198 protein-coding genes, 1 tRNA gene, 1 other RNA gene and 15 pseudogenes (2 of these 215 only partly in view) are annotated in these 227,586 nt (G+C 58.3%); 110 read left to right on the top strand and 105 right to left on the bottom strand.

Annotation, left to right across the window (positions count from 1 at the left end; all coding sequences use genetic code 11):
• The 3 genes from fadA to ACYZT7_RS11400 all read right to left on the bottom strand — a co-directional run.
• Positions 1 to 744 carry the 5' portion of an acetyl-CoA C-acyltransferase FadA gene (gene fadA / locus ACYZT7_RS11410; protein WP_462041092.1) on the bottom strand. 432 nt of this gene lie to the left of the window's left edge, so only the first 744 of its 1,176 coding nucleotides appear in the window; the start codon lies at positions 742 to 744; its stop codon lies beyond the left edge, outside the window.
• Positions 745 to 776: 32 nt separating this feature from the next.
• Positions 777 to 2,924, bottom strand: coding sequence for a fatty acid oxidation complex subunit alpha FadB (fadB, locus tag ACYZT7_RS11405; RefSeq protein ID WP_462041091.1), 2,148 nt, complete (start codon positions 2,922 to 2,924; stop codon positions 777 to 779).
• Between the two features lie 541 nt (positions 2,925 to 3,465).
• Positions 3,466 to 3,903, bottom strand: a complete 438-nt coding sequence (locus tag ACYZT7_RS11400) for a hypothetical protein (RefSeq protein ID WP_462041090.1) — start codon at positions 3,901 to 3,903, stop codon at positions 3,466 to 3,468.
• Positions 3,904 to 4,007: 104 nt separating this feature from the next.
• Here ACYZT7_RS11400 and ACYZT7_RS11395 point away from each other — a divergent pair, with 104 nt between their 5' ends.
• The gene (locus ACYZT7_RS11395; protein WP_462041089.1) at positions 4,008 to 4,445 is read left to right on the top strand and encodes a universal stress protein; all 438 of its coding nucleotides are present in this window, start codon (positions 4,008 to 4,010) and stop codon (positions 4,443 to 4,445) included.
• Between the two features lie 204 nt (positions 4,446 to 4,649).
• Here ACYZT7_RS11395 and ACYZT7_RS11390 read toward each other — a convergent pair whose 3' ends face one another.
• Positions 4,650 to 6,566 (bottom strand): ATP-binding cassette domain-containing protein, encoded by a 1,917-nt coding sequence (locus ACYZT7_RS11390; protein WP_462041088.1) that lies wholly within the window; start codon positions 6,564 to 6,566, stop codon positions 4,650 to 4,652.
• Between the two features lie 213 nt (positions 6,567 to 6,779).
• Here ACYZT7_RS11390 and ACYZT7_RS11385 point away from each other — a divergent pair, with 213 nt between their 5' ends.
• On the top strand, positions 6,780 to 8,708 hold the full coding sequence (locus ACYZT7_RS11385; protein ID WP_462041087.1) for a transglycosylase SLT domain-containing protein: 1,929 nt from the start codon (positions 6,780 to 6,782) through the stop codon (positions 8,706 to 8,708).
• Positions 8,709 to 8,787: 79 nt separating this feature from the next.
• On the opposite strand, the gene ACYZT7_RS11380 is transcribed toward ACYZT7_RS11385, so the two are convergent.
• Positions 8,788 to 10,581 (bottom strand): ABC transporter transmembrane domain-containing protein, encoded by a 1,794-nt coding sequence (locus ACYZT7_RS11380; protein ID WP_462041086.1) that lies wholly within the window; start codon positions 10,579 to 10,581, stop codon positions 8,788 to 8,790.
• Positions 10,582 to 10,841: 260 nt separating this feature from the next.
• Here ACYZT7_RS11380 and ACYZT7_RS11375 point away from each other — a divergent pair, with 260 nt between their 5' ends.
• Positions 10,842 to 11,021 (top strand): PA1571 family protein, encoded by a 180-nt coding sequence (locus tag ACYZT7_RS11375; RefSeq protein ID WP_461964779.1) that lies wholly within the window; start codon positions 10,842 to 10,844, stop codon positions 11,019 to 11,021.
• Positions 11,022 to 11,106: 85 nt separating this feature from the next.
• Here ACYZT7_RS11375 and pdxB read toward each other — a convergent pair whose 3' ends face one another.
• Positions 11,107 to 12,249, bottom strand: a complete 1,143-nt coding sequence (pdxB, locus tag ACYZT7_RS11370; RefSeq protein WP_462041085.1) for a 4-phosphoerythronate dehydrogenase PdxB — start codon at positions 12,247 to 12,249, stop codon at positions 11,107 to 11,109.
• A 175-nt stretch (positions 12,250 to 12,424) separates the two neighbouring features.
• Between pdxB and ACYZT7_RS11365 the strand changes: the two genes are divergently transcribed.
• On the top strand, positions 12,425 to 13,834 hold the full coding sequence (locus ACYZT7_RS11365) for an MATE family efflux transporter (protein ID WP_462041084.1): 1,410 nt from the start codon (positions 12,425 to 12,427) through the stop codon (positions 13,832 to 13,834).
• Here the strand turns inward: ACYZT7_RS11365 and tusA are convergent.
• Positions 13,831 to 14,082, bottom strand: a complete 252-nt coding sequence (gene tusA, locus ACYZT7_RS11360) for a sulfurtransferase TusA (RefSeq protein WP_095052036.1) — start codon at positions 14,080 to 14,082, stop codon at positions 13,831 to 13,833. The two genes, ACYZT7_RS11365 and tusA, sit on opposite strands and share 4 nt — an antisense overlap.
• A gap of 177 nt (positions 14,083 to 14,259) precedes the next feature.
• Positions 14,260 to 15,333, bottom strand: coding sequence for a 23S rRNA (cytidine(2498)-2'-O)-methyltransferase RlmM (gene rlmM, locus ACYZT7_RS11355; RefSeq protein WP_462041083.1), 1,074 nt, complete (start codon positions 15,331 to 15,333; stop codon positions 14,260 to 14,262).
• A 222-nt stretch (positions 15,334 to 15,555) separates the two neighbouring features.
• Between rlmM and acnA the strand changes: the two genes are divergently transcribed.
• Both acnA and ACYZT7_RS11345 read left to right on the top strand, forming a co-directional pair.
• Positions 15,556 to 18,297, top strand: a complete 2,742-nt coding sequence (gene acnA, locus ACYZT7_RS11350) for an aconitate hydratase AcnA (protein ID WP_462041082.1) — start codon at positions 15,556 to 15,558, stop codon at positions 18,295 to 18,297.
• A 168-nt stretch (positions 18,298 to 18,465) separates the two neighbouring features.
• Positions 18,466 to 20,031: a methyl-accepting chemotaxis protein gene (locus tag ACYZT7_RS11345; RefSeq protein ID WP_462041081.1), complete on the top strand. Its 1,566-nt coding sequence runs from the start codon at positions 18,466 to 18,468 to the stop codon at positions 20,029 to 20,031.
• A gap of 201 nt (positions 20,032 to 20,232) precedes the next feature.
• Here ACYZT7_RS11345 and ACYZT7_RS11340 read toward each other — a convergent pair whose 3' ends face one another.
• Positions 20,233 to 20,910, bottom strand: a complete 678-nt coding sequence (locus ACYZT7_RS11340; protein ID WP_462041080.1) for an alpha/beta family hydrolase — start codon at positions 20,908 to 20,910, stop codon at positions 20,233 to 20,235.
• 109 nt (positions 20,911 to 21,019) lie between these two features.
• On the opposite strand from ACYZT7_RS11340, the gene ccoN (ACYZT7_RS11335) reads away from it, so the two are divergent.
• The 8 genes from ccoN (ACYZT7_RS11335) (at position 21,020) to ccoP (ACYZT7_RS11300) (ending at position 27,939) form a co-directional block, all read left to right on the top strand.
• The gene (ccoN, locus tag ACYZT7_RS11335; protein WP_462041079.1) at positions 21,020 to 22,444 is read left to right on the top strand and encodes a cytochrome-c oxidase, cbb3-type subunit I; all 1,425 of its coding nucleotides are present in this window, start codon (positions 21,020 to 21,022) and stop codon (positions 22,442 to 22,444) included.
• A 10-nt stretch (positions 22,445 to 22,454) separates the two neighbouring features.
• The gene (gene ccoO / locus ACYZT7_RS11330) at positions 22,455 to 23,063 is read left to right on the top strand and encodes a cytochrome-c oxidase, cbb3-type subunit II (RefSeq protein WP_283183761.1); all 609 of its coding nucleotides are present in this window, start codon (positions 22,455 to 22,457) and stop codon (positions 23,061 to 23,063) included.
• Between the two features lie 9 nt (positions 23,064 to 23,072).
• Positions 23,073 to 23,285 (top strand): cbb3-type cytochrome oxidase subunit 3, encoded by a 213-nt coding sequence (locus ACYZT7_RS11325; RefSeq protein ID WP_462041774.1) that lies wholly within the window; start codon positions 23,073 to 23,075, stop codon positions 23,283 to 23,285.
• Complete coding sequence (gene ccoP, locus ACYZT7_RS11320) at positions 23,282 to 24,235, top strand: cytochrome-c oxidase, cbb3-type subunit III (protein WP_462041078.1); 954 nt, start codon at positions 23,282 to 23,284, stop codon at positions 24,233 to 24,235. The genes ACYZT7_RS11325 and ccoP (ACYZT7_RS11320) overlap by 4 nt, the downstream gene beginning before the upstream one ends.
• Before the next feature lie 482 nt (positions 24,236 to 24,717).
• Entirely contained in the window at positions 24,718 to 26,160 is a 1,443-nt protein-coding gene (ccoN, locus tag ACYZT7_RS11315) for a cytochrome-c oxidase, cbb3-type subunit I (RefSeq protein WP_283183759.1), read from the top strand.
• On the top strand, positions 26,160 to 26,768 hold the full coding sequence (gene ccoO, locus ACYZT7_RS11310) for a cytochrome-c oxidase, cbb3-type subunit II (protein ID WP_017337535.1): 609 nt from the start codon (positions 26,160 to 26,162) through the stop codon (positions 26,766 to 26,768). Before ccoN (ACYZT7_RS11315) ends, ccoO (ACYZT7_RS11310) begins: the two co-directional genes overlap by 1 nt.
• Positions 26,769 to 26,773: 5 nt before the next feature.
• On the top strand, positions 26,774 to 26,959 hold the full coding sequence (locus ACYZT7_RS11305; protein WP_003175465.1) for a CcoQ/FixQ family Cbb3-type cytochrome c oxidase assembly chaperone: 186 nt from the start codon (positions 26,774 to 26,776) through the stop codon (positions 26,957 to 26,959).
• Complete coding sequence (gene ccoP / locus ACYZT7_RS11300) at positions 26,956 to 27,939, top strand: cytochrome-c oxidase, cbb3-type subunit III (RefSeq protein ID WP_283183758.1); 984 nt, start codon at positions 26,956 to 26,958, stop codon at positions 27,937 to 27,939. Before ACYZT7_RS11305 ends, ccoP (ACYZT7_RS11300) begins: the two co-directional genes overlap by 4 nt.
• A gap of 56 nt (positions 27,940 to 27,995) precedes the next feature.
• On the opposite strand, the gene ACYZT7_RS11295 is transcribed toward ccoP (ACYZT7_RS11300), so the two are convergent.
• A complete protein-coding gene (locus tag ACYZT7_RS11295) occupies positions 27,996 to 29,009 on the bottom strand; it encodes a metallophosphoesterase family protein (RefSeq protein WP_462041077.1) in 1,014 nt (337 codons plus the stop codon).
• A 474-nt stretch (positions 29,010 to 29,483) separates the two neighbouring features.
• On the opposite strand from ACYZT7_RS11295, the gene ccoG reads away from it, so the two are divergent.
• The 8 genes from ccoG to ACYZT7_RS11255 all read left to right on the top strand — a co-directional run bounded on the left by ccoG (position 29,484) and on the right by ACYZT7_RS11255 (position 38,021).
• Positions 29,484 to 30,890, top strand: a complete 1,407-nt coding sequence (gene ccoG / locus ACYZT7_RS11290) for a cytochrome c oxidase accessory protein CcoG (protein ID WP_462041076.1) — start codon at positions 29,484 to 29,486, stop codon at positions 30,888 to 30,890.
• Positions 30,891 to 30,901: 11 nt separating this feature from the next.
• Positions 30,902 to 31,441: a FixH family protein gene (locus ACYZT7_RS11285; protein ID WP_462041075.1), complete on the top strand. Its 540-nt coding sequence runs from the start codon at positions 30,902 to 30,904 to the stop codon at positions 31,439 to 31,441.
• Between the two features lie 124 nt (positions 31,442 to 31,565).
• Complete coding sequence (locus tag ACYZT7_RS11280) at positions 31,566 to 34,016, top strand: heavy metal translocating P-type ATPase (RefSeq protein WP_462041074.1); 2,451 nt, start codon at positions 31,566 to 31,568, stop codon at positions 34,014 to 34,016.
• A 22-nt stretch (positions 34,017 to 34,038) separates the two neighbouring features.
• On the top strand, positions 34,039 to 34,257 hold the full coding sequence (gene ccoS / locus ACYZT7_RS11275; protein WP_007905420.1) for a cbb3-type cytochrome oxidase assembly protein CcoS: 219 nt from the start codon (positions 34,039 to 34,041) through the stop codon (positions 34,255 to 34,257).
• Positions 34,250 to 34,933, top strand: coding sequence for a sulfite exporter TauE/SafE family protein (locus tag ACYZT7_RS11270; protein WP_462041073.1), 684 nt, complete (start codon positions 34,250 to 34,252; stop codon positions 34,931 to 34,933). Before ccoS ends, ACYZT7_RS11270 begins: the two co-directional genes overlap by 8 nt.
• A gap of 213 nt (positions 34,934 to 35,146) precedes the next feature.
• A complete protein-coding gene (gene hemN / locus ACYZT7_RS11265) occupies positions 35,147 to 36,529 on the top strand; it encodes an oxygen-independent coproporphyrinogen III oxidase (protein WP_462041773.1) in 1,383 nt (460 codons plus the stop codon).
• Between the two features lie 129 nt (positions 36,530 to 36,658).
• A complete protein-coding gene (gene fnr, locus ACYZT7_RS11260) occupies positions 36,659 to 37,393 on the top strand; it encodes a fumarate/nitrate reduction transcriptional regulator Fnr (protein WP_462034168.1) in 735 nt (244 codons plus the stop codon).
• A 79-nt stretch (positions 37,394 to 37,472) separates the two neighbouring features.
• Positions 37,473 to 38,021, top strand: a complete 549-nt coding sequence (locus ACYZT7_RS11255) for an adenine phosphoribosyltransferase (RefSeq protein WP_449644301.1) — start codon at positions 37,473 to 37,475, stop codon at positions 38,019 to 38,021.
• Positions 38,022 to 38,134: 113 nt separating this feature from the next.
• On the opposite strand, the gene ACYZT7_RS11250 is transcribed toward ACYZT7_RS11255, so the two are convergent.
• On the bottom strand, positions 38,135 to 39,283 hold the full coding sequence (locus tag ACYZT7_RS11250) for an acyl-CoA dehydrogenase family protein (protein WP_462041072.1): 1,149 nt from the start codon (positions 39,281 to 39,283) through the stop codon (positions 38,135 to 38,137).
• A gap of 380 nt (positions 39,284 to 39,663) precedes the next feature.
• Here ACYZT7_RS11250 and ACYZT7_RS11245 point away from each other — a divergent pair, with 380 nt between their 5' ends.
• Entirely contained in the window at positions 39,664 to 40,659 is a 996-nt protein-coding gene (locus ACYZT7_RS11245; protein WP_462030744.1) for an IS110 family RNA-guided transposase, read from the top strand.
• Between the two features lie 77 nt (positions 40,660 to 40,736).
• Here the strand turns inward: ACYZT7_RS11245 and recR are convergent, their stop codons facing one another.
• From recR to dnaX, 4 genes and pseudogenes are all read right to left on the bottom strand, one after another.
• Positions 40,737 to 41,339 carry a recombination mediator RecR gene (gene recR, locus ACYZT7_RS11240; RefSeq protein WP_462041071.1) on the bottom strand — a complete coding sequence of 201 codons (603 nt, stop codon included), beginning with the start codon at positions 41,337 to 41,339 and terminating at the stop codon, positions 40,737 to 40,739.
• Between the two features lie 65 nt (positions 41,340 to 41,404).
• Positions 41,405 to 41,485: pseudogene (locus ACYZT7_RS11235) on the bottom strand (hypothetical protein); the annotation flags it as partial.
• Positions 41,486 to 41,631: 146 nt separating this feature from the next.
• A complete protein-coding gene (locus ACYZT7_RS11230) occupies positions 41,632 to 41,970 on the bottom strand; it encodes a YbaB/EbfC family nucleoid-associated protein (RefSeq protein WP_008028561.1) in 339 nt (112 codons plus the stop codon).
• A 66-nt stretch (positions 41,971 to 42,036) separates the two neighbouring features.
• On the bottom strand, positions 42,037 to 44,133 hold the full coding sequence (gene dnaX, locus ACYZT7_RS11225; RefSeq protein ID WP_462041070.1) for a DNA polymerase III subunit gamma/tau: 2,097 nt from the start codon (positions 44,131 to 44,133) through the stop codon (positions 42,037 to 42,039).
• Positions 44,134 to 44,228: 95 nt separating this feature from the next.
• On the opposite strand from dnaX, the pseudogene ACYZT7_RS11220 reads away from it, so the two are divergent.
• A pseudogene (locus ACYZT7_RS11220) lies at positions 44,229 to 44,372 on the top strand (amino acid ABC transporter substrate-binding protein); the annotation flags it as partial.
• Between the two features lie 23 nt (positions 44,373 to 44,395).
• On the opposite strand, the pseudogene ACYZT7_RS11215 reads toward ACYZT7_RS11220, so the two are convergent.
• A pseudogene (locus ACYZT7_RS11215) lies at positions 44,396 to 46,107 on the bottom strand (putative bifunctional diguanylate cyclase/phosphodiesterase).
• Between the two features lie 283 nt (positions 46,108 to 46,390).
• Here ACYZT7_RS11215 and ACYZT7_RS11210 point away from each other — a divergent pair.
• The gene (locus ACYZT7_RS11210; protein WP_462041069.1) at positions 46,391 to 46,705 is read left to right on the top strand and encodes a helix-turn-helix domain-containing protein; all 315 of its coding nucleotides are present in this window, start codon (positions 46,391 to 46,393) and stop codon (positions 46,703 to 46,705) included.
• Between the two features lie 182 nt (positions 46,706 to 46,887).
• Here the strand turns inward: ACYZT7_RS11210 and ffs are convergent.
• From ffs to ACYZT7_RS11180, 6 genes are all read right to left on the bottom strand, one after another.
• Positions 46,888 to 46,984, bottom strand: an RNA gene (ffs, locus tag ACYZT7_RS11205) — signal recognition particle sRNA small type.
• A gap of 147 nt (positions 46,985 to 47,131) precedes the next feature.
• Positions 47,132 to 48,295, bottom strand: a complete 1,164-nt coding sequence (locus ACYZT7_RS11200) for a zinc-binding metallopeptidase family protein (protein ID WP_462041068.1) — start codon at positions 48,293 to 48,295, stop codon at positions 47,132 to 47,134.
• 79 nt (positions 48,296 to 48,374) lie between these two features.
• Complete coding sequence (gene ligA, locus ACYZT7_RS11195; protein WP_462041067.1) at positions 48,375 to 50,732, bottom strand: NAD-dependent DNA ligase LigA; 2,358 nt, start codon at positions 50,730 to 50,732, stop codon at positions 48,375 to 48,377.
• Positions 50,733 to 50,874: 142 nt separating this feature from the next.
• Positions 50,875 to 51,729 carry a cell division protein ZipA gene (gene zipA, locus ACYZT7_RS11190; RefSeq protein WP_462041066.1) on the bottom strand — a complete coding sequence of 285 codons (855 nt, stop codon included), beginning with the start codon at positions 51,727 to 51,729 and terminating at the stop codon, positions 50,875 to 50,877.
• Positions 51,730 to 51,987: 258 nt separating this feature from the next.
• Positions 51,988 to 55,476, bottom strand: coding sequence for a chromosome segregation protein SMC (gene smc, locus ACYZT7_RS11185; protein ID WP_462041065.1), 3,489 nt, complete (start codon positions 55,474 to 55,476; stop codon positions 51,988 to 51,990).
• Positions 55,467 to 56,138, bottom strand: coding sequence for a GntR family transcriptional regulator (locus tag ACYZT7_RS11180; RefSeq protein WP_462041772.1), 672 nt, complete (start codon positions 56,136 to 56,138; stop codon positions 55,467 to 55,469). The genes smc and ACYZT7_RS11180 overlap by 10 nt, the downstream gene beginning before the upstream one ends.
• A gap of 265 nt (positions 56,139 to 56,403) precedes the next feature.
• On the opposite strand from ACYZT7_RS11180, the gene xdhA reads away from it, so the two are divergent.
• The 4 genes from xdhA to guaD all read left to right on the top strand — a co-directional run bounded on the left by xdhA (position 56,404) and on the right by guaD (position 62,536).
• Positions 56,404 to 57,858: a xanthine dehydrogenase small subunit gene (xdhA, locus tag ACYZT7_RS11175; RefSeq protein ID WP_462041064.1), complete on the top strand. Its 1,455-nt coding sequence runs from the start codon at positions 56,404 to 56,406 to the stop codon at positions 57,856 to 57,858.
• Positions 57,851 to 60,250, top strand: a complete 2,400-nt coding sequence (xdhB, locus tag ACYZT7_RS11170; protein ID WP_462041063.1) for a xanthine dehydrogenase molybdopterin binding subunit — start codon at positions 57,851 to 57,853, stop codon at positions 60,248 to 60,250. Before xdhA ends, xdhB begins: the two co-directional genes overlap by 8 nt.
• Positions 60,251 to 60,377: 127 nt before the next feature.
• On the top strand, positions 60,378 to 61,223 hold the full coding sequence (gene xdhC / locus ACYZT7_RS11165) for a xanthine dehydrogenase accessory protein XdhC (RefSeq protein WP_462041062.1): 846 nt from the start codon (positions 60,378 to 60,380) through the stop codon (positions 61,221 to 61,223).
• A gap of 8 nt (positions 61,224 to 61,231) precedes the next feature.
• Positions 61,232 to 62,536, top strand: a complete 1,305-nt coding sequence (guaD, locus tag ACYZT7_RS11160) for a guanine deaminase (RefSeq protein ID WP_462041061.1) — start codon at positions 61,232 to 61,234, stop codon at positions 62,534 to 62,536.
• A 194-nt stretch (positions 62,537 to 62,730) separates the two neighbouring features.
• On the opposite strand, the gene ACYZT7_RS11155 is transcribed toward guaD, so the two are convergent.
• The gene (locus ACYZT7_RS11155; protein WP_462041060.1) at positions 62,731 to 63,495 is read right to left on the bottom strand and encodes a GntR family transcriptional regulator; all 765 of its coding nucleotides are present in this window, start codon (positions 63,493 to 63,495) and stop codon (positions 62,731 to 62,733) included.
• Between the two features lie 227 nt (positions 63,496 to 63,722).
• Between ACYZT7_RS11155 and ACYZT7_RS11150 the strand changes: the two genes are divergently transcribed.
• Positions 63,723 to 64,913, top strand: a complete 1,191-nt coding sequence (locus ACYZT7_RS11150) for a benzoate/H(+) symporter BenE family transporter (RefSeq protein WP_462041059.1) — start codon at positions 63,723 to 63,725, stop codon at positions 64,911 to 64,913.
• A gap of 48 nt (positions 64,914 to 64,961) precedes the next feature.
• Here the strand turns inward: ACYZT7_RS11150 and ACYZT7_RS11145 are convergent, their stop codons facing one another.
• On the bottom strand, positions 64,962 to 65,306 hold the full coding sequence (locus tag ACYZT7_RS11145; RefSeq protein ID WP_007896965.1) for a YggL family protein: 345 nt from the start codon (positions 65,304 to 65,306) through the stop codon (positions 64,962 to 64,964).
• A gap of 234 nt (positions 65,307 to 65,540) precedes the next feature.
• Here ACYZT7_RS11145 and dacB point away from each other — a divergent pair, with 234 nt between their 5' ends.
• Entirely contained in the window at positions 65,541 to 67,001 is a 1,461-nt protein-coding gene (dacB, locus tag ACYZT7_RS11140) for a D-alanyl-D-alanine carboxypeptidase/D-alanyl-D-alanine endopeptidase (protein WP_462041058.1), read from the top strand.
• A 138-nt stretch (positions 67,002 to 67,139) separates the two neighbouring features.
• On the opposite strand, the gene ACYZT7_RS11135 is transcribed toward dacB, so the two are convergent.
• Complete coding sequence (locus ACYZT7_RS11135) at positions 67,140 to 69,539, bottom strand: sensor domain-containing diguanylate cyclase (RefSeq protein ID WP_462041057.1); 2,400 nt, start codon at positions 69,537 to 69,539, stop codon at positions 67,140 to 67,142.
• A gap of 143 nt (positions 69,540 to 69,682) precedes the next feature.
• On the bottom strand, positions 69,683 to 71,953 hold the full coding sequence (rlmKL, locus tag ACYZT7_RS11130) for a bifunctional 23S rRNA (guanine(2069)-N(7))-methyltransferase RlmK/23S rRNA (guanine(2445)-N(2))-methyltransferase RlmL (protein ID WP_462041056.1): 2,271 nt from the start codon (positions 71,951 to 71,953) through the stop codon (positions 69,683 to 69,685).
• Positions 71,954 to 72,482: 529 nt separating this feature from the next.
• Between rlmKL and rmf the strand changes: the two genes are divergently transcribed.
• Positions 72,483 to 72,698, top strand: a complete 216-nt coding sequence (rmf, locus tag ACYZT7_RS11125) for a ribosome modulation factor (protein WP_003223300.1) — start codon at positions 72,483 to 72,485, stop codon at positions 72,696 to 72,698.
• A 164-nt stretch (positions 72,699 to 72,862) separates the two neighbouring features.
• On the opposite strand, the gene ACYZT7_RS11120 is transcribed toward rmf, so the two are convergent.
• Positions 72,863 to 73,882 (bottom strand): quinone-dependent dihydroorotate dehydrogenase, encoded by a 1,020-nt coding sequence (locus ACYZT7_RS11120; RefSeq protein WP_462041055.1) that lies wholly within the window; start codon positions 73,880 to 73,882, stop codon positions 72,863 to 72,865.
• Positions 73,883 to 74,111: 229 nt separating this feature from the next.
• Between ACYZT7_RS11120 and ACYZT7_RS11115 the strand changes: the two genes are divergently transcribed.
• The 8 genes from ACYZT7_RS11115 (at position 74,112) to cobA (ending at position 85,704) form a co-directional block, all read left to right on the top strand.
• Positions 74,112 to 75,323: a CmpA/NrtA family ABC transporter substrate-binding protein gene (locus ACYZT7_RS11115; protein ID WP_462041054.1), complete on the top strand. Its 1,212-nt coding sequence runs from the start codon at positions 74,112 to 74,114 to the stop codon at positions 75,321 to 75,323.
• 15 nt (positions 75,324 to 75,338) lie between these two features.
• Positions 75,339 to 75,914 carry an ANTAR domain-containing response regulator gene (locus tag ACYZT7_RS11110; protein WP_008146285.1) on the top strand — a complete coding sequence of 192 codons (576 nt, stop codon included), beginning with the start codon at positions 75,339 to 75,341 and terminating at the stop codon, positions 75,912 to 75,914.
• 353 nt (positions 75,915 to 76,267) lie between these two features.
• Entirely contained in the window at positions 76,268 to 77,479 is a 1,212-nt protein-coding gene (locus ACYZT7_RS11105) for a nitrate/nitrite transporter (protein ID WP_462041053.1), read from the top strand.
• 7 nt (positions 77,480 to 77,486) lie between these two features.
• The gene (locus ACYZT7_RS11100; RefSeq protein WP_462041052.1) at positions 77,487 to 79,154 is read left to right on the top strand and encodes a protein kinase domain-containing protein; all 1,668 of its coding nucleotides are present in this window, start codon (positions 77,487 to 77,489) and stop codon (positions 79,152 to 79,154) included.
• Between the two features lie 293 nt (positions 79,155 to 79,447).
• The gene (gene nirB / locus ACYZT7_RS11095) at positions 79,448 to 81,901 is read left to right on the top strand and encodes a nitrite reductase large subunit NirB (protein WP_462041051.1); all 2,454 of its coding nucleotides are present in this window, start codon (positions 79,448 to 79,450) and stop codon (positions 81,899 to 81,901) included.
• Positions 81,898 to 82,215, top strand: a complete 318-nt coding sequence (gene nirD, locus ACYZT7_RS11090; protein ID WP_008146292.1) for a nitrite reductase small subunit NirD — start codon at positions 81,898 to 81,900, stop codon at positions 82,213 to 82,215. Before nirB ends, nirD begins: the two co-directional genes overlap by 4 nt.
• Positions 82,215 to 84,929 (top strand): nitrate reductase, encoded by a 2,715-nt coding sequence (locus ACYZT7_RS11085; RefSeq protein ID WP_462041050.1) that lies wholly within the window; start codon positions 82,215 to 82,217, stop codon positions 84,927 to 84,929. Before nirD ends, ACYZT7_RS11085 begins: the two co-directional genes overlap by 1 nt.
• Before the next feature lie 10 nt (positions 84,930 to 84,939).
• Entirely contained in the window at positions 84,940 to 85,704 is a 765-nt protein-coding gene (cobA, locus tag ACYZT7_RS11080; RefSeq protein WP_462041049.1) for a uroporphyrinogen-III C-methyltransferase, read from the top strand.
• 85 nt (positions 85,705 to 85,789) lie between these two features.
• On the opposite strand, the gene ACYZT7_RS11075 is transcribed toward cobA, so the two are convergent.
• The 8 genes from ACYZT7_RS11075 to ppsA all read right to left on the bottom strand — a co-directional run bounded on the left by ACYZT7_RS11075 (position 85,790) and on the right by ppsA (position 93,844).
• Positions 85,790 to 86,824, bottom strand: a complete 1,035-nt coding sequence (locus tag ACYZT7_RS11075; protein ID WP_462041048.1) for an OmpA family protein — start codon at positions 86,822 to 86,824, stop codon at positions 85,790 to 85,792.
• A gap of 107 nt (positions 86,825 to 86,931) precedes the next feature.
• Positions 86,932 to 87,522: an RNA polymerase sigma factor SigX gene (sigX, locus tag ACYZT7_RS11070; RefSeq protein WP_449644329.1), complete on the bottom strand. Its 591-nt coding sequence runs from the start codon at positions 87,520 to 87,522 to the stop codon at positions 86,932 to 86,934.
• Between the two features lie 86 nt (positions 87,523 to 87,608).
• Positions 87,609 to 88,433 (bottom strand): mechanosensitive ion channel family protein, encoded by an 825-nt coding sequence (locus ACYZT7_RS11065; RefSeq protein ID WP_008027407.1) that lies wholly within the window; start codon positions 88,431 to 88,433, stop codon positions 87,609 to 87,611.
• Between the two features lie 2 nt (positions 88,434 to 88,435).
• Positions 88,436 to 88,684, bottom strand: a complete 249-nt coding sequence (locus tag ACYZT7_RS11060) for a hypothetical protein (RefSeq protein WP_045060997.1) — start codon at positions 88,682 to 88,684, stop codon at positions 88,436 to 88,438.
• A gap of 63 nt (positions 88,685 to 88,747) precedes the next feature.
• Positions 88,748 to 89,743 carry a zinc transporter ZntB gene (locus tag ACYZT7_RS11055; protein WP_462041047.1) on the bottom strand — a complete coding sequence of 332 codons (996 nt, stop codon included), beginning with the start codon at positions 89,741 to 89,743 and terminating at the stop codon, positions 88,748 to 88,750.
• A 26-nt stretch (positions 89,744 to 89,769) separates the two neighbouring features.
• Positions 89,770 to 90,261, bottom strand: coding sequence for a ribonuclease E activity regulator RraA (gene rraA / locus ACYZT7_RS11050; RefSeq protein ID WP_462041046.1), 492 nt, complete (start codon positions 90,259 to 90,261; stop codon positions 89,770 to 89,772).
• 121 nt (positions 90,262 to 90,382) lie between these two features.
• Positions 90,383 to 91,372, bottom strand: a complete 990-nt coding sequence (locus ACYZT7_RS11045) for an alpha/beta fold hydrolase (protein WP_462041045.1) — start codon at positions 91,370 to 91,372, stop codon at positions 90,383 to 90,385.
• A gap of 96 nt (positions 91,373 to 91,468) precedes the next feature.
• Positions 91,469 to 93,844 carry a phosphoenolpyruvate synthase gene (gene ppsA, locus ACYZT7_RS11040; RefSeq protein ID WP_462041044.1) on the bottom strand — a complete coding sequence of 792 codons (2,376 nt, stop codon included), beginning with the start codon at positions 93,842 to 93,844 and terminating at the stop codon, positions 91,469 to 91,471.
• A 174-nt stretch (positions 93,845 to 94,018) separates the two neighbouring features.
• On the opposite strand from ppsA, the gene ppsR reads away from it, so the two are divergent.
• Positions 94,019 to 94,837, top strand: coding sequence for a posphoenolpyruvate synthetase regulatory kinase/phosphorylase PpsR (gene ppsR, locus ACYZT7_RS11035; protein WP_462041043.1), 819 nt, complete (start codon positions 94,019 to 94,021; stop codon positions 94,835 to 94,837).
• A gap of 92 nt (positions 94,838 to 94,929) precedes the next feature.
• On the opposite strand, the gene ACYZT7_RS11030 is transcribed toward ppsR, so the two are convergent.
• Entirely contained in the window at positions 94,930 to 96,339 is a 1,410-nt protein-coding gene (locus ACYZT7_RS11030; RefSeq protein WP_462041042.1) for an aminotransferase-like domain-containing protein, read from the bottom strand.
• 137 nt (positions 96,340 to 96,476) lie between these two features.
• Here ACYZT7_RS11030 and ACYZT7_RS11025 point away from each other — a divergent pair, with 137 nt between their 5' ends.
• Positions 96,477 to 97,361 carry a DMT family transporter gene (locus tag ACYZT7_RS11025; RefSeq protein WP_462041771.1) on the top strand — a complete coding sequence of 295 codons (885 nt, stop codon included), beginning with the start codon at positions 96,477 to 96,479 and terminating at the stop codon, positions 97,359 to 97,361.
• On the opposite strand, the gene prpD is transcribed toward ACYZT7_RS11025, so the two are convergent.
• The 6 genes from prpD to ACYZT7_RS10995 all read right to left on the bottom strand — a co-directional run bounded on the left by prpD (position 97,354) and on the right by ACYZT7_RS10995 (position 105,990).
• Positions 97,354 to 98,838: a 2-methylcitrate dehydratase gene (gene prpD, locus ACYZT7_RS11020; protein ID WP_462041041.1), complete on the bottom strand. Its 1,485-nt coding sequence runs from the start codon at positions 98,836 to 98,838 to the stop codon at positions 97,354 to 97,356. The genes ACYZT7_RS11025 and prpD overlap by 8 nt on opposite strands.
• A 223-nt stretch (positions 98,839 to 99,061) precedes the next feature.
• Positions 99,062 to 100,252, bottom strand: coding sequence for a 2-methylaconitate cis-trans isomerase PrpF (gene prpF / locus ACYZT7_RS11015; RefSeq protein WP_462041040.1), 1,191 nt, complete (start codon positions 100,250 to 100,252; stop codon positions 99,062 to 99,064).
• Between the two features lie 53 nt (positions 100,253 to 100,305).
• Complete coding sequence (gene acnD, locus ACYZT7_RS11010; RefSeq protein WP_462041039.1) at positions 100,306 to 102,900, bottom strand: Fe/S-dependent 2-methylisocitrate dehydratase AcnD; 2,595 nt, start codon at positions 102,898 to 102,900, stop codon at positions 100,306 to 100,308.
• Positions 102,901 to 103,104: 204 nt separating this feature from the next.
• On the bottom strand, positions 103,105 to 104,232 hold the full coding sequence (gene prpC, locus ACYZT7_RS11005) for a bifunctional 2-methylcitrate synthase/citrate synthase (protein WP_462041038.1): 1,128 nt from the start codon (positions 104,230 to 104,232) through the stop codon (positions 103,105 to 103,107).
• Between the two features lie 151 nt (positions 104,233 to 104,383).
• Positions 104,384 to 105,274, bottom strand: a complete 891-nt coding sequence (gene prpB / locus ACYZT7_RS11000; protein ID WP_149420202.1) for a methylisocitrate lyase — start codon at positions 105,272 to 105,274, stop codon at positions 104,384 to 104,386.
• Entirely contained in the window at positions 105,271 to 105,990 is a 720-nt protein-coding gene (locus tag ACYZT7_RS10995) for a GntR family transcriptional regulator (RefSeq protein WP_282378749.1), read from the bottom strand. The genes prpB and ACYZT7_RS10995 overlap by 4 nt, the downstream gene beginning before the upstream one ends.
• Before the next feature lie 302 nt (positions 105,991 to 106,292).
• Here ACYZT7_RS10995 and rloA point away from each other — a divergent pair, with 302 nt between their 5' ends.
• The 4 genes from rloA to pabB all read left to right on the top strand — a co-directional run bounded on the left by rloA (position 106,293) and on the right by pabB (position 110,934).
• Complete coding sequence (gene rloA, locus ACYZT7_RS10990; RefSeq protein ID WP_462041037.1) at positions 106,293 to 106,829, top strand: retropepsin-like aspartic peptidase RloA; 537 nt, start codon at positions 106,293 to 106,295, stop codon at positions 106,827 to 106,829.
• Positions 106,830 to 106,834: 5 nt separating this feature from the next.
• A complete protein-coding gene (gene rloB / locus ACYZT7_RS10985) occupies positions 106,835 to 108,370 on the top strand; it encodes an osmotic stress tolerance membrane protein RloB (RefSeq protein WP_449644339.1) in 1,536 nt (511 codons plus the stop codon).
• Positions 108,370 to 109,356: an alpha-L-glutamate ligase-like protein gene (locus tag ACYZT7_RS10980; RefSeq protein ID WP_462041036.1), complete on the top strand. Its 987-nt coding sequence runs from the start codon at positions 108,370 to 108,372 to the stop codon at positions 109,354 to 109,356. Before rloB ends, ACYZT7_RS10980 begins: the two co-directional genes overlap by 1 nt.
• Positions 109,357 to 109,596: 240 nt before the next feature.
• Positions 109,597 to 110,934, top strand: coding sequence for an aminodeoxychorismate synthase component I (gene pabB / locus ACYZT7_RS10975; RefSeq protein ID WP_462041035.1), 1,338 nt, complete (start codon positions 109,597 to 109,599; stop codon positions 110,932 to 110,934).
• Between the two features lie 110 nt (positions 110,935 to 111,044).
• On the opposite strand, the gene thrH is transcribed toward pabB, so the two are convergent.
• Positions 111,045 to 111,662, bottom strand: a complete 618-nt coding sequence (gene thrH / locus ACYZT7_RS10970) for a bifunctional phosphoserine phosphatase/homoserine phosphotransferase ThrH (protein WP_462041034.1) — start codon at positions 111,660 to 111,662, stop codon at positions 111,045 to 111,047.
• Positions 111,663 to 111,835: 173 nt separating this feature from the next.
• Between thrH and ACYZT7_RS10965 the strand changes: the two genes are divergently transcribed.
• Entirely contained in the window at positions 111,836 to 112,576 is a 741-nt protein-coding gene (locus ACYZT7_RS10965; protein WP_008042297.1) for a phosphoadenylyl-sulfate reductase, read from the top strand.
• A 393-nt stretch (positions 112,577 to 112,969) separates the two neighbouring features.
• A complete protein-coding gene (locus tag ACYZT7_RS10960; RefSeq protein WP_462041033.1) occupies positions 112,970 to 113,698 on the top strand; it encodes an aspartate/glutamate racemase family protein in 729 nt (242 codons plus the stop codon).
• Between the two features lie 125 nt (positions 113,699 to 113,823).
• On the opposite strand, the gene ACYZT7_RS10955 is transcribed toward ACYZT7_RS10960, so the two are convergent.
• Positions 113,824 to 114,747 carry a LysR family transcriptional regulator gene (locus tag ACYZT7_RS10955; protein WP_462041032.1) on the bottom strand — a complete coding sequence of 308 codons (924 nt, stop codon included), beginning with the start codon at positions 114,745 to 114,747 and terminating at the stop codon, positions 113,824 to 113,826.
• Between the two features lie 125 nt (positions 114,748 to 114,872).
• On the opposite strand from ACYZT7_RS10955, the gene ACYZT7_RS10950 reads away from it, so the two are divergent.
• A complete protein-coding gene (locus ACYZT7_RS10950; RefSeq protein WP_462041031.1) occupies positions 114,873 to 115,619 on the top strand; it encodes a 3-oxoacyl-ACP reductase family protein in 747 nt (248 codons plus the stop codon).
• Between the two features lie 70 nt (positions 115,620 to 115,689).
• Here ACYZT7_RS10950 and ACYZT7_RS10945 read toward each other — a convergent pair whose 3' ends face one another.
• Positions 115,690 to 116,385, bottom strand: coding sequence for an HAD-IA family hydrolase (locus tag ACYZT7_RS10945; RefSeq protein ID WP_462041030.1), 696 nt, complete (start codon positions 116,383 to 116,385; stop codon positions 115,690 to 115,692).
• 270 nt (positions 116,386 to 116,655) lie between these two features.
• On the opposite strand from ACYZT7_RS10945, the gene ACYZT7_RS10940 reads away from it, so the two are divergent.
• Complete coding sequence (locus ACYZT7_RS10940) at positions 116,656 to 121,443, top strand: RHS repeat-associated core domain-containing protein (protein ID WP_462041029.1); 4,788 nt, start codon at positions 116,656 to 116,658, stop codon at positions 121,441 to 121,443.
• A complete protein-coding gene (locus ACYZT7_RS10935; RefSeq protein ID WP_462041028.1) occupies positions 121,440 to 121,871 on the top strand; it encodes a DUF6896 domain-containing protein in 432 nt (143 codons plus the stop codon). Before ACYZT7_RS10940 ends, ACYZT7_RS10935 begins: the two co-directional genes overlap by 4 nt.
• Positions 121,872 to 122,013: 142 nt before the next feature.
• Here ACYZT7_RS10935 and ACYZT7_RS10930 read toward each other — a convergent pair whose 3' ends face one another.
• From ACYZT7_RS10930 to ACYZT7_RS10890, 9 genes and pseudogenes are all read right to left on the bottom strand, one after another.
• Positions 122,014 to 122,226 carry a hypothetical protein gene (locus ACYZT7_RS10930; RefSeq protein WP_462041027.1) on the bottom strand — a complete coding sequence of 71 codons (213 nt, stop codon included), beginning with the start codon at positions 122,224 to 122,226 and terminating at the stop codon, positions 122,014 to 122,016.
• A 106-nt stretch (positions 122,227 to 122,332) separates the two neighbouring features.
• A complete protein-coding gene (locus ACYZT7_RS10925) occupies positions 122,333 to 122,521 on the bottom strand; it encodes a hypothetical protein (RefSeq protein WP_461973332.1) in 189 nt (62 codons plus the stop codon).
• A gap of 127 nt (positions 122,522 to 122,648) precedes the next feature.
• Positions 122,649 to 123,077 (bottom strand): glycine zipper domain-containing protein, encoded by a 429-nt coding sequence (locus tag ACYZT7_RS10920; RefSeq protein WP_449644353.1) that lies wholly within the window; start codon positions 123,075 to 123,077, stop codon positions 122,649 to 122,651.
• A 184-nt stretch (positions 123,078 to 123,261) separates the two neighbouring features.
• Positions 123,262 to 123,633, bottom strand: a complete 372-nt coding sequence (locus ACYZT7_RS10915; RefSeq protein ID WP_462041026.1) for a bacteriocin — start codon at positions 123,631 to 123,633, stop codon at positions 123,262 to 123,264.
• A gap of 325 nt (positions 123,634 to 123,958) precedes the next feature.
• The gene (locus tag ACYZT7_RS10910; protein WP_462041025.1) at positions 123,959 to 124,147 is read right to left on the bottom strand and encodes a hypothetical protein; all 189 of its coding nucleotides are present in this window, start codon (positions 124,145 to 124,147) and stop codon (positions 123,959 to 123,961) included.
• A gap of 144 nt (positions 124,148 to 124,291) precedes the next feature.
• On the bottom strand, positions 124,292 to 124,612 hold the full coding sequence (locus ACYZT7_RS10905; RefSeq protein ID WP_449644356.1) for a YbjQ family protein: 321 nt from the start codon (positions 124,610 to 124,612) through the stop codon (positions 124,292 to 124,294).
• Positions 124,613 to 124,724: 112 nt separating this feature from the next.
• A pseudogene (locus tag ACYZT7_RS10900) lies at positions 124,725 to 125,129 on the bottom strand (serine hydrolase); the annotation flags it as partial.
• Positions 125,130 to 125,152: 23 nt separating this feature from the next.
• On the bottom strand, positions 125,153 to 125,335 hold the full coding sequence (locus ACYZT7_RS10895) for a hypothetical protein (protein ID WP_274073285.1): 183 nt from the start codon (positions 125,333 to 125,335) through the stop codon (positions 125,153 to 125,155).
• 201 nt (positions 125,336 to 125,536) lie between these two features.
• A tRNA-Ser gene (locus tag ACYZT7_RS10890) sits at positions 125,537 to 125,626 on the bottom strand.
• Between the two features lie 308 nt (positions 125,627 to 125,934).
• On the opposite strand from ACYZT7_RS10890, the gene ACYZT7_RS10885 reads away from it, so the two are divergent.
• The 3 genes from ACYZT7_RS10885 (at position 125,935) to ACYZT7_RS10875 (ending at position 128,694) form a co-directional block, all read left to right on the top strand.
• Complete coding sequence (locus ACYZT7_RS10885; protein WP_462041024.1) at positions 125,935 to 126,624, top strand: crotonase/enoyl-CoA hydratase family protein; 690 nt, start codon at positions 125,935 to 125,937, stop codon at positions 126,622 to 126,624.
• 214 nt (positions 126,625 to 126,838) lie between these two features.
• The gene (locus ACYZT7_RS10880; RefSeq protein ID WP_462041023.1) at positions 126,839 to 127,561 is read left to right on the top strand and encodes a 1-acylglycerol-3-phosphate O-acyltransferase; all 723 of its coding nucleotides are present in this window, start codon (positions 126,839 to 126,841) and stop codon (positions 127,559 to 127,561) included.
• A 161-nt stretch (positions 127,562 to 127,722) separates the two neighbouring features.
• Positions 127,723 to 128,694, top strand: coding sequence for a magnesium and cobalt transport protein CorA (locus ACYZT7_RS10875; RefSeq protein ID WP_462041022.1), 972 nt, complete (start codon positions 127,723 to 127,725; stop codon positions 128,692 to 128,694).
• A 98-nt stretch (positions 128,695 to 128,792) separates the two neighbouring features.
• Here the strand turns inward: ACYZT7_RS10875 and ACYZT7_RS10870 are convergent, their stop codons facing one another.
• The 3 genes from ACYZT7_RS10870 to ACYZT7_RS10860 all read right to left on the bottom strand — a co-directional run bounded on the left by ACYZT7_RS10870 (position 128,793) and on the right by ACYZT7_RS10860 (position 132,986).
• Positions 128,793 to 129,515, bottom strand: coding sequence for an amidotransferase (locus ACYZT7_RS10870; protein WP_462041021.1), 723 nt, complete (start codon positions 129,513 to 129,515; stop codon positions 128,793 to 128,795).
• A 95-nt stretch (positions 129,516 to 129,610) separates the two neighbouring features.
• Complete coding sequence (locus tag ACYZT7_RS10865; protein WP_462041020.1) at positions 129,611 to 131,755, bottom strand: 3-hydroxyacyl-CoA dehydrogenase NAD-binding domain-containing protein; 2,145 nt, start codon at positions 131,753 to 131,755, stop codon at positions 129,611 to 129,613.
• A gap of 25 nt (positions 131,756 to 131,780) precedes the next feature.
• A complete protein-coding gene (locus ACYZT7_RS10860; RefSeq protein ID WP_462041019.1) occupies positions 131,781 to 132,986 on the bottom strand; it encodes an acetyl-CoA C-acetyltransferase in 1,206 nt (401 codons plus the stop codon).
• A 597-nt stretch (positions 132,987 to 133,583) separates the two neighbouring features.
• On the opposite strand from ACYZT7_RS10860, the gene ACYZT7_RS10855 reads away from it, so the two are divergent.
• The gene (locus tag ACYZT7_RS10855) at positions 133,584 to 134,405 is read left to right on the top strand and encodes a c-type cytochrome (protein ID WP_462041770.1); all 822 of its coding nucleotides are present in this window, start codon (positions 133,584 to 133,586) and stop codon (positions 134,403 to 134,405) included.
• A 120-nt stretch (positions 134,406 to 134,525) separates the two neighbouring features.
• Here the strand turns inward: ACYZT7_RS10855 and ACYZT7_RS10850 are convergent, their stop codons facing one another.
• From ACYZT7_RS10850 to ACYZT7_RS10820, 7 genes are all read right to left on the bottom strand, one after another.
• Positions 134,526 to 135,335 (bottom strand): transglutaminase family protein, encoded by an 810-nt coding sequence (locus ACYZT7_RS10850; RefSeq protein WP_462041018.1) that lies wholly within the window; start codon positions 135,333 to 135,335, stop codon positions 134,526 to 134,528.
• Positions 135,332 to 136,282, bottom strand: a complete 951-nt coding sequence (locus tag ACYZT7_RS10845; protein WP_111450675.1) for an alpha-E domain-containing protein — start codon at positions 136,280 to 136,282, stop codon at positions 135,332 to 135,334. Before ACYZT7_RS10845 ends, ACYZT7_RS10850 begins: the two co-directional genes overlap by 4 nt.
• A gap of 12 nt (positions 136,283 to 136,294) precedes the next feature.
• Entirely contained in the window at positions 136,295 to 137,704 is a 1,410-nt protein-coding gene (locus tag ACYZT7_RS10840) for a circularly permuted type 2 ATP-grasp protein (RefSeq protein ID WP_462041017.1), read from the bottom strand.
• 397 nt (positions 137,705 to 138,101) lie between these two features.
• Positions 138,102 to 138,443, bottom strand: coding sequence for a ribonuclease E inhibitor RraB (locus tag ACYZT7_RS10835; protein WP_059404670.1), 342 nt, complete (start codon positions 138,441 to 138,443; stop codon positions 138,102 to 138,104).
• A 214-nt stretch (positions 138,444 to 138,657) separates the two neighbouring features.
• On the bottom strand, positions 138,658 to 138,891 hold the full coding sequence (locus tag ACYZT7_RS10830; protein ID WP_462041016.1) for a hypothetical protein: 234 nt from the start codon (positions 138,889 to 138,891) through the stop codon (positions 138,658 to 138,660).
• Positions 138,892 to 139,147: 256 nt separating this feature from the next.
• Complete coding sequence (locus tag ACYZT7_RS10825; protein ID WP_262169451.1) at positions 139,148 to 139,339, bottom strand: PLDc N-terminal domain-containing protein; 192 nt, start codon at positions 139,337 to 139,339, stop codon at positions 139,148 to 139,150.
• An 82-nt stretch (positions 139,340 to 139,421) separates the two neighbouring features.
• On the bottom strand, positions 139,422 to 139,952 hold the full coding sequence (locus ACYZT7_RS10820; RefSeq protein ID WP_462041015.1) for a hypothetical protein: 531 nt from the start codon (positions 139,950 to 139,952) through the stop codon (positions 139,422 to 139,424).
• Positions 139,953 to 140,129: 177 nt separating this feature from the next.
• On the opposite strand from ACYZT7_RS10820, the gene ACYZT7_RS10815 reads away from it, so the two are divergent.
• Together ACYZT7_RS10815 and ACYZT7_RS10810 are read left to right on the top strand one after the other, a co-directional pair.
• Entirely contained in the window at positions 140,130 to 141,611 is a 1,482-nt protein-coding gene (locus tag ACYZT7_RS10815) for a methyl-accepting chemotaxis protein (protein ID WP_462041014.1), read from the top strand.
• A gap of 231 nt (positions 141,612 to 141,842) precedes the next feature.
• A pseudogene (locus ACYZT7_RS10810) lies at positions 141,843 to 142,061 on the top strand (terminase); the annotation flags it as partial.
• A 24-nt stretch (positions 142,062 to 142,085) separates the two neighbouring features.
• On the opposite strand, the gene ACYZT7_RS10805 reads toward ACYZT7_RS10810, so the two are convergent.
• The 3 genes from ACYZT7_RS10805 to ACYZT7_RS10795 all read right to left on the bottom strand — a co-directional run bounded on the left by ACYZT7_RS10805 (position 142,086) and on the right by ACYZT7_RS10795 (position 144,125).
• Positions 142,086 to 142,883, bottom strand: a complete 798-nt coding sequence (locus ACYZT7_RS10805) for an acyl-CoA thioesterase (protein ID WP_462041013.1) — start codon at positions 142,881 to 142,883, stop codon at positions 142,086 to 142,088.
• Positions 142,884 to 143,033: 150 nt separating this feature from the next.
• Positions 143,034 to 143,801, bottom strand: a complete 768-nt coding sequence (locus ACYZT7_RS10800; protein WP_462041012.1) for a CHAD domain-containing protein — start codon at positions 143,799 to 143,801, stop codon at positions 143,034 to 143,036.
• A gap of 45 nt (positions 143,802 to 143,846) precedes the next feature.
• Positions 143,847 to 144,125 (bottom strand): hypothetical protein, encoded by a 279-nt coding sequence (locus ACYZT7_RS10795; protein WP_129442522.1) that lies wholly within the window; start codon positions 144,123 to 144,125, stop codon positions 143,847 to 143,849.
• Positions 144,126 to 144,347: 222 nt separating this feature from the next.
• On the opposite strand from ACYZT7_RS10795, the gene ACYZT7_RS10790 reads away from it, so the two are divergent.
• Complete coding sequence (locus ACYZT7_RS10790) at positions 144,348 to 145,388, top strand: patatin-like phospholipase family protein (RefSeq protein WP_462041011.1); 1,041 nt, start codon at positions 144,348 to 144,350, stop codon at positions 145,386 to 145,388.
• 140 nt (positions 145,389 to 145,528) lie between these two features.
• On the opposite strand, the gene ACYZT7_RS10785 is transcribed toward ACYZT7_RS10790, so the two are convergent.
• The 6 genes from ACYZT7_RS10785 to kdpF form a co-directional block, all read right to left on the bottom strand.
• A complete protein-coding gene (locus tag ACYZT7_RS10785; protein WP_462041010.1) occupies positions 145,529 to 146,227 on the bottom strand; it encodes a response regulator in 699 nt (232 codons plus the stop codon).
• Between the two features lie 68 nt (positions 146,228 to 146,295).
• The gene (locus ACYZT7_RS10780; protein ID WP_462041009.1) at positions 146,296 to 148,941 is read right to left on the bottom strand and encodes an ATP-binding protein; all 2,646 of its coding nucleotides are present in this window, start codon (positions 148,939 to 148,941) and stop codon (positions 146,296 to 146,298) included.
• A gap of 132 nt (positions 148,942 to 149,073) precedes the next feature.
• Positions 149,074 to 149,619, bottom strand: coding sequence for a potassium-transporting ATPase subunit KdpC (kdpC, locus tag ACYZT7_RS10775; RefSeq protein WP_462041008.1), 546 nt, complete (start codon positions 149,617 to 149,619; stop codon positions 149,074 to 149,076).
• Positions 149,620 to 149,840: 221 nt separating this feature from the next.
• Entirely contained in the window at positions 149,841 to 151,898 is a 2,058-nt protein-coding gene (gene kdpB / locus ACYZT7_RS10770; RefSeq protein WP_462041007.1) for a potassium-transporting ATPase subunit KdpB, read from the bottom strand.
• 10 nt (positions 151,899 to 151,908) lie between these two features.
• A complete protein-coding gene (gene kdpA, locus ACYZT7_RS10765) occupies positions 151,909 to 153,618 on the bottom strand; it encodes a potassium-transporting ATPase subunit KdpA (RefSeq protein ID WP_462041006.1) in 1,710 nt (569 codons plus the stop codon).
• Positions 153,619 to 153,626: 8 nt separating this feature from the next.
• Complete coding sequence (gene kdpF, locus ACYZT7_RS10760) at positions 153,627 to 153,716, bottom strand: K(+)-transporting ATPase subunit F (protein ID WP_007899818.1); 90 nt, start codon at positions 153,714 to 153,716, stop codon at positions 153,627 to 153,629.
• A 416-nt stretch (positions 153,717 to 154,132) separates the two neighbouring features.
• On the opposite strand from kdpF, the gene eat reads away from it, so the two are divergent.
• On the top strand, positions 154,133 to 155,497 hold the full coding sequence (eat, locus tag ACYZT7_RS10755; RefSeq protein WP_462041005.1) for an ethanolamine permease: 1,365 nt from the start codon (positions 154,133 to 154,135) through the stop codon (positions 155,495 to 155,497).
• A gap of 138 nt (positions 155,498 to 155,635) precedes the next feature.
• Positions 155,636 to 155,803, top strand: a complete 168-nt coding sequence (locus ACYZT7_RS10750; RefSeq protein ID WP_009050155.1) for a DUF2897 family protein — start codon at positions 155,636 to 155,638, stop codon at positions 155,801 to 155,803.
• 47 nt (positions 155,804 to 155,850) lie between these two features.
• Here the strand turns inward: ACYZT7_RS10750 and ACYZT7_RS10745 are convergent, their stop codons facing one another.
• Together ACYZT7_RS10745 and ACYZT7_RS10740 are read right to left on the bottom strand one after the other, a co-directional pair.
• Positions 155,851 to 156,702 (bottom strand): urea carboxylase-associated family protein, encoded by an 852-nt coding sequence (locus ACYZT7_RS10745; RefSeq protein WP_462041004.1) that lies wholly within the window; start codon positions 156,700 to 156,702, stop codon positions 155,851 to 155,853.
• A gap of 15 nt (positions 156,703 to 156,717) precedes the next feature.
• Positions 156,718 to 157,371, bottom strand: a complete 654-nt coding sequence (locus tag ACYZT7_RS10740) for a GntR family transcriptional regulator (protein WP_462041003.1) — start codon at positions 157,369 to 157,371, stop codon at positions 156,718 to 156,720.
• Positions 157,372 to 157,547: 176 nt separating this feature from the next.
• Between ACYZT7_RS10740 and ACYZT7_RS10735 the strand changes: the two genes are divergently transcribed.
• Entirely contained in the window at positions 157,548 to 158,108 is a 561-nt protein-coding gene (locus ACYZT7_RS10735) for a TetR/AcrR family transcriptional regulator (protein WP_461973354.1), read from the top strand.
• Here ACYZT7_RS10735 and fabF read toward each other — a convergent pair.
• The 3 genes from fabF to ACYZT7_RS10720 form a co-directional block, all read right to left on the bottom strand.
• Positions 158,105 to 159,379 (bottom strand): beta-ketoacyl-ACP synthase II, encoded by a 1,275-nt coding sequence (gene fabF / locus ACYZT7_RS10730; protein ID WP_462041002.1) that lies wholly within the window; start codon positions 159,377 to 159,379, stop codon positions 158,105 to 158,107. The two genes, ACYZT7_RS10735 and fabF, sit on opposite strands and share 4 nt — an antisense overlap.
• A gap of 32 nt (positions 159,380 to 159,411) precedes the next feature.
• Entirely contained in the window at positions 159,412 to 160,206 is a 795-nt protein-coding gene (locus ACYZT7_RS10725) for an SDR family NAD(P)-dependent oxidoreductase (RefSeq protein WP_462041001.1), read from the bottom strand.
• A gap of 206 nt (positions 160,207 to 160,412) precedes the next feature.
• Complete coding sequence (locus tag ACYZT7_RS10720; protein WP_462041000.1) at positions 160,413 to 160,730, bottom strand: hypothetical protein; 318 nt, start codon at positions 160,728 to 160,730, stop codon at positions 160,413 to 160,415.
• Positions 160,731 to 160,849: 119 nt separating this feature from the next.
• Here ACYZT7_RS10720 and ACYZT7_RS10715 point away from each other — a divergent pair.
• A pseudogene (locus ACYZT7_RS10715) lies at positions 160,850 to 161,054 on the top strand (AAA family ATPase); the annotation flags it as partial.
• Between the two features lie 192 nt (positions 161,055 to 161,246).
• Here ACYZT7_RS10715 and ACYZT7_RS10710 read toward each other — a convergent pair.
• From ACYZT7_RS10710 to ACYZT7_RS10695, 4 genes are all read right to left on the bottom strand, one after another.
• Entirely contained in the window at positions 161,247 to 161,465 is a 219-nt protein-coding gene (locus tag ACYZT7_RS10710; RefSeq protein WP_462040999.1) for a hypothetical protein, read from the bottom strand.
• A 417-nt stretch (positions 161,466 to 161,882) separates the two neighbouring features.
• On the bottom strand, positions 161,883 to 162,638 hold the full coding sequence (gene istB / locus ACYZT7_RS10705) for an IS21-like element ISPsy14 family helper ATPase IstB (protein WP_462040998.1): 756 nt from the start codon (positions 162,636 to 162,638) through the stop codon (positions 161,883 to 161,885).
• A gap of 20 nt (positions 162,639 to 162,658) precedes the next feature.
• Positions 162,659 to 164,173 carry an IS21 family transposase gene (gene istA / locus ACYZT7_RS10700; protein WP_462040997.1) on the bottom strand — a complete coding sequence of 505 codons (1,515 nt, stop codon included), beginning with the start codon at positions 164,171 to 164,173 and terminating at the stop codon, positions 162,659 to 162,661.
• 265 nt (positions 164,174 to 164,438) lie between these two features.
• The gene (locus ACYZT7_RS10695; RefSeq protein ID WP_462040996.1) at positions 164,439 to 165,260 is read right to left on the bottom strand and encodes a helix-turn-helix domain-containing protein; all 822 of its coding nucleotides are present in this window, start codon (positions 165,258 to 165,260) and stop codon (positions 164,439 to 164,441) included.
• A gap of 325 nt (positions 165,261 to 165,585) precedes the next feature.
• Here ACYZT7_RS10695 and ACYZT7_RS10690 point away from each other — a divergent pair, with 325 nt between their 5' ends.
• From ACYZT7_RS10690 to ACYZT7_RS10580, 23 genes and pseudogenes are all read left to right on the top strand, one after another.
• Positions 165,586 to 165,849 (top strand): hypothetical protein, encoded by a 264-nt coding sequence (locus ACYZT7_RS10690; RefSeq protein ID WP_462040995.1) that lies wholly within the window; start codon positions 165,586 to 165,588, stop codon positions 165,847 to 165,849.
• A gap of 78 nt (positions 165,850 to 165,927) precedes the next feature.
• Positions 165,928 to 166,818, top strand: a complete 891-nt coding sequence (locus ACYZT7_RS10685; RefSeq protein ID WP_462040994.1) for a LysR family transcriptional regulator — start codon at positions 165,928 to 165,930, stop codon at positions 166,816 to 166,818.
• A gap of 255 nt (positions 166,819 to 167,073) precedes the next feature.
• A complete protein-coding gene (locus tag ACYZT7_RS10680; RefSeq protein ID WP_462040993.1) occupies positions 167,074 to 167,778 on the top strand; it encodes a hypothetical protein in 705 nt (234 codons plus the stop codon).
• Between the two features lie 112 nt (positions 167,779 to 167,890).
• Complete coding sequence (locus tag ACYZT7_RS10675) at positions 167,891 to 168,106, top strand: AlpA family transcriptional regulator (protein WP_462040992.1); 216 nt, start codon at positions 167,891 to 167,893, stop codon at positions 168,104 to 168,106.
• 11 nt (positions 168,107 to 168,117) lie between these two features.
• Positions 168,118 to 168,333 (top strand): ParA family protein, encoded by a 216-nt coding sequence (locus ACYZT7_RS10670; RefSeq protein WP_462040991.1) that lies wholly within the window; start codon positions 168,118 to 168,120, stop codon positions 168,331 to 168,333.
• Positions 168,330 to 169,889: a ParB family protein gene (locus ACYZT7_RS10665; RefSeq protein WP_462040990.1), complete on the top strand. Its 1,560-nt coding sequence runs from the start codon at positions 168,330 to 168,332 to the stop codon at positions 169,887 to 169,889. The genes ACYZT7_RS10670 and ACYZT7_RS10665 overlap by 4 nt, the downstream gene beginning before the upstream one ends.
• 12 nt (positions 169,890 to 169,901) lie before the next feature.
• Positions 169,902 to 170,462, top strand: a complete 561-nt coding sequence (locus ACYZT7_RS10660; protein ID WP_462040989.1) for a DUF2857 domain-containing protein — start codon at positions 169,902 to 169,904, stop codon at positions 170,460 to 170,462.
• Positions 170,463 to 170,466: 4 nt separating this feature from the next.
• Positions 170,467 to 171,028: pseudogene (locus ACYZT7_RS10655) on the top strand (STY4528 family pathogenicity island replication protein); the annotation flags it as partial.
• Positions 171,029 to 171,209: 181 nt separating this feature from the next.
• Positions 171,210 to 172,007, top strand: a complete 798-nt coding sequence (locus ACYZT7_RS10650) for a PFL_4669 family integrating conjugative element protein (protein ID WP_462040988.1) — start codon at positions 171,210 to 171,212, stop codon at positions 172,005 to 172,007.
• Positions 172,004 to 172,519, top strand: a complete 516-nt coding sequence (locus ACYZT7_RS10645; RefSeq protein WP_462040987.1) for a DUF3158 family protein — start codon at positions 172,004 to 172,006, stop codon at positions 172,517 to 172,519. The genes ACYZT7_RS10650 and ACYZT7_RS10645 overlap by 4 nt, the downstream gene beginning before the upstream one ends.
• On the top strand, positions 172,516 to 172,914 hold the full coding sequence (locus tag ACYZT7_RS10640) for a single-stranded DNA-binding protein (RefSeq protein WP_462040986.1): 399 nt from the start codon (positions 172,516 to 172,518) through the stop codon (positions 172,912 to 172,914). Before ACYZT7_RS10645 ends, ACYZT7_RS10640 begins: the two co-directional genes overlap by 4 nt.
• Positions 172,915 to 173,196: 282 nt before the next feature.
• Positions 173,197 to 175,209, top strand: a complete 2,013-nt coding sequence (locus ACYZT7_RS10635; RefSeq protein ID WP_462040985.1) for a DNA topoisomerase III — start codon at positions 173,197 to 173,199, stop codon at positions 175,207 to 175,209.
• 466 nt (positions 175,210 to 175,675) lie between these two features.
• Positions 175,676 to 176,410 (top strand): annotated as a pseudogene (locus ACYZT7_RS10630) (DNA cytosine methyltransferase); the annotation flags it as partial.
• A gap of 732 nt (positions 176,411 to 177,142) precedes the next feature.
• Positions 177,143 to 177,556 carry a hypothetical protein gene (locus tag ACYZT7_RS10625; protein WP_462040984.1) on the top strand — a complete coding sequence of 138 codons (414 nt, stop codon included), beginning with the start codon at positions 177,143 to 177,145 and terminating at the stop codon, positions 177,554 to 177,556.
• A 133-nt stretch (positions 177,557 to 177,689) separates the two neighbouring features.
• Positions 177,690 to 178,199 (top strand): STY4534 family ICE replication protein, encoded by a 510-nt coding sequence (locus ACYZT7_RS10620; protein WP_462040983.1) that lies wholly within the window; start codon positions 177,690 to 177,692, stop codon positions 178,197 to 178,199.
• 135 nt (positions 178,200 to 178,334) lie between these two features.
• Positions 178,335 to 178,637, top strand: a complete 303-nt coding sequence (locus ACYZT7_RS10615; RefSeq protein WP_462040982.1) for a hypothetical protein — start codon at positions 178,335 to 178,337, stop codon at positions 178,635 to 178,637.
• Positions 178,638 to 178,822: 185 nt separating this feature from the next.
• On the top strand, positions 178,823 to 179,350 hold the full coding sequence (pilL2, locus tag ACYZT7_RS10610) for a PFGI-1 class ICE element type IV pilus protein PilL2 (protein ID WP_462040981.1): 528 nt from the start codon (positions 178,823 to 178,825) through the stop codon (positions 179,348 to 179,350).
• The gene (locus ACYZT7_RS10605; protein ID WP_462040980.1) at positions 179,347 to 179,997 is read left to right on the top strand and encodes a hypothetical protein; all 651 of its coding nucleotides are present in this window, start codon (positions 179,347 to 179,349) and stop codon (positions 179,995 to 179,997) included. The genes pilL2 and ACYZT7_RS10605 overlap by 4 nt, the downstream gene beginning before the upstream one ends.
• A gap of 8 nt (positions 179,998 to 180,005) precedes the next feature.
• The gene (locus ACYZT7_RS10600; RefSeq protein ID WP_462040979.1) at positions 180,006 to 180,725 is read left to right on the top strand and encodes a TIGR03759 family integrating conjugative element protein; all 720 of its coding nucleotides are present in this window, start codon (positions 180,006 to 180,008) and stop codon (positions 180,723 to 180,725) included.
• A 44-nt stretch (positions 180,726 to 180,769) separates the two neighbouring features.
• Positions 180,770 to 181,285 carry a transglycosylase SLT domain-containing protein gene (locus ACYZT7_RS10595; RefSeq protein ID WP_462040978.1) on the top strand — a complete coding sequence of 172 codons (516 nt, stop codon included), beginning with the start codon at positions 180,770 to 180,772 and terminating at the stop codon, positions 181,283 to 181,285.
• On the top strand, positions 181,282 to 181,710 hold the full coding sequence (locus ACYZT7_RS10590) for an integrating conjugative element protein (protein WP_462040977.1): 429 nt from the start codon (positions 181,282 to 181,284) through the stop codon (positions 181,708 to 181,710). The genes ACYZT7_RS10595 and ACYZT7_RS10590 overlap by 4 nt, the downstream gene beginning before the upstream one ends.
• 2 nt (positions 181,711 to 181,712) lie before the next feature.
• Complete coding sequence (traD, locus tag ACYZT7_RS10585) at positions 181,713 to 183,851, top strand: type IV conjugative transfer system coupling protein TraD (protein WP_462040976.1); 2,139 nt, start codon at positions 181,713 to 181,715, stop codon at positions 183,849 to 183,851.
• Complete coding sequence (locus ACYZT7_RS10580) at positions 183,848 to 184,597, top strand: TIGR03747 family integrating conjugative element membrane protein (protein WP_462040975.1); 750 nt, start codon at positions 183,848 to 183,850, stop codon at positions 184,595 to 184,597. The genes traD and ACYZT7_RS10580 overlap by 4 nt, the downstream gene beginning before the upstream one ends.
• 75 nt (positions 184,598 to 184,672) lie before the next feature.
• Here the strand turns inward: ACYZT7_RS10580 and ACYZT7_RS10575 are convergent, their stop codons facing one another.
• A complete protein-coding gene (locus ACYZT7_RS10575) occupies positions 184,673 to 185,038 on the bottom strand; it encodes a histone-like nucleoid-structuring protein, MvaT/MvaU family (RefSeq protein ID WP_462040974.1) in 366 nt (121 codons plus the stop codon).
• 211 nt (positions 185,039 to 185,249) lie between these two features.
• On the opposite strand from ACYZT7_RS10575, the gene ACYZT7_RS10570 reads away from it, so the two are divergent.
• From ACYZT7_RS10570 to ACYZT7_RS10530, 9 genes are read left to right on the top strand one after another with little or no spacing between them, the layout of a single operon-like run.
• A complete protein-coding gene (locus tag ACYZT7_RS10570) occupies positions 185,250 to 185,585 on the top strand; it encodes an integrative conjugative element protein, RAQPRD family (protein WP_462040973.1) in 336 nt (111 codons plus the stop codon).
• Entirely contained in the window at positions 185,582 to 185,815 is a 234-nt protein-coding gene (locus tag ACYZT7_RS10565; RefSeq protein ID WP_462040972.1) for a TIGR03758 family integrating conjugative element protein, read from the top strand. Before ACYZT7_RS10570 ends, ACYZT7_RS10565 begins: the two co-directional genes overlap by 4 nt.
• Before the next feature lie 15 nt (positions 185,816 to 185,830).
• Positions 185,831 to 186,190 carry a TIGR03745 family integrating conjugative element membrane protein gene (locus tag ACYZT7_RS10560; protein WP_462040971.1) on the top strand — a complete coding sequence of 120 codons (360 nt, stop codon included), beginning with the start codon at positions 185,831 to 185,833 and terminating at the stop codon, positions 186,188 to 186,190.
• Positions 186,191 to 186,202: 12 nt separating this feature from the next.
• Positions 186,203 to 186,598, top strand: coding sequence for a TIGR03750 family conjugal transfer protein (locus tag ACYZT7_RS10555; protein ID WP_462040970.1), 396 nt, complete (start codon positions 186,203 to 186,205; stop codon positions 186,596 to 186,598).
• The gene (locus ACYZT7_RS10550) at positions 186,595 to 187,278 is read left to right on the top strand and encodes a PFL_4703 family integrating conjugative element protein (protein WP_462040969.1); all 684 of its coding nucleotides are present in this window, start codon (positions 186,595 to 186,597) and stop codon (positions 187,276 to 187,278) included. The genes ACYZT7_RS10555 and ACYZT7_RS10550 overlap by 4 nt, the downstream gene beginning before the upstream one ends.
• Positions 187,275 to 188,168 (top strand): TIGR03749 family integrating conjugative element protein, encoded by an 894-nt coding sequence (locus tag ACYZT7_RS10545; RefSeq protein WP_462040968.1) that lies wholly within the window; start codon positions 187,275 to 187,277, stop codon positions 188,166 to 188,168. Before ACYZT7_RS10550 ends, ACYZT7_RS10545 begins: the two co-directional genes overlap by 4 nt.
• Positions 188,158 to 189,588, top strand: a complete 1,431-nt coding sequence (locus tag ACYZT7_RS10540; protein WP_462040967.1) for a TIGR03752 family integrating conjugative element protein — start codon at positions 188,158 to 188,160, stop codon at positions 189,586 to 189,588. Before ACYZT7_RS10545 ends, ACYZT7_RS10540 begins: the two co-directional genes overlap by 11 nt.
• Complete coding sequence (locus tag ACYZT7_RS10535; RefSeq protein WP_462040966.1) at positions 189,566 to 189,991, top strand: TIGR03751 family conjugal transfer lipoprotein; 426 nt, start codon at positions 189,566 to 189,568, stop codon at positions 189,989 to 189,991. Before ACYZT7_RS10540 ends, ACYZT7_RS10535 begins: the two co-directional genes overlap by 23 nt.
• A complete protein-coding gene (locus ACYZT7_RS10530; protein WP_462040965.1) occupies positions 189,991 to 192,840 on the top strand; it encodes a conjugative transfer ATPase in 2,850 nt (949 codons plus the stop codon). Before ACYZT7_RS10535 ends, ACYZT7_RS10530 begins: the two co-directional genes overlap by 1 nt.
• Before the next feature lie 77 nt (positions 192,841 to 192,917).
• Here ACYZT7_RS10530 and ACYZT7_RS10525 read toward each other — a convergent pair whose 3' ends face one another.
• The 3 genes and pseudogenes from ACYZT7_RS10525 to ACYZT7_RS10515 all read right to left on the bottom strand — a co-directional run.
• Complete coding sequence (locus tag ACYZT7_RS10525; RefSeq protein WP_462040964.1) at positions 192,918 to 193,376, bottom strand: RES family NAD+ phosphorylase; 459 nt, start codon at positions 193,374 to 193,376, stop codon at positions 192,918 to 192,920.
• The gene (gene parS / locus ACYZT7_RS10520; RefSeq protein WP_462040963.1) at positions 193,376 to 193,852 is read right to left on the bottom strand and encodes a type II RES/Xre toxin-antitoxin system antitoxin; all 477 of its coding nucleotides are present in this window, start codon (positions 193,850 to 193,852) and stop codon (positions 193,376 to 193,378) included. Before parS ends, ACYZT7_RS10525 begins: the two co-directional genes overlap by 1 nt.
• A 277-nt stretch (positions 193,853 to 194,129) precedes the next feature.
• Positions 194,130 to 194,555, bottom strand: a pseudogene (locus ACYZT7_RS10515) (PLP-dependent aminotransferase family protein); the annotation flags it as partial.
• A gap of 43 nt (positions 194,556 to 194,598) precedes the next feature.
• On the opposite strand from ACYZT7_RS10515, the gene ACYZT7_RS10510 reads away from it, so the two are divergent.
• Positions 194,599 to 194,763 carry a hypothetical protein gene (locus ACYZT7_RS10510; RefSeq protein ID WP_462040962.1) on the top strand — a complete coding sequence of 55 codons (165 nt, stop codon included), beginning with the start codon at positions 194,599 to 194,601 and terminating at the stop codon, positions 194,761 to 194,763.
• A gap of 9 nt (positions 194,764 to 194,772) precedes the next feature.
• Here ACYZT7_RS10510 and ACYZT7_RS10505 read toward each other — a convergent pair whose 3' ends face one another.
• From ACYZT7_RS10505 to ACYZT7_RS10495, 3 genes are all read right to left on the bottom strand, one after another.
• Complete coding sequence (locus ACYZT7_RS10505; RefSeq protein ID WP_462040961.1) at positions 194,773 to 196,125, bottom strand: SLC13 family permease; 1,353 nt, start codon at positions 196,123 to 196,125, stop codon at positions 194,773 to 194,775.
• 293 nt (positions 196,126 to 196,418) lie between these two features.
• A complete protein-coding gene (gene scpB, locus ACYZT7_RS10500; RefSeq protein WP_462040960.1) occupies positions 196,419 to 197,213 on the bottom strand; it encodes a methylmalonyl-CoA decarboxylase in 795 nt (264 codons plus the stop codon).
• Positions 197,210 to 198,439 (bottom strand): CaiB/BaiF CoA transferase family protein, encoded by a 1,230-nt coding sequence (locus ACYZT7_RS10495; RefSeq protein WP_462040959.1) that lies wholly within the window; start codon positions 198,437 to 198,439, stop codon positions 197,210 to 197,212. The genes scpB and ACYZT7_RS10495 overlap by 4 nt, the downstream gene beginning before the upstream one ends.
• Positions 198,440 to 198,828: 389 nt before the next feature.
• On the opposite strand from ACYZT7_RS10495, the gene ACYZT7_RS10490 reads away from it, so the two are divergent.
• Positions 198,829 to 199,746 carry a LysR substrate-binding domain-containing protein gene (locus ACYZT7_RS10490; protein WP_462040958.1) on the top strand — a complete coding sequence of 306 codons (918 nt, stop codon included), beginning with the start codon at positions 198,829 to 198,831 and terminating at the stop codon, positions 199,744 to 199,746.
• A gap of 223 nt (positions 199,747 to 199,969) precedes the next feature.
• On the opposite strand, the gene ACYZT7_RS10485 is transcribed toward ACYZT7_RS10490, so the two are convergent.
• Positions 199,970 to 200,614 (bottom strand): hypothetical protein, encoded by a 645-nt coding sequence (locus ACYZT7_RS10485; RefSeq protein WP_462040957.1) that lies wholly within the window; start codon positions 200,612 to 200,614, stop codon positions 199,970 to 199,972.
• Positions 200,615 to 201,244: 630 nt separating this feature from the next.
• Between ACYZT7_RS10485 and ACYZT7_RS10480 the strand changes: the two are divergent.
• A pseudogene (locus ACYZT7_RS10480) lies at positions 201,245 to 201,658 on the top strand (conjugal transfer nickase/helicase domain-containing protein); the annotation flags it as partial.
• A 249-nt stretch (positions 201,659 to 201,907) separates the two neighbouring features.
• Positions 201,908 to 202,168 (top strand): hypothetical protein, encoded by a 261-nt coding sequence (locus tag ACYZT7_RS10475; RefSeq protein WP_462040956.1) that lies wholly within the window; start codon positions 201,908 to 201,910, stop codon positions 202,166 to 202,168.
• Between the two features lie 309 nt (positions 202,169 to 202,477).
• On the opposite strand, the gene ACYZT7_RS10470 is transcribed toward ACYZT7_RS10475, so the two are convergent.
• Positions 202,478 to 203,356, bottom strand: coding sequence for an N-acetylmuramoyl-L-alanine amidase (locus ACYZT7_RS10470; protein ID WP_462040955.1), 879 nt, complete (start codon positions 203,354 to 203,356; stop codon positions 202,478 to 202,480).
• A gap of 31 nt (positions 203,357 to 203,387) precedes the next feature.
• On the opposite strand from ACYZT7_RS10470, the gene ACYZT7_RS10465 reads away from it, so the two are divergent.
• The gene (locus tag ACYZT7_RS10465; protein WP_462040954.1) at positions 203,388 to 203,765 is read left to right on the top strand and encodes a hypothetical protein; all 378 of its coding nucleotides are present in this window, start codon (positions 203,388 to 203,390) and stop codon (positions 203,763 to 203,765) included.
• A gap of 273 nt (positions 203,766 to 204,038) precedes the next feature.
• Here the strand turns inward: ACYZT7_RS10465 and ACYZT7_RS10460 are convergent, their stop codons facing one another.
• Complete coding sequence (locus tag ACYZT7_RS10460) at positions 204,039 to 204,209, bottom strand: hypothetical protein (RefSeq protein ID WP_462040953.1); 171 nt, start codon at positions 204,207 to 204,209, stop codon at positions 204,039 to 204,041.
• Between the two features lie 590 nt (positions 204,210 to 204,799).
• Between ACYZT7_RS10460 and ACYZT7_RS10455 the strand changes: the two are divergent.
• Positions 204,800 to 205,231 (top strand): annotated as a pseudogene (locus tag ACYZT7_RS10455) (IS5 family transposase); the annotation flags it as partial.
• On the opposite strand, the gene ACYZT7_RS10450 reads toward ACYZT7_RS10455, so the two are convergent.
• Positions 205,228 to 206,349, bottom strand: coding sequence for a hypothetical protein (locus tag ACYZT7_RS10450; RefSeq protein ID WP_462040952.1), 1,122 nt, complete (start codon positions 206,347 to 206,349; stop codon positions 205,228 to 205,230). The pseudogene ACYZT7_RS10455 and the gene ACYZT7_RS10450 sit on opposite strands and share 4 nt — an antisense overlap.
• Positions 206,350 to 206,714: 365 nt before the next feature.
• Here ACYZT7_RS10450 and ACYZT7_RS10445 point away from each other — a divergent pair, with 365 nt between their 5' ends.
• The 3 genes from ACYZT7_RS10445 to ACYZT7_RS10435 all read left to right on the top strand — a co-directional run bounded on the left by ACYZT7_RS10445 (position 206,715) and on the right by ACYZT7_RS10435 (position 211,007).
• Positions 206,715 to 207,773, top strand: a complete 1,059-nt coding sequence (locus ACYZT7_RS10445) for an MBL fold metallo-hydrolase (RefSeq protein WP_462040951.1) — start codon at positions 206,715 to 206,717, stop codon at positions 207,771 to 207,773.
• A gap of 87 nt (positions 207,774 to 207,860) precedes the next feature.
• Positions 207,861 to 209,258, top strand: coding sequence for a hypothetical protein (locus ACYZT7_RS10440; RefSeq protein WP_462040950.1), 1,398 nt, complete (start codon positions 207,861 to 207,863; stop codon positions 209,256 to 209,258).
• A 33-nt stretch (positions 209,259 to 209,291) separates the two neighbouring features.
• Entirely contained in the window at positions 209,292 to 211,007 is a 1,716-nt protein-coding gene (locus ACYZT7_RS10435; RefSeq protein ID WP_462040949.1) for an alkaline phosphatase D family protein, read from the top strand.
• Here the strand turns inward: ACYZT7_RS10435 and ACYZT7_RS10430 are convergent.
• Positions 210,962 to 211,501 (bottom strand): IclR family transcriptional regulator domain-containing protein, encoded by a 540-nt coding sequence (locus ACYZT7_RS10430; RefSeq protein ID WP_462040948.1) that lies wholly within the window; start codon positions 211,499 to 211,501, stop codon positions 210,962 to 210,964. The genes ACYZT7_RS10435 and ACYZT7_RS10430 overlap by 46 nt on opposite strands.
• Before the next feature lie 96 nt (positions 211,502 to 211,597).
• Here ACYZT7_RS10430 and ACYZT7_RS10425 point away from each other — a divergent pair, with 96 nt between their 5' ends.
• The 3 genes and pseudogenes from ACYZT7_RS10425 to ACYZT7_RS10415 all read left to right on the top strand — a co-directional run bounded on the left by ACYZT7_RS10425 (position 211,598) and on the right by ACYZT7_RS10415 (position 214,330).
• Positions 211,598 to 211,699: a hypothetical protein gene (locus tag ACYZT7_RS10425; RefSeq protein ID WP_462041769.1), complete on the top strand. Its 102-nt coding sequence runs from the start codon at positions 211,598 to 211,600 to the stop codon at positions 211,697 to 211,699.
• Between the two features lie 350 nt (positions 211,700 to 212,049).
• Positions 212,050 to 213,183, top strand: a pseudogene (locus ACYZT7_RS10420) (aminotransferase class V-fold PLP-dependent enzyme).
• Positions 213,184 to 214,120: 937 nt separating this feature from the next.
• Positions 214,121 to 214,330 carry a hypothetical protein gene (locus ACYZT7_RS10415; RefSeq protein ID WP_462040947.1) on the top strand — a complete coding sequence of 70 codons (210 nt, stop codon included), beginning with the start codon at positions 214,121 to 214,123 and terminating at the stop codon, positions 214,328 to 214,330.
• Between the two features lie 145 nt (positions 214,331 to 214,475).
• On the opposite strand, the pseudogene ACYZT7_RS10410 reads toward ACYZT7_RS10415, so the two are convergent.
• Positions 214,476 to 214,708 (bottom strand): annotated as a pseudogene (locus ACYZT7_RS10410) (transposase); the annotation flags it as partial.
• A gap of 220 nt (positions 214,709 to 214,928) precedes the next feature.
• Here ACYZT7_RS10410 and ACYZT7_RS10405 point away from each other — a divergent pair.
• Positions 214,929 to 215,711: pseudogene (locus ACYZT7_RS10405) on the top strand (MCP four helix bundle domain-containing protein); the annotation flags it as partial.
• Entirely contained in the window at positions 215,706 to 216,569 is an 864-nt protein-coding gene (locus ACYZT7_RS10400) for a methyl-accepting chemotaxis protein (RefSeq protein WP_462041768.1), read from the top strand. The pseudogene ACYZT7_RS10405 and the gene ACYZT7_RS10400, both read left to right, overlap by 6 nt.
• A gap of 300 nt (positions 216,570 to 216,869) precedes the next feature.
• On the opposite strand, the gene ACYZT7_RS10395 is transcribed toward ACYZT7_RS10400, so the two are convergent.
• Both ACYZT7_RS10395 and ACYZT7_RS10390 read right to left on the bottom strand, forming a co-directional pair.
• Entirely contained in the window at positions 216,870 to 217,847 is a 978-nt protein-coding gene (locus ACYZT7_RS10395; RefSeq protein ID WP_462040946.1) for a hypothetical protein, read from the bottom strand.
• Positions 217,848 to 218,185: 338 nt separating this feature from the next.
• A complete protein-coding gene (locus ACYZT7_RS10390) occupies positions 218,186 to 219,076 on the bottom strand; it encodes a hypothetical protein (RefSeq protein ID WP_462040945.1) in 891 nt (296 codons plus the stop codon).
• Positions 219,077 to 219,933: 857 nt separating this feature from the next.
• Between ACYZT7_RS10390 and ACYZT7_RS10385 the strand changes: the two genes are divergently transcribed.
• A complete protein-coding gene (locus ACYZT7_RS10385) occupies positions 219,934 to 220,704 on the top strand; it encodes a glycoside hydrolase family 25 protein (protein WP_462040944.1) in 771 nt (256 codons plus the stop codon).
• A 135-nt stretch (positions 220,705 to 220,839) separates the two neighbouring features.
• A pseudogene (locus ACYZT7_RS10380) lies at positions 220,840 to 221,447 on the top strand (tyrosine-type recombinase/integrase).
• Between the two features lie 166 nt (positions 221,448 to 221,613).
• On the opposite strand, the gene ACYZT7_RS10375 reads toward ACYZT7_RS10380, so the two are convergent.
• The 8 genes from ACYZT7_RS10375 to ACYZT7_RS10340 all read right to left on the bottom strand — a co-directional run.
• On the bottom strand, positions 221,614 to 221,994 hold the full coding sequence (locus tag ACYZT7_RS10375) for a hypothetical protein (RefSeq protein WP_462040943.1): 381 nt from the start codon (positions 221,992 to 221,994) through the stop codon (positions 221,614 to 221,616).
• Between the two features lie 196 nt (positions 221,995 to 222,190).
• Complete coding sequence (locus ACYZT7_RS10370) at positions 222,191 to 222,406, bottom strand: hypothetical protein (protein ID WP_053184852.1); 216 nt, start codon at positions 222,404 to 222,406, stop codon at positions 222,191 to 222,193.
• Positions 222,407 to 222,734: 328 nt separating this feature from the next.
• Positions 222,735 to 223,145: a hypothetical protein gene (locus tag ACYZT7_RS10365; RefSeq protein WP_462040942.1), complete on the bottom strand. Its 411-nt coding sequence runs from the start codon at positions 223,143 to 223,145 to the stop codon at positions 222,735 to 222,737.
• 17 nt (positions 223,146 to 223,162) lie between these two features.
• The gene (locus ACYZT7_RS10360) at positions 223,163 to 223,813 is read right to left on the bottom strand and encodes a hypothetical protein (protein ID WP_462040941.1); all 651 of its coding nucleotides are present in this window, start codon (positions 223,811 to 223,813) and stop codon (positions 223,163 to 223,165) included.
• Positions 223,814 to 223,871: 58 nt separating this feature from the next.
• On the bottom strand, positions 223,872 to 224,186 hold the full coding sequence (locus tag ACYZT7_RS10355) for a hypothetical protein (RefSeq protein ID WP_462040940.1): 315 nt from the start codon (positions 224,184 to 224,186) through the stop codon (positions 223,872 to 223,874).
• Positions 224,187 to 224,910: 724 nt separating this feature from the next.
• On the bottom strand, positions 224,911 to 226,158 hold the full coding sequence (locus tag ACYZT7_RS10350) for an OprD family porin (RefSeq protein ID WP_462040939.1): 1,248 nt from the start codon (positions 226,156 to 226,158) through the stop codon (positions 224,911 to 224,913).
• A 121-nt stretch (positions 226,159 to 226,279) separates the two neighbouring features.
• The gene (locus tag ACYZT7_RS10345) at positions 226,280 to 226,993 is read right to left on the bottom strand and encodes a sulfite exporter TauE/SafE family protein (protein WP_462040938.1); all 714 of its coding nucleotides are present in this window, start codon (positions 226,991 to 226,993) and stop codon (positions 226,280 to 226,282) included.
• A 23-nt stretch (positions 226,994 to 227,016) separates the two neighbouring features.
• Positions 227,017 to 227,586 carry the final stretch of an amidohydrolase family protein gene (locus ACYZT7_RS10340; protein ID WP_462040937.1) on the bottom strand. 828 nt of this gene lie beyond the right edge of the window, so 570 of the gene's 1,398 nt are visible here — the last part of the coding sequence; its start codon lies off the right edge, out of view — the gene reads right to left on this strand; it ends in the stop codon at positions 227,017 to 227,019.

Here is a 227,586-nt window from a genome sequence, read left to right as displayed (position 1 = left end):
ACCGTCGGTGATCTGCGACGAAGTACCAGCAGTCACGGTGCCGCCCTTAGGGTTGAAAGCAGGCTTGAGAGCCGCCAGGCTTTCCAGGGTAGTTTCCGGACGAATGGTTTCGTCGTAGTCGAACAGTTTCAGGAAACCGTTCTCGTCGTAGCCCTGCATCGGGATGATTTCGTCTTTGAACTTGCCCTCCAGCGTCGCTTTATGAGCGAGCTGGTGGGAGCGCACGCCGAAAGCGTCCTGTTGTTCGCGAGTGATGCCGTGCATTTTACCCAGCATTTCAGCGGTCAAGCCCATCATGCCCGAGGCTTTCGCCGCGTACAGCGACATGTGCGGGTTCGGATCGACACCGTGCATCATGCTCACATGGCCCATATGCTCGACGCCGCCCACCACGAACACGTCACCGTTGCCGGTCATGATCGCTTGCGCGGCAGTGTGCAATGCGCTCATCGACGAGCCACACAGGCGGCTGACAGTCTGACCGGCAGCAGTGTGCGGGATCTGCGTCATCAGGGACGCCATGCGAGCGATGTTCCAGCCCTGCTCCAGGGTCTGGTTCACACAGCCCCAGATCACATCTTCGACTTCGTTCGGGTCGACCTTGACGTTGCGTTCCAGCAGTTTGCTGATCAGGTGCGCCGACATGTCTTCGGCGCGGGTGTTGCGGTGCATGCCGCCCTTGGAGCGGCCCATCGGAGTACGACCGAAGTCGACAATCACGACGTCTCTTGGATTCAAGCTCATAAAATTTCACTCTCGCTCAAGTGTTTGGACGCTTAACCGAAGAACCGTTGGCCGGTTTTGGCCATTTCACGCAGCTTCGCGGTCGGGTGGTACAGCGCGCCCAAATCAGAGTACTGGTCAGCCAAGGCAACGAACTCTGCAACACCGATCGAATCGATGTAGCGCAGCGCACCGCCACGGAATGGAGGGAAACCAATACCGTAGACCAGACCCATGTCGGCTTCGGCAGCGGTTTCGACAATGCCGTCTTCCAGGCAACGCACGGTTTCCAGGCACAGCGGGATCATCATCCAGTTGATGATGTCTTCGTCGGTGACTTCACGCTGTTCGAAGACGATCGGCTTGAGCACTTCCAGTACCGACGGATCGGCGACTTTCTTCTGCTTGCCGCGCTTGTCGGTCTCGTAGGCGTAAAAGCCCTTGCCGTTCTTCTGGCCCAGGCGCTTGGCTTCGTAGAGCACGTCGATAGCCGAACGACGGTCGTCTTTCATGCGATCCGGGAAGCCTTCAGCCATGACGTCGCGACCGTGGTGTCCGGTGTCGATGCCGACAACGTCCATCAGGTACGCAGGGCCCATTGGCCAGCCGAATTTTTCCATGACCTTGTCGATACGGACGAAGTCCACACCGGCGCTGACCAGTTTGGCGAAACCGCCGAAGTACGGGAACAGCACGCGGTTGACCAGGAAGCCCGGGCAGTCGTTGACGACAATCGGGTTCTTGCCCATTTTCTTGGCGTAGGCAACGGTGGTGGCAACGGCCAGCTCGCTGGACTTCTCGCCACGGATCACTTCTACCAACGGCATCATGTGCACCGGGTTGAAGAAGTGCATGCCGACGAAGTTTTCCGGACGCTTGAGGGCTTTGGCCAGCAAGGTGATGGAAATGGTCGAGGTGTTGGACGCGAGGATGGTGTCCTCTTTGACCTTGTCTTCGACTTCGGCCAGAACGGCTTGCTTGACCTTAGGGTTCTCGACGACAGCTTCAACGACCAGGTCGACGTGACCGAAATCACCGTAGGACAGGGTCGGACGAATGCCGTTAAGCACTTCAGCCATTTTCGCCGGGGTCATGCGACCTTTATCAACGCGGCCTACCAGCAGTTTGGCGGCTTCCGCCAGACCTTGCTCGATGCCGTGCTCGTTGATGTCCTTCATCAGGATCGGCGTCCCTTTGGAAGCCGACTGATAAGCGATACCGCCCCCCATGATGCCGGCGCCCAATACGGCAGCCTGCTTCACGTCTTTGGCGATTTCGTCGTAGGCCTTGGCCTTTTTCTTCAGTTCCTGATCGTTCAGAAACAGACCGATCAAGCTCTGCGCGGCAGGGGTCTTGGCCAGTTTGACGAAACCGGCGGCTTCGACTTCCAGCGCCTTGTCGCGACCGAAGTTCGCCGCTTTCTGGATGGTCTTGATCGCTTCAACCGGCGCCGGGTAGTTAGGGCCTGCCTGCCCTGCCACGAAACCCTTGGCAGTTTCGAACGACATCATTTGTTCGATGGCGTTGAGCTTGAGCTTTTCCAGTTTCGGCTGACGCTTGGCCTTGTAGTCAAATTCGCCGGAGATGGCGCCCTTGACCAGGTTCAGCGCCGCTTCGTGCAATTTCTCCGGGGCGACCACGGCGTCGACTGCGCCGACTTTCAGCGCGTCTTCAGGGCGGTTTTCCTTGCCGGCGGCAATCCACTCGATGGCGTTATCGGCACCGATGATCCGCGGCAGGCGCACAGTACCGCCGAAGCCCGGGTAGATACCCAGCTTGACTTCCGGCAGACCGATCTTGGCCTTGGTGGACATGACGCGGTAGTCCGCCGCCAGGCACATTTCCAGACCGCCACCCAGGGCGATGCCGTTGATCGCGGCGACAGTCGGGACGTTGAGGTCTTCGAAATCGCTGAAAATCTTGTTGGCTTCCAGATTGCCAGCAACAAGCTCTGCATCAGGCAGCTTGAAGTTTTCGACGAATTCGGTGATGTCGGCGCCGACGATGAACACGTCCTTGCCACTGCTGACGATCACACCCTTGATCGAAGCATCTGCCTTGATGGTGTCTACGGCCTGACGCAGTTCGTTCAGGGTTAGACGGTTGAACTTGTTGACGGACTCACCCTTGAGGTCGAATTTCAATTCGACGATGCCACTTTCAAGAGCCTTAACCGTGATGGCTTTACCTTCGTAAATCATCAACTGATCTCCACGATATGGAAGCTGAACAGTACACGTCGGACGCAGGCGAATGGCTCGGCAGAGACGTTTATCGTCGATGCTAACGCCAATCCACCCGGCACACCCGCCAACGCGATAGTCGGGATTCTGTAGGAGCGATCTGTAATACAAACGCTCAATTCATACGCCCGTTTGATTTGGGTACGTCACCTTCACGGAATTTCCGACAATTGTCAATCGCCCAAAATACTGGTTGAAACGCGACTTTCCGGTCATTTCCGTACCGCGAAGACCTGCAACACGCCGCTGCATGTGAGGCTATTCATAGGATCAATAGTTAGAAAAGTCGCCCTAATTCGCTGCAGCCTTTGTTTAACAAGCTACGCTGGCGGGACCTTGAGGAAAAAACATGAACGCTTTTGGCGAATGCCCAGCGTAAGATCAGCTCCACACCGAATTACCGGCCTGCCTGGCCAACCCCAGCCCGATGATTATGTCGGGCTTTTTATTGCCTGCCTGCCGGACGTTTCGCGCCATTGCGGCGCGAAATTTCCGCGATTTATGCCAGCGCTTTCAGCAGCGCATCAATATCCTGCAAAACCGTCGCTTCGCCCTTTTCACCCCAATACAAAGTGATCATCTGCTTGTCCGCTTCGACCTTGTAGACGTTAGCTGGCAATTTTTCGAAATGATTAAGCAGCGCTCGGTCCTCGCAGACCTCCTGCCACTGATTGACCCACACGCCGGGTGCTTTTTGCCAGTAACTCCAGCACACCGGCTGATTGCCACGCCGCGGCCGATGGTACTGGGCGCAAGGGCTCGGCGGCTCCTGGCTCAGCCAGTGCGGCCAGTCCTGGGGCGCCAACTGCATCGCCAATCCGATGCGTCGCGCCTCCATGCGCAGGGCCATGCGGCCGCTCTGGTGGCGTGACGGCCGCAACCATGCCAGCGGGCTCAGAACCACTAGCAGGATTGACACCACTATCCAGACCGTCATATGTGTACTCCCGATTCTTGATGAGCGCATTGAGTCACTTTGAGACCAATGCGCTTGAAACCAGCCATACTTACCAATATTGCAATCCTCAGGAGGAGCACCTCATGCCCTACAACCACATTCTGGTCGCTGTAGATCTAACCGAAGAGTGCGATCCTGTCATCCACCGCGCTCGCGAACTGTCGGTGAGCAACGGCGCGAAATTGTCCCTGGTGCATATTGTCGAGCCGATGGCCATGGCCTTTGGTGGCGACGTCCCCATGGACCTGTCACAACTGCAACAACAGCAGTTTGATCAGGCCAAGGAACGCCTGGACCGACTGATCTTGAAGTATCCAGAGCTCTCCAAGGAGTACAGTCACCTGACCTACGGCCAGCCACGCCAGGAGATCCACCACCTGGCCAAGGAACAAACCTGCGACCTGATCGTGGTGGGCAGCCATGGCCGACACGGCCTGGCATTGCTGCTGGGATCGACAGCCAATGACGTGCTGCACGGTGCGCCTTGCGATGTGCTCGCGGTGCGCCTGCTCAGAAGCTAATACTCGCAACCCTGCGGGAGCGAGCTTGCTCCGGACGGCGTTCCGACGATAGCGATCTAACATTCAACATCATTGTCGACTGTCAGTCCGTCATCGCGAGCAAGCTCGCTCCCACATTGAGCCCGTCTAGCCTCAAAAATCGCATTCCATACGAAAAGCCCGGCGCTCATCACTGAACGCCGGGCTTTTTTACAGCAGAATCAATCAGGCATCCAGCTCGGCCCAGCGCTCGACCATTACATCGTGCTCAGCCTGCAACTGCTCCAACTGGGCGATCACTGCAGCAGTCTCGGCAGCAGGACGCTGATAGAAACCGGCATCGGCCATTTGCGCCTCAACGGTAGCGATCTGCTGTTCCATGGCTTCGATCTGAGCCGGCAACATTTCCAGCTCACGCTGCAACTTGTAGCTGAGCTTCTTCTTCGCCACCGGCGCTTCTACCGCAGCGACTGGCGCAGGCTCGGCAGTCACCACCGCCGAGGTCAGATCGGCTTTGCCGGATTTGCTCTCGGTCACGCCCAGCAGGCGCGGCGAGCCGCCCTGACGCAGCCAGTCCTGATAACCACCGACGTATTCACGAACCTTGCCTTCACCTTCGAAGACCAGGGTGCTGGTGACCACGTTGTCGAGGAATGCCCGGTCGTGACTGACCATCAGCACGGTACCGTTGAAGGTCAGCAAGACCTCTTCCAGCAACTCGAGGGTTTCGACGTCGAGGTCGTTGGTCGGTTCGTCGAGGACCAGCAGGTTCGCCGGTTTGCTGAACAGTTTGGCCAGCAACAGACGGGCGCGCTCACCACCGGACAGCGCCTTGACCGGCGTGCGGGCACGCTGCGGGCTGAACAGGAAGTCGCCGAGGTAGCTCAGCACGTGACGGCTCTGACCATCGATATCGATGAAGTCGCGACCTTCTGCGACGTTGTCGATTACGGTCTTTTCCAGGTCCAACTGATGGCGCAACTGGTCGAAGTAGGCCACGTCGATGCGCGTCCCCTCTTCCACTGTGCCGCTGGTTGGCTGCAGACCGTTGAGCATCAGTTTCAGCAAGGTTGTCTTGCCGGTACCGTTGGCGCCGAGCAGACCGATACGGTCGCCGCGCTGCAGGACCATCGAGAAATCCTTGATCAGGAACGGGCCGCCCGGGTGAGCGAAGCTCACGTTGTCGAGGACCATTACCTGCTTGCCGGACTTGTCAGCGGTATCCAGCTGAATATTGGCCTTGCCGCTGCGCTCACGACGCTCGCTACGCTCGTTGCGCAGGGCTTTGAGGGCGCGCACGCGGCCTTCGTTACGGGTGCGGCGAGCCTTGATGCCCTGGCGGATCCAGACTTCTTCCTGGGCCAGTTTTTTGTCAAACAGCGCGTTGGCGGTGTCTTCAGCGGCCAACGAGGCTTCTTTGTGCACGAGGAAACTGGCGTAGTCGCCGTTCCAGTCGATCAGGCCGCCGCGATCCAGTTCGAGGATGCGGGTGGCTAGGTTCTGCAGGAATGAACGGTCGTGCGTGATGAACAGCACGGCGCCCTGAAAATCCTTCAGTGCCTCTTCAAGCCAGGCGATCGCACCGATGTCCAAGTGGTTGGTCGGTTCGTCGAGCAGCAACAGATCAGGTTCGGAAACCAGAGCCTGAGCCAGCAGGACACGACGACGCCAGCCGCCGGACAATTCGGCGAGGGTCTTGTCGGCCGGCAACTGCAGACGGCTCAAGGTGCTGTCGACCAATTGCTGCAAACGCCAGCCGTCACGGGCTTCAAGATCGTGCTGGACGTGCATCAGTTTGTCCAGGTCGGCGTCGGTGACGATGTTCTGGCTGAGGTGGTGATATTGCGCGAGCAGCTCGCCGACACCGTCCAGGCCTTCGGCCACCACGTCGAACACGGTCCGCTCGTCGGCTACCGGTAATTCTTGCGGCAATTCGCCAATTTTGAGGCCAGGTGCACGCCAAACAGAACCGTCATCAGGCTTCTGGTCGCCCTTGACGAGCTTCATCATGCTGGACTTGCCAGTGCCATTGCGGCCGATGATGCACACCCGCTCACCACGGGCGATCTGCCAGGACACCTTGTCCAACAACGGCATAGCGCCGAAAGCAAGGGACACATCGCTGAATTTGAGCAGGGTCATGAGCTTCTCCAAAAACCGGGCGCGCATTCTACCTGACTTGAGGCTTCAGAAGGCCGGCAATTTCACCTTCGTGGCACTCTGCATGACAAATGTTGCGAACTGATGCTGACAGGCCGGCAAAGCTTTCGCCCGCTGCTGGCAAAAGGCTAAGCTACAGGTAATTCAGCGCGGGCATTGCCCGCGCTTGTCATGATTTCTCTGCCCGGACGTCTCATGCGCAGTCGCCTTTTCAGTCTTTTATCCTGTTTTCTTCTTTCTGCCACTGCCGTTCAAACCGCCCAGGCGGTGGACCTGTCCACCCAGCGCCAGTATTACGATGAAGCCAAGCGTGCCCTCGCCAAGGGGGATACCGGTCCTTATTTCCGTTACAGCCAGGCCCTCAGCGATTACCCGCTGGAGCCATACCTGGCGTATGACGAACTGACCGCCCGCCTTAAAACCGCGAGCAATGCCGAAATCGAGAAATTCCTCGCCGAGCACGGCGACCTGCCCCAGGCCAACTGGATGAAGTTGCGCTGGTTGCGCTGGCTGGCCGAACGCGGCGACTGGGCGACCTTCGTCAAGTACTACGACCCCAAGCTCAATTTCACCGAACTGGACTGCCTGAACGCGCAGTATCAGATCGGGCATAACCAGAAATCCGAGGGTTACGCCAACGCCAATAAACTCTGGTTGACCGGCAAATCCCAACCCGCCGCGTGCGATGCGCTGTTTGGAATCTGGGCCGCCGAAGGCCAACTGACCGAACAGCGACGCTGGGAGCGCACCAAGCTTGCGGCACAGGCGCGCAACTATCCGCTGGCCAACAGCCTGGTCAACGGCCTGACCACCCTCGCCCCGCGCGGCCGACTGCTGGTGGAGGTGGCGCAGAAACCCGAACTGCTCAACGCTCCTTCACGGTTCATTCCGGCCGACGAGCCGATGTCCGACGTGGTCAGCCTTGGCCTGCGCCGTCTGGCGCGGCAGGATCCTGACCGGGCGATGCAGATGCTCGATAGTTATGCCAGCAGCATGCACTTCTCCCGTGACGAAAAAGTGGCGATCGCCCGGGAAATCGGCCTGTCCCTGGCTAAACGGTTCGACAGCCGCGCGCTGGACATGATGACTAAATACGACCCGGAACTGCGCGACAACACCGTGTCGGAATGGCGCATGCGCCTGCTGTTGCGTCTGGCCCGCTGGGACGATGCCTACCAGTTGACCCGGCGTCTGCCGCAGGATCTGGCGACGACCAACCGCTGGCGCTACTGGCAGGCGCGCAGCCTGGAACTGTCGCAGCCGCAGAACCCGGAAGCGCAGACGCTTTATAAGGGCCTCGCCCGCGAGCGTGATTTTTATGGCTTCCTCGCGGCGGATCGCTCGCAGCTGCCCTACTCGCTGAACAACAAACCGCTGGTGCTCAGCCAGGCGCTGATCAACAAGGTCCGCAATACCCCAGGCGTGCGTCGGGCGCTTGAGTTTCACGCTCGCGGACAGATCGTCGATGGTCGCCGCGAGTGGTACCACGTCAGCCGCCACTTCAGCCGCGACGAAATGGTTGCCCAGGCTAAACTGGCCTACGACCTGAAATGGTATTTCCCGGCAATCCGCACCATCAGTCAGGCGAAGTACTGGGACGACCTGGACATCCGTTTCCCGATGGCCCACCGCGAAACCCTGGTGCGCGAAGCCAAGGTTCGTGGTCTGCACTCGAGCTGGGTGTTCGCGATCACCCGACAGGAAAGTGCCTTCATGGCCGACGCCCGCTCCGGCGTCGGCGCCAGCGGCCTGATGCAACTCATGCCCGGCACCGCCAAGGAGACCGCGCGCAAGTTCAGCATTCCACTGGCCTCGCCGCAGCAAGTGTTCGACCCGGACAAGAACATCCAGCTCGGCGCCGCTTACCTGAGCCAGGTCCACAGCCAGTTCAACGGCAACCGCGTCCTCGCTTCCGCCGCCTACAACGCCGGCCCGGGCCGCGTACGTCAGTGGCTGCGCGGTGCGGACCACCTGAGCTTCGACGTGTGGGTGGAAAGCATCCCGTTCGACGAAACCCGCCAGTACGTGCAAAACGTGTTGTCGTACTCGGTGATCTACGGCCAGAAGCTCAACTCACCGCAGCCGCTGGTGGATTGGCATGAGCGCTACTTTGACGATCAATGAGCCTGCTTTGAAGCGCTGACAAAAATGCCCGCATCGGTTGATGCGGGCATTTTTTTGGGTGCTCTACTTGGTCGGTTACTTAGTCGGTTACTTGGTCGGTTGGGGCATGGCGCCCATCACTAAACTGCAACGCCGCCAACCGCGCATACAGCGCGTTGCTCGCAATCAATTCCTGATGCGTGCCCACCGCTACCAGTTTCCCCTGATCCATCACCGCGATCCGGTCAGCGTTTTTCACCGTAGCCAGCCGGTGGGCGATGACCAGCGTGGTGCGGTTTTTCATCAGGCTCGGCAGGGCTTGCTGGATCAGGTGTTCGCTCTGCGCGTCGAGGGCGCTGGTGGCTTCGTCCAGCAGCAGGATAGGCGCGTCAACCAGCAGCGCCCGGGCAATGGCAAGGCGTTGGCGCTGGCCGCCGGACAAACCGAGGCCACCGTCGCCAAGATGGGTCTGGTAGCCGTTGGGCATTTGCTCGATGAAGTCGTGGGCGTACGCGATTGTCGCCGCTTCCTGAACCTGAGCCAGGGTCGCCGTTGGATTGCCATAGCGAATGTTCTCTTCGATGCTGCCAAAGAACAGTACCGGTGTTTGCGAGACCAGGGCGAAGCAGCGGCGCAGGTCCAGCGGATCGAGTTGAGTCAGCGGCACGCCATCGAGCAGGATGCGTCCTTCGACCGGGTCGTAAAAGCGCAGCAGCAAGTCATACACCGTCGACTTGCCGGCACCGGAGGGTCCTACCAATGCAATGGTTTCGCCAGCATTGATGGTCAGATTAAAACCATCAACGGCATAGCTTTCGGGACGAGAGGGGTAGGAAAAGCGCACGTCTTGCAGCACCAGGTCACCCTTCACCCGTTCAGGCAAGGTCACCAGGCCAGTGGTCGGTGGCTGGATAATGTTCTCCGAGCGCAGCAACTCGGCGATCCGTTCGGCGGCGCCGGCGGCACGCTGAAGTTCGCCGATCACTTCGCTCAACGTGCCGAAGGCGCTGCCGACGATCAGGCTGTAAAACACAAACGCTGCCAGCTCGCCCGCGGAAATCCGCCCGGCGATGACATCCATTCCGCCGACCCAGAGCATCACCCCGACCGCGCCAAGCACCAGCACGATCACCAGAGTAATCAGCCAGGCCCGCTGAAAGATCCGCTTGCGAGCGGTGCTGAAGGCCTCCTCCACTGTTACAGCAAAGCGCTGCTCGTCCTGGACCTGATGGTTGTAGGCCTGCACGGTTTTGATCTGGCCGAGGGTTTCGGAGACATAGCTGCCAATATCGGCAATCCGGTCCTGACTCAGGCGCGACAGGCTACGCACCCGACGGCCGAAGATCAGGATCGGCGCAATCACCAACGGCAACGCGACGACCACAATGCTGGTGAGCTTGGGATTGGTGATAAACAGCAAGACGATCCCGCCGATCACCATCAACAGATTGCGCAGGAACAGTGACAGCGAAGAGCCGATCACCGATTGCAGCAACGTGGTGTCGGCAGTCAGGCGCGACTGAATTTCGGAGCTGCGATTGTCTTCGTAAAATCCTGGGTGCAGGTAGATCAGATGGTTGAACACCTGACGGCGGATGTCCGCGACAACGCGCTCGCCGATCCATGAGACCAGGTAAAAACGCGCAAACGTGCCAATCGCAAGGCCGACCACCAGCAACAAAAACAGGCCGATGGACTGGTTGAGCAAATGCGGCGACTGGGTCATGAAACCCTGATCCACCAGCAGGCGAATCCCCTGCCCCATGGACAAAGTGATGCCCGCCGTGACGATCAATGCGAGCAAGGCACCGAAGGCCGGCCAGCGATAAGGCGCGACGAAATGCAAGGCCAGGCGCATGGCGCGTCGTTGACGGGATGAGAGGACGGAGATCATTCGATGGCGCAACCAGTAGGGTTTGACACGATCAAGCCTACACCGGTCGATGGGATTGAACGCTGTAAATCATAATGAGTCAGGTTAATTATGACCGCAAAGACTAGGTCCTAGACGGTATTGGTCTAAAGTCCGGGTGGCAACGCCGCGGTATTTCTGGTGGACTGATGTTGCCGCCCTGGAAAGATCGCACGGAGTTGTCACAGCCCGGTCACGTGGCGGTTCTACAGTAAGCACACAACCTGATGAGGAGACAGGCCATGTCCTTGCAAAACAGCAGCGATGACAAGATTGAAGTGATCCGCACACAGCCAGACCAGTCTCTGGGTTGCTCAATCATTGACGAAAAAGGGCGCGAAGTACCGATCACTGAAGGCATGATCCAGGACGCTTGCCGCGAACTGGAGCAGCGATTGGTCAAGCCTGCCAAACAAAAGTGATGTAGCCACCGTCTTCTTGACCCGGCCCCTGATGGCCGGGTTTTTTATGGCTGGTTTTTGGGTGCTGCGCACCCTATCGCTGTCGCTAGACAGCCGTTGCACCAAGTGCCGACACGATCCGCTGCAATGCCAGCGAATCCCCCTCAATCCGCACCTTCAACCCATCAATCTCCCGCCGCAGCGGATAATGCTTACGCAGTGAATCGAACGCCGCACGCTGCTCGTTCACATTGCCTACAAGGCTGCGACGGAAATCCGCATCGTCGCGGCGCGGGTCGTACACGCCACGGCACAACATGGCCAGCGCCCAGGCCGGATCGCTTTCAGCGTTCAAGGTCACTTGCGACAACCAGGGCGACGGCAGCAAATCGCTCAAGGCGACCTGGGCCGGTTGCCCGATAAATGTGCAATACGCCTCATAGATCTGTGCGGTCCCACGCTGTTTGCCATCGAGGCTGTAACCGGCAATGTGCGGCGTCGCCAGCACACAGAGTTCGGCCAACGCCACATCGACCTCAGGCTCACCCTCCCAAACGTCCAGCACCGCTTGCAGGTCTTCGCGTTGCAGCAGCACCTGGCGCAGGGCGGCGTTGTCCACCACCGGGCCGCGACTGGCGTTGATCAGCCAGGTACCGGATTTGAGCCGGCTCAACCGGTTTTTATCGAACAGATGCCAAGTCGCCTGAGCGCCGTGTTTCTTCAACGGCGTGTGCAGACTGATGACATCGCACTGCTCGATGATCTGTTCTAGGCTGACGTAATCGCCACCTTCAGCGGCTTGCCTTGGCGGATCGCAGACCAACACCTTCCAGCCCAGACCTTGTAGAACCTTGACCAAACGGCCGCCCACTTCACCGGCACCGACTACGCCGTAGGTGCGTTGAGTCAGGTCGGCGCCTTCGATTTCGGCCAGTGTCAGCAGACTGCCGAGTACGTAGTCGACCACGCCCCGGGCGTTGCAGCCGGGTGCGCTGGACCAGGTGATGCCGGCCCGCTGAAAGTAATCCAGATCCAGGTGATCCGTGCCGATGGTGCAGGTGCCGACAAAGCGTACTTTGCTGCCTTCGAGCAACGCGCGGTTAACGTTGGTCACCGAGCGCACCAGCAGCACATCGGCCTGTTCGACGGTGGCGCGGTCAATGGAACGTCCCGGCACCCGGCGGATTTCACCGAAACCTTCGAAGAAGGCATCGAGCAGCGGGATATTTTCGTCGGCAACAATCAGCATGGCAGGCTCCTTTGGGGGATCGGCAGTGTAGGCGGAGATGACCGTGCTGGGCCACCGGGGATGCAGAATCATTCAAAATCTGATTACAAATCCACAACACAGGACTTTTCCTGACCACTGCGTCAGGGCGTAGAATGCGCCGCCTTGCGCATCAATATCTTTGGACGTTTCGCCCTTGAATTCCGTGACTGACCGCCCCGCCGCCATTTCCCTCACCCGCCCCGCCCGGGTTCGCCTGGAGCTGAAAAACCTGCTTGGCCTGGCCCTGCCGATCATGATCGCGCAACTGGCGACCACCGCCATGGGCTTCGTCGATGCGGTGATGGCGGGCCGGGTCGGGCCACGGGATCTGGCGGCCGTGGCGCTGGGCAACTCGATCTGGGTGCCGGTATTTCTGTTGATGACCGGCACTCTGCTGGCTACTACCCCGAAAGTCGCCCAGCGTTTCGGCGCAGGCACCCACAGCGAGATCGGCCCGATCGTGCGCCAGGCACTGTGGCTGGCATTGGTGGTGGGCTTGATGGCGACCGGCATGTTATTCAGCGCCGAACCGATTTTGCACATCATGAAAGTCGATCCCGAACTGATCGACCCATGCATGCAATACCTGCACGGCATCGCCAGCGGTTTGCCTGCGGTCGCCTTCTACCATGTGCTGCGCTGCTTCAGTGACGGCCTGGGGCGCACCCGTCCGGCCATGGTATTGGGCCTATGCGGACTGGCGCTGAACATTCCGCTGAACTACGTCTTCATCTATGGCCACTTCGGTGTGCCGGCCATGGGCGGTGTCGGCTGCGGCTGGGCCACGGCGATCGTGATGTGGGTGATGGCGCTGGGCATGGCCGGCTGGGAGCGCTGGGCACCGGCGTATCAGTCGAGTCAGTTGTTCAGCCGTTTCGACTGGCCGCAATGGTCGGTGATCAAACGCCTGCTGGGCATCGGCCTGCCGATCGGCATCGCGGTGTTCGCCGAGTCGAGCATCTTCGCGGTGATTGCGCTGCTGATCGGCAGCCTCGGCGCGACGGTGGTGGCCGGGCATCAGATCGCGCTGAACTTCAGCTCGCTGGTGTTCATGATTCCCTACTCCCTTGGCATGGCCGTGACCGTGCGGGTCGGCCAGGCGCTCGGCCGTCAGGAGCCGCGAGAAGCACGCTTCGCCGCCGGTGTCGGCATGGGCACGGCGCTGGCCTATGCGTGCATTTCCGCGAGCATGATGCTGCTGCTGCGTGAACACATCGCAACGATCTACACCGCCGACCCGATGGTGATTCAGGTCGCAGCAATGCTGATTGTGTATTCGGCGCTGTTCCAGTTTTCCGATGCGATCCAGGTGACGGCTGCCGGCGCGTTGCGCGGCTATCAGGACACGCGGGTGACGATGATCCTGACGCTGTTCGCTTACTGGGGGATTGGTTTGCCGGTGGGTTACGCGCTGGGCCTGACCGACTGGTTTGGCACGCCGAGCGGCCCGAGCGGGCTGTGGCAGGGTTTGATCGTCGGCTTGAGTTGCGCGGCACTGATGCTGTCGATCCGCCTGACGCGCAGCGCACGCAAGCGGATTCGTATCAGTCATTCGGCAGGTTAAGCGAGTTTCTTGCGGATCCAGTAGAGGTAGGTGCCTGCCTCTTCGTGCTGCGCGACCAGTTCGTGGTCAAGAAACACGCAAAACTTGGGAATGTCGCGACGGGTCGACGGGTCGGTGGCGATCACCTTCAGCAAACCGCCGGGCGCCAGGTCACGGATATGCTGGTGCAGCATCATCACCGGTTCCGGGCAGTTGAGGCCGGTGGCGTCGAGGGTGCCGTCTACCGGCGTATCAATCATTTCACTCATGATTCACTCCTGAAACTGGCCGGCATTGTCGCGCATTGCCCGGCTTAACGTCATCTGTGGCGTACAGCGTACCTGTGGGAGCGGGCTTGCTCGCGATGGCGGTCGATCAGCCAGCACAGATGTTGAAGGTTATGCCCTCATCGCGAGCAAGCTCGCTCCCACAGGGGGCCGTGCGCATCAGCGGGATTTCGGTTTCTTTGTGTCCAGCCGGCGCAAGTGGCACGTCACTTCTTCACGGTCGTGGTACAGCTGTTTGCAGCCGATCTCGACCCGAATGCCGCGCTCCTTGAACCCGTCGGCAATGCGCTCCAGCAATCGCTTCACTTCGGCGTAACGCTGTTTCATTGGCAGCTTGAGGTTGACCACCGCTTCGCGGCAATGCCCCTCGCCAATCCATTCTTCCAGCATCGCTGCGTTGCGCGCCGGTTTCTCGACGATGTCGCAGACCATCCAGTCCACCGGTTGCTTGGGCTTGAAGGTGAAACCGTCGGCCATCAAGTGCTGCACCAGACCGGTGTCCATCAGGCTTTCGGCCATCGGACCGTTGTCGATCGCGGTCACCAGCATGCCGCGGTTGACCAGTTGCCAGGTCCAACCGCCGGGCGCGGCGCCAAGGTCGACGCCAGTCATATCACTGTGCAGACGCTCATCCCACTGATCGCGCGGGATGAAGTGGTGCCAGGCCTCTTCCAGCTTCAGCGTCGAACGGCTCGGCGCCTCACGCGGAAACTTCAGACGCGGGATGCCCATCGGCCACATCGCCGAGTTATTCGACTCGGCCAGCCCCATGAACACTTCGCGGCCACTTTTGAAAGTCAGCAGCAGACGCGGTTTATGGGCATCTTCAACCAGTTTGCCAGCCGCCATCAGCGCCTTGCGCAGGTGGCCTTCGAACTTCTTGCAGAAGTTCGACAGTTCCTTGCCATCGTTGGTGTCGACCATTTCCAGCCAGAGGCTGCCGCACAGCGGGAAGTCTGCCATGTGGGCGAGGATTACGCTGATGCGGTCGGTTTCCGGCAGATCAATGAAGATCCCGCGAGCCCATTGGCGCGGGAAGATCAGATCGGCGAAACGCTGACCACGCATCAGGCGCTCGGCGCCGTCTTCTTCGGTGCAGATGAATTCAGCGCAGGCGCTGGCAGTCTTGGCCTTGGCATAACCGGCCACGTTCAGCCGCGCGGCGTGTTCGGAAATTTCGGAACAGACTTCGCTTTCGAAGCCCGGCCGGCAATGCATAAAGAGGGTGTTCATTCTTACTCCTGGGCAGATGGCGAGAAATTCAACCACTGCGCGATGCCCAGACTTGCGTTGAAGCAAAGCCTGTCACGAAAACCGGCGCATGATAGCCGAGTTCGCAACCTTGGACTTGGCCATAGAGTCCAGTTATTAGCCTTAAGCACCAAACAGGACTAGGTTTAAACCTCAGTTCGTTCCCTCAGTCCGTAGCCGTGCGGACCCAAAGGAGTTATTTCAATGCCGTCCCTCGATAGCCTGAAAACCCTTAAAACCTTACAAATCGACGACAAGACCTATCACTACTTCAGCTTGCCGGATGCCGCCAAAAGCCTGGGCGATCTCGACAAGCTGCCAATGTCGTTGAAAGTGCTGCTGGAAAACCTGCTGCGCTGGGAAGATGAAATAACCGTCACCGGCGCCGACCTTCGGGCGATTGCCGCCTGGCTCAAGGAACGTCGCTCCGACCGCGAAATTCAGTACCGTCCCGCGCGGGTATTGATGCAAGACTTTACCGGCGTGCCTGCCGTGGTCGACCTCGCCGCCATGCGCGCCGCGATGGCCAAGGCCGGCGGCGACCCGCAGCGTATCAATCCGCTCTCCCCCGTGGACTTGGTGATTGACCACTCGGTGATGGTCGACAAATTCGGCAGTTCAAGCGCCTTCGAACAGAACGTCGACATCGAAATGCAGCGCAACGGTGAACGTTATGCGTTCCTGCGCTGGGGCCAAAGCGCCTTCGACAACTTCAGCGTGGTGCCGCCGGGCACCGGGATCTGCCACCAGGTGAACCTGGAATACCTGGGGCGCACGGTCTGGACCAAGGACGAGGACGGCCGCACGTATGCCTTCCCGGACACCCTGGTCGGTACCGACTCCCACACCACCATGATCAATGGCCTCGGCGTACTCGGCTGGGGTGTCGGCGGGATCGAAGCGGAAGCGGCGATGCTGGGTCAACCGGTGTCGATGCTGATCCCGGAAGTGATCGGCTTCAAACTCACCGGCAAGCTCAAGGAAGGCATCACCGCCACTGACCTGGTGCTGACCGTCACCCAGATGCTGCGCAAGAAAGGCGTGGTCGGCAAGTTCGTCGAGTTCTACGGCGACGGCCTTGCCGACCTGCCGCTGGCCGACCGTGCAACCATCGCCAACATGGCCCCGGAATACGGCGCCACCTGCGGCTTCTTCCCGGTGGACGACATCACCCTGGGCTATCTGCGTTTATCCGGTCGCCCCAGCGAGACCGTGAAACTGGTCGAGGCCTACAGCAAAGCCCAAGGCCTGTGGCGCCTGCCGGGCCAGGAACCGGTGTTCACCGACAGTCTGGCGCTGGACATGGGTAGCGTCGAGGCCAGCCTTGCCGGGCCGAAACGCCCCCAGGACCGGGTATCGCTGCCGAATGTCGCGCAAGCGTTCAGTGACTTCATCGAACTGCAATTCAAACCCACCAGCAAGGAAGTCGGTCGTCTCGAAAGTGAAGGCGGCGGTGGCGTAGCGGTGGGCAATGCCGATCTGGCCGGTGAAGCAGACTACGAATATGACGGTGAGACCTACCGATTGAAAAACGGCGCGGTGGTGATCGCTGCGATCACCTCCTGCACCAACACCTCCAACCCGAGCGTGATGATGGCCGCCGGCCTGGTGGCGAAGAAGGCCGTGGAGAAAGGCCTCAAGCGCAAACCGTGGGTCAAGAGCTCGCTGGCCCCAGGCTCGAAAGTGGTCACCGACTACTACAAGGCTGCCGGCCTGACCCAGTACCTTGATGAACTGGGTTTTGCCTTGGTCGGCTACGGCTGCACCACGTGCATCGGCAACTCCGGGCCATTGGCGGAGCCGATTGAAAAAGCCATTCAGGCCGCCGACCTGACCGTCGCCTCGGTGCTGTCGGGCAACCGCAACTTCGAAGGTCGCGTGCATCCTCTGGTGAAAACTAACTGGTTGGCCTCCCCTCCGCTGGTCGTTGCTTACGCGCTGGCCGGCACGGTGCGCATCGACATCAGCAGCGAGCCTTTGGGTACCGACAAAGCGGGCAATCTGGTTTATCTGCGGGACATCTGGCCGAGCACCCAAGAGATCGCCGACGCGGTGAACCAGGTCAACACCGCGATGTTCCACAAGGAATACGCCGAAGTGTTTGCCGGCGACGAACAATGGCAGGCAATTGAAGTGCCGCAAGCGGCGACGTATGTCTGGCAGGACGATTCGACGTACATCCAGCATCCACCGTTCTTCGATGACATCGGCGGGCCGCCGCCGGTGGTCAAGGACGTCGCCGGTGCCAGAGTCCTCGCGCTGCTGGGTGACTCGGTGACCACCGACCACATTTCCCCGGCCGGTAACATCAAGGTTGACAGCCCGGCAGGCCACTACCTGCGCGAGAAAGGCGTGGAGCCACGGGACTTCAACTCCTACGGCTCCCGTCGCGGCAACCACGAAGTGATGATGCGCGGCACCTTCGCCAACATTCGCATTCGTAACGAAATGCTCGGCGGCGAAGAAGGCGGCAATACGATTTACATCCCCACCGGGGAGCGGATGCCGATCTACGACGCGGCGATGCGTTATCAAGCCTCGGGCACACCGTTGGTGGTGATTGCAGGGCAAGAATACGGCACCGGCTCGAGCCGCGACTGGGCGGCCAAGGGCACCAATCTGCTGGGAGTCAAAGCGGTCATTGCCGAAAGTTTCGAACGGATTCACCGTTCCAATCTGGTGGGCATGGGCGTGTTGCCGTTGCAGTTCAAGCTGGATCAAAACCGCAAGAGCCTGAACCTGACCGGCAAGGAGACGCTGGATATTCTGGGTTTGACAGGCATCGAGCTGACACCGCGGATGAACCTGACGCTGGTGATCACCCGTGAAAACGGCAGCCGCGAGAAAGTCGAGGTGTTGTGCCGGATCGATACCCTTAATGAGGTGGAGTACTTCAAGTCGGGGGGGATTTTGCATTACGTGTTGCGGCAGTTGATTGCGTCGTAACAGCCTGCTGACACAGACACCGCCTTCGGGCGGTGTTTTTGTTTGGGCCGATGCTCGCCGGCTGACGCAATGGCCGTTTTGCGACGCGCTGCTGATTACTGAAAAATAATCTCAATAAATGGCTGACGATGCCGACAACCCGTCAAAGCCTTGCGGATTGAAAAAGCCATGCGTAACAACCAGCCTATTACACAACGCGAACGGACCTTCCCGGCTCAGCAACGGTTGATTTCCACCACCGATGCCAAGGGCGTGATCACCTACTGCAACGACGCGTTCGTCGAAATCAGCGGTTACTCCCGTGAGGAGCTGATCCGTGCGCCGCATAACCTGGTCCGTCACCCTGACGTTCCGGCCGCGGTGTTCGCGCACATGTGGGGCACACTGAAACAAGGCTTGCCATGGATGGGCATCGTCAAGAATCGCTGCAAAACCGGTGATCACTACTGGGTTAACGCCTACGTCACACCGGTTTTCGAAGGCAATCAGGTGATCGGTTACGAATCGGTGCGGGTCAAACCCACTGCCGAGCAGATCCGCCGTGCCGAAGCGCTCTACCAACGCATCAACCAGGGCAAGTCGGCGATTCCTTCAACAGACAAATGGCTGCCGGTGCTGCAGGACTGGTTGCCGTTCATTCTGGTCAGCCAGCTGAGCTTCATGATCGGTGCGTCGCTCAACTCTCAATGGGGTTTTGCGTTGGCCGCCGGTCTCTCCGTGCCATTGGGCTTGCTGGGTTTGAGCTGGCAGCAGCGCGGCCTCAAGCGTCTGCTGCAACTGGCCGGGCAGACGACCTCCGACCCGCTGATCGCGCAGATGTACACCGACAGCCGTGGCGCTCAAGCACGTCTGGAGATGTCGATCCTCAGCCAGGAAGCGCGCCTGAAAACCTGCCTGACCCGTCTGCAGGACACCGCCGAGCACCTGAGCGACCAAGCGAAACAGTCCGACACCCTGGCGCACAACAGCTCAAACGGTCTAGAACGCCAACGCGTCGAAACCGAGCAAGTGGCCACCGCCGTCAACCAGATGGCGGCTACCACTCAAGAAGTCGCCAGCCACGTGCAGCGCACTGCCGACGCCACCCAGGAAGCCAATCGCCTGACCGGTCGCGGCCGCGACATCGCCGGGGAAACTCGCGAAGCCATCCAGCGTCTGTCGGTGGTGGTCGGTGAAACCGGTATGACCGTGACCCAACTGGCCAAGGACAGCGACGAAATCGGTGGAGTGGTCGATGTGATCAAAGGCATCGCCGACCAGACCAACCTGCTGGCCCTGAACGCCGCCATCGAAGCAGCCCGTGCCGGTGAGATGGGTCGTGGGTTTGCGGTGGTCGCCGACGAAGTCCGTCAACTGGCGCAACGCACCAGCGAATCCACCGGGCAGATCCACGCGTTGATCGCCAAGCTCCAGCAAACCGCCAGCACTGCAGTTCAAACCATGGAAGCCGGGCATCGCCAGGCAGAAGAAGGTGTGGCGCGGGTACTGGAAGCGGATCAGGCACTGGTGGGGATCAGTGAAGCGGTGGCCAACATTACCGACATGACTACACAGATTGCTGCTGCGACTGAAGAGCAAAGTGCTGTCGCCGAAGAGATCAGCCGCAACATCAGCAACATCTCGCACCTGGCGGATCAGACGTCGGAACAGGCGCAACACTCGGCGTTGTTGAGTGAAGAGCTGACGAAGACTGCAAATACTCAGTATTCGTTGGTGGAGCGGTTTAACCGCTGACTGTTGCTGGAAAGAAAACCCGGACAGTGAGAGCTTCCGGGTTTTTTATTGCCTTGAAAGTGATGGTGCCTGAAAGATCGCTATCGCGAGCAAGCTCGCTCCCACAGGGGATTTGTGGTGAATGAGGATCTCATTCACAGAGCAAATCAAAATGTGGGAGCGAGCTTGCTCGCGATGAGGCCATTGGCAACACCGCAAATATCACCGAAGGAACGAAGCCACTTTCTGCGCCGCAGCCGCCAGATGCTGCTCATGGGTAAACCCGGAAGCTTTCAACGGCTTCAAATCATGGTCCCCCGCTATCAGCCAGAACACCTCGATACTCGGCGCTAACGAGTAAGCCTCAACGGCCTCACGATTCCCCAACGCATCCCGCTCGCCCTGCACGATCAACGACGGCGTCTGAAGCGCGGCTAAATGCTCAACCCGAGGTTTCTCCGGTTTACCCACCGCATAAAACGGATACCCGAGGCACACCAACGCATCGGCCTCTAGTTCATCCGCCAAAAGACTGGCCATCCGTCCGCCCATGGACTTGCCGCCAATGGCCAGACGTCCAGCGACATGGCGTCGCACCACGGCATACACCTCACGCCAGCACTCGAGCAGTTTCGGGGCTGGGTTCGGTGGACGTTTACCCCCATCAATGCGTCGCTGCGCCATGTACGGAAACTCGAAGCGCAGCACATTGACCCCAGATGCAGCAAGGCGCGCAGCCATGTCGTTCATCCAGCCGCTGTCCATCGGTGCACCGGCACCGTGAGCCAAAATCAGCGTCGTCGATGACGGCGCCGAGGCGGCGTCCCGCAGCCAGCCATGTTCCGCCACACACCGCGCCCATTGATCCCCGTCAATACTGGCCTTGTGCTCTTTGTCCATGCTTGCCTCGCTTTTAGTCTGCCTATAACTCCAGGCGAAGGGAGCGTCTGCCTTGCGGCTTACTCGCAAAGGCGGGCCTTCACTTCGGCTGAACCGTGGATGGGGAACCATGAACACTTCTATCAGTACCGCCTACAACTACAAGGTGGTCCGCCAATTCGCCATTATGACGGTGGTGTGGGGCATCGTCGGCATGGGGCTCGGGGTTTTTCTCGCGGCTCAATTGGTCTGGCCTGAACTCAACTTTGATTTACCGTGGACCAGTTTCGGCCGCTTGCGCCCGCTGCACACCAACGCGGTGATCTTCGCTTTCGGCGGCTGCGCCCTGTTCGCCAGTTCGTTTTACTCGGTGCAACGCACCTGCCAAACGCAACTGTTCGCGCCGAAAATCGCCGCGTTCTGCTTCTGGGGTTGGCAAGTGGTGATCCTGCTGGCGGCCATCAGCTTGCCGCTGGGTTACACCAGCTCCAAGGAATACGCCGAGCTGGAATGGCCGATCGACATCTTGATCACCATCGTCTGGGTCGCCTACGCCGTGGTGTTCTTCGGCACGCTGGCGAAGCGCAAAACCAAGCACATCTACGTCGGCAACTGGTTCTTCGGTGCATTCATCATCACCGTGGCGATTCTGCACATCGTCAACAACATTGAACTGCCGGTGAGTTTCACCAAGTCCTACTCGGTGTACGCCGGTGCGACCGATGCCATGGTTCAGTGGTGGTACGGGCACAACGCCGTAGGCTTTTTCCTCACCGCCGGCTTCCTCGGGATGATGTACTACTTCGTGCCGAAACAGGCCGAGCGTCCGGTGTATTCCTACCGCTTGTCGATCGTGCACTTCTGGGCGCTGATCACTCTGTACATCTGGGCCGGCCCGCACCACTTGCACTACACCGCGCTGCCGGACTGGGCTCAGTCGCTGGGCATGGTGATGTCGCTGATCCTGCTCGCCCCAAGCTGGGGCGGGATGATCAACGGCATGATGACGCTCTCGGGCGCCTGGCATAAGTTGCGCAGCGACCCGATCCTGCGCTTCCTCGTGGTCTCGCTGGCGTTCTACGGCATGTCGACCTTCGAAGGGCCGATGATGGCCATCAAAACGGTCAACGCCCTCTCCCACTACACCGACTGGACCATCGGCCACGTTCACGCCGGTGCCCTCGGTTGGGTAGCGATGATCTCCATCGGCGCGCTGTACCACATGATCCCGAAAATCTTCGGCCGCACGCAGATGCACAGCATCGGCCTGATCAACGCGCACTTCTGGCTTGCCACCATCGGCACCGTGCTGTACATCGCGTCCATGTGGGTCAACGGCATCGCCCAGGGCCTCATGTGGCGCGCCGTCAACGAAGACGGCACGCTGACCTACTCCTTCGTCGAAACCCTGGTGGCCAGCCACCCAGGCTTCGTCGTGCGACTGGTGGGCGGTGCGATCTTCTTCAGCGGCATGTTGCTGATGGCCTACAACACCTGGCGCACCGTGCGGGCCTCGCAGCCTGCCGAAGTCGCCGCTGCCGCGCAGATCGCCTGAGGAGGCCGCCATGAAACACGAAACAATCGAGAAAAACGTCGGCCTGCTGATGTTGCTGATGGTGTTGGCCGTGAGCATCGGCGGTCTGACCCAGATCGTCCCGCTGTTCTTCCAGGACGTGACTAATAAGCCGGTGGAAGGCATGAAGCCCTACACCGCGCTGCAACTGGAAGGTCGCGACATTTACATCCGCGAAGGCTGCGTCGGTTGCCATTCGCAGATGATCCGCCCGTTTCGCGCCGAGACCGAACGCTACGGCCACTACTCGGTGGCCGGTGAAAGCGTCTGGGATCACCCGTTCCTGTGGGGCTCGAAACGTACCGGTCCGGACCTGGCCCGGGTCGGCGGTCGCTACTCCGAAGACTGGCACCGCGCGCATTTGTACAACCCGCGCAACGTGGTGCCGGAATCGAAAATGCCCGGCTATCCGTGGCTCGTGGACAACCAACTCGACAGCAGCCACACCGAAAGCAAGATCAAGGCGATGCGCACCCTCGGCGTGCCTTATACCGACGACGACATCGCCGGCTCAGTCGCCTCGCTCAAGGGCAAGACCGAAATGGACGCACTGGTCGCTTATCTGCAAGTGCTCGGCACATCCATCAAGAGCAAGAGGTGAGCCATGGCCATGCCCTTTGAAATAATCAGTGTAATGAGCAGTGGAATGATCCGCGGCCTGGGCACGGTCGTGGTGTTCGTGGCCTTTGTCGGCCTGACGCTGTGGGTATTCAACGGCAAGCGCAATCCGGAATTCGCCGAAGCGCGTTTGCTGCCGTTCGCCGATGAACCCCTATCCGACGACGCCACCCAAGAACCTGAAACAAGGAGTACCCGGCCATGACCACCTTCTGGAGTACGTGGATCTGCGTACTGACCATCGGCAGCCTGATCGGCCTGACCTGGCTGCTGATCAGCACCCGCAAGGGCGAAACCAAGGGCAGCGTCGACCAGACCATGGGCCACAGCTTCGACGGGATCGAGGAGTACGACAACCCGCTGCCGCAGTGGTGGTTCATGCTGTTCGCCGGCACGCTGGTGTTTGCCGTGGGCTATCTGGTGCTTTACCCAGGGCTGGGCAATTGGAAAGGCGTTCTGCCAGGTTACGAGGACGGTTGGACCGGCGTCCACGAGTGGGAAAAGGAAATGGCCAGGTCGGATGCGAAGTTCGGACCGATCTTCGCCAAATTCGCGGCGATGCCCGTGGAAGAAGTGGCCAAGGATCCGCAAGCGTTGAAAATGGGCGGTCGCCTGTTTGCGTCCAATTGCGCGGTCTGCCACGGCTCGGATGCCAAGGGTGCCTTCGGTTTTCCGAACCTGGCGGACACCAGCTGGCGCTGGGGCGGCAACGCCGACACCATCAAAACCACGATCATGGGTGGTCGCATGGCCGCGATGCCGGCTTGGGGTGAAATCCTTGGTGATGCCGGCGTGAAGAACGTCGCGGCGTATGTGCGCCATGACTTGGCCGGCCTGCCGTTGCCTGCCGACAACGGTGCCGACCTGCATGCCGGACAGCAAGCGTACAGCACGATGTGCGTAGCCTGTCATGGGGCGAACGGCCAGGGCACTGAAGCCATGGGTGCGCCGAATCTGATGCAACCGGCCGGTTTTATCTATGGAACAGGCCTGACGCAGCTTGAACAAACGATTCGTCATGGCCGCCAGGGCCACATGCCGGCGCAGAACGAACTGCTCGGCAACGACAAGGTGCAATTGCTGGCCGCTTACGTTTACAGCTTGTCTCAGGGTCTGAACACCGAGCGTTTGCAGGCTGAAGGCAAACACGAGTAAATCTCGACCGCTCTGCTGCCGCATTCTTCCGGATGCGGCAGTTCCCTGCCCCTTTGCGACCCATTGTCGCACCCTCCGTTAGTCCTCCTTTCGGTTCCCCGGATTCGGGTCTAAGCTTCCCCCGGTGCGGACTGGCATGAGCCGGTTCCAGGTCGACCCAACCCGATGTGTTTGACGAATCTGCTCGATGACAGGCCGCAAAGGCTGGTAGATACCGGCTGTCGTGCCCATTGCCATCTGTCACCCAATCGTTGGGTTTGAACACACCCCGTTACATCCGACCTGCACCCCTCACCATTTTCGTCTGCTGCGACATTTTGCCCTTGGGCAATTTTGTCCTTACGCGGCGCATGGAAAGGCCGCAGAATCAGCTTTTGAAAGCATTGACTCAGGTCATGGCGCGTTGCAATGACCCCCCGCTTTCTCCATACTTGCGGCCAATTTTTACTCCTAATAAAACACCCAAACCGTGGAACCTTAGAATGAGCACAGCAATCAGTCCGACTGCTTATAACTATAAGGTAGTCCGCCAGTTCGCCATCATGACGGTGGTCTGGGGGATCCTTGGCATGGGGCTCGGTGTCTTCATCGCCTCGCAACTGGTCTGGCCGGAGTTGAACTTCGGTCTGGAATGGACGAGCTTTGGACGCTTGCGCCCGTTGCACACCAACCTGGTGATTTTCGCCTTCGGTGGTTGTGCACTGTTTGCCACTTCTTATTACGTCGTGCAGCGAACCTGCCAAACGCGACTGATTTCCGACAGTCTCGCGGCCTTCACCTTTTGGGGTTGGCAAGCGGTGATCGTCGGTGCAGGCATTTCCTTGCCGCTGGGCTACACCACGTCCAAGGAATACGCTGAACTGGAATGGCCTATCGCCATTTTGCTGGCCATTGTCTGGATCACCTACGCCGTGGTGTTCTTCGGCACCATTACCAAGCGCAAAACCAAACATATCTATGTGGGTAACTGGTTCTACGGTGCCTTCATCGTTGTGACGGCGATGCTGCACATCGTCAACCACGCTTCCCTGCCGGTCAGCTTGTTCAAGTCCTACTCGGCCTACGCCGGTGCGACTGACGCGATGATCCAGTGGTGGTACGGCCACAACGCGGTCGGTTTCTTCCTGACCACAGGCTTCCTGGGGATGATGTACTACTTCGTTCCGAAGCAGGCCGAGCGTCCGATCTACTCCTATCGTCTGTCGATTGTGCACTTCTGGGCGCTGATCACCCTGTACATCTGGGCCGGTCCGCACCACCTGCACTACACCGCGCTGCCGGACTGGGCTCAGTCGCTGGGCATGGCGATGTCGATCATCCTGCTGGCGCCAAGCTGGGGCGGCATGATCAACGGCATGATGACCCTGTCGGGCGCCTGGCATAAGCTGCGCACCGACCCGATCCTGCGCTTCCTCGTTGTATCGCTGGCCTTCTACGGCATGTCGACCTTCGAAGGCCCGATGATGGCCATCAAGACCGTCAACTCGCTGTCTCACTACACTGACTGGACCATCGGCCACGTACACGCCGGCGCCTTGGGCTGGGTAGCGATGATCTCGATCGGCGCCATCTACCACATGATCCCGAAACTGTTCGGTCGTGTGCAGATGCACAGCATCGGCCTGATCAACACGCACTTCTGGCTCGCGACCATCGGTACCGTTCTGTACATCGCTTCGATGTGGGTCAACGGCATTACCCAGGGTCTGATGTGGCGTGCAATCAACGACGACGGCACCCTCACCTACTCGTTCGTCGAAGCGCTGCAAGCCAGCCATCCTGGTTTCATCGTTCGCGCCCTGGGCGGTGCGTTCTTCGCCAGCGGCATGCTGTTCATGGCCTACAACGTATGGCGTACCGTACGTGCCTCGAACCCGGCTGAAGCCAAAGCTGCTGAACAGATTGCTGTAGTTGGAGCTCACTGATGAAGCATGAAGCAGTCGAGAAGAACATTGGCCTGCTGGCCTTCTTCATGGTTATCGCCGTCAGCATCGGCGGCCTGACCCAGATCGTTCCGCTGTTTTTCCAGGACGTCACCAACAAGCCGGTCGAAGGCATGAAGCCTCGCACCGCCCTTGAACTGGAAGGCCGCGACATCTACATCGCCAACGGTTGTGTCGGCTGCCACTCGCAGATGATCCGCCCGTTCCGTGCTGAAACCGAACGTTACGGCCACTACTCGGTTGCCGGTGAAAGCGTCTGGGACCACCCGTTCCTGTGGGGTTCCAAGCGTACCGGGCCGGACCTGGCCCGTGTCGGCGGTCGTTACTCCGATGACTGGCAGCGTGCGCATTTGTACAACCCGCGCAACGTGGTGCCTGAGTCGAAAATGCCGGCCTACCCGTTCCTCGTGGAAAACAAGCTCGACGGCAAAGACACCGCCAAGAAAATGGAAGTCTTGCGCACGCTCGGCGTCCCTTACACCGACGAAGACATCGCCGGTGCCCAGGATGCTGTGAAGGGCAAAACCGAAATGGACGCGCTGGTGGCCTATCTGCAAGGCCTGGGCACCATCATCAAAAGCAAACGGTGATTTAGATGGATATCGGGATGATTCGTGGCCTGGGCACCGTTGTTGTGATGGTGGCCTTCATCGGTCTGGCGTTGTGGGTATTCAGCCCCAAGCGCAAGTCGGAGTTTGAAGACGCGACCTTGCTGCCTTTCGCGGATGATCCCGAAGCCATCAAGCACGTCGAGCAAGCTTCTAGGAGTAACAAAGAATGACTACGTTCTGGAGTCTGTACGTCACAGTCCTCAGTCTCGGCACGATCTTCGCCCTGACCTGGCTGCTGCTGTCCACCCGCAAGGGCCAGCGCAGCGAAGCCACCGAAGAGACGGTTGGCCACTCGTTCGACGGGATCGAGGAGTACGACAACCCACTGCCGAAATGGTGGTTCATGCTGTTCGTGGGCACCATCATCTTCGCCCTGGGCTACCTGGTTCTGTACCCGGGCCTGGGTAACTGGAAAGGCCTGCTGCCGGGTTACAACTACCTCGATAACGACAAGCAGACCGCGTTCGCCAACGGCCAGAGCGGCTGGACCGGGGTTCACGAGTGGGAAAAGGAAATGGCCAAGTCGGACGCCAAGTTCGGCCCGATCTTCGCCAAGTTCGCTTCCATGCCGATTGAAGAAGTCGCCAAGGACCCGCAAGCCCTGAAGATGGGTGGCCGCCTGTTCGCCTCCAACTGCTCGGTCTGCCACGGTTCCGATGCCAAGGGCGCTTATGGCTTCCCTAACCTGACCGACGCCGACTGGCGCTGGGGCGGCGAGGCAGAAACCATCAAGACCACCATCATGGGTGGCCGTCACGCGGTCATGCCGGCGTGGGCCGAAGTGATCGGCGAGCAAGGCGTCAGCGATGTTGCCGCATTCGTACTGACCAACCTTGATGGCCGCAAGCTGCCGGAAGGCACCAAGGCTGATCCGGTTGCCGGGCAGAAACTGTTCGCTGCCAACTGCGTGGCGTGCCACGGTCCGGCAGGCAAAGGTACTCCAGCAATGGGCGCACCTGACCTGACTCACCCGGGCGCGTTCATCTACGGTTCGAGCTTCGCTCAACTGCAGCAGACCATCCGTTACGGCCGTCAGGGCCAGATGCCTGCGCAAGAACAGCTGCAAGGCAACGACAAGGTTCACCTGCTGGCCGCTTACGTCTACAGCCTGTCTCACGGTGAGAAAGCGCCGGTGGCGGATGCCCAGTAAGGCAAACGCTTGAGGCAATACCAAAAGCCCCGCCAGGGAACTGGCGGGGCTTTTTTTTATTGGATGCCTGACCAGACCGATTTGACCGGTACCGTCTCTATCGTGTTGCGACTCGACCAGTCATTGTTCTCGACCCTATTGATGTGCAAGACCTTGCGATCCTCGGAAAAGCTGGCGATCAGGTAGGTCTGCTGCGACGCGCCACCGCTGAGAAAGACCGGAACCTTGCCGTAGTACCACGAACTCCTGAAGCTGCCCGCATCGCTATGGTAATGACCGGCAAACACAGCCGTGACGCCATACTGATTAATGATCCGGTTGAAACGCTCGACCTGCTGCGGGTTGCCCCAGCGATCGGGCTCATGCATGTTGACGATGATGATGTAGCCCTGTGCTCGCGCGAGCCGCAAATCAGTCTCCAGCCAGTCCAGCGCCTGAGTGATGCGGAACGAGGTCGGATTAAGAAAGTGCGAGATTTCCACCTCATACGTCGGTTCATTGTTGAGTTGCACCATATGAACATCGCCGACCGTGGTTGAATACGCCAGGCTGCCGTTATATTTATTATTAACCAGACCGCCACCACTCACGCGCAAATCAAAGTTATCTACTTTGCCCCAGTGATGTTCCTTGTAATCGACAATGCTCCCAGCCGCACAACTTTCAGAAAAACAATCACCCACGTTATTTTTATAATCGTGATTACCCAAGCCATACAAGAAATCTTTTCCGAAGTACTTATTCAGTGCCGTCCGAATATACGAACGCTCGGAAATATGCCCGAAGGCAGTCATATCACCATTGATCATCAAGGGCACAGGCCCCTGACCGGCGTACCGTCCGCGGAAATCCGCGATATTGGCAAACTGGCTTTCGATCAGCCCTTGGGAACGCTTGTCACGGTCCGATGCCGATTGCTCTTCACCACTGTCGGACTTCTCCGTCCAGGGGTATTGCGGGTCAGAGGCAAAGACCATATGACGAGGTGCGTTTTCAATCGAATGCGCAGCAGGCGCCATCGACAACACCCATAGACACGCAAGAAAACTTGCGCGCTTCTTGATATTCATAGAATTCCGTTTCCGTTAATAACTGATAGATGCACCACAACTTTGCAGCACACTCACCACAACTTATTCGAAGAACACAAAAACCACAAACATCACACCCAAGCCAATTAAATTAATATATTTCCGCCCCAATACTTGAGACTAACAACTAGCGATTATTGTTTGTAATGTTTCTGTGGAGCAGGACATGCCGACATGGATGGTGGTCACGGGCAACGTGTCGGATTCCAGGCGAGTGGCGTTGCGCTGCTCAACCCTTTGAACGATTGATTCCCAAGTCGGAAAAACCGTCCATAATTCACAAGTCAATTGATTCAAGTCATTACACCGTCAGTTGATTTCCACCAACGTGACCAAAGGTCGCACCCTTGAGCCAGAGCGACAGGCGTATCATTGCGCCACTGCAACACCTCTTTTTGACCGTGGTCGGCATGTACTGACCGAGGCATTTTTCCACTGCCGTGGGATGCAATGATGAGCAACCAGATTCCGGTACACGACGTCACACCTGCCAAGAACAACAGTGTCGACCTCTACGCCTCTCGAGAAAAAATCTACACCCGCGCCTTCACCGGGCTGTTCCGCAACCTGCGGATGATGGGCGGTGCCGGGCTGTTTTTGCTGTATTTCGGTACGGTCTGGCTGAGCTGGGGTGGCCATCAGGCCGTCTGGTGGAACCTGCCGGAGCGCAAATTCTTCATCTTTGGCGCAACCTTCTGGCCTCAGGACTTCATCCTGCTCTCGGGGATCTTGATCGTCAGCGCCTTCGGCCTGTTCTTCATTACCGTGTACGCCGGCCGAGTCTGGTGCGGCTATACCTGCCCCCAGAGTGTCTGGACCTGGATTTTCATGTGGTGCGAGAAGGTCACCGAAGGCGACCGCAACCAGCGCATCAAGCTCGACAAAGCGCCCATGAGCGCCAACAAATTCCTGCGCAAACTCAGCAAACACTCGATGTGGTTGTTGATCGGCTTTGTGACCGGCATGACCTTTGTGGGTTACTTCTCGCCCATTCGCGAGCTGACCATCGACTTCTTCACCGGTGAAGCCGACGGCTGGTCGTATTTCTGGGTCGGCTTCTTCACCCTCGCCACCTACGGCAATGCCGGCTGGTTGCGCGAGCAGGTGTGCATTTACATGTGCCCGTACGCGCGCTTCCAGAGCGTGATGTTCGACAAAGACACCCTGATCGTTTCCTACGACCCGCGTCGTGGTGAAAGCCGCGGCCCGCGCAAGAAAGGCGTCGACTACAAGGCCATGGGGCTGGGCGACTGCATCGACTGCACCATGTGCGTCCAGGTCTGCCCGACCGGCATTGACATCCGCGACGGCCTGCAAGTCGAATGCATCGGTTGTGCGGCCTGCATCGATGCCTGCGACAGCATCATGGACAAGATGGATTACCCGCGCGGCCTGATCAGTTACACCACCGAGCACAACCTGTCCGGGCAAAAAACCAATAAACTGCGCCCGCGCCTGATCGGCTATGCCACGGTGCTGCTGGCGATGACCGCTTTGCTGATGACCGCGTTCTTCATGCGTTCGCTGGTCGGTTTCGACGTCAGCAAGGACCGCGTGCTGTACCGCGAGAACGCCGAAGGCCGGATCGAAAACGTCTACAGCCTGAAGATCATGAACAAGGATCAGCGCGACCACACCTACGTGCTCGAAGCCACTGGCCTCCCGGACCTCAAGCTGCAAGGCAAGCGCGAGATCAAGGTCGCCGCCGGAGAGATTTTCAGCCAACCGGTCGAACTGTCCATCGCCCCGGAAAAACTGCCATCGAGCACCAACGAGGTGAAATTTATCCTCAAGGATGCCGATGACGACAACGTCCACATTGAAGCCAAGAGCCGGTTCATCGGCCCACAAGTTCGTTGAGAGAAGTGATCATGCCCGCACCAACTGCCGCAAGTCCCTGGTACAAGCACCTTTGGCCGTGGATCATCATCGCCATCCTGGCGTGTTCCGTGACCCTGACCTTGTCCATGGTGACGATCGCGGTGAACAACCCGGACAACCTGGTCAATGACAACTATTACGAGGCCGGCAAAGGCATCAACCGCTCCCTCGATCGTGAACTGCTGGCGCAGACCCTGCTGCTGCGCGCCAGCGTTCATCTGGACGATGTGACCGGCGAAGTCGATCTGCGCCTGAGCGGCAACAGCCAGCCCAAAACCCTGGAGCTGAACCTGATCTCGCCGACCCAGCCCGAGAAGGATCGCAAGATTACCCTGGCGCGCAGCGAAACCGAACAGGGCCGCTACATTGGCCAACTGAACGACAAGGTCGATGGTCGCCGCTTTGTAGAACTGCTGGGCGTACAGGACGACAAGACCTGGCGCATGTTCGAAGAAGAACAGGTCAGCCATGACAAGGATTTGCTGCTGGGTGATGAGCCGCTGCAAGGCGCCGAAGACCTGAAGAAGTAAAAGCCTGCGGCTTCGCGCATCGCGAGCAAGCTCGCTCCCACAGGGTTTTGTGAACGCCACAAATCCAATGTGGGAGCGAGCTTGCTCGCGATGAGGCCCTTCCGGACGATATAGACTTCACCTCATGACCACTCCACTCCCCTGCTACCACTGCGCCCTGCCCGTCCCGGCCGGCAGCCGCTTCACCGCTGCCGTCCTCGGTGAAGCCCGCGAGTTCTGCTGCCCGGGTTGCCAGGCCGTGGCCGAAGCAATCGTGGCCGGCGGCCTGGAAAGCTATTACCAGCATCGCAGCGAGTCATCGGCCAACCCCGAAGCGCTGCCGGTGCAGTTGGTGGACGAACTGGCGCTGTACGACCGCGCCGATGTACAAGCACCCTTCGTCCGCCACGAAGGCGACCTCGCCGAAACCACTCTGTTGATGGAAGGCATCAGTTGCGCCGCTTGCGGCTGGTTGATCGAGAAACACCTGCGCGGCTTGCCGGCGGTGGCCGAGGCGCGCCTGAACCTGTCCAACCATCGTCTGCACGTACGCTGGGCTGACGCGCAGCTGCCGCTGAGCCAGCTGCTCAGCGAATTGCGCCATATCGGCTACACCGCCCACCCGTATCAAGCCGACCGCGCCAGCGAACAACTGGCCAGCGAAAACCGCCTGGCCCTGCGCCAACTCGGCGTGGCCGGGCTGCTGTGGTTCCAGGCGATGATGGCGACCATGGCCACCTGGCCGGAATTCAACATCGATCTCAGCCCCGAGCTGCACACTATCCTGCGTTGGGTCGCGTTATTTCTCACCACCCCGATCGTGTTCTACAGCTGCGCGCCATTCTTCAAAGGCGCGATGCGCGACTTGCGCACCCGCCACCTGACCATGGACGTCTCGGTCTCGCTGGCCATTGGCAGTGCTTATATCGCCGGGATCTGGACTTCGATCACCGGCGTCGGAGAACTGTATTTCGATGCGGTGGGCATGTTCGCGCTGTTCCTGCTGGCCGGACGGTATCTGGAACGCCGTGCCCGCGAACGCACCGCCGCCGCCACTGCGCAACTCGTCAATCTGTTACCCGCCTCGTGCCTGCGCCTGAGTGCCGACGGTCAGAGCGAGCGAATCCTGCTCAGCGAACTGCGCGTCGGCGATCAAGTGCTGGTGCATCCCGGCGCAATCCTTCCGGCTGACGGTAAGATCCTCGACGGTCAGTCGAACATCGACGAATCCCTGCTGACCGGCGAATACCTGCCACAGCCGCGCACACCGGGCGATGCGGTCACCGCCGGCACCCTGAATGTCGAAGGTGCATTGACCGTGGAAGTCCTGGCGCTGGGTCAAGACACCCGACTGTCCGCCATCGTCCGCCTGCTGGACCGTGCTCAGGCCGAGAAGCCGCGACTGGCAGAAATCGCCGACCGCGCCGCGCAATGGTTCCTGCTGCTATCGCTGATTGCCGCTGCCGTCATCGGCCTGATCTGGTGGGAACTGGATTCGTCGCGGGCCTTCTGGATTGTGTTGGCGATGCTCGTTGCGACATGCCCGTGCGCCTTGTCCCTCGCCACGCCGACCGCCCTCACTGCCGCCACCGGAACACTGCACAAACTGGGTTTGCTGCTGACTCGCGGCCATGTGCTGGAAGGCCTGAACCAGATCGACACGGTGATTTTCGACAAGACCGGCACGCTGACGGAAGGTCGCCTGGCCTTGCGTTCGATTCGCCCGCTCGGCGCACTCAACAGCGATCAATGCCTGAGCCTGGCCGCGGCCCTGGAAAACCGCTCTGAACATCCGATCGCCCGCGCATTTGGCCGCGCGCCGCTCGCTGCCGAAGAAGTCCACAGCACGCCGGGGCTGGGCCTCGAAGGGTTGGTCGGCGAGCAACGCCTGCGCATCGGCCAACCGGGTTTTGTCTGTGAACTCAGTGGCGCTGCCGTGCCGTTGATGCCGGATGAAGCCGGTCAATGGCTGTTGCTCGGCGACAGCCAGGGGCCGTTGGCATGGTTTGTTCTCGACGACCGCCTGCGCGCCGACGCACCCGCGCTGCTCGCCGCCTGCAAGTCTCGCGGCTGGCGCACGCTGTTGCTGTCCGGTGACAGCTCGCCGATGGTCGCCAGTGTCGCCGCGGAACTCGGCATCGATGAAGCCCTCGGCGGCTTGCGTCCGGACGACAAATTGCAGGTCCTGCAACAGCTGCACAAGGAAGGCCGCAAGGTGTTGATGCTCGGTGACGGCGTCAACGACGTGCCAGTGCTGGCCGCCGCCGACATCAGCGTGGCCATGGGTTCGGCCACCGACCTGGCGAAAACCAGTGCCGACGCGGTATTGCTGTCGAACCGCCTCGATGCATTGGTCCAAGCCTTCAGCCTCGCTCGGCGCACCCGTCGGGTAATCATCGAGAACCTGCTGTGGGCCGGGCTGTACAATGGCCTCATGTTGCCGTTCGCCGCCCTCGGCTGGATCACGCCGGTATGGGCCGCGGTCGGCATGTCCATCAGTTCGTTGACCGTGGTGCTGAACGCCCTGCGCCTGACTCGCATGCCCAATGCGCCTGCGGTCAGCGCCACGCCAGAAACCCGCCCGCTGCCGGCCTGAGCCGCGCGGGCATGGAGTCCAGATGCCAGCTCTCTACGTGATGATCCCGGCCGCGCTGCTGATCGTGGCCATCGCCATTTACATCTTCTTCTGGGCAGTCGACAGCGGTCAGTACGACGACCTCGACGGCCCGGCCCACAGCATTCTGTTCGACGACCAGGACCCTAACCACAAGGCGGCCGTCGACGAGGCCAGCGGCCATCCGGCCAAACCGGACGACAAGGCCCCACCCCATGCTTGAGTTGGCGCCGCTGCTGGTGTCTGCGGTGATTCTCGGTCTGCTCGGTGGCGGGCATTGCCTGGGCATGTGCGGCGGTTTGATGGGCGCGCTGACCCTGGCGATTCCCAAGGAGCAACGCAGCCGACGCTTTCGACTGCTGCTGGCCTACAACCTGGGGCGAATTCTCAGCTATGCAACGGCCGGCCTGCTGATCGGCCTGGCCGGCTGGGCGGTGGCCAATAGCCCGGCGGCGATGTTCATGCGCGTCATCGCCGGATTGCTGTTGGTCGCCATGGGCCTGTACCTCGCCGGTTGGTGGAGCGGCCTGACCCGCATCGAAAGCCTCGGTCGCGGCCTGTGGCGGCATATCCAGCCAGTTGCCAATAAACTGCTGCCGGTGTCGAGCGTACCCCGCGCGTTGCTGCTGGGCGCGCTCTGGGGCTGGCTGCCGTGCGGGTTGGTTTACAGCACGTTGCTGTGGTCGGCGAGTCAGGGCAATGCGCTGGACAGTGCGCTTTTGATGCTCGCGTTCGGGCTGGGCACCTGGCCAGTGTTACTCGCCACGGGGCTGGCGGCTGAACGGGTCACGGCGTTGTTGCGCAAGCGTAGCGTGCGGATGGCTGGCGGATTACTGGTGATGTTGTTCGGAGTCTGGACCTTGCCGGGCCCGCATCAGCATTGGTTGATGGGCCATTAAATCAGCGGCGCACCCATCGCGAGCAAGCTCGCTCCCACAGGTTTTGTGAACACTGCAAATCCCTGTGGGAGCGAGCTTGCTCCGGGCGGCGATCCGACGATGAGGCCCTCACTGACAACACAGATCTGGACCTTGATGCAAATCAAGATACCCCACCGCGCCTCCCCATAGACTCGCTGACACTGCCAGCCTATCCGGGGGAATGCCCGCATGTTGCTCGACGCCATTCGTTGGGACACCGATCTGATCCGCCGTTATGACCTGGCGGGCCCGCGTTACACCTCGTATCCGACCGCCTTGCAATTCGACAGTCATATCGGCACCTTCGACCTGTTCCATGCGCTGCGCGAAAGCCGTAAGGCCCTGCGTCCGTTGTCGCTGTACGTGCATGTGCCGTTCTGCGCGAACATCTGCTACTACTGCGCCTGCAACAAAGTCATCACCAAGGATCGCGGCCGGGCCCTGCCCTATTTGCAGCGTCTGGAGCAGGAAATCCAGTTGATCGCCTGCCACCTCGATCCCGCGCAGAAAGTCGAGCAACTGCATTTCGGCGGCGGCACCCCGACCTTTCTCAATCACGATGAACTGCGCCAATTGATGGCCCAGTTGCGCAAAAGCTTCAACTTGCTGGACGACGATTCCGGCGACTATGGCATCGAAATCGACCCTCGCGAAGCCGACTGGTCGACCATGGGCCTGCTCCGTGAACTGGGTTTCAACCGGGTCAGTATCGGTCTGCAAGACCTCGACCCGGCGGTGCAGCGGGCGGTCAATCGCCTGCAAAGCCTGGAAGAAACCCGCGCGGTGATCGACGCTGCCCGCACGCTGCAGTTTCGCTCGATCAACATTGACCTGATCTACGGCTTGCCGAGACAGACACCCGAGAATTTCGCCCGCACCGTCGATGAAGTCATCAACCTGCAACCGGACCGCCTCTCGGTGTTCAACTACGCGCACCTGCCGGAACGCTTCATGCCACAACGGCGAATCAACAGCGACGAGCTGCCGACACCGGCGCAGAAACTGGAAATGCTCCAGGGCACCATCGAGCAGCTGACCAAGGCCGGTTACCGCTACATCGGCATGGACCACTTCGCGCTACCCGACGATGAACTCGCGATTGCTCAGGAAGAATCGACCCTGCAACGCAACTTCCAGGGCTACACCACCCACGGTCATTGCGACTTGATTGGCCTGGGCGTCTCCGCCATCAGCCAGATCGGCGACTTGTATTGCCAGAACAGCAGCGACCTCAATCAGTACCAGAACACGCTGGCCAGCGCGCAGTTGGCCACCAGCCGTGGTCTGCTGTGCAACGCCGATGACCGCCTGCGACGTGCGGTCATCCAACAACTGATCTGTAATTTCAGCCTGGAATTCGCCGAGATCGAACACACCTTCAACATCGACTTTCAGGGTTACTTCGGCGAACTCTGGCCACAGTTGCAGGGAATGGCCGAAGACGGCCTGATCGAACTGGATAACGAACGGATCACCGTACTGCCCGCCGGACGATTGCTGGTGCGTTCGGTGTGCATGGTGTTCGACGCGTACCTGGAACAGCAGAATCGCCAGCGGTTTTCACGGGTGATCTAGCCATCACCTCACTTGTCGGTCTACTTAACGCTGACTTTACGACCCTGCGACAAAATCGCCGCGTGCCTGAATGTCCTCCCGTGGGTTACCCTTACGGCTTATGTGTGTTTTCCCACAAGGATTGAAGAAATGTCCGAGCCAGTAAAGCTGCGCGCTCATAGTCAGGCCCATTGCAAGGATTGCAGCCTGGCCCCCCTCTGCTTGCCACTTTCTTTGAATCTGGAAGACATGGATGCGCTGGACGAAATCGTTAAACGTGGCCGCCCGCTGAAAAAGGGCGAATTCCTGTTCCGCCAGGGCGACACCTTCGATTCCGTTTATGCAGTACGCTCTGGCGCCCTGAAGACCTTCAGTCTGAGCGATGGCGGCGAAGAACAACTCACCGGTTTCCACCTGCCGAGCGAACTGGTCGGCCTGTCGGGCATGGACACCGAAAAACACCCGGTCTCGGCGCAAGCCATGGAAACCACATCGGTGTGTGAAATCCCTTTCGAACGCCTCGACGAACTCGCGCTGCAACTGCCGCAACTGCGCCGTCAGTTGATGCGCGTGATGAGTCGCGAGATTCGCGACGATCAGCAAATGATGTTGCTGCTGTCGAAGAAAACCGCCGACGAGCGCATCGCCACGTTCCTGGTCAACCTGTCGGCCCGTTTCCGCGCCAGGGGCTTCTCGGCCAACCAGTTCCGCCTGAGCATGTCGCGCAACGAAATCGGCAATTACCTGGGCCTGGCGGTGGAAACCGTGTCCCGGGTGTTCACGCGCTTCCAGCAAAACGAACTGATCGCCGCTGAAGGCAAGGAAATCCATATCCTCGACCCGATCCAGCTCTGCGCCCTGGCCGGCGGTTCGCTGGAAGGCTGATTTCGGCGAGTGCGGCTGAGCGAAACGGTTCAGCCGCCGTTATACTGCGTCGTTTGCAGCCTGCCAGGATTCTTCGACTATGGCCTTCGACTCCTTCGACATCAAATCCCTCATCCGCCCCGTGATCGACTTTCCCAAGCCGGGCGTGATCTTTCGCGACATTACCCCGCTGTTCCAGTCCCCCACGGCCCTGCGCCTGGTGATGGACAGCTTTGCCCATCGTTATGTCGAGGCCGACTTCACCCACATCGGCGCGATGGACGCGCGTGGTTTTCTGATCGGTTCGGTCCTTGCCTATCAACTGAACAAGCCACTGGTGTTGTTCCGCAAGCAAGGCAAACTGCCGGCCGACGTGCTGGCAGAGGGTTATGCGACCGAATACGGCGAAGCGTTCCTCGAAGTCCACGCCGACAGCCTGTGCGAGGGCGATTCGGTGGTGATGTTCGATGACCTGATCGCCACGGGCGGTACGCTGATTGCGGCGGCAAACCTGATTCGACGCATGGGTGCTCGGGTTCATGAAGCGGCGGCGATCATTGATTTGCCGGAGCTGGGCGGGTCGCAGCGTTTGGAAGACATGGGGATTCCGACTTTCTGCCTGACGCAGTTTGCGCTGAGCGATAAGTGAGGCGGCGCCTGCACCGACGCCTTCGCGGGCAAGCCTCGCTCCTACAGATAATGCGGTGCTCTTGTAGGAGCGAGGCTTGCCCGCGAAAGCGTCATCTGCAACACCGCAAAGACTCAAAGCCCCATCTGCTTACTGATGATCTCGTTCATCACTTCCCGAGTCCCGCCACCGATCGACAGTATCCGATTGTCCCGGTACAACCTCTCCACCAGGCTCTCACGCATGTAGCCGAGACCACCCAGAATCTGCACCGCATCCGTAGTAATCCGATCAGCCGTGTCAGTCGCAAAATTTTTGGCCATGGAAATCTCCTTGATCACACTCTGCCCCGCCGCCATTTTCGCTGCCTGGCGGTAGGTGAATTCCCGTGACACTTCCAGCGCCGTGGCCATTTCGGCAAGGCGATGCTTGAGTACCTGAAACTTGCCGATGGGTTTACCGAATGCTTCGCGTTGGCGAGCCCATTTCAAGCTCTCTTCCAGCGCCATTTGGGCGGTCATGTTGGCCATTAGCGCCAGCGCCAGGCGTTCGCTCTGGAAGTTGCCCATGATGCAGGCAAAGCCCATGTTTTCGGCGCCGATCAGATTTCCTACAGGTACCCGGCAATCGTCGAAGAACAGCTCGGCGGTGTCCGACGCCCACCAGCCCATTTTCTTTAAGCGCCGGCCGACCGTAAAACCGGGCGCGCCCTTCTCGATCAACAGCAGGCTGATGCCACCGAAACCCGGCGCACCGGTGCGCACCGCGACGGTGTAGAAATCCGCGCGGACGCCACTGGTGATAAAGGTTTTGCTGCCGCTGACCCGGTAGACGTCGCCGTCACGCACAGCGCGGGTTTGCAGGTTGGCGACGTCAGAGCCACCACTGGGCTCGGTAACCGCCAGGGCGCTGATTTTCTCGCCGGCAAGCACCTGCGGCACAACGCGATCGCGCACTTCAGGCCTGGCCCACTTGAGGATCGGCGGCAGGCCGATGTCCAGCGAGCCGAGCCCCGCCACCAAGCCGCCGGAGCCGCAGCGCATCAGCTCTTCGCTGGCGGCGACCTTGGCGAACAGATCGCCTTCGTGGCTGCCACCCAGGGCTTCGGGATAACCGACCCCCAAAATCCCCGCAGCTCCGGCCTTTTGGTAGAGCTCACGGGGAAAGCTTTCGGCTTCTTCCCACTGGTCGATGTCCGGCAAGATCTCGCGCTCGACGAAACGTCTGACGCTGTCGCGGACCAATTGGTGGCTGGGGTCGAAGTATTCCTGAAAGGCAGGCATCGGCAAGCTCCACTGAAGGTTCAGCGAAGTTAACCGAGCGCTTGCTTGGTTTTCAACAGGATTGTGTGAATCAGATGAACCGAGGTGCGCCCTTCGCGGGCAAGCCTCGCTCCTTGTATGTTGACCCTGACTCCAGCGAGAGAGGTTACGCTCAAGGATTCATTCAACAGCAAGTGCGTTTCTGGGGGAGGCCGATCGCTCCTGAAGGCAGGATTTGCTCCTGACCTTGTCTGTAGAGAGGCCCCCCCGCCTCATTGCCCACCACGAAGAGTATCGAGAAGCCGACAAGTCGGACTTCGCATTACAAGGTTGCAGTGGCATGAAGTTCGAGGTCGGGGGAACCGGAAGCAATCTTACCTAAAGTCAGGGAAGTGAAAAGCATGAATACTCATGTCGGCATAGACATTGGTGCCAAAACGTCTGCCATGGGATGGCGGCAGAACGGCAAAACAGTCGGCCAGTGGGACATTCAGCACACGCCCAAGGGTCGTAAGGCCGCGGTGAATAAGATGATGGGCCTCAAACCGCTGAGCGTGGTCATGGAGGCCACCGGTATTTACTACCTGGATCTTGCGTTGGAGTTGCATGCCGCCGGCTTACCGGTCTCGGTGATCAACCCAAAAAGCTTCCACAACTTTGCCAAGTTGATGTTGCAAAACAGCAAGACTGACCAGATCGATGCGCAGTTGCTGGCTGAATATGGCGAGCGCATGGCACCCAGGCTTTGGGTCCCGCCTACGGCGGATCAAATGATGCTGCGTGCGATTGGCCGTCATATCAATCGACTGATTGGCCATCGGACCAGAGCCAAGAATGAGCTGCATGCGCTACAAGCGACAGATACGAGTATTGAGTTGCTAATCGCAGATGAGAAAGACGCGATTGCTGCATTGGATATACGCGTTGACCGTTTGAAAAAGGCTGCGCGCGACGCCATCGCCAAGTGCCCGAACCTGACCTTGCAGTTTCGCTGCATGATGGCGGCACCCGGCGTGGGAGAGGCTTCAGCGATTGCTGCACTGGCTGAGTTGACGACGCTACCTGTAACGCTCAAATCGGCACAGGTGAGCCGTTATGCGGGGCTGGACGTGAGATTGACCCAGTCAGGAACAAGTGTGAACCGCCCTGGCCGAATGTCGAAATGTGGCAACGCCTACTTACGCGCAGCGATGTTCATGCCGGCAATGACGGCAATCCGTTGCGATGAGAACGTGAAAGCCTTCTACGAAGCTCTGGTGGCTCGGGGCAAGAAGAAAATGCAAGCCATCGGAGCAGTGATGCGCAAGTACCTGACGGGTTTATGGGCTTGCATGCGCTCCGGCGAAGAATTTGATACGGCCAAGCTTTTTAGCGAAAAACATCTCGCGAAAGCTTGACCGTGAACAGAGTATCTACAGGGGATCACATTTCTCTGTAGGAGCGAGGCTTGCCCGCGAAGGCATCCGTTCAGGCGCTACAAGGTAATGGGCTTACGCCCGGCAAACGAATGCGCCAACGTCCCGCCATCCACCAATTCCAGCTCGCCACCCAATGGCACGCCGTGGGCGATACGCGAGGCGATCAGGCCTTTGTTGCTGAGCAATTGGGCAATGTAGTGCGCTGTGGCTTCACCTTCCACGGTCGGGTTGGTCGCAAGGATGACTTCAGTGAACGTGCCCGCTTCCTCGATCCGCGCCAGCAGTTGCGGAATACCGATGGCTTCCGGCCCGAGTCCGTCGAGCGGCGACAGATGGCCCTTGAGCACGAAGTAGCGACCACGGAAACCGGTCTGCTCCACCGCGTAGACGTCCATCGGTCCTTCCACCACGCAGAGCACGGTGTCGTCGCGACGGGTATCGGCGCATTGCGGGCAGAGGTCATCTTCCGTCAGCGTGCGGCACAACCGGCAATGGCCCACCCCTTCCATGGCCTGGCTCAGTGCCAGGGCCAGTCGCGAGCCGCCGCTGCGATCACGTTCGAGCAACTGCAACGCCATGCGCTGAGCGGTTTTCTGACCCACACCTGGCAAAATTCGCAGGGCGTCGATCAGTTGGCGAATCAAAGGGCTGAAGCTCATGGGGAAAAGTCCGACAAAACAACGAGACGCGGTTTATACCCGCGCCTCTGTTTAGCGTCAATTACTCAGTCCGGGGCGACCCGCACAACCAGTTTGCCGAGGTTGCGTCCTTCCAGCAGACCGATGAACGCTTCGGGTGCCTGCTCCGACCGTTGTGGCGGTTTCGCGTTCGATGTTTCTGGTCCCGATCATTCCCACGCAGAGCGTGGAATGATCAGTGTGCGGCAGAAACAAAAATGCCAGGCGCGATGCCTGGCATTTTTTTGTAGCCCATCCGACGCGCTTTAGCGAATCAGAATGGCAGCTTCATACCCGGTGGCAGTTGCATGCCAGCGGTCATGCCGGACATCTTGTCCTGGCTGTTGGCTTCGATCTTGCGAACGGCATCGTTGACGGCGGCGGCGAACACAGCCTCCAGCATCTCTTTGTCGTCTTCGCTCAAGCCTTCGACCAGGCTTGGATCGATGGTCACGCGCTTGACGTCGTGACGACCTGTCATCACCACGGTGACCATATCGCCACCGGCTTTACCGGTGACTTCGGCGTTGGCCAGCTCTTCCTGCATCTTGGCCATTTTTTCCTGCATCTGCTGCGCCTGCTTCATCAGGCCGGCCATGCCACCTTTCATCATGGGAATCACCTCAAAAGTACTTGGATAAAAACAGCGCCCGGCCCGTTCGGCCGAACGTCTTCAGTATTAGCCCTGAGTGACCAGGGTCTCGACAGGTTCAATAGTATCGTTACGGACGACCGCACCGAACTGCTGCATCATTTGCTGGATGAACGGATCACCGTGGATCGACTCTTCCGCCTCGCGCTGACGGTTCGCACGGCGCCGGGACCCGGCCTGGGCCGGGGTTTCCTGCTCGGGCTTGATCAGCTCCATGCTCAGGTTCAGCGTACGCCCATGAAACTGATTCAACGCATCGTTCAAGCGACGCTGTTGAGTCGCGTTGAACAACGCGCTGTGGGCCGGGTCCAGGTGCATCAGCCAGTTGTCACCCTCGACGGCGATCAGCGTGCAGTTGGCGGCGATACTGCCGGTCATGCCGGAGATCGGCAGTTTCGGGAACAGCTCCAGCCATTGCAGTGCCAGACCGGTGGCCGGCATGGCGGCCGGTTCTGGCTCGGGTTCCGGCACTGGCTCGGCGGTGTGTTCGCTGGCCAGTTCGTCGAGGTAGCTGTAGGCCGATTCCATATCCGGCTCGATGTAATCCTCGTCCAGCGGCGGCTCGTCGTCCAGGTCCATGCCCGGCGTCGCGGCGTCGACTTCGGCCACCGACGGCTCTGGAATCGGCGCAGCGGCCCACTCCGGTGCGTCTGGCACCACGCTGTCGGGGGTCGGCAATGGCATCGGCGCCAGTTCGGGTTGTTCGGCGGAAGTTTCCAGCACCGGCTCGACGGCGGGTTCCTGAACGACTTCGGGTTCTATCGGGTCGTTCCAGGGCAGATCGACGATTGCTTCGACCGCTACTGCCTCAACCACAGGCTCGGGCACGACGACGGGCGCAACTGGCTCAGGCTCGGGCGATCGCACTGGAGCAACCACCGCCGCAACCGGCGCAGGTGCAACTGTTACCACTGCCGGTGCAACTGCCGTAGCGACTACCGGCGCAACAACGGGCGCGGCAGCCACTGAGTGTGCGGAATCAACTGTGGCCTGGCTGATCCCCACCGGCTTTAGCGGTTGCCTGGGAGCGTCCGCGGTGTCTGCCGGTCGGAACGCGAGCATTCTCAGCAAGACCATTTCGAAACCACCGCGCGGGTCCGGCGCCAGCGGCAAGTCGCGACGACCGATCAGGCCCATCTGGTAATAAAACTGCACGTCTTCTGCCGGCAAGGCCTGGGCCAGCGCCAGCACCCGATCACGGTCGCCATGACCGTTGTCGACGCCTTCAGGCAGGGCCTGGGCGATGGCGACACGGTGCAGCACGTTGAGAATTTCCGAGAGCACGCCGTTCCAGTCCGGGCCTTGCTCGGCCAAGTGACGGACGGCTTCGAGCAAGGCCTTGGCGTCGCCTTCGATCAGCGCATGCAGAACGTCATAGACCTGACCGTGATCGAGCGTGCCGAGCATCGCCCGTACGTCGACAGCCATGACTTTGCCTTCACCGAAGGCGATCGCCTGGTCGGTCAGGCTCATCGCATCGCGCATCGAACCGTCGGCAGCACGGCCCAACAGCCACAGCGCGTCGTCTTCGAACGGCACGTTCTCGACACCCAGCACGTGGGTCAAATGCTCGACCACCCGCTCCGGCGTCATGTTCTTCAGAGAGAACTGCAGGCACCGCGAAAGAATCGTTGCAGGAAGTTTCTGCGGATCGGTGGTCGCCAGGATGAACTTGACGTAGGGCGGCGGCTCTTCAAGGGTTTTCAACAGCGCATTGAAGGAATGGCTGGAAAGCATGTGCACTTCGTCGATCAGGTAGACCTTGAAGCGCCCACGGCTCGGCGCGTACTGCACGTTGTCGAGCAGTTCGCGGGTGTCTTCGACCTTGGTCCGGCTCGCGGCGTCGATCTCGATCAGGTCGACGAAGCGGCCCTCATCGATCTCACGGCACACCGAACACTCGCCGCAAGGTGTTGAAGTGATACCTGTTTCACAGTTCAGGCATTTGGCGATGATCCGCGCGATAGTGGTCTTGCCGACCCCGCGGGTACCGGTAAACAGATAGGCGTGGTGCAGCCGCTGGCTGTCCAAGGCATTGATCAGAGCCTTGAGCACATGGGTCTGGCCGACCATTTCGCGGAACGAGCGCGGACGCCATTTACGTGCAAGAACCTGATAACTCATCGAAAACCGTCGCAACGAAGGAACAGAAGCGGCTAATGCTAGCGGAGCAAGGCCAAAATTGCATCCGGTGCGCTCGTCTAATCTGGCTAAGAGGGTCTTTGCTGCAGGAACAAAGCGTCGGTTGTTATGTGCGCAACGATCCCAAGGTGCCCGTGCAGCGCATTTAGCGCACCTTGCTGCGAATGAAAATGTCCGGTGAAGTCGACGACATTATCCGGCTCTATATTAGCGCGGAGCCGCCCAACGAGCACAATGGCAAGCCTCAGCCCACCTGCTCCAGCATCTGCCATTGCGCCGGCGCGACAAACCCCGCGACCCAGCCCGGCACGTCTGCGGGCGGCATCGGCCGGGCGATGAAATAGCCTTGAGCAACTTCGCAGCCCAGGCGCAGCAGCATTTCACCGTGTTCGATACTTTCCAGCCCTTCGGCGATCACTTGCCGACCAAAGGCCCGAGCCAAGCCAATGACCGCCATGGTCAGGGCCAGATCATCACGATCATTAACGATGTCGCGCACGAACGACTGGTCGATCTTGATGGTTTGGGTTTGCAAACGCTTGAGGTAGCTCAGGGACGAATAACCGGTGCCAAAGTCGCCCAATGAAAACTGCACCCCCAGCGCCTGACAGGCCTGCATACAGTCACTGACATGCTGAATGTTCTCGATCGCCACCGACTCGACAATTTCCAGATCGAGCATCTGCGGAGCCACTTGGGCATGCCGGGCGAGCACGTGTTTGAGCCGGTCGACGAAATCCGCGCGCTGAAAATGTCGCGCCGCAATATTAATGCTGACCGGCCAGCCCTGCCCCGCCTGCTGCCAATGGTGCAACTGCGACAGGACCTGATCCATCACCCATTCACCAATATCGATGATCAGGTCCGTCTCCTCCACCAGCGGCAAAAACTCCCGTGCCGGTACCATGCCCTGTTGCGGATGCTCCCAACGCAACAACGCCTCGAGGCCGACAACCTCACCACGACGCATGTTCACCTTGGGCTGGAAATGCACGCGAAACTCACCGGCAGCCAGCGCCTGGCGCACTAGCTCGACCGTCTGGTGTGTGGCCTTGACCTCCTGATCCCGGGACACGTCGAACAAATGAAAGCGATTACGACCGCTTTGTTTCGCCACGTACATGGCCTGATCGGCATGACGCAACAAAGTTTCGGCATCTTCATTGTCGTGAGGGAACAGGGTGACGCCGATACTGGCAAACACATTGACGCCCTTGCCATGCAGCGAGTACGGCGCCGAAATGGCGCCGAAATGGCGCCGAGCACCCGGCTCAACGCCGCACGCAGTTCCGGCAGACCACGCACGTAACGCAACACCAGCACAAACTCGTCACCGGCCAGCCGCGCCACCACATCTTGGCCGCGCACAATGGCGCGCAAACGCTTGGCCACCTCGACCAACAGCAGATCGCCACTGGCATGCCCGTAGCCATCGTTGACCGCTTTGAAGCCGTCGAGGTCGAGCATGCACACCGCCAGCGGGATTTTTTCGTTCCGGGAGAACTCCAGCGCCTGATCCAGCAAATCCGAGAGAAACGCGCGATTCGGCAGCCCGGTCAGCACGTCATGCCCCACCCGCCATTGCAGTGAGTGCAACAATTGGCGTTTTTCGCTGATGTCGAAACGAATCGAAAGATAACGGTCAACTCGCCCAGTGGCGTCATCGAGCACCGGCACCATGGTGCTCTCGACCCAATACAGGCTGCCATCCTTGGCGCGATTACAAATCTCGCCTTTCCAGACGTTGCCCAAGGCGATGGTGCGCCACATAGCCGCGAAGAAATCAGCGGGGTGCAGACCCGAATTGAGGAGACGATGGTTCTGCCCGAGCAGTTCTTCGCGGCTATAGCCGGACACGGCACAGAATTGATCGTTGACGTGGGTGATCCGGCCGCTCAGATCGGTCTCGGAAAAAATCGCGGCGGCATCCACGGCCCTGCGGTATTTCTCATCCATGAGTCAGGCTCGCTGTGGCTAGCGGTGGTACCGCTCGACCAGTGCAGGATGCCCGGAAGAGATGTTTTTATAGGTAATGCGCAGCAACACGATATCACTCCATGAACAGCGTTTGATGGCCTCCTGACAGCAGAGATCAACTAACCTCAAAGACCCAAAATACCCTTTTTGAGCGGCGATTCTACGAAACGCATCACATTTTGCAAAGCAAGGTGATGGATCATGCAGTTGTCTAATGCAAAAATCTATCGTGAAGTTCTTGATTCTAAATGGGAATTAAGCGATGCAAATTTCAAGTTTGGGTGCGGCCATTCGGCGCTACCGCAAGGTCGCCGGGCTTACTCAGGCTGAACTCGGCGAAAAAACCGGTTTTGACCCCAAAACCATCAGCCGCTTCGAAACCGGCACCTACACCCCCAGCGTGGAAGCCTTGTTCCTGCTTGCCGATGTGTTGGGCGTGAAGCTGAAAGCCTTTTTCGCAGATTCAGGCGATGAAGATGAACAGCGGGCGTATCTGTTCGGTGTCATACATAAAGCCACCCCGAAGGATCTGGGAAAGCTGATTGCGGCGGTTGACCATGCCTTGTCCAAGCCTTAGTGCCAGAAATGAAAAAAGGAGGCCGAGTGTCGCATTCGACAACTCGGCCTCCTTTTATAGGTTCGTTCTGAAAAATCGGAAACGAAAAAACACCGCCCTGGACAAGAACCATGGCAGAGCAACAAGAACGTATTTTTAGAAAGATAACGCGAGAGAGGACTCGCGGTGCGTTATGGAGGCAACCCCACCAGCCACACCCCGGCACACAATGTTCCCGCTGTGGCTGCTTCCTTCCGGATCTGACCAGGTTCACGGGTAATCGTTGCGGGGGGACCGATGGGGTCACCATAACGACGCTCACCTGACGGCGAACGGCGCCATTGTACCTATCTGAGACGAAGTTACAACCGTTCGGGCGGATTAAAAAATATGTGCTGCTTCAAGGACATGCGCAAGCCCTGAAAAGATCGCAGCCTGACGCAGCGCCTACCCCTGCAACACTTCATCCGCCCGGCCGCCCTCCTGCTGGATCACCAGGTGGATGAAGTGCAGCTTGGCAATCACTGCTGGCGGCAGGACAAACGGATAGAAATCCGGCTGACCCATGCTGCGTGACAGCTCATTAAGCATGCCCGCCAGTTCGATCCATGCATTGACGAATGACAGGAACGCGGCACCGCCGGGATGTTGTGGATCGTAGAGCGTGTCGGGCGGAAATGGCTTGTAGTCGAAGTCCATTTCCCGCGCGCTCATGCCGAATCCCAACGCCGTATCCACCGCGTCCATCATGTGCAGGTAATGAGCCCAGGTTTCGGCCCAATCCTCCCAGGGATGCATGGTCGCGTAGGCGCTGACGTAATGTTGCTGCCAGTTGAGCGGTGCGCCTTGCTGGTAATGCCGTTCCAGGGCCTGGGCGTAACTCGCGCGCTCGTCGCCGAAAAGGCTGCGAAATGGTTCCAGCCAATGACTGTTGGCGACCAGCCGATCCCAGTAATAGTGCCCGACCTCATGGCGAAAATGCCCGAGCAGCGTGCGATAAGGCTCATGCATCTGCACCCGAATCTGCTCGCGATGGGCGTCGTCAGCCTCTTTGACATCGAGGGTGATCAAACCGTTGGCGTGACCGGTGGTCGGCGACTTGCCTTCGAGGTCGACACCCATGAAATCGAAGGCCAGGCCGGCCTGTTCGTCCACGGTTTTGGGAATCACCTGCAAACCAAGGCTGACCAACTGTGCGACCAGACGACGCTTCGCCGTTTCAACCTTGCGCCAGCGTTCGTGGTTTTCGGCAATCGACAGGTCGGGGATGGTGTGGTTCAGGCTACAGGCGATGCATAACGCATCGTGGTCATTGGCGGGGAGCAGCCAATTGCACGCGGCCGGGGAATCGAGGTTGGCGCAACGGCGCAAGACACCCGCGTCGGGATCGGCGTCGAGTAACCAGGTATCGGTCTGCAAGCCGGGCTGCAGCGACGACAAGCGACTCTGCTCCGGTTGATAACCCAACGCCGCCGAACAGGCCAGGCACTGACTGTTGCGAAAAAACAGCGACTGCCCGCAGCGGCACTGCCAGACCTTGCTGTTGCGCGAGCTTTCGCCAATGAAGGGTGCAGCGATGCGTGAACTGAGCTGTTCAAAGAAGCGGTACATGGCGATCTCTCCCTGGGGCTTGCCAAGACTAGATCATTCCCGCGTGAAGATCGTTCCCACTCTGCGTGGGAACGATCAACTAAACCGCAATACCGTGTTTGCTCAGAAACTCGACGAATGCCTCTTCATCGAGAACCTTCAATCCCAGCTCATTAGCCTTCGTCAACTTGGAACCTGCACCTGGCCCAGCGACCACACAATGGGTCTTCGCCGATACCGAGCCCGCCACCTTGGCACCAAGGCTTTCAAGTTTGTCCTTGGCGATGTCGCGGCTCATCAACTCCAGCGAACCGGTCAGCACCCAAGTCTGCCCGGCCAGCGGCAAGCCTTCGACGACTTTCTTTTCGCTCTGCCAGTGCATGCCGAAATCGCGCAGCTGTTTCTCGGCGGCCTCAGCAATTTGACGATTTTGCGCAACCACGAAGAACTCGCGAACCGAGTTCGCCTGCTTTTCCGGCAGTGCCTGGCGCATATCCAACCAGTCGGCGCTGAAAACCCCTTCAAGCGAACCAAATTTATCGGCTAATTTCTGCGCCCCACCCGGCCCAACCGAAGGGATGTGCAACTTGTCGAGGAAGCCACCCAACGTGGTGCTCGCGGCAAACTCGGCACCCAGCTCGCCCTGATCCTGAATCTGCATGCCGTGCTTGAGCAGATCCTTGATCACCTGCTGGTTATGCGCATCTTCAAAGAAGCTGTGAATCTCATGAGCCACTTCCAGGCCAACGTCCGGCAAGTACGTGAGCACTTGCGGCAACGCCTGCTGAACCCGTTCCAGAGCGCCGAGGGAACGCGCCAGCACCTTCGCCGTCTCTTCGCCGACATCAGGAATCCCGAGGGCGTAGATGAAGCGCGCCAGGCTCGGCTTCTTGCTGTCTTCGATGGCGCTGAGCAGGTTCTTGCTCGACAGCTCGGCAAAGCCTTCCAGGTCGACAATCTGCTCGAACGTCAGGGCGTATAGATCGGCCGGCGAATTCACCAGGCCTTCATCCACCAGTTGCTCCACGCTCTTCTCGCCCAGGCCTTCGATGTCCATGGCGCGACGGGAAACGAAGTGAATGATCGCTTGCTTGAGCTGCGCACCGCAGGCCAGACGCCCGACACAGCGATACACCGCGCCTTCGCTGACGGTTTCGCGACCCTTGCTGCGCTTGACCAGTTGCGTACGCTCGACATGGGAACCGCAGACCGGGCACTTCTCGGGGATCTGCACCGGCCGCGCGTTATCCGGGCGACGCTCGGTGACCACTTGCACCACTTGCGGAATCACATCGCCGGCGCGGCGGATGATCACGGTGTCGCCGATCATCAAGCCAAGGCGCGCCACTTCGTCCATGTTGTGCAACGTCGCGTTGGCCACGGTGACGCCGGCCACCTTGACCGGTTTCAAGCGCGCTACGGGCGTCACCGCACCGGTGCGACCGACCTGGAACTCCACGTCGAGCAGCTCGGTGAGCTCTTCCATCGCCGGGAATTTGTGAGCAATCGCCCAGCGCGGTTCACGCGCGCGAAAACCCAGTTCACGCTGGGACGCGATGCTGTTGACCTTGAACACCACGCCGTCGATTTCATACGGCAGCGAATTGCGCCGCTCACCGATGTCGCGGTAGTAATCCAGGCATTCATCGATGCCCTGCGCCAGCTTCAGCTCATGACTGATCGGCATGCCCCAGGCTTTGAGTTGCTGCAGGTTGCCAATGTGCGTGTCGGCAATATCGGCCGAAATCTGACCGATGCCATAGCAGCAGAATTCCAGCGGGCGGTTGGCGGTAATCTTTGAATCCAGCTGCCGCAAGCTGCCGGCCGCCGCGTTGCGCGGATTGGCGAAGGTCTTGCCGCCGACTTCCAGTTGCGTGGCGTTAAGGCGCTCGAAACCAGCCTTGGACATGAACACTTCGCCGCGCACTTCCAGGGTCGCTGGCCAGCCAGCACCGTGCAGCTTGAGCGGGATGTTGCGCACGGTGCGTACGTTGACGCTGATGTCTTCGCCAGTAGCGCCATCGCCGCGAGTGGCACCGCGTACCAGCACGCCGTCCTGATACAACAGGCTGACCGCCAGGCCATCGAGCTTGGGTTCGCAGCTGTATTCCACCGCCGCACCGCCACCGAACAGATCGCCGACCGGCAGGTCCAGCCCTTCGGTTACGCGACGATCGAACTCGCGCATGTCCGTTTCTTCGAAGGCGTTGCCGAGGCTGAGCATCGGCACTTCATGACGCACCTGAGTGAACGCCGACAGCGCCGCGCTACCGACGCGCTGGGTCGGCGAGTCGCTGGTGATCAATTCAGGACTGGCCGCCTCGAGTGCCTTGAGCTCATTGAACAACCGATCGTATTCGACGTCCGGAATGCTCGGCTCGTCCAGCACGTGGTAGCGATAGTTGTGCTGATCCAGCTCAGCGCGCAGCTCTAGAATGCGGTTTTTGGCGGCGGTCATGGGTGTTCTCTCATAAAGCAAAAGAGCAGCCGAAGCTGCTCAATCTGTTGAAGCTGTACAAATCATTGTAATTGTAGGAGCCAGGCTTGCCGGCGAAGGCGTATTTAAGATCGCCTTCGCCGGCAAGCCTGGCTCCTACAGATCAACGCTTCTGGGTCAGGGCGCGACGTTCGAATTCAACGATGCGCTGACGGTAGTGCTCGATGGTCTGGGCGGTCAGCACGCTGCGCTGATCGTCTTTGAGCTCACCGTTCAGCTCCTGGGACAGTTTGCGCGCTGCGGCCACCATCACGTCGAAGGCTTGCTTGGGATGACGAGGGCCTGGCAGACCGAGGAAGAAACTCACCGCCGGCGTGCTGAAGTGGTCGATGTCATCCAGATCGAAGACGCCCGGCTTGACCGCATTGGCCATCGAGAACAGGACTTCGCCATTGCCGGCCATGCTTTCGTGACGGTGGAAGATGTCCATCTCGCCGAAACGCAGACCGCTTTCCAGAATGTTCTGCAACAGCGCCGGGCCTTTGAAGCCAGCGGCGTCGCGGCAGATCACGCTGATCACCAGCACTTCTTCGGCTTGCGGGTGTTCCTTTTCGCTGGTCGAACTCGACGCCTTGGTGTCATCCGGGAAATCGTCGTCACGGCTGCTGAAGCTCGGCCCGCCGTCCAAATCCAGGCTGAGGTTCATGTCGCCCTGGGAAGGCTCGCCGTGGCCACGCTTGCCGCGCTTGGAACCCGACTCACGCGATTCACGGGCAGGCATGCTCACCGACGGCAGATCGTGCTCGTCCAGTTGCGGTTCTTTATGGGCATCCAGCACGCGGGGCGGGCCCAACAGCTCGGCGCTGGTGTCCTCGTCCGGCAGATTGGACAAACTCCGGTCAAGACGAAATTTCAGTTTTCCCTTGCCGCCGCGCATGCGACGCCAGCCATCGAAAAGAATACCGGCAATGACAATAATGCCGATGACGATCAGCCACTCGCGCAGACCGATTTCCATGTAATCCCGTGCCTCTATAAAAAATGCTGAAAAATAAGGGGTTTACAACTCGCAAACCGCTTTAAAACGTGGCGCCAACTCTATGTTCTGACAGGCGTTTTGCCCACGTATACGAAAAATTGACATTAAACTAGCACGACCAAAGGCAACTTTACACCGTCTGTCACAATGGCTTGCGCGAATATGTCGATTGGCCAGCAAGTAGAGGTGGGTAAAAAAGCCCTACAGACTAAAAATACTTGCCCTACAAGTGCCCCCTCACGCATCCACCATCGCCATCGCCTCCTCGACATCCACTGCCACCAGACGCGAGCATCCCGGTTCATGCATCGTCACCCCCATCAGTTGATCGGCCATTTCCATGGCGATCTTGTTGTGGGTGATATAGATGAACTGCACCGTCTCGGACATCTCTTTGACCAGCCGTGCATAGCGTCCAACGTTAGCGTCATCCAGGGGTGCGTCAACTTCGTCGAGCATGCAGAACGGCGCCGGATTCAACTTGAAGATCGCAAAAACCAGGGCCAGTGCGGTCAGGGCTTTTTCGCCACCGGAGAGCAAATGGATGGTGCTGTTCTTCTTTCCGGGCGGCTGCGCCATGATCGTCACCCCTGTATCGAGTAGATCTTCGCCCGTCAGTTCCAAATACGCGCGGCCTCCACCGAAAACTTTTGGGAAAAGCGCCTGTAATCCGCCATTGATCTGATCAAAGGTATCTTTGAAGCGGTTACGGGTTTCCTTGTCGATCTTGCGAATCACGTTTTCGAGGGTGTCCAGTGCTTCCACCAGATCGGCGTTCTGTGCATCCAGATAACGTTTACGCTCGGATTGTTGCTGGTATTCGTCGATGGCCGCGAGGTTGATCGCGCCGAGACGCTGAATGCGTGCGGCAATGCGTTCGAGTTCTTCTTCGGCGTCCTTCTCGTTGGCCTCGGCCGTCAGCGTAGCGAGCACGCCGTGGAGGTCGTAGCCGTCCTCGAGCAATTGATCTTCGAGGGTCTTGCGGCGCACGGTCAGGGCTTGCCATTCCATGCGTTGCTGTTCGAGTTGGCCGCGGATCAATTGGGATTGTTGCTCGGCCTGATTGCGGCGCTTCTCGGCGTCGCGCAATTCGCGATCCGCATCTTCCAGGGCGATCTGCGCAGTCTTGAGCTCTTCGTCGACCGTCATGCGCTTGTCGAGCAGCTCTTCAAGTTTTAACCGCAGCTCCTCCAGCGGCGCCTCGCCCTCCTCCAGGTTGAGACTCAGCTGTTCGCGTTTTTCGGTCAGGCGCTCGGACTGCATTTCCAGACGTTCCAGCGCCTGACGCGTGGAATCGTGCTGGGCCTTGAGTGAACCCAGGCGCACCGCCAGTTGATGCGCGTGATCTTTGTGCTGCCGGGCTTCCTGACGCACTCGATCAAGTCGCTCGCGCAGGCTGTCGCGTTGGGCCAGCAGCAATTCGCGCTGCTCGGTGTCCAGCGCCATGCTGTCGAGGGCGTCCTGCAATTGCAGGCGCGCTTCGCCGATGTTTTCGTGTTCAAGTGCGCGCTGCTCGGCCAGTTCGGTGAGTTCGTCATCGAGCCGCGTGCGACGCAACGTCAGCTGTTCGACCTTGGCCTTGCCCGCAGACAATTGAGCTTTCAATTCACCTTGCTGACGCGCTTCGTCCTGCAACAAACGCCGCAAATGTTCGCGACCGTTTTCTTGCTGACGCTGTTGCGCCCTGAGATTTTGAAGTTGGGTTTCCAGGGTTTCGACCGTGGCTTCGCGCTCATCGCGCTCAAGGCCCAGGCGCTGGATTTCCTGACCACGGGCGAGCACGCCGCTTTGCGCTTCGCTGGCCCGGCGCACGCGCAAAAAGTGTCGACCGACCCAGTAACCATCGCGACTGATCAGACTATCGCCGGCGGTCAATTGACTGCGCAGGGCCAACGCCTGTTCGAGGCTGTCGACCGGTTTGACCTGCCCCAACCATGGCGACAGATCGATCTGCGCTTCAACTTTATCGAGCAAGCTGCCGGGCACGCGCACGCCATCAGTGGCCGGGCTGAGCAAGCGCAAATCGCCTTGGGCAAAACCGGCCAAATCGAAATCACCGAAGTCATCCACCAGCACCGCTTGCAGGTCGGCGCCGAGCACGGTTTCCACCGCCAGCTCCCAACCGGCTTCGACTTTCAGACCTTCGGCCAGACGCGGACGGTCCGCCAAATGCTGTTCGCGCAGCCATTCAGCAGTGCCGGTGCCTGGATCGAGTGCGGCTTGCTGCAAGGCTTCAAGGGAGGCGAGGCGACCGTTCAGACGCTGCAAATCACCCTGAGCCTGCTGCTGATTTTGCAGCGCCAATTGCAGTTCCTGACGCAGTTGCTCAAGGCGTTCGACCTGGGATTCTTCGCTGGCCTGCAGGTCTTCAAGCGTTGCCTCGGAAGCGGCCAGTTGCTCACTGAGCTCCATGATCGCCGCGTCTTCCGGGTCCGCCGACAGCAACGCGCGCTCCTCGCCAAGACGCTTCTGACGATCGGCCAAGCGCTCCATGCTGGTTTCCAGCTGCTGGATGCGCGACTGCTGAACTTCAGACTGACGACGAGGCTCGGCAGCGGTGAGGTTGAACGTGTCCCACTGCTCTTGCCAGCCATGCATGGTGGTTTCGGATTCTTCCAGCGCGGCGGCGGCCTCTTCGGCGGCGGCGCTGGAGACTTCCTGTTCCGGCGTGAGCATGTCCAGCTCTTCGCCGAGCGTCTGCAGCAAGGTGCGGTCGAGGCCCAGATGAGACTCGGTTTCCAGACGCGCACGCTCGGCCTCTTTCAGGTCGTCCTGCAACTGGCGCAAACGCTGTTGACCGTGCTGGATGCTCTGCTCGACCCGGGCGATGTCGCCGCCGACCGAATAGAAGCGCCCCTGCACCAGATTGAAGCGCTCGGACAGGTCGTGGTGACCGTCACGCAAGCGTTCGATGCTGGCATCGGCGTTGCGCTGCTCCGCCACCAGGGCTTCGAAAGTGATTTCCTGCGTGCCGATGATCGCTTCGCGCTGACCGACCTGCTCGTTCAAGGCCTGCCAGCGCAGGGCCGACAGTTGAGCCTTGAGCTGACGCTCCTCGCCCTTGTATTCCTGATACTTCTTGGCGGCCTCGGCCTGGCGGTGCAAGCGTTCGAGCTGACGCTCGAGCTCTTCGCGCAGGTCGGTCAGTCGGGCAAGGTTTTCGTGGGTGCGACGGATACGGTTTTCGGTCTCGCGCCGGCGCTCCTTGTACTTGGAAATGCCCGCCGCTTCTTCAATAAAGTTGCGCAAGTCTTCGGGTTTGGACTCGATCAGCTTGGAGATCATCCCCTGCTCGATGATCGAATAGCTGCGCGGACCCAGGCCTGTACCGAGAAAGATGTCGGTGATATCGCGGCGACGGCATTTGGTGCCGTTGAGGTAGTAGGTGGTCTGGCTGTCGCGGGTCACTTTGCGGCGAATGGAAATTTCCGCATAGGCGGCGTATTCGCCGAGCAGAGTGCCGTCGGAATTATCGAACACCAGTTCGATGCTCGCCTGGCTCACCGGTTTGCGGCTGGTCGACCCGTTGAAGATGACGTCGGTCATCGACTCGCCGCGCAGGTTCTTGGCCGAGCTCTCGCCCATCACCCAGCGGACGGCGTCGATGATGTTCGACTTGCCGCAACCATTGGGCCCGACCACCGCCGCCATGTTACTGGGGAAGTTCACCGTGGTCGGGTCGACGAAGGATTTGAACCCCGCCAGTTTGATGCACTTTAGCCGCACGCTTGAGCGTCCGTCAGGGCAGAAACCACCAGATCGGAGCTGCGCTGGGCATACGCCGTCAGCACGATGCGGATCTGCGGAAAATCACGGGCCAGCACGGCGGCGAGCAAGCGTTCGAACAGTTCGAGGAACTCGCTCATCGAGGCCTTGCGCTGTTCCAGGGCGAGGAAATACGCGCGGCTCATGGCCGGCTGCAGATTCTCGACGGTTTCCTGCAAGTACGGGTTGTTGGCGAACGGATACGCGGCGCGCATCACATTAAAGCTGTCGTCGACGAAGGTGCGGATGTCCTGACGCTCGTAGCTGGCGGTGAGGCGCTGCTGGATTTGCACGAACGGCGCCATGTCGGCCTGGACTTGCCAGCCGCTGGCCACTGCATTGCCCAGCAGAATGTAGAGCTCGCTCATCAGCGTGCACAGGCTCCGGACCTTGTGGACCGTGAGCTCAGTCACGTGGGCGCCGCGTCGCGGCAGAATCGCGATCAGGTGGCGGCGCTCGAGGATCAGCAAGGCCTCACGGACCGAACCGCGGCTGACATTGAGGGCCAGCGTGACCTTCTGTTCCTGGATGCGCTCCCCGGGCTTCATTTCGCCACGAATGATGCGTTCGGCGAGGTGGTGAGCAATTTGCTCGGCGAGGCTATCCGGCGCCTTGAACGTCATGGTTGTCCCTTCAAACTCTTCGATCTGCACAAGCAGCGCAGTGTACAGCACATAAAGGGTCATGGCGGAGTGCCCACTCGGCGGTTTTGGCACGATTCAAGCAAAATGCAGGCTATCCCGTGAGGGTCAATAATGAAGGAACGAGTCGTTGATCGACAAAATGCTATTTCCTGACCTTTAAGTCAGAAAATCATTGACCGGAAAGTCAGACCTGATAAATTCGGTTCAAGTCGGTAACAACAATAATGAGTCTGCGAGGCCTTCCGTGATCCAGTTTTTACTTAACCAGGAACTCCGTAGCGAGCACGCCCTGGACCCAAACCTGACCGTGCTCAATTATCTGCGCGACCATGTGGGCAAACCCGGCACCAAAGAAGGCTGCGCCAGCGGTGACTGCGGAGCGTGCACCGTGGTGGTAGGCGAGCTGCAAATGGATGACGATGGCCGAGAACACATTCGCTATCGCAGCCTCAACTCGTGCCTGACGTTCGTTTCGTCACTGCATGGCAAACAATTGATCAGCGTTGAAGACCTCAAGCACCAGGGCGAGCTGCACAGCGTGCAGAAAGCCATGGTTGAGTGCCACGGGTCGCAGTGCGGTTTTTGCACACCCGGCTTCGTGATGTCGCTGTTCGCGCTGCAAAAGAACAGCGATCAACCGGATGCTCATAAAGCCCACGAAGCCCTGGCCGGCAACCTCTGCCGCTGCACCGGCTATCGGCCGATTCTGGCTGCCGCCGAACAATCCTGCTGCGGCAAGCAAACGGATCAGTTCGACGCCCGCGAAGCAGACACCATCGCTCGCCTGAAGGCCATCGCCCCCACCGACATCGGCGAACTCAACAGTGGCGACAAGCGCTGCCTGGTGCCGCTGACCGTTGCCGATCTGGCTGACCTTTACGATGCTTATCCACAAGCCCGCCTGCTGGCCGGTGGCACGGATCTGGCGCTAGAAGTCACGCAGTTCCACCGCACCCTGCCGGTGATGATCTACGTCGGCAACGTCGCCGAGATGAAGCGCATCGAGCGCTTCGACGACCGCCTGGAAATCGGCGCCGCCACAGCCCTCTCCGATTGCTATGAAGCCTTGAAAGCCGAGTACCCGGACTTCGGCGAATTGCTGCAGCGCTTCGCTTCGTTGCAGATCCGCAACCAGGGCACCCTCGGCGGCAACATCGGCAACGCTTCGCCGATCGGTGACTCCCCACCACTGCTGATTGCACTCGGCGCACAGATTGTCCTGTGCAAAGGCGAAGTCCGCCGCACCATGGCCCTTGAAGATTATTTCATCGATTACCGGGTCACCGCGCGTCAGGAAAGCGAGTTCATTGAGAAGATCATCGTGCCGCGTGCCAGCGCCGAACAACTGTTCCGCGCCTACAAAGTATCGAAACGTCTGGACGATGACATTTCCGCCGTCTGCGCCGCGTTCAACCTGCGCATCGATAATGGCGTGATCGCCGACGCCCGCGTCGCCTTCGGCGGCATGGCGGCTACACCAAAACGTGCCAAGGCCTGCGAAGCTGTATTGCTCGGCGCCACTTGGAACAACGACACCGTCGAACGCGCCTGCACCGCATTGGCCGAAGATTTCACGCCGCTCTCGGATTTCCGCGCCAGCAAGGAATACCGCCTGCTCAGCGCGCAGAACCTGCTGCGTAAATACTTCATCGAACTGCAAACACCGCACATCGAGACTCGGGTGACCGCTTATGTCTAATCATCACGCTGTAGAGAAGACTCAAGCCGAACTGGCTGAACTGTTCGCCAAGGACCTGACCACCGGCGTCGGCCGCAGCGTCAAACACGACAGCGCCGACAAGCATGTGTCCGGTGAAGCGCAGTACATCGACGACCGTCTGGAATTCCCGAATCAGCTGCACGTTTACGCACGCCTGTCGGACCGCGCCCACGCGAAAATCATCAGCATCGACACCCGGCCTTGCTACGCCTTCGAAGGCGTGCGCATCGCCATCACCCACAAAGATGTGCCGGGCTTGAAAGACATCGGTCCATTGCTGCCGGGCGACCCGCTGCTGGCCATCGACGATGTGCAATTCGTCGGTCAACCGGTGCTCGCCGTCGCCGCGAAAGACCTGGAAACCGCACGAAAAGCCGCCATGGCCGCGATCATCGAATACGAGGATCTGGAACCTGTTCTGGACGTGGTCGAAGCCCTGCGCAAACGCCACTTTGTACTCGACAGCCACACCCATCAGCGCGGCGATTCGGCCGGCGCTTTGGCAACTGCCGAGCATCGCATCCAGGGCACGCTGCACATCGGTGGCCAGGAACACTTCTATCTGGAAACCCAGATCTCTTCGGTGATGCCGACTGAAGACGGCGGGATGATCGTCTACTGCTCGACGCAGAACCCCACCGAAGTGCAGAAGCTCGTCGCCGAAGTGCTCGATGTGTCGATGAACAAAATCGTCGTCGACATGCGCCGCATGGGCGGTGGTTTCGGCGGCAAGGAAACCCAGGCCGCCAGCCCGGCGTGCCTGTGCGCGGTTATCGCGCACCTCACCGGCCAGCCGACCAAGATGCGCCTGCCGCGCGTCGAAGACATGCTGATGACCGGCAAGCGTCACCCGTTCTACGTCGAATACGACGTGGGCTTCGACAGCACCGGTCGGCTGCACGGCATCGCCCTGGAACTGGCCGGTAACTGTGGTTGCTCGCCAGACTTGTCGGCGTCGATTGTTGACCGTGCGATGTTCCACGCCGACAACTCGTACTACCTGGGCGATGCGACCATCAACGGTCATCGCTGCAAGACCAACACCGCGTCGAACACCGCTTACCGGGGTTTCGGCGGCCCGCAGGGGATGGTTGCCATCGAAGAAGTGATGGACGCGATTGCCCGCCATCTGGCCCTTGATCCGCTGGCCGTGCGCAAGGCCAACTACTATGGCAAGACCGAGCGCAACGTCACCCATTACTACCAGACCGTCGAGCACAACATGCTCGAGGAAATGACCGCCGAACTCGAAGAAAGCAGCCAGTACGCCGAGCGCCGCGAAGCGATTCGTCGCTACAACGCCAACAGCCCGATCCTGAAAAAAGGCCTGGCGCTGACCCCGGTGAAATTCGGTATTTCCTTCACCGCCAGCTTCCTCAATCAGGCCGGTGCACTGATCCACATCTACACCGACGGCAGCATCCACCTGAACCATGGCGGCACTGAAATGGGCCAGGGTTTGAACACCAAAGTCGCGCAGGTCGTGGCTGAAGTGTTCCAGGTGGAAATGAACCGCGTGCAGATCACCGCGACCAACACGGACAAGGTCCCGAACACCTCGCCGACCGCCGCTTCCAGCGGTGCCGACTTGAACGGTAAAGCCGCGCAGAACGCCGCTGAAATCATCAAGAAACGCCTGGTTGAATTTGCCGCGCGGCAGTACAAGGTCAGCGAAGAAGACGTGGAATTCCACAACGGTCACGTGCGGGTTCGCGATCACATCCTGACCTTTGAAGCGCTGATCCAGCAGGCGTATTTCGCCCAGGTGTCGCTGTCGAGCACCGGGTTCTACAAGACCCCGAAAATCTTCTACGACCGCAGTCAGGCTCGCGGTCGGCCGTTTTACTACTACGCCTTCGGTGCAGCCTGTTGCGAGGTGATCATCGACACCTTGACCGGCGAGTACAAGATGCTGCGCACCGACATTTTGCATGACGTCGGCGACTCGCTGAACCCGGCGATCGACATCGGTCAGGTCGAGGGCGGTTTCATCCAGGGCATGGGTTGGCTGACCATGGAGGAACTGGTGTGGAACAACAAAGGCAAACTGATGACCAACGGCCCGGCCAGCTACAAGATCCCGGCGGTGGCGGACATGCCGCTGGACCTGCGCGTGAAGCTGGTGGAAAACCGTAAAAACCCGGAAGACACGGTGTTCCATTCCAAGGCCGTGGGTGAGCCGCCATTCATGCTTGGCATCGCGGCGTGGTGTGCGATCAAGGACGCTGTGGCGAGCCTTGGCGACTACAAGCATCAACCGAAAATCGACGCGCCGGCGACGCCGGAGCGGGTGTTGTGGGGGTGTGAGCAGATGCGCCAGTTGACGGTGGCGAAAGCTGTTGCGGCTGAGCCTGAGTTGGCTTCGCTGTAAGACCGAGGCGCGGCCATCGCGAGCAAGCTCGCTCCCACAGGGGATTTGTGAACGCCACCAATCCAATGTGGGAGCGAGCTTGCTCGCGATGGCGGACTGACAGACAACAGAGATGTCGAGGTGAAACATGTACAACTGGATCGACGCCCTCGCCGACCTGCAAACCCGGGGTGAACCCTGCGTGTTGGTGACCATCATCGAAGAGCTCGGCTCAACGCCGCGCAATGCCGGTTCGAAGATGGTCATCAGCGCCACCCAGGCCTTCGACACCATCGGTGGCGGGCATCTGGAATACAAGGCCATGCAGATCGGCCGCGAGATGCTGGCCAGCGGTAAACAGGACACCCATCTGGAGCGCTTCAGCCTCGGCGCCAGTCTGGGCCAGTGCTGCGGCGGCGTGACCGTGTTGCTGTTCGAGCCGATGGGCCAGGTTCAGGCGCAGATCGCCGTGTTCGGTGCCGGCCATGTCGGTCGGGCGCTGGTGCCGCTGCTCGCCAGCCTGCCCTGCCGGGTGCGCTGGATCGATTCGCGGGAAGCCGAGTTCCCTGAACAGATCCCCCACGGCGTACGCAAAATCGTCGCCGAGGAACCTGTGGATGAAATCGATGACCTGCCTGCCGGCAGCTATTGCATCGTCATGACCCACAACCATCAGCTCGACCTCGAACTCACCGCCGCGATCCTCAAGCGCAACGACTTCGCCTACTTCGGCCTGATCGGTTCGAAGACCAAACGAGTGAAATTCGAACACCGTTTGCGTGACCGTGGTTTCGACAGCGCCGTGCTGCAACGCATGCGCTGCCCGATGGGCATCGGCGAAGTCAAAGGCAAGTTGCCTGTGGAAATCGCCATCTCCATCGCCGGCGAAATCATCGCCACCTATAACGCCAATTTCGGCCAGCACACTGCCAGCGCCGGATCATCGATCGCCAAACTGCTGCCTGCTTCACGCCGCAGCCAAGCCACGAATTGAGAAATTTTATGCCTCTGACTCGCAAAGCCTACCGCGCCGCCATTCTGCACAGCATCGCCGACCCCGCTGAAGTGGGCATCGAAGCCTCGTACGAGTATTTCGAGGACGGCCTGCTGGTGGTCGATAACGGCCAGATCAGCGCCGTCGGCCACGCCAGCGAATTGCTGCCGACCCTGCCGACTGACATCGAAATCACCCATTACCAGGATGCGTTGATCACCCCAGGCTTCATCGACACCCACATTCACTTGCCGCAAACCGGCATGGTCGGCGCCTACGGCGAGCAGTTGCTGGACTGGCTCAACACCTACACCTTCCCGTGCGAAAGCCAGTTCGCCGACAAGGCTCACGCCGACGAAGTCGCGGGCATTTTCATCAAGGAACTGCTGCGCAACGGCACCACGACTGCGCTAGTATTCGGCAGCGTGCACCCGCAATCGGTGAACTCGTTTTTCGAGGCCGCCGAGCAGCTGGACCTGCGGATGATCGCCGGCAAAGTGATGATGGACCGCAACGCCCCGGACTACCTGACCGACACCGCTGAATCCAGCTATGTCGAAAGCAAGGCGCTGATCGACCGCTGGCACGGCAAGGGTCGCCTGCACTACGCGGTCACCCCGCGCTTCGCCCCGACCAGCACCCCGGAACAACTGACCCTCGCCGGCCAGTTGCTCAGCGAATACCCGGACCTGTACATGCAGACCCACATCAGCGAAAACCTCAAGGAAGTCGAGTGGGTCAAGGAGCTGTTTCCGGAGCGCAAGGGCTACCTGGACGTCTACGACCACTACAAACTGCTCGGCGAGCGCTCGGTATTCGCCCACGGCGTGCACCTGTGCGACGACGAGTGCGCGCGGCTGGCGGAAACCGGCTCGGCGATCGCCTTCTGCCCGACCTCGAACTTTTTCCTCGGCAGCGGCCTGTTCAACCTGCCGATGGCCGAGAAGCACAAATTGAATGTTGGTTTGGGCACAGACGTCGGTGGCGGCACTAGTTTCTCACTGCTGCAGACCCTGAACGAAGCCTACAAGGTCATGCAGATGCAAGGTGCGCGACTGAGCCCGTTCAAGTCGCTGTACCTGGCGACCCTCGGCGGCGCCCGCGCGTTGCGCCTGGAAGACAAGATTGGCACCCTGCAACCGGGCACCGACGCCGACTTCCTGGTACTGGACTACAACGCCACGCCGCTGCTGAGCTATCGCTTGAAGCAGGCCAATAACATTGCCGAAACGTTGTTTGTATTGATGACGCTGGGGGATGACCGGACTGTTCTGCAGACGTATGCGGCGGGTAATCAGGTGCATCAGCGCTAAAAGCTTTCGGGCATAAAAATCCCCCGCAGCTTTACAGCCCGGGGGATTTTTATTGCCTGTCATTCCGCTATCGCGAGCAAGCTCGCTCCCACAGTTGATCGCTGGTGGACACAGGATCTGCATTCAACATAAAACCCTGTGGGAGCGAGCTGGCTCCGGGCGGCGTTCCGACGATGGGCGCGACTCGGTCTGACTTATAGCTTGGCGGCCGGCCGCCCTGGCTTCTTGGTCTGCAACAAATGCGAGAACACTGCATGCAAATCATCCGACGCGCTTTCTTCGTCGAGGTTGAGTTTGCTGTCGATGTGATCCATGTGATGCATCATCAGGTCCACCGCCAGCTCAGCGTTGCGCGCTTCGATGGCGTCGATCAGTTGGGTGTGCTCATCGTAGGAACAGTGGGAGCGATTGCCGCTTTCGTACTGGGCAATGATCAACGAAGTCTGGGACACCAGGCTGCGCTGGAAGCTGATCAGCGGCGCGTTTTTCGCCGCTTCGGCCAACTTCAAGTGGAACTCGCCCGACAGACGGATACCGGCACCGCGATCGCCACGGGAGAAGCTGTCGCGCTCGTCGTCGACCATCTGCCGCAATTCAGCGATCTGCTCGGCAGTGGCGTGTTGCACCGCCAGTTCAGTGATCGCCCGCTCCACCAGACGTCGTGCGAGGAACACTTGGCGAGCCTCTTCGACACTCGGGCTGGCGACGACAGCGCCACGGTTCGGACGCAGCAGCACGACGCCTTCATGGGCCAGGCGCGACAGCGCGCGGCGAATGATGGTGCGACTGACCCCGAAAATTTCCCCCAGCGCTTCTTCGCTCAACTTGGTGCCGGGCGCCAGACGCTGTTCGAGGATGGCCTCGAAGATATGCGCGTAGACAATATCGTCCTGGGTACCGCTACGGCCGGCTTTGCCTGCTCGCGGTTGTTTCTTTAGGGGTTGCAACTGTTCGTTCATGGGCACTCGAGTCGGAAGAACTGCGGCGAATTGACCGTGACTGTAATACGGCACAGTGGGTCGCTGGCAAGTATCGCGTAAAAAACACTGCGATTGTACACAATGGAGGGTGGCAACACGACTGTACGGCTGTTTGCGGCCTCGGCTGTATTGCAACGCTTGGTTACTTTTGAGTTTAGGCTTGAACCCGGGTTCTACCTTTCAAAAGTATAAGGAACACCGCGGTCATGAACGACGCCACGCACACGCAGCTCCGCCCTTTGGCCGATACGTCGCCTTCGGCGATCGTCGCCGGCTTCATCGCGATGATGACCGGTTACACCAGCTCGCTGGTCCTGATGTTCCAGGCCGGGCAAGCGGCAGGTCTGACCAGCGGGCAGATTTCGTCGTGGATCTGGGCGATCTCCATTGGCATGGCGGTGTGCTCGATTGGCCTGTCTTTGCGCTATCGCACCCCCATCACGATCGCCTGGTCGACCCCCGGCGCGGCGTTGCTGATCACCAGTCTGGGCGGCGTGACGTACGGCGAAGCCATCGGTGCTTACATTACCTGCGCGGTGCTGGTGACGGTTTGTGGTTTGACCGGCAGCTTCGAACGGCTGGTGAAAAAGATTCCAGCGTCATTGGCCGCAGCTTTGCTGGCGGGAATTCTGTTCAAGATCGGCAGCGAAATCTTCGTCGCCGCCCAGCATCGCACTGCTCTGGTACTGGGGATGTTCTTCACTTATCTGGTGGTCAAACGCCTGTCGCCGCGTTATGCCGTGTTGGCCGCGCTGTTGATCGGCACGGCGCTATCAGGGTTCATGGGGCTGCTGGATTTCAGCGGTTTCCATCTGGAAGTGGCGACGCCGGTCTGGACCACGCCGCACTTCTCCCTGGCCGCGACCATCAGCATCGGCATCCCACTGTTTGTCGTGGCAATGACGTCGCAGAACATGCCGGGCATCGCCGTGCTGCGCGCTGACGGTTACACCGTGCCGGCTTCGCCGCTGATCACCACGACCGGCATCGCCTCATTACTGCTGGCGCCGTTCGGTTCCCACGGGATCAACCTGGCGGCCATCAGTGCGGCGATTTGCACCGGGCCGCATGCCCATGAGGATCGTAACAGGCGCTACACGGCGGCCGTCTGGTGCGGGATTTTCTACGGGATCGCCGGTGTGTTCGGCGCAACGCTGGCAGCGTTGTTTACCGCGCTGCCGAAAGAGTTGGTGCTGTCGATTGCGGCACTGGCCTTGTTCGGCTCGATCATCAATGGCTTGAGCATTGCCATGAGCGAAGTGAAGGAACGTGAAGCGGCGCTGATCACCTTTATGGTCACGGCGTCGGGGCTGACGCTGTTTTCCATCGGTTCGGCGTTCTGGGGGATTGTGGCGGGGGTGTTGACGCTGGTGATTCTGAACTGGCGTAAAAGCTAAAATCTTCACAAAAAAACGGCGACCCTTGGGTCGCCGTTTTTTAGAACATCAAGCTACCGGATTGATCGGCTTTTCCGGGTACCAGACGTCGATCAGCGGGCTGACGGTTGCTTCAGTCAGTTCGCTGCGGCCTTTGAGCCAGGCTTCAACAGCGGCACGCTGCTCTTCGGAAACCGAGCCACGTTTCTGCAGGCAAACCAGACCGAAGTCGTCGCCGCCAACATAGCCCAGACCGTTGGCTTCCATGGCTTCTTTCAGGAACGCGTCGAGGAAAGCATCAATGGCTTCATCAGCCAAATCTTCTTTGAAATCCAGGTTCAGTTCGAAACCCAGCTCTTGAAATTCATCGACGCACAGTTTTTTGCGCAGACGCTGGGAACGGTTAGTCGCCATTGGAACAATCCTCATAAGTAATAACGGGCGGCACTTTAGCAGTTTAAGGCGCCGATTGCCCGTCTCTCTGGGTTGCAGGCCCTACCGTCGGTAAAAAAATAGCGGATTAGACGACCAGGGTACGGCACAAGCCGCTACACCTTGGGGCATAATGCCGACACTTTCATGACCGCTGAGGGAATTTATCTTCATGCCCTCGTCTTTTTCCCCCTCGGCTGTAGGGTTTTATTTCACATGATCAAATCTTTGCGTCCATTGTTGCTGGCCGGTTTTCTGCTTCCCCTGGCCTTCTCCGTTTCCGCTGCCCCCATCAACACCGGGCTGACGCCCAACGTTGAAAAGGCCATCAAGGCCAGCAAAATGCCGAACAACGCCTTGTCGCTGGTGATGATCCCGCTCAACGGCCCTGGCACCCCGACCATTTACAACGCTGACGTATCGGTCAACCCGGCCTCGACCATGAAACTGGTCACCACTTACGCGGCCCTGGAAATGCTCGGCCCGAACCACCAGTGGAAAACCGAGTTCTACACCGATGGCACCCTCAGTGGCGGCATCCTCAACGGTAACCTCTACCTCAAGGGTGGCGGCGATCCGAAGCTGAACATGGAAAAACTCTGGCTGCTGATGCGCGACCTGCGGGCCAATGGCGTGACGCAAATCACCGGCGACCTGGTGCTGGACCGCAACTTCTTCGTGCAACCGCAGCTGCCCGTGTTCAACGACGACGGCAATGACGACAACAAACCGTTCCTGGTCAAACCCGATTCGCTGTTGGTCAACCTCAAGGCCCTGCGTTTTGTGGCGCGTAACGACAACGGCAGGGTTCTGGTTTCGGTAGAACCGCCGATTGCCACGATTCGCATCGAAAACCAAGTCAAAGCCGTCAACTCCAAGCAATGCACCGGTGGCGTGCGTTACAACCCGGTGACCCAGGCCGATGGCAGCGTGACCGTGACGGTCGGCGGCCAGTTGGGCGAGGGCTGCAGCTCCCAGACTTATCTGTCGCTGCTCGACCACGCGACCTACACCGCGGGCGCCGTGCGGGCGATCTGGAAGGAGCTGGGCGGCAGCATTCAGGGCGTGGACCGTCTGGCGCCAACGCCCAAAAACGCCAAGGTCCTGGCTCGGGCCTTCTCGCCGGACCTGGCGGAAATCATCCGCGACATCAACAAATACAGTAATAACACCATGGCTCAGCAACTGTTCCTGAGTTTGGGCGCACAGTTCCGCACCGAGGCCGACGGCGATGATGCCAAGGCTGCGCAGCGTGTCGTGCGTCAGTGGCTGGCGAAGAAAGGCATCACCGCGCCGCACCTGGTGATGGAGAACGGTTCCGGTCTGTCCCGTGCCGAGCGCGTGAGTGCGCGTGAATTGGCGGGCATGCTGCAAGCGGCCTGGAAAAGCCCTTACTCGGCCGAGTTCATCAGCTCGATGCCGATTGCCGGCACTGACGGCACCATGCGCAAACGCCTGAAGACCACGGCGATGCGCGGTGAAGCGCACATCAAGACCGGCACCCTGAATACCGTTCGGGCCATTGCCGGCTTCAGCCGCGACATCAACGGCAATACCTGGGCGGTGGTGGCGATCCTCAACGACAAGGCACCGTTTGGTGCTTCTTCGGTGCTGGATCAGGTGCTGCTGGACCTGTATCGCCAGCCGAAATTGCCGGAAACGGCTTCGGTGTTGTAACCGGATACTCCAAGCACTGGAGATCAATTGTGGGAGCGAGCTTGCTCGCGATAGCGGTACGACAGCCAACATCACTGTTGAATGTGAAGACCTCATCGCGAGCAAGCTCGCTCCCACAGGGATTGTGTACAGCCTTGGCTAACTCATCTCCCCTTCTACCCGATCCCGTCCTGCCTGTTTCGCCGCATACACCCCCGAATCCGCCCGCAGTAGCAGCGCATCCGGGCCCTCGCCGACTCGCCAACTGGCAATCCCGAAACTTGCGGTCACTGTCCCGACGCCTTCGATCGGCGAACTGCGCAACCCTTGCCATAACTGCAAGGCCAGGACATGCGCATGGCCGCCGTCGATGTCCGGGCAAAGCACCATGAACTCCTCGCCACCCAGGCGACAGAACACGTCGGTGCGGCGCAGCCGATGGCCGATGCGTTCGCACACGATCTGCAACACCCGATCGCCGACAGCGTGGCCATGCTGGTCATTGATACGTTTGAAGTGGTCGATATCGAGCATGATCACCGACAGTTCGCCGCCCCCGCGCTCGACCCGGACCATTTCGGTGGTCAGGCGTTCCTGGAAATAGCGGCGGTTGTGGATCCCGGTCAGCGCGTCAGTGATCGACAGCGCGCGCAATTCTTCTTGCACCCGCTTGAGGTCGGAGATGTCCGAGATGTAGCCATGCCAGAGCACGCCGCCACCGGGCAGTTCCTCCGGCGTCGCCTCGCCACGAACCCAACGCAGGCCGCGCAAGGGCAGCTGCACGCGGTATTCCTCGCGCCAAGGGCTGAGGGTGTCCGCCGACGCCCGGATCGAGGCGCGGACTCGGGTGGTGTCCTGCGGATGAATTCGCGTGAAAATCGCTTCGGCGTTGAGCAACAGCACATCCGGTTCAAGTTCGTAGATCTCGCGAATGCCGTCGCTGGCGTAGATCACGCTGAAGCGCCCATCGAACTCCATCTTGAACTGGTAGATTCCGCCGGGCACATGAGCGCTGAGTTTCTTCAGCAACAAGTCCCGTGCCGCCAGGGCCTCGTGGACCCGCTTGCGCTCAGTGATGTCGATACAGATCGCCAAGTGCCCGACCCACAGGCCTTGCTCGTCGAGTACCGGGGTCGCGAGCATGTTCACCGTCAAATGGCTGCCGTCGCTACGTAGCAGCGTCCATTCCCGCGCTTCGTGCCCGCCCTCCTCGCCGCCCTCGACCAACATCGCCTGGCAGGTCGGAATCAGCTTGCCATAGCGCGCACTCAACTCCGCCGAGCGTGCAAGGAGCTCACGGGGCAGGTGCAGGTTTTCCAAAGTCATGTGGCCCACCACCTCAGCGCTGGTGTAGCCGAGCATTTGCTCTGCACCGGCATTAAAGGTACTGATGACCCCGCGCAAGTCAGTGGCGATGATCGCCACCTGGGTCGCGGCATTCAGCACGCCGCGCAACTGGCCATGGGTGCCGCGCAACTCCTGCTCGCGGGCGCGCAGTTCCTGGGTCCGTTGCTCGACCATTTTCAGCGCCCGTTGACGCTGACTGACCAGCACATAGAGCAAGGCACTGAGCAACAGACTGAGCAAGCCACCCAGCACTACCAGGCTGGTCACCGAAGAGTGGTTGGCTTTCAGGAAGGCATCGCTGGGCTGAATGTCGACTTGATAGTCATGGTCGGCGAGCCGAAGCAGCCGGGTCGCGGCCAATTCACTGGGGGCCGGTGTGTTGGGAGACTCATAAAGCACTTCGTGCTGATCATCTGTGGATAAGTCGAGGATGCGCACCGAAAGGTAGTCACGCCCCGCCTCCGGCAACCCGTCCGCCAGCAACTGGCGCATGCTGATCACGGCCATGACATAACCGAACGGTTTCAACTCCGCCGTGGCCGGGCTATTGCGCAGCAGCACCGGCGCGACCAGTAGCACGCCGCGTGCATAGGCCGGCTCGATATTGACCAGATGCATCGGCTGCGATACCGCCATGTCGCCGTGCTGATCGGCCCGTTCAAGGGTGGAACGGCGCAAGGGTTGAGCCAACAAGTCGTCGCCCAGTGGCGAGCCAAGCTTGCTTTGAGTCTGGCTATAAAGCACCGCCACGTACTCATCCCGTTCGGCCGCCAGTTGCAACTGGCCGTCGGCATTGAGTTCACGCAGGGTGAAGTCGGGTAAACCCTCTGCACGTACCTGGCGTTCAAATTCCGCTCGGTCGGCACCGGTCACCCGCTTGGCGAAGGTATAGGCCTGAGCCCGGTGCAGCAGCGGTTGGGTGTAACCGTCGAACTCCTCGCGGGAGACCGAATCGGAATTGGCAAAGAACCGGCGCAGGCCATCGAGGCGCTGCTCCTGATCTTCGAAACGTTCTTCGATACGGCTGTAACGTTCACTGGCCAGCAGTTGGAAACGTTGCCGCAATTGATGGTGAAACAGATTCAGCGTCGACCACGCCAGCAATCCCGTGAGAATTGCGCCGACAACCAATACCAGCAGCGCGACCAACCAGGCCGAGGCATCTTCACTGATAAAACCCAGGATCTTCGGGCGCACAGCGTGCAACGACATAGACGCAACTCAAAACGCCAGGTGCGGGGAAAGCCCATTGGCCATGCGTTGAGTTATAGCTATTAGCCATCAATTTGACCAGCACAGAAAGAAGCCAAGAGCCTTTAAAAATCAAGGCTCTGTGGATCCAATCCCCTGGAGTGTCAACGAGCCATGATTTTCCATGCCCGGTGGATCTTGCCATTACGGGCGAAATCCGGATCGATGGTCTGGGCGGTGATTTCTTCTACGGCATAACGCTCGGTGAGGTTTTCCTCGAGCTGGAACTTGCGGAAGTTATTGGAGAAGTACAACACGCCGCCCGGTGCCAAACGCGCCATGGCCAGATCGATCAATTGCACCTGGTCGCGCTGCACGTCGAAGATCCCTTCCATGCGCTTGGAGTTGGAAAACGTCGGCGGGTCGATGAAGATCAGGTCGTATTCGTCACGGCAGGCATCGAGCCAGGCCATCACATCGCCCTGCTCCAGACGGTTCTTGTCAGAGAAACCGTTCAGCGACAGGTTGCGACGCGCCCAGTCCAGATAGGTTTTCGACAAGTCGACGCTGGTGGTGCTGCGTGCGCCGCCCTTGGCTGCGTGAACACTGGCGGTTGCGGTGTAGCTATACAGGTTGAGGAAGCGCTTGCCGGCCGCCTCTTTCTGAATCCGCATGCGCATTGGCCGGTGATCGAGAAACAGCCCGGTGTCGAGGTAGTCGGTGAGGTTGACCAGCAGCTTCACGCCACCTTCGTTGACCTCGACGAACTTGCCCTGTGCCGCTTGGCGTTCGTACTGCTTGGTGCCGCTCTGACGCTCGCGACGCTTGACCACCACGCGGCTCTTGTCGATGTTCAGGGCCTGCGGAATGGCGGCCAGGGCATCGAACATACGCGCCGAGGCTTTTTCCGGATCGATGGATTTCGGCGCGGCGTATTCCTGGACGTGGACCCAATCCTGATACAGGTCGATGGCCATGGAGTATTCCGGCATGTCGGCATCGTAGACGCGGTAGCAGTCGATGCCTTCACGCTTGACCCACTTGCCGAGGGCCTTGAGGTTCTTTTGCAGACGGTTGGCAAACATCTGCCCGCCTTCGCTCAAGCGCGGCTGCTCAATCACTACCGGTGCCGGTTTGATCGGGTTGCCGTTCTTGTTGTACTTCTCGTACTTGCCAGGTGCTACGTCGTTGTCTGCGACCTCGACTTCGGCCTGCTCACGCTCGACCTGACGCTGCTCCGGGGTGCGACGTTCGCCAGTGACGAACTGGTCCGGCGTGACTTTGATCAGCAGCAATTTGCACGGCAAGGCGCCGTTCCAGAACGAATACTGTTTGTGGCTGCGGATGCCCATGCGCTTGCCCAGGTCCGGGGCGCCGGTGAACACCGCCGCTTCCCAGTTCAAGCAGGCCTGACGCAGACGTTCGCCGAGGTTCTGGTAGAGATAGAGCAAGCTCGCTTCGTCACCCAGACGCTCGCCGTACGGCGGGTTGCAGATCACCAGACCTTTCTGGTTCTGGTCCGGACGCGGCTCGAACGTCCCGACTTCGCCCTGGTAGATCTTGATCCACTCGCTCAGGCCGGCACGTTCGACGTTGTTGCGGCCCGGTTGAATCAGGCGCGGATCGGCTTCGTAACCGCGAATCCACAGCGGTGGCTTGGCCAGGCCGGCAGCGGCACGGTCGGAGGCTTCTTCGTGCAGTTTTTTCCACAGCGCGGGGACGTGACCGAGCCAGGCGGTGAAGCCCCACTGCTCGCGGCGCAGGTTCGGCGCCATGTCGGCGGCGATCATCGCCGCTTCCACCAGGAACGTACCGACACCGCACATCGGGTCAGCCAGCGCGCCGCCATCGGCCGCAATGCGAGGCCAACCGGAACGGATCAGGATCGCTGCCGCGAGGTTTTCCTTCAGCGGCGCTGCGCCCTGCTGCAAGCGATAGCCGCGCTGATGCAGGCTGTGGCCGGAGAGGTCGAGGGACAGGATCGCTTCGCCGCGATCCAGGCGCAGGTGAATGCGCAGGTCCGGATTGAGCTTGTCGATGGATGGACGGTCGCCTTGCGGCGTGCGCAGTTTGTCGACGATGGCGTCCTTGACCTTCAAGGCGCCGAAGTGGGTGTTGTCGATGCCCGAGCCGTGACCGCTGAACTCGACGGCCAGGGTGCCATCGTTGAGCATGTGGTCTTGCCACTCGATATCCAGCACGCCGTGATAGAGGTCTTCTGCGTCTTTCATCGGGAAACGCTTGAGCACCAGCAGCACCCGGTTCGCCAGACGCGACCACAGGCAAAGGCGGTAAGCGGTTTCCATGGTTGCCATGCCGCGCACGGCAGAGGTGTGCTCACGCGCTTCTTCAAGGCCAAGCCCGACGGCTTCCTCGATGAGCAGGCCTTCAAGGCCTTTTGGGCAAGTGAGGAAGATTTCGAATTGATCGGACATTGGAATTTCAGAGCCTTTGGATAAGTGAACCGACAACGCATTGCCGGCCCGGTTTTCAATCAGGCGCTTTTCTAAAAGAGCGCCCGCGTGGCACGAAGGTGTGCCGTTCCACCCTTGCTGCTCGGGTTAAAAGAGCTTAGATGCAAAGGCAGATAAAAAAGTTGATGCAACAAAATGTCATAAGTCGACCCTTCGTCGAATAGTCCCCCTGTTCAACAGGAGGCATTCTCACTTAGGGATTCAATCCATCATGCAGCGCAGGGCCGATCATACCGGGGTTTTGCCAATAAACACGGGACAACATCGTGTTACTTATGGCCATACCACCTTAATAGTTACGTCCTTATGACAAAACGATCATTCCCTCGATGTGACGCATTGGTTAGAACTCAACACAGGTTGACACCGCAATGACGTCAACACCTTGGCTCGCGACGCCGGCAGCGGGCCCCAACGGCAGGAGTTTTTCTGCCAGACCTCGATTGAGGTCGACGCGATAAATACAGTCAACAAGTGAGGGCAACACCCTATGAGAAGACTTAAGCGTGATCCGTTGGAAAGAGCATTTTTGCGCGGATATCAATATGGCGTTGGTGGCAAATCCCGCGAGCTTTGCCCATTTACTCTACCGTCGGTACGCCAAGCCTGGATTAACGGCTGGCGAGAAGGACGCGGCGACAATTGGGACGGTATGACCGGCACTGCGGGAATCCATAGACTCAACGAACTTCACGCCGTCGGCTAACACAGGGCACACACTCCGACACGACAATCTGATTACGTAACGACTTACCACGCACGCCCCATCCGGGCGGCGGGCTCCGGCCCAGGGGCTCCTTCGAGGAGCCCTTTTTTATGCCTGCAAAAACTCAACTTCGAGCTGCAAACACTTAAATGTGGAACAGGAGTTCAGCGCAAAGCGGCGATGGCGTCTACAGACTCACGAATCAGCGCCGGGCCTTTATAGATGAAGCCGGAATAGAGCTGCACCAGGCTGGCACCCGCGGCGATTTTCTCAGCCGCGTGCTTGCCTTCGGTAATGCCGCCCACGGCGATGATCGGCAAGCGACCGGCCAACTCGGCCGCCAGCACCTTAACGGTGTGGGTGCTCTTGTCACGAACCGGTGCGCCGGACAGACCGCCCGTCTCGTCGCCGTGCTCCATGCCTTCAACGCCGACGCGGCTCAGGGTGGTGTTGGTGGCGATCACCGCGTCCATCCCGGTTTCGATCAGCGCTTGCGCGACCTGAGCGGTTTCTTCGTCGGTCATGTCCGGCGCAATCTTGATCGCCAGTGGGACATGTTTGCCGTGGCGCAGCGCCAGTTCTGCCCGGCGCGTAGCCAGGTCAGCCAACAATTGCTTCAACGAATCGCCGAACTGCAGGCTACGCAGGCCCGGGGTATTCGGCGAACTGACGTTGACCGTCACGTAGCTGGCGTGGGCGTAGACCTTGTCCAGACAGATCAGGTAGTCGTCGACCGCCCGCTCAACCGGGGTATCGAAGTTTTTGCCGATATTGATACCCAGCACACCCTTGTACTGGGCCGCCGCCACTCGGGCCAGCAGATGATCGACGCCGAGGTTGTTGAACCCCATGCGGTTGATGATCGCCTCGGCATCCGGCAGACGGAAAATTCGTGGCTTCGGGTTGCCCGGCTGCGGACGCGGGGTGATGGTGCCGATTTCGACAAAACCAAAACCCAGTTGGGCAAAACCGTCGATGGCCGCGCCGTTCTTGTCCAGACCGGCCGCCAGACCTACCGGGTTCGGGAAGTCCAGGCCCATGACGGTCACCGGCATTTTCGCCGGTGCCTTGCACAGCAAGCCGTTGAGGCCCAAACGCCCGCCCGCGCCGATCAGGTCCAGGGACAGATCGTGGGAGGTTTCCGGGGAAAGTTTGAACAACAGCTGACGGGCCAGGGTGTACATGGGCGGCTTTGACTCTGGGCTACGAAAAGTGGCGGCGATTATAGCCGGGCATCGAGGTTGCAGGCGAGGCGCGCGACAAAATCAGTGAGCGATGGCATATGCCTTGCACCGTCACTGACATCAGCACTCATGCCAACGGCGGGATGAGTCGAAAGACAAAGGCGTCGTCACTTGGCCTTGCCCTGGCAAGCAGCCCGGTACGGCGCTTTTTTATGGAAGGTGTTTACAGATGATTGAAGTTCCAGCCAACCCTCTGGCCTGGGTCAACGGCAGCGATGCCCCGGAAAAGACCGAAATCAACCTCGGCTTCATGGCCCTCAGCGACTGCGCCTCCCTGGTGGTCGCGGCCACGCAGGGCTTCGCGCAACCTTATGGCCTGACCCTGAACCTCAAGCGCCAGCCGTCCTGGGCCAACCTGCGGGACAAACTGGTCAGTGGCGAACTTGACGCCGCCCACAGCCTGTACGGTTTGATCTACGCCGTGCATTTGGGCATCGGCGGTGTCGCGTCGACCGACATGGCGGTGCTCATGGGCCTGAATCAGAATGGCCAGAGCATCAATCTCTCCCATGGCTTACAGGCCCTGGGCGTGACCAGTCCTGAAGCACTCGACCGGCACGTGCACCAAAGTCGCCCAAAACTGACTTTCGCCCAGACATTTCCTACGGGCACTCACGCCATGTGGCTGTATTACTGGCTCGCGAGTCAGGGCATTCATCCGTTGCAGGACGTCGACAGCGTGGTGGTGCCGCCGCCGCAAATGGTCGCGCACCTGCAAGCCGGGCGCATCGACGGCTTCTGCGTCGGTGAGCCGTGGTCCGCCAGTGCGGTGCAGCAAAATCTGGGGTTCACGATGGCAACCACCCAGACCATCTGGCCCGATCACCCGGAAAAAGTCCTCGGTTGCACCCGCGCCTTTGTCGAGCAATACCCCAACACCGCAAGGGCGCTGGTGATGGCGGTTCTCGAAGCCAGCCGCTTCATCGAAGAAAGCACCGAGAATCGCCGCAGCACCGCGAAGCTGTTGAGTGCGCCCGAATACCTCGACGCGCCACTCGACTGCATCGCGCCGAGGCTGCTCGGTGACTACGCCGATGGCCTCGGTAATCGTTGGCAGGATCCGCACACCCTGCGTTTCCATGCGGACGGCGAGGTCAACCTGCCTTACTTGTCCGACGGCATGTGGTTCATGACCCAGTTCCGCCGCTGGGGTTTGTTGCGCGATGACCCGGACTATCTGGGCGTGGCCCGTCAGGTCCAGCAACTAGACTTGTATCGAGAGGCCGCCACGGCGGTGGGTGTAGCCGCCCTGGGTCAGGAAATGCGCAGCAGCCAGTTGATCGACGGCAAGGTCTGGGACGGCTTGGACCCCGCCGGCTATGCCCGCAGCTTCAAGCTGCACGCCATGAGCGACAGCTCACCCCTTCTCGCCAGCCGCTGACAGGAGACTGCGAATATGTTGCGTATCCTGCTGATCAACGACACCGCGAAGAAAGTCGGTCGCCTGAAGGCGGCGCTGACCGAAGCCGGGTTCGAGGTGATCGACGAGTCGGGCCTGACCATCGACCTGCCTGCGCGCGTCGAAACGGTGCGTCCGGATGTGATTTTGATCGATACCGAGTCACCGAGCCGCGATGTGATGGAGCAAGTGGTGCTCGTGAGCCGCGACCAACCGCGGCCGATTGTGATGTTTACCGATGAACATGACCCCGATGTGATGCGTCAGGCGATCAAGTCCGGGGTCAGTGCCTACATCGTCGAAGGCATCCACGCACAGCGTTTGCAGCCGATTCTCGACGTCGCCATGGCACGCTTTGAAAGCGACCAGGCCCTGCGCGCCCAACTCAACGCCCGTGACCAGCAACTGGCCGAGCGCAAGCGCATCGAGCTGGCCAAAGGGCTGTTGATGAAGATGAAGGACTGCAACGAGGAAGAGGCCTACACCCTGATGCGCCGCCAGGCGATGAGCCGGCAGCAGAAGCTGATTCAGGTGGCGGAGCAGATCATCGCCATGAGCGAGTTGCTTGGCTGAACCTCTGTGTCGCCTGATAGGACGCCATCGTCGGAACGCCGCCCGGAGCAAGCTCGCTCCCACACTTGATTTGTGTTCGACGCAATTCCCTTGTGGGAGCGAGCTCTCGCGAATGGCCGCACGTCGGTTTCACTTGTTGGCACAGATCTCGCTAGGTAATCACTACAGGTAACCAACGGCGGTTGCCCCACCTACGACAAAGACGTCGCTCACCTCATTTGCCCTTTGGCGAATCCGGTGGCGGCGTTTTTTTGTTTTGGCCCCACAGACCGGGGCCGGTGGTGCGGCCGATGCGGCGCCCCACCTGCAAGCTCATGACTCCTTCTCGAGACTCCTAACAGCTGAGGTGCGCGATGAATTCAAGCTTCTGGAAATCCGGCCATACCCCGACATTGTTCGCGGCCTTCCTCTATTTCGACCTGAGTTTCATGGTCTGGTACGTGCTTGGCCCACTGGCAGTGCAAATCGCCGCCGACTTGCACCTGACCACCCAACAGCGCGGGCTGGTGGTGGCCACGCCGATTCTGGCCGGGGCCGTGCTGCGCTTTGTGATGGGCTTGCTGGCTGATCGCCTGTCGCCAAAAACTGCCGGACTGATTGGCCAGGTGATCGTCATCTGCGCCCTGTTCGTCGCCTGGAAACACGGTATCCACAGCTACGAGCAGGCGCTGGTGCTGGGCCTGTTCCTCGGCATGGCCGGCGCGTCCTTCGCCGTCGCCCTGCCGCTGGCGTCGCAATGGTATCCGCCACAACACCAAGGCAAAGCCATGGGCATCGCCGGTGCCGGCAACTCGGGCACTGTGTTCGCCGCCCTGCTCGCCCCGGTCCTGGCCGCCGCATTTGGGTGGAGTAACGTGTTCGGCTTCGCCCTGATTCCGCTGATTCTGACGATCATCATCTTCGCCTGGTTGGCCAAAAACGCGCCTGAGCGGCCAAAAGCCAAGTCCATGTCCGACTACTTCAAGGCCTTGGGCGACCGCGACAGCTGGTGGTTCATGTTTTTCTACAGCGTGACCTTCGGCGGCTTCATTGGTCTGGCCAGCGCTCTGCCCGGCTATTTCAACGACCAATATGGCCTCAGCCCGGTGACTGCCGGCTATTACACCGCAGCCTGCGTGTTCGGCGGCAGTTTGATGCGTCCGTTGGGCGGCGCTCTGGCCGACCGTTTCGGTGGCATTCGCACCCTGCTGGGGATGTACACGGTGGCGGCGATATGTATTGCGGTGGTAGGTTTCAATCTGCCGAGTTCCTACGCGGCACTGGCACTTTTCGTCTGCACCATGCTCGGTTTGGGTGCAGGTAACGGCGCAGTTTTCCAATTGGTGCCACAGCGTTTTCGTCGGGAGATCGGTGTGATGACCGGTTTGATCGGTATGGCCGGCGGGATCGGTGGGTTTGCACTGGCAGCGGGCATGGGCGCGATCAAGCAAAGCACCGGCAGTTATCAACTGGCCTTGTGGTTGTTCGCCAGTCTTGGCGTTCTGGCCTGGTTCGGTCTGCACGGCGTGAAACGTCGCTGGAGAACCACGTGGGGTTCGGCAGCCGTGACCGCTGCTCGGGTCTGACGCCTCAATGAGCCTGCAACTGAGTTTTGCCGAAGCCAGCGCCATCGGCCCTCGCGAGGAGAATCAGGACGCCCTGCGCCTGGTGACCCCGGCCCCGGCGCTGGCGGCGAGCAAGGGTTACCTGTTCGCCATCGCCGATGGTGTCAGCCAGTGCGCTGATGGCGGTCTCGCCGCCCGCTCGACGTTGCAGGCCCTGGCGCTGGATTACTACGCTACACCGGAAACCTGGGGCGTCGCGCAGGCATTGGATCGCCTGCTGCTGGCACAAAATCGCTGGTTGCAGGCCAATGGTGGTGGGCAACCGTTGCTCACCACTGTCAGTGCTTTGGTGATGCGCGGTAGGCGTTTTACCTTGGCCCATGTTGGAGATTGCCGGGTTTATCGCTGGCATGCCGACACCTTGCAACGGGTCAGCGAGGATCACGTCTGGGACCAGCCGGGCATGCAGCATGTGCTCAAACGTGCGCTGGGGCTCGATCAGCATTTGGTGCTGGATTTTCTCGATGGCGAACTGCGGCTGAACGAAAGTTTCGTACTGCTCAGCGACGGCATTTGGGCCGTGCTGGGCGACACCGCGATTGCGGCAATTCTGCGCGATCAACCGAATCTGAACAGCGCGGCGCAGACCTTGGTCAGTGCGGCGCATCTGGCCGGCAGCCAGGACAACGCCAGCGCCTTGCTGGTGCGGGTCGATGCCCTCGGTGAAACGAGCATCGGCGATGCGTTGATTCATTTGCAGCAATGGCCGCTGCCGCCAGCACTGAAACCGGGTCAAACATTCGAGGGCTGGCAAGTCGAAGGCATACTCGCTCAGAGCCAGCAGTCGTTGCTCTATCGGGTACGCGATGGGCAACAACAACCCTGGCTGTTGAAAACCTTGCCCAGTGCGCTGCGCGACGATCACTTGGCCGGGCAAGCGTTGCTGTCGGAAGAATGGTTTCTCAAGCGCGTGGCCGGCCGGCATTTCCCTGAAGTCCATGCCGCCAGTCAGCGTCAGCATCTGTACTACGTGATGCGCGAATATTCCGGATCTACGTTGGCTGCGCTGCACGTAGATGTCGGACCGCTGCCTCTGCCGCAATGGCAGGATCTGGCCGAACGCCTGCTGCGAGCCGTTGGCATGCTGCATCGACGGCAAATTCTCCATCGCGATATCAAACCGGAGAACCTGCTGCTGGGGGACGACGGCGAATTACGCCTGCTCGACTTCGGTCTCGCCTACTGCCCCGGCCTGTCCGAAGATCAACCTTCTGCCCTGCCCGGAACGCCCAGCTATATCGCGCCGGAAGCCTTTCGCGGGGAAGCACCAACACCGCAACAGGACCTGTATGCCGTCGGCGTGACCTTGTACTTCCTGCTCACCGGGCATTATCCCTATGGCGAAATCGAAGCCTTCCAACGCCCCCGGTTTGGGGTTCCTGTCAGCGCCAATCGCTATCGACCCGACCTGCCGGAATGGATCGCGCAAAGTCTGGAGCGCGCCGTGACGGTGGATCCGGGTCAACGATTTGAAACGGCGGAAGAATGGTTGTTGCTGCTGGAACAGGGTGAACGACACAGTTTGAGCGTGCGACCCAGACCGTTGCTTGAGCGCGAGCCATTGAAGGTCTGGCGGACCTTGGCGCTGGCGTCATTGCTTTTGAATCTGGTGCTGTTGGTTGTGGCGCTCCATTAACGGGCAAGGCGCTTTGATTCGGTGCAATAAATCACACCCTTCGCTTTTAGACCGCGACCAAACCCAACAAACTCGGGACTCTGAGGAACTTGGCACAACCACTGCATTACCTCTCTCATCAACTATAAAGCCCAGCCTTCAACGACGAAGGATGCGCTTCCCGAGAGAACGGGACCAGGACAAAGGCGTCCTCGCTAGGCAACTAGCGGGACGCCTTTTTTTGTTTGCGCAAAATTTGTCGAGCAAGACCTGAAAGCCCTGATGAGGCGGGTCTGAGCTCCCCGGAGAACCTGATGAAAAAACTAAAACTGGTGATGATCGGCAACGGCATGGCCGGGGTTCGTACCCTGGAAGAGCTGCTCAAGCTGAGCAATGAGCTGTACGACATCACGGTCTTCGGCGCCGAACCCCATACCAACTACAACCGCATCCTGCTGTCGCCCGTGCTGGCCGGTGAACAGACCTTTGAAGACATCGTGCTGAACGATCTGGACTGGTACCTGGACAACAACATCAAGCTGATGTTGAACCGCAAAGTGGTGGAGATCGATCGGGTCAAACGCCGGGTAATCGCCGAAGACGGCAGCGAGGCCGAATACGATCGCCTGCTGATCGCCACCGGCTCGACCCCATTCATCCTGCCGATTCCCGGCAACACCTTGCACGGCGTGATCGGCTACCGCGACATCGCCGATACCCAGGTAATGATCGACACCGCGAAAACCCACAAGCACGCCGTTGTGATCGGTGGCGGCCTGCTCGGCCTGGAAGCCGCCAACGGCCTGATGCTGCGCGGCATGCACGTCACTGTGGTGCACATCGGTGAGTGGCTGCTGGAACGGCAACTGGACAAAACCAGCGGCCAGTTGCTGCAAACCGCCCTGGAAGCCCGTGGCCTGCACTTTCGTCTTTGCGAGCAAACCCAGGCCCTGCACGATGCCGGCAATGGCCGGGTCGGTTCGGTTGAGTTCAAGAATGGCGACATCATCCCCGCCGACCTGGTGGTGATGGCCGCGGGTATTCGCCCCAACACCGAACTCGCGGAAAAATCCGGCATCCCTTGCAACCGCGGGATTCTGGTCAACGACACCCTGCAAACCTACGACCCACGCATCTACGCCATCGGCGAATGCGCCAGTCACCGCGGCATCGCTTACGGCCTGGTGGCGCCGCTGTTCGAACAGGCCAAGGTCTGCGCCAACCACCTCGCTCAATTGGGCTTCGCCACTTACAAGGGCTCGGTAACGTCGACCAAATTAAAAGTCACCGGCATCGACCTGTTCTCCGCCGGCGACTTCATGGGCGGCGAAGGCACCGAAACCATCACCCTCTCCGACCCGATCGGCGGGGTCTACAAAAAACTGGTGATCAAGGATGACGTGCTGGTCGGGGCCTGTCTGTACGGCGATACGGCAGACGGTGGCTGGTATTTCCGGCAGATCCGTGAGAACCACGCCATCGACGAGATCCGCGATCACCTGATGTTTGGTGAAAACGCCTTGGGCGATGTAGGACACCAGGGCCAGGACAAAGCCATGAGCATGGCCGACACCGCCGAAGTCTGCGGCTGCAACGGCGTGTGCAAAGGCACCATCGTCAAGGCGATTCAGGAACACGGGTTGTTCAGCGTCGACGACGTCAAGAAACACACAAAAGCTGCCAGCTCCTGCGGCTCCTGCGCCGGCTTGGTGGAACAGATCCTGATCAACACCGTGGGCGGCGCAGCAGACGTCAAACCGAAAAGCGAAAAAGCCATCTGCGGTTGCAGCGACCTCAACCACGGGCAAATCCGCCAGGCCATCCGCGAGCAGCATCTGCTGACCATCGCCGGCACCATGAGCTATTTGAACTGGCGCACGCCGAACGGCTGCGCCACGTGCCGTCCGGCGCTCAACTACTACCTGATTTCCACCTGGCCGGGCGAAGCCAAGGACGATCCGCAATCGCGCCTGATCAATGAACGGGCCCACGCCAACATTCAGAAAGATGGCACTTACTCTGTAGTCCCACGGATGTGGGGCGGTGTGACCAATCCTTCGGAACTGCGGCGCATTGCCGACGTGGCCGACAAATACAACGTGCCAATGGTCAAGGTCACCGGCGGCCAGCGTATCGATTTGCTGGGGATCAAGAAGCAGGACCTGCCGGGCGTCTGGAAGGATCTCGACATGCCGTCCGGCCACGCCTACGGCAAATCCATCCGCACCGTGAAGACCTGCGTCGGCAGCGAGTTCTGCCGCTTCGGTACGCAAAATTCCACGCAACTGGGCATCGAGCTTGAGCACGACCTGTTCAACATGTGGTCGCCGCACAAAGTGAAACTGGCCGTCTCCGGTTGCCCACGCAACTGTTCGGAAGCGGGCATCAAGGACGTCGGAATTATCGGTGTGGATTCGGGCTGGGAGATGTACATCGGTGGCAACGGTGGGATCAAAACCGAAGTCGCGGAATTCTTCGTCAAGCTCAAGACCGCCGAAGAAGTGCGTGAATACAACGGCGCGTTCCTGCAGCTCTATCGCGAAGAAGCTTTCTACCTCGAACGCACCGTGCACTACCTGCAACGGGTCGGCATGGAACACATCAAGAAAGCCGTGCTGGAAGACCCGGAGCGGCGCAAGGCGCTCAACGATCGCTTGCAATTCTCCTTGTCGTTCGAACAGGACCCGTGGAAGGAACGCCTGGAACAACCGCTGCTGAAGAAAGAATTCGACGTCATCGCAGTGAAGAACCTGGAGGTGTCGGCATGAACTGGCTGGATATCTGCGCACTGGAAGAAATCAATGCCCTCGGCTCGCGGATCATCGCCGGCCCGAAAGGCGACATCGCGATTTTTCGTACCAGCGACGATGAGGTTTTCGCACTCGATGACCGCTGCCCGCACAAGGGCGGGCCACTGTCCCAAGGTTTGATCTACGGCAAACGGGTCGCCTGCCCGCTGCATAACTGGCAGATCGACCTGGAAACCGGCGAAGCCCAGGCCCCGGACATCGGTTGCGCTCACCACCATTCAGCACGGGTCGAGAATGGCCGGGTGTTGCTGGCCCTGCGGGAAGCAAGCTGATGAACCAGATCACCGCTTCCACCTGCTGCTATTGCGGGGTCGGCTGCGGCGTGCTGATCGAGCATGACGGCGAGCGCATTCTCGGCGTCAGCGGCGATCCGGCCCACCCGGCCAACTTCGGCAAACTGTGCAGTAAAGGCTCTACCTTGCACCTGACCGGCGACCTCGCGGCCCGGGCGTTGTATCCCGAGCTGCGCCTGGGCAAAGGCCTGGCCCGTAGCCGCACCGACTGGGACACCGCCCTCGATCACGCCGCCAGCGTTTTTGCCGAGACCATCGTCGAACACGGCCCGGACAGCGTGGCGTTCTACATTTCCGGGCAATTACTGACCGAGGATTACTACGCCTTCAACAAACTGGCGCGAGCGCTGGTGGGCACCAACAACATCGACAGCAATTCGCGCCTGTGCATGTCTTCGGCGGTGGTCGGTTACAAGCGCAGCCTGGGCGCTGACGCACCGCCGTGCAGCTACGAAGACCTGGAATTGAGCGACTGCGTGATGATCGTCGGCAGCAACATGGCCTACGCCCACCCGATACTTTTCCGTCGACTGGAGGAAGCGAAATCCCGCCGGCCGCAGATGAAAGTCATCGCCATCGACCCGCGTCGTACTGACACCTGCGATTTGGCTGACCTGCACCTGGCGATTCTGCCAGGCACCGATGTCGCCTTGTTCCATGGGATTTTGCACCTGCTGTTGTGGGAAGACTGGGTCGACCGCGACTTCATCAAGGCCCACACCGAAGGCTTGGCCGAACTGAAGAACCTGGTGCGCGATTACACGCCGCAGATGGTTTCGCAGCTCTGCGGGATCAGCGTCGAGCAACTGCAGCAATGCGCCAAATGGGTCGGCACCTCGAAGAGTTTTCTGTCGCTGTGGTGCATGGGGCTGAACCAGTCCACCGCTGGTAGCGCAAAGAACAGCGCACTGATCAACCTGCACCTGGCCACCGGGCAAATCGGCCGTCCCGGCGCAGGACCTTTCTCGCTGACCGGTCAGCCGAATGCCATGGGGGGTCGGGAAACCGGCAGTTTGTCGAACCTGCTGCCAGGCCATCGCGAAGCCGCCAATGCTGAACATCGCGCGGAAGTGGCCGCCTATTGGGGCGTTGACCAACTCCCCGAGAACACCGGGCTAACCGCCATTGAACTGTTCGAGCAGGTGCGTAGCGGGAAAATCAAGGCGCTGTGGATCGCTTGCACCAACCCCGCGCAGTCAATGCCAGATCAAACCGCCGTGCGCGCGGCACTGCAAGCCTGTCCGTTCGTGGTGCTGCAGGAAGCCTTTCGCACCACCGAAACCGCAGCGTTCGCTGACCTGTTGCTGCCCGCCGCCAGTTGGGGCGAAAAGGACGGCACGGTGACGAACTCCGAGCGGCGCATTTCCCACGTTCGTCGAGCCATCGTCGCACCGGGCGAAGCACGCTCCGACTGGGCGATCACCGTAGATTTCGCACAACGCCTGGAAAAACATCTGCGTCCGGGGCAAACCAGCCTGTTTACCTTTGAAACGCCGGCGCACGTCTTCGATGAGTACAAACAACTGACCCGCGGGCGTGATCTGGACTTGTCCGGCATCAGTCACGAGCTGATCGACCGCCTCGGCCCTCAACAATGGCCCTTCCCCACGGGTGCCAGCGAAGGCACGGCTCGGCTGTACCTGGACGGGATTTTCCCGACTGCCAGTGGACGTGCGCAATTCGTGGCCGACCCGTATCGCGCCGCCAAGGAACAACGCGATGCGCGCTTCCCGCTGACCCTGATCACTGGCCGCCTGCGGGATCAATGGCACGGCATGAGCCGCACCGGCACCGCCGCGCAGCTATTCGGCCACGTCAGCGAAGCAGTGTTGAGTCTGCACCCGGATGAACTGCGTCGGCATCGGCTGCAATCGGGCGACCTGGTCAGCCTGAAAAGTCGCCGTGGCGCGGTGATTGTCGCCGTCGGCAGCGACGACAGCGTGCGCCCGGGCCAGGCCTTTCTCCCCATGCATTGGGGTGACCGCTTCCTCAAGGGTGGCGTAAATGCACTCACCCAACCGGCTTTCGACCCATTGTCGAAACAACCCGAACTCAAGCACAGCGGCGTGCGCCTCGAATCGGTGCAACTGCCGTGGAACCTTTTCGCCCTGATCGAGGGTGATGTTCAACAGCATTTTGAGACGCTACGACCGCTCTGTGAGGCGTTTTCCTACGTTAGCCTCAGCTTGGCTGGCCGTGAACGCCCCGCGCTGCTGATACGCGCTGCCAGCACCGGCGCGCCAGATCCGCAACTGCTGCGTGATATCGATCAATGCCTAGGGCTCAACGACGGCCCGGTTTTGGCTTACGACGACCCACGGCGCTCCATCGGCAAACGCGTGCGGATCGAGAACGGTCGGATCACCGCGATTCGTCTGGCCGGCGAAACCCTCGCCCAACACTGGCTGCAAAGCCTGTGGCTCGAAGGTCGCGCCGATGAACAACTGCGGCGCTGGCTGCTGGCACCGCTGAGCGCACCACCGGGCAACGCCATTACACCGGCCGCCGGTAACAAAATCCTGTGCAACTGCAAAAACGTCAGCCAGAGCGCGGTCTGCGCAGGCATTAGTCGCGGCCTGGATCTGCAGGGTTTGAAACAAGAATTAGGCTGCGGCACGCAATGCGGTTCCTGCGTCCCGGAAATCAAGCGTTTGCTGGCCGCCACAGCGCAGCCGATCGCCGTCACCTCGTGAGGAAAACACTATGAGCGCAAAAGTCTGGCTGGTGGGTGCGGGCCCTGGGGATCCGGAATTGTTGACCCTCAAGGCTGTGCGAGCGTTGAGAGAAGCGGATGTGGTGCTGATCGATGACCTGGTCAACGACGCGGTGCTGGAGCATTGCCCGCAGGCGCGGATCATTCCCGTGGGCAAGCGCGGCGGCTGTCGCTCTACGCCTCAGGCGTTCATTCATCGCCTGATGCTGCGTTATACCCGCCACGGTAAATGCGTGGTGCGGCTAAAGGGCGGTGATCCGTGCATTTTCGGCCGTGGCGGTGAAGAGGCACAGTGGCTGCGTGAACGCGGCGTCGAGGTTGAGCTGGTCAACGGCATCACAGCCGGGCTTGCCGGCGCAACGCAATGCGATATTCCCTTGACCCTGCGGGGCGTCGCGCGGGGCGTGACGCTGGTCACCGCCCACACTCAGGATGGCAGCAGCTTGAACTGGCAAGCCCTGGCGCAAGGTGGCACGACGCTGGTGGTGTATATGGGTGTTGCAAAACTGAGCGAGATTCGTGAGCAGCTGCTGGCCGGCGGAATGGCGGCGGATACACCGGTGGCGATGATTGAAAATGCTTCCCTGCCACACCAACGGGAATGTCGGAGCGATCTGACAGCGATGGAAGAAGATGCCTACGCCTTTGAGCTGAAGAGTCCGGCAATCCTGGTCATCGGCGCGGTCGCGGCCTGTACAGAAGTATCCCTGTCGGTAGCTGATTTCCCCGCGAATGCAGTCAATCAGTCAGCCTGAGTCTCGCTGTTTCAACCCTGCCCTCACCAAATCGCAGACAAAGAAAAGCCCGGCCTAAGCCGGGCTTTTCAGAGCTGCGAACTAATTACTTAGCGTTAGCTTCTACCGACGCTTCTACGCGACGGTTTACAGCTTGGCCAGCTTTAGTAGCGTTGTCAGCAACTGGGCGGGATTCGCCGTAGCCAACAGACTGAACGCGGGTCGATTCAACACCGTACTGGTTGGTCAGAACTTGCTTAACGGCGTTTGCACGACGCTCGGACAGTTTCTGGTTGTAAGCGTCAGGACCGACGGAGTCAGTGTGACCTTCAACAGTAGTGCTGGTGGATGGGTACTGCTTCATGAAGTCAGCGAGGTTTTTGATGTCGCCGTAGCTGTTAGGCTTAACTACCGACTTGTCGAAGTCGAATTTCACGTCCAGCTCAACACGAACAACTTCAGCAACTGCTGGGCAGCCATCAGCGTCAACAGTTACGTTGGCTGGGGTGTCCGGGCACTTGTCAACGTTGTCGCACACGCCATCGTTGTCGCTGTCGGAGCAGACTTCGGCTGGTGCTGGAACTGGAGCAGCAGCAGGCTTGGAGCCGCCACCGAAGTTCACACCGATACCGACGCTTGGAGCCCACTCGGTGTCGCCCTGGTCGATGTTGTATTGAGCTTCAACGCCGGCACGGGCGTAGAAGTTGTCGGTGAAGTACAGCTTGGCACCGCCGCCAACGTTGGCGAAGGTGGAACCGTTACGACCGCTTTTGCCATTCTGGCCGATGCTTTGATCGGAGAAGCCAGCCGATACGTACGGACGCAGCATGTCGCCCGGGTTGTTGAAGTGGTACAGAGCGTCCAGAGCGGTATTAGCGCCCTTGATGTTACGACCGTCGTCGGAACGCACGTTATGCACTTCGTCGTAGGCCAGACGCAGTTCAACGTCGTCGGTCAGGAAGTAACCAACCGAACCACCGAAGAGGTTGCCGTTGTTCTTGAAGTTACGAGCGCTGTCGAATTGTTCTTTCTTGGCGAAGCCTTCGATTTCAACTGCGCCTTGGCCTTGTGCCAGAGCGCCGAACGAAGTGGCGGCAATCAAAGAACCAATGGCCAAGCCCAAGGTGTTTTTCAGTTTCATCCGTTAAATCCCCATCTGGTGATTGTGAAGCAGTCCCGCAAACCGGGGGACAACTCGGCGGCAAGTCTATCAGAACTTGCCTACACGTAAGAGATATTTGCGCCGAACTAAGTTTCAGCAATGCCTGCAAATTTCTCACGCAATTTATCTAGAGCACGTTTGTAACGCATTTTTGTCGCACTCAAACCCATGTGCATGATATCCGCGATCTCTTGAAATTCCAGCTCTGCGACAAATCGTAGCACCAGAATTTCACGGTCAATCGGGTTCACATACACCAACCAGCGATCAAGTCCACCCGCTTCCTCAGGTTTCGGCGCCTTTTCTTCAGACGCTTCCTCGAGGGGGTCCAGACTCAAAGCATCCATCAAGCGACGCTTTCGCCGTTCTTTCCGATACTGCGTGATGCATTCGTTGTACGTGATGCTATATAGCCACGTCTTGAACTTCGATTTACCTTCGAAGTTCTTCAGGCCATACAGCACCTTCAACATCACTTCCTGACAGACATCGTCTGCATCACGATCGTTCCCAAGATATCGCGCACAAACGTTAAATAATGTTCGCTGGTAACGCCGCATCAGTTCTTCATAGGCGCGCGTTACGTGAAACAGCTCGGTATGCGAGCGCGCGACCAACTCCTCATCAGAGAGCTCGCGGGGGTCGTAGCGCGTGGACAGCGATTGAGCTTTATTCAAAACAAGTCGGGCCGACAGTCAGGTCAATGTCCGCCGCGCCCTTTCAGGGCACTTTGCGGCGGCATACATTAGCAGGGTTTGCCGGATTAGCGGCTACTCACATGCTGCTCCAGGAGAATCCGATTGGAGAGAGAGACTAGCTCACCCTCATCGGTCAGCAATGTGGTTTTAACCGTGCCGATCTCTTCGATCTGACCTTCGACCTCGCCAACACGCACTTGCTGCCCAACCTGATACAACTCACGCACATAGATTCCCGCAAGAATCTGACCGGCAATTTCCCGGCTTCCCAACCCCATGGCCAGCGCAACCGCCAGACCAACGGTAATCAATACGATCACAATCACATGGTTGAGCAGGTCAGTCTTGACCTCCAACTGGCTGATTGCGACCGAAATACTGATGATAATTACCAGGCCCTGGGCAATTCGCCCCAGACCCGCAGCGTAATCCAGCCCTACGCCCTCCGCCGCCCCACGCACCAGCCCATTGGCCAGTTGCGCGAGCAATACACCCACCAGCAGCACCAGCGCGGCGCCGAACACTTTCGGCAAATACAGCGCAAGCATGTCAAGCGTAGCCGAAACTCGCTCAAGTCCAAGGGATTCTGCGGCCGAAACCAGAAAAATCAGCAGAACGAACCAATAGACGATCTTGCCGATCAACGTCGAGATCGGCACTTGAAGGCCGGCCCGGGACAGCAATTTAGTCAGACCGGTACCGCCCATCAGGCGATCAAGTCCCAGCTTGGCGAGCAACTTGGACAACAAAGTATCCAAAAGTTTCGCCACGACGAAACCCAACAGCAGCACAACCAGTGCGCCGAACAGGTTCGGGATGAAATTTGCAACCTTGGTCCATAACGCAGTCATTGCAGTGACGAGGCTCTGAGTCCAGAGATCAAGTTCCATATTCAATCAGCCTTATCAGCAGTGCGAACGGTAGGTTTACGGTGGCGGGATACCGGCGAGACGTGGGCCGAGCCGTTGTTGAGGGCAATCATCAGCGCGGGCAGCCAACGGCCCAGCAGACTGAACAGATCACCGGCGCCGACCTGACGGTTGGCGGTTTTCAGTACACGCCCCAGGCACGCATCATCGTCCCGGGTGGACGGTGATGCCTTGAGCATGTCACGCAAAGACTGTTCAAACGGATCGTGCATACGCACCTCTCGTGATGTCTGTGAAAGACGCGGTCAAATTTGCTCGGGTCACATGCCTCACCCTCAGACCCAGCGCAAACGTCGGAATAACCACCACTGCCCCAGCGCCACCGAGACCATCATCAGGCACGCGATCAGGAAGCCATAGGGGCTTGCAGAGAACGGAATCCCGCCGACATTGATGCCCAGAAGTCCCGCCAGAAAACTCATCGGCAAAAAGATCCCGGTGATGATCCCGAAGCGGTACATCGTGCGGTTCATTCGCACGCTCAAACGTCTATCTTCGGCCTCGAGGACCAGCCCCACCCGCTCCCGGGTCAATTCCAGCTCTTCGAGATATCGGGTCAGGCTGTTGTTCAATTCGTTCCAGTAATCACCGTCGCCTTCGACGAACCAAGGCAGTTTTATCCGTGTCAGCTGACCAAAAATATCCCGCTGCGGCGCAAGGAAACGTTTCAGTGCGGCAGCCCTGCGACGGATCTGCAAAACGGCGCCGTGCTCGGGTGTGTACCGTTCGTCGGTATCCAGCTTTTCTTCTTCCTCATCGACCACTTCCGAGAGGCAACTGACCAGATCCTGCAACTTGTTGGTGAGGTATTGCGCCATATAAAGGATGAGTTCTGACGCAGTTTTCGGTCCTTTACCTTCGGCGAGCTGCACCAGCAACTCATCGGTGGCGCGCAACGGACGCAAACGCAGAGAAATAACCCGCTGGGCCGACGCAAAAATCCGCACCGAGACCATGTCTTCCGGCTCGGCACCCGGGTTCAGGTTGACCCCTCGCAAAAATAGCAGCAGTTCGCTGTCCGGAAGCTGTAAAAGACGCGGACGGGTGTTCTCTTCAAGTAAAAGATCACAGCTGAATTCGCTCAGACCGCTGGTTTTTCGCAACCAGGTCTGGGTTTGCGGATGACTGCGATCCCAATGCAGCCACAGGCTTTCATGGGCCTGCAGCTGCAAGTCATCGAGTTCAGTCCGGGCTATCGAACGCGCACTGCCTTTACCGTCCAGCACCAGGGCATGCACCAGCCCCCACTGCGCGTTTTCTTCCTCGAACATCCTCACCCCTTTGTTGGTGTAGCGCTTTATTCAGGCATCTTCAGCGGACTTGGCGAGATGATCACGCCGTTATTGTCCGCATAGAGGTAGTGGCCCGGGTGGAACGTCACACCGGCAAACGTGACCGCAACGTTGAGATCGCCGAGCCCGCGCCGGTCGGATTTCCTCGGGTGGCTGGCCAGGGCCTGAACGCCCAGATCGGTCTGCGCGATGATATCTACGTCGCGGATGCAACCGTAGATCACCAACCCTTCCCAACCGTTTTTCGCGGCTTTCTCGGCCAGCATGTCACCCAGCAACGCATGACGCAGGGAACCGCCACCGTCGACCACCAGCACCTTGCCATTCCCCTCGAGCTCGACCTGCTCCTTGACCCGCGAATTGTCTTCGAAACATTTGATGGTCACGATTTCGCCGCCGAAAGAATCACGGCCGCCGAAATTGCTGAACATCGGTTCCAGCACCTGAACCAGCTCCGGATAGGCGTCGCAAAGGTCAGGCGTGATGTAATGGTTCATCGAGAAACTCCTGTAGAGAGGAAGACAATCGAGGATGTCGCAAAGTGACCAGAAAAGCTCAATGCGTCATATCTTAGCCGCAAGCCGAACGGAGCGAAATGCCCTTGTTAGAGCATCAGGCTCAGACCGCCGCAGCCAGATCCGGTTTTCCACCCAGCAATGGCGTTTGCTGATCTGCCAACCAACGCGCCACCAGCGGCCAGACTTCAGTCTGGGCGGCTTTGCTGACGAGCATCTCCACATGACCGAAATTATCGCCAAAGCCCTGCTCGCGACCCAGGCTGATGAATTGCTTATGCTCGGAACCCACCTGATCGAACAGCTTGCGACAAGCCCAGGTCGGGTCCTGATGGTCACCGGCGGCACTCACGGCCAATACCGGTAACTGAACGTCGGCCAATCCGGCCCACCAATCCTTGTCGGCATCGCCGAAGCGCCCGAACAGGCCATACCAGCGCATGCTTTCCAGGGCCAGGCCAATGGGCTCGTCCTCCGGGCCGCGCTTGAGCCGTGAACCGGACAACTGGGCAAAGCGTTTGAGAATGAAGCGCCCGCTCCACTCCACCGGCGGAATTTTCAACGGCCAATAGGTGCGGCTGACTTGCGTACCGAAAAACGCCGCGGAAGCCACCACCGGCTCGCCGATGTACTCACCACCCAATGCCGCCGCCAGGGTAATCCCGCCCAGCGAGTGACCGATCCAGTGCGGGATCTGGCCGCTCTGCTCGCGCACGAACGCGCCAATGGCCGGCAAATCGTAACGCGCGTAGTCGGCGACACGGTTCTTGCGGTAGTTCTGGTTACGCTGGGACAGGCCGTGGCCACGCATTTCGGGAATCCATACATCGAATCCCAGACGCGTCAGGTAGGCGCCCAGTCCAAGCCCCTTCGGGGAAAACCAGAACCGACGATTGGAAAAGCTGCCGTGAAGCAAAATAACCGGAACGCCACGCGCGTCTGAGCCATCCGCCATGCCCAGGCGCGTCACAGCCAGTTCGACGGTGCCGTCAGGGCTGTTGCCGGGTTTCAGACGATAGACGTCTTCGCTCAGATCGCCGCGCCGCTCGGCGCTGATCAGGGCGACAGGAAATAGGTTGCTGCTGCTTTGCATAATGCTCTTGCACAAAAAAGGGCGGCTTCCAGAGGAGCCCGCCCTACTTGAATCTCTAAAAGGGCCGATCATTGATCGGCCCTTTCACTCACACCATCAAGCCGGAGCCTGACCTTCAGCCAGGAAGAACCAGGTTTCCAGTACGGAATCGGGGTTCAACGAAACGCTTTCGATACCCTGTTCCATCAGCCATTTGGCCAGATCAGGGTGGTCCGAAGGGCCCTGACCGCAAATGCCGATGTACTTGCCAGCCTTGTTGCACGCGGCGATGGCGTTGGCCAGCAGCTTCTTGACCGCCGGATTACGCTCGTCGAACAGGTGAGCGATGATCCCGGAGTCACGGTCCAGACCCAGTGTCAGCTGAGTCAGGTCGTTGGAGCCGATGGAGAAACCGTCGAAGAACTCGAGGAATTCTTCCGCAAGGATCGCGTTGGACGGCAGTTCGCACATCATGATGATGCGCAGGCCGTTTTCGCCGCGCTTCAGACCGTTCTCCGCCAACAGGTCGATGACTTGGCTGGCTTCGCCCAAGGTGCGGACGAATGGCACCATGATCTCGACGTTGGTCAGGCCCATCTCGTTGCGCACGCGCTTGAGGGCACGGCATTCGAGTTCGAAGCAGTCACGGAACGCTTCGCTGATGTAACGCGAGGCGCCGCGGAAGCCCAGCATCGGGTTTTCTTCTTCCGGCTCGTAGAGCTTGCCGCCGATCAGGTTCGCGTACTCGTTGGACTTGAAGTCCGACAGACGCACGATGACCTTTTTCGGCGTGAACGCAGCTGCCAGGGTGCTGATGCCTTCAACCAGCTTCTCAACATAGAAACCGACCGGATCGTCGTAGCCGGCAATGCGCTTGTCGACGCTGTCTTTGATTTCCTGCGGCAGCCCGGCGTAGTTCAGCAGCGCTTTGGGGTGAACACCGATCATGCGATTGATGATGAACTCCAGACGGGCCAGGCCCACACCGGCGTTCGGCAGCTGTGCGAAGTCGAAGGCTCGGTCCGGGTTGCCGACGTTCATCATGATCTTGAATGGCAGATCAGGCATGGCGTCCACGGAGTTTTTCTTGATGTCGAAGCCCAGTTCACCTTCGAAGATGTAACCGGTATCGCCTTCAGCGCAGGAAACGGTCACGCCCTGGCCGTCTTTCAACAGCTGGGTGGCGTTGCCGCAACCGACCACGGCCGGGATGCCCAGCTCCCGAGCGATGATCGCCGCGTGGCAGGTACGACCGCCACGGTTGGTGACGATGGCGCTGGCGCGTTTCATGACCGGTTCCCAGTCCGGGTCGGTCATGTCGGAGACCAGAACGTCGCCTGGCTGGACTTTGTCCATCTCGGACACGTCCTTGATGATCCGCACCTTGCCGGCGCCGATGCGCTGGCCGATGGCGCGACCTTCAACCAGCACGGTGCCGGTTTCTTTCAACAGGTAGCGTTCCATGACGTTGGCCGAGGTGCGGCTCTTCACGGTTTCAGGACGGGCCTGAACGATGTAGAGCTTGCCGTCGTCGCCGTCTTTGGCCCATTCGATGTCCATCGGGCACTTGTAGTGCTTCTCGATGATCATCGCTTGCTTGGCCAGTTCGCTGACTTCGGCGTCGCTCAGGCAGAAACGTGCGCGATCAGCCTTGTCCACGTCGATGGTCTTGACCGATTTACCGGCCGTGGCGACTTCGCCGTAGATCATCTTGATGGCCTTGCTGCCCAGGTTGCGACGCAGGATGGCCGGACGACCGGCTGCCAGCGTGCCTTTGTGGACGTAGAACTCATCGGGGTTCACCGCGCCTTGCACGACGGTTTCACCCAGGCCGTAGGCGCCGGTGATGAACACCACGTCACGGAAGCCCGACTCGGTATCGAGGGTGAACATCACGCCGGCGGTGCCGGTTTCGGAGCGGACCATGCGCTGCACGCCAGCCGACAGGGCCACCAGCTTGTGGTCGAAGCCCTGGTGCACGCGATAGGAAATGGCGCGGTCGTTAAACAGGGAAGCGAACACCTCTTTGGCGGCGCGAATAACGTTTTCGACACCACGGATGTTCAGGAAGGTTTCCTGCTGACCGGCGAAGGAAGCGTCCGGCAGGTCTTCGGCGGTAGCGGAAGAGCGCACGGCCACGGCCATGTCAGGGTTGCCGGCCGACAGCGTAGCGAACGCAGTGCGGATCTCGGCGTTGAGCTTCTCGGGGAATTCGGCTTCCATGATCCATTGGCGGATCTGGGCGCCGGTCTTGGCCAGGGCGTTGACATCATCGACGTCCAGGGCGTCGAGGGCGGCATGGATCTGATCGTTCAGGCCGCTCAGTTCCAGAAAATCACGATAAGCCTGAGCTGTCGTGGCGAAGCCACCGGGCACCGATACACCGGCACCTGCAAGGTTACTGATCATCTCGCCGAGGGATGCGTTCTTGCCCCCCACGTGCTCTACATCATGGACGCCGAGCTTATCGAGGGAAACTACGTACTCTACCAAGGTGATCTCTCCACTAACTGTGTTGGAAAAGCTCAGAAGCCGGCTGCTACAGGGAGCGTTTGCCGGCTGTATGGCCTGGACCTGGAAAATAAGTGAGAATGCGGGCCACTGGCGGCCGGCAAATCGCGCCTACTATATCCAAGATTCGTCACTAGCTTAAGGCCCAAGGTGCAAATGAAACGATCTGCTTTCTTTATTTCCGACGGCACCGGCATCACAGCCGAGACCCTCGGCCAAAGCCTCCTGGCGCAGTTCGAAAACATTACCTTCAGCAAATTCACGCGCCCCTACATCGACAACGTGGATAAAGCGCGGGCCATGGTACAACAAATCAACAAAGCCGCCGAAAACGACGGCTGTCGGCCGATCATCTTCGACACCATTGTCAATCAGGACATCCGTGAGATCCTCGCAACGTCCAATGGTTTCATGATCGACATTTTCTCGACCTTTCTGGCGCCGCTTGAACAGGAACTGACCGAGCATTCTTCCTACACCGTCGGCAAGTCCCATTCGATTGGCAGCAACTCCAATTACATGGAGCGGATCGAGGCGGTGAACTTCGCCCTCGACAACGACGACGGCGCGCGCACGCATTATTACGACAAGGCGGACCTGATCCTAGTGGGCGTGTCGCGTTGTGGTAAGACGCCGACGTGCCTGTACATGGCCATGCAATTCGGCATCCGCGCGGCCAACTATCCGCTGACCGAAGACGACATGGAACGCCTGCAATTGCCAGGCACCCTGCGTGCCCACCAGCACAAACTGTTCGGCCTGACCATCGACCCGGACCGCCTCACCGCGATTCGCAACGAGCGCAAGCCCAACAGCCGCTATTCGAGCTACGCCCAGTGCGAATTCGAAGTGCGCGAGGTGGAGAATCTGTTCCGTCGCGAGAACATTCCGCACATCAATTCCACGCATTTTTCGGTGGAAGAGATTTCGGCGAAGATTCTGGTGGAGAAAGGTGTGGAGCGGCGGTTCAAGTAGTTCTTTAGCGCCTGTCCGGCCGCCTTCGCGGGCAAGCCTCGCTCCAGGATCTATGCGCCCCTGTAGGAGCGAGGCTTGCCCGCGAAGAACGATTACACGGTTTCAGCTAATGCCCCCGCCAACGCCTCAAATCCATCCAGCAACAACCTGTCATCCCCCACCGAATTACAAACACTCGCCCGAACAAACTGCGGCACCGCCCCATGCCCGACCGCAAACATCTCGGCGGTGGCGATCAGATAATTATTCTCCTTGAGTTCGGCTGCAATCTGCGACGCCCGCCAGGGCTCAGGCACTTCAATCCAGTAGTGCGGACTATGGGGATGGGTTTTGTACGCCAAACCCTCCAACAGGCCACTGACCAACGCCTTGCGCCGACCGATCTCGGCAATCTGCTGGCCCAGCAACTGCTCGGCAATCCCGTTTTCTATCCACAGACTCGCCACTTCCAGCGACAGCGGGCTGGCCATCCAGCACGTCCCGCGCACCGCTGCGCTCAAGCGTCCGATCAACGGTTGCGGCGCATGCAGGTAACCGACCCGCAAACCTGCCGATACGGCCTTGCTCAAACTGCCGATCAGCACCGAGCGCTCCGGGGCGAAATGACTGAGCGGTAACGGGCGCTGTTGCGCCAGCACGGCATGGGCTTCGTCTTCGAAGATCAGCAAATTGTGCTGACGACACAGCTCAGCAATCGCCTCGCGTCGTGCGACGGACATCACTGCAGCCGTAGGATTCTGGATCGTCGGCGTGCAATACAGTGCTGAGACACGATGGTTGCGGCAAACCTCCTCCAGGGCATCGGGCATGAGTCCTTCATCATCCATCCCGACGCCGATGAGTTTTATCCCGAGCTGGCGTGCGACGCTGATCAGCCCCGGGTAGGTCAGGTGCTCCGTCACCAACGTATCGCCCGCCTTGAGCAACCCCATCAACGCACACAACAGACCGTGCTGGCCGCCGTTCACGCAAACGATCTGCTCGGCGCTCGGGACAAATTCTTGATGGCTGAGCCATTTCGCGCCCGTCGCACGATAGCGTTGCAAACCGACATCGGCGGTGTAGCCGCTGATGTGTTGCAACGCCTCAGGATCTAGGGACAACGCTTGCAGGCTCTGACTCAAAAACAGCGCTTCCTGCCCCGGAATCGGTTGATTGCGGCTCATGTCGAAAAACGGTTGCGGTTCATCGCTGACATTGCGAAAGCCACTGTCCCGCGGTCGTTCCATCCCGCGCTGACGCACATACGTGCCATCTCCTACGCGAGCGACTACCAAACCCACACGTTCGAGTTCCCCGTAAGCACGGCTGATGGTGCCGATGGTCACTTGGAGGCTGTCGGCCAACAGTCGATGAGGCGGCAATTTGCAGCCGGGCTCGATCAGCCCCTCGGCAATGCCTTTTTCGACAGCCTCAGCAAGGCGTTTGTATTTCACACCCAGACCGTTGACGAGGCCGTCGCGCAGGATTGACACCATGGCAATACTTGTTTTGACAGTCATTACAGTCCCGAATAGCGTGCTTAAAACAGGTTCAATCATGGATAAACCTTTTGCAGATGAAGGTCAATTCCGACAACAACAGGAACTCGATCATGTCCATTGCCGTCAGTACGCCTTCAAGTACCGCAAAACCCTGGCTGGCCGCCCTGGTCACCAGCCTGTTGTTCCTGATCGTCTGCCTGAGCTGGGGCACGACGTGGCTCGGGATCAAGATTGCAGTTGAAAGTGTGCCGCCGCTAACCGCCGCCGGGCTGCGGTTCCTCATCGCCTTTCCGTTGTTCCTCAGCTTTGCCCTGCTGCGCCGCGAACTGCTGCTGTTTCCGAGGGGAAGCCGCGGGTTCTTTGTCTTCGTCACGCTGTCGTACTTCAGCCTGCCGTACTACTTGCTCAACTACGGCGAGATGCACGTTTCGTCTGGTCTGACCGCGCTGCTGTTCAGCTGCATGCCGGTGTTCATCCTGATGTTTTCCGCGCTGTTTCTGCGGGAGAAAATCTACCCCTCACAACTGCTCGGCATCGCCATCGGGTTCGGCTCCCTGTTCATGATTATCCGCAGTCAGGGGCTGCATCTGGATCACGCCGAATTGTTCGGGGTGCTGGCGATTCTCTGTGCCGCCGTGATGCATGCGCTGTGTTACGTGGTGACCAAGAAACACGGCAGCGCGATCAGCGTGATTACCTACAACACCCTGCCGATCGGCATCGCCGGGTTGATGCTGTTTAGCGCGGGATTGGCTGTCGAAGCACCGGTGTTCGATGCCATCACCGCACGGTCGTGGAGCGCCCTGCTCTATCTGGGGCTGGTGGCGTCGGTGGGCGGGTTTATCGTTTACTTCCTGCTGCTCAAGCGACTGAGCCCGATCATTCTGTCGTTTGTGTTCATCATTTTTCCGGTGTTCGCGGTGATCATCGGCGCCTGGTATGAGGGGCAAGCCTTGTCCCAGGAACTGATGATGTACTCGGCGATTTTGCTGACGGGGTTTGCGATCACCAAATTGCCTGTGGAAAAGTGGCTCAAATGACGAACAAGTCGACGAACCGATTCACCGGTGTCGCCTCAAGCGCCGCCTGGTTCTTGCACAACGCAAAGATCTCAGCGCTGCGCTGAGCGTTGAAGCGGGTCGCCAGGTTGGCCTTGAACTTGTCTTCCAGCAACGGAATGCCGTCGCTGCGGCGACGGCGATGGCCGATTGGGTACTCCACCAACACGTTCTCGGTGCTGGAGCCGTCTTTGAAGAACACCTGTATCGCATTGGCAATGGAGCGCTTATCGGCCTCCAGGTATTCACGGGTGTAGCGCGGGTCTTCGACGATGACCATTTTTTCGCGCAGCACGTCGATGATCGGATGCGCCGCGTGGAAGTCGTCCTCGTACTGCTCGGCCACCAGATTACCGAACGCCAGCGGCACGGCAGTCATGTACTGAAGGCAATGGTCACGGTCCGCGGCGTTGGCCAGCGGGCCGACCTTGGAGATGATGCGGATCGCCGATTCGTGGGTGGTGATGACGATTTTGTCGATTTCGTGCAGGCGATTTCTGACTTGCGGGTGCAGGGTCACCGCCGCTTCGCACGCCGTTTGCGCGTGGAATTCGGCCGGAAAGCTGATCTTGAACAGCACGTTTTCCATCACGTAACTGCCGTACGGCCGGGAGAAGCTGAACACACGTTTGTCTTCAGGCTTGAGCGCCAAGTCGTTGTTGGTGTGACTGAACAGCACGTCGTAGAAACCCCATTGCCTGGCAGTCAGCACGCCGGGAATGCCCATCTCACCACGCATCGCAATGTCCGCCAGCCGCACGCCGCGACTGGACGCATCGCCTGCCGCCCAGGATTTACGCGATCCGGCATTCGGCGCATGACGGTAAGTGCGCAGCGCCTGACCGTCGGCAAAAGCGTGGGATAACGCTGACAACAACTGCTCGCGATTGGCGCCCATCAGCTTGGCGGTGACGGCGGTCGAGGCGACTTTCACCAGGATGACGTGATCGAGACCCACGCGATTGAAGGAGTTTTCCAGCGCGATCACGCCCTGGATTTCGTGAGCCATGATCATGGCTTCGAGTACCGCGCGAACGGTCAGCGGCGCCTCGCCATCGGCCAGGCGTTTTTGCGACAGGTGATCGGCCACCGCGAGAATGCCACCGAGATTATCGGACGGATGCCCCCACTCGGCCGCAAGCCAGGTGTCGTTGTAGTCGAGCCAGCGGACGATGCAACCGATGTCCCACGCCGCTTTGACTGGATCGAGACGGTAAGGGGTGCCGGGGACGCGAGCGCCGAACGGGACGACGGTGCCTTCGACGATCGGGCCAAGGTGTTTGGTGCATTCGGGGAAACGCAGGGCCAGTAGGCCACAGCCCAACGTGTCCATCAGGCAGTTGCGGGCGGTGTCGAGGGCTTCGGTGGATTGGATATTGAAGTTGAGGACGTAGTCGGCGATGTCCTGCAGGACCGTGTCGTAGTCGGGGCGGTTGTTCAGGTCGACGTTGGCGCTCATGTTCGATTCACTCCAGTTCAGGATTGTTGAGTGGTGGTGTTCTTCCTCAGGGGCAGGTTTGGTTTTGATTTTTGCAGGTCTGGGGTGCCTGCTTGATTTGTATTTATTCAGGTAGATCCACCCCTCACCCCAGCCCTCTCCCCACGGGGGAGAGGGGGAAAGGGAGCAGATCTTCATGCTGTTCAAAGCCTGAGCTCGACTCTAGCTTTCAGGTCGCAGTAGATCAGAACGAGTCGCCCGGCACACGAACAAACCCTTCCATCAACACCCGCGCACTGCGGCTCATGATGGCTTTGTTCACGGTCCATTCGCCGTTCACCTGGCTGGCTTCAGCACCCACGCGCAAGGTGCCGGACGGATGCCCAAAGCGCACAGCATTGCGTTCGATGCCGCCCGCCGCAAGATTCACCAATGTGCCGGAAATCGCCGCCGCCGTACCGATCGCCACCGCCGCCGTGCCCATCATCGCGTGATGCAACTTGCCCATGGACAACGCGCGCACCAGCAGGTCGACATCATCCGCCGCAATCGCCTTGCCACTGGAGGCAACGTAGTCCGCTGGCTTGGCAACAAAGGCAACCTTCGGCGTGTGCTGACGCTTGGCCGCTTCGTCCAGATCCTTGATCAGGCCCATGCGCAACGCGCCGTAAGCCCGAATGGTTTCGAACATCGCCAACGCTTTCGGATCGCTATTGATCGCGCCTTGCAGCTCAGTGCCGGTGTAGCCGATGTCTTCGGCGTTGACGAAGATGGTCGGAATACCGGCATTGATCATGGTCGCCTTGAAGGTCCCGACACCCGGCACCTCCAGGTCATCCACCAGGTTGCCGGTAGGGAACATCGAACCACCGCCGCCCTCTTCTCCCGCCGCCGGATCCATGAATTCGACCTGCACTTCCGCGGCCGGAAAGGTCACGCCGTCGAGTTCGAAGTCGCCGGTTTCCTGTACCTCACCCTGGGTGATCGGCACGTGGGCGATGATGGTCTTGCCTATGTTGGCCTGCCACACGCGAACCACCGCAACGCCGTTCTGCGGAATGCGGCTGGCATCCACCAGACCGTTGCTGATAGCGAACGAACCCACCGCTGCCGACAGGTTGCCGCAGTTGCCGCTCCAGTCGACGAAGGGCTTGTCGATGGAGACCTGACCGAACAGGTAATCGACGTCGTGATCGGCCTTGATGCTTTTCGACAGGATCACGGTTTTGCTGGTGCTGGAGGTCGCACCGCCCATGCCGTCGATTTGCTTGTCGTACGGGTCGGGGCTGCCGATCACGCGCAGCAACAAGGCATCGCGCGCAGGCCCTGGAATCTGCGCCGCTTCGGGCAGGTCTTTCAGGCTGAAGAACACGCCTTTGCTGGTGCCGCCGCGCATGTAGGTGGCAGGGATTTTGATTTGAGGTACGTGAGCCATGTCATTCCTCTATTGGCCGCCAGGGGATTCGAAATCCCCTGCGGCTCTGCGTTTTAAACGGCGACGGCCGATTCCAGGAAGTCTTGTGCGAAGCGCTGCAATACGCCGCCCGCCTCGTAGATCGACACTTCTTCGGCGGTGTCGAGGCGGCAGGTCACCGGCACTTCGACGCGTTCGCCGTTCTTGCGGTTGATCACCAGCGTCAGCTCGGCACGCGGAGTACGCTCACCGATCACGTCGTAGGTTTCGCTGCCGTCGATGGCCAGCGTGTGGCGGTCGGTGCCCGGTTTGAACTCCAGTGGCAACACGCCCATGCCCACCAGGTTGGTGCGGTGAATTCGCTCGAAGCCTTCGGCCGCAATCGCTTCCACACCCGCCAGACGCACACCTTTGGCCGCCCAGTCGCGGGACGAACCCTGACCGTAGTCGGCACCGGCAATGATGATCAGCGGCTGCTTGCGTTCCATGTAGGTTTCGATGGCTTCCCACATGCGCATGACCTGGCCTTCCGGCTCGACGCGAGCCAGCGAACCCTGTTTGACCTTGCCGTTTTCCTGAACCATTTCGTTGAACAGTTTCGGGTTGGCGAACGTTGCGCGCTGCGCGGTCAAATGATCGCCCCTATGAGTTGCGTAAGAGTTGAAGTCCTCTTCCGGCAGGCCCATTTTCGCCAGGTATTCGCCGGCGGCGCTGTCGAGCATGATCGCGTTCGACGGCGACAGGTGATCGGTGGTGATGTTGTCCGGCAGTACCGCCAGCGGGCGCATGCCCTTGAGCGGACGAGCGCCAGCCAACGCGCCTTCCCAGTACGGCGGACGGCGGATGTAAGTGCTCATCTCGCGCCAGTCGTACAGCGGCGTCACTTTCGGACCGGTGTCTTCGTGGATGGCGAACATCGGGATGTAGACCTGACGGAACTGCTCCGGCTTGACCGATGCCTTGACCACCGCGTCGATTTCTTCGTCGCTCGGCCAGATGTCTTTCAGGCGGATTTCCTTGCCTTCTGCATCCAGGCCCAACACGTCTTTTTCGATGTCGAAACGGATGGTCCCGGCGATAGCGTAAGCCACTACCAACGGCGGCGAAGCGAGGAACGCGTTCTTGGCGTACGGGTGAATCCGGCCGTCAAAGTTGCGGTTGCCGGACAATACCGCCGTGGCGTACAGGTCGCGGTCGATGATCTCTTGCTGGATCACCGGGTCCAGGGCGCCGGACATGCCGTTGCACGTGGTGCAGGCGAAGGCGACGATGCCGAAACCGAGTTGCTCCAGCTCGCTGGTCAGGCCGGCCTCGTCGAGGTACAGCGCGACGGTTTTCGAACCCGGCGCCAGGGACGATTTGACCCACGGTTTGCGGATCAGCCCGAGCTTGTTGGCATTGCGCGCCAGCAGGCCGGCGGCGATGACGTTGCGCGGGTTGCTGGTGTTGGTGCAACTGGTGATGGCGGCGATGATCACCGCACCGTCCGGCATCTGGCCGGGCACTTCGGTCCACTGGCCGGAGATGCCTTGGGCGGCGAGATCCGAGGTGGCGACACGGGCGTGCGGGTTGCTCGGGCCGGCCATGTTGCGCACCACCGACGACAAGTTGAAGGTCAACCCACGCTCGTATTGCGCATTCTTCAAGCTGTCAGCCCACAGACCTGTGGTCTTGGCATATTGCTCCACAAGCTGCACCTGCTCGTCTTCGCGACCGGTGAGTTTCAGGTAGTCGATGGTCTGCTGGTCGATGTAGAACATCGCCGCCGTGGCGCCGTATTCCGGGGCCATGTTGGAAATGGTCGCGCGGTCGCCGAGGGTCAACGCGGAGGCGCCTTCGCCGAAGAACTCCAGCCACGCACCGACCACTTTTTGCTGACGCAGGAACTCGGTCAGCGCCAGCACCATGTCGGTGGCGGTGATACCCGGCTGCAGCTTGCCAGTCAGCTCGACGCCGACGCTTTCCGGCAGACGCATCCACGACGCGCGGCCGAGCATCACGCTTTCCGCTTCCAGTCCGCCGACACCGATGGCGATCACGCCCAGTGCATCGACGTGCGGGGTGTGGCTGTCGGTGCCGACGCAGGTGTCGGGGAACGCCACGCCGTCGCGCACCTGGATCACCGGAGACATTTTCTCCAGGTTGATCTGGTGCATGATCCCGTTGCCCGGCGGAATCACATCAACGTTCTTGAAGGCCTTCTTGGTCCAGTTGATGAAGTGGAAACGGTCTTCGTTGCGACGGTCTTCGATGGCGCGGTTCTTCTCGAACGCCTCAGGATCAAAGCCACCGCGCTCGACGGCTAGGGAGTGGTCGACGATCAATTGCGTCGGCACCACCGGGTTCACTTGCGCCGGATCGCCACCTTGCAGAGCGATAGCGTCACGCAGGCCGGCGAGGTCGACCAGCGCGGTCTGGCCGAGAATGTCGTGGCACACCACGCGGGCCGGGAACCATGGAAAGTCGAGGTCGCGTTTGCGCTCGATAAACTGCTTCAGGGATTCGGTGAGCGTGGCCGGGTCACAGCGACGCACCAGGTTTTCCGCCAGCACGCGGGAGGTGTACGGCAGAGTGTCGTAGGCGCCGGGCTGAATGGCTTCGACCGCCGCGCGGACGTCGAAGTAATCCAGATGGCTGCCGGGCAGCGGTTTGCGGAATTCAGTGTTCATCGTCAGGACTCGGTCACGGTGGTTTCAAAAGGTGGGGCCTGGCACAGGACTTGAACTGAACACAATCCACTGTGGGAGCGAGCTTGCTCGCGATAGCGGTCGGTCAGCCGACATCAATGTCGGATGTGACTCAGTCATCGCGAGCAAGCTCGCTCCCACAGGGATCTGCGTTGAATTCAGATCCCTGTGCAGGCTTTTCACCATTCAGCGTTGTTCGATTGGCACGAACTTGCGCTGTTCGACGCCGACGTACTCGGCGCTCGGGCGGATGATGCGGTTGTTGGCACGTTGTTCGAACACATGCGCCGCCCAGCCGGTCAGGCGCGAGCAGACGAAAATCGGTGTGAACAACTTGGTCGGAATGCCCATGAAGTGGTACGTCGACGCATGGTAGAAGTCGGCGTTCGGGAACAGTTTCTTCTGTTCCCACATGGTCTTGTCGATGGCTTCGGAGACTGGGAACAACACCGTGTCGCCCACTTCGTCAGCGAGTTTTTTCGACCAGCCCTTGATCACCTCGTTGCGCGGATCGTTGTCCTTATAGATCGCGTGGCCGAAGCCCATGATCTTGTCCTTGCGCTCGAGCATGCCGAGGGTGCCTTTGATCGCCTCTTCCGGCGAGCTGAAGCGCTCGATCATTTCCATCGCCGCTTCGTTGGCGCCGCCGTGCAGCGGACCACGCAGCGAGCCAATGGCGGCCGTGACGCACGAATACATATCCGACAGGGTCGAGGCGCACACCCGTGCGGTGAAGGTCGAGGCGTTGAACTCGTGTTCCGCGTAGAGGATCAGCGAAACGTTCATCACTTTGACGTGCAACTCGCTCGGCTTCTTGTCATGCAGCAGGTGCAGGAAGTGGCCGCCGATGGATTGCTCGTCGCTCACGCAGCTGATGCGTTTGCCGTCGTGGCTGAAGCGATACCAGTAGCACATGATCGCCGGGAACGCGGCCAGCAGGCGGTCGGTAATGTCGTGTTGTTCGGAGAAGTCTTTCTCCGGCTCGATGTTGCCCAGGAACGAGCAACCCGTGCGCATCACGTCCATCGGATGGGCGTCGGCGGGAATGCGTTCCAGCACTTCTTTCAGCGCTTGCGGCAGGTCACGCAGCTTGCTCAGTTTGCTGATGTAAGCGGCGAGTTGTGTTTTGCTCGGCAGTTCGCCGTAAAGCAGCAGGTACGCCACTTCTTCGAATTGTGCGTCAGCCGCCAGTTCGCGAACGTCGTAGCCACGATAGGTCAGGCCTGCGCCCGACTGGCCCACGGTGGACAGTGCGGTTTGCCCGGCAACCTGGCCACGGAGCCCGGCGCCACTGAGTACTTTTGCTTCGGCCATTGCTGTCTCCAGTTTTTGAATTTGTTAGGGAAACTTGTAGGAGCAAAGCTTGCTCCGGGCGGCGATCCGACGAAGACGGACTGCCATTCAACATTAATGTCGTCTGATACACCGCTTTCGCGAGCAAGCTTCGCTCCTACAGGGGCTTTCATTACTTCTTCGCGGCGAACAACGCATCGAGCTTCTGCTCGAAGGTGTGGTAGTCGATGCGATCGTAAAGCTCCATGCGCGTTTGCATGGTGTCGATGACGTTCTGTTGCGTGCCGTCGCGGCGGATCGCGGTGTAGACGTTTTCCGCCGCCTTGTTCATCGCGCGGAACGCGGACAATGGGTATAGCACCAGGGAAACATCGGCGGCGGCGAGCTGCTCGGTGGTGTACAGCGGCGTCGCGCCGAATTCGGTGATGTTGGCCAGGATTGGCGCTTTCACGCGACTGGCGAACAGCTTGTACATGTCCAGTTCGGTGATGGCTTCCGGGAAGATCATGTCGGCGCCAGCCTCGATGCACGCCGCGGCGCGATCCAGTGCAGATTCCAGACCTTCCACCGCGAGGGCGTCGGTGCGGGCCATGATCACGAAGCTGTCATCGGTGCGCGCATCGACGGCTGCCTTGATGCGGTCGACCATTTCCTGCAGGGACACAATCTCTTTATTAGGACGGTGACCGCAGCGCTTGGCGCCGACCTGGTCTTCGATGTGAATCGCCGCCGCGCCGAACTTGATCATCGACTTGACGGTACGCGCGACGTTGAACGCCGAGGAACCGAAGCCGGTGTCCACGTCCACCAACAGCGGCAGGTCGCAGACGTCAGTGATGCGGCGCACGTCGGTCAGCACGTCGTCCAGGCCAGTGATGCCCAGGTCCGGCACGCCGAGGGAGCCAGCGGCCACCCCGCCACCGGACAGATAAATAGCCTTGAAACCGGCGCGCTTGGCCAGCAGTGCGTGGTTGGCGTTGATCGCGCCGACCACTTGCAGCGGATGTTCGCTGGCGACCGCATCGCGGAAACGCTGGCCTGGAGTGCTCTTGTTCAAACTCATGACTCACCTCGTTCAGTGGCTGTCGGGTTAGCGCCGCCCTGGTAGTGACGGGCAATATTGCGTTTGGAGGCGCCGATGTGACGGCGCATCAACAACTCAGCCAGTTCACCGTCACGGTCGGCAATGGCATCGAGAATTCGGTGGTGCTCGGCAAAGGCCTGACGCGGGCGATTGGGCGTGGTGGAAAACTGGATGCGGTACATACGCACCAGTTGATAAAGCTCGCCGCAGAGCATCTGCGTCAGGGTGCGGTTGCCGCTGCCCTGGATAATTCGGTAGTGGAAGTCGAAATCGCCTTCCTGCTGGTAGTAGCCGACACCGGCCTGAAACGCCGCATCACGCTCATGGGTTTCGAGGACCCGGCGCAGTTCGTCGATTTCTTCGAGGGTCATGCGCTCGGCCGCCAGACGGCAGGCCATGCCTTCGAGGGATTCGCGGATCTCGTAGAGTTCCAGCAGCTCGGCGTGGCTCAGCGACACCACCCGCGCCCCGACGTGCGGCACGCGAACCAGCAGGCGCTGGCCTTCCAGACGGTGGATCGCCTCGCGCAACGGCCCGCGGCTGATGCCATAGGTGCGCGCCAGCTCCGGCTCGGAGATCTTGCTGCCCGGGGCGATCTCGCCCTTGACGATGGCCGCCTGAATGCGTCGGAAGACGTTCTCGGAAAGTGTTTCCGATTCGTCTTGGGCAATGACCGGGGGATCGAGTTGATCCAGCATATTGTCGACACCTTGAAAGCTGATGCCGCAAAAACTAGCGAATACAGACCTTTTAGTCAAAGGATAAATAGGTATTGTCGACAATCGTCTAATAACCGACAGCACCATAACGACGCAGCGCCTCTGTTTATCGCCGCCTCCCGGCGCTGGCGCCATAAAACCACCGTGCTAGAATGCCGGCCGCATTTGTTTGTGACATCTGCACTGCCTGTCATAAATAGTTGATAGGCATACGAGGGAGCTTGCGCAGCGATGCCAGGGCCTTGAATAGAAGTACGGACCGCTGCGCACCAGGATTTATGAGACTCAAGCCCTTCCCCACCTTCCTTTATCTTCTTTGCCTGCCAGGTGTTGCCGCGGCGGGGGAAAAGACCGTGTACGGCCTTAACGAGTACGCCTCCCTGGGGGGCATCGACCTGGAAGTCGCCGCCAAACTCGACACCGGGGCGAAAACCGCGTCGCTGAGTGCCCGCGACATCAAACGCTTCGAACGCAATGGCGAGTCCTGGGTGCGTTTCTATCTGGCGATCGACGCGGCGCACTCGCATCCCATCGAACGGCCACTGGCCCGGGTCAGCAAGATCAAGCGCCGGGCCGGCGACTTCGACCCGGAAGAAGGCAAGAAGTACACCGCCCGTCCGGTCATCGAGCTGGATATCTGCATGGGCTCGGCTTTGCGCAGTATCGAAGTGAACCTGACCGACCGCAGCGCCTTCCAATACCCGCTCCTGATCGGCTCCGAAGCACTGAAACGCTTCGACGCGCTGGTCGACCCCAGTCTTAAATACGCTGCTGGCAAACCCGCCTGCGCCACCGACGCTCATACCGCAGAGTAATTCCAATGCGCTCTCTTACCCTCCATCTGAAATTCCTGATCGCCATCCTGGTGGTGCTGGGTATTTCAGTCACGGCCTATCAGATCTTCGTACTCGGCATCCCCGTGACCGAAGACGCCACCGACGACTTATGGAACATCGACGCCAAAGTCGAGTTCGTCGCCAGCGCCAAGGACCCGGTCAAGATCCAGATGTTCGTGCCGCCGCTGAGCCGCGATTACGTCAGCCTCAACGAGAGTTTCATTTCCAATAACTACGGCGTGGCCGTGAACCGCGTCGACGGCAACCGCAAGGTCACCTGGTCGGCGCGCCGAGCCAAGGGCAATCAGACGCTTTATTACCGCTTGGTGCTGACCAAGCGTTACACCGGCGAAAAATCCAAGATCAAAGGCCCGACCTTCCGCGACAGCATTGCGGTTGAAGGCGCGGAAAAAGTCGCCGCCGAAGCCTTGCTCGCGCCGATTCGCCAACACTCGGCCGACGTCGAAACCTTCATCGGCGAAGCCATCAAGCGTGTCAACAATCTCAACGACGACAACGTGAAGCTGCTGCTGGGTGGCGATCCGTCCGCTGGGCACAAGGCCAAAATCGTCGAGCTGGTACTGTCCATCGCCCACGTGCCGGTGGAAAAGGTCCACACCATTCGTCTGGTGGCCGACCAGCCGCAAACGCCGGAACTCTGGCTGCGCAGTTTCAACGGCACCGACTGGCTGTACTTCAACCCGGAAACCGGTGAACAGGGCCTGCCGACCGACCGCCTGCTGTGGTGGACCGGTGACGAAAACCTGATCACCGTCGATGGCGGCAAGAAAGCCAACGTGACCTTCAGCCTGAACAACAGCGAAATGAACGCGATTCGTCTGGCCAAGCTGACCGACGAAAACACCGACGCCAACTTTCTCGAATACTCGCTGTACGGTTTGCCGCTGCAAACCCAGCAGACGTTCATGATCATGGTGATGATCCCGATCGGCGTGCTGGTGATTTTGATCCTGCGCAACCTGATCGGCATTCAAACCCTCGGCACCTTTACTCCCGTGCTGATCGCCCTGGCGTTCCGGGAAACCCAGCTCGGCTTCGGTATCGTGCTGTTTACCATCATCACGGCGTTGGGCCTGTCGCTGCGGTCCTACCTTGAACACTTGAAGCTGCAAATGCTGCCGAGGCTGTCGGTGGTGCTGACCTTCGTGGTGGTGCTGATCGCGGCGATCAGCCTGCTCAGCCATAAACTCGGCCTGGAACGCGGGTTGTCGGTGGCGTTGTTCCCGATGGTGATTCTGACCATGACCATCGAACGCCTGTCGATTACCTGGGAAGAACGCGGTTCCGGCCATGCCATGAAAGTGGCGATCGGTACGCTGTTCGCCGCGTCGCTGGCGCACCTGATCATGAGCGTTCCGGAGCTGGTTTACTTCGTGTTCACCTTCCCGGCGATCCTGCTGATCCTGGTCGGTTTCATGCTGGCGATGGGTCGCTATCGCGGCTACCGCCTGACCGAACTGGTGCGCTTCAAGGCTTTCCTGAAGAAGGCTGACGCCTGATGTTCGGCTTCTGGAAGACCTGGAAGGCCCTGGAAGCCCGGGGCATCATGGGGATCAATCGGCGTAACGCGGATTACGTGCTCAAGTACAACAAGCGCAGCCTGTACCCGATCGTCGATGACAAGATCATCACCAAGGAGCGCGCCATCGCCGCCGGCATTCATGTACCGGAACTGTATGGCGTGATCTCCACCGAGAAAGAAATCGACAACCTCAACGAGATCATCGGCGGGCGCAACGACTTCGTGATAAAGCCGGCCCAAGGCGCCGGCGGTGACGGCATCATTGTGATTGCCGACCGTTTTGAGGGCCGCTATCGCACGGTGTCCGGCAAGATCATCAGTCATGAGGAAATCGAGCACCATATCTCCAGCATCCTCACCGGCCTCTACTCCTTGGGCGGTCACCGGGATCGGGCGCTGATCGAGTACCGCGTGACCCCGGACCAGATCTTCAAGAGCATCAGCTATGAAGGCGTGCCAGACATTCGGATCATCGTGCTGATGGGCTATCCGGTGATGGCCATGCTGCGGCTGCCCACCCGCCAGTCCGGCGGCAAGGCCAACCTGCACCAGGGCGCCATCGGCGTCGGTGTCGACCTCGCCACCGGTCTGACATTGCGCGGCACGTGGCTGAACAACATCATCACCAAACACCCGGACACCACCAACGCGGTGGATGGCGTGCAACTGCCCTACTGGGACGGTTTCATGAAACTCGCCGCCGGCTGCTATGAGCTGTGCGGGCTGGGTTACATCGGTGTCGACATGGTGCTGGACCAGGAGAAAGGGCCGCTGATTCTTGAGCTCAATGCCCGGCCTGGGCTGAACATTCAGATTGCTAACGATTGCGGGCTGACGTTGCGTACCCATGCGGTTGAAGCACGGCTGGAAGCGTTGAAGGCTCGCGGGATTGTTGAAACGGTTCAGGAACGGGTTGAGTTTGTTCAGGAGATGTTTGGGCATATTCCTGCGGTTGAGGGCTGATCCAAGACCGAGTCGCGGCCTTCGCGGGCAAGCCTCGCTCCTACAGATCTAGCGTCGTTCACATTCCCGGCGAACGACACAAATCTGTAAGAGCGAGGCTTGCCCGCGAAGACTGACTAACAGTCACCAGCTCTCTCACCCATCGCCGCCAACCTGCCAAACTCCGACATCCCTCTAGGAGCAATTCCCCGAGGAGACTACAATCGCCACCCCCGCCTCGATGGCTGATCTGCCCCGCCCATGTTGACCTGTTCCGTACACCCGCTCCCCTATCGCGCCAACCCCGCCGAGTACTTCGCGGCAATTCGTCATGCCCCCGGTGCCGTGCTGCTCGACAGTGGCCGGCCCATCGCCGATCGCGGTCGCTACGACCTGCTCAGTGCCTGGCCACTGGAGCAAATAGCGGTACTGCCTGACGAAAGTGGCGGCGATTTCCTGCAACGCCTTCGCGACAATCTGACACGACTCGGTGGAGCGGCTGTTCCTTACGATTTGCCCTTCGCCGGCGGCCTCATCGGTTACCTGAGCTACGACTTCGGTCGGCATCTGGAAAACCTGCCCAGTCAGGCGCTGGACGATCTGCAACTACCCGACGCACGTTTCGGGCTGTACGACTGGGCACTGATCAGCGATCACCAACTGAGTTCCAGTCAGTTGGTCTTCCACCCCTCGCTGATCGACAGCGAACGCCAGCGTCTGATCACGCTATTCAGTGAGCCTTCGGCTGAAGCAGTCGAGCCTTTCAAGTTGAAAGCCCCGATGAAGGCCGACCTGAGCGCCGACGAGTATCGCCACGCGCTGGAGCGCATTCAGCAGTACATCCAGGCCGGCGACTGCTATCAGGTCAACTTCGCCCAGCGTTTCCGCGCGCAGTGCCAGGGCGATCCATGGGCTGCGTATTGCGCGCTGCGGGCGGCGTGCCCGACGCCGTTCTCCGGTTTTCAGAGCCTGCCCGACGGCGGCGCGGTGCTGAGTCTGTCGCCGGAGCGTTTCGTCAAAGTCAGCGAACGCCATGTGGAAACCCGCCCGATCAAAGGCACCCGTCCTCGCGGCCTGACCGCTGCCGAAGATGCGGCAAACGCCGCCGAACTGCTGGCCAGCCCCAAGGACCGCGCAGAAAACCTGATGATCGTCGACCTGCTGCGCAATGACCTCGGCCGCACCTGCCGTATCGGTTCGGTGCGGGTGCCGGAGTTGTTCAGCCTGGAAAGCTACCCGAACGTGCATCACCTGGTGAGCAGCGTGATTGGGGAACTGGCGGATGACCGGGATGCGTTGGACCTGATCGCTGGCAGCTTCCCCGGCGGTTCGATTACCGGTGCGCCGAAAATTCGCGCGATGCAGATCATCGACGAACTGGAGCCGACGCGTCGTGGGTTGTACTGCGGGTCTTTGCTCTATCTGGACGTTCGCGGCGAGATGGACAGCTCCATCGCGATTCGCAGTTTGCTGGTCAAGGATGGGCAGGTGTGTTGCTGGGGCGGTGGCGGAATCGTCGCGGATTCGGAATGGCAGGCCGAGTATCAGGAATCGATTACCAAGGTGAAGGTCCTTCTCGATACCCTTCAAAACCTTTAAAAGCTTCGCGGGCAAGCCTCGCTCCTACGGATTTGTGTCGAACCACAATGATGCGATCGACATAAATCCGTAGGAGCGAGGCTTGCCCGCGAAGGCGTCCTCGAAAACGACTACAAACTCAACGCCCGATTCGAAGCCTTGATGAATTCCTGCTTCAGCGCTTCAAAGCTGTGCACCGCCGGAAATTGCGGAAACTCGCGAATCACATTGTCCGGCGCATGGAACAGAATCCCCGCATCCGCCTCACCCAGCATCGTAGTGTCGTTGTAGGAATCCCCCGCCGCGATCACCCGGTAGTAAAGACTCTTGAAGGCCAAAACCGACTGACGCTTCGGATCTTTCTGACGCAATTGATAGCTCGTCACCCGCCCTGAATCATCAGTAATCAGACGATGGCAAAGCAAGGCCGGGAAGCCCAGTTGACGCATCAGCGGCTGGGAGAACTCGTAGAACGTGTCCGACAGAATCACCACCTGAAAGCGTTCACGCAGCCAGTTGACGAACTCGATGGCACCGTCCAGCGGCTGGAGCGTGGCAATCACTTCCTGGATATCAGCGAGTTTCAGACCGTGCTCGTCGAGAATCCGCAGGCGCTGCTTCATCAGCACGTCGTAGTCGGGGATGTCCCGGGTGGTAGCCCTCAAGGATTCAATCCCGGTTTTTTCGGCGAAGGCGATCCAGATTTCCGGGACCAGTACTCCTTCAAGATCCAGACAGGCAATTTCCACAAGACACTCCCATTGGTATTGATTATTGAGTCGAGCGAGCAAAAGGACTGCCGAACTCTAGCGACTCAGGCAGACCTGCGCAACGCAGAGTGCGCACCAGCGGCTGCAGGATTTTGTTACCATCAGAGCCATATAGAGCGCCCAGCGCCACCGACCTGTAGGAAGCCGCCCTGATGAGCCCATCGTTCGATGTCGTGGAACTCGCCACGACTTATGCCAACAAATCCGCCCAGGACATCCTGAAACTCGCGTTCGCCGAGTTTGGCGATGACCTGTGGATATCTTTCAGCGGCGCCGAAGACGTGGTGCTGGTGGACATGGCCTGGAAGCTGAACAAGAACGTCAAAGTGTTCAGCCTCGACACCGGCCGCTTGCACCCCGAGACCTACCGCTTCATCGATCAGGTGCGCGAGCACTACAAGATCGACATCGAACTGGTGTCGCCGGACTACACCAAGCTCGAACCTTTTGTGAAGGAAAAGGGCCTGTTCAGTTTCTACAAGGACGGCCATGGCGAATGCTGCGGCATCCGCAAGATCGAGCCGCTTCGTCGCAAGCTCTCGGGTGTGACGGCCTGGGCCACCGGTCAGCGCCGGGATCAGAGCCCAGGAACTCGCAGCGCCGTCGCCGTGCTGGAAATCGATACCGCGTTCTCCACCCCCGAACGCACCCTGTACAAATTCAACCCGCTGGCACAAATGACCAGCGAAGAGATCTGGGGTTACATCCGCATGCTGGAGCTGCCGTACAACAGCCTGCACGAGCGCGGGTTCATCAGCATCGGCTGCGAACCGTGCACCCGTCCGGTGTTGCCGAACCAGCACGAGCGCGAAGGTCGTTGGTGGTGGGAAGAAGCAACACAGAAAGAATGCGGCTTGCATGCCGGCAACATCATCAGCAAATCCAAGGCCTAACCCCTCTACAAAGATGTGTACACACGACTGTCACCATCGGTGCCATTTGTGTGTGCATTTTTCATTTCTACGCCCCAAAAATTTTACACTTCCACCCTGACTTCCTCAGTCGATCTTTCGTACAAACCTCACCGAAAAATAAATACTGTTCAACCGGTCAATTTATATCGCCTTTTTTTCAGCCACTTATCGCCGACTGATAACAAAACGAAATTAGCGATGAAATTCATAGATCGGGATTTGGCATGGATCTGGCTTAAGTGCATACATGTTTTGTATACAATTATATTGAAGCATACACACACTTCAGATCCGCAAGCCTGAAGCGCCCTATCCCTCCTTTGGCGGCTTGGCATCGTCGGGTCGCACAACCACCCGCTATAAGGACTTCACATGCGAATTCTCGTGGTCAACGTCAACACCACCGAATCCATCACCCAGGCCATCGCACGCTCGGCTCAGTCCGTGGCCGCGCCGGGCACGGAAATCATCGGCCTGACGCCCTACTTCGGTGCTGACTCCATTGAAGGCAATTTCGAAAGTTATCTGGCCGCCATCGCGGTGATGGACCGAGTAATGTCCTACGACCAACCCTTCGATGCCGTGATCCAGGCCGGTTACGGCGAGCACGGCCGCGAGGGTTTGCAGGAGCTGCTCAACGTACCGGTGGTGGACCTCACCGATGCGGCGGCCAGCACCGCCATGTTCCTCGGTCATGCCTACTCGGTGGTCACCACGCTGGACCGCACCGTACCGCTGATCGAGGATCGCCTCAAACTGTCCGGACTCTGGGACCGTTGCGCGTCGGTACGGGCCAGTGGCCTGGCGGTACTGGAACTTGAATCCGATCCCGAGCGTGCGCTGGAGGCGATTGTTCGTCAGGCGGAATTGGCAGTGCTTGAAGACAAGGCCGAGGTGATTTGCCTGGGCTGCAGCGGCATGGCCGGGCTGGATGAACAGATTCGTCAGCGCACTGGCGTGCCGGTGGTGGATGGTGTGACGGCGGCGGTGACCATTGCCGAGTCGTTGGTGCGGTTGGGCTTGTCAACTTCCAAGGTGCGGACTTATGCGACACCGCGGCCGAAGAAAATTGTGGGTTGGCCTGCGCGGTTTGGGCGATGAGTTCGCACTGAACCGAGTCGCCGCCATCGCGAGCAAGCTCGCTCCCACAGGGGATCTGTGAACGACGCAAAACAATGTGGGAGCGAGCTTGCTCGCGATGGCGGCGACTCGGTATTAAGGCAGGATCAAACCGCACTAAACCGCTGCCCCAACCCCTGCTCCGCAAACTGCTCAATGACGAAATCCACAAACGCCCGGGTCTTGCCCGGCAACAGTTTGTGCTCCGCGTAATAGATAGAAATGTTGCCATCGTCGATGTACCAATCGGGCAATACTCGCTGCAAGGTCCCGGCCTCCAGATAGCCCACGGCGAACGGCATGCTCACCAGCGCAATGCCCAACCCTTGGGCAGCCGTAGCGCAGGCCGCTTCCGAATCACTCATGGTCATCCGTGCCTTGAGCGTCAGCGGGCTGTGTTGCTGAGTACGACTGGTCAATTGCCAGGAGCGCACACGACCGGTCTGCGGCGACCGAATCAGGATGCCATCGTGATGTTTGAGATCATCCGGCTCGACGATCGCCTCACGCGCCGCCAGATACTCCACTGACCCCACCAACACGCGATGCGCCGGCGTCAGCTTGCGCGCCACCACACCCTGCGGCAGCTCGAATCCTCCACCAATCGCCGCATCGAAACCCTGCGCGATCAGATCGACCTGACGGTTATCGAAATGCCAGTCCGGGTTGATCGCCGGAAATCGACGTAGAAACTCTCCGAGCAACGGCACGATGTACAAACGCCCGAACGCCGTGCCCATGCTGACTTTCAGTGTCCCCGCCGGTCGACCCTCGGCACTGGCCAGATTGGCCACGGCATTCTGGATCGTGTGAAGACTGGAACTCACTTCGCCGAGAAACAGATGACCCGCTTCAGTAAGCGTCAGACTGCGAGTGCTGCGCTGAAACAGCCGCACACCCAGTCGCGCCTCAAGTTTGGCGACGCTCTTGCCCACCGCCGCCGGGGTCAGACTCAGGCGGCGCGCGGCTTCGGCGAAGCTGCCGACCTCGGCACTGCGCACGAAGCATTCGATACTGCTGAAGGTTTCCATAAGCGCCACTATAAACTTTTGGTTTACACAGACTATCGCAATTACCATCTACACAGCCTGTAATCCTGTATCGATACTAGGCTCCATCAACCGAGACATCTCGCCTCGGGACTTTGGAGATCGATATGACTACTCAGAACCTCAGCGGCAAAGTGGCTTTGATTCAAGGCGGATCCCGCGGTATCGGCGCCGCCATTGTCAAACGCCTGGCTGCTGAAGGCGCGACAGTCGCCTTCACCTACGTCAGCTCCACCGCCAAAGCCGAAGAATTGCAAAACAGCATCACCGGTAGCGGCGGCAAAGCCCTCGCCATCAAGGCTGACAGCGCCGACGCCGAGGCCATCCGCAACGCCGTGACCGCCACCGTAAAAGCCTTTGGTCGCCTGGACATTCTGGTCAACAACGCAGGCGTGCTGGCCGTTGCACCCTTGGAAGACTTCAAACTTGAAGACTTCGACCACACCCTCTCGATCAACGTGCGCAGCGTATTCATCGCCACCCAGGCCGCTGCCAAACACATGACCGAAGGCGGTCGCATCATCAACATCGGCAGTACCAACGCCGACCGCATGCCCTTCGCCGGTGGCGGCCCCTACGCCATGAGCAAGTCGGCGCTGGTCGGACTGACCAAAGGCCTGGCTCGCGACCTCGGCCCGCGCGGGATCACCATCAACAACGTGCAACCGGGCCCGGTCGACACTGACATGAACCCGGCCAGTGGTGACTTCGCCGAAAGCCTGATCCCGTTGATGGCCGTGGGTCGCTACGGCAAAGCGGAAGAAATCGCCAGTTTCGTCGCCTACCTCGTCGGCCCCGAAGCCGGTTACATCACTGGTGCCAGCCTGACCATCGACGGTGGTTTCGGCGCCTGATGTTCTGAATCACGCATAAAAAAACGCCGGCAACCCTGATCAGGTTGCCGGCGTTTTTATGTACGCAGCTTCAAGCCCATTCAAGCGCCGGCAGGCCGAAGGTGCTCGGTTTGAACGCTGTCAGCGTACGAAGAATGCCATCGGCGTGTGCGTATTTTTCGTCAGCCATCGCCGCATCCGGGATTGCAATCGCCGTCATCCCCGCCGCTTTCGCCGCTGTGACACCGAACGGCGAATCCTCGAACACCAGGCACTCCTCGGGCGCGACACCCAGGCGCCGCGCCGCCGTGAGGAAGATGTCCGGCGCCGGTTTGGCCGCGCCGACTTCCGGATCATCGGCCGTCACAATGAAATCGAACAGCGCGAACCAGTCGCGGTGCAAGGTGGTTTTCTGGCCGAACGACTGACGCGAAGAACTGGTGCCCACCGCGATCGGAATATTGTTGGCCTTCAAGTGCCGAACCAGCTCCTGTGCGCCAGGCATCGCCAACGCTGTAGGAAAACGCTCGCGCATCAGCGGTTCGCGGATCACCAGAAACTCTTCGGCGGTGATCGGCAGATCCAACGCCTCGACCACATAACGCGCCAGATCACCCGCGCCACGGCCGATGATGTTCTGTTTGACGCTCCAGTCGAAGACTCGACCGTAACGCGCAGCAATCATGGACGTGACCTCGGTGTAAATGCCCTCGGTGTCCAGCAACAGGCCGTCCATATCGAAAATAACGGCCTTGATCGGGCCGAATTCATTCAGCGGTGCATTCATCGCATCTGATCCGTTTTCTAATGACATCCCAGAGGCGGCTCAGGTACGGCCGGGTCCGCGATCGATTAAAGGATTCAGCAGCATACCGAGCGCGACTGGCATAGGGCAACGGGCAACGGGCAATGCCTGATCGGTACTAACACCTGCGCCGAAGTGCTCTCCGTCATTTAGCGATTCCCCCTACACCAAACACCTACTTTCCCGACTTCTTTCCACGCCGATCCCCCGCAAAGTCCCGCGCTCTGAATTGATCTGCGCGAGAGACTGCGAATGTTCGTACCTGACAAGGTCCTGGCCTTGAATAACACCATCGAGCTGCTGGTGGTCGCGGCCATGGACCCTGAGCAGCCGAATGTCGAAGCGCTGCTCGGTGATTTTCGGCTGTGTCTCAATGACTACGACGCCTGGGCTGAAAGTTTCTGGACCGGCAGGGCATTGGATGTCGAGCAGGTGTTCAAGGTCGGCAATGACGTCCGTCTTAGCGCGCCGAAGAATCCCACCACGCCAGTCAGCTCGACAGTCACTTCGTGCTCGGTCAGTGGTTCTTTGACCCTGGTGCACATGTTCGATGCCGCGCGGTTTGTGCCGATCGGCAATACGCCGGTAATGCTTGAACCTTACCTCTCTGAAGGCATGTTTGGCGAACCGATCTACCGCGAGATCGGTCCCAGCGGCATTCTGGAGATCCCCGATTGCCAGCGCAACCTGCGTTATCGCATCACCTTCTTTCCGAATGTTTCCACAGCGCATGTCAAAGCGCTGTACGACTCATATCAGGGCGTGATCGGCGAACTGGAAGGCTGGCTGCGCAACGAATGGACCACCGAGTTCCAACCGCGGTGGGCAGAGTTTTCCGAGGCCGGTTTCACCAAACGCTACGGCATGCTGCAACAGGCTGACTGGCGCGGTTTCGAGAACTCGCTGAACGGTTTGTGGGATGACGTGAAGCAGGTTTACGACCTGATCACGGACCTGCGGGCCAACAGTGAAAAACTCCTTGAGTACCTGACCGAGGTCGAACTTGAAGCGCTGCTGGACGCTTCGGCCGAGAGCATTGCCAATGTGTTGCTGATGCTGAGCGACGAGCCGTTGATGTTCATTCATCTCGCGGCGATCACCAGTTGGCTGAGGATGTTGCCGCCGCAGCATATCGCTGAGGTCGTGGCGGAAATTCGTACAGGAATATTGATCGGATTGCTGTTGGCGCGCTTCACAGGTTCTACAGGACTGAAACTTGGCATAAGCGCCAAGGTGCTGAACAAGGTCAAGTCGGAGCGAGCACGGAACTGGCTGGCGGCCGCGAGTTTGCGGCTAGCCGAACTGACCGCCAAGTCCGACCTGACCGCCCACGCTGGCGTACTCAAACCCCTCGCAGTCAGCGCCCGGAATGTTCCGCTGAAACCCGCACCCGCGGTGTCACTGCAGATCAGCGCGGGGGCTGCACCGGTTGTGCTGGTAAAGAATCCGGTCGCCATCGCTCGCGAAAAGTCCGAGGCCATGACTCGCCTGGTTCGTCAGGAGCATCGCGACGATGCTCCCGATCAGGCGAAAAACCCCAACGGCGACAGCGCCGATTGCGGACCGTTGACCTGTACCAACGGCTGTCCGGTATCGATGGTTACGGGCGAAGAACTGTTGACCCTCACCGACGGTTCGCTGGACGGGATTTTGCCGTTCGACTTCACTCGGCTCTATCGCACCAGTGCTGTGGAGATCGATTGCGGGCTCGGATTCGGCTGGAGTCATTCCCTCGCACATCGGCTGGATATTGATGGAGCACAGGTCGTCTGGACCGACCACGAAAACCGTCGTACGACTTTTCCTCTTCCGAGTGTCGAGCGCCCGGCGATTCATAACAGCCTGTCGCGAGCGGCGATTTATCTGGGGGACGAACCGGAAGAACTGGTCCTCGCTCTGGCCGGTGAAAAAGCGCGGTTCTTTCACTTTCGCGCAGGACGTCTGACGGCCATCAGCGATGCCTATGGCAATCGGCTGACGGTGCTGCGGGACACTTCTGACAGGATCAAGCGCCTCGACAACGGCGTCGGGCGTTCCCTGCTGTTGCGCTATGAGCGCCGACACATAGTTGCCGTCGAGTATCAAAGCTTTCATCCGGCCGAGACCCTGGAAGACGCCTGGCGTACCGAGCAAACACTGGTTGCCTACCGCTACGACGCTTGTCAGCGCTTGATCGAAGCGACCAATGCCGCCGGCGAAAGCGAACGGTACGACTACGACGAGCAGCACGTGATTCTGCAACGGCAATTGGCCGGTGGAGCAAGTTTCTACTGGGAGTGGGAAAGGTCCGGTAAAGCTGCCCGATGCGTCCGCCATTGGGCGTCGTTTTCGCAGATGGACACGCGGTATGTCTGGGATGACAACGGCAGTGTGGTGGTTAAAAACGCCGACGGCAGCGAGGAGGTTTACGAGCACGACGAACAGGCGCGATTGGTGCGTCGGGTCGAACCCAATGGCGCAGAACACCTTAAGGCTTACGACGACAACGGTCGGTTGCTGAGCGAACAGGATCCGCTGGGGGCAATAACCCAATACCGCTATGACGAGATCGGACGGCTGATTGCGCTGATTCCACCCGAAGACGAGCCGAAGTCCTACGAATATCGTAATGGTTTCCTGTACGCGCGGTATTGCGGAAAAGCGGTATGGAAGTATCAGCGCAATGTTCAGGGTGACGTCACGGAAGCGACCGATCCTGACGGCCATGTCACTCACCATCACTACGACGCTCAAGGACGGGTGCTGTCGATCCGTTATCCAGACAACAGTCGGCATGTCTTCGGGTGGAATGCATTAGGACAACTGCTCCAGGAAACGTTGCCGGACGGTGGTCAGCGGCGGTTTTCCTACGACGCTTTGGGTCGGCAGATTACCCGTCAGGACGAACACGGCGCTGCCACTCAATACCAATGGGACGCTGTCGGACGTCTGATCCAGACGATTCTTCCCACGGGCGCCAGCCGCGCTTTCAGCTACAACGCCTACGGCAAGATCACCGCCGAACGCAATGAACTGGGGCGCGTCACCCGTTTTGAGTACGACGATGACCTGCATCTGGTCAGTCGCCGGATCAACCCTGACGGAACGCAAGTGCGTTATCGCTACGACAACGCGCAGCTACTGCTGACGGAAATCGAAAATGAATCCGGCGAACACTATCGACTGGACTACACACCCAACGGATTGATCCGACAGGAAACCGGTTTCGATGGCCAACGCACGGCGTATGCCTACGACCTCAATGGCCATCTGCTGGAGAAAACCGAGTTCGGTGATGACGGCTCTCAACTGGTCACGGTTTATGAGCGGGACTCGGCTGGACGCTTGCTGGTTAAAACCCTGCCCGACGGCATCAAGGTTGAATACCGCTACGACAGCCTCGGTCGCCTGATCAGCGTCGACGACGGCCATGACCATCCGCTGGAATTCGAGTACGACCCACAGGATCGCCTGATCACCGAACATCAGGGCTGGGGCACGCTGCGTTATGGCTACGACGCCTGCGGCCAACTCAACCACCTGCGCCTGCCGGACAACAGCAAACTCGACTACCACCACGCCAAGGGCGGTGCGCTGACCGCGATCGACCTCAACGGCGCCCGGCTCACCACTCACCACTTCGCCTCCGGTCGCGAACAGCAACGCGAGCAAGGCCTGTTGCTCAGCGAATATGCCTACGACGATCAGGGTCGCCTGAAAGCCCACGCCGTCAGCCAACAGCAACAACCGCTGTATCGCCGCGACTATGCCTACAGCGCCAACGGCAATCTCGACAGCATTGCCGACACTCGTCACGGCCAACGCCGCTACGACTACGACCCACTGAACCGCCTGATCCGCGTCCGCCACTCCCGCGACCAACAGCCCGAAAGCTTCGCCCATGACCCGGCCGGAAACCTGGTGATGCAAGATTGTCCAGGCCCGACCACCGCCAAAGGCAATCGCCTATTGATACAAGGCGACCGCCATTACGATTACGACGCCTTTGGAAACCTGATCCGCGAGCGCCGCGGCACCGCACAAAAACTGGTCACCGAGTACCGTTACGACTGCCAACATCGGTTGATCAGCGCCACACTCCCTAACGGCAATCAGGCCACCTACCGCTACGACGCCTTCGGCCGCCGCATCGCCAAAACTGTCGATGGCAACACCACCGAATTCTTCTGGCAGGGCGACAACCTCGTCGCTGAAAGCAGCAAGGAACACCACCGCAGCTACCTCTACGAACCCGGCACCTTCCGCCCACTCGCCATGCTCGACGGCAAAGGCCCACGCCAGGCTTGTCCGTTCTATTACCAACTCGACCACCTCGGTACGCCACAAGAACTCACCGACTACAGCGGCGACATCATCTGGGCCGCCCGATACACAGCGTATGGCCGCCTGACCCGCCTCAACCGCGACACTCACCAAGTGCTTGATCAGCCGTTGAGGTTTCAGGGGCAGTATTTCGACGCGGAGACGGGCCTGCACTACAACCGGCATCGCTACTACAATCCGGATGTTGGACGGTATCTGACACCGGACCCGAGTAGGTTAGCGGGTGGGTTGAACGGGTATCAGTACACGCGGAACCCGACGGGGTGGGTTGATCCTCTGGGGTTGAGTGAGTGTCCTGGGGGGGATGGGTGTAAGAGGCCGGCGTTTGGGGGTGAGGATCCGGTTGGGAAGGTTAAGGTTGATGAGGGTGAGCCAGATCTGCCTTCCCTGATACATGACGTTGACCCGAGCAGTTTATTTAGAACGCATTCGTTATCTGGCAAAGGTTCAACTAAGCGTGTAGAAAATATCGCAAAGGATATGCGTGAAACTGGTTTCGACGCGAATTTCCCGATAGATGTCGCCGAAAATGACGGCAAGCTCTATATCCTTGATGGACATCACCGTGCAACAGCAGCAAGGCAGACATCAACAAGAGTGATCATTAAACTTGTGAGAGATATCGCAGGCCATAGAGGAACTCTGAACAATATTGATGACGTTATAGAGTCCGCAAGCAACGTTGGGCATGACAGGCTGGAGCTTCGAAGAAGATGAACTACAGGAACGAGAGTCTTGAGCAACTCATATTCGACTTTCTTTCGATGGTCGAAAAAGCCACCTCTTTGCTCGAAGAAAAGTTCGGCACTCGATGCATTTTAAGGCTGTGGCGCACCAATAAAATAGAGCGATGTGGAACCGTGGTTGGCGACATAACATATGAGCTACACGGAGTTGGCTGTGCTGTTTATTTTCCTGAGCTCTGTATAGATTTTGACTACGGGCCTGAAGGCAGGACAGACGGGTTTGATGTTTGGAGACTTTATATTTTTGCTTGCGAACTGCCATTAAAATACAAAAAATATACTGACAAAGCCGTTTTGGAGACTGAATTCAAACAATATGTCGCTCTAGGAAAAGTTGAAAGAATGTCAAATTCTACAGGTGAGCTTTATTTCTTTAAAAACAACGTTACTTTTAATTAACTGACTAGATATTCGGGGTCCCGTTGAAACACACGCCCCCTAGCATGAGGTGCTAGGGGTAGTGGATTTCAACCACCCAAACCACTCATACCAGCTTCCCACCGTCCTTCCTCCCGAACTCCCACCACTCCCACTCATATGTTCAACTGGGTTCGTTTGAGCCGTCATCACCAGCGATGTCCGGGTCTTCAGGGTCAGCGTCCACGTTCCCACGCTTCACTTCCTCAGATGGCAATTGCTCCACAGCAGTGTCGTCGTCAGGCGGACGTTGATCGCGACTCAGGGAATCGGTCGGTGAAGGCAATGGATATTCCGGGGTTTCGTCGATGTCGGCGTCTTTCGGATCAGCGTTCATAAAGCACCTCTTGAGGGCCTGAAAAGCAGGCCCTGATATTTCGAGGATTGCGCCATGCATGCGTTCGATCAGAGAGACGATCGGTCGAGCCTGTCGCAAAGCATGGTCAATCGTCGTCCTGGTCCTCTTCCTCGTCTTCAAACTCGATATTTCCGACATCGCCTGCATCATCGGAATCGTTGAGCGGCACCGTTGCGTCATCCATCAGCGAGCCAGGGTCTTCGTTACCGGGATCGTTTATAAACGGAAGCCCGCTCGGGCCTTTTTCTTCCTTGCCTTCGGTTTTAGGAGTCATGGCATGCCTCACAACGTTCTGGGGTGTATGAAGTTCGAGGCGACCTACGACCAAACGTTCCAGAGTCCTACTACCAAAAAAGAAAAACCCGGCGCTGGGCCGGGTTTCTGGTGTAGCGGATGTCGAATCAGTGATGTTTGTTTTTATGCTTGTTTTTATGCTTATGCTTGTGGCCGCTACCGGAGTGCGAACTGCCGCTGTCGCTACCCAAGTTGTTGCCGACTGCCCCACCCGCCGCACCGCCCAAACCTGCGCCAATGGTCGAACCGGTAGAACCGCCGAGGCTGTTGCCGATCACCGAGCCACCCGCCGACCCCAAACCACCGCCAATCGCCGCTTCTGTGCGACTGCCTTTGTTTGCGCCGACCGCGCTACCTGCCGCGCCGCCCAATCCGGCGCCAATCGCGGCACCCGTGCTGCCGCCCATTTGCTGGCCGACCACGTTACCTAGCGCACCGCCAATACCACCGCCAACTGCAGCGGTGCCGTCACCGGCTGCCATTGCACCTTGAGCGACCAAAAGTCCCAGAACCAACGTGGACAATGTCAAACGCATGATATGAACCTCTAAATTCCGTATCGGGGGTAAGAGAACGCGTTACGGATGGCGTGAGTCTATCTTTTTCCCCACGTCAGCGCTGATCGTTGGACAGCTGTAGACCTGAAGAGTATGAGGAAGAAACATCCAGACACGAAAAGCCCGGCATTCAAGCCGGGCGTTTTAAACTTATCGATCAGGATCAGTGACGCTTGTGCCCTTTGGCCAGGTTGCTGCCAACGCCGCCGCCCAATGCGCCGCCCAAGCCTGCGCCGATGGTGGAACCGGTCTTGCCGCCCAGGCTGTTGCCGATCACCGAACCGCCAGCCGCGCCGACACCACCACCAATGGCTGCTTTAGTGCGGCTGCCTTTGCGTGCGGCAACAGCGCTGCCGGCCGCGCCCGCGACACCCGCACCAATCGCTGCACCGGTGCTGCCGCCCATTCTCTGGCCGACCACATTGCCCAGCGCGCCACCCAAACCACCACCGATCGCGGCAGTGCCGTCACCAGCAGCCATCGCACCTTGAGCAACCAAAAGCCCCAGAACCAGAGCAGGCAGTGTTAAACGCATGACAAAAACCTCAAAAAATAGGGGTAACCGAAAGGGGCGAGATTGAATGCTTTAGAGGACCAGACACGCACGGGTTCAACCTCGCTATAGGCGACGGTTGGACAGCGTTTATAGAAAAGGTTTTATGACAGGCAAAAAAAAGCCCGCTGGGGAACGGGCCAGGTACTGCTTTCTAACGGATGAGTTGAGCCTACGCAGGTAGGTGTGAAAAGTTTGTGAAAAAAATTTACCAACAGCTAGTGATGTACCTGTAGTCGAAATCCCAGGAGCCAACCTCATGAAAATGAAAACCCCGCTCAATGGCGGGGGTCTGTACGGTTGATAGTTACTTCCTGGCAGGCGCCGCCACCTTGGGCATAAACTTCGCCTTGGGCCCTCGGCGCACCGCAGATTTCAATTTGTTGTTTTGGACCGGGTCTTCACCAAAGCCTGCCACATACTCCGTTTGGCCACACTGGACGCAATTGTTGATCGGAAACTCTGCCCCTTCCTCTTCGATATACGGATCAGTCATACCTTTCCCCTCTCAAAAGGGTCGACACCGGCAAGCCCAATTTGCCAAAAAAATATCGACCACCCAGGATTCTGAGACTAGTCGGTCATTACTGGACTTGTAATTCAGATTGTTGCATGCCCGACGAATGGCCCCTTGCTTCACTCACCGCAGTTTTACCGCCGTCCCGGTCACAAACACCACCACCATCCCGCCCTTCCCGGCAGGCATGCTGATCTCAAAATCAAGCCCCACCACCGCATCGGCCTGAAGCGCCCGCGCCTGCTCCTTGAGCTCGTCGGTTGCCTGAATTCGTGCGTCCTTCAACGCCCGCTCCAATGTCTGAGAGCGTCCACCGAAAAAATCCCGCATCCCGGCGAACATATCGCGCATAACGTTGACACCCTGCACCGACTCGGCACTGACGATGTCCAGATAGGCAGTGATTTGCCGGCCTTCGATGGTGTGGGTTGTGGTGGTGATCATTAAATTTCCTTGTTCATGGCCCGCGGATATTTACTCAAGGCAACCTGGACAGATGTTGAGCCAACGCATCAAACGCCGGCAAGGTGACCGGATCGTTGGCCGAATTACTGGCAACAGGATGCGAGGCGTAGCGAACAATTACCATCTCGGCTTTCGGGTCGGCGTAGTTCTCGCTGTATTTGAGGCCGGTCGTCATATCGAGCACCTGACGCACAGTGGCACTGCCAAACGCAGAGCTCGCGAGTTCAGGGACGTAATCGGCGACAAGCTTGTTCGCGTCGATTTGCCCTTCCGCCACCAACATGGCCCCTAACGTGCCGATCACGGACTTGGTCACCGACATTGCCGCGTGCTGGCCCGCAGGTTTCAGCACGCCGAAGTAACGCTCGTAGACAACTTTCCCGCGGTGCATCACTAAAATGCCATCGGTGTAAGTGGCCGCGAGTGATTGATCCCAAGTTATCGACGTCTTTGTGCCGAGCGGGACGAAGCTGATCGCATCGATGTCTTTGCGCAGCATCAGGTGGACGGCCCAAAGTATTAGAGCAGCTTGACCAACACTGCGGTGACAGTGGCCACCGTGCCAATCAACCCAGTCGCCACAGCCACCGGATACCAAAAAGTTTCACGGGTCATCTTCCCGGCTTCGGCGTTCAGCTTGCGCTGCTCAGCCATCAGCTTGACGATCTCCACGTGAACCTTTTCCAGTTCGGCCTGTTTCATGGTGAATTCCTGCATAACGTGCGTGCGTCCATCCAGATAATGGGCCGCGTCATGTGCCTTGCCCGTTGATTCATTTTGTACCCTAAAGGCGCACCAAATACCCCTTCCGAAACGTAACATTGCCATACACGAAATCCAGACACCAGAAACCACAAAACCCCTGACTTCTCTCGAAATCAGGGGTTTTGGTTACATCGAATTTGGCGGTGAAGGAGAGATTCGAACTCTCGATACAATTTCTTGTATACACACTTTCCAGGCGTGCTCCTTAAGCCACTCGGACACTTCACCGTATCTCTTCAAACATGTTCTGTCTGTCGAGGCGCGCTAATGTAGTCGAAAGCTTTTCCGATGGCAAATATTTTTTTCAGAATTTTCATGCGGTTAGCGATTTAGTCGTTCCGGTGAGTTCCGGGCCATGGCAAACCGGCCAATCTCCGGCGTCGCGCCCCGCTTCTATATAGAGGGGAATGCGCGGCTGGCGTGGCGGGCGATGCTCGCTGGGCGGGAAAAGGGTGACTGGGTGGTCAGTCACGGCGCTTTACCTGGCCTACGGCGGTGGGTAACGTCTGCCCTACTTTATTCAAAGGAATAGCGTCATGAGTGAGTTGATTTCCTACCATCTCGAAGACGGTATCGCGACCCTGACCTTGAGCAATGGCAAGGTCAATGCCATCTCCCCGGACGTGATTGCTGCGTTTAACGCTGCGCTGGATCAGGCGGTGACTGATCGTGCGGTGGTGATCATTACCGGTACGCCCGGGATTCTGTCGGGCGGTTATGACTTGAAGGTGATGACCTCCGGCCCTAAAGAGGCCGTTGCGCTCGTGACTGCCGGTTCGACGCTGGCTCGTCGTCTGTTGTCGCACCCGTTCCCGGTGATCGTGGCGTGCCCTGGGCATGCGGTGGCCAAGGGCGCGTTCCTGCTGTTGTCGGTGGATTATCGCATTGGTGTCGACGGTCCGTTCAGCATTGGTCTGAACGAAGTGCAGATCGGCATGACCATGCACCACGCCGGTATCGAGCTAGCCCGTGATCGCCTGCGCAAGTCGGCGTTCCACCGCTCCGTCATCAACGGTGAGATGTTTAATCCGCAGAGCGCCGTGGATGCCGGTTTCCTCGATCTGGTGGTGTCGGCCGAAGAGTTGCAGGGCGCGGCGCTGGCGGCGGCTCGTCAGTTGAAGAAGATCAACATGACTGCTCACAAAAACACCAAGTTGAAAGTGCGCAAAGCGCTGCTGGAGACGCTGGACCACGCGATCATCCAGGATCAGGAGCATTTGGTTTAAGCCCAAATCTGAAAAACCGAAAAGCCCGACCGTCGTGTCGGGCTTTTTCTTACGCACCCTGTTGAAAAGCCTACAACCGCTCTAGGTCGCGTCTGACTCATAAGTCGGAAACATGCGCTCAAACATCGCCTATCTCCCACCTCTATAGCGGCAATTGCCGAAAACAGTGCACATCCGTACACTGCGCCACCTTTTGTCCCGGTGGGGCCTGTAAATGCTCTTTGTGTTTCGTATGTTATTGATGGGCCTGCACTTTATTCTGGCCGGTGTGCTCGGGGTGATTCTCGGTCTGTGCCGACCATTTAATCCGGACAACAGCCGTTTGTGCGCGCGTCTTTATGCATGGCCGGCGATGTGCATTTTGCGTCTGCGGGTGAAGGCCGACGTCGGACCGTTGATGGATAAACCCGACAGCTGCGTGATCATCGCCAACCACCAGTCCAACTACGATCTGTTTGTGTTCGGCAACGTGGTACCCCCCCGCACCGTGTGTATCGGCAAGAAGAGTCTGAAGTGGGTGCCGCTGTTTGGTCAGTTGTTCTGGCTGGCAGGCAACGTGCTGATCGATCGCGGCAATGCGCAGAAAGCGCGCCAGTCGATGATGACCACGACCCACACGCTGCAAAATGAAGACACCTCGATCTGGGTCTTTCCTGAAGGCACGCGCAACCTGGGCGAAGAGTTGCTGCCGTTCAAGAAAGGCGCCTTTCAAATGGCCATTGCCGCCGGGGTGCCGATCGTTCCGGTGTGTGTCAGCAGTTACGTTAAACACATGCGCTTGAACCGCTGGCGCAGTGGGAAGATTCTGATTCGCTCGCTGCCGGCGATTCCTACGGCTGGATTGAGCCTGGATGACATGCCGCTGCTGATTGCCCAGTGCCGCGAACAGATGCGCGAGTGCATCGCGTCAATGGATCGGCAACTGCAAGCCGCGTAAAAGAAACCCGCCCAGTGCGGGTTTTCTTTCGCCTGCAAGCTTTGCCTACGAACTCCGCAGATTTTGCTGACTCTCAAGCAGCAGACAGGGTTAAGCTGAACACCGCCTGCCACTGCCATCTTTGCTAATAGAAAGCTACCAATAAGAAGTGAATCACCATCATGGGTAGAGTTGTTGCTGCTGCGGTTTACAGCGCCGGTAAGAAAGTCACCAATATCACCCTCGACGAAGGCGCTGCCTGGGCTGCAAAGCCTGGCCACTTTGTCTGGATCGGCCTCGAAGAGCCGAACGCTCAGGAGCTGTACAACCTGCAACGCCAGTTCAACCTGCACGAACTGGCCATCGAAGACGCCCTGGAAAAACACAGTCGACCGAAACTGGAAACCTTCGGCGACGCGCTGTTCATCGTCACGTATTCGCCGATCCGGCATGAAGGCAAACTGCAGTTCATCGAGACTCACATCTTTGCCGGCAACGGTTACATCATTACCGCACGCAACGGCCACTCGGCGTCCTACGCTCATGTCCGACAGCGTTGTGAGGCGCGTCCACTGTTGCTGGAGCACGGGGAAGATTTCGTACTCTATGCCATCCTCGACTTCGTGATCGAAAACTACCAGCCAATGGGCGAAGCGATCCATGCAGAGATCGATGAGCTGGAGAGCAGCGTAATGTGTAGCTCCCTGAACGAGCGCGACATTCAAAAACTCCACAGTCTGCGCCGCGATGTATTGCGCTTGCGCCGGTTTGCGGCGCCGATGGTGGAGATCAGTGAGGAACTGCAGAACCTGAGCTTTCCGTTCATCGACAAGAACATGCGCCCGTACTTTCGCGATGTGCAGATCCACGTCACGCGGCAGATGGAAGACCTGACGACCCTGGCGGATATTGCCAGCCAGACCATTGAGGTTGGGGTGTTGCTGGAGGCGTCACGCCAAAGCGTGGTGCAGCGCAAGTTTGCGGCGTGGGCGGCGATTCTGGCGTTCCCGACGGCGGTGGCCGGGATATACGGGATGAACTTCCAGAACATGCCGGAATTGATGTGGCATTACGGGTATTTCGGGGTGCTGGGGTTTATCGGTGTAGGGTGCGTCAGTTTGTGGGTGAGCTTCAAGAAGTCCGGGTGGTTATAGCCAATACCGAGTCGTGCGTGAAATTCGCGGGCAAGCCTCGCTCCTACGGATTGCGGTGACCTGTAGGAGCGAGGCTTGCCCGCGAAGCTTTTCAAGGTTTAAACAGGTTCTGGCTTGTGCGCCACAAACCGCATCATCCACTCGGCAACGGTAGTGCCGTGATGCTCGTGCTCAAGGCTCGCCATACCTTTCGAATAAATCTGCTCGCCCAGCGCTTGCTGACGAATATCCAACAGCGCGCGCGAGTAATCGTGAATGAATTCCGGATGCCCCTGGAAGCACAGCACCTGATCGTTGATGTGATACGCAGCAAACGGGCAGAATTCGCTGGAAGCAATAACCGTGGCATTTTCCGGTAGCGCGGTGACCTGATCCTGGTGGCTGATCAACAAGGTCAGCTCTTCCCTCAGCGGGCTCATCCACGGCGCCTTGGCGGCGAGTTTGTAGCTGTGGGTGCCGACGCCCCAGCCTTGGGGTGCACGTTCGCTCTTGCCACCCAGCAGCAGCGCCAACAGTTGATGGCCGAAGCACACGCCCAACAGTTTGTCGCCGCGCTCGTAGCGGGCCAGCAGGTAAGTCCTGAGGGTTTCAATCCACGGGTCGGTGCCGAAGGAATCGGCCTTGCTGCCAGTGACCAGATAGGCGTCGAAGGTCAGCTCATCGCCGGGATATTCGCCCTGCATCACGTTGTACACGGTGAACTCGGCAGCGATGGGTTGCTGCGAAAACAGACGCTGGAACATCTGCCCGTAACCCTGATATTGATCGACCAGTTCCGGACGCAGGATGTCGGTTTCCAGAATGCAGATGCGTAACGACATAAAAAATACCTGACACTTGATGGGAATAATGCACACCCCTGAGCCTGCCTTGAAACACCCTGACAAGGCAAGCCCCGGAAGGCGTCATACGTCCCTTAGAAGGCCTCCCCTTTGGCCGCTTTTTCCAGCAGCAGTGCAGGGGGTGCGAATCGCTCGCCATATTGCTCCGCCAGGTATTGGGCGCGGGCGACGAAGTCTTTCACCCCGTACTGGTTGATGAACTGCAGCGCGCCGCCGGTCCAAGCGGCGAAGCCGATACCGAAGATAGAACCGACGTTGGCGTCCGCCGTCGAGGTCAGCACACCTTCCTCCACGCAGCGCACGGTTTCGATGGCTTGCACGAACAGCAGCCGATCACGCACGTCCTTCGGCGAAATCTGCCCGTCAGCCTTCTCGAAACGGGTTTTCAACTCCGGCCACAAATGCTTCTGGCCACCGGCCGGGTAATCGTAAAAACCACCTCCAGCAGCCTTGCCAGGACGCTTGTATTCGTTGAGCAGCACGTCAATCACGGCGAACGCCGGGTGCTCAATCAGCGGCTTCCCTTCTGCCTGTAGGTCTTTGGCGGTTTGCTGGCGGATATGGCTCATGAGGCTGAGGGAAACTTCGTCGGAGATCGCCAGAGGTCCGATCGGCATGCCCGCCTTGCGCGCTTCGGTCTCGATCATCGGCGCGCTCACGCCTTCGCCCAGCATGGCGATGCCTTCGTTGGTGAACGTGCCGAAGACCCGCGAGGTGAAGAAGCCACGACTGTCGTTGACCACAATCGGCGTTTTCTTGATTTGCAAGACGAAATCGAACCCGCGAGCCAGGGTTTCGTCGCTGGTGTGGGCGCCTTTGATGATTTCCACCAGCGGCATTTTCTCCACGGGGCTGAAGAAATGCAGACCGATGAACTTGCTCTGATCCGGCACGGCGGTAGCGAGGCCGCTGATCGGCAAGGTCGACGTGTTGGAGGCAATCACCGCGTCCGGGCCAACGACTTTTTGCGCAGCCGAAGAGACGTTGGCTTTCAGATCGCGATCTTCAAACACCGCTTCAATGATCAGATCGCAACCGGCCAGATCGGCATGGCTTTCAGTGGGGTGAATGCGCGCCAGCGTTGCATCGCGCTGATCAGCACTCAATTGGCCACGAGCAACCTTCTTGTCCAGCAGCACCGCCGAATGCGCCTTGCCCTTTTGCGCTGCCGCAAGATTGATGTCCTTGAGCACCACGTCGATGCCGGCCGACGCGCTGACAAAGGCGATACCGGCGCCCATCATGCCGGCGCCCAGCACACCCACGCGATGCGTCACGTAAGGCGCAAAACCCTGGGGCCGCGAGCCACCGGCATTGATCTCATTGAGCTGAAACCAGAACGTGCCAATCATGTTTTTCGCCACCTGCCCGGTGGTCAATTCGGTGAAGTAACGGGTTTCGATCAGGTGCGCAGTGTCGAAATCCACCTGAGCACCTTCCACTACGGCGCAGAGGATTTTCTCTGGCGCGGGCAGGCAGCCCTGGGTTTTGCTGCGCAGGATCGACGGCGCGATGGCCAGCATTTGCGCGACTTTCGGGTTCGACGGCGTACCACCCGGAATCCGGTAACCCTTCACGTCCCAGCGCTGCACGACCGAAGGATTGGCGATAATCCAGGCGCGAGCCTTGGCCAGCAGTTCATCACGATCCGTCGCCAGCTCATCAATCAACCCTGCCCGCAACGCCTGCTGCGGCCGGACTTTCTTGCCCTCGAGTAGGTACGGCAAAGCTTTTTCAATGCCGAGCATCCGCACCATGCGCACCACCCCGCCGCCACCCGGCAGCAGGCCGAGGGTCACTTCCGGCAAGCCGAGTTGCACCGAAGAATCATCCAGCGCAACCCGGTGATGGCACGCCAGGCAGATTTCCCAACCGCCGCCCAACGCGGCGCCGTTGATGGCCGCAACCACCGGTTTGCCGAGGGTTTCCAAAGTTCGCAGCTGCCCTTTGAGCGTCAGCACCCTGTCATAGAAGGCTTTGGCTTCAGGCTTGCCGACCTTGATCAGTTCATTGAGGTCGCCACCGGCGAAGAAAGTTTTCTTGGCCGAGGTGATGATCACGCCGGCGATGGTGTCTTTGTCGGCAACCAATCTGGCAACACACGCGGCCATGGCTTCGCGGTAGACCGCGTTCATGGTGTTGGCGCTCTGTCCCGGCATGTCGATGGTCAGGACGACGATCTGGTCCTGCCCTTTTTCGTAACGAATGGCTTCGGTCATGTCACTTGTTCCTTAAGGTCGGGGCTCAGAGGCGTTCGATGATGGTGGCAATGCCCATGCCGCCGCCGACACACAGCGTCGCGAGGCCATAGCGCAGACGCCGGGTTTCCAGTTCATCGAGCAACGTGCCGAGGATTGCGCAGCCGGTGGCACCCAGCGGGTGGCCCATGGCGATGGAGCCGCCGTTGACGTTGACCTTGTCCGGGTCGATCGCCATGTCCTTGATGAATTTCAGCACCACCGAGGCGAAGGCTTCGTTGACCTCGAACAGGTCGATGTCTTCGACCCGCAACCCGGCCTTGGCCAATGCCTTGCGGGTAGCCGGTGCGGGCCCGGTGAGCATGATGGTCGGATCGGTACTGGTAACTGCGGTGGCGACGATCCGCGCCCGTGGCTGTAAGCCCAACGCCCGACCCTTGGCCTCGGAACCGATCAGCATCAGCGCCGCGCCATCGACGATGCCGGAGCTATTGCCCGGGGTGTGCACGTGGTTGATCCGCTCGACATGGCTGTAGACCCGAATCGCGGTGGCGTCGAAGCCCATTTGCCCCATCATTTCGAAGCTCGGCTTGAGCTTGCCCAAGCCTTCCAGGGTCGATTCGGCGCGGATGAATTCATCGTGATCGAGCAGGATGATGCCGTTCTGGTCCTGCACCGGCACCAGCGACTTGTTGAACGAACCATCGGCCCTTGCCCGCGCAGCCTTTTGCTGGGAGTGCAGCGCATAAGCATCGACGTCCTGACGGCTGAAGCCCTCCAGCGTGGCGATCAGGTCAGCGCCCACGCCCTGAGGGGTGAAATGGCTGTGAAGATTGGTTTGCGGGTCCAGTGCCCAAGCGCCGCCATCGCTGCCCATTGGCACGCGGGACATGGACTCGACGCCGCCGACCACCACCAGGTCTTCGAAGCCGGAACGCACTTTCATCGCCCCGAGGTTCACCGCCTCCAGCCCCGATGCGCAGAAGCGATTGATCTGTAAACCCGACACACTGACGTCCCAATCGGCCACCTGGGTCGCGCTTTTGGCAATGTCTGAGCCTTGGTCGCCGATGGGCGTCACGCAACCAAGCACCACATCGTCGACCTGACGGGTGTCGAGGGAAGTGCGCTGTTGCAGCGCCGTGAGCAGCCCGGCTACCAGGTTCACCGGTTTGACGCTGTGCAAGGTGCCATTGGCCTTGCCTTTGCCGCGGGGCGTGCGTAACGCGTCGAAAATCAAAGCTTGGGTCATGACGTCCTCGAACCTGGGCGGGGAGTAAATACAGAGTCCCCACTCTTAGGCCGAGCGCCCATGGATTCAATGACCGCAACGCTCACTGACATTGACGGTCACGCTCAGACGGACGGTAGTCAACCACCGGTTTAACCGATTCAGGACACCAAGCTGTCTAGCCAACGGGCGCCCAAGAAGCTGGCAATAGGCCTCATGCCTTTTTAAGCGAAATTTATATGAATCCCATACGAAATGGATCTAAACCAAGCGTGACGCGGGCTCTAAGGTGAACTTGTACGAAGTTGTCGTCGGGTTTTGCCGAGGCGCTCGTCAAACAGGAAGTGCAATGCTCTGTCGTCATGGAGAAATGCAGGCAGGCATCAGGAAATAACAATAAAGGCGGTCAAGCCATGTTCAAACAATCGAAAGTACGTCAAGCCGGGCTCATTCTATTCGCCACTACGCTGTTGTTGATTTTGCCGAACCTGACCAAGGTGATCGGCTAGTCGGTCAATAAAAAATACGGCGCCAGATTTTATATCGCCCTCTAAAAATGTGACTGGCTCGCTACCCGGGCCAGCGTGGGTGTGCCAACCTTTGCGGCACTTCCACGACATGGACGGCGATCACTTGAAAACGCTCATTCTGTTCGGGGCCTTGCTGCTCAGCACGCCTCTGTCTGCCGCACAGCTGAACCTTGAGCTGGGCGCGAGCAGTCGCACCTGGCAAACCGAGGAGTTGCTCAAGCATCCTCAGGTTCAGACCATCACGATCAGTAACGACGTGTCTTACAAACGGGACATGAGCTATCGCGCTGTTCCGGTGGCGGCGTTGTTGACCGGCATCAAGCCTGAAGATCATTTACAGGCTGTTGCCCTGGATGGTTTTGCCGCAGAACTGTCGGCGGCGCCGCTGCTCAATACCCAGGGTGCGCGTGCATGGTTGGCAATTGAAGAGTCCACCAAGCCGTGGCCAGCGCTGTCGGAAGGCAAGCCCGGCGCCGGACCGTTCTATCTGGTCTGGACCGATCCGCAGGCGGGCGACATCAGCCCCGAGCAATGGCCATTCCAGGTGGCGAGCATCAAGCGCATGGCACCGGTGGCCGAGCGCTTCCCTGCCCTGCTGCCCGATCCGGCGCTTAAGGCCGACGATCCGGTGAACAAGGGCTTTGCGCTGTTTCAGAAGAATTGCCTGGCGTGTCATCGATTGAATGGTGCCGGGGATGCGCAGTTCGGGCCTGATCTGAATATTCCGTTTAACCCCACCGAGTACTTCGGCGCGGATTTCCTTAAGCGCTACATTCGTGATCCGCAGAGTTTGCGCCAGTGGCCGCAGGCGAAGATGCCCGGGTTCTCGGTAACGGTGTTGCCGGACGGGGATCTGGAGAGGTTGGTGGGGTATTTGAAGCACATGGCTGGCCGAAAAGTTACGCCCTGACACTGCCCCCCTGTGGGAGCGAGCTTGCTCGCGATGGCGGTGTGTCAGTCGCAGCAGTTCTGACTGAACAGGCGCCATCGCGAGCAAGCTCGCTCCTACAGGGGGTTGCGGTGTATCGGATTACTGCTGCTGGACAGAGATAAGCGGGGTCGGGGTCGGCGAAACAAACACTTTCGCATGCATCTGCTCGCTACCACCGCCACGCCGCATGCCACGCACCGGGCAGGCATCCAGGTAATCCAGGCCCACCGCCAGTTTCAGATGACGCTCCGGCCGCGCCAATTCATTGGTCACGTCGAAGCTGTACCAGGCGTCATCGAGCCAGGCTTCTGCCCAGGCGTGACTGGCCAGGTGTTCGCTGTTCTCGCTGTACAAATAGCCCGACACATAACGCGACGGAATGCCCAGGCTGCGAGCGCAGGCGAGAAACGCGTGGGTGTGGTCCTGGCAGACGCCCGAACGCCCGGCGAAGGCCTGAGCGGCGCTGGTGTCCACTTCGGTGGAGCCCGGCGTGTAGGTCATGTGCTGGTTCAAGCCATGCATCAAGTCGATCAGCGCTGTGCGATCCCGGCGTTGTTTGCATTCTTTTTCGGCAAAAGCGCGCAGTGCTTCATCGGGCTCGGTCAGGCGCGTGAAACGCAGGAACGGCAGCGCCGACTGGCTTTCATGCTCCGCCTCACGCAATTCGTCGATGTCCACCTGCCCACGCGCGCCGATGATGATCGCCTCGTGGGGCTCGTCCATGGTCAGCACGTGCAGGATGTTGCCGAACGGATCGAGTTGCGCGCGCACCGGGCGCGGCAAGTCGAGTTGCCAGCTGAGCACATGCTGGCGCTCGCTGTCGTGAGGTGTCAGTCGCAAATACTGGATGCTCGCCCGCACCTGATCTTCGTAGTGATAGGTGGTCTCGTGGCTAATGGAAAGTCTCATGCAGCCTCCAGGTAGGAACTGTGAATGGCGTTGCCCAACTGGCGCACCAGCGGGATGAACTCGGTCAGCCAGGCGTGCAGGCCTTCGTCGAGAATTTCGGTGATGCCGGTGTAGCGCAAGCGTGCGTCGATTTCCGCGGCCAGGCGTTGCGCGGGACGACCGTTAGCCCCTGGCAGTTGGGCGAGGATCTGGTCGATTTCTTCGGTGCAGGCGCGCAGGGAACGCGGGACATCGGCCCGCAACAGCAGCAGTTCTGCCACATGCCGGGCGCCGGGGGCGTCGCGGTAGATTTCGGTGTAGGCCTCGAAAGAGGACAACGCCCTTAGCAAAGCACTCCACTGGTAGTAAGCGTGCGCCGTGCCATCGCTGACCGCTTCGGCCTGATCGCCGGCCATTTCGTAGCGGGCATCCAGCAGGCGCAATGTGTTGTCAGCCCTTTCGATAAACGTCCCCAGGCGAATGAAACGGAACGCATCGTTACGCATGATCGTGCCGTAGGATGCGCCGCGGAACAGGTGGGAACGTTCCTTGATCCACTCGCAGAAACGGCTCATGCCGTAGCGACTCAAGCCTTGATCGGCTATCCCGCGAATTTCCAGCCAGGTGGCATTGATGTTTTCCCACATGTCCGCGGTGATTCGCCCACGCACCGCATGGGCACTGGCCCGCGCGGCGCCGAGGCAGCTGTAGATACTCGCCGGGTTGGCCGCGTCCAGGGCGAAGAAATGCAGCAGCCGTTCGGCGTGCAATTCGCCGTGGCGCTCCAGGTAATCGTCCAGGGTGCCGGTAATCAGCAACGGCATGGCGAGTTCGTGCAGGCCATCACCGCGGCCATCCTGTGGCATCAGCGACAGCGAATAACTGATGTCGAGCATCCGTGCGAGGTTTTCCGCCCGCTCCAGGTAACGCGACATCCAATACAAATCCGAGGCAGTTCTACTTAACATGGCAGGCTTCCTTCAATCCTCGACCACCCAGGTGTCCTTGGTTCCGCCACCCTGGGAGGAATTCACCACCAGGGAGCCTTCGCGCAAGGCGACACGGGTCAAACCGCCGGGCACAACCCGGGTTTCGCGGCCAGACAATACAAACGGACGCAGGTCGATGTGGCGTGGAGCGATGCCGTTTTCGACAAAGGTCGGACAGGTCGACAGCGACAACGTCGGTTGCGCGATGTACGCATGGGGCTTGGCTTTGATGCGCGCGCGGAATGACTCGATTTCCGCCGCCGTCGCCGCCGGCCCCACCAGCATCCCGTAACCGCCGGAGCCCTGGGTTTCCTTGACCACCAAATCCGGAAGATTGGCCAGTACGTGGGACAGTTCGGAGGGATTACGGCACTGCCACGTCGGCACGTTCTTCAGAATCGGCTCTTCATCCAGGTAGAAACGGATCATGTCCGTGACGAATGGATACACCGACTTGTCGTCTGCGACCCCGGTACCGATGGCATTCGCCAGCACGACGTTGCCGGAACGGTAGGACGACAGCAGCCCTGGAACGCCAAGCATCGAGTCCGGGTTGAACGCCAGCGGATCGAGGAACGCATCGTCGAGGCGACGGTAGATCACGTCGACGGCTTTCGGCCCGTCCGTGGTGCGCATGAAGACCTTGTCGTCACGCACGAACAGGTCCGCACCTTCCACCAGTTCAACGCCCATCTCCCGAGCCAGAAACGCATGCTCGAAAAACGCGCTGTTGAACCGGCCAGGGGTCAGCACCACCACGCTCGGGTTATCGATCGGGCTGGAGCTTTTCAGGGTGTCGAGCAACAGGTTCGGATAATGGTCGATGGGGGCAATGCGCTGCGCCGCAAACAATTCGGGGAACAGTCGCATCATCATCTTGCGGTCTTCGAGCATGTAGCTGACGCCACTCGGTGTACGAAGATTGTCTTCGAGCACGTAGTACGTGCCGTCGCCATCGCGCACCAGATCGACACCCGAAATGTGCGAATAGATATCGCGGTGCAGATTCAGCCCTTGCATCGCCAACTGGTATTGCTCGTTGGCCAGCACCTGCTCGGCCGGGATGATGCCGGCCTTGATAATGCGTTGCTCGTGATAAAGGTCGGCGAGGAACATGTTCAACGCCTTGACCCGCTGAATGCAGCCGCGCTCGACAACTCGCCATTCACTGGCAGGGATGCTGCGGGGGATGGTGTCGAAGGGAATCAGGCGCTCTGTCCCTTGCTCATCACCATAGAGCGTGAATGTAATCCCGGCGCGATGAAATAACAGATCGGCCTCGCGTCGCCGTTGTGCCAAAAGCTCGTCAGGCGTTTCGGCCAGCCAACGGGAAAACTCCCGATAATGCGGGCGGACCTGGCCGCCGGCATCGTACATCTCATCAAAATAGGTGCGGATCATGCCGTACTCCTTGTCACCCGGACATCTGGGCTTCGCAAAGCCCGTGCCATCGGCATAAACGCTTTGATATCAATCAGTTGGATAATCGAACTGCACGCACCGCACCAATCCTGTGCGGTAAATGCCCCCACCTGATCGCCCCCGCTTCATTGCGAAGCAATGTTGTCGCCTATCACCAGCATAGTCAGAGTTGATTTCACTGCCCGGGAGTCGATGCGGATAATCCGCGCATTCGCTGAAAATCTTGATGAACTTCCCTTTAGCCGCCTGCTCAGGCGGTTTTTTTTGTGCCGGATTCTTGTTTCAGGGTTTTGCCGGGGGCGTTTTCTATTCCGCAAAAACGAAAACGGCCAACCCTGAGGTCAGCCGTTGCTGAGTGTTGTTACTGTTCATAAGGTTATGCGAGTAGCCCTCGTACCTCCTGCTTGACGCCCCATCCTTCGATGATGCCGCCCAATGGCTCGACCACCGCCTCGAAATCCTGCTCAAAGTCGCCGATGCCGTCATAGGTGGCGTACATCACTTTGCTCAGTTCCAGGTACCACGCGCCGTCGTCGCGCACGCTGATTTGTGCATTCAAGGATTCACCACAGTAATGCCCCGCCGCCCTGCGCGCCCGCTCCTCGTCCGGGAAAATGGCGTAGAACTCGATGGGATGGAATCGTGAAAAGTCGAAACCGCCTTCTTTCATGCGGCGCAACACGCTGCTGCTGATGTCTTCTTGATAGGCTGTGCTCATGAATCGTCCCCCTCAGATTGATGGATAGACTTTCCGTATTCCCGGCACTCGCAACCGAATGGGGCGAGCGATGCGGCAACAACATTGCCGGTGGGAAGCAAGCATGTAGCTGACAAGACCAGACCTTAGCGATCCGTTCGCTGATCTCGTTTGCAGAGTAGCCCCTAGATAGAGCCGCTGCCAAGGCCTGGTTGTGAATGTGCCGAGGTAAGTGTCAGACGGGAGTAATGCCGAGGATTTCAATGCTGCACTGGTTTTTCAGATTTTTGACAGTCGGATCATCGGCGCGCCCTTCCAGATCGTTGAGGTCCAGTTCGGCAGCCACAGGCAGACGCCGGGCGCGAATGAGTTTCGCGGCTTGCTCGCTGTTTGGGCATTCATCGCTCTCGAACACCTCGTCAACTTGCTCACCGTGATCATCAACGAAAGTGACTTTCCACTTTTGCATCGGTGCCTCCTTGGTAAAACCCGCGGATGGGTTTACCACTATCTCGACCTTGTACCCCGGCCAATCGTTCAACCGGACCCTCTCTCTATAAGTGAAGCATGAAAAAAGGGTCGCCTCCGACGTGTTTTACACCGGAGCGACCCTTTCCGACCTGCGTGCTATCAGTCGTTGCTAGGTTTGTTCACAGCCGCAGGACGAATTGCGGCAAGGCGAAAGCGCCGATGTGGATTTCCGGGTTCTAGTAGCGGGAATGCAATCAGATTCGCACGTTGCCCCGCGGCCCGGCGATGGCCCAGATGATCAGGCCCAGGACCGGCAGCAGCAGGATCAACAGCACCCAGACGATTTTCATCCCGGTGGTGGCGCCACTTTTCAGCACGTTGATGATGGCCCAGATGTCCAGGGCAAGAATAATCAGGCCAATCAGACCGTTGAACGTGGAACCCATGGTGACGCTCCCTAAGAGTGGTATGCACTCTTAGGATAGCCGGCCATTGCGACGGTTCCGTTTTATTGGCGCCTTGTAGGCTTCAGACGTGGATCGCCACTTTCAGGGCTTCCAGGGACGGTGCGGCAGTGATGCCGACTTCGGCGCACAACTCGAGCACGCGCGGCACGTCGCTGCCGTAGACCAGCACCACTTGCAGTTCGTCGTCGAGCAGCTGACTGAAGTTCATCAGCACGTAGCCGCCGTTTTCCTTGTTCATGCTGCTCATCTGCACCTGAATGCGATTGAGCGCGGTCAGGGCTTCGGTCTTGGCCAGTTGCTTGGGTTTGATGTTGAAATCAACGCCGGGCCCGAACGAGGCGACGATCTGGGCGAACAGATCCATGTACGTGTCAGCCTGGAACAGCACGGTTTCCGGCAGGCTGCCCACGACTACCCACTCCCCCAGCGGAATCGGGAACGTGTCGTCGTAGTTGATATCCGGATTGGCCGTCAGAAAAGCCTCTGGATTGGCGTAGGCCTGGGCCGCTTCGTCAGCGACTTTCAGGATTTCGTCATCGCTCATGCACCCGGAGCTTATTTTGCTGATGAGTTCGACGAGTGCGGCTTTCATGGGCGGAATCCTGTAGCGAGGGAATTTTGAAGCCGCGAAGGATAGCGCATTACGCCCCGCAATTCCTGTGCGCGAGCAGGGTCGGGATTGTTGACCCACATCAAGTTCTGACGCACTGAGTAGCGGCAAAATACTGGCACCTTGCCGAAACCGTTTCCGCTATCAGAGAAGACCTCCATGGGTGCCTGGCTTAGCAATATCTCACTGAAATACAAATTCTGGGCGGTCAACGCCGTCGCGTTCATCACGACCTTGTTGCTGGTGATCTATGCCGTGCAACTCGAACAACAGGCCCGCAGCCATGCCTCACAGGCATCGGCCCAAGCCCAGGCGCGACTGCTCGGCGCCTGGCCCGCCGGGCAACCGCTACCCAAAGCCGATAACGTGCTGACTTTCAGTCGCGGGCAGGCACCGTTGCTGAACGGGCAGCCGGTACAGGAACTGGCCGATACCAACGGCTGGGTCGGGATCAATGCCATGCCGCTGTTCGGCGACAACCCGTTGATGGGCGCCGAAGTGTTTACGCGCACGGATGGCAATCAGGTCGCGGTGATTACCCATGGCCCGAGCCTGGCCCAGGTATTTGGCGAGCGTTTACCCAACTATGCAGTGGCGGTAGCGATCCTGATGCTGGCGATGCTCGGCGCTTCGCAGTTGTTGATCCGCTTCCTGCTCAGCCAGCTCAATACGCTGAAGGACGTCATGCTTCACGTCGAGAAAACCGGTGACCTGTCGACCCGTGTGCCGCTGGCCTGCACTGACGAAGTCGGGCAGATGGCCAACGCTTTCAACGCCATGCAGGCCGGTTACCAGCGGGTGGTCAATACCGTTGCCAGCACCGCCCGGCAACTGGATGTCGGCGCGGCGCGGCTCGCGTCGAGCATGAACGAGGTGCGTCACGGCATGCTCGGCCAGCAAAGCGAAACCGATCAGGCCGCCACGGCGATCAACGAAATGACCGCCACGGTCTATCACATTGCCCAGCACGCCGGCGCCACTCGCGACCTCTCGCAAACCGCCGACACCCTGGCCGGCAGCGGGCAGCAAGTGGTGAGTCGGGTGCAGAAGTCGATTGCCGGGCTGTCCAGCGGGGTGCAGCAGACTGCAGAGATGATTCAGCGTCTGGCCGAGGACAGTCAGAAGATCAACAGCGTGGTCAGTGTGATTCACAGCATTGCCGAGCAGACCAATCTGCTGGCCCTGAACGCGGCCATCGAAGCGGCCCGTGCCGGTGAAATGGGTCGCGGCTTTGCGGTTGTCGCTGATGAAGTGCGCAACCTCGCCAAGCGTGTCCAGACGTCCACTGACGAGATCACGATCATGGTTTCGGCGTTGCAGGCCGGGACTCGGGACGCAGTGGACTTCATGCAGGAAAGCTCGTTCAAGGCCGACGATTGCGTGCAGCAGGCTCAGGAAGCCGGCGCAGCGTTGGCGCAAATCACCAGCGCAGTGGCGCAGATGCGCGAAAGCAATACGCAGATCGCCGTGGCAGCCGAGCAGCAGAGCCACGTGGCGGAGGAGATGAATCGGTCGATCGTGAGCATTCGGGATGTGACCGAGACCACTGTGCAGCAGACTGTGAACTCGGCGACCACCAGTCATGAACTGGCGGCGTTGGCCGGGGAATTGAGCAAGGCTATCGGGCAGCTCAAACTGTGATAACGCCATCGCGAGCAAGCTCGCTCCCACAGTGAATCTCTTTTGTACCAAAAATCAATGGTCACTGAAGATCCCATGTGGGAGCGAGCTTGCTCGCGATAGCGTCAGCTCAATCAACATCAATTTCGAACATGGCCACCTATCACTTCGATAGCCAACCTTGATTCGCCGCCCGCTTTGGCCACGCCTATTCTTCAATCATGTGTTCAACATGGATCGAGGATTACCATCATGGGCAAACGTCACCCCAACCTCCCCGCCTGGCAATGGCGAGCGTGCCCGAACAATCACCAGCACCCGACCAATCTGGTGCTGCACCTGATGGCCGTGCCGCTGTTCATCGTGGCTTTTCTGCTGATTGTCACGGGGGTGTTCAGTCTGAGCTTCGCGAATGTCGCGATCGGTGTGATCGGCCTGCTCGCAGCGCTCGGCCTGCAACGCCACGGTCACCGTGAGCGCCACCGTCGTCACTGATCAGGCGAAAATCGTCACCGTCTGCCGGCTCATGGCAATCAACTGACCGTGCGCGTTCCACAGCTTCGCGGCCGCATGGCCGTAGCCGTCATCGGCATGTTCGGTTTCAACCAGGTATTTGCACCAGTCCAGCGTGCTCAGTTCCAGCAATGGCTGGACGAATTCGATGGTCCAGGTCAGCGTGCTGCCCATCGCCGGTTTATTCAGGTGCGGCATCAGGGCCGGTGGCCAGGCGTCGACCAGCGCCAAAATATGCGCTTCACTGACCGCTTCTTCCTTCACGTCCCCACGCAAGCGCACCCAGCCGCCCATCTCGCGGGATGTGTTGCCCGTGAACGGCAGACCGCCGACACTCCAGCGCATCGCCAGATGCTGCATGAACTCCGGGAGTACCCCTTTGATGAACGGCAGTTCCTGACAATCGTCCCAGTGCTTCATCTCGGGTGCCGGTTCGGCGATCACCGCCACTTCCGACGGTCGCGAGGCGCCGAAGCTGCCCTGGATCAACGTCACCACCTGCCCCTTCTGCATCGCCCGACCCAGCACCTGGCTGACAGCCTTGCCTTCGCGCAACACATCGACTTCAAAGCTGACCGGCACTTCAGGCTCGACCGGACCGACAAAGGTGATCGCCAACGAGCGCACCGGACGATCCGCCGGGACCTTCGCGCGCATGGCTTCGTACTGCAAGGCGGCCACCAGGCCACCGAAACTGGCACGCCCCTGAGCCCATTTGGCCGGAATAGACAGCTCCAGCGGCTGGCTGCGGACAGCGTCGAGCAGATCGGAAAAGCGCATGGAAACCTCGGTGCGGGAAAATGATGATGGGATCTTAACCAGCCTGCGAGGACGGCACAGCGCTTATTCCGGCCAAAGAGGCGGACAGATAGGCCGCATGCCGGACATCGATTCCAAATACAACAGCTCCCACAGGGATATGTGGTGGTATCAGGATTTGAAACAGGTGGCGCTGAGTTTGTCGAGGACGCGGTCGGCGCAGCCTTCGGCCTTGGCCATGGTGGTTTTCCAGACGGCCACACAAGGCTGCAAATCGGCTTCCTGTTCGGACCGGGCCAACCATTGCCAGCAATCGTGCCAATCGCCCAACGCACCCTGGGCCGACTTGAGTCTGGGCAGCGCCGGTTTCGGCAATCGATCAAGCTCGGGATAGGCTTCGATCCCATAGCGCACGCGCTTGATCAGCAGGCGCAGACGATGGCGATCATGGGCAGGGTCGTGCAGGGCCTTATCGAGTTTTTTCCATTGTTTGGCCAGACGTTTTTCGATGCGCTGTCGCAAGCCCTTGAGCAAGCCCTGACGCTGGGAGGCCCGCAAAAAGCGCGGAAAGGCGTCGAGGATCATCAGCAACTGCGCCACTTCAGGACTCATCGCCACCGCCGGATAAGCCTCGGCCATTTGCGCCATGCGCCGATGGGCAGCCTCGGGTTGGTCATGCTGGAGCAAGTACGCCGCCAGCACTTCGCGATCGCGCAACGGCGTGGTCAGGTCGCCGACCCGGGACGCCGCCGCTTCCAGCTGTTCGACCCCGGGCAAGCCGCGCAATGGCCGCAACAGACTGCGCAAACGGCGAACCGTAGTGCGCAGATCGTGCAGCGCTTCAGGGTCGGTGCGGGCACTCAAGCGTGCCTGACAGGCCAACAACCGAACTTCCAGGCTCAGGACATGAGCCACCAACCGATCAACCAAGGCAGACATCGCTTGCTCCCTGAATCGAATTCCCCCAATTGCCTACATCATGCCTCAACGGCCAGCGCGCGACTCACGAATATAGAAGCGTGCCTTCTCGGCCTTCTTGGCGCAGCCTTCGAACGCTTCGAATTGCTGCTGGGTCTTGGCGCCGGTCAACAGCGACAGCGCCTTGGAGTAACTGACATTCCCGGCGAAACCTTCAGCCTTGGCCAGGTCCAGCTCATGCCACGCCGCATCGATCCCGTTGGCGCAGCTGTCACGGTAAGCGGTTTTGCCGGCACAACCGGCGAGTGCCAGGGCAATCAATGGCACACAGATCCAGGCTTTCATCACTCACACCTCAAAAATAGGTCAACAGTCGTGCAGTTAAGACGGTCTGACGCGTGAAAAGTGCCTCGGTCCCGCCGCACAAACTTTAGCACTCGCGAGAATACCCATCTGCCGTCATGGAGTGTCGAAAAAACGACGCCCTCGCCTCGCGGAACGACCTTAGCGATTGAAGCGCGCCCCTCGATGGGTGCATTGTTGAACCTTGTCAGACGAGGGCGATTCATGAAAAAGCGTGTCGCACTGGTGCTGGGCTCAGGTGGAGCCCGGGGCTATGCCCATATCGGTGTCATTGAAGAGATCGAGCGGCGTGGCTACGACATCGCCTGCATCGCCGGTTGCTCCATGGGCGCGGTGGTCGGCGGGATCTATGCCGCCGGCAAACTCGACGAATATCGCGACTGGATCGAAAGCCTGGACTACCTCGACGTCTTGCGTCTGGTGGACGTCAGTTTTCGCTTGGGCGCGATTCGCGGGGAGAAGGTTTTCGGGCAGATCCGCAAGATCGTCGGCGAGATCAATATCGAAGACCTGCGCATCCCTTACACGGCGGTGGCGACCGACCTGACCAACCAGCAGGAAATCTGGTTCCAGGAAGGCTGCCTGCACCAGGCCATGCGCGCCTCGGCGGCGATTCCCAGCCTGTTCACCCCGGTGATGCAAGGCAATCGCATGCTGGTGGACGGCGGTATCCTCAACCCTTTACCGATCGTGCCGGTGGTGTCGAGTCATTGCGACCTGATCATCGCGGTCAACCTCAACTCCACCAACCAGCGCCACTATCAATTGCCGGTGATCCAACGCCCGGCGGCGTTCAAGAGCCGTTTCGACAGCCTGATCAACTCGCTCGGTTCAAAAATGCCATTTCGCCGCAAACAGGCGGAACAATTGCTGCTGCTGGAAAAGGAAGCGTTGATGGCAGAAGCGGCCGAGATCAACCCGTGGATCGAATCCGCCGAACCCGAAGCCCAGCAACCGGCAGCTGCCCCTGAACGCGCCGGCGCGCCGAAATCTGCGACAGGCTCGTTCATCATCGACAACGTCGGCCCGGCCTCTTTGCTGGACCTGATCAACCAGAGTTTCGAGGTGATGCAAACCTCATTGGCGCAGTACAAGATCGCCGGTTATCCGCCGGATATTTTGATCAACGTGCCAAAGCGGGTGTGCCGGTTTTTCGAGTTCTATAAAGCGCCGGAGCTGATCGCGCTGGGGCGGGAGATTGCGCGGGATACGATGGATCGGTATGAGAATGAGCGGGATTCCTGAGACTCTCGGGTGAATGACAGGCCCCCTTCGCGGGCAAGCCTCGCTCCTACAGGATTAAGGTGATCACAAATGTTTGTGAACGACGCTAATCCGTAGGAGCGAGGCTTGCCCGCGAAGGCGTCCGCCCGGACAACTCAGAACTAAAGACTGCCCTCACTCAACAACCGGTACCCAACCCCGGCTTCGGTGACGATGAACCGCGGTTGCGTCGGGTCGTCTGCCAGTTTCTGGCGCAAGTGCCCGACCACAATCCGCAAATAGTGAGTGTCTTCGGTATGGGTCGGCCCCCAGATGTCCTTGAGCAGTTGCTGCTGGGTGATGACCCGTCCCGGATGCCGCGCCAGTTGCGCCAGCACCGCGTATTCCTTGCGGGTCAGCGCGACCTCGGTGCCATCGAGCACTACCCGGCGATAAGCCAGATCGACGGTCAACGGACCGAACGTCAGCGCCGCCGTTTGAGCTTCTCCCGCCGGTGCCTGACGCAACAACGCACGAACCCGGGCCAGAAATTCCTGAATGCCAAACGGTTTGGTCACGTAGTCGTTGGCGCCGCCATCGAGCGCTTCGACTTTCTGCCCTTCACTGGCACGCACCGAGAGCACCAGCACTGGCACCGTCGACCACTCGCGAAACTCGCGCAGCACTTGCTGGCCGTCGATGTCCGGCAACCCGAGGTCGAGCACCAGCAGGTCCGGTTTATTCAGTGCAGCCTGGACCAGGCCTTCGGTTCCGGTGCCGGCTTCGAGCACTTTGTAGCCCTGGGAGGCGAGGCTGATGCGCAGGAATTTGCGGATCTGTGGTTCGTCATCGATGACCAAAATGGTCGCGGTCTGGCTCATGAATTCACATCAACACAAAGAAGTGGCAAGAGAGTAACGCATGCGCGATCAGGCTTCACTTTCGGCTCTTAATTTTCAAAGGCCGGCTGAGCCTGCAACGGCAGGTGCAAAGTGATGCAGGTGCCTCGCCCGTCGATGCCATCGGCGACGCTGATCCGCCCGCCATGGGCACCGACCATGCCCTGACAGATCGCCAGCCCCAGCCCGGTGCCCTGCCCGCCACGATCACCGCGCGCGGCGGTGTAGAACATGTCGAAAATCTTCGCCCGCTCCTCTTCCGGAATCCCTGGTCCTTCATCGCTCACCGAGAAAAACAGGTCATTGTCGTCGGCTCCGGCGCGCAATTGCAGACGCCCGTGAGCAGGTGAAAAACGCGCGGCGTTTTCCAGCACGTTGACCAGCGCCTGTTCGATCAGCGCGGCGTGGACGTAAAGCAGCGGCAACTCCGGCGGCACTTCGGTGGTCACCTGCAACGGCGCCAGCACTGCGCGCAGACGATTGAGTGAACTGCCGACGATGTCGGCCGGCGACACCCAGTCCCGCGCGAGCTTCAGGGCACCGTGCCCGAGGCGGGTCATGTCCAACAGGTTCTGAATGTAGCGATCGAGCCGTTCGGCTTCATCGCGAGTGCCTTCGAGCAGTTCGCGGCGATCCTCCAGCGGGATCGCTTCACCGAGGGCCAACAGACTGTCGATGCTGCCGCGCATGGAGGTCAGCGGCGTGCGCAAATCGTGGGACACCGAGGCCAACAAGGCACTGCGCAGTTGCTCGGTTTCGCCGTGCAGCCGAGCGGCTTCCAGGTCTTCGGCCAATTGCGCACGCGCCAGCGCCTGGGCCAGCGGTTGGCTCAACGCGGTCAACAAACGGCGCCGCTGCCCGCTCAAGGTCTGGCCCTCTTTGGCACAGACACCGAGCAGTGCCAGCGGCCCGTCTTCCACCGACAACGGCCACCACCACCAGCGTCCGAACGGCAGCGTGCCGGTGCCCGCGCCGGCCGGTTGATCATGTTGCCAGGCCCAATCAGCGGCAGCGCGCTCGGCTTCGGAAAACTCCAACGGGCCACCGGTTTCGACTTTCCAGCCGCCCTGCCCGTCTTGATTGAGCAGGCACAGTTGCAAGTCACTCCAGCCGTTGAGGTGCTGGGCCGCGGCGCTGACCACCGCTTGACGGTCGGTGGCGGCAGTGAGTTTGCGTGACAGGTCGAGCAGTTCGGTGGTCTCTTCCTGAGTGTCGCGCAGGGCTTGTAACTGCCGCCGCTGTCGGGCCGCGAGGTTACCGGTGAGCGCCGCCATCAGCAGGAAGAACAACAAGGTCAGCACGTCTTCTTCGCGCTGGATGCTGAAAGAGAAAGTCGGCGGAATGAACAAAAAATCGTAGGTCAGAAACGACAACGCCGCACAGGCCAGCGCCGGGCCGAGGCTGCTGCGCACCGCCACCAGCAACACCGCGGCGAGAAACACCAGCGAGATATTGGGCAGCGCCAAGACACTCGACACCGCCCAGGCCAAGGCACTGGCGAGCACCGTCGCCACCAGCGCCAGCGCGTAGTCGAACCACACCAGCGTCTGCGCCGAACGCTGACGCGGCTGATGCTGTTCGTGGTCGCTGTCGAGGACGTTGATTTCCAGCCCGCGCGCATCGCGCAGCAAACGTGACGCCAGGCCGCCACCGAACAAGCGCCGACGCAACCGCTGCCGGGACTGCCCCACCAACACCAGACTGGCGCGACGTTCGGCGGCGTGCTGGATCAGGGTTTTCGCCACCTCACCAGCCCGCAACAACACCACTTCGCCGCCGAGGCGTTCGGCCAATTGCTGGGCACTTTGCAAACGCAGCCGCGACTGCTCGTCACGCACGCTGCCGTTGTCCACATGCACCAGGCTCCACGGCAAATGCCGACGCTGGGCGACGCGACTGGCGTGACGCACCAGGCGCTCGGCCTGAGCATCGCCATCGACACCGACCAACAGGCGACCGCGTACCGCCGGCGCCGCTTGGCCGAGCTGGCGATAGCCCTGGGCCAAATCATCATCGACCTGAGCGGCGGCGGTTTGCATCGCCAGTTCACGCAGGGCCGTGAGGTTGGTCTGGGTGAAGAAAGCGTCGATGGCCGCCCTCGCCTGCTCCGGCACGTAGACTTTGCCATCGCGCAGACGCTCGAGCAGCTCGCGCGGCGGCAGGTCGATCAGCAGCAGTTCGTAGGCCTCTTGCAGCACCCAGTCCGGCAGGGTTTCGCGCACCTGCACACCGGTGATGCCGCGCACTTTGTCGTTCAGACTTTCCAGGTGCTGGACGTTGACCGTGGTGAACACGTCGATGCCGGCAGCGAGCAGTTCCTGGATGTCTTGCCAGCGTTTGGTGTGGCGACTGCCGGGCGCGTTGCTGTGGGCCAGTTCGTCCACCAGCACCAGTTTCGGTTTGGCCGCGAGCAAGCCGTCGAGGTCCATTTCTTCGAGCATCACGCCACGGTATTCCGAGCGTAGCAACGGCTGCTGCGGCAAGCCGCCGAGCAGCGCTTCGGTTTCAGCGCGGCCATGGGTTTCGACCACGCCGGCAATGACTTTCACACCCTGGCGCAGTTGGGTGTGGGCCGCTTGCAGCATGGCGTAGGTTTTGCCGACACCGGGTGCGGCGCCGAGAAAAACCTTGAGCCGGCCACGGCCATCCCGGGGCAGGTCTGCTAACAACGCGTCGGCGCGGCCGGAGTCACTCATGCTTGAAGTTCTCTTTTTTCAGATGTTGATGTGGTGATTATTCGGCCGTCTTCGCGAGCAAGCTCGCTCCCACAGGGAAATGCATTTCAAAGTGTGGGAGCGAGCTTGCTCGCGAATGGCGGCGCCACCGATCTACAGGTTTTCCAGCGCCACATTCAGCGCCAGCACATTCACCACTGGCGGGCCAACGAGCGGCTGTTCGATGTGCGCATCCAGCAGTTGCTGAAGGGTCGCCACCGGCAGATTGCGCGCGGCCGCAACACGCGCCAGTTGATAGGCAATTGCTGCCGGTGGCAAGTGTGGATCGAGACCGCTGCCCGAGGTGGTCAACAGGGCCAATGGCACCGGACCCTGGCCCGGCACCTGCAGTTTATTGGCATCGTCGATCACCCGAGTGGCCAGGGCCGGGTTGCTCGGCGAGAGGTTACTGGCACTGCTCGACACGGTGGCAAATGCACCAGCCGATGGCCGTGGATGGAACCAGGCGTCACCGACGAAATCCTGGGCAATCAGGGACGAGCCGCGGACCTTGCCATCGGCGTCGTGGAGCAGGCTGCCGTTGGCTTGATCGGGGAATGCGACCTGGGCGACACCGGTGACCACCAAGGGGTAAGCGACGCCGGTGATCAGGGTCATCAGGACGAGCAGGCTCAGGGCCGGGCGTATCATTGTGGACATTTCAGAATCCTCGAATTTGGGGAAGTTGTGGGTGTCAGGGAAATCCACCCCTCACCCCAGCCCTCTCCCCATGGGGGCGAGGGGGAAAGGGGGCCGATCTTTGTGCTGTTCAAAACCGGAGTTCGACTCGAGCTTTCAGGTCGATGAATTTCGCAAGACATCCTAGATCAGTCCCCTCGCCCCCCTGGGGAGAGGGTTAGGGTGAGGGGTGGATTTCAAAGTCAAACCAAATGCAATGCAGTGAGCAGCATGTCGATCGCCTTGATCCCCACAAACGGCACCAATAGCCCGCCCAATCCATAGATCAATAAATTGCGACGCAGCAACGCCGCCGCACTCGCCGCCTGCACCCGCACACCACGCAGCGCCAGCGGAATCAGCACCACAATGATCAAGGCGTTGAACACAATCGCCGACAGAATCGCGCTCTGCGGACTGCTCAGGTGCATGACGTTCAGCACGCCCAGTTGCGGGTAGATCGAGGCGAACAGCGCCGGCAGGATCGCGAAGTACTTGGCCACGTCGTTGGCGATGGAAAACGTCGTCAGCGCACCACGGGTCACCAGCAGTTCTTTACCAATCTGCACCACGTCCAGCAGCTTGGTCGGGTCGCTGTCGAGGTCGACCATGTTCGCCGCCTCGCGCGCCGCTTGCGTCCCGTCGTTCATCGCCATGCCCACGTCCGCCTGGGCCAGGGCCGGGGCGTCGTTGGCGCCGTCGCCGCACATGGCGACCAGGCGACCGTCGTTCTGCTCGTGGCGAATGCGCGCCAGTTTCTTCTCCGGTGTGGCTTCGGCCAGCACGTCATCCACGCCCGCCTCGGCCGCAATCGCGGCAGCGGTCAGCGGGTTGTCGCCGGTCACCATGACCGTGCGAATCCCCAGTTTGCGCAGCTCGGCGAAACGTTCGCGGATGCCGGGCTTGACCACGTCCTTGAGGTGGATCGCGCCGAGCAATTTACCGTCGGCGCAGACCAGCAACGGCGTGCCACCGCTCTGGGCGATCTTGTCGATTTCCCGGGACAGCGGCGCGGCCAGGTCGGCACGTTTCAGGCCGACGAAGGCCAGCAACGAGTCCACCGCGCCTTTGCGATACACGCGGCCCTGATAGTCGACACCGGACAGGCGCGTCTCGGCGCTGAATGGCACGGCAGTCAGCAGTTCGGTGGACGGCTCAGGCTGTGGCTGAGTGCTGCGCAGGTACTCGACGATGGATTTACCTTCAGCCGTGTCATCGGCCAGCGAGGCGAACAACGCCCCCTCGGCGAGTTCCTTGGCGGTGACGCCAGGCGCCGCGTAAACCGCGGTGCAACGACGGTTACCGAACGTGATGGTGCCGGTCTTGTCCAGCAGCAGGACGTGTACGTCCCCCGCCGCTTCCACGGCGCGACCGGATTTGGCGATCACATTCAGGCGCACCAGACGGTCCATCCCGGCGATACCAATGGCCGACAGCAAACCGCCAATGGTGGTCGGAATCAGCGTGACCAACAACGCCACCAGGAACACCAGCGGCAGGCTGCCGTTGGCGAAGTGGGCGAACGGTTGCAGGGTGACGACCACCAGCAGAAAGATCAGGGTCAGGCCGATCAGCAGGATGTCGAGCGCCACTTCGTTCGGGGTTTTCTGGCGTTTGGCGCCTTCGACCAAAGCGATCATGCGGTCCAGCGTCGACTCGCCAGGGTTAGCGGTGATGCGCACCAGCAGCCAGTCTGAGACCAGGCGAGTGTTGCCGGTGACGGCCGAGCGGTCGCCGCCGGATTCGCGAATCACTGGCGCGGATTCACCGGTAATCGCCGCTTCGTTGACCGCCGCGATGCCTTCAATCACCTCGCCGTCACCGGGGATCATTTCCCCGGCTTCAACGCGCACCACATCGCCCTTGCGCAGGCTGGTGGCCGGCACCACTTGAAAGGCACCGTTGCTGGTTTTGCGTCGAGCGCTCAAGCCTTCGCTGCCGGCCTTGAGGCTGTCGGCGCGGGCCTTGCCGCGACCTTCGGCCAAGGCTTCGGCGAAGTTGGCGAACAGCACGGTGAACCACAGCCACAAGGCGATTTGCGCGGCGACAAAGGTCGGCACACTGCTGTCGGGAATGAAGCACAGCACGGTGGTCAGGACGGCGGTCAGTTCGACCACCAGCATCACCGGCGCACGCTGCAATTGCCGTGGGTCGAGCTTGACGAAGGCTTGCACCAGCGCCGGGCGCCAAAGGGCCGAGATCGCGGTTTTCGGTTGTTCCGGCGCCTTGACGGTGGCGGTTTTAGTTACGGGCATATTCATCATTCAATCCTCAGCTCATTAACCCAAAAGCAGCCAAACTCAAATGTTCAGCAATAGGACCCAGCGCCAATGTCGGCAGGAAGGTCAAACCACCCACCAGCAAAATGGTCACGGTCAACAGGGTCACGAACAGCGGGCCATGAGTCGGGAAGCTGTTCTGGCCGATCGGCGCGGTTTTCTTCATCGCCAGGCTGCCGGCCAGGGCCAGAACCGGGAGGATGTAACCGAAGCGACCGATCAACATGCCCAGGCCGAGCATCAAGTTGTGGAACGCGGTGTTGGCACCGAAGCCGCCGAACGCCGAACCGTTGTTGGCACTGGCCGAGGTGTAGGCGTACAGCAACTGGCTGAAACCGTGAGCGCCGGGGTTGCTGACGGCTGCGACCGGACCGGGCAGGCTCGCGGCAATCGCGCCGAGCACCAGCACGCCGACCGGCATCACCAGCAGGGTCACCACCAGCAACTGGACTTCCTTGGCCTGCAGTTTCTTGCCGAGGTATTCCGGGGTGCGGCCGATCATCAGGCCGGCGAGGAACACCGCGATCAACACGTTCAACAACATGCCGTAGAGCCCGGCACCGACGCCGCCGAAGATCACTTCGCCGACCATCATGTTGACCATCGCGACCATGCCACTCAGCGGGTTAAGGCTGTCGTGCATGCCGTTGACCGAACCGTTGGACGCCGCGGTGGTAGTCACCGACCACAGCACCGTGGCGGTGGTGCCGAAGCGCGCTTCCTTGCCTTCCAGCGGCGCGGTCTGTTCGACGGCGACATTGTTCAGGGTCGGGTTCGGCTGGTATTCAGCCCACAGCGAAGTGGCGCCGCCGATCAGGAACAACGCCAGCATGCAGGCGATGATCGCGCGGCTCTGACGCAGGTCTTTCACGTAGTGGCCGAAGGTGAACACCAACGCCACCGGGATCAGAATGATCGAGCCGACTTCAAACAGGTTGCTCCACGCCGTCGGGTTCTCGAACGGGTGCGCCGAGTTGACGCCGAAGAAACCACCGCCGTTGGTGCCCAGTTGCTTGATCGCAATCTGACTGGCGGCCGGGCCAAGCGGGATCACTTGATCGACGCCTTGCATCGTCACGGCATTCACGTAGTGCGCGAAGGTTTGCGGTACGCCCTGCCAGACCAGATACAGCGCCAGCAGCAGGCACAGCGGCAACAAGCCGTAGAGGGTGGCGCGGGTCATGTCGACCCAGAAGTTGCCGAGGGTCTTGCTCGACTTGCGACCAATCCCGCGACACAGGGCAACCAACACGGCGAGGCCGGTGGCGGCGCTGACGAAGTTCTGCACGGTGAGGCCGACCATCTGACTCAGGTAGCTCAGGGTCGCTTCGCCACTGTACGACTGCCAGTTGGTATTGGTCATAAAGCTGACGGCGGTATTGAACGCTTGCGTCCACTCTTGACCCGGCAGGTTCTGCGGGTTCAGTGGCAAGTGGTCCTGGAACAACAGGATCGCGAACAACAGCAAAAAGCCCGCGAGGTTGAAGGCGAGCAAGGCCAGGGTGTACTTCTGCCAGCTCTGTTCGGCCTGCGGATCAACGCCGGCCACCCGATAACAGCCACGTTCCACCGGTCCGAGGATCGGTGAAAGCCACGTGCGCTGACCTTCCATCACCTTGTAGTAAAAGCGCCCCAGGAATGGTGCCGGAATCAGCACCACGGCGAAGAAGGCGAGGATCAGCCAATAGTCATAACTGTGCATAGCCGCTCCTAGTTCCGGTCCGCGCGCAACAGCGCAACCAACAGATAAATGAACAGCCCCACTGCCAAAAGCAGTGACACCCCGTCCAGAACGCTCATGGAAATTCTCCGTGTTACGGCGTATTGCCGCGTGTGGAGCCATTGTCGGCAGGGAGGCTGTAAAGGAACGAGATCGAGGGTGTTGGCTGTGCATAAAGAAAGAGTAAAGAGTGGGTTTATGGCTTCGTTACAGCTTGGTCTTGTGGCGTATGGGCTGGCCTCATCGCGAGCAAGCTCGCTCCCACAGGGGATCGGTGTTGTCTGAGCAGACGCATTCCAACTGTGGGAGCGAGCTTGCTCGCGATGGCGGCATAACTGACAACGATGCTCTCATCTGGCGCAAAAAAAGCAGCCATCCAGCAGCGATCATCCCCGATACGACAGTTTTCAGCGCTTTACGACGCGCAAATACAAAATGGCACGCCCGCTGCAAACGCCCTCCCCCGAGCTTTCCAAACCGTTCAGGGAGCAAACGCATGAACACACAACTCAAACCCACGCTGGGCACGCTGCACCTGTGGGGCATTGCGGTCGGGCTGGTGATTTCCGGTGAGTACTTCGGCTGGAGTTACGGCTGGGGCGTGGCGGGCACACTCGGTTTTCTGGTGACGTCCTTTATGGTCGCCACCATGTACACCTGCTTCATCTTCAGTTTCACCGAGCTGACCACGGCGATTCCCCATGCCGGTGGTCCCTTTGCCTACAGCCGCCGCGCCTTTGGCGAGAAAGGCGGATTGATCGCCGGGCTGGCGACGCTGATCGAGTTCGTCTTCGCCCCGCCGGCCATTGCACTGGCAATCGGTGCGTACCTCAACGTGCAGTTTCCCGCCCTCGACCCGAAACACGCAGCGGTCGGCGCCTACATTGTGTTCATGGGCCTGAACATCCTCGGGGTGAAACTGGCCGCAACGTTCGAGTTGATCGTCTGCGTCCTGGCCGTGGCTGAACTGCTGGTGTTCATGGGTGTGGTCGCCCCGGCGTTCAGCTTCAGCAATTTCGCGCTTAACGGCTGGGCCGGTTCCGATGTGTTTGGCGCCCCGGCGATTGCCGGGATGTTCGCGGCGATTCCGTTTGCCATCTGGTTCTTCCTGGCCATCGAAGGCGCCGCCATGGCCGCCGAAGAAGCCAAGGACCCGAAACGCACCATTCCGAAGGCCTACATCAGCGGCATTCTGACGCTGGTTTTACTGGCGATGGGCGTGATGTTCTTTGCCGGCGGCGTCGGTGACTGGCGCACCTTGTCGAACATCAACGATCCACTGCCGCAAGCGATGAAAACCGTGGTGGGCGAAAGCTCGGGCTGGTTGCACATGCTGGTGTGGATTGGCCTGTTCGGTTTGGTGGCGAGTTTCCACGGAATCATCCTCGGCTACTCGCGGCAGTTCTTCGCCCTTGCCCGTGCCGGTTACCTGCCGACATCCCTGGCCAAGCTGTCCCGTTTTCAGACCCCGCACCGGGCAATCATCGCCGGTGGCGTGATCGGCATTGCCGCGATCTACAGTGATGGCTTGATCAACCTAGGCGGCATGACGCTGACGGCAGCGATGATCACGATGGCAGTATTCGGGGCAATCGTGATGTACATCATGAGCATGCTCAGCCTGTTCAAACTGCGCAAAACCGAACCGAATCTGGAGCGCACCTTTCGCGCTCCGTGCTACCCATTGGTGCCGATGATTGCGCTGGTGCTGGCGGTGGTCTGCCTGGTGGCGATGGCCTGGTTCAACACGTTGATCGGGTTGATCTTCCTGGGCTTCATGGCGGTGGGGTTCGTGTACTTCATGCTCACGGCGCAACTGCGTGCCGATGCACCGGCGGACGCGATGCTGACCGGGCTCTAAACAGGCGAAGTGTTGCTGTCATATCAGGCATAGAATGGAATGACTGCGATGGAACCAGTTCGAAAATCCATCGCTCAAAGTGGTATGCACGATCGATTGGCGAAACCCGCCAATCGGCCTGCCCTTAAGGAGAGCCCTATGCCTTGGTATGCCTGGTTAATTCTGATCGTTGCAATCGGCTCGATCGTTGGTGGTTTGATGATGTTGCGCGACACCGCCAACAAGGTCGAACTGACCGATGAGCAACGCAAACGCGTCGCTGAACGCAACGCGGAAGCGGATGCCAAGGATGCGCAGGACCGCTAAACCAAAAAAACCCTGCCATTCTCATTGAATGACAGGGTTTGGCGTTTCTACTTCTCCCACTCCGCCTTGGCGATGTGCAGGCCATGCAGCCCTTTATAGGCCGCTCGTTCCGGCTGGCTCCAGCCTTCAAGCAACGAATCCTCCAACCGATAAATCTCTACCCCCAGCGGGCGACACACGCTCAGCGGATCCTGCGCATCTGGTCCCCACATCGCCAGCGACAGGTCACCGCCCGGGCAGGTCGAGAGCGCACACAACAGATCGATTTCGGCAAAAAATTCCAGGTAATCGCCCTTCTGCGCCGGACAGGCTTTCATGAAGTACATGTCGTCGTGGTTCAGGCCCGTGCACTGGAAAATGTTCAAAACGTCATGCACGTCAAACTCGGTCAGGCCATGGGGCAGCACCGCGCGGGTCAGGTTCGAGTGGCAGTGATGATGGAAGTCTTCGCCGGTGAGCATTTTGTTCACATAGGGATCGCAGCGGGTGCCCAGCAAATCATGCAAGCGACCGCCATGTTCGTCGATGCCGTAACCGGCCAGGCTGTCATCGGTGATGGTCACCAGCGGACGTAAAAACGGCAGGTTCGACCAGAGCCGGTCATGGGTGCTGACGTGAGCGCCCTGTAATTGCCGGGTCCGTGCCGCCCACAAACGCTCCCGTGGGTCGTTGGCATTCCAGACGTTGAAGTCGCCCACTTGCGGGCCGACGGGTGTGGTCACCCGGAACACATGCCCGGCCGGCACTTTCCAGGCGCGGCCGGTGCGGATCGGCACCTCGAATGCCTCGATCAGCGTGCGCCCGTCCTTCGCATCGCGAATCCGTTCGTAGAAGGCTTTGTCCACCTGCAAGGCTGAGCCTTTGCTGACTTGATAGGCCGCCGGATAGTCTTTGTACATGGCACGAATCCTCGATCAGTGATGGGAAGAACGGGTAAGCATCTGCAACAGAAGGTGTTCGGAATCGTCGAGATAAAGGCTCATGGCGTCCTCGGCCGCGCGCTTGTCGCCCTCGGCCAGCCACTCATGTATTTGCCGGTCACGCGCCAGCCAGGGCGCCTGAAAACGTGACTCATCGGGAGCGCTGCAGAACACCAGGCGCAGTTGCGCGACGACGTTGGTGAAGAACTCATCGAACAGTGGACTGCGCAGCAATCCGACGATGTGTTGATGAAACGCCAGGCTGTGGGTGCCGACGGCGCGCCAGTCCTCGCGCTCCCGGGCAAGCTCGGTTGCCTCCAGGGCTTCGAGCATCCGGTCGGATTGATAATCGCGCAGCGGCTGACTGGCGCTGATGGCCTGCAGCTCCAGGGTGCGCCTGACCTTGAACAGATCCCGCACGTCCTCGACGCCCAGCCTGCGCACCATCACGCCCTTGTTGCGCACATAACGGGTCAGGCCTTCCTGCCCCAGACGGTGCAACGCTTCGCGAATGGTATTGCGGGAGGCGTTGTAGGCAGACACCAGATCGTTTTCCACCAACGCCATGCCGGGCAGCAAACGACCGCCAATGATATCGGCGCGCAACTCAAGTGTGATGTGGTCGGCGAGGGACAGTCCGCTGTTCATACTCATTGCCTCGTGATTGTTCAACAATCGTCAATTAATGAGTAATCACTATTCGTGCCAATTAATTCGAAACAGCAGAATGGAGTTGGACGCATCTGCATGCTTTTTAGAAGTAGAAGTACAGTCACCATCCCATTTTCATTGGTTAAGATGGCGCATCGTTGCGGAGATACCCGATGCGTTACTCGCAGAACCATAAAGCCCAGACCCACGAACGCATCATTAAGGAGGCTTCAGCACGTTTTCGCCGCGATGGCATTGGCGCGACAGGTCTGCAACCGCTGATGAAAGCACTGGGCCTGACTCACGGTGGCTTCTACTCGCATTTCAAGTCCAAGGACGAACTGGTAGAAAAGGCTTTGCAAGCCGCAGGCGAGCAGGTCGATATCATTTGCGCCGAGCTCTTCGCTCAGGATCGCCCGCTGGAAGCGTTCATCGACGCCTATTTATCCGAATGGCACCAGACTTCACCCGATCAAGGTTGCCCGTTGCCGACCATGTCATCGGAACTCGGCTTGCGCGGGCAGCAGAGCCCGACCACTGACGTGGTACTCAACGCACGGCTCGACCAAGTGCAAGGCACCCTTGAGGATGAGGACGTCGCCGCCGACCAAAGCATCGTCATCATGTCGACGCTGGTCGGGGCGTTACTGCTGTCACGCAGTGTCGAGAATCCCGAGCTGGCTCAGCGGATTCTCGACGTGACTCGCGCCTATCTCAAACAAACTCGGGACTAACCCTCCCAACGCTTGAACAGCACGCTGGCATTCACCCCACCAAACCCGAAACCGTTGGACAGCGCGTATTCGATTGCCATCGGCCGCGCCTTACCGTGGACGATGTCGACGCCTTGGGCGGCGGGGTCCGGGTTATCGAAGTTGAGGGTGGCCGGTACGACCTGATCGCGAATCGCCAACAGCGTGAAGATCGCCTCGATGCCGCCCGCTGCGCCGAGCAAATGCCCGGTGGCCGACTTGGTCGACGTCACCGCAATTTTGTTATCAGTGCCAAACAACGCCTTGATGGCAGCCAACTCCCCCAGATCCCCGATTGGCGTCGAGGTTGCGTGAGCATTGAGATGTTGCACCTGCGCCGGCGAAATGCCCGCCTGGGCCAACGCCAGCGACATCGCCCTTTGCGCACCGCTGCCATCCTCGGGCCCCGCCGTCAGGTGATAGGCGTCGGCACTGGTGCCGTAACCGACCAGTTCCGCCAGCGGTTGAGCACCACGGGCCAAGGCATGCTCCAGGGATTCAATCACCAGAAGGCCTGCACCCTCCCCCATGACAAAGCCATCGCGGCCACTGTCGAACGGCCGCGAGGCACGCTCCGGGGTTTCGTTGTAACCACTGGACAAGGCGCGAGCCGCGGCAAACCCGGCGAGACTGACGCGGTCGATCGCCGCTTCCGCGCCGCCACACACCGCAATGTCTGCCTCGCCACACCGAATCAGCCGAGCCGCATCACCAATCGCTTGCACACCGGCCGCGCACGCCGTCACCGGAGCACCCAACGGGCCCTTGAAACCGTGCTGGATCGACACATGACCCGCGGCCAGATTGACCAGGAATGAAGGAATGGTGAACGGCGACAAGCGTCGCGGTCCACGACTGTCCGTGGTACGCACCGCATCGGCAATCGCACCGAAACCACCCACGCCAGAACCGATAATGGTTGCAGTACGCTCCTGGGCATTGGCGTCCGCCGCTTGCCAACCGGCCTGCTCCAGCGCCTGACGCGCCGCTTCCATGGCGAACAGAATGAAGCGGTCCATCTTCTTCTGCTCTTTAGGCGCCGTCGCCCGATCCGGGTCAAAACCCGCCTCGGGATCGTCCTCCAGCGTCGGCACTGCACCACCGACCTTGGCCGGCAGATCGGCAACCACCTCGTCCGGCAAATTGCGCAACCCGGAACGCCCTGCCAACAGACGCGCCCAGACGGCTTCGACGCCAGAACCCAATGGAGACACCAGGCCCATGCCCGTTACAACTACTCGACGATCACTCATACCGCAAATACCTCAAGCCGATTCATGACGCCTCACGTGTAACGCGCGGCGGCCTTACTTTTGGAAAGATTCGGCGCCAATACATGACGCGCCGCAACAAAGGCGTCCCAGTCGGCCGCCTCCGGCAACGAAGGAATCGTGATCAACTCACCCTGGTCCAGACCCGACAACGCCGCATCGACCATCTCCCCTGCTTCCATCACCATATCCGCCGGGATCTGAGTAGCGTCGATACCGGAGCGCTCCCAGATTTCGGTACGTGTTACGCCTGGCAACACGGCCTGCACCTTGACCCCGGTGCCCTCCAGTTCGGCGTTCAACGACTGAGTCAGACTTAACACATAAGCCTTACTGGCGCTGTAAGTGGCATTGAAGCGCTCTGGGAACAACGCAACCACTGATCCGATGTTGATGATCGTCCCGCGGCCCGCCTTGGCAAAACTGGCGGCCGCGGCCGAGGCCAGCCGCGTGACCGCCGTAACGTTCAATTGAATCAGGCGTTCCAGCTGATCCATGTCGGAATTGGCCAACAACCCATCAGCGGCAACACCGGCGTTGTTCAGCAACAGGCTGATACTCGAATCGCTGCGAAGACGCTGCTCGAGCTTCAGCACATCATTCTTTTGCGTCAGATCCGCCTTGAGCACCTCGACCTGAACGCCATGCTCGGCGCGCAATTTAGTCGCCGCCGCTTCCAGCCGCTCTTGATCACGGGCAACCAATAACAAATCAAAACCACGCGCCGCCAACCGCTCGGCGTAAATCGCACCGATACCGGAAGAAGCACCGGTGACGAGGGCCGTACCTTGGGACTGGACAGAATTCATGACTGTGCTCCTGGGAGATGCCTAAGGGAAAGACAAGCGCCTGTGGCTCAGAACGCTTTGGCCGAAAGTATTTTATTATAGGCATAATCTTAACCGCATATGATAGGCGTAATTTTTCCCGTATCGACGAAAGGCGCACCATGACAGCGTTCGCCACATAGCAAAAAGGCCGATCAATGACCGGCCCCTGGCGCTGACGTATAAGCTTAGTTCACCTCAAGCTTCTCGCGATTCTTATCCAGAATGGCTTTACCGATTCCCTTCACTTCGAGCAGCTCGTCCAGGAGTTCGTTTAACGAGACCTTTTGCTCGAGATGGTCTGTCGCTGGCGACGGGAACCCGCACTTTGGCCAGTCCGCATTCATTTTGTCGAGCTTTCCGTGTTCGATTTCATGATCAATGCATAGATTTCGAATCGTTGTTTCTAGAAAAACTCCCGCAGCTACGGCAGCTGCGGATGCATACCCGGCAGCCAATAGCTCGTTGGCCTGTTCAAGCTCACTGCCAAAAACTTCTGCCGGCACAAGGTTTCGAAGCGAGGCAAGATAACCTCCCTCAAAGTCTTCCTTAGCGGCTAAAATACAGCCTTTATTCTCAGCAACGCATCGTAGTTACTTCCCATTGATCGGTGTCTTGCTGCGTGTCGCCTGACATCAGCGACCTCAGCTTCGACGAACGACTGGGGCTGATGGTCGACCGCGAACTGACCGAGCGTGAAGATGCGCGCTTGAACACGCGCCTCAAAGCCGCGCGGCTTGGACAAGTCGCTGATCCTGCAACTAGGCAGCGGGCAGTGGCTGCGCGATAGCCTGAACCTGATCATCGGCGGCCCCACCGGCGTGGGTAGAAGAACGTTCGGGTCTGACGCTGTGGAGCAATTTGTCACAGGACGTACAAGCAGAACTGAAATCTAAGCGAGGGCAGTTGCCCCAAATAACTGGATGCCCGTCATCCACAGTTTCCACCCACTAAACACGCGTAAAAAAACCACCTGTCGTGAGACAGGTGGTTCCTGATTAGATCTAGCGTTGGCAGATTATTTAGTGAATAAACTTCATTGCAGCGATCAGGATGCCGACGGCAGCAGAAAGCATGACGCCCGTCCTCAAGGTGAGTTTCATCTCCAGTTGCGCGAGGTCGGACTTGGTTGCAAGTAGAGTATTCATATCAGTCTCCAATGCTTCGATAACTGCATGGGCTTTCTGCTCAGATACGCTGATCGAAATCAGCGCTTGATACAGAGCCAGTTCCATTTTCATAAGGCCTCCAAAAAATACAAAGGCCTACCCCACAACGGGAAGGCCCGTCGTGGGTGAGAAAAATTGTGCTTCCATCGACTTGGTCGACTGACCGCGCTACCGGAAGCGATGCGGTCATTGGGATGGATCCTACGGTTGAACCGTAGCACCGACTGAAAGATCCTGTCGGCTGGGCATGTAGCTGATCGAGTCAGCAAAACATTGCCCTAAAGTGCTTTCATACGCGTTCTCTGTCAATCCAAAAACCGGTTACTGAGTGTGTCCTGAAGCGGGTGGCGAATCTTCTGTTCGGCCACGCTTCGCCAGCTTTAGGTGCGCATTCCACGCCATCCGGCGACCCATTCCACTAACATCCGGCCACCTGTTCCACGCTCATCCGGCCAGGCAGTCGGAGCGCAGCGACGCAGGTTTGCATTGTTAGTCTGAAGAGCCCGTCGCCGTCAATTTCGTCGAGCGCCTGCGCATCGATTCGCCCTTCAGTTCGATCCGATAAGCGTTGTGCACCAGGCGGTCGAGGATCGCATCGCCCAAGGTTGGATCGCCGATCAGCGCATGCCATTTGTCTACCGGCATTTGGCTGGTCACCAGCGTCGAGCGGTTGCCGTAACGGTCGTCCAGCAGTTCAAGCATGTCGCGCCGTTGCGCAGCGGTAAACGGTGCCAGGCCCCAGTCGTCCAGGATCAGCAGGTCGGTCTTGGCATAACCCGCCATCAGTTTCGCGAAGCGGCCGTCGCCGTGGGCCAGGCGCAGTTCCTCCATCAAGCGCGGCAGGCGCAGATAACGCACGCTGTAACCGTCGCGGCAGGCCTTGTGGGCCAGCGCGCAGGCGAGCCAGGTTTTGCCTACGCCAGTTGGGCCGCCGATGATCAGGTTCAGACCGTCGCGCAGCCACTGGCCGCTGCCCAGTTGCAGGATCAGCGCCTTGTCCAGGCCACGCGGGCTGCGGTAGTCGATGTCTTCCAGGCAGGCGTTATGGCGCAGTCGGGCGGCTTTGAGGCGAGTCGTCAGGCGGGCGCCTTCGCGCTCGGTCAGCTCGCGATCGACCATCAGACCGAGGCGTTCGTCGAAGCTGAGATCGTTGATGTCGGGCGTTGCGTGTTGTTCGCCAAGCGCCTTGATCATGCCGTGCAATCGCAGGGTTTGTAGCTTATCGAGTGTCGGATTAGGCAGCATGTTCGTGCTCCTTTTTCAGGTCAGTGGTAGTAGCCGGGACCGCGCAGGTTGACGTGCTCGTCGGGTAGCAGGGGCAGGTTTTGCTGGGCCAGCGGCAGCCGTTCCAGCCCTTGGCGCAGGATCGATTCGAGGCTTTTGTAACTGCATGCGCCCAGCGCCAGCGCACGCTGGCAAGCGGCTTCCAGCCGCTCTTCGCCGTGCTGTTTGCTCAGGCGCAGGATGCCTAGGCAGGCGCGGAAGCCGTGCTGCGGATGGATCCGGCGTTCGAGGATGTAGGCGATGACGCCGGCCGTATTCGGGCCTGCCTGCTCTGCCCAGTGGATCAGTCGCTGCGGCGTCCATTCGGCATGTTCGCGGTGACTTTTGGGCATGTGCTCGGTTTGGGTCGTGTGGCGGCCTTTATGCGGCGAGCGCAGATGGCTGGCCACGCGCTGGTTGGCGTGGAAGCACTCGACGGTCTGCGCAGTCAGCCGCACTTCGAGTTGGTGCTTCACCAGCTGGTACGGCACCGAGTAGTAATGGCCGTCGACCTCGACGTGGTAGTCGATGTGGACGCGTACCTTTTTCCATTCGGCGTAGACGTAAGGGTGTTCCGGCAGCGCTTGCAGCGCCGGTTGGTCGATGCTCTCGAAGGCTGACCGGCGTGAGCCGGGCAGCTTCTTGAAGGGCTTCTGATTGAGGCGATCCAGCAGCAGCGCGATGGCTGTGTTGAGTTCGCCCAGCGAGAAGAACTGGCGGTTGCGCAGCACCGCCAGGATCCACCGCTCGACTACCTGTACGCCGACTTCAACCTTGGCTTTGTCCTTGGGTTTACGCGAACGCGCGGGCAGCACGGCTACGCCGTAATGCTCGGCGAGGTCGCGGTAACTGGGGTTGATATCCGGCTCGTAGCGATGCGCCTTGGTGACGCCGCTGCGCAGATTGTCCGGTACCAGGATCTGCGATGTACCGCCGAGAAAAGCGAAGCAACGCACGTGCGAGCCCAGCCAGTCGGGCAGTTTCTGCGACCAGGTGGCCTGGGCGAAGGTGTAGCTGGACGCGCCGAGGACGGCGACGAATATCTGCGTTTGGCGGATCTCGCCGGTTCGCCGATCAATGACTGGCACGGTCTGGCCGGCGTAATCAACGAACAGCTTCTCGCCGGCACGGTGTTCCTGGCGCATGGCCACATCGATCTTCGCGGCCCAGAGGCGGTAGTGCTCGCAGAACCAGCTGTACTGGAAACCTTGCGGGTGGGTGAGCCGATACTCTTGCCAAAGCAGGGCCAGGGTGACGCCGGGGCGACGTAACTCGGCATGGACATGAGCCCAGTCCGGCATCGGACGTTGATCACTGGGCACCGTCGGCGCTGGCGGGAATAGACGTCGCTCCAGTTCGGCGTCCGACAACTGCGTGGGCCAAGTCAGCCCGCAAGCGTTGAAGCGGTGCAGGTAATTGCCGGCACTGCCGCTGCTAATGCGCAGGCTGGTAGCAATTTTGCGCACGGACAGGCCGGCGTCGAACTTTAGGCGTAGTACCTCTCGGATTTTACGCATGGATATACGCTCCACGACGACCTCTTCGCTTCGAGAAAAGAGGTCGATGGTAGTGAATAATCTTGCGTTGCTGCCTGCCTGAGCTTGGGTCGGATCAGTGAGAGATCACTGTCCAAGTGCTCGTGGAATCAGTGTCCAAGTGGCCGTGGAATGAGTGTCCAAGTCAGCGTGGAATCGCTGTTCAAGTGTTCGTGGACTGGGTGTCCAAGTGCGCATGGAATCCCAACATTCCGACAACACTGCGCATGGAGTCGCTGACAGGGGTTCAGGCAATTTGGAACAGGCCATCAACTATTTGTGCCCGCCCAAGCCTCGCCTTCAAATCGCTGTCTATTTGCTCGGTATCCGCGCGATAAAGACCAACCCTGCGGTAGGCCTTGTGCTGATCTATGCCTATGCCTAAAAAGTGCCACACCACCCTCGAACAAACCGGTTTACGGGAATCACATGCTGAAACGCCCATCTTCAGGCCGTTGAGACGAGTTACTCGACTTTTAAAGCTCGGGATGAGAATGGTTTGACTGATTTCATTAGATGTCAGCGATTCGTAGTCGATGAGGAAAAGCCTGTCCTGCAGGTAGTACGCAAGACCTTTGTACTGAGATCGATCAAGATCTTCGACACCTGAGACACTGGATTGCAAACGCTCATGACGTACATGACGTTCATACATGAAGCACCCATCCTTCTCTCGTATATGCACCAGCGAACACGCGATGAACCCCGGATCCGACATTGCGTAGTAGTACTCGTGGTAGTACCCCAGCAAAGCCCGGATTTGTGGCGATGACTGCTGCCGAAGATGATCAATCGCTCGCTGTCGTGGGTTCAGTTCCTCGTACAGGCTTGATCGCTTTGAGCCGGCACCTATTAGATCGACGAACTGCTCTGTTGGTAGGCCAATCTCGTATTCCTCCACGCCAAAAAAATCACAGATACGTTTGAGATTGAATGCTGTAGGCAGACTGCGCCCACTCAAATACTTGGTGAATTGACTACGGCTAATTTTCAGCCTTCGGCAGACCTCTGCAATGGATCGGTAGTGACGACACAGTTGTTGCAAATTAGCAGGAAAAAACTCACGCATTTCGATCAGTACTTATCCGCAAAGACGCTAGACGGCTTTAAGTTAGCCGCAACTCGCGCCACTATCGAACAACTCACGCAATTGCACACGAACGGATAATGACTAAATATTACCGCCGGGGCAGCGAGCTCAAAACTCGCTCTTCTCCGCCGCCCAGCGACTACAACGGATAGTAAGGAATACTACATGCTTGAAGTCATAAACTACCCCTTCCCAGGAAGCATTCTGATAGACCTACCGTATTACCGTGCGATTTGTTCCTAGATGCTCACCCAGTGTCATCAGATTTTTTGAAACCACATATCAGCGCCCTCAGGAGCTAAACATGGATCGTTATCGCCCGTTGAAAACAAACGCCACCTCCACCTCGGTTATGTTGATAGACACCAATGTAGAAGCGTCACAGCTTTTAGAAAATGCTCTATTTCGGATTGGAACCGGCACTGGGCTATTGGAAGCCTTGACATCCGTTACGTTACAAAACGTAGGTGAAGCTGACTTCCATCGTTTGATATCTTCAGCTTACGTACCACTCCAAGAGGGCTTAGAACTTCTAGAGCAGTTCCATTCAAAATCCACAAAAAAATAAGTCACGCCTTGGCAGATAATTCATAAAACTCGCTGTCGCCCTGTTCTCTTTTTGAAGGGTGATGGCTAAGGAGCCATTTTGGAACTTCGCCATTTACGCGGCTTCATCGCTGTTGCAGAAGAACTTCATTTCGCCCGCGCCGCGGAGCGGCTACACATAGAACAATCCCCACTTTCCAGGACGATCAAAGAGCTTGAATCAGATATAGGTGCACGGCTTTTTGACCGAACCTCTCGCGGCACACGATTAACTTGGCCTGGAGAAGTTTTCGCTGAAGCCGTCCACCGTATCTTTCAAGCAGTGGAACAAGCACGTTGCAATGTTCGGGCGGCAGCGGCCGGATACAGGGGATTCCTCAGAGTCGCCTTATCCGACGGTGTTCTGCCTCAACGTTTGTCAGCGATTTTGGCCCAGTGTCGAGAGGAAGAACCAGAGGTGGAAATACGTTTATTCGAAGTCTCGTTATCCCAGCAATTGAAGGGGCTTCGCGAGGACCGGTTCGATGTTGGTTTCGCTCGCTCAAAGGACGTAGGTGAAGGCTTAAACGCTGAACCAGTTTGGCAAACGCCGTTGACAGTAGTCGTACCTGCACGACATCCGCTTCTTGCCTTTAAGCACATCCCGTTGGATCAGGTGCTGAACTACCCGTTGGTGCTGTTCGATCCTCAAACGCATACCGGACTCCATCAACAAATTGACACCCTGCTACGCCAGATACCATCACCTGCGAGAGTCGCCGAACAAGTCTCCAGCCAGGAAGTAATGCTGAGCTTGGTCGCTGCCGGCTACGGTCTTGGACTCACCTGTGAAGCGCACATGGCGCTGTGCCAAAGCGCCGAGATCGTGACTCGTCCTCTGGCCGGTGATCCGGCTGTGCTGACCAGTTACCTGCTTCGCTCATCAAATGATCCCTGTGAGCAACTGAAGCGATTCATTACCCGCGTCACCAATATGGATTCGGTCACTTGAACAGATAAACACACCAAGAAGGCAGGACTGATCAGGTCCTGAATCAGACCCTCAGAACATCAGTACTCTCCCAATGTGCTCAGCACGACACTTGGGAGAGCCCATAACCAAAGCATCAAGTCACCACAGACCCGTAACCCAGAAAGTCTCGACCACCACCATTGATAAATGAGTATCTCCCAAGACGTATTTCGTCTTTCCCTTGAATCACGCTGACGTTTCTATAGATGGACATTGCCATCCGCGGAACGACCAATGAATCAGAAACACGAGCAGTACGGCACCAAAGTCTTTTACAGCCCCATCGAAGCAGCGGTCCGCTGGAGCAGCTTGCTTGAACAAGAAACCAACATACTCACTGCGACATCGCTGACAGCTCCCACGACCGCGGAAGCTCTGCCGCTCTGGCCCTTACTAGGACTAAACATCGAGCGTCTTTACGATGCTATGCGCAACAACGAGCTTGCGTTCGGAAAAGCTGGGATAACTTCCAATGATCCGGCGCTGCTTGATGCTCCACAGCTCACTATCCGGCACGTGGATCTCAAGCGCTGGATGGCGAAGACCTACCCGGATCAAAAACCTGGTTTTCTGTTCGACGAAATGGAAAAACAGCTACATTCGGCCATTGATCTCGACTCCATCCAGGTATTGCTGCTGCAGGTCAAAACGCTCAAAGCTCAATTGAGCGCACGGGCACAACCTGAACAGCCCAAATCTGCTGAAAGTAAGGCTCAACTTCCCACAAGGGCTGAAACCACATACCTGAACATCATCGGCGGTTTACTCACACTGCTCTTGGGGCAATCACCGAGCGGTGTGCGCTACTCATCCTTCAACACCCTTGAATCAGTCATCAGCGCGCTGATCGCTTACCACAACGGTCGACCTGGAATCACCGAGCGCACGTTATCGGCGAAATTCGCTGAAGCTAAACGTCAGCTTTCCGGTGATTCGTAAGCTCTGCAATTGCAGTCGCTCATTCTGCAACTGCAGTGTTTTCCGTCTTTTAACGGCATTCAATAGCCAACACTTCCCACCAGACGCTACAGGGCGTCAAGGAGAGTCCACCGTGTCTCAGCAGAACGAAACAACGGTTCCGAGGGAGCCTCGCATCTTGCGGCTTTCTGACGTCGAGCAGAAAAGCGGCTTCAAACGCGCCCACATCTACAACCTGATGAGCCAAGACAAATTTCCTAGGTCCATACGACTTGGGGTCCGGGCCGTAGGTTGGTGCGCCGCCGAAGTTGATCAGTGGATTACTGACCGCCTACAGGACCGCACCTAAGGAGCAACACAATGCGTCTGGTATCAAACGTTTTGACCAAAAGCGGTGTTGGAACAACCACCACCGCAGCCAAAATCGGTGGTTTTGCCAGCGATGCGGGCTTGAGCGTTTTGCTCATGGATCTAGATACTCATCCCAACCTGTCGAGCATTCTTGTACTTGATGAGCGGGCGCCGATAGGCGTCCACGAGTTGTTGGTTCCTCCCCTTCGGAGGTTGCAGCAATGACCGATAGGCGATTGGAAACCACGGCCAGTCTTTTATTAGCAGAAAGCTTCGTCCGGTCAGCACCGGCAGTGGAGGCATTGTGTGACCCGATCATCGACACGCCAATGGTCATGACACTGGACCGGCTGAAACCCTACGATCTGGATCCGCGGGTAACCCGCAACCCTCGGTACGATGAGATCAAGGCGTCGATTCGCCATCGAGGGTTGGAGGCCCCGCCGGCCATCACCCGGCGTCCAGGTGAGCCTCACTTCCGAATTCGCAACGGCGGCAATACCCGGCTATCCATACTGAAGGAGCTGTGGTCGGAGACTAAAGACGAAAACTTCTTTCGTATTTCGTGTCTATTTCGCCCTTGGCCCCAGCGGGGCGAGATCGTCGCGTTAACTGGCCATCTGGCCGAGAACGAACTTCGCGGTGGATTGACCTTTATCGAACGAGCACTGGGTGTCGAGAAAGCCGGAGAGCTTTACGAACTGGAGTGCGGCTTACCCCTTTCACAATCGGAATTGTCGCGACGTCTGAGCGCTGATGGTTACCCCATTCAACAGTCGCACATCAGCCGCATGCGCGATGCAGTGCAGTTCCTGCTGCCGGCCATCCCTAACGTTCTGTATGGCGGTCTGGGCCGGCATCAGGTTGAGCGCTTGGCCGTGATGCGCCGATCAGGTGAAAGAATTTGGGAGGAGCACGCTCATGGCAAAGTGATGGGCATCGATTTCCCGACCTTGTTTCAGGAAGCTCTGGTGATGTTTGATGGAGAAGCTGCCGCGTTTTCTTTACCGCGAGTGCAGGACGAACTGATTGGTCAGATGGCGCAATGGCTCGGCGTCGACTACGACACATTGACATTGGAGTGGGAAACCGGGGAGAGGCGTCAGCGAGCATTGGGAGGTGAGCCACAACACCACCCGACGTCAGAACCCTCGATGCTCCTGCCTCCCCCTCCTACTCGCTCACCTGATCGGTCCAATTCTGCTCCCTCTAAAACGGTTTGTAGCGCTGAGCAGAGTGCTGTTGACACCCAGAACAATGCGGTACTCACCTCCTCCGTTACCGATCGTCTGCAGTCGATACAGCAAATGGTGGCCAAGCACGCAGGGGACGAACCTCAATTGAAATCAGATTGCCTTCCTCCTTCGCAGGGCAGTCTCTTCCCGATCTCGGACATATGGAACATTGAGCCAGGCCTCGACGCACCGGATCGGTTGCGAGTCCACATCAGTCAGTTCGCCCGGGAGATCGCTCAGGATGAAGCGAAAGCTGACTTCATCACTGAAGTCGATGAAGGTATTGGTTTTCGTTGCAGCACTGGATCGACACCAGAAAATCAACCGACGTCCACATTGCTGTCCTTGCTTGACACGTTAACTGCAAACACGAAACAAGCCGTGCCGTTAGAAATTGGTTCTCTGCTTCTGGGCTCTACCGAGCCTTGTGACAAAGCCAACAGATTGAGTGATGCCAATCTGGTCAAGCTGTTCCGGTTGATTCGCTTGGCCCGTCGCCTGATCGACCTCAAGTCCGACTTTTACCCAGACACCATAACGCGATGACAGGAGGTCTTCATGACGGCACCACACCCACTAAACCAGGCCGTAATTGCACAAGCCCTGCACGATCTGCGCAACGGCCAACTGCGTCGCTGTAAAACGATGGGATTTGGTGACCAAGACCTGGCGGCACTCAAAGTGCCTGCCTTGCTCAGTGTTTTGCTCAATGCCCGTGTGCCTTGGTGCACCGTTCAAATCAATCGTGAAGTCCTGCAGCGGATCCTTCATCAGGTGGATGATGTGGAGCAGGAAATTGCCACGGTCGACCGGATGTTGCGCCTGGGCGCGAGTACGGAGATGGTCAGCAAGTTCTACGGCCTGACACACCAAGAGGTTGCTCTGCGCCGAGACATACTGGGTCTGCCCAAGCGAAAAGGACGGCATCCGGTGCTCAGTGAGGACCAGGACACCTTGTTATGGAACCGTTGGCACCCGCAATTCATAGCTCGGGGATTCGCAGTGGACGATGATATGGCCATGTTGTTGCTCACCCTGGATCTGGCGCAAGAGCTCACGTTTCCAGTTTCAGTGATTTGGGCCGCGTTGCACAACTGGATCGATCAAGGGCTGGTCTGACACCATGAACCGCGCTGCCCCTGCTTCGCTATCCTCGCTGCTCGATAACGCATTGGAGCGCCTGCAACCAGAAGACAGGCAACCCCACGGTGACGGCTTTCTCTTCAGTGGTAATCGCCACGAAACCTACCGCGGGCGCTCCTGCTCAATGTTCGGCTGACACCCCTCGAGCGCAACGCCTGGCAGGTATTTCGGCTGCGGCTCAATGATGATGGTGTCACCGCCTTTCCCACCTATGATCAACTGCGCCGTTCTCTGACATCGGTTCCATGCGGCGCGGTGGCCCCCCACGAAAGCGTGGCCAAAACCCTGACGATGCTACGCCTGACACGCAGGCTCAGCCTGGTCAGGCGTTGTCGCGATAAGAGTACCGGTCCAGTGCTTGGCAACTTGTACGTTCTCCACGACAGGCCGCTAAGCCCCTTTGAAGCCATGCAGCTTGATCCGGCCTACATGGGGTTGGTTAGTCAGACACTTGAACACGCCAACACGGGCATTCAGAGAGTCGGCTGACAGTGCTCGAAGAAATCAGCCAAGACCCGAATCTGCAGACCCAGTTGTTACCTTGACTTCTCACCTGCGCTGAATCCTGACTTAACGGGATGGACTATCCCCTGGGGATAGCCTCAAGGCCTGCTTAACTGAGTGCTGAAATCAGGCAGCCCCACCTGCGCTTTGTTCACTGACAGCCTTCCCCTCTGCCTCAATGCTGACCACTCATCCCTCTGTCTATGAGTGCACCCCCCCATGGCAAACGACATGCAACTCAACCTTGGTGCGTTACGCAGCACCATGCAACTCACCCTACACACCCATCACGCCTCTCGCATCTGGCATGGCCGATCGGCCTCGGAAGGAAGAGCCGCCATCATCGGTTTGAACGGCTTCATGTCGGTCATGAACAAGATGAAACGCGGTGCCGAACAGGACGATCCTTATTCAGACGGCTGGATGCTGCGTATCGAGGACAAGCTAAACGATACAAAGGAGAGCCTGAGAATCCTGCGTGAACAGGTCGACCAGATACTCTCAGAGGTTCCGTCCGCGTTGAGTCTAGGCGAAAACCTGAACGTACAACCGGTCAAGCTGCCACTGTTCGTCAGTGCTCAGCTCGGATTTATGGCGGTGTATCTTTTGGCCGATTACGACGATCTAGCCAGGCGTCTAATCCTCGCACATCACACAGCCTTAATTGATCGAAGCACCTTGGAGCAATGTCTCAACGAAGGTGCTCATGCACTTCGCAGCCTGTTTAGCCTGGCCCAGCAGTACAAGCATTCGGGTGCCAATCGAGAAGATTTTGCGGCGAATAACGTAACTGCGCAGATCGCGAGGGAACGGTTTGGCGAGATACCGCAAGACATACTCGAGGGGTCGCGCCGATCGCGCTTCGCGCCACCCATGATTCGACGCATGACCACCGACGAGCAGCCCAGCAAAAACAATGCTGCGGCAGATGAATCGGGTAGCGAGTGTGCAGAGGCTCCCGAAGCTGACGACTCAAGTGCGGGCTACTCACCTTCAGAAGAGGAAGAGCCCCGATGAGCCAGAGCTACTTCACGTCTTTGGCGCCGGCAGACTTCCAGCAGCTGGCACACGCAGGCTACCTAAAAGGCCTTTTAAAACCTTTTAAAGGTAAGGGGGAGCTGGAGGCCTGGGCCAGCCAATGCTCTGCGCTTCGCGACGACCTCATTACCTTGGCCGAGGTTCGAATCCTTACCCAGGCCCGGAGCTACCCATTCAACCTACTCCCCATTCAACTGGCCCAGCAGGTCACTGGCGCAGGGACAACCTTTCTGCGCTGGCGCAACCTCGACCGGACTTCGATGGGTGTATCGCTGTGGGAGCAGTGCATCGACAGCGATGCGACACCTAACGTACTGATCGACGACCTTCTCGCGCTGGAGCAGCAGCGAATCGTACTCAACATGCAAGTCAGTTTGACCCATACCCTCAACCGCCAAGTCATCGACTGCGCGAGCAAGATGGCCCGGGCCGAGGCGGTTTATAAGCGTAGCGTCGATCGGCGCATCATTACCCAATGGAGCACATTATGAGCACCCACTTTTTTGGTGAAGGCAACATCGGGTCTGCGCCCGAATATCGAGAGTTCCAGAATGGCAACGACGAGCCGCGGCGACTGCTGAGGCTGAATATCTATTTCGATAATCCAGTGCCGGTGAAAGATGGGTATGAGGACCGCGGAGGCTACTGGGCGCCGGTCGAACTTTGGCACCGCGATGCCGAACGCTGGAAGACGCTGTATCAGAAAGGTATGCGGGTATTAGTGGAAGGACGAACCGTCAAAGAGGAATGGGCGGACGCCGATGAAAAAGCCCGTGTGACGTTCAAGATCGAGGCGCGTCGGGTGGGCATTCTGCCCTTCCGGATCGATACCGTAGTGCTGGGCTCAAAACCGTCCGCACCCGATAACGATGGAGATCAACAATAATTCACAAACCTGTGAGCGGCTGCCGCAACGGTCCGCCGCTCACGCTGCGCCAAAGAAGGTGCGTGGCGCCTGACGGCAAGTTCCACTGACGGCCACTACGGTCCAGCCGGCGGCACATTGCGAATCTTCTGAACCAAAACCTGCTGATTCCCCCCCCGGTATCTCACTCGAAGCGAATCTGCGCAGACTCAATAAGCCAAACGCAGTATCGCTTTGAGGGTCGCGATTGCGGGGGCCGCTGCGTAACGTCACACGCATCTCAGACCTATTCAGGGCAATGACATGCGACTCTTCCTCTGCGAAAAACCTTCCCAAGGCAAAGACATTGCCCGGGTACTGGGCGCCCATCAGCGTGGCAACGGTTGTTACAACGGTTCCGGCGTTAGCGTCACCTGGTGCATCGGTCATTTGGTTGAAGCAGCCCCGCCCGAGGCCTATGGCGAGCACCTTAAACGCTGGTCATTGGATCAGTTACCTATCATTCCGCAAACTTGGCGCGTCGAGGTTAAAGCAAACACTGCCTCACAGTACACCATCGTTAAACGCTTGCTGACTCAGGCCACTGAGCTCGTGATTGCTACCGATGCTGATCGTGAAGGTGAAATGATTGCTCGAGAGATTCTTGATCTCTGCCAGTACCAAGGTTCGATTCAGCGACTGTGGCTATCAGCCCTTAACGAAGCCTCGATTCGCAAGGCGCTGGCAACCTTGCGACCGGCCAATGACACCGTACTGCTGTATCACTCAGCCCTCGCCCGCTCCCGCTCAGACTGGTTGATCGGCATGAATCTGAGTCGGCTATTCACCCTGCTTGGCAGACAGTCGGGGCATGGCGGTGTGCTCTCAGTCGGTCGCGTTCAAACACCGACGTTACGTTTGGTCGTTGATCGAGATCGCGATATTGCTCGCTTCGTATCGGTCCCCTACTGGGCTATCCATATGGTGCTTGTGCTTGATGGGCAACCATTCAACGCACAATGGGTACCTTCATCCGGCACAGTGGATGATGAGGGACGATGCATCCGGCAAGCGGCCGCACATCAAGCACATCGTTACCTTCAGGGCGCTTCGCAAGCCTTGGTCACCTCGGTGGATACGGAACGAATGCGCGAAGCTCCGCCACTGCCCTTTGACCTCAGCACGCTTCAGGAAGTGTGCTCAAGGCGTTTAGGGCTGGACGTGCAAGAGACTCTGGACCTCGCGCAATCGCTGTACGAAACCCACAAAGCCACGACCTATCCTCGTTCTGACTCCAGCTATCTACCCGAAAGCATGTTTAGTGAAGCAGCGACCGTTTTAGACTCGTTGATGATCAGCGATCCTAACCTTGCCTCTGTGATTCAGTCCGTTGATCGCACCCAACGTTCGCGAGCCTGGAACGACAGCAAGGTCAGTGCTCACCACGGAATCATTCCGACACTTGAGCCATTCAATATGGATGCCCTGAGCGAGAAAGAGCGGGCTGTTTACGAACTGATACGTGCTCATTACCTGGCGCAGTTTCTGGCGCATCACGAATTCGACCGAACCTGCGCACAATTCGATTGCGCCGGACAATCCCTTCAGGCCACAGGCAAGCAAATCGTGGTGGTGGGATGGCGCAAGGTAGTGGGTAATGCCCGGGAGGTAAGCGAGGATGAGTCCGCACAACGGAGTCAGGTCTTGCCGCCCCTGATGTCAGGAAGCTGTTGTAGCGTGCAGCACGCTGAATTGAAGACGCTCAAGACGCTTGCGCCCAAGGCATTCACCCAAGGCGAACTGATCAAGGCCATGAAAGGTGTCGCAAAGCTCATCAACGACCCGCGCCTGAAGCAGACTCTGAAGGACACGTCGGGCATTGGTACAGAAGCAACCCGTGCCAACATCATCAACGGTCTGTTAAGTCGGGGGTATTTGTTCAAAAAGGGTCGATCGGTTCGAGCCTCTGATTCAGCCTTTACCTTGATTGATGCAGTGCCGGCAGCCATCGCAGACCCTGGCACCACCGCGATCTGGGAGCAGGCTTTTGACATGATCGAGACCGGTCAGATGACGCTGGACAGCTTCATAGCAAAACAAGCTGCGTGGATCACGCAGTTGGTCGAGCATTACCGAACAACCACCCTGTCTATTCAAATTCCTGAAGGACCTGCCTGCCCAGTGTGTGGTGCATCAATGCGTCAACGACAAGGTAAGCACGGTACGTTCTGGTCGTGCACCCGTTACCCCGAATGCAAAGGTGTCTTGCCCGTCGAGGCCAAGGTAGGCCCTGCATCGAAATCCCGAAAGCCACGCCGCTCAGCGCCAAAAAGGTAGTGAGCGGGTTTGCCCAAGCACGTCTCTCCTTCTGAAACAGCGTGCGCGGACAGCCCGATCATTTGATCGCTGACGTGAAGGACTTGTTTGTCATTGATGCGCTCACGGCGCGTTACACTCATTTAGAAGTTCACCCCCGAAGGGTTCCCTGATCACTTTGATCAAAGCGATCAGGAAACCCTTCGGGGTGGCCGTAATCAGTACCGGCACCCACCGGTCAAACAACGGGTTCCCTTTGTACACGGATGTGTGCCTCACGATGCCGACCCACGCCACGACACGGGTCGGGTGTAAATGCTGCAACAGGGCCAGGCAATAACGAGCGCCATGATCCTGCGTAGCCCACCGGTGGCTTCCTTGTTTCAGCCGAAGGTTGCGCCTTCGGCACCTTAGTCCCTTCCCCCTACCGCGCCTCTCCAGAAATTTTCTCTGGCACAAAGACGCGCAACAGCGAAGGACTCACCCTATGAACCATCCCTTTACCGGTCTTCAGTACGCCAGTGTTTGTAGCGGAATTGAAGCCGTCAGTGTCGCTTGGCAACCGCTTGGAATAACGCCCACCTGGTTCGCCGAGATCGAGCCATTTCCCTGTGCGGTACTGGCCCATCACTACCCTGAGGTGCCCAATCTAGGTGACATGGCATTACTGACCGAGAAGGTGCTTAGTGAACACATTCCTGCCCCACCCATCCTGATTGGAGGCACACCCTGCCAAGCCTTCAGCATCGCTGGATTACGCGCCGGTCTGGCAGATCCGCGCGGAGTGCTCAGCCTCAAATACGTGGAACTCGCCAATGCCATCGACCAAGTCCGCTGCAATCGAAATGAACCTGAATCAATCATTGTCTGGGAGAACGTACCTGGCGTGCTCAGCGACAAAGGCAATGCCTTCGGCTGCTTTCTCGCGGCGCTTGCTGGAGAAGAAGAGGTGCTGGAGCCGCCAAGGAAGACGTGGTCGCACGCAGGTATTGTGCTTGGCCCCCAAAGAACAATCGCGTGGCGAATCCTGGATGCCCAATATTTCGGCGTGGCCCAACGACGCCGTCGTGTGTTCCTTGTCGCAAGTGCTCGACCTGGGTTTGATCCCACCGCGGTACTTTTTGAGCCCGAAGGCATGCGCCGGGATAGCCCGCCGGACCGCTCGCCGGGGCAGATTGCTTCCGCCCATCATGGAACGAGCGCTGATGCAGATGATGGCTTAGAACAGCTTCATGTCTTTACAAACACATACGGGATGGCCAACGGCCAAGGTGGTGCAGAAGCTTCACTGGAGTGCTGCCCTACGCTGACCTGTAATCACGACGTGGCGTTCGTCGTTTACGAACCGGGTGACCTGACACAGAGCGAACCCGTTGGGCACTTGGATACCCTTGAGGGTGGAGTGGCTCGATCCCATCCAATCACACCAGGATCAAGCCACAAGGTTCGTCGCCTGCTCCCGAACGAATGCGAGCGTCTTCAAGGCCTACCCAATGGTTACACCAGAATTGCAAGGCGCAATTACGCGACCAAGCGTGTCAGTCGTAGCCGCCCAAATGATCTTTGGGAGCCCACGGAAACTGGCTGGATGCTGATGGCAGCTGATGGTCCACGGTACAAGGCCATTGGCAACAGCATGGCCGTGCCCTGCCTCATCTGGATCGGAAAAAGACTCCTGGCTGCGCTCTCTAAATAGGGTGTGGTGGTTCGCGGTATTCATCGCTGACAGGTTTGGGCTCGAAGCTCAATCTCTGGGTTCGCATCACTGGTTGTCAATCAGTGCCTGCCCAGGCAGCCGAGGTCTTCAGGGCTGCGGCGTGAATACTCACGTTGACCATGCCAGTCCGCCAAGCATCACTTCTGCGGACGCACGCCTTGAACGGCGTTGATGCCTACCACTCTTCGCGCTCTTCCAATTGGATGCAGCGTTTATCCAGATACCAAGGAGCACCTTATGAAAAATTCCACTTTTTCTCAGATTTTTTCGTCGCCTGCGTCGGGCGTCAAACAGACCGTTCAAGAGCAGGTAGATTTAGCGAGCACCTCAGCTGCATTCCTATACGCCTGGAAACAAGGCGTCAAATTAGCGGGTCCATCCTATTTTGGCGACTGCACAAAAAAAAGTGTAGAAAATGCCAAGTGCAGATGCGACCTACGTCCTGACTTCCTAATGATCAATCACTCCTTCCAGGTACTGAGCACCAATGAACGCATTTTTCTGGCGGCCATGGTCAGCTTTTACGACACGGTAGAAGGCAATGCTCTTCTTAATCAGGTGGGTTTTCTGGGGCTAGCCAATTTGGGGCCTTTAGATCAGGCGCGGCGTGACGTTATCGCTTCGCTGGTCATGCATTATCACGGCTGGTAATCAAGCCATCTCAGTTCATCGGTACATGAGTCACATTCTCTAGTGAGTCATACAACTCACTCACCTATCGGGGGCAAACCTCCCCTGCTGGGTAGGCGCGCCTCCATCCGTTTTCTCTAGCCTGGAGGCACGCATGAACAATGCTAATTCTGAAACTACGTACTTCGATCTTCATATCACTGGACTGGGATATCTCAACCGCATACGCGAAGTGAAACTCAGGAAAGGTGAATCATTTTTAGCCTGTGACATTGCAGCGCTCAATGGTCCTACCGATTCAGCTGAGTACCGACGCTTCGACGTACGAGTTACGGGCGAGGAAGCGCAAAACCTAGTTCGTCGCTGTATGTCAGCTGTTGCATCGGAACAAAAGGTGCTGATCGGTTTTCGCCTTGGAGACCCGTGGGTGGATACCTTTACGTACTCCAAAGGCCTGAACGTTGGACAACTGGGTGTCAGTTTCAAAGCTCGGTTGCTGTTAGTGAACTGGATCAAGATTAATGGCGTTCTAGTGCACAAACGTGAGCCGGCGGCTCAGGACAGCGACAGCGCCGTTGATTCAACGGACACAGTGAGTTCCTCTGCAGCGACTATCGCAGAGCCAGAGCCAGAGCCAGAGCCAGAGCCAGAGCCAGCATTTTGATTACTGATCCTTCAGCGGGTCGTGGGTTTTCTTTTTTGTACTAACCATTAGAAGACGTTTCGTCTTCCAACCAACCCTCGTGAGCCATGTCTCCCGAGGGAGTGTCATGGCCCATATTTGAATAGGAAACAGACCATGATGATTCTCAAATTCGGCTCGTCGCTTAAGCCTTTTTCCGAGCTCGGCGCCTTGGTATTGACCCAAGGTGTGGATGCATTGGTTCGATCGGAACGATTAGATCCATTTCGCTACTTCGGCCGTCACTTACAGGGCGACTGGGGCGACGTCTGCGATGAAGATCGCAGGGTCAACGAAGATGCGTTGATCTCAGGTGAACGGCTGATGTCTGTATATGAGCTCGAACCGGGGCTGACGCTCTGGATCATCACTGAAGCAGACCGCAGTGTGACCACCATTCTCCTACCTGAAGAGTATTGAAGCCCGTTACAAGTAAAGCTACTTACTCATTCTGTCGAACATTCAAACTGTTCTTCTCAACGGTCTCCTCGGAGGCCGTTTTTCTTTTCCGATGTTGAATACGAGCGCTCACTGTTTCTCATTGATGACTGCCTACAACCGTGCAGCCTGCGATGTTCCCTGGATCTCATCCAGGAACCCGGCCTATGCCATCGCTAAATGCCTGCTTCGTGCCCCTGATCTTGTTGAACAGTATGGCGCTCATGGGTTGCAAAAGCCCCCATATGCCAGCCACCGTCCCAACCAGTGAACAATCGATTGCCCAACCTTCAAAAAACTACATTCCCGTTCAGCGCTACGGTCGTTACACCTTGGTCGAGCTTGCACCAGAGGCCGCCCAGCAGAACCTCCTGCTGCAAGTCATCGATATCGACCTTCCCTCTGCCTGGTCCATCTCTGTCGGCGACGCTCTGCACTATGTTCTGTTGCGTTCAGGCTACCGACTTTGCGACACCACACCTGAACTCGCGGTGTTGTTCAATCTGCCGCTGCCCGCTGCTCACCTGAGCCTTGGACCGATTGTTCTGCGCGATGCGCTGCAAATTCTTTCCGGCCCTGCTTGGGCGCTACAGAGCAATGAGCAGCTTCGACAAGTCTGTTTCACTGCGACAGCTAGCGCTAATTCCGAACAGGCTTCTGCGACTAAAACGGCACCTGCGCAGGTGAATCCATGATTTACACAACCTCTTCAAACTCGGAGTTTCGGGCGCGGCTTTTACGCTGGTCGACTCCATTGTGGCTGACGCTGACAACCGTTGTGCTTGTCACACATCAGGCGTCGTTATCGAGACTGGCAGGAAGCGTTCGAGAGCAGGCTGATGCAGTAAAACTCCAATTGCTTGAAGTTCGGCTTATTGAATTGGAGCACTCCAAAATTGATACGTCGCAGAATCCAATTACAGTCACCCAAACTCAATTCAACCACACCAACGATGCTCTCAGCCTGCGTATAGATGATATGCACTCGGCTATTGCTGGCGCCGCAGCAATCGCTGATCTGCAAGCATTGCGGGATCAATTGCAGCAGCTGGAATCCAAACATCAACCGACGCCCCCATCACCTGCACCCAGCCAATTCAAACTCAAACTCAAACCTCGCAAGGCAAGCAAGCCCACTGAACCCTCCTTCCAGATTATCGGACGTGAGTTGCGCGGTGGTGAGCGCTTCCTTTCCATCAACCCGCTCGACAGTCAATCACTGGAGCAGAGCCGGATCATGCGGATTGGAGAAACCTACGCAGGATGGCGGCTTCAGGGTTTCGACGCGCAGGCAGCAGAGTTTGTCGTTGACGGCGAGATACGTCGGCTGAACATTCGATAGGAGCGCTCATGTACCGATTATTACTACTGTCGTCGCTCCTTGGGTCGTTGAGTACGAATGTGCAGGCTCAGGAGTCCAGTTCTAAAATCTCCACAGAAACCGCAATCAAGCTGCGACCTGATGCTCCCAAGGTCTTCGACAAAGCATTGTTGGCTCAACAATGGGGTTTGCGGGAAGAGGAACTCGATCGCTACAGCGCTCTGATGCAAGGACCGCTAGGGATCTACTCCCCTAACCTTGATCCTTTGAGCGCGTTGGGAATTGAAGCCCAATCTGAGACGGAACGGCGACGTTATGCCGAGCTTCAAGTACAGGCTGAGGCTCTGCGAGTTGAGAAGTTGTTGGCTTATCAACGTGCCTACGACCAAGTCTGGAAAGATCGGTATCCCGCAGTGACGCTGATCAATCTACCCCCCATGAGCAGCCCGTTGATGATCAAGTCGGCACAAAGGAAGGCTGTTTTCGTTCAATACGATTGCCCCGACTGTGAACGTACGATCAAGCAGTTGTATGCCTCAGGTATGCCGTTTGATCTCTACGTTGTAGGGAGCCAGCAGGACGATAAGCGTATACGCGTGTGGGCCCAAAAAGCTCGAATCAATCCCATCAAAATCCGTGACGGAACCATCACGATCAATCATGACGATGGACGCTGGTCATCGATCGGCGCTCAAGGTGAATTACCAGCGGTCATGCATGAGGTGAATGGCAAATGGGTGCGTCAGTGAACCCCTGCAGCGCACTACTGCGCTTGCTCAGCTTCGGGGTCTTGATGGACATTGCCCCTGCCGTCCTCGCCTATCCGATCCAGGCGCCTCCACCGGCCTACGGCATTGCCGCACGGCAAGCAGGTGTTCCATCCGAAGTGTTGTTTGCGGTGGCGCTACAAGAAAGCGGCGTTATGTTGCGGGGCCAACGATTACCCTGGCCCTGGGCGTTGAACATTGCCGGCGCAGCTCATTACTTCGCAAACCAGACTGAGGCATGCCGAACACTTGTGCTGGCTTTGAAGCAGCATCCAGCAACGCGTATCGATGCGGGTTTGGCACAAATCAATCTGGGCTATCAGAAGCGATTCTACCGGCATCCGTGCGAACTTCTTACTCCCCACAATAACCTGGCTATCGCTGCGAAAATCTTGCGGGAGCAATACCGCACCGGCGAGGATTGGCTTGAAGCCGTCGGTCGCTACCACCGTCCCGCTGGCGGCCCTTTAGCCGCAGGCTATCAGCACAGCGTCAGCAAACACATGAATCAACTCACTGCTGCAAGGAGCAAAATGCCATGAAACCAAGGATAGCAATCACGTTGGCAATTAGCGTACTGAGCATCAACCTGTGTGTAGCAGACGCACTGAAACCGCAATTTGCAGATGCACGCTACAGCGAAGAAGAGATGCTGCCGGTACGTTCCACTTTATTGTCTCCCGGGATAGTCGAACGTCGCGTGTTGAACGCAACAGGGTTACCGTCGTTCTTTCTGATAGGCGAAGACGCACGCTCTCGGAACTGGCTCAGGCAGCGATTACCCGATCTGATGAAAATGAATGCAGTAGGACTGGTAGTCAACGTCGAATCCAAAGCTGCACTCGACAGTCTTCGTCAGGCTGCGGCAGGTCTCACACTGACTCCTGTCTCAGCTGATGATCTGGCTCAACGACTCAACCTACGGCATTACCCCGTACTGATCACAGCAAGCAGTGTGGAGCAGTAGCTGTGGCGCAATCTCACGCCGTGGAAACCCTGCTCCGGCCGGCCGTTGAACTGTATAGCGTCGCGGCGTGTGGCTCGGCCGCGATTTTGTGCCTGGTAGCGCCATGGTCACTGGCGCTGGACTCATCCATGGGTGCTGGGGCCGCACTCGTTTGTACTGCATTTGGAGCCGTTCGCCTGAAGCAAGCCTGCACGGTGCTGCGCTACCGGCGGCAAATGAGACGTCTGCCCCGTTACGTGATGACCAGCCGTGAAATCCCTGTCAGCAATCATCGGCTGTTTGTTGGACGAGGATTTCGATGGGATCAGCGTCATACCCATCGATTGATGCAGACCTACCGACCTGAGTTCAGACAGTACGTCGAGCCATCGCAGTTGTATCAGATGGCACGCAGTCTGGAAAAACGGCTGGAGTTTGCTCCTCATCCGCTGAGCCAGTTGCCTCGCCTCATCGGCTGGGACAGCCCGCTTAACCCTGTAAGACCATTACCGCCAGTAGGTGGTCTCCCCCGGTTGCACGGCGTCGATCCTCAAGAAGTCGATGTCACCTTGCCCTTGGCCGAACGGGTTGGCCACACCCTGGTACTGGGTACGACGCGTGTAGGCAAGACCCGACTGGCCGAACTTTTTATCACTCAGGACATTCGCCGCGGCGAGGTCTGCATCGTGCTTGACCCTAAGGGTGATGCTGAGCTGCTCAAACGTATGTACGTTGAGGCCAAACGTGCAGGACGCGAAGGTGAGTTCTACGTCTTTCATCTGGGTCAGCCCGCTATCTCGGCGCGCTACAACGCCATTGGAAGATTCGGACGAATCACCGAAGTGGCATCTCGCATTGCGGGGCAACTTTCCGGCGAAGGGAACTCAGCCGCTTTCAGAGAGTTTGCCTGGCGCTTTGTCAACATCATTGCCCGGGCGCTGGTTGAATTGGGACAGCGGCCGGACTACCTGCTGATTCAACGTCACGTCATCAATATCGATGCACTGTTCATTGAATATGCTGCATATTTTTTTGCCCAAAATGAACCCAAAGCCTGGGACGTCATCGTCCAGATCGAGGCCAAACTCAACGAGAAAAACACTCCGCGTCACATGATGGGACGTGAGAAGCGCGTGGTTGCGATCGAGCAATACCTGTCCCAAGCACGGCTGTATGACCCTGTTCTCGACGGCCTGCGTTCCGCCGTACGCTATGACCGCACCTACTTCGACAAGATCGTCGCATCGCTTCTACCGCTGCTGGAGAAGCTAACCACCGGGGACATCGCGCAATTACTGGCCCCTGACTACATGGACTTGGAGGACCCTCGGCAAATTTTTGACTGGATGCAGGTCATCCGCAAGCGAGCCGTGGTTTATGTGGGACTCGACGCGCTGTCAGACTCCGAAGTCGCGTCTGCCGTGGGCAACTCGATGTTCTCCGACCTGGTGTCGGTTGCCGGGCACATCTACAAGTTCGGTGTGGACGATGGGCTGCCGGGGGCTTTGCCCGATAAAAAGATCCCCATCAATGTCCATGCCGACGAGTTCAACGAACTAATGGGGGATGAGTTCATTCCCATGATCAACAAAGGGGGTGGTGCCGGTATACAAGTGACGGCCTACACGCAGACCCTCAGCGACATCGAGGCTCGGATCGGCAATCGCGCCAAGGCGGGCCAGGTCATCGGCAACTTCAACAACCTGTTCATGCTGCGTGTGCGGGAAACGGCCACCGCTGAGCTTCTGACCAAGCAATTGCCCAAAGTCGATGTCTACTCAACGTCGGTGATGAGCGCAGCGACTGACAGCTCTGATCCGCAGGGCAACACAGCATTCACTTCTAATACCCAGGACCGCATCACGACGACCAGCGTACCCATGATTGAGCCGGCACATGTGGTGGCCTTGCCCAAAGGGCAAGCATTTGGACTCATCGAAGGGGGACAACTCTGGAAAATTCGCATGCCCCTGCCCGCTCCTGATCCGGACGAAGTTATGCCCAAGGATTTACAGACAATGGCTGGGTACATGCGCAAGCGTTATGTTCCCGCGGAGGAGTGGTGGAATCCGTTGGCCGTGCAAGACCAGGACGAGGATTTGCCCTTTGATTTGCGCAGTGACTCCAGTTCTTTGGGACTGATTGAGCCAGCCAACTCATGAGCGATCCAGCAGCAACCGCTCGACGTCAGCAGGAACAGCAGCAAGGTTTGCTGATGGGCCTTGTGACATTGCCATTTCGGTTTATCGGCGTGCTCTTTGGGTCTTTGTTGCTCAGCATCATCATCGAGTGCGCAGGCATGCTCTTCGTCTGGCCGGAGGAAAGCTGGCGACACTCTCAGCGCATGTTTGAATTTGAGCTGAATCAGCTATCCGAGAATTTCACTCGCAGCATACTGGTGCAGGAACCAGGTCGCACCGCCCAAAAGCTGGTCGCAATGGCTTACGACGGGGCATTGGTTAAAACCGGGATCGACAAATGGACTCAGAAGGCCTCTGAGAACGTGAAAGCGGTTCAACGCGCAACGGCGCGCGACACCCGCTACTACATCGCTACGGTGTACGCGCATGTAGAAAGCTGCCTCGTCGCTACGGCTTACACCGCGCTCGTCTTCTTGATTCGGTTGTTGGTGCTTACGCTAACGATACCGCTGTTTGCGGTAGCTGCATTTGTGGGGCTGGTCGACGGGTTGGTTGGCAGAGACCTTAGGCGCTTTGGAGCAGGACGTGAATCGGGTTATGTCTATCACCGTGCTAAAGCCAGCCTGAGTGTACTTTTCGTACTCCCTTGGGTTATTTACCTGACGGTGCCCATCAGTATAAGTCCCTATTTAATCTTGCTGCCATGTGCTGCGCTTCTTGCACTTGCAGTAGACATAGCAGCGAGAAGCTTTAAGAAATACATTTAGTGACGACGCGAGATTTTGCGACAGTGTAGTCACCTCAACAAAAAAGGCCCTGATGGGCCTTCTTAGGATAAAAAATTACTGACTGCGCCACGACTCAACAACGTCCGCACCGTGTTCAGTTTTCCACTCTTTCAACTGGCGATGATTACCACCTTTGGTCTCGATCGTCTCACCCGTTTTAGGGTTCTTGTAGACCTTCACATCGCGAGCTTTCCTCGTTCCTTTCTGAGCAACTGCCACTGGCGCGCGGCGACTAGCATGCGGATCGAGCAAATTGACAACGTTTTTGAGGCTGTAGCCGTATTCGGCCAACAAGGCACGCAGTTTCTTCTCAAATTCGATCTCTTTTTTTAGACCGGAATCATTTTTCATCTGCTCCAGCTCAGCCATTTGACTGGCCAGTTGTTGCTCCAACATACGAAATTCAGCAAGACGCGACATGTAACACCTCACATTATAAATACTGTTTCATCATGAGGGTGTGTGCCGACAAAAGCAATATTCAGACACACCCTTAAATCCTGAGACAGTATAAGAAACAAAAAAGTAGCCAGACAAAAACAAACCGGCATCCTCAGTTTCTTATTGATTCAAGCAACAACTTTAGCGCGCTCTAACATTTGCCCACCTCTAACAACCATGGTGAGCTCAAATGATCAGGGCAACTGGTTGCATTCAGCAAATTCCGGCAATCACGCTGACTGCGCTACTCACGGGACTGACTGTTCCATCACACGCCTCGCTTGATCGGGATGACTACGCGCTGATGCTGCGGCAACTTGATGTCATTGACCGTTTGACGTCCCAACTTGCCGCACGGCCCCGCGCCGATCAAAGCCGTTACCACTTCAATCACGAGCGCCTTCGAGCAGACATCCACCGCGTTCGCGCCGGGGTCCAAGACTTCCTGACTCCCACGCGTGCCCAGCCCCGCGATCCCGTCGCTCTGCACGGCGATTACCGCGTTGAAACGGTCGTCGCTCCATGACCAGCGCCCAGATAACGGCCTTCAAGGCAAATGGCGGCTTTGCCCCATCCATCACGGCCTCTGTGCTGATTTGCGCTGTCTTTGCGGTGCTCCTGCTTTGGGGGGCTTGGGCAATGCGCACGGCCTACACCGGCTGGGCCGAACAGCGACTCAACCAGCGGCAGTTCGTGGGCGTGGTTATCCGATTCGCCGCGATGTACCTCGCCCTGTCCTTCTTCCTTCTTTCCTGAGCATGGAATACCCGTATGAAATGGCACTCCCTTCGCTTTCAACTGCTGACCACGACCGCCACATCTCTCACCGCAATACTGCCAACTCTGGCACAGGCCAAAGGCAAGTTACCCACGATGGAAGACCCATCTCGTGGAGCCGGCAAGGGCATCATGGAGACGATGCAAAATTATGGTTACGACATCGTTTTGCTCGTCGCTTTGTTGGTGGTTTCCTCGATGTTTATTGGTGTCTGCTACCACGCTTACACGCGATATTCGGAGATCCACACTGGACGGTCTACCTGGGGCCAATTCGGGCTCAGCGTAGCTGTCGGTGCCATCATGTTGGTCGTCGGTATCTGGCTGCTCACCAAAGCCACTGGGATTCTGTGAGGTTAAGACGCCATGGAATCCAATCAAGATAGTGCACCCGATGGCGCAGTGACGTTTCTGCCCCATCGCCTGAACCGTCAGCCGATCGTCGTTCGAGGGCTGACCGCGGACGAGCTGTGGATCTGTACCGGATTGTCAGCGCTCACCGGCGTCGCACTCGGCATCCCGTTAGCGTACCTGTCGAGCAGCGTCGCCATGATCCCCACCTCAATCGTCCTGATGATTGCCGCAGGTCTCTTTATCGGTGGCGGACTGTTGCGTCGACAAAAACGCGGCCGTCCAGAGACTTGGCTCTACCGACACATGCAGTGGTGGTTAGCCTGCCGGTATCCAGCCCTCGGGACTATGCTCGGGACGCAGCTGATAACCCGCTCAGGATTCTGGACGACACGTCGAGGTGGCGCATGAGCCGCTTCAAGAATGAAGTCATGCACTTGCAAGCGCATGTGAAGACGTTGCGGCTTTGCTCAATGGCATTACTCATCGTGGTGTTGCTGATGGGAGCTGGTTGGTGGAACGCACCGCGTGATCTAACGATCCATGTGCCACCCGACCTGCGATCAGGCAGTACCCGTAAGTGGTGGGATGTACCACCCGAGTCTGTCTACGCATTCACCTTCTACATCTTCCAGCAACTCAACCGCTGGCCTGCTGATGGAGAGGAGGACTACAGCCTCAATATTCAGTCTCTGTCTGCGTACCTGACACCAGGATGCCGGTCGTTTCTGCAAGCGGACTATGAGCAGCGGCGGCGTTTAGGCGAGCTACGTAAACGAGTGCGGGGCCTATACGAAATCCCAGGCAGAGGTTACGGCGACGATCCCGATATGCGCGTGAAAATCGTCTCGAACAGCGACTGGGTTGTCACCCTGGACGTCAACGCTGACGAGTATCACGGCACCGAGCAAGTCAAGCGGGCGCTCGTACGCTACCCCATCAAAGTCGTGCGGCAGGATATCGATCCGGAACTCAACCCATTCGGTCTCGCTCTGGACTGCTACGACGGTGCACCTCAGCGGATCGTTGTGCCTGCCACAACCTCACCTGTGACCCGACCTCCGAATCGCCCATTGGGAGATGCGTCATGAAATCTGTGCTGATCTCTGTGTCGCTGGGACTTGTGTTCACCCTGGGGGCAATTGCCACAAGCCACGCTATAGAAGTGATGCGATGGGAGCGCCTCCCTCTGGCCGTCCCCTTGATCGTTGGGCAAGAGCGCGTTGTGTTTGTTGAGCGTAACGTTCGGGTCGGTGTGCCGGCTTCTGTGGGGGATAGGCTGCGAGTGCAAAGTGCAGCTGGCACCGTGTATTTGCGCGCCAATGAACCTATTGAGCCCACTCGCTTGCAGCTTCAAGACGCAACGACCGGTGAGCTGATTCTTTTGGACATTGTCGCTGAACCCTTCAAGAGCGATCAGTCGCCATTGGAATCAATCAGGATCGTGGAGCAGCAAGCCTCACCACAACCTCCTGGTAATGGGCGCTCTACGAACAATCAGCCACCAGACGAGCCTGCGAAGAAAACACCCCTGCCGGTGGTTCTAACCCGTTATGCGGCTCAGAACCTGTATGCCCCCCTGCGCACTGTCGAGCCCTTGCCTGGCGTTCGGCGCGTCAACCTGCCATCAGATCTATCGCTCGATTTGCTGCTACCCAGCTTGCCTGTTCACGCCAAGGCCCTTTCAGCCTGGCGTTTGGATGATTACTGGGTAACGGCCATTCGACTGACCAATCATGCAAACCAGACAGTCAATCTGGACCCGCGTCTGTTACAGGGAGAGTTTATTACCGCCACCTTCCAGCATCACCACCTGGGCCCTAAAGGCAGCTCTCTGGATACCACTGTCCTCTACCTGTCGACCCGTGGCCACGGCATCGCTCAATCGCTCCTACCCACAATCAGCCCTGTCGACGCGGCCCTGAATCTGCCGCAAACCTCCGCACCAACAACAACCATGGAGGTTCCCGATGAAAAGTAACGGACTGCTCAAATGGTTGATGATCCCAATGGCACTGTTGCTTGTCCTGGTTTTACTGAAACTGTTGCCCAGCAACAGGCCAGCAGCAACTGAACCGGATGACCGCGAGAGCCAACTCACACCAGAAGAAATGAAAGCCCTGGGCATCGAGGGAGACACGCCGAGCGATACCGTTGCCACGTTGGTGGCGCAGGTCAAGCAACTGCGTGGCGAACTGAAAAAAACGCTCACCGATCCCCAACAGCACACGGGTGAAAGCGAGCAGCTGCGCCAATTCGAAAGCACCCTGGAACTGCGCATCCAAGACGCACTGGAAAAAGCGCACGACCGCTTGCAGGCAGAACGTGCAGGTGCTGGCAGCGACATGCCCGAGACTTACAGCTTGCTCCAAGACCTCCAGCGACAACTCGACCACTTGAACCAGAGGGACAACAACCTGGACTTGCCTGTGGGGCTTGGCTTTCAGGAGGGCGACGGACAAAGCTTTGGAACCGGTACACGCTGGGTTGAACCAGACGATGCTAAACCCAAAGAGAACTCAAGGTCCTCTGAACAAGGCTTTAGCTTTCCCACGCGTTTTGGCCCTGCTCAAAGAACACTGGAAGGCATCACTGACTCCATTGCGACAACGGCCTCTAGAGACTCTGGTCTTTCGGTTGCCAAGCCAATGTATACCGTGCCTCCAAACTCAACGCTGATGGGATCGGTAGCGATGACTGCACTCATTGGTCGGGTCCCCATCGATGGCACAGTCAATGACCCCTACCCGTTCAAAGTATTGATCGGTGCCGAGAACCTCATCGCCAATGGTATTGATCTACCCGAAGTCGCAGGTGCAGTGGTAAGCGGCACTGCGTCCGGCGATTGGACACTGTCATGCGTTCGCGGGCACATCCGCTCGATCACCTTCGTGTTTCAGGACGGCACCATTCGAACGGTACCGGGTGAAAGCGGTTCCGGTTCGGGCGCTAACGCTCAAAGCTCTACGAGCAACGGTTCAACCCAAGAAGGTCTTGGCTGGATCAGCGATCGCCATGGCATCCCCTGTGTCAGCGGCGAACGCCGAAGCAATGCTCAGCAATACCTGGGTTCCCAGGCACTGATCACCGCTGCCGGGGCCGGAGCAGCGTCCCTGATCAAGTCCGATGGCACCACCTATATCAGCAGTGGCAATGGATCACAGGGCAGCACCGGCATCTCTGGAAATGAGGCCATGAGCCGAATCCTCGCTAGTGGTGTGCAGGACATGTCGCAATGGGTCAACAAACTCTATGGTCAGGCCTTCGCGGCGGTATACGTCAAGCCCGGGGCCCAAGTTGCTGTTCATATCGAGCAGCCGCTCTTCCTTGACTACGACGCCAATGGGCGCAAGGTCAATCACACGCTTGGAGGTCGCCATGTCGCACCGGAACTGGACTGAAGCGATGACGGCAGTATTGATGGTTGCGACAGTGGCAGGTTGTGCAACCAATACCGAGCAACTGCTTAGCCATGACGACAGCACCATGCTGGATATCTGGAACAAGCAAACCGGTGGCACACAAAACGGGCAAGCCGGCCAAGAGCTCCTGGATGCGCGTCAGGCATTGAGGCGTCCCCTCATGGAACCGCTGACACCTTCGTCAAGCATGCCCTACACGCGAACCGCGCAAAACGAGGTTTATCGACAGTTCCACCGCCTGCCCAACCCGGATTTGGTGATGTACGTCTTTCCACACTGGGCTGGCACAGATCCGGTGCCAGTACCGGGTTACAGCACCGTATTCCCCCTGTATCAGCGCGTGCAATACGCCATGCCCGGCGAACGTCTGGAGGACTACTGATGACGTGGCTTCCCTTATGGAAAGGCAAAGTCGACTCCGAAGAAACGCAGGAGCCCGGCGCGTGGGAACGGCATATCGCTCATTTAGCGGCTAACGGCATTCCGGAACCCGGACTGCTGCAAGGCAAACCCGTCACTAAGGCCGACGACCATGCCTTCTACGACACGGCCCCCTCCTTCGTAGACAGGCTCCCCTGGGTTGAATTTTTGCCTCAGTCGCAATGCCTTTTGTTGGAAGACGGCACCTCTGTCGCAGCGTTCTTTGAACTGACGCCACTGGGTACCGAAGGCCGAGAAACCGCCTGGCTGCTCCAAGCCCGCGACACGCTGGAAAATGTTCTGCAAGACAGCTTCGACGAATTGGATGACAACCCCTGGGTGGTCCAGCTCTACGCTCAGGATGAAACCAACTGGGACAGCTATCTGCGAACGCTAAAGCAATACGTGCAACCGCGAGCCCGTGACACGGCTTTCAGCGAGTTCTATCAGCGCTTTTTCGCTCATCACTTGAAGGCGATCGCCAAACCCGGCGGCCTGTTCGAAGACACCAAACTCACTCGTTTACCCTGGCGCGGACAAAGTCGTCGCGTGCGGATGGTGGTCTATAGACGATCAACGACTACCGCGGCTTCACGTCGAGGGCTGTCCGCAGAACAGGCGCTGTCAAATGTTTGTGAGCGACTGACAGGCGGCCTTGCAAGCGCAGGCATCAAAACCCGACGCCTGGGTGCTTCTGACATTCACGACTGGTTGCTGCGCTGGTTCAATCCGTGCCCCGCGTTGTTGGGCCCCTCGGCAGATGATCGCGAGCGTTTCTATCAGTTGAGCAGTTACCCCACGGAGACCGAGCCTGGTGAGATAGAACTGGCCAGTGGTACCGATTTCTCACAACGCCTGTTCTTCAGCCAACCCCGTTCCGATGTTGCACAAGGCGCGTGGTACTTCGATGGTATGCCCCATCGAGTTATGTTGATGGACCGGCTGCGCAACGTGCCCAATACGGGTCACCTGACCGGTGAGACGCGTAAGGGCGATGCGGTCAATACCTACTTCGATCAGATGCCCGAAGACACAATGATGTGCCTGACGCTGGTCGCCACTCCTCAGGACGTGCTGGAAGCACACCTCAATCACTTGAGCAAAAAGTCTGTGGGCGAAACGCTCTCCTCTGAGCAGACGCGACAAGATGTCCATCAAGCCCGTTCGATCATTGGGAGTTCCCACAAGCTCTATCGCGGCGCGATTGCCTTCTACCTGCGCGGTAAAGATATCGCTGAACTGGACGCCAAAGGGATGCAGCTGGCCAACGTCATGCTCAATGCAGGCTTACAGCCAGTGCGTGAAGACGATGAAGTCGCGCCGCTCAACAGTTATTTGCGCTGGTTGCCGTGCGTGTTTGATCCCTCAAGCGATAAACGTCAGTGGTACAGCCAATTGATGTTTGCTCAACACGCTGCCAACCTCGCGCCCGTGTGGGGGCGTAGTCAGGGAACGGGACACCCGGGAATCACCTTCTTCAACCGAGGTGGAGGCACCCTCTCCTTCGATCCTCTGAATCGGCTCGACCGTCAGATGAATGCGCACCTGTTCCTATTCGGTCCTACCGGCTCGGGCAAGTCAGCCACCCTCAACAACCTGCTGAACCAGATCACCGCCATCTACCGGCCAAGAATATTCATCGTCGAGGCGGGTAACTCCTTCGGCCTCTTCGGCGACTTTGCCAAACGCCTTGGGTTGAGCGTGCACCACATTAAACTGTCACCGGGTGCCGGCGTCAGCCTGGCGCCCTTCGCGGATGCCAGTCGACTGGTGGAAACACCGGATGAAATAGAGACACTCGACGCAGACCAACTCGACGAATCCTCGATTCAATACGAAGGTGACGAGCAACGGGATGTCTTGGGCGAGCTGGAAATTACTGCCCGCCTGATGATCACCGGAGGCGAAGAAAAAGAAGAGGCACGGCTAACCCGTGCTGACCGCAGCCTGATTCGGCAGAGCATTCTGGACGCGGCGCAATGTTGCAACGATGAGCATCGACCCGTGCTGACTCAGGATGTACGGGATGCGTTGTATAAGCGAGGCAGTGACAAGGCGCTACCAGAAGCTCGGCGAACACGGCTGCTGGAAATGGCCGAGGCCATGGACCTCTTCTGCCAGGGGCTGGACGGAGAACTGTTCAATCGCCCTGGCACGCCTTGGCCGGAAGCCGATATCACCATCGTCGATCTGGCGACCTTCGCTCGTGAGGGCTACAACGCTCAACTCTCCATCGCTTATCTGTCGCTGCTCAACACCGTCAACAACATCGCTGAGCGAGACCAGTTTCTTGGACGGCCAATTATCAACGTCACCGACGAAGGACACATCATCACCAAGAACCCTCTGCTCGCTCCCTACGTGGTGAAAATCACCAAGATGTGGCGAAAACTGGGGGCCTGGTTTTGGTTGGCCACGCAGAACATCGACGACCTGCCCAAGGCAGCCGAACCCATGCTGAACATGATCGAATGGTGGATCTGTCTCAGCATGCCGCCAGATGAGGTGGAGAAAATCTCTCGGTTCAGAGAGCTCAGCCCTGCCCAAAAAGCGCTGATGATGTCGGCGCGCAAAGAAGCCGGGAAATACTGCGAAGGTGTCGTGCTTTCGAAATCGATGGAGGCGCTTTTCCGCGCAGTGCCGCCGAGCTTGTATCTGGCCATGGCCATGACTGAGCCAGAAGAAAAAGCAGCCCGTTTCAAGCTGATGCAGGAGCACGGCATCAGTGAACTGGATGCGGCGATACGTATGGCTGAAGACATCGATCGCGCCCGAGGAATTGAGCCCCTACGGTTCAGCAATAGCGATTAGGGTCCACTATTCTAGACACCAATCAGTGCATGAGAATTTCATGCTCTTAATCAAATCAGATGGTAGAGGCGCGATTTCTATTTGAACATCCGAGGGTCATACATGAAGTCGAACACATCGATCACCTTAATCTCGCTCAACGCCGGGTGATTAGGATTAATCACAACGTTGCGCTCCAGGGCTAGTACGGCAGAAGGCACGATCAGTCCCAGGTGTGTGTTTGCTTTCAACCAGGTGGTTCCAAAATCCATACTTGGTCGGTCTGCCGGGAGACTCGCCCAACCGTTTGGCAAGGCTTTTGGATCAGGCTCCAAATAAAGCGCGGTATCGGTGGGCAGTTCGAAGCAGGTGATCTTCATCGGGAACATAGGCTCCCCCCCCGCATGCACGAAAGTTTCCAAACAGCAGATTGCTGGAGTCAGTCCCATGTAAACGGCCGGCACATCCTGATCATTCCATCTCCCTCCTTCAATAGCTGCCCCCATACCCGATAGATCGGTCGCACGTTTCGACTTTGCGACTCTCCATACCCTCATCAGGCTGCGCCCCCCCACTCCAGAGCTTGAAGGACACGGCGAACTTGCTTAGCTCCTATCTCTGTTTCGCAAAGCATTATGGGTGCGCTACCGCCGAGGGCTTTGTTTGGCTTTGACATCCATTGCGCGGCGTTCTCTTTACTCTCAAACACCTCTTCGGCCAGGTGAGAGACAGTGGCAATGCGATCCAGGCGTTCGGAGGCAACTGGATCAAGATTCTTATGCTCACGCCGACGCCTTTCGAGCGTAGAGGTGGACGCATTCAGCAGTATTTCTACGTTGCGCTCTTGAAGGTCGAAGGTCAGGCGGAAAGCTTGAACAAGGGATGCAGGAAACCCTACCTTTATCTGGTGAATCCGTTCCGAGTCCTTGAGCAATTCCCGATTACAACTGAAAAGCCAAAATGCAGCGGTACCTTCCTCACGAGGATCATCTCTTTTTTTTGCCGGACGCCGAGCAGCTCCTGGGGTGACCATCAACACTTCCTCCAAATGAATAAATTTTCTCGTCAAATGAACTATATGCCAACTATCAACCGAGAGAAACTGCCATTAAGCAGCTTCTGCGATTAGGGCGATCTTTCCATGCCACCGTAGATCTCAGCACCTAGCCGGATTAGGAGAGCTTGCATGCCGGGCGTACAAAAAAACCCGCGATTGCGGGCGTAAGTCATAGGCAATTCATGATGTATCAGGTGGTGGATCAACCTTACGCATTCCTAACTGTAGTGGTCTAATGAAACCGGACACCCATTTAGGCGAGAATGCTCGCCGGATCGATGTGGCTGAAACTCAACCGCAGGTGCCAGAGATTCTGATCAGGCTCGGGGAAAAACGGCTCGCCCGGCATGAACGCCACGTCATTGTACAACGCAGTCTTGAGCAAGGCCCGGGTATCCAGAAGCTGCTTGAGGGTCAGCCAGAAAAACAATCCGTCCTGCGGAACATTCCAATCCGCCAGATCGGAAAAATGGGTTTCGAGAGCCGCCTGAAATCCGTCCCGTCGAATCCGGTAGAAATCCCTCAACTCACTCAGGTGATCGCGAAACTTCTCGGTGCCAATTCACTGCAACGCCTGCCAGTGGCCAACGCGGTTGGTGTGCGGAACCGCCGACTGCTTGAGGCGCAGCAGGTGGGGGAAGATGTCAGGACTGGCAATCAGGTATGTCACCGTCCTGCCCAGGTCTGCCGCTTACCTGGAACTGCATTAACGCAAGCTCGAAGTGTCTAAGGTCGATCACCTGCAGTTCGCCCGCAAGCTTTCACTGTGCTGGCATCGCACCGGTGTCATGAGCAATACCGTGCAGAAAGTCAAAGCCGCGATCGTCGAATTGATTGGCGAACTGGGGCTGCGTCCCGAATGGGTCCTGCAGGCTGATCAGGCCTGACCCGATGACTCAAAGGACCCCGGGCACCACCAGAGTCAACCAGGCGACACAGGGTCCCACTAGGGCAATCACCGCGCTGTAGATCAGCAGGCTGCGCAACACTTTTTCCCGCTCCTGCTGGGGTGTATTGGCCACCACCAGCGCGCCATTGGTGGAGAACGGACTGGTGTCGACGATGGTGGTGGAAATGGCGATGGCCGCGACCACACCGACCGCACTGACCTGGCCCTGGCTCAAGAACGGCACAGCTAGCGGAATGATCACCCCGAGCAAGGCCGTGGACGAGGCGAAGGACGAGATTATCGCGGCAGTGAAGCACAGCAGCAAAGCCGCCAGCAGCGGCTCACCCAGGCTGGAGATGCCATGGGCGACATAGTCGATGGTGCCGATGCGCTGCATCACTCCGATGTAAGTGATGATCCCGGTGATCAGCAGCACAGTCGACCAACTGACCTTGTCGATGGCCGCCTTCTGCGCCTTAGGCGCGAACATGGCCAGGGTCACCGCGACCGTCATGGCCACCAGGCCGACATTGAACTTGAACACTAGTGCCGAGACCGCCAGGGCTAACAGCCCAACCAGCGTCGACAGCTTGGCCCAGTCCAGGCCGTTGACGGCTTGCAGCGGCGCACCGGCGCCCGTCAGGTCGGTGCGGTGATAAGCCGGGGAAGCCGGCGTACCGCCGTGGCCAAGAATTGCCAGCGATGCACCAGCGGCATGCAACTCGGGACCGGGCGAGACCGCCACCAAGGACAGGCGAGCGCTGCGCAAGCCACCGAAGACTACGAACACCACCATGGCAATCCCCAGGTTGAACAGCAGGCTGGTGATGAACAGAGTGGACGGTGCATAAGGCAGTCCCGAGGACTCAACGATCTGATTGGTGATGCCACCGAAAATACTCACAGGCGAGAAGCTGCCGCCCTGGGCGCCGTGAATCACCATCAGTCCCATGAGCACCGGGTTGATGCGGTACTGCACGGCGAAGTTGAGAGCAATAGGCGCAAGGATCGCCGCCACCGCAGGGCTCAGCGCACCGAAACCGGTGAGCAGCGCCGCCACCACGAACATCACCCAAGGTATCCAGGCGACATGGCCACGCACCATCAACACTGCCCGTTCGATCAGCCAGTCGATGGTGCCGTTGTTCTGGGCGATGCCGAACAAATAGGTCACACCGACCAAAGTCAGGAACAGGTCACTGGGAAAACCGGCGAAGATGGTCGCCGGTGTCATGTCCATTATCACCGAACCGACGATAAAGGCCGCCGCGAACGCCAGCGCGCCCATGTTGATGGGCAACACGCTGGCGATGCCGAAAATGACCACTAGTACTAAAATCGACAGAATCTCATTATTCATTTCAATCTGACTCCCCGCATTCGGACGGTCCCGCAGGTACCGTCCTTGTTGTTATTTTTCCGGGATGTGGAGCAACCGACTCACGTCAGGCCGGGCGTACCGAAACGATTGCGAAAGGTGTCGCGCAGCAAGTTCTTTTGTACCTTGCCCATCGTGTTGCGTGGCTGTTCATCGACAATGATGATCGCCTTGGGTTGCTTGCATATAATGGGTGATCAACACATAACCCATGGGGCGCGTGGCTTGCCCGCGAAGTCGGCCGCACAAACACAGAAACTTTCAAATCTGTCGTGCTAATTGCCACTAAATACCGCCGGCCGGCGCTCGGCAAAGGCTGCCAGCCCTTCGCCAAAGTCAGCACTTTCGCAGGCTTGTCGGCGCAGTTCTGCAATCTGTTCCATCGCCTGCACCGGCATCGGTTGTAGGTCTTCGAGGATGCGCAACTGTTCCTTGACCGCCGCAACGGCCAGCGGCGCTTTGCTGGCGATGCCGTGCGCCAGTTCCAGCGCGGTCGCTTCCAGCACATCATTGTCGACCAGTCTGTTGACCAAACCAAACCGTTCCGCCCGCTGCGCATCAAGCTTGTGTGCAGTGAAAAACATCTCCTTCAACACATGAATCGGCAAATTGTTGAAGAAGCGCAGCAATCCGCTGGTGGTGTACGGCAATCCAATGTTCACTGGAGTCATGGCAAAGCTTGCGCTGCGGTCCGCGACGACCATATCGCAGCTCATTACCAGATCCACCGCGCCGCCCCACACCGAGCCGGACACTAAGGCAATCACCACGCCGGGATAGGCGCGGATGCGGCGCAATACGAGTTCGAGCGGCTTGCCGTAGGCAATTGGGTCGCGATCGTGGTGCAGTTCGCGGATATCGTGGCCGGCACTCCACACGGATTGGCCAACTTCGCTGCCGAGGATTACCACCGGGACACGTTGTGACGCCAGGGCAACGAGGCTTTCGTCGAGCGCCGTCAGCAGTTGTGCGCTGAGTGCATTGCGGTGGGTGGGGTTGCTGAAGATCAGCCGCGCGATGCGTTCATCGACCCGGTTGACGGTCACGCTAGCGGAAGAGGTTGGATTCATTGTGCGGTTCCTGTTGATTGCGCGCAGGTCATGTCGTCGGAGTCCTGGAACACTATTTTAGCGGCGAGCATTGCGTTGATCGATGCAGCGTCGAAACCGGCTTCGCGCAGTACTTCGACGGTGTGTTCGCCAAGCAGTGGCGGTGGGCGGCTGGCAATGCCGTCAGTGGCGCCGAACACCGGGGTCACTACCTGACGCAGCGCGCCGAGGGTCGGGTGCGTGAGTGTCTCGGTCAGTTGGCTGTGCAGCACCTGCGGGTCGTCGAAGACCTCATCGAGTGTGTTAATCGGGCCGGCGGGTAATCCTGCGTCGACGAACAGCGTGGTCCACTCGCGTTTGCTGCGGGTTTTCAAACGGCTTTCCAGAATCTCTCTCAATTCGTCACGACGTTCGACCCTCGCTTCATTGGTGGCGAAGCGCGGATCGTCCGGCAGCTCGGGCAAATCGAGCAGTACGCACAAACGCCCCCACATGGCCGAGGTGATCGGCGCCAGATTGAGCGGGCCATCCTTTGTCTGGAACACGCCGTAAGGCGCAATCACCGAATGGGCGTTGCCGGTGCGACGCGGCACATCCCCCAGGCTGAGGTAGCGTTGGCCGTGCACACTCAGCAACCCGACCAGACTGGCCAGCAGCGACGTGCTGACATGCTGACCGCGCCCGGTGCGCTCGCGCTCCAGCAGCGCGGCCAGCACAGCTGTCACCAACCACATGCCCGAGGTCAAATCACCGATGGCGGTGCCGGTGCGCGTCGGGTCGCCATCGACGAAACCGGTCAGGCTCATCAGCCCCGAGTAGCCTTGGGCGATCTGGTCGAAGCCCGGCCAACTGCTCATCGGCCCGTCGGCGCCAAAGGCGTTGATGCTGCCCATCACCAGTCGGGGATTGCGGGCGCTGAGCACCTCATAACCGAGGCCCATGCTTTCCAGCGTGCCGGGTTTGAAGTTCTCGATGACGACGTCGGCGTCATCGATCAACTGCTGGATGGTAGCCAGCCCTTTGGGATTGCGGAAGTCAATGCACATGCCGCGCTTGTTGCGGTTACACGATAAATAGTAGGTACTCACACCCCGGTCGAAGGGGCCCCAGGTGCGGCTCATGTCGCCAGTTGGGCCGGGCTCGATCTTAATCACATCGGCACCGAGGTCTGCCAGCACCATGGTGCAGAACGGCCCCGACAGTGCGCGACTCAGGTCGACGATTTTCACGCCTTGCAAAGCTTGCATAGGGTTCTCCAGTGAAGGGTTGAGTGCGGGCTATTGCGGCAAGGTCTGATCACGGGTTTCGACGGCAAACGGCAGGATCAGTATCCCGGACGAAGGCGGCGGTCCCCGAATCCACGCCATGCAGAACTCATCCCGCGTAGGCCGTCCAGAAGCCGTGAATCTACTAGCGTCAGTGGCGTTTGATGGGTTTCACGCTCGTTGCTGATGCCGTTAGTACTGACATTAAGATCTCTCATTGACCTTGATCAGGCCTATTGAGGCGCTGCTTGCCTTTGACGACCGTTAGCGCTTCGTTTGTTGTGAGACGAGTCTAGGCGACGTATCTCATAAGCTTCAAATATGATATTCCTCTGCATCCATCGGAAACTCATATGGCTTAGGAGGTACGCTTGGACCTGCGCCAGTTGCGGTATTTCATCAAGGTGGTCGAATGCGGCAACATCACCCGCGCCAGTGAAGCGCTGCACATTGCGCAGCCCGCGATCAGCCAGCAGATGCGCAATCTGGAACTGGATATGGATATGCAACTGCTTGAGCGCAGCGTGCATGGCGTGGTCCCCACTGCGGCCGGTCAGACACTTTACCGGCATGCCATCGAACTGCTGCGCCAAGCCGACGGCACCCAGGAACTACTGCGCCAGGACGCCGAATTCCCGCAAGGCAAAGTGTCGGTCGGCATGCCGTCGAGTACGGCTCGGGTGTTGGCGATTCCCCTCGCTCGTACGATTCGCAGTCGATATCCGGGTATCAAGCTGGAGTTGATCGATGCCCCGAGCGCCGACCTGGGGCGCCTGATCACTGTTGGGCGGGTGGCACTTGCGGTGAATGTCGATGCGGTCGAAACCCGGGGCATGGCTTTCCGGCGGCTGTTAACCGAAACGCTGTATTTGGTGGCGTGGCCGGAATTTGCATTATCGGATGAACCGGTGTCGATTGAGGCATTGGCGAAGATGCCGCTGGTGCTGCCCTGTGCCCCGAACACGATTCGCAGTCGGGTCGAATTTGCACTGCAGGAGGCCGGCCTGAAATGCGAGGTTGAGTTCGAAGCCAATTCCACCGACCTGTTGTTCTCAGCCGTCAAGGCGCAGCTCGGTGTCACGATCCTGCCGTGGGCCGCTGCCCATGTTGAGCTTGTGCAACACAGGCTTAAACTGGCCAGGATCGATCATCGACTGTTCAAGCGGGATCTTTCGCTGTGCTGGCATGACACGGTTGTAGAGAGCAATGCCGTGCAGAAGGTCAAGTCGACCATTTTCGAGCTGTTCGAGGAATTCGGGCGGCAGCCGGGGTGGGCAGATGGGGAGTAATGGGGGCATTGGATTTAAGTGCACACCATGTATTGGCCTTGCAGGGTTGAGTAGATGACTTGGCCGGACGGATACGTTCGATGGACAATTTCATAATTGCACAAACTCTGAGTTTTTCACCTCAAAGCCCCGCCTGAGTAGTCCATGAGCAAGACTGAAGGCGATTCCACAAGGTCACAATCAAGCAGCACGCGAGAGCTCAAGATATACGCCCCACTTTCGGTTAGCCGCTGGCAGCAATCGCACTGAGCGATCGCTGTCGAGGATTCCAGATCGTCAAACACCAACCGCTCCGCCACTCCGCCCCGGATCTGAAGTATTCGCTCCATGGCTCACTTACAAAGATGAGGTCATCATCACGCCCCTCCTCTTTCCTAACGTCGTTGATCCAGTTAAGCACGACAACATCGTCCTGATCCTTTAGCCCGAGCACCTCGATCCACTCACGAAAGAGCGCTTTATCCTCCTCGCACCCCTCAAATTCGGTCGGATTCGGTGACTCACGAAAATGGCCGTAAAGCGCCAGCGACCCTGGTTCATAACCGTCGGTCAGTGTCAGGTTACGAACCTGTGCCTGAGTCAATGGAGTGGCTATGGCCTTGTCCAGATCCCACGTCATGGTCGGCTCCGGGTACTTGGCATCAGGTAATTTCTGCACGAGCCTAAAATGCCAATCAAGCTGGCCAGCCATTATCTGCTCGTAAAGCTCATGCAAAGCTCGTCGATGCGTTGACTCATCGATCACAACATCACTGTCAGGATCGACGATCACAAACTCGAAAACGCATCCTGCGTCATCCATCCGTTCGCGCAACGATTCAATTTTTCCCTGATCAACAGCCTTCAATGGGAGCGAGTGATCTATCACCTTCCAATCCTTCTTTCTGGCAAAGACGGCTCACCGCCTTCACTGAGTGAACGTCCATATCAAGCCGCTTACGCTAGCAAATGCGCTGAAGGAAAAATGTAGGAGTATTCGGCACGCGATAGAGGATGCGGCGGAAACTGAGGTCACCTGTTTCGGGCAACCCCTCAGCAGGGAAACAGAAATGCCCTGTATTCAACGTTTTGCAGGATCACGGTATCGCTCTGCCGAGTGCTGACGGAAAAGCCATCTGGAACGCTACCGTCACTAGCGATACCGGCTGGCCCTACAGTCGCTAGCACTGATTTGGGAAGCCGGAGCACGTCCAGAACCATTCACCGGAAGCATCACCGTCGACGTAATCGATAAGCCGATCAACTCTGCCGGCACCGCCAACGTCGTCTCAAACCCGCCATCGCCACCTGCAAATGCAACAAGCCAAGCTCAGTCGAAACCCAACTCACCAGCAGCAGCTGCTCCTGGACGAGCAGCACCAGAATCAGTTGATGTGTTGATGGATCTGTTCGGCTCCCCTCCTCCGTACTTTGAAGAGCTAGACGCCATGGAGGACATCAAGATTCAAGCCCTTCAGGTACCTGCCAGCCAACCCTAGTCGAGCCATCTGGAGCTCATTTCATGGAGTGGTTTACCAAAGGCGTCCAGTCACACCGCATCATCACGGATGACAGGAAAGCATTGGTTCATAGCGTAAACGACACCCTCTACCTGGTCACACCCGGTATCTTCGTTCGCTACGCACAGGAGCATCCTCACCTCGCCAAAATCGCCAAGCAGCAAGGTTTGTACGATTGGGAATGGATACAGAGACGCTTCGAAGAGCTGAAGCTGCATCGAAAGCAACGCAGCGGGCTGAACATCCGGGTGTGCGAAGTCACAGGCCCACGCAAAACAAGGTTACTGAACGGATACCTGCTCAAATCACATGGGGGCTTACTCAACGATCTCGCCTTGAACAATCCAAACCTGAAGCTGGTGAAGCCTGGCCGATCAGAAGATTCGCCACCCGCTTCAGGACACACTCAGTAACCGGTTTTTGGATTGACAGAGCACGCGTATGAAAGCACTTTAGGGCAATGTTTTGCTGACTCGATCAGCTACATGCCCAGCCGACAGGATCTTTCAGTCGGTGCTACGGTTCAACCGTAGGATCCATCCCAATGACCGCATCGCTTCCGGTAGCGCGGTCAGTCGACCAAGTCGATGGAAGCACACTTTTTCACACCCACGACGGGCCTTCCCGTTGTGGGGTAGGCCTTTGTATTTTTTGGAGGCCTTATGAAAATGGAACTGGCTCTATATACAGCGTTGACTTCGATCAACGTCCCCGAGCTGAAAGCCCATGCAGTTATCGAAGCGTTGGAGTCAGACATGCAAACCTTTCTAGCAACCAAGAGTGATATCGCTCAAGTTCGCTCAGAAATTGCTCAAGTCCGTTCAGAAATTGCCCATCTTGATGTCAAACTGACAATTCGTATGGGGTTCATGCTTTCTGCGACCATAGGCATTTTGATCGCGGCAATGAGGTTCATTCATTAAATAATTTGGCTAGATCTAATCCGAAACCACCTTTCTTGCGACAGGTGGTTTTTTTATGCGCGACTATTTACTGGTGACTGCGGATGAAGCGCAACCAATTTTCTGAGGCAACTGCCCGCGTTTACATTTCAGATCTGCCTGAACGTCCTGTGACACATTGCTCCACAGCGTCAGACCCGAACGTTCTTCTATCTCTTCTACCGTCACCTGGAAGTCACAGAAGCTCGCTGAGCGTGGGGTGCTTTGCTCCATGATGAAAGCCGCATCGGTGCATGCGTAGCTTCCTGCGTTTCTCTGGGAGTAGTGAGGTCAATAGCGATTGCCCGTGTACCGGACATCCCAGGCCTCGGGAATAGTCCGCCCATTACCCACGGTGAATGCTGCTCCTCCGTCAGACAGCCCCAATGTGTTTTGGGCCCACAAGCCTACGGTCTGCCAGATCAGCGAGCCCGGATCAGACTGTCGATCCTTGCTGGATTGCCGGTGTGGATGAATGTGGGTCACCTTTCCGCCATTAGCCGCCACTGTGTTCACGATCCACTGCACGGTCGCCTTGGCAGCGTTAGCCTGTACAGTGGGCAGATTCATGGGTTGCCTAGGAGTGGCCGGCTTCTTGGGTTGCCACAGCGTTTTGGGCTGCCCCTCGATACCTGCATACCACCCATCTATCTCGATGCCGACACTGGGCCGGTTGAGTCCGTTGGCGTGGTTGCAAACTTCAGTCAGGTCATAGAGCTGAATGACCTTGCCAGCCCGGGTGATGCAGAAGTGAATGGGTACGCTATGCCACCTCGCGGGCTTTTCGCCAAGGTTGGTCGCCGTCTGATGCAGGACCACGGCCGTGATCTTCGACCAGAGCCGGTACGGCGTGTCTACCGAGCGTCCCGCATGCGGGTGGTTGGCTCGCTCATCGATGATGTTCGCGGTGGACCCACCCTGATCCAAAGCCGCAAAAGCCATGTCGAGGGGTGCGGCGCCAGCGGGCGTGATGGACTTCGGACGCTCGTCCGTAGGTGCACGAAGCCCCTGTGATACCAGGAAGGCGCCGTAAGCGTACAGGGTCTCATCGCCCAACACACCGTCGGCACCAAAGCGCGGTAGGCCATACCCCAGCGCAATAAGCTGCTGCTGCGCAATGGTGACGTATGGATCTTCGGAACCCTTCCTCAGAGGAGCTTGGATGGGCATGAGGGTCTCCTTTGGGGTTGATGGATAGCAGATGTCCAACAGCCAGCAGAATACTGCCCACCCGGCGCGGCTCGTCGGGCTGCTCAGGGCAGCTGCAGTCAAACCATATCGAGCCGAACATCATGGCCCGGTATGGTGGGACTCTGTCGTCAGCGAGCAAACGCTCACTGAAATTCTGTCAATGCCAAGCAGTAAGGAGAACAACTGGCGTCCAGCCTGCGGGGCGTCATTGCATGCTTGGATGCTAGTAGACGATGAGTCATGTGGCAAACGCGCCCCCTTGGCGAATGGCCATCAAGCAAAAAGAAGCAAGGAGGGGCGCATCTATTTTTCACAGCGTGACGTCCGCTTCTGGCCGATTTCTGCCTTCCACGACCGGCTGAAACCGAACCAAACCGGTCAGTCGTGACAGACAGAAATCGGCCAATAGCGGTCATCCAGTGTCTACTAAAGCTATGCCGCTTTAATCCATTTGGGCGAGGCTTAACGGAAGCGCACAATCCACCACAGTCAAGGCCATTGGTACCCACTCATGGGCCATTGTTATGGATTCGAAGGGGGCATCGGCGATCGCACGTGGATTGTGCGGCGAGTCCAACAGCACCTGGCGACAGGCAAACGATTGGTTGGGGCGGAGGGACTGCCTGGTAAAGACAGCGCTAAAGGGCTTTGCATCTGGTACTTAAACTTCAGGTTTGAGGCCATTTTTCTTAGCAAAGAAAACCAGTAGCACTTCGATGATCTTCGCCTCAATGGCATTGAAGATCACTTCTTGCCCCTTGCTGGCCAGCTTCAACTTGTGGCGAAGACGAAGGATAACGCAGGTTAGAGCAACACCGGCCAAGCCAGCCAAGCCGACTCCAACCGGGTACATTCGCAGAAATGACGCCTGCGGACATCAACCAGCCGGTGATGCCAGTAGCGCCTACAGTGGTACCGAGATAGCCGGCGCTACCGATGATCGCTGTCGCTATGCCAGAAGCAGACAAGGTGCCAACGCCCATAAGAGCTCCTGATCCGAGCAGCAATGACGAGATAGCGGTGGAACTCAGATAGGTACTAGCAACGTATCCGCCCGCGCTGGAGACGATCAGGCCACCAGCGGCATGGGGCACAAGGGAGCCGCCTGCTGCCAGAGCGGAGATGATCGGAATTAATGGGAAAGCCATACTTCGCAGCCTCTACTCTGGTGTCCAGTTTTTACCGAATGAAAGCAAAAAGATGGCTCGTGCAAATCTATTACAGAGCTATCACCGCGCAGTTGGTAACGTTGTTTGCCCTGTCGAATCTGTGGAGGCCGCGCCGATATTTGCTGGCAAATACAGGAGAGGTGCCCCTTTAAAAAGCAGAAGCTTGGGTAGATCCCGGGTAACTGATGATTCAGCCGACTTCGGGCGGTCTGAAAAGACGCTGAGCCAGCTATGACTGGATTAGCACTGGCTCGACGCTAACGGGGCACCGTTGCGTTTCCTCCTCTCTGGCGTTCAAACCAGTGACGTCAGCAATGCCCAGCCGTTGCTGGACAGGGTTTGCATTCCCTCAAGACAACGTGGCCGCCCACGCAAATGCTGCAAATGGTTGCTTGCCGACGAGGGGTACGAAGCTGAAGCACTACGTAGATATTGCGATCAGTCTCGAATGCAACCCGTCATCCCGCTGCGCTCGATGAAGCGCAAACCCAACCCCGGCTTACCAAGACTGTTTGATCGGCCCAAGTACCGACAACGCCATATCATCGAGCGTATGTTTGGCTGGCTGAAAGAGAACCGCCGGATCGTGACGCGCTTCGACAAGCTCGCGAAAAGCTATGCCGCCATGGTTTCACTGGCTTGTTCCATGCGATGTTTGCGACATCTTTTTTCGTACAGAGCCTAAGGCTTGCCTGATGGCGATTGTGTTGAAGATGGCTGCCCGAAAGCACCCGTGATCCTATCCATGAAGTTCAATACCAAGTCTACCGAGTACCCGGCAATCAGCGCGATCCCGATCTGAGGTAGATTGTCCAGGGCGTCCGTCTTCGAAGGGTCTATCAACACCAGGGACGCGACGCCCAGGATCGGTCCGAGGGCCAATCTCGCCGACCCAAGCAGGCGCCGTGTCCAGGTGAAGGTGAAGGTCTCCAATTGTGAGCTGACTGAGCGCAACACAAACACGCAGCTACCCAGCAAGCCATACAACGCTGGCAGGAGCAGGCGATAGAGAATGTCGTATTGGTTTTGGGCCTGTTGGCGAGGACGATATTCATCAACGGACTCGCCCAGGGGCAATGTGGGGCGCTCGGAAGACTCCATAGGTGGCGCAATACCTTTAGGAAAAGGCTCCAGTGTAGTGGGCGGCTCATCAAAGAATGTAACCATCCAGAATGTCCTGGAGAAATCCAGCAAGCTGGCGGCGGAAGCGCGTGCCGACTGTATTGCGCGATTTTGGTCATAGGCTGCAACAAAGGCAGAGTAGGCGGCGGTTTGTTTTGCCTCGGCTTCAGTTTTAACGGGCAAGTTGGTTTTAGGGTCCAGTGATTTTATAACCAGCGTCGCATTCTGACTTTCTACCCAGAGTTTCAATACGGTATCAACGGAGGCCTTGTTCTTCGCGACCAGGTCATCAAAGCCTTGAATGCGAGAGGAAAGCTGTACCGCCTGAATTTGTGCGCAGAGTATTATCAACAAGGTCGCCATCGACCCCCACGCGACATATTTGCTGGCCCGATTGGTAAACAGACCGATCAATGAACTTCCGGTAACCAGCTCTGTGTCTTGAAGGCTGGCGATGGTCACTGGCCGCACAGCGACGGCCAACTTCGACAGCGACGTCCAAAATGCCGCTTCTTGGTCAAGATTCAATTCCCCCTTTTCGAGCGCCTGCTCTGCGCCAATTACCGCTTTCAAGTCAGCGTCGGCAATCGGGATTCCGGCTTGCGTAGCGAATGCCAACAGAAGCTTGGCTCGCTTGACCGAGTCTGCGAGATGATCAGTTTTAGGGAGCACAATGGGCATGTTCTGCGATCCCCTCTGAAATGAAAACGGGATTATGGACCGTTACACTCGCGTAACACTGGCCGCCATTTTTATGCCGCTAACAGGAATAACCCATCGACTTTTAATAGGGTCTTTATGCAGCGGAATGGACTGATTAATGCTGACGTTAGCACTAGGCCATTTGGGTGTCTAGTTGCAGTTGTTGGCAGGGAACTAAATTAATTTAGTCTCCTTTGTGGCGTTTTCAGAGTTCTGAAATAACGCTATTTCAATCGGTTGCGTTATTTCTTTTTAGAAGCCAGATTAATATAGCGGTGCCGCGGAAAATCAACTAGCGTGCAATGGCTGCACTGATGTTCGGGATTGCCAGGGGAGGATTGGCGATGCGTCTAGTCATTGTGCTGATGCTGCTGTGTCTGGCGGGCTGCGCCAAGGATCTCACTCCCGGCCTGGTGGGCTGCGCCGAGGATCGATCCCCCCGGGAGTTCTGTGGCAAGGAGCCCACCGCCAACGAACACAATCTGACCGGGCCGAAGATCACCTACCTCGGCGTAGGCGGCTGGCTGCTCAACTGGCACGGCGAAGGCCTGTTATTCGCACCGTCCTTCAGCAATCCCAGCGTACCGCCGATCTTCGTTCGCGCGAATGAGCAGCGTATCGCCAATTACCTGCCGGACGTGAAGAACGTCAAAGTGCTCCTGATTGGCCATGCGCACTATGACCACTTGCTCGATGTTCCAGTGATCATGCAGCGCTACGCGCCCGACGCGATTGCCTACGGCAACAGAACGGCCGGCCACATCCTTGCCGTGCCGGAATTGCACCTCAAGCACAGGTTCGTCAACGTGGAGCAGAAGATGTATCGCGTGCACTGCGCCACGCCCAAGTGCTACCAGGCCAATCAGGACCAGTGGACCACGGTGGGCCACGTGCGTTTCATGGCCATCCAGAGCCAGCATGCACCCCACTTTGCGGGGGTGGATTTCCTTAAGGGCAGTTATTACGAAGACTTGAAGGCGCTACCTGTGTATGTCCGCAACTGGAAAGAGGGCACCACCCTGGCGTTTCTGATTGACCTGCTCGATGACGCTGGCAGGCCTGCCTTCCGTATTCATTACCAGGACTCTGCGAGCAATCCGCCATTCGGTTTCCCGCCCTTGATTGCGGATGGCAAGGCGGTAGACGTGATGATCATGTGCGCCGCATCGACCTCTCAGGTCTCGCAATATCCTGACGCACTACTGCGCTATCTGCATCCGCGCAAGCTACTCATCGGGCATTGGGAAGATTTCTTCGGCAATGATCTGAGCAGGCCGCCGCGGCTGCTCAGAGCCCAGAAAGAACACCAGATGCTCACCCGTATCAGTACCCGATTCAAGAACATCCGGATGGTCATGCCGTTCCCGTTGAGCGAAGTGGCGTTACGCGACGCCGAGCCATGACCGAAGCACCGGATTGCGGGGAGGGAAATCCGAGCAGTGTCCCTTGTTGAGCATCATCGGCTTTAACCACTGTGAGGATAGCGCGCCATGACAATTGCCAGACTCAACCCGAAACTGATGGTTGTGGGTGATTCACTTCCCCAAGGCTGCAGAAGCCTGACCGTGAGGGCCTCGCTCTGCGCCCAGTCCTGGCCGGCCCGGCTCGCTGCCGCGCAAGGCTGGAACTTTGTCCCACCCGACCACCCCTGGGAGGTACTGTTCGATCTCGAACAGGAAATCCGCAGGCTGAACCCGATCCTCGTTGCCCCTTCTGCACTTTCCCTGGTCGGTTTGCCGGATCGCATCCTCGACAACCTGAACCTCTGGATGGGGGCGACCCCGAAATCCCAGCATCAGTCCTTCGACAACCTCGCCATCGCCGGGAGTGAGGTTCACCACATGTACTCCGGCTCCTCGAAGTCGTTTACGGAGCAAGTGCAAGCGCACCTCAGGAAAGACCTCGCCGATCAGATCGACAATTTTTCCGATCTGCACATCGCTATCAATGGACGGTATGTGCTGAATCCACAGAGGGTCGCTGATTTCGATGATTTCTCGCCGCTGGATTGGGTCGAGAAGCGAGAGCCGGAAATGCTGGTGGTGCACTCAGGGCACAACCACGGGCTTTTCAAGTTCGGGTTTCTAGGCAAGAACGTATCGATCAGCCAGGGAGAACATGACGGGCGTAATTATTTCCAACAATGGCAAGCGGTGGCAGAGCGGGTTGCCAAACTACCGGACATGGTCAAGCGCGTGGTGGTTGTGCTGCTTCCGAAAGTCAGTGCGGTTGCCGCGTTGCTGCCCATTTCCGACGCTCGCGAAGACGGCTACCCCGAGGCCTACCATATCCGCCTGCTGCCCACTTCGTTGAAGGTTGAGCGCAGTGTCGTTGTCCAGGCCGACAAGCAGGTCCGTGAGGTCAACGGAAGAATACGCGACCTTTTTGTGGAAGCCGCAAACGCGACCCACACAGCACAGCGCCTGGTGTTCGTGGATACCTTCCAGAAGTTCGACGAGATCGATTACAAGAATCGGTTGGATGATGCGATGCGTGTCAGGGTGAACGCCAGCCAGTCGATTGACAATCGTTATCTGGATGGCCAGCTGGATTTCGCCGCCCCACAAGGGAAACGGCTCAAGGCCGGCGGCTATCTCAGCATCGATGGCATGCATCCCAGTGGGGCAGGGTATGCCGACCTCGCCTGCCGGGTCATGGCTGAACTCAACTTGTCCCATGACCGCAATGCAATCATGCAACAGGCATTCGCCGAAGATCGGTTGCTCAGCAACTATCCATTGGAGCTGGACGCGGTCCTGAACTACGTCGATTTTCTCAGGCCATTCAATGACGCCAACTGGTTCTCTGCCGAGTCGCCAAACCGGCTCAAGGACAACACGCACTTCAGCCAGGCGATCAAGCAACTGGCCAGAATATTCACCCGATAGTGTGCACAAGCCCGCCAAAAAGGATGACCGCCCATGAGTACGCTTCGCGCGCCCGCACTCGGTCCCATCGTGGGACACACTACCTATCGTTCGTGCCGGCTGTGGATTGCCGCCTCGGATTGCCTCGATCGAAAAGAACTCGATGAAGAGGTCCGCTCTATTGGTGTACTAGGTGTCGTAGGAAAAAACGGCAAGGTAAAGCCGGGCGATATCTTCTATTTTCGCCTGCACCGCGAATACGACCGTACCGGCACGTTGAATCTCGGCGTAGACAAGTCCCTCTGGAAAGATGCGGCAGAGGAAAAGAAACTGCAGCCTTACACGCTCAATCCCGCCACCACCTACACCGTGCGCATGGCGTCGCTGAATCAGGATGATGCGTATCCCAATGACAGCAATGTAACTAGCGAGGAGATTGCATCCAAGCTCCCACCCGCGTCCGTATGGTCGGACAAGTTGAATCTCGAAGATGGTTTGGGCGAAGCGTTTGCCGAGGCTACGTTCACCACACAGCCGGCGCCAGGACAAGCCGCTTCCCCACTCAGTTTTCTGCTGGGCTCGTGCCGTTATCCAGGATTGCTATGGAAGCGCAAGGAAGCCGACCGCATCTTTCGCCCCATGCTCGAGCAGCACGAGGCAAGGCCGGTCAACCTGTCACTCATGGTCGGGGATCAGATCTATGCGGACATGTTCAATCGCCTGGTGCCAATCGGCCTGGCGGATACCTATGAGGAGTTTCAGGAGCGCTACCATATTGCGTTCGGGTCGCGGAACATGCGCAAGCTGTTGAGTCGCCTGCCAACCTACATGATCCTGGATGACCACGAAATCGAGGACAACTGGTCACAGGATCGCCTGCACCAGAGCAACGGCAAAAGGATGCTCTTCAACCTGGCCATTGGTGCCTACATGAGTTACCAGTGGAGTCACGGGCCGCGTTTCACCGACAGCTACGTAAATGATCCGGCGTACGGGGTGCCAGCCTCGCTCAAGCGCATGGGCACGCTGAACCTGTTCTACGACTTCGTTTGCGCCGGCTACCCGTTCTTTGTCCTCGACACCCGCACCCAGCGTTTTCTCGCCGACCTGCCGGGGTTGGCCGACAATCACCTGCTGGGCCGGCCCTCTCTTGATCCCAACGAGCCGAGCCAGCTTGACCGGGTGTGCGCGTGGCTGACGCACATGCAGCAAACCCGCGGCAACGTGCCGAAGTTCATCGTATCTTCCAGCGTCTTCCTGCCAAACGGGGTGGACACCTTGCTCAGCGATGAACACAAGGAGAAGGATGATTCGTGGCCGTGTTTTCCCAACACGCGCCGGCGGATTCTGCAAACGATGGTGGACGGGAACGTGCAGAACGTGATCTTCCTCTCCGGTGACATCCATTGCTCCAGCGTGGCGCAACTGGAGTTCTCGGCCCCCGCTGCGGCGCTCAAGGCTTACTCCATCGTCTCCTCCGCATTTTATTGGCCGTTTGCTTTTGCCGATGGCGACCCCGCTGGCTACGTCCACAATTCACGCGCTGCGAATACCCAGGATGGCTTCGCCATCAGTCCGGCCCAGGGCACCTTGCACTACAGGGCGTGGGGCTTCACCCAGGATGACAATTTCTGCCGGATCGACGTGGACCCGGTGGCGGCGGAACTGGCCGTGCAGGCCTTCGACGGGGATGGGAGTCCGATTGCACGAAGCCACGGAGACGGTCAGATACGCAAGATGCCGGAGAGACTGAAGCTGGCGCCTTGGTGACGCGGCGTACATTCCCCGAGGCTTTGCCTGACCTGCTGGGCAAACGCCTGCAAGGCTGGCAGGTACCGCTCGGCGGCCAGTTCGATGCTCATCGCCTTGGCGATGTAGATCGGGCTGACACAGCCCAGTAGTCGCTGGCTGTCGTCGTACAGGGGCACCGCAATGGAGGCGATGTTGGCTTCCCGGTTCCAGCCCATGTAGTTCTCGCCGTAACCGCGATGGCATGCCTTGCGCAGGATGTTGTCCAGCGCCAGGCGGTCGCGGGCCAAGTGGTAGTCGGGCTCGTCGCGGGTGGCCAGCAGTGCCAGGATCTGCTCACGCTCCGCCTCGCCGCAGAACGCCAGGTAGGCCATCTCGGTCGCGGCTTGCAGCACCGGCAGGCGGCGTCCGACCATCGATCGGTGGAACGACAGGCGGCTGAACCAAGCGCGTCGGTACTGGTGCACGATGTGCCTGGTCATGATCAGCGCTTGCCGCGAAGTAGCATCGGGCATTCTCTATCCTGCCCCAAGGAAGGCACATGGCATTGACCAGCAAGATTTCTCCTTAATAACCCTGAATGGCCCGAACGGTTCCAGGCAGACAAAGAGCTGATTGCATCGGCATTTGGCGATGAGCTCCAAGCCATACACCATGTTGGAAGCACTGCTGTTCCCGGACTCTCGAAAGCACTATCAAGCGCTAAAGCTTGAGCTGGAAGCCACCAATACCGACGGTATGGCTGAGTATCTGGGGAAGAAGGGCCCATTTATCATCGCAGCGCTGCTTCAGGCCGGCATCAGCCGTTTCTGAAAGTCCGCTTTGGGCCGGCTGCTGCCCTTCGTAACTGGTCGTTATCGACCGAACGTAAGGAGGTAGGAACCTTTAAGGCCCACCCTCCCACAACTCAGCAGCCACCTGCGAGCATTGCTACGTCCAGTAATCGACCTGATGATGCCAGCCGCTCGACAGAAGTCGCAGTTCAATCCCGAGCAATCTTGTCATTTGACAAGGCTTAGGGCAGGGTCGATACCAATGACATCTCTGCCAACGGAGTCACCCCATGTCAAAGCTATATCCCAGTATCGATCCTGAGGGGCTGGTCGAGTACTCAGTGGTCTACACCGACCGCTCGCTCAACCACATGTAGCAGTCATTTCAAGCCGTGATGAAGAACATTTCCAAGACCCTGAAACAGGTCTACAACGCCCAGGCTGTTGCGGTGGTCCCGGGCAGCGGCACATTCGGCATGGAAGCGGTGGCGCGACAGTTTGCCACCGACCAGCAATGCCTGGTGATACGCAACGGCTGGTTCAGTTATCGCTGGAGCCAGATCCTTGAGATGGGCAACATCCCGGCGGCCACCACGGTGCTGAAAGCCCGACCGGTCGATACTGGTCGCCAGGCTGCCTACGCCCCACCTCCTCTCGACGAAGTGCTGGCAGCCATTCAGGTGCAGAAGCCGCAGATTGTCTTCGCCCCCCACGTTGAAACCTCATCAGGGATTATCCTGCCCGACGAGTACCTGCGGGCCGTCGGCGACGCCGTGCATGCGGTGGGTGGCCTGTTCGTGCTGGACTGCATCGCCTCAGGCACGCTTTGGGTTGATATGCAGAAATGCGCAGTCGACCTGCTGATCAGCGCACCGCAGAAAGGCTGGAGCGCCTCCCCTTGCTGCGCCCTGGTGATGCTCAGTTCTTTGGCCCTCGAGCGCATCGAACAGACGCATAGCAGCAGCTTCGCCTGCGACCTGAAAAAATGGCTTCAGATCATGCAGGCCTACGAACAGGGCGGACATGCCTACCATGCGACCATGCCCAGCGATTCCCTCGCGCGATTTAACGAAGTGATGAAAGAGACGCAAGCCTACGGTTTCGACAAGGTCCGCGGCGAACAACAGGCTCTGGGCGATCGGGTGCGCGCAATGTTGACCGGCAAAGGCATCAAAAGCGTGGCCGCAGCCGGCTTTCAGGCCCCTGGCGTAGTGGTGAGCTACACCGATGATGCCGACATCAAGAGCGGTAAGAAATTTGCCGACCACGGCCTACAGATCGCCGCCGGAGTGCCGTTGCAATGCGACGAGCCGGCCGACTTCCAGACCTTCCGCATCGGTCTGTTCGGACACGAAAAGCTGCACAATATCGAGCGCACGGTCAGCACCCTCGAGGAGGCACTGGACGAGGTGATGGTTAACTAAGCCCTCATCTTGCCCGCAGCACATACCGAATTTGTGAATTTTAGGAAGGCATCCTGCCCTGGGCACTGCCGGCCCATGGCGCTGATCTTCGACGAATATGACGCTGGTCGCCCGCACGCCATGTTAGAACCATAAGGGAAAGCCCGTGCACGCGTCTTACTGACACGTGTGCTCTTCAGCGCTATCAGAAAAGGGTTCCAACGAAGCCTTTCACGGGGCGGAGGATTGGCGGCTGAATGACTTGGATCGACCCGAAGCGGACAGTCATAATGTCGAAGTTGAGAGGAGCACAACCATAAAAAGCTTAAACGATATGGAGGTAAAGCCAGCAGGTCTGCACCCTGTTTTTACGTTGAGTTGTCTGTTTGTTGAAGGAGTTCTGCCCACTGTATACGATTGGTTACAGTAAGCTGGTTAAACTACTTTCTTTGAATTATTGCTGCTACAAAAAGCGACTAAAAAACTTATCACTCGGGAAGTCAGGAACCTAGGCTGGCTGCTGCCATTGGCTACCCTTTGGTCAGCGATACGGCCAAGTAATTCGGTCGGCGATTGGAGTCTCGTTGATCGTCCAACTAATGTAAGCACTAAACGCTATTGAAGCTTCTATTTCTGAGCATCTTTGGTTTAAACAGATACCTCGACAATCATCGCGAGGTAGTCTTCAATTACTCCAATCAAGATCTGGTTAGATATCCTGTAGACAGGATCGGTGCGATTCAACGAACCCGTTCTTGTATATTGGAAGTTAGCAGTGCTCAGAGCCAGTGGATTGATGGTGACAAATTCGCTTTCGCGTGATCGATGGATAAGTTCGTAGTTCCTGCCCTCACCAAGGACACTCCTGGTGGCGAGCGCGAAGCAATGCCCCTGTGGCTCGCCACCTACGCTTGTCGGCATAGGCCGTCCAGTTCACGACGGGTAGTTCGGAGGGTCAATGAACGTCGTCATCGCATCACACGAAGATGTCTTAAAAGCACGAAAGCTGGTCACTTTGTTTAACAGACCTCGCCTTCATCAAGTAGATATTTATGTATGCGAAAGCGAATCCAGTCATGATGCACAGCTTGCAAAGTTAGTAATAAAACATTTTAACGATTGCGGATGTGTTTGGTCAGGCTGGGCGGCAATGCTAACAATTATTTGAAATACGTCCTCGCTACCTGATCCGAAACTCCGATCAACTTGCTTCACTCTGCCGTTAAACGACAGCGTGCTACAACCTCCGCATTTTTCAGCGCAGCGATGCCATCGAAGGTCGTTTACCCAGGCTTTTGGCCCGGCTTGCCCCTTTATCGGTGCAGTCTATCCAAACCCATCATCTGTTTTCGAGCCATCCACAGGTTCGATAGGGCGAATAGCGCCGTCAGCTGCGCTGTGTTTTTTATCAGCCCGCGAAAGCGCACCTTCATACAGCCGATCTGGCGTTGATCACCCGAAACGGGTGTTCAATCTTGGCACGCGTCTGGGCTTTGCAATACTCGAATTTCCGTTTGGCCTTGTAGATCAGGCTGCGCTTACTCATCTACACACAGGTGCGGCGGCGGCCAGCGAGGACGTATTTCAGCGCATCTTAGGACCTGTTCGGAGAGTCTCAGGCACCCCTTGCTAAGAGAAAATCTGAAAAATTTCAGGATGGGCGAGCGCTGTCGATAACGCGATGCTATTTTGATATCACTTAGGTTCGTTCGTAAGGAACCGTTTAAACCTCGAGATCATTACCTCTAATCCACCGAGTTCGCCATATGAACATTCTGAGTCAGTCCAAATTCTCGACCAAGCTTCTGACCGCGTTTGCCATCTGCGCCCTGATCACCCTCGGCGTGGGTGGGTTGGGAATGGTGGGGATCAGTCGTTTGGCCACTGAGCTGTCGTTGACCTTTTCCAGCAGACTGGTCTCAGTGGGCAACACCAACGAGACCCTGGCCAGCCTGATCGCTCATAACCGCGGGCTCTACCGGTTGCTCGACGCTCATGCCGGCGACGTACCCGAAGCGGACAAGACGCGAGTTCGCCAGAACCTGGCGACGGATCTGGCTCGGGCGGAAAAGGCCTTCGCGACGTACCGTGCCACGCCTCTGGCGGTTGATGAGCGGGCGACGGGGGACAAGTACGAAGAACTGTGGCCCGGTTATGTGGCAGGTGCCCAGAAGGTCATTGAGTTGATGGACGCGGGCGATCTTGCTCAGGCACGCACTCGTTTGAACGCGCTGTCGGTTGACGTGTTCAATCAGTCCCGCGATTACCTGCGGGCTATGATCGATTCGAACAAGCGGCAGATCAAAGAAGGTGCCGAGGGAGCGCAGGAACTCGAAGCCAGCTCCACGCTGATCCTGCTGGTCGGGATCGTGATCGCCTTTCTGGTGGCCGCTGCTCTGGGCATTCTAATTACGCGTATGATCACTCGCCCACTGGCAGTGGCGGTCGCTAGTGCCCAGCGCATTGCCGGTGGCGATCTGACCCAGAGCATTTCCACTACCCGTGGCGATGAAGCGGGGCAACTGCTCAATGCCTTGGCGGACATGCAGGGCGGCTTGAAGCACACCATTCAGCAGATCGCCAGCGCCTCGGATCAGTTGGCCTCGGCCGCCGAAGAGCTGAGCGCGGTGACCGAGGAAAGTACCCGTGGCCTGACGCGGCAGAATGACGAAATCCAGCAGGCGGCCACCGCTGTCAATGAGATGACTGCGGCGGTCGAGGAAGTGGCGCGCAACGCCGTGTCGACCTCCGAGGCCTCTAAAGCCGCGACCGAAGACGCTGCTCATGGCCGCAGTCAGGTCGACCATACGCTCATGGGTATCAGCACCATGGTAGTAGAGATCACCGAGTCGACCGAGACGGTGACCGAACTGGCCGGGCACATTCGGGAAGTCAGCAAGGTACTGGACGTGATCCGCAGCATCGCCGAACAGACCAACCTGCTGGCGCTCAACGCTGCCATCGAAGCCGCCCGTGCCGGCGAACAGGGGCGCGGGTTTGCGGTGGTGGCCGATGAAGTGCGCGCGCTCGCCCACCGTACCCAAGCCTCGACCGTAGAAATCGAAGGCATGATCAATACCGTGCAATCGGGCGCTAACGGGGCCGTCACTGCCATGGGCAAGAGCCTGTCGCTGGCCACCGACACCCAGGAACTGGCCCTGAGCGCCGGGGCAGCGCTGGAGAAGATTACAGACAGGGTCGTCACCATCAACGAGCGCAATCTGGTGATCGCTTCGGCGTCCGAAGAACAGGCCCAGGTCGCCCGCGAGGTGGACCGTAATCTGCTGAACATCCAGGACCTCTCGACCCTGACCGCTGCTGGTGCCAACCAGACCAGCGCCTCCAGCCAGGAACTGTCGCGGCTAGCCGCCTCCTTCAATGCCCTGGTAGCGCAGTTCAAGCTTTAAGGTCCTGAGGACGGTTTCGGGTCGGCCATCGGCCCATGTCCATTTGCATCACCAGAGTATCTGTATGTACAGCAAGTGCCTTGATACTCTGGTTCCTGAACACTGTGACCTCCCCCTTCGATGATCCCTCCACGGTCTGCTTTTGGCCGATAGTTGCCTGTCGCGAAGGGCTGCAATCGGCCAGAAGTTGACGTCGGTTAAGCAAGATTTCGGTGCAGCCGTCCCACAAGGCTGCACCAATGCCTATGTCCCATAGAATAACGCCGAGACTGAACCAACAACATGCCAGTCCCGGCTATGTCATATTGGACAAGAACTAGGTTTTGTTATCTGAAGGGTTAGAGAGGTTTGATGATGACCAGACATCTTTACCTCGCCACTTTGTGGTTCAAGAACCAAGCCGCTAAGGCCGGCTGGATATGATTCATTTATTGAAAGCCGAACTACTGGGAAATAGCCCTCTCTCAAGAATGACTGATATGTTTTTGATTTCGTGCCAGTTTGAAGCAGCGTAAAGTTGGCCTTCATTACAACGTCGTCTTGTTCATTCAACTGATAAAACACATCCGCGAATAAATCTATCGCCTGTGCCCCAATCGCAACATAGCCAAAAGCGTCTAACGTTGCCCCATTAACGCCTGCAGCAACAAAATCCTTGAAGGTTTTTTTGCTCCCCTCTGGCAGCTGAGCGTTGATAATCTTCGTAGAATCTGTAATGTCCTTTTTGACCTTCGTAAGCTCGTCATGATCTTTTTCCGATACGTACAGACTGAAAGTGATAGGGCCACCATAATACTTTCGTGGGCCGTACAAAATCAGATTATCCACAGTCAGAGGGCGACTCTTGAGTTGTCCCTTCGATTCATGGATAGAAAGCTGTTTGCCGGGTGCAGTTGTTCCTGCTGGTAATTCAGTTGGTGTCTCGTAAACCTGAGAGGTAAAGGAAATCTCGTTTCTGGTTTTATCCTCACCTATCAACTTCCTCTCGAACCAAGTCTCGAAGTTTTGATTCAGGTTGCCGGTATTCATGACGACCATGATACAGTCCCCAGCATGGAATTCATCGCCCTGAAGATTCGCTTTAGCAACATTTAGATCATACGACGGCAAAAAATTCGATTTTCCTCCCTTTGGTATAGGCGGGGCCAGTGAGTTTGAGTCCACAGGTACGTAAGCAACGAAGGAGTTGGACTCCAGTTCGTTGAATTTTTCTTGGTAAAAAGTGCATCCAGAAAGCACGGTCGTGCCAATTATTACCAGCAGTGCGGCTCTTTTCATCGCTCTCTCCCATACGATTCAGACTTCCATGTGCCCACTAACATACCGAGTGTCGGATAGCAGTACAGCACAGAGTCATCAAAATGCCACTATCTGTGCGTGAGTCAAATCACTGGTGCATCAGCTTTTTCAGGATGAGATGAGGTCTGGCCGTTTTGGAGCATTGGAAGGCTCATCGTGGTTTTCAAGTATTACAGTTGATGAGAAGCCAAAACCTATCGAGCCGTATCACTTCTTAATTCCATACAACCCAGAGCAGCCCAACGCCAAAACTCAGCGGCGTCGAAGCCGTCCGCTGCAGTGCCTTGTTGGGCCTGCGATATAGGATTAGATGCAACTTAGAGCGGGCTGTCGTCTACCTGTCGACTGAGCTGCATACACAATGCTGCGTCTTGAACAGGCGCGGGCTGTAGGTAGGATGGCTGCACCGCGTCGTAGAACCGGCAGGCCAAGTAGCCTGTGGTGCGTTTGCGGTAACTGCCAGGATTAACCAAGCCTCGTGCCCTTACCCAATCGGACTTCGTGTCGTTCAAATAGGTTTCGACTTTGCCATATATTGTATTGAATAGACTAAGTCGTGCACCGTCGACCAGAATTCGAATGGAATACTCGCGGATAACGGCCAATTCAGGCTGATTGACTAGATTTATACCGAGTCGTTTTTCAAAAGTCTTGTAGTTCTCGATCTTGGTGAGCTGCGTCAGGCCGCGGCCATAGTAAGCGTGACCGTATTTATCCGGTTTTGCATACTCAGGAGGGTTGGTTTTCGAGAATTTTTCGATATATCCGGGTTGCAAAGTGTAATTGGATTCCTTCAGGGCAGTGGATAGTGACAGTGCGAGCACCTTGGGGTCGCCGCCTCCACTGGTCTCCCAATAATCGAAGATGCCTTCGATCGTGCATTTGCGAACGCCATTGAGGATCAATTTATTGAAGGAAATTGCGTCATGACGTTGTTTCAGCACGGTCCCCCCGCCTGCATTTTTCACTGGCTGTTTATAGTCGTATTCGAATTTTTCTTGACGTCCGACGATTTCTTCCATCTTTGACCAAAACTTTGCGCGGTCGATTAATCGCGTCGCCGACGGTGCGCCGGGCAGGTACCGACAGGCGTCGGCATCTGGCGCAACCGAGAGTGCTGCGACTGCGGAACCTTCGGCTGCATGGCATATATTCATCGAAATAAAGCTTGCGATTAATGCGCAAGCGATAGCATGTAACTTTTCCATTAGTAATTCCTCGAAGTGGATTAAGGCAGCCACGCTCAATGAAGTCGCAAGGCAGCTCAATAGCCGCCCTCGGAAAATAGTAGACTACGAAACGTCCGCTGAACGATTTAGCCAATCTGTTGCGTCGACCGGTTGAATCCACAACCCAAAGCGGCCCTTGGTGGAGCGATGTAAATGGCAAGAAGGAGACGGTCGAACGCGGTCGCTGGCGTCCAAAAGATCCGTTCGAAATAATGTATATAGTGTCTAGTTTCCAGGTACCTAGTAATTGTGGAATCGTAGGTCGAATTTCGATATCGGAAATCTTGTGCACGCTTGATAATTACCCATTGACTTCTACACTCCTAGTAATAGTTGTAGAAGGCGGTTGGCTTTCATAGTCGTTTTTTATGTATATAGGCGGAGGACGAAAATGTATTTTTATGCCCCGTCGTTTCAAAATTTACTGATCGCCTTGATTTTGCCGAGCTGAGTTGTTTCTCATGCTTTTGTTTAATGACAATAATCATGGGTTGTACTGTCACCCGTCATTGAGCCTGAGTAGATCAAAGGCGTCTATTTTTACCAGGATGGAAATAAAAAACCACAGGCGGGACTTACTGGAAGAACAGAGTAATTTTGGAGGTAAAACTCAGTGAGGTCTTGGGGTTTTGTCGCCCTCGTTTGCCTGTAAGGGTGCGAAACAGTATCAGTTGAGCAAGCCTGAAAGGCGTACTGGCTTTCCATCAGCGGACTCATTGCCGGTCGGTTCTTGCTCTTCGGCTAACGAGTTTGATTTTTGATTCGCTAAGGTTGGTGACAGCGAAGTAGGGGGCGAGCTAACTGAATGCCGGAAAGAACAGCTTGCGAGGGGCGCAATGAAAATATCCACCCATATAGCTTTACTAATAATGACCTGCTCTGGTGCATATGAATCAACTATACGCGCCGAAGCTGTCGATGAATACTCTCAACCATGGAGGAAAGAAACAGCTGCGCTAATAATTGACCCCTATGAAGAGAACAACATTAACTGGAAAGAGCTGTCCAAAGACACAAGAGTTGTTGCGATAATACATAAGGCCACTCAAGGCATGAAGGCTGACAAGAAGTATTCTGAACGTAGAGCAGAAGCAAAAAAAAGAGGGTATCTTTGGGGATCTTACCATCTGGGGTTGGCTGGAAATCCAATTGCCCAGGCTGATAATTACTTGAAGGTTTCAGAAGTGGAAGGGGATGATTTGATCGCACTTGATCTTGAGGAATTGTCTTCGAAATTTATGTCCCTTGAAAATGCGAAAATATTCATGAGGCATATAGCCGATAAAACAGGGCGCCTACCTGTTCTATACGCAAATCACGCCGTTACACAGGCAATTATAAAGGATGAAAAGTCTGGTCCTTTTCTTATGACGTCACCGCTTTGGTATGCTAGGTTTTTGAAGACGATTCCGGATTTTCCGAAAGGCGGTTGGAAGACATATGAAATCTGGCAGTTTTCAAGCGAGATAAACTGTAAGCCAGGGAAAGCTTGTCTCTATCGTGTGCCGGGCACTAGTGCTGATATGGATATAAACGTTTTTAATGGATCTGCTCAAGAATTAAAGGCAAAGTGGCCGTTGACACCGAAATATAGTAATAACCCGTGATATTGAAAGCACTACGCCGACAGGCAGATCCTAATCTTTAGCGGCCCTCCACGAAGGGCCGCTTCGGGTCGGTTAGCGACCACCACGCCCTGTGACTGATCCACCCTTGTCCTCCCTCAACGTGGAGGACAAACCATGAAGATCATTGCTACATATAGTCATCAGCCTTGGAACAAGGGAAAGCTAGTCGGACAGAAAGCCCCGCTCCGAGTCAGAGATATCTGGGCCATTCGGGTAAGACTCCAGCTCGCGGAGAAAACACGGGATCTGGCTCTCTTCAACTTGGCCATCGACAGCAAGCTGCGTGCCTGTGACTTAACCAAGCTGCGAGTCCGAGACATAGCCCATCGTCACGGGCCATCGTGATGCAGCAGAAAACCCAGCACCCAGTGCAATTTGAAATCACAGAGCAAACCCGAACGGTTCTGGAGGCTTGGATGCATCAGGCCCGCCTCCGCAGCGAGGACTTCTTGTTTCCGACCCGGTTGCACGGCTCAGACCATCTATCCACCAGGCAATACGCTCGAATAGTCAAAGCATGGGTGACAACCATTGGCCTTGACCCAACCATGTACGGTACTCACACGCTCCGGCGAACCAAGGCATCGCTGATCTATCGCAGGACGAAGAACCTGAGAGCTGTGCAACTCCTGCTTGGTCATACGAAGCTTGAAAGCACTGTCAGATACCTGGGTATCGAGGTCGATGATGCCCTGGAAATGGCTGAACAGACGGAGGTTTAATTCCTCTGCGATGGTCGCAACTAAACTGTCGCCAATAGCTGCCAGTGAGGTGAACCGGACTGACTAACCTAAGCGCTCCCTAAACCCCACCTGCACATGAAGCGTCGATTCAAGGATGCTGAGCTCCCATTTCTCGCTCGGATCGACCGATCCGCCGGACGGTCTGTTAGTCGTTACGTGTCTGTTCAAGCCGCATATCAAGCTCGCTTGGCGGCAAGTTCGGCGTCGAGTGAAGCGTCAGCCAGACGGCCCGTAGAATGTTGATCGCGGCCATGTTCAGGTGTTGTTCGGCGGCGTGCAGGGCCAGTTCGGCTGCCAGGCGCTTGTCGGCAGCACTGAGGTGCGCCGTTTTGTGGGTTATGTCCGCATCGACGTTGGCCAACAGCCCCTGGAGTTCCTGCACCGCCTGATCCGATGCCTGACGCATGTCCGCCAGCAGGCGGCTGGCTTCGGCAGGCGTCATGGCCAAGGCGCGGACGCTGCGAAAAGTCAGGCGGGCGGGCAAGGTGGCCAAACTGAAACCCGTCGAAATTAACTTGCCAATCATGCGAACAACTCCTGTAAACGAGTGTTTCAGCAGCGTATCAGAGTAAATCGCAAAAAAATGTCTGCTCATCGCTTGCCAGAATCAACTCTCCGCCTCTTTTTGGCATCAAGCGTCTGATCGTCGTCAGAACCCTCGAACGATGCGCCCATAGGCACTTTGGAGTCGGATTCAGGCAGCCTTGGCAAAGGTGTTGCACCTAGCCGATGTCCAATTTCTTCAATCGAGCCAGGCCTTGTTTGATATGACCGGCGTTTTCACCCATGGTCCACAGTGCACCACGGACATTTCCGCCCACTTCCTGTGCCCCTTGCTCCTCAATCAGCAGGGTCAACTCCATAATGGCCGCCTCTAAGGCCTGCTGATTTTCGAACAGCCTTTCCAGTACATCCGACAGTGAATAATCGCTTGGCATGGTGTCGATTCCTTTCGAGAAAGCTCAAGCATAGCAGCGACAGTGCCCCCAATTGGAACCTCCAATAGGTTGATTGGAGTATGGTCAATTGATGAAGCTGTCACCGGCTACTTTCGACCATTTGCAGTCGTTCGAATATGTCTACTAATCAGGGGCGACTCAACGATTGTTACCGCTTCCGATTCCAGTTTTGCCTTGTCAGAGTCGCTCATGAACTGTCCTTGGAGGCTAACGCAGTAATCTGGGGTAAACCGAAGCGTAACGGAGTTTCGCCCTAGCATAACTTTGCTAGGTAATTTTTTAAGGTTTAGGATCGCCCAACCAATCATTAATTCACATCTTTGAGAATGGATTTAAATAATCTTTCTTGTTCTTCCAGTCTGGCCTGAAGTCTTGTCAGTTGATCCCTGCAGTTACCTGACTGATCAAGCTCTAAGCACGACTCTAAGAGTAGCAGGTCATCTTTGTTTTCGTTCGAGTTACTTTCTAATGCGCGCAGATCCGTTAAAGGAATTTGAATCATGCCCGGGTTATTCGTTATCAGGTTCTGGCTTGGAGTCGAAGTCTTGATCCCGTAAAAAGTAATTGCAGCTATTAAAATGGAGCCCGTCAATCGGAAAGTTCTTTTCTTTCCCTGGCTCACATCCAGCTGCTCGAAAAGTGCATTGCTACTTTTATAAAGAAATACTCCGATTGCAGCTGATACCAGGGCCCAAGCAACGGGCAGCAGTAGAATCACATATTCTCGTGACATTATTAAAGTCCAAAAAATTTAATAAAAGGGTTATTCGATTGACGTGGAGGTCGCTCCGATGCTTTAGATGCAAAAGATCTGAATGCTTCCATCAGCCCCTGTGTGACTTCGTCGTCTGTGAATGCTGCGCCATTCAAATTCCTTTTTCCTTCTTTTATTTCTCCAGATATGCGATGTGCAGAAAATAAAATGTCACATTTTGATATGCCACCTTGGGTTGGTGTTTCGGGAAATATCTTTATGTCCATTCGTGCTCTGTATGCAATAAATTTACTGGTTCCCTCTGTGTTTTTTAAGGCTATAACCACGGCCAGATTGTCGTCGCCTTTATCAAATAAAATTTGTAACCCATGAGCTATAAAGTATGAAGTTGTAATCTCTCGGAGTTGATCCCTGTCGGAATTCATAAGCGGGCATTCGTATGTTCCAACTACCCCGTGCTGCCCTGGGGGGTCGGGAACATAGACTGGACTAACAGAAATTTCATGCCAATTTTGCCAGCTGGTAGATTTAGCAAATCTCTCCGGCTTAAGTAGCTTTATAAGCTCCGGATCAATTCCAGCACCAGCTTGAGAATCAATATCTGATCCATATGTGTGACCATTAAACCAGCAAGCTAGCGCCATAAAAATTATTAGCCGGCCATTTTTCATTTTCCCCTCCTGTAGTTCTTTGTGTGACTTGATTTCCTAACGATTAAGTAGGTGAACGTCACAAAGCGCTGCTTTTGGATATTCGTCGAACGAGGTTGGCAGCGGTTGAGCAAATTGTTAGGAAAACCCGACGCGCAAGGGTTATGTCCTTGGAATATGCTCCGAGGGCCGAACCAGCAACTAACGGTGTGAGCAAAATGGCAAGCGAGGCTGCACTGCGAAGCGTGCAACCTTGTTCAGTCTGGAGGGTCAATTCCTCTTGGAACGCAGCTTCGACCTCCTCCCGGAAGATCTCGAACTGCCCTTGATTGGCCTTTGCAAGTCGCCCGTATCTTTCGGCTAGGACCTTTTCCTGGTTGTGCTCTTTACTCATTCATAACTCCTTTTTACTGGAGTACCTGCCAGAAACACGAAATCAGGCGAGAAAGAAAGATGCCATGGTTTGCGACCACATCAGGGAGTGTAGCAGTGTGTCCTTGGTCTGCTTTTGGCCGATTTCTACCAGTGCTGATCGTCCTCTTTGGGTCGTTTGCTGCCCGTCGTAACAGACAGCAATCGGCCCAGAGTGTGTAAAAACGTTTTTCAGCGCGATTGGCGCCCAAATCAGGGCTGAAAATCGCGTTACTACGCAAAATCCAGGTCTGCCAACCAGCCGATAAACTTCAGATTTTACATAGAAGCGTAGACTTCAATTTTGACTAAGCGTTTTTACACACTCTGGGCCAAAAGCGGACGTCGAATATGTCGCATCAGCCAGCAGGATAACCCGAACTAGATCAGATAGCCCTACATAGAAACCTCGCTATTTTGTTCGGGGATCGAATTCTTTCAATCGCTTGACCGCTTTAGATAATCGAGTTCAAAACAGGAGTTAATAGACTCGCAATTTCAGAGGCTCTCGGTATAGGCACGATCTTCCTACTTTCCGATACGAATAGTGGATCACGGAATTTGAAACTCTCGGCTATGGAATGAGTGCACGCCGAAATCGAAACGCGCGATCAATCAGACTTTCATCAGGAGCCAGTGGGCGGTTGGCTGGCCCCACGCATTTCTTCGCGCGCAAAATTCAGACCAAACCGTAAAACGCGTTTATCTCAAAACAGACTGAACGGATAGTTGACGATCACCCGATTGTCATCGAACTCGTTGCTGCTGTAATCGCGCCGGATGCTGGCATTGCGCAGGCGCACGTTGAGGTTCTTCAATGAACCGCTCTGCACTGTGTACGCCAGCTCAATTTCGCGCCCCCACTCCTTGCCGTCGGTGACCGTGCCGATATGCACGTTGCTGCCGCTGACATAACGATTCATCAACACCAGGCCGGGTATGCCGAGCGCGACGAAGTTGTAGTCGTGGCGCAGCTGCCATGACTTTTCCCTGGCGTTGTCGTAGCTGTTGTTGAAGCTGTCATTGGCCAGTGAAATGCCGGCGGTGCCATTGACTCGCATCCAAGGGTCATCGCCGGTGAGTTTCTGCAAACCGACATAGAAGGAGTTGCCGCCATATCGAGCGGACAGCGATGCCGAGATCGTGCGGTTATCCAGCTCGCCCGCTCGGGCGCTGCCGTCCTCGCGCCCCTGAAAATAGCCCAGATTGGCGCCCAGCGTCCAGGCTCCCAGCGGTTGGCTATGGACGACCTGCAGGTACTGCTGCTGGTAGATGTCTTTGAGTTCGGCGTTCCATACGCCCACCATCGTGCGCTTGTCGTTGAAGCTGTATTCACCGCCGACGAAATTGAAACGGTCGGAGACGAACGCCGTTTTGCTCAGCATGAACATGTCCTGCTGGCTCGAGGCGTTGCGCGGGCTGTTCTGTCGAAGCTGACCACCGTACAAGGTCAGGCCCTCGATCTCCTGCGAAGTGACCTGCCCGCCTTCGAACGTCTGCGGCAGCGAACGACCATCGTCGGAACGCAGGATCGGCAGCACCGGCATCCACTCGCCGACTTTGAGTTCGGTCTTGCTGATTTTCATTTTTCCGGCCAGCGCCAGGCGGCCGAAATCGTCGGCGGGACGCCCGTCGCGGTCGATCGGCAACAGCTGCGTGCCGCCGCTGCCCTTGCCGCCATCCAGCTTTATCGAGTAGAGCCCCAAGGCATCCACGCCGAAGCCCACCGGGCCTTGAGTGAACCCGGAGCGGGCATCGAGGATGAAACTCTGGGTCCACTCTTCGGCCTTGCCCTGGGGCGATGCCGGGTTGGAAAAGTTGCGGTTGATATAGAAGTTTCTCAGGTTGAGGGTCGCGCTGGCGTCGTCGAGCAAACCGGCGGCAAGCGCCTTGAGTGGCAGCGTGCCGACGATGGAAAGCGTGAGGGCGATTCGAAGATTGGCGGTCATTTTCATTATTGTTTTTATCCAATTTCTGGCTGTAGAAATCCGCTGCATCCGGTAGAGCGAATGCAGTGAGTTCAATCGAATGGCTTGCGACAGCGGCCCGGAACGAGCCGCTAAAAAGACTCAGTGGTTATTGCAGCAGTAACAGTGATCCGGAAACGAAGGCGAATATCAGGACAAATCGGCGCAAGCGGGCTTCGTTGATAAAGTGCCGGGCCCAATGGCTGGCGAGCACGCCAAGCGCCAAGGGCAGACACAGGCTCAATACCGGTGACACCTGCGCTGCGTGCAAATGCCCGCCCAGCGCCAAAACCACCAGGGAAATCACTTCACCCACCAGGAAACACAGGGCGACCGACCCTCTCAAGGTGGCCACCGGCGAGTGCTGATACACCAGCGCCAACGGCGGGCCGCCGACTCCGGTGGCCGTTTCGGTAATGCCGGTGATCAATCCGGTGGAAATCAGCGCACGGCGTCCCGGTACAAAGGACGGCGCCATCCAGGTCACCAGGCACGCGGCGATCGTCGAAAGGCCAATCAGCACGTTGAGTTGTGAGAGCGGCAGCCAGAACAGTATCCAGACTCCGCCGAACGTGCCGACAAAACGCCCGACGGTAATCCACGAGCTGCCTCGGAAATCGATCGCGTCACGCTCGCGCCAGGCGATCGCCGCATTCAAGGGCAACATCAGAATCAACAGGCTGACCGGCAGGGACTCTGGCGCCAGCAAGCCCATCACCGGCGCAACGATGAGGGCGAAGCCCATGCCCGTTGTCCCCTGGATAAGCGCACCGCAAGCAACGGCGAGCGCAATGAGGTAGAGCGGGTCAAATGGTAATGTCATCTTTTACCCAATAACGAAGAATGTTAAGCCACGGAGGGCAGTGGATGGACTTTATGGATGGGCGCCTGGCTGACGATGTCCCGCGCCAGCGCATCTACCTGGCGCATCAGCTCACGGGCGTCCCAATCGGTCGGCCAGCCTTGCCATAGACGAACCTTTCCCTGCACCACGACGGCCTGGATCTGATCCCTGTTCGCCAGCCGCACCAGGTCCCATGTCAGGTTCCACGACGGCAGCAGTTCCGGCACCGCGAGGTCCACCAGCAGGAAATCAGCGGCATGGCCTGGTGCAATCTGTCCGGTGACCTGGCCGAGGCGGAGCACCTGCGCAGCGTTTTTGGTGCCCATGTCGAGCCACAGTTGCCCACCGCCGCAGACCGAATCCCCGACCGATATACCGTGGGTGAAACGCTGGGCGGCTTCGGCGTAGTCCAGCAGGCGGAAGCCGTCGCCGCGGGTGCCGTCCGTCCCCAGGGCCACCGGGATGCCCAGGCAGTGCATCAGGTGCGCCTGGGCCACGGCGTTGCCTTTCCAGGCGCTGGCCACCGGGTTGTAACTCACCGCGGCGCCGCTATCGCGCAACAGGCAGATCTC

Source organism: Pseudomonas sp. RT4P38 (assembly GCF_054897765.1).
This window is presented reverse-complemented; position numbering and strand designations above follow the sequence as displayed.

What these genes read in the sequence shown, in the direction of transcription:
- fadB (WP_462041091.1), bottom strand. Translation starts at nt 2,924, where the DNA reads ATGATTTACGAAGGTAAAGCCATCACGGTTAAGGCTCTTGAAAGTGGC.
- ACYZT7_RS11400 (WP_462041090.1), bottom strand. Translation starts at nt 3,903, where the DNA reads ATGACGGTCTGGATAGTGGTGTCAATCCTGCTAGTGGTTCTGAGCCCG.
- ACYZT7_RS11395 (WP_462041089.1), top strand. Translation starts at nt 4,008, where the DNA reads ATGCCCTACAACCACATTCTGGTCGCTGTAGATCTAACCGAAGAGTGC.
- ACYZT7_RS11390 (WP_462041088.1), bottom strand. Translation starts at nt 6,566, where the DNA reads ATGACCCTGCTCAAATTCAGCGATGTGTCCCTTGCTTTCGGCGCTATG.
- ACYZT7_RS11385 (WP_462041087.1), top strand. Translation starts at nt 6,780, where the DNA reads ATGCGCAGTCGCCTTTTCAGTCTTTTATCCTGTTTTCTTCTTTCTGCC.
- ACYZT7_RS11380 (WP_462041086.1), bottom strand. Translation starts at nt 10,581, where the DNA reads ATGATCTCCGTCCTCTCATCCCGTCAACGACGCGCCATGCGCCTGGCC.
- ACYZT7_RS11375 (WP_461964779.1), top strand. Translation starts at nt 10,842, where the DNA reads ATGTCCTTGCAAAACAGCAGCGATGACAAGATTGAAGTGATCCGCACA.
- pdxB (WP_462041085.1), bottom strand. Translation starts at nt 12,249, where the DNA reads ATGCTGATTGTTGCCGACGAAAATATCCCGCTGCTCGATGCCTTCTTC.
- tusA (WP_095052036.1), bottom strand. Translation starts at nt 14,082, where the DNA reads ATGAGTGAAATGATTGATACGCCGGTAGACGGCACCCTCGACGCCACC.
- rlmM (WP_462041083.1), bottom strand. Translation starts at nt 15,333, where the DNA reads ATGAACACCCTCTTTATGCATTGCCGGCCGGGCTTCGAAAGCGAAGTC.
- acnA (WP_462041082.1), top strand. Translation starts at nt 15,556, where the DNA reads ATGCCGTCCCTCGATAGCCTGAAAACCCTTAAAACCTTACAAATCGAC.
- ACYZT7_RS11345 (WP_462041081.1), top strand. Translation starts at nt 18,466, where the DNA reads ATGCGTAACAACCAGCCTATTACACAACGCGAACGGACCTTCCCGGCT.
- ACYZT7_RS11340 (WP_462041080.1), bottom strand. Translation starts at nt 20,910, where the DNA reads ATGGACAAAGAGCACAAGGCCAGTATTGACGGGGATCAATGGGCGCGG.
- ccoN (WP_462041079.1), top strand. Translation starts at nt 21,020, where the DNA reads ATGAACACTTCTATCAGTACCGCCTACAACTACAAGGTGGTCCGCCAA.
- ccoO (WP_283183761.1), top strand. Translation starts at nt 22,455, where the DNA reads ATGAAACACGAAACAATCGAGAAAAACGTCGGCCTGCTGATGTTGCTG.
- ACYZT7_RS11325 (WP_462041774.1), top strand. Translation starts at nt 23,073, where the DNA reads ATGCCCTTTGAAATAATCAGTGTAATGAGCAGTGGAATGATCCGCGGC.
- ccoP (WP_462041078.1), top strand. Translation starts at nt 23,282, where the DNA reads ATGACCACCTTCTGGAGTACGTGGATCTGCGTACTGACCATCGGCAGC.
- ccoN (WP_283183759.1), top strand. Translation starts at nt 24,718, where the DNA reads ATGAGCACAGCAATCAGTCCGACTGCTTATAACTATAAGGTAGTCCGC.
- ccoO (WP_017337535.1), top strand. Translation starts at nt 26,160, where the DNA reads ATGAAGCATGAAGCAGTCGAGAAGAACATTGGCCTGCTGGCCTTCTTC.
- ACYZT7_RS11305 (WP_003175465.1), top strand. Translation starts at nt 26,774, where the DNA reads ATGGATATCGGGATGATTCGTGGCCTGGGCACCGTTGTTGTGATGGTG.
- ccoP (WP_283183758.1), top strand. Translation starts at nt 26,956, where the DNA reads ATGACTACGTTCTGGAGTCTGTACGTCACAGTCCTCAGTCTCGGCACG.
- ACYZT7_RS11295 (WP_462041077.1), bottom strand. Translation starts at nt 29,009, where the DNA reads ATGAATATCAAGAAGCGCGCAAGTTTTCTTGCGTGTCTATGGGTGTTG.
- ccoG (WP_462041076.1), top strand. Translation starts at nt 29,484, where the DNA reads ATGAGCAACCAGATTCCGGTACACGACGTCACACCTGCCAAGAACAAC.
- ACYZT7_RS11285 (WP_462041075.1), top strand. Translation starts at nt 30,902, where the DNA reads ATGCCCGCACCAACTGCCGCAAGTCCCTGGTACAAGCACCTTTGGCCG.
- ACYZT7_RS11280 (WP_462041074.1), top strand. Translation starts at nt 31,566, where the DNA reads ATGACCACTCCACTCCCCTGCTACCACTGCGCCCTGCCCGTCCCGGCC.
- ccoS (WP_007905420.1), top strand. Translation starts at nt 34,039, where the DNA reads ATGCCAGCTCTCTACGTGATGATCCCGGCCGCGCTGCTGATCGTGGCC.
- ACYZT7_RS11270 (WP_462041073.1), top strand. Translation starts at nt 34,250, where the DNA reads ATGCTTGAGTTGGCGCCGCTGCTGGTGTCTGCGGTGATTCTCGGTCTG.
- fnr (WP_462034168.1), top strand. Translation starts at nt 36,659, where the DNA reads ATGTCCGAGCCAGTAAAGCTGCGCGCTCATAGTCAGGCCCATTGCAAG.
- ACYZT7_RS11255 (WP_449644301.1), top strand. Translation starts at nt 37,473, where the DNA reads ATGGCCTTCGACTCCTTCGACATCAAATCCCTCATCCGCCCCGTGATC.
- ACYZT7_RS11250 (WP_462041072.1), bottom strand. Translation starts at nt 39,283, where the DNA reads ATGCCTGCCTTTCAGGAATACTTCGACCCCAGCCACCAATTGGTCCGC.
- ACYZT7_RS11245 (WP_462030744.1), top strand. Translation starts at nt 39,664, where the DNA reads ATGAATACTCATGTCGGCATAGACATTGGTGCCAAAACGTCTGCCATG.
- recR (WP_462041071.1), bottom strand. Translation starts at nt 41,339, where the DNA reads ATGAGCTTCAGCCCTTTGATTCGCCAACTGATCGACGCCCTGCGAATT.
- ACYZT7_RS11230 (WP_008028561.1), bottom strand. Translation starts at nt 41,970, where the DNA reads ATGATGAAAGGTGGCATGGCCGGCCTGATGAAGCAGGCGCAGCAGATG.
- dnaX (WP_462041070.1), bottom strand. Translation starts at nt 44,133, where the DNA reads ATGAGTTATCAGGTTCTTGCACGTAAATGGCGTCCGCGCTCGTTCCGC.
- ACYZT7_RS11210 (WP_462041069.1), top strand. Translation starts at nt 46,391, where the DNA reads ATGCAAATTTCAAGTTTGGGTGCGGCCATTCGGCGCTACCGCAAGGTC.
- ACYZT7_RS11200 (WP_462041068.1), bottom strand. Translation starts at nt 48,295, where the DNA reads ATGTACCGCTTCTTTGAACAGCTCAGTTCACGCATCGCTGCACCCTTC.
- ligA (WP_462041067.1), bottom strand. Translation starts at nt 50,732, where the DNA reads ATGACCGCCGCCAAAAACCGCATTCTAGAGCTGCGCGCTGAGCTGGAT.
- zipA (WP_462041066.1), bottom strand. Translation starts at nt 51,729, where the DNA reads ATGGAAATCGGTCTGCGCGAGTGGCTGATCGTCATCGGCATTATTGTC.
- ACYZT7_RS11180 (WP_462041772.1), bottom strand. Translation starts at nt 56,138, where the DNA reads ATGACGTTCAAGGCGCCGGATAGCCTCGCCGAGCAAATTGCTCACCAC.
- xdhB (WP_462041063.1), top strand. Translation starts at nt 57,851, where the DNA reads ATGTCTAATCATCACGCTGTAGAGAAGACTCAAGCCGAACTGGCTGAA.
- xdhC (WP_462041062.1), top strand. Translation starts at nt 60,378, where the DNA reads ATGTACAACTGGATCGACGCCCTCGCCGACCTGCAAACCCGGGGTGAA.
- guaD (WP_462041061.1), top strand. Translation starts at nt 61,232, where the DNA reads ATGCCTCTGACTCGCAAAGCCTACCGCGCCGCCATTCTGCACAGCATC.
- ACYZT7_RS11155 (WP_462041060.1), bottom strand. Translation starts at nt 63,495, where the DNA reads ATGAACGAACAGTTGCAACCCCTAAAGAAACAACCGCGAGCAGGCAAA.
- ACYZT7_RS11150 (WP_462041059.1), top strand. Translation starts at nt 63,723, where the DNA reads ATGAACGACGCCACGCACACGCAGCTCCGCCCTTTGGCCGATACGTCG.
- ACYZT7_RS11145 (WP_007896965.1), bottom strand. Translation starts at nt 65,306, where the DNA reads ATGGCGACTAACCGTTCCCAGCGTCTGCGCAAAAAACTGTGCGTCGAT.
- dacB (WP_462041058.1), top strand. Translation starts at nt 65,541, where the DNA reads ATGATCAAATCTTTGCGTCCATTGTTGCTGGCCGGTTTTCTGCTTCCC.
- ACYZT7_RS11135 (WP_462041057.1), bottom strand. Translation starts at nt 69,539, where the DNA reads ATGTCGTTGCACGCTGTGCGCCCGAAGATCCTGGGTTTTATCAGTGAA.
- rlmKL (WP_462041056.1), bottom strand. Translation starts at nt 71,953, where the DNA reads ATGTCCGATCAATTCGAAATCTTCCTCACTTGCCCAAAAGGCCTTGAA.
- rmf (WP_003223300.1), top strand. Translation starts at nt 72,483, where the DNA reads ATGAGAAGACTTAAGCGTGATCCGTTGGAAAGAGCATTTTTGCGCGGA.
- ACYZT7_RS11120 (WP_462041055.1), bottom strand. Translation starts at nt 73,882, where the DNA reads ATGTACACCCTGGCCCGTCAGCTGTTGTTCAAACTTTCCCCGGAAACC.
- ACYZT7_RS11115 (WP_462041054.1), top strand. Translation starts at nt 74,112, where the DNA reads ATGATTGAAGTTCCAGCCAACCCTCTGGCCTGGGTCAACGGCAGCGAT.
- ACYZT7_RS11110 (WP_008146285.1), top strand. Translation starts at nt 75,339, where the DNA reads ATGTTGCGTATCCTGCTGATCAACGACACCGCGAAGAAAGTCGGTCGC.
- ACYZT7_RS11105 (WP_462041053.1), top strand. Translation starts at nt 76,268, where the DNA reads ATGAATTCAAGCTTCTGGAAATCCGGCCATACCCCGACATTGTTCGCG.
- ACYZT7_RS11100 (WP_462041052.1), top strand. Translation starts at nt 77,487, where the DNA reads ATGAGCCTGCAACTGAGTTTTGCCGAAGCCAGCGCCATCGGCCCTCGC.
- nirB (WP_462041051.1), top strand. Translation starts at nt 79,448, where the DNA reads ATGAAAAAACTAAAACTGGTGATGATCGGCAACGGCATGGCCGGGGTT.
- nirD (WP_008146292.1), top strand. Translation starts at nt 81,898, where the DNA reads ATGAACTGGCTGGATATCTGCGCACTGGAAGAAATCAATGCCCTCGGC.
- ACYZT7_RS11085 (WP_462041050.1), top strand. Translation starts at nt 82,215, where the DNA reads ATGAACCAGATCACCGCTTCCACCTGCTGCTATTGCGGGGTCGGCTGC.
- cobA (WP_462041049.1), top strand. Translation starts at nt 84,940, where the DNA reads ATGAGCGCAAAAGTCTGGCTGGTGGGTGCGGGCCCTGGGGATCCGGAA.
- ACYZT7_RS11075 (WP_462041048.1), bottom strand. Translation starts at nt 86,824, where the DNA reads ATGAAACTGAAAAACACCTTGGGCTTGGCCATTGGTTCTTTGATTGCC.
- ACYZT7_RS11065 (WP_008027407.1), bottom strand. Translation starts at nt 88,433, where the DNA reads ATGGAACTTGATCTCTGGACTCAGAGCCTCGTCACTGCAATGACTGCG.
- ACYZT7_RS11060 (WP_045060997.1), bottom strand. Translation starts at nt 88,684, where the DNA reads ATGCACGATCCGTTTGAACAGTCTTTGCGTGACATGCTCAAGGCATCA.
- ACYZT7_RS11055 (WP_462041047.1), bottom strand. Translation starts at nt 89,743, where the DNA reads ATGTTCGAGGAAGAAAACGCGCAGTGGGGGCTGGTGCATGCCCTGGTG.
- rraA (WP_462041046.1), bottom strand. Translation starts at nt 90,261, where the DNA reads ATGAACCATTACATCACGCCTGACCTTTGCGACGCCTATCCGGAGCTG.
- ACYZT7_RS11045 (WP_462041045.1), bottom strand. Translation starts at nt 91,372, where the DNA reads ATGCAAAGCAGCAGCAACCTATTTCCTGTCGCCCTGATCAGCGCCGAG.
- ppsR (WP_462041043.1), top strand. Translation starts at nt 94,019, where the DNA reads ATGAAACGATCTGCTTTCTTTATTTCCGACGGCACCGGCATCACAGCC.
- ACYZT7_RS11030 (WP_462041042.1), bottom strand. Translation starts at nt 96,339, where the DNA reads ATGACTGTCAAAACAAGTATTGCCATGGTGTCAATCCTGCGCGACGGC.
- prpD (WP_462041041.1), bottom strand. Translation starts at nt 98,838, where the DNA reads ATGAGCGCCAACGTCGACCTGAACAACCGCCCCGACTACGACACGGTC.
- prpF (WP_462041040.1), bottom strand. Translation starts at nt 100,252, where the DNA reads ATGGCTCACGTACCTCAAATCAAAATCCCTGCCACCTACATGCGCGGC.
- acnD (WP_462041039.1), bottom strand. Translation starts at nt 102,900, where the DNA reads ATGAACACTGAATTCCGCAAACCGCTGCCCGGCAGCCATCTGGATTAC.
- prpC (WP_462041038.1), bottom strand. Translation starts at nt 104,232, where the DNA reads ATGGCCGAAGCAAAAGTACTCAGTGGCGCCGGGCTCCGTGGCCAGGTT.
- prpB (WP_149420202.1), bottom strand. Translation starts at nt 105,274, where the DNA reads ATGAGTTTGAACAAGAGCACTCCAGGCCAGCGTTTCCGCGATGCGGTC.
- rloA (WP_462041037.1), top strand. Translation starts at nt 106,293, where the DNA reads ATGAGACTCAAGCCCTTCCCCACCTTCCTTTATCTTCTTTGCCTGCCA.
- rloB (WP_449644339.1), top strand. Translation starts at nt 106,835, where the DNA reads ATGCGCTCTCTTACCCTCCATCTGAAATTCCTGATCGCCATCCTGGTG.
- ACYZT7_RS10980 (WP_462041036.1), top strand. Translation starts at nt 108,370, where the DNA reads ATGTTCGGCTTCTGGAAGACCTGGAAGGCCCTGGAAGCCCGGGGCATC.
- pabB (WP_462041035.1), top strand. Translation starts at nt 109,597, where the DNA reads ATGTTGACCTGTTCCGTACACCCGCTCCCCTATCGCGCCAACCCCGCC.
- ACYZT7_RS10965 (WP_008042297.1), top strand. Translation starts at nt 111,836, where the DNA reads ATGAGCCCATCGTTCGATGTCGTGGAACTCGCCACGACTTATGCCAAC.
- ACYZT7_RS10960 (WP_462041033.1), top strand. Translation starts at nt 112,970, where the DNA reads ATGCGAATTCTCGTGGTCAACGTCAACACCACCGAATCCATCACCCAG.
- ACYZT7_RS10955 (WP_462041032.1), bottom strand. Translation starts at nt 114,747, where the DNA reads ATGGAAACCTTCAGCAGTATCGAATGCTTCGTGCGCAGTGCCGAGGTC.
- ACYZT7_RS10950 (WP_462041031.1), top strand. Translation starts at nt 114,873, where the DNA reads ATGACTACTCAGAACCTCAGCGGCAAAGTGGCTTTGATTCAAGGCGGA.
- ACYZT7_RS10945 (WP_462041030.1), bottom strand. Translation starts at nt 116,385, where the DNA reads ATGAATGCACCGCTGAATGAATTCGGCCCGATCAAGGCCGTTATTTTC.
- ACYZT7_RS10940 (WP_462041029.1), top strand. Translation starts at nt 116,656, where the DNA reads ATGTTCGTACCTGACAAGGTCCTGGCCTTGAATAACACCATCGAGCTG.
- ACYZT7_RS10935 (WP_462041028.1), top strand. Translation starts at nt 121,440, where the DNA reads ATGAACTACAGGAACGAGAGTCTTGAGCAACTCATATTCGACTTTCTT.
- ACYZT7_RS10930 (WP_462041027.1), bottom strand. Translation starts at nt 122,226, where the DNA reads ATGAACGCTGATCCGAAAGACGCCGACATCGACGAAACCCCGGAATAT.
- ACYZT7_RS10925 (WP_461973332.1), bottom strand. Translation starts at nt 122,521, where the DNA reads ATGACTCCTAAAACCGAAGGCAAGGAAGAAAAAGGCCCGAGCGGGCTT.
- ACYZT7_RS10920 (WP_449644353.1), bottom strand. Translation starts at nt 123,077, where the DNA reads ATGCGTTTGACATTGTCCACGTTGGTTCTGGGACTTTTGGTCGCTCAA.
- ACYZT7_RS10915 (WP_462041026.1), bottom strand. Translation starts at nt 123,633, where the DNA reads ATGCGTTTAACACTGCCTGCTCTGGTTCTGGGGCTTTTGGTTGCTCAA.
- ACYZT7_RS10910 (WP_462041025.1), bottom strand. Translation starts at nt 124,147, where the DNA reads ATGACTGATCCGTATATCGAAGAGGAAGGGGCAGAGTTTCCGATCAAC.
- ACYZT7_RS10905 (WP_449644356.1), bottom strand. Translation starts at nt 124,612, where the DNA reads ATGATCACCACCACAACCCACACCATCGAAGGCCGGCAAATCACTGCC.
- ACYZT7_RS10895 (WP_274073285.1), bottom strand. Translation starts at nt 125,335, where the DNA reads ATGAAACAGGCCGAACTGGAAAAGGTTCACGTGGAGATCGTCAAGCTG.
- ACYZT7_RS10885 (WP_462041024.1), top strand. Translation starts at nt 125,935, where the DNA reads ATGAGTGAGTTGATTTCCTACCATCTCGAAGACGGTATCGCGACCCTG.
- ACYZT7_RS10880 (WP_462041023.1), top strand. Translation starts at nt 126,839, where the DNA reads ATGCTCTTTGTGTTTCGTATGTTATTGATGGGCCTGCACTTTATTCTG.
- ACYZT7_RS10875 (WP_462041022.1), top strand. Translation starts at nt 127,723, where the DNA reads ATGGGTAGAGTTGTTGCTGCTGCGGTTTACAGCGCCGGTAAGAAAGTC.
- ACYZT7_RS10870 (WP_462041021.1), bottom strand. Translation starts at nt 129,515, where the DNA reads ATGTCGTTACGCATCTGCATTCTGGAAACCGACATCCTGCGTCCGGAA.
- ACYZT7_RS10865 (WP_462041020.1), bottom strand. Translation starts at nt 131,755, where the DNA reads ATGACCGAAGCCATTCGTTACGAAAAAGGGCAGGACCAGATCGTCGTC.
- ACYZT7_RS10860 (WP_462041019.1), bottom strand. Translation starts at nt 132,986, where the DNA reads ATGACCCAAGCTTTGATTTTCGACGCGTTACGCACGCCCCGCGGCAAA.
- ACYZT7_RS10855 (WP_462041770.1), top strand. Translation starts at nt 133,584, where the DNA reads ATGGACGGCGATCACTTGAAAACGCTCATTCTGTTCGGGGCCTTGCTG.
- ACYZT7_RS10850 (WP_462041018.1), bottom strand. Translation starts at nt 135,335, where the DNA reads ATGAGACTTTCCATTAGCCACGAGACCACCTATCACTACGAAGATCAG.
- ACYZT7_RS10845 (WP_111450675.1), bottom strand. Translation starts at nt 136,282, where the DNA reads ATGTTAAGTAGAACTGCCTCGGATTTGTATTGGATGTCGCGTTACCTG.
- ACYZT7_RS10840 (WP_462041017.1), bottom strand. Translation starts at nt 137,704, where the DNA reads ATGATCCGCACCTATTTTGATGAGATGTACGATGCCGGCGGCCAGGTC.
- ACYZT7_RS10835 (WP_059404670.1), bottom strand. Translation starts at nt 138,443, where the DNA reads ATGAGCACAGCCTATCAAGAAGACATCAGCAGCAGCGTGTTGCGCCGC.
- ACYZT7_RS10830 (WP_462041016.1), bottom strand. Translation starts at nt 138,891, where the DNA reads ATGCAAAAGTGGAAAGTCACTTTCGTTGATGATCACGGTGAGCAAGTT.
- ACYZT7_RS10825 (WP_262169451.1), bottom strand. Translation starts at nt 139,339, where the DNA reads ATGGGTTCCACGTTCAACGGTCTGATTGGCCTGATTATTCTTGCCCTG.
- ACYZT7_RS10820 (WP_462041015.1), bottom strand. Translation starts at nt 139,952, where the DNA reads ATGAAAGCCGCACTCGTCGAACTCATCAGCAAAATAAGCTCCGGGTGC.
- ACYZT7_RS10815 (WP_462041014.1), top strand. Translation starts at nt 140,130, where the DNA reads ATGGGTGCCTGGCTTAGCAATATCTCACTGAAATACAAATTCTGGGCG.
- ACYZT7_RS10805 (WP_462041013.1), bottom strand. Translation starts at nt 142,883, where the DNA reads ATGCGCTTTTCCGATCTGCTCGACGCTGTCCGCAGCCAGCCGCTGGAG.
- ACYZT7_RS10800 (WP_462041012.1), bottom strand. Translation starts at nt 143,801, where the DNA reads ATGTCTGCCTTGGTTGATCGGTTGGTGGCTCATGTCCTGAGCCTGGAA.
- ACYZT7_RS10795 (WP_129442522.1), bottom strand. Translation starts at nt 144,125, where the DNA reads ATGAAAGCCTGGATCTGTGTGCCATTGATTGCCCTGGCACTCGCCGGT.
- ACYZT7_RS10790 (WP_462041011.1), top strand. Translation starts at nt 144,348, where the DNA reads ATGAAAAAGCGTGTCGCACTGGTGCTGGGCTCAGGTGGAGCCCGGGGC.
- ACYZT7_RS10785 (WP_462041010.1), bottom strand. Translation starts at nt 146,227, where the DNA reads ATGAGCCAGACCGCGACCATTTTGGTCATCGATGACGAACCACAGATC.
- ACYZT7_RS10780 (WP_462041009.1), bottom strand. Translation starts at nt 148,941, where the DNA reads ATGAGTGACTCCGGCCGCGCCGACGCGTTGTTAGCAGACCTGCCCCGG.
- kdpC (WP_462041008.1), bottom strand. Translation starts at nt 149,619, where the DNA reads ATGTCCACAATGATACGCCCGGCCCTGAGCCTGCTCGTCCTGATGACC.
- kdpB (WP_462041007.1), bottom strand. Translation starts at nt 151,898, where the DNA reads ATGAATATGCCCGTAACTAAAACCGCCACCGTCAAGGCGCCGGAACAA.
- kdpA (WP_462041006.1), bottom strand. Translation starts at nt 153,618, where the DNA reads ATGCACAGTTATGACTATTGGCTGATCCTCGCCTTCTTCGCCGTGGTG.
- kdpF (WP_007899818.1), bottom strand. Translation starts at nt 153,716, where the DNA reads ATGAGCGTTCTGGACGGGGTGTCACTGCTTTTGGCAGTGGGGCTGTTC.
- eat (WP_462041005.1), top strand. Translation starts at nt 154,133, where the DNA reads ATGAACACACAACTCAAACCCACGCTGGGCACGCTGCACCTGTGGGGC.
- ACYZT7_RS10750 (WP_009050155.1), top strand. Translation starts at nt 155,636, where the DNA reads ATGCCTTGGTATGCCTGGTTAATTCTGATCGTTGCAATCGGCTCGATC.
- ACYZT7_RS10745 (WP_462041004.1), bottom strand. Translation starts at nt 156,702, where the DNA reads ATGTACAAAGACTATCCGGCGGCCTATCAAGTCAGCAAAGGCTCAGCC.
- ACYZT7_RS10740 (WP_462041003.1), bottom strand. Translation starts at nt 157,371, where the DNA reads ATGAACAGCGGACTGTCCCTCGCCGACCACATCACACTTGAGTTGCGC.
- ACYZT7_RS10735 (WP_461973354.1), top strand. Translation starts at nt 157,548, where the DNA reads ATGCGTTACTCGCAGAACCATAAAGCCCAGACCCACGAACGCATCATT.
- fabF (WP_462041002.1), bottom strand. Translation starts at nt 159,379, where the DNA reads ATGAGTGATCGTCGAGTAGTTGTAACGGGCATGGGCCTGGTGTCTCCA.
- ACYZT7_RS10725 (WP_462041001.1), bottom strand. Translation starts at nt 160,206, where the DNA reads ATGAATTCTGTCCAGTCCCAAGGTACGGCCCTCGTCACCGGTGCTTCT.
- ACYZT7_RS10710 (WP_462040999.1), bottom strand. Translation starts at nt 161,465, where the DNA reads ATGAAAATGGAACTGGCTCTGTATCAAGCGCTGATTTCGATCAGCGTA.
- istB (WP_462040998.1), bottom strand. Translation starts at nt 162,638, where the DNA reads ATGCTGCCTAATCCGACACTCGATAAGCTACAAACCCTGCGATTGCAC.
- istA (WP_462040997.1), bottom strand. Translation starts at nt 164,173, where the DNA reads ATGCGTAAAATCCGAGAGGTACTACGCCTAAAGTTCGACGCCGGCCTG.
- ACYZT7_RS10695 (WP_462040996.1), bottom strand. Translation starts at nt 165,260, where the DNA reads ATGCGTGAGTTTTTTCCTGCTAATTTGCAACAACTGTGTCGTCACTAC.
- ACYZT7_RS10690 (WP_462040995.1), top strand. Translation starts at nt 165,586, where the DNA reads ATGGATCGTTATCGCCCGTTGAAAACAAACGCCACCTCCACCTCGGTT.
- ACYZT7_RS10680 (WP_462040993.1), top strand. Translation starts at nt 167,074, where the DNA reads ATGAATCAGAAACACGAGCAGTACGGCACCAAAGTCTTTTACAGCCCC.
- ACYZT7_RS10670 (WP_462040991.1), top strand. Translation starts at nt 168,118, where the DNA reads ATGCGTCTGGTATCAAACGTTTTGACCAAAAGCGGTGTTGGAACAACC.
- ACYZT7_RS10665 (WP_462040990.1), top strand. Translation starts at nt 168,330, where the DNA reads ATGACCGATAGGCGATTGGAAACCACGGCCAGTCTTTTATTAGCAGAA.
- ACYZT7_RS10660 (WP_462040989.1), top strand. Translation starts at nt 169,902, where the DNA reads ATGACGGCACCACACCCACTAAACCAGGCCGTAATTGCACAAGCCCTG.
- ACYZT7_RS10650 (WP_462040988.1), top strand. Translation starts at nt 171,210, where the DNA reads ATGGCAAACGACATGCAACTCAACCTTGGTGCGTTACGCAGCACCATG.
- ACYZT7_RS10645 (WP_462040987.1), top strand. Translation starts at nt 172,004, where the DNA reads ATGAGCCAGAGCTACTTCACGTCTTTGGCGCCGGCAGACTTCCAGCAG.
- ACYZT7_RS10640 (WP_462040986.1), top strand. Translation starts at nt 172,516, where the DNA reads ATGAGCACCCACTTTTTTGGTGAAGGCAACATCGGGTCTGCGCCCGAA.
- ACYZT7_RS10635 (WP_462040985.1), top strand. Translation starts at nt 173,197, where the DNA reads ATGCGACTCTTCCTCTGCGAAAAACCTTCCCAAGGCAAAGACATTGCC.
- ACYZT7_RS10625 (WP_462040984.1), top strand. Translation starts at nt 177,143, where the DNA reads ATGAAAAATTCCACTTTTTCTCAGATTTTTTCGTCGCCTGCGTCGGGC.
- ACYZT7_RS10620 (WP_462040983.1), top strand. Translation starts at nt 177,690, where the DNA reads ATGAACAATGCTAATTCTGAAACTACGTACTTCGATCTTCATATCACT.
- ACYZT7_RS10615 (WP_462040982.1), top strand. Translation starts at nt 178,335, where the DNA reads ATGATGATTCTCAAATTCGGCTCGTCGCTTAAGCCTTTTTCCGAGCTC.
- pilL2 (WP_462040981.1), top strand. Translation starts at nt 178,823, where the DNA reads ATGCCATCGCTAAATGCCTGCTTCGTGCCCCTGATCTTGTTGAACAGT.
- ACYZT7_RS10605 (WP_462040980.1), top strand. Translation starts at nt 179,347, where the DNA reads ATGATTTACACAACCTCTTCAAACTCGGAGTTTCGGGCGCGGCTTTTA.
- ACYZT7_RS10600 (WP_462040979.1), top strand. Translation starts at nt 180,006, where the DNA reads ATGTACCGATTATTACTACTGTCGTCGCTCCTTGGGTCGTTGAGTACG.
- ACYZT7_RS10595 (WP_462040978.1), top strand. Translation starts at nt 180,770, where the DNA reads ATGGACATTGCCCCTGCCGTCCTCGCCTATCCGATCCAGGCGCCTCCA.
- ACYZT7_RS10590 (WP_462040977.1), top strand. Translation starts at nt 181,282, where the DNA reads ATGAAACCAAGGATAGCAATCACGTTGGCAATTAGCGTACTGAGCATC.
- ACYZT7_RS10580 (WP_462040975.1), top strand. Translation starts at nt 183,848, where the DNA reads ATGAGCGATCCAGCAGCAACCGCTCGACGTCAGCAGGAACAGCAGCAA.
- ACYZT7_RS10575 (WP_462040974.1), bottom strand. Translation starts at nt 185,038, where the DNA reads ATGTCGCGTCTTGCTGAATTTCGTATGTTGGAGCAACAACTGGCCAGT.
- ACYZT7_RS10570 (WP_462040973.1), top strand. Translation starts at nt 185,250, where the DNA reads ATGATCAGGGCAACTGGTTGCATTCAGCAAATTCCGGCAATCACGCTG.
- ACYZT7_RS10565 (WP_462040972.1), top strand. Translation starts at nt 185,582, where the DNA reads ATGACCAGCGCCCAGATAACGGCCTTCAAGGCAAATGGCGGCTTTGCC.
- ACYZT7_RS10560 (WP_462040971.1), top strand. Translation starts at nt 185,831, where the DNA reads ATGAAATGGCACTCCCTTCGCTTTCAACTGCTGACCACGACCGCCACA.
- ACYZT7_RS10555 (WP_462040970.1), top strand. Translation starts at nt 186,203, where the DNA reads ATGGAATCCAATCAAGATAGTGCACCCGATGGCGCAGTGACGTTTCTG.
- ACYZT7_RS10550 (WP_462040969.1), top strand. Translation starts at nt 186,595, where the DNA reads ATGAGCCGCTTCAAGAATGAAGTCATGCACTTGCAAGCGCATGTGAAG.
- ACYZT7_RS10545 (WP_462040968.1), top strand. Translation starts at nt 187,275, where the DNA reads ATGAAATCTGTGCTGATCTCTGTGTCGCTGGGACTTGTGTTCACCCTG.
- ACYZT7_RS10540 (WP_462040967.1), top strand. Translation starts at nt 188,158, where the DNA reads ATGAAAAGTAACGGACTGCTCAAATGGTTGATGATCCCAATGGCACTG.
- ACYZT7_RS10535 (WP_462040966.1), top strand. Translation starts at nt 189,566, where the DNA reads ATGTCGCACCGGAACTGGACTGAAGCGATGACGGCAGTATTGATGGTT.
- ACYZT7_RS10530 (WP_462040965.1), top strand. Translation starts at nt 189,991, where the DNA reads ATGACGTGGCTTCCCTTATGGAAAGGCAAAGTCGACTCCGAAGAAACG.
- ACYZT7_RS10525 (WP_462040964.1), bottom strand. Translation starts at nt 193,376, where the DNA reads ATGAGGGTATGGAGAGTCGCAAAGTCGAAACGTGCGACCGATCTATCG.
- parS (WP_462040963.1), bottom strand. Translation starts at nt 193,852, where the DNA reads ATGGTCACCCCAGGAGCTGCTCGGCGTCCGGCAAAAAAAAGAGATGAT.
- ACYZT7_RS10505 (WP_462040961.1), bottom strand. Translation starts at nt 196,125, where the DNA reads ATGAATAATGAGATTCTGTCGATTTTAGTACTAGTGGTCATTTTCGGC.
- scpB (WP_462040960.1), bottom strand. Translation starts at nt 197,213, where the DNA reads ATGAATCCAACCTCTTCCGCTAGCGTGACCGTCAACCGGGTCGATGAA.
- ACYZT7_RS10495 (WP_462040959.1), bottom strand. Translation starts at nt 198,439, where the DNA reads ATGCAAGCTTTGCAAGGCGTGAAAATCGTCGACCTGAGTCGCGCACTG.
- ACYZT7_RS10475 (WP_462040956.1), top strand. Translation starts at nt 201,908, where the DNA reads ATGAAAATGGAACTGGCTCTATATACAGCGTTGACTTCGATCAACGTC.
- ACYZT7_RS10470 (WP_462040955.1), bottom strand. Translation starts at nt 203,356, where the DNA reads ATGCCCATCCAAGCTCCTCTGAGGAAGGGTTCCGAAGATCCATACGTC.
- ACYZT7_RS10465 (WP_462040954.1), top strand. Translation starts at nt 203,388, where the DNA reads ATGTCCAACAGCCAGCAGAATACTGCCCACCCGGCGCGGCTCGTCGGG.
- ACYZT7_RS10450 (WP_462040952.1), bottom strand. Translation starts at nt 206,349, where the DNA reads ATGCCCATTGTGCTCCCTAAAACTGATCATCTCGCAGACTCGGTCAAG.
- ACYZT7_RS10445 (WP_462040951.1), top strand. Translation starts at nt 206,715, where the DNA reads ATGCGTCTAGTCATTGTGCTGATGCTGCTGTGTCTGGCGGGCTGCGCC.
- ACYZT7_RS10440 (WP_462040950.1), top strand. Translation starts at nt 207,861, where the DNA reads ATGACAATTGCCAGACTCAACCCGAAACTGATGGTTGTGGGTGATTCA.
- ACYZT7_RS10435 (WP_462040949.1), top strand. Translation starts at nt 209,292, where the DNA reads ATGAGTACGCTTCGCGCGCCCGCACTCGGTCCCATCGTGGGACACACT.
- ACYZT7_RS10430 (WP_462040948.1), bottom strand. Translation starts at nt 211,501, where the DNA reads ATGCCCGATGCTACTTCGCGGCAAGCGCTGATCATGACCAGGCACATC.
- ACYZT7_RS10415 (WP_462040947.1), top strand. Translation starts at nt 214,121, where the DNA reads ATGAACGTCGTCATCGCATCACACGAAGATGTCTTAAAAGCACGAAAG.
- ACYZT7_RS10400 (WP_462041768.1), top strand. Translation starts at nt 215,706, where the DNA reads ATGCAGGGCGGCTTGAAGCACACCATTCAGCAGATCGCCAGCGCCTCG.
- ACYZT7_RS10395 (WP_462040946.1), bottom strand. Translation starts at nt 217,847, where the DNA reads ATGAAAAGAGCCGCACTGCTGGTAATAATTGGCACGACCGTGCTTTCT.
- ACYZT7_RS10390 (WP_462040945.1), bottom strand. Translation starts at nt 219,076, where the DNA reads ATGGAAAAGTTACATGCTATCGCTTGCGCATTAATCGCAAGCTTTATT.
- ACYZT7_RS10385 (WP_462040944.1), top strand. Translation starts at nt 219,934, where the DNA reads ATGAAAATATCCACCCATATAGCTTTACTAATAATGACCTGCTCTGGT.
- ACYZT7_RS10375 (WP_462040943.1), bottom strand. Translation starts at nt 221,994, where the DNA reads ATGATTGGCAAGTTAATTTCGACGGGTTTCAGTTTGGCCACCTTGCCC.
- ACYZT7_RS10370 (WP_053184852.1), bottom strand. Translation starts at nt 222,406, where the DNA reads ATGCCAAGCGATTATTCACTGTCGGATGTACTGGAAAGGCTGTTCGAA.
- ACYZT7_RS10360 (WP_462040941.1), bottom strand. Translation starts at nt 223,813, where the DNA reads ATGAAAAATGGCCGGCTAATAATTTTTATGGCGCTAGCTTGCTGGTTT.
- ACYZT7_RS10355 (WP_462040940.1), bottom strand. Translation starts at nt 224,186, where the DNA reads ATGAGTAAAGAGCACAACCAGGAAAAGGTCCTAGCCGAAAGATACGGG.
- ACYZT7_RS10350 (WP_462040939.1), bottom strand. Translation starts at nt 226,158, where the DNA reads ATGAAAATGACCGCCAATCTTCGAATCGCCCTCACGCTTTCCATCGTC.
- ACYZT7_RS10345 (WP_462040938.1), bottom strand. Translation starts at nt 226,993, where the DNA reads ATGACATTACCATTTGACCCGCTCTACCTCATTGCGCTCGCCGTTGCT.